Annotated in this window: 186 protein-coding genes and 9 pseudogenes (2 of these 195 cut by a window edge); 119 read left to right on the top strand and 76 right to left on the bottom strand. The window is 52.1% G+C overall.

Translation table 11 applies throughout. The features are described 5' to 3' along the window. Together atpD and AC3RPL_RS20330 are read left to right on the top strand one after the other, a co-directional pair. Positions 1-1,234, top strand: partial view of a F0F1 ATP synthase subunit beta gene (gene atpD, locus AC3RPL_RS20335; RefSeq protein WP_261641967.1) — the 3' portion only. 149 nt of this gene lie to the left of the window's left edge; only the last 1,234 of its 1,383 coding nucleotides appear in the window; its start codon lies off the left edge, out of view; it ends in the stop codon at positions 1,232-1,234. A gap of 131 nt (positions 1,235-1,365) precedes the next feature. Then, positions 1,366-1,785 (top strand): F0F1 ATP synthase subunit epsilon, encoded by a 420-nt coding sequence (locus tag AC3RPL_RS20330; protein WP_261641966.1) that lies wholly within the window; start codon positions 1,366-1,368, stop codon positions 1,783-1,785. 109 nt (positions 1,786-1,894) lie between these two features. Here the strand turns inward: AC3RPL_RS20330 and AC3RPL_RS20325 are convergent, their stop codons facing one another. Next, positions 1,895-2,335 (bottom strand): winged helix-turn-helix domain-containing protein, encoded by a 441-nt coding sequence (locus tag AC3RPL_RS20325; protein WP_490741350.1) that lies wholly within the window; start codon positions 2,333-2,335, stop codon positions 1,895-1,897. 561 nt (positions 2,336-2,896) lie between these two features. Between AC3RPL_RS20325 and AC3RPL_RS20320 the strand changes: the two genes are divergently transcribed. The 10 genes from AC3RPL_RS20320 (at position 2,897) to AC3RPL_RS20275 (ending at position 16,032) form a co-directional block, all read left to right on the top strand. Beyond that, positions 2,897-4,981 carry a glycosyl hydrolase family 18 protein gene (locus tag AC3RPL_RS20320; RefSeq protein WP_490741349.1) on the top strand — a complete coding sequence of 695 codons (2,085 nt, stop codon included), beginning with the start codon at positions 2,897-2,899 and terminating at the stop codon, positions 4,979-4,981. Between the two features lie 319 nt (positions 4,982-5,300). Next, positions 5,301-6,671 carry a bifunctional UDP-N-acetylglucosamine diphosphorylase/glucosamine-1-phosphate N-acetyltransferase GlmU gene (gene glmU / locus AC3RPL_RS20315; RefSeq protein ID WP_490741348.1) on the top strand — a complete coding sequence of 457 codons (1,371 nt, stop codon included), beginning with the start codon at positions 5,301-5,303 and terminating at the stop codon, positions 6,669-6,671. A gap of 310 nt (positions 6,672-6,981) precedes the next feature. Next, on the top strand, positions 6,982-8,811 hold the full coding sequence (gene glmS, locus AC3RPL_RS20310; protein WP_367167913.1) for a glutamine--fructose-6-phosphate transaminase (isomerizing): 1,830 nt from the start codon (positions 6,982-6,984) through the stop codon (positions 8,809-8,811). A gap of 247 nt (positions 8,812-9,058) precedes the next feature. After that, positions 9,059-10,099 carry a phosphate ABC transporter substrate-binding protein PstS gene (pstS, locus tag AC3RPL_RS20305; RefSeq protein ID WP_490741347.1) on the top strand — a complete coding sequence of 347 codons (1,041 nt, stop codon included), beginning with the start codon at positions 9,059-9,061 and terminating at the stop codon, positions 10,097-10,099. A gap of 81 nt (positions 10,100-10,180) precedes the next feature. After that, entirely contained in the window at positions 10,181-11,143 is a 963-nt protein-coding gene (gene pstC, locus AC3RPL_RS20300; protein ID WP_490741346.1) for a phosphate ABC transporter permease PstC, read from the top strand. Then, positions 11,140-12,027, top strand: a complete 888-nt coding sequence (gene pstA / locus AC3RPL_RS20295) for a phosphate ABC transporter permease PstA (RefSeq protein ID WP_261641949.1) — start codon at positions 11,140-11,142, stop codon at positions 12,025-12,027. Before pstC ends, pstA begins: the two co-directional genes overlap by 4 nt. 43 nt (positions 12,028-12,070) lie before the next feature. Continuing rightward, entirely contained in the window at positions 12,071-12,841 is a 771-nt protein-coding gene (gene pstB, locus AC3RPL_RS20290; RefSeq protein ID WP_261641947.1) for a phosphate ABC transporter ATP-binding protein PstB, read from the top strand. Positions 12,842-12,858: 17 nt separating this feature from the next. After that, a complete protein-coding gene (gene phoU / locus AC3RPL_RS20285) occupies positions 12,859-13,596 on the top strand; it encodes a phosphate signaling complex protein PhoU (protein ID WP_490741345.1) in 738 nt (245 codons plus the stop codon). Between the two features lie 529 nt (positions 13,597-14,125). Then, the gene (locus tag AC3RPL_RS20280; protein WP_490741344.1) at positions 14,126-14,434 is read left to right on the top strand and encodes a hypothetical protein; all 309 of its coding nucleotides are present in this window, start codon (positions 14,126-14,128) and stop codon (positions 14,432-14,434) included. Between the two features lie 284 nt (positions 14,435-14,718). Continuing rightward, positions 14,719-16,032, top strand: a complete 1,314-nt coding sequence (locus tag AC3RPL_RS20275) for an NCS2 family permease (protein WP_490741343.1) — start codon at positions 14,719-14,721, stop codon at positions 16,030-16,032. A gap of 20 nt (positions 16,033-16,052) precedes the next feature. On the opposite strand, the gene AC3RPL_RS20270 is transcribed toward AC3RPL_RS20275, so the two are convergent. From AC3RPL_RS20270 to rpmH, 7 genes and pseudogenes are all read right to left on the bottom strand, one after another. Further along, positions 16,053-16,808 (bottom strand): 4'-phosphopantetheinyl transferase family protein, encoded by a 756-nt coding sequence (locus tag AC3RPL_RS20270; RefSeq protein ID WP_490741342.1) that lies wholly within the window; start codon positions 16,806-16,808, stop codon positions 16,053-16,055. Positions 16,809-17,104: 296 nt separating this feature from the next. After that, positions 17,105-17,542, bottom strand: coding sequence for a DcrB-related protein (locus tag AC3RPL_RS20265; RefSeq protein WP_490741341.1), 438 nt, complete (start codon positions 17,540-17,542; stop codon positions 17,105-17,107). A gap of 272 nt (positions 17,543-17,814) precedes the next feature. Further along, positions 17,815-19,179, bottom strand: a complete 1,365-nt coding sequence (gene mnmE / locus AC3RPL_RS20260) for a tRNA uridine-5-carboxymethylaminomethyl(34) synthesis GTPase MnmE (RefSeq protein WP_490741340.1) — start codon at positions 19,177-19,179, stop codon at positions 17,815-17,817. A gap of 80 nt (positions 19,180-19,259) precedes the next feature. After that, entirely contained in the window at positions 19,260-20,903 is a 1,644-nt protein-coding gene (gene yidC, locus AC3RPL_RS20255) for a membrane protein insertase YidC (RefSeq protein ID WP_490741339.1), read from the bottom strand. 2 nt (positions 20,904-20,905) lie between these two features. Next, positions 20,906-21,164: pseudogene (yidD, locus tag AC3RPL_RS20250) on the bottom strand (membrane protein insertion efficiency factor YidD). Beyond that, on the bottom strand, positions 21,128-21,487 hold the full coding sequence (gene rnpA / locus AC3RPL_RS20245) for a ribonuclease P protein component (protein WP_261641936.1): 360 nt from the start codon (positions 21,485-21,487) through the stop codon (positions 21,128-21,130). Before rnpA ends, yidD begins: the two are co-directional and overlap by 37 nt. Positions 21,488-21,504: 17 nt before the next feature. Continuing rightward, positions 21,505-21,645, bottom strand: a complete 141-nt coding sequence (rpmH, locus tag AC3RPL_RS20240) for a 50S ribosomal protein L34 (RefSeq protein ID WP_003849659.1) — start codon at positions 21,643-21,645, stop codon at positions 21,505-21,507. A 602-nt stretch (positions 21,646-22,247) separates the two neighbouring features. Here rpmH and dnaA point away from each other — a divergent pair. From dnaA to gyrB, 4 genes are all read left to right on the top strand, one after another. Continuing rightward, entirely contained in the window at positions 22,248-23,639 is a 1,392-nt protein-coding gene (gene dnaA, locus AC3RPL_RS20235) for a chromosomal replication initiator protein DnaA (protein ID WP_261641934.1), read from the top strand. A 4-nt stretch (positions 23,640-23,643) separates the two neighbouring features. After that, positions 23,644-24,744 carry a DNA polymerase III subunit beta gene (gene dnaN, locus AC3RPL_RS20230; protein WP_490741338.1) on the top strand — a complete coding sequence of 367 codons (1,101 nt, stop codon included), beginning with the start codon at positions 23,644-23,646 and terminating at the stop codon, positions 24,742-24,744. 163 nt (positions 24,745-24,907) lie between these two features. Then, positions 24,908-25,993: a DNA replication/repair protein RecF gene (gene recF, locus AC3RPL_RS20225; RefSeq protein WP_261641932.1), complete on the top strand. Its 1,086-nt coding sequence runs from the start codon at positions 24,908-24,910 to the stop codon at positions 25,991-25,993. Positions 25,994-26,011: 18 nt separating this feature from the next. Further along, the gene (gene gyrB, locus AC3RPL_RS20220) at positions 26,012-28,417 is read left to right on the top strand and encodes a DNA topoisomerase (ATP-hydrolyzing) subunit B (protein ID WP_490741337.1); all 2,406 of its coding nucleotides are present in this window, start codon (positions 26,012-26,014) and stop codon (positions 28,415-28,417) included. Positions 28,418-28,702: 285 nt separating this feature from the next. On the opposite strand, the gene AC3RPL_RS20215 is transcribed toward gyrB, so the two are convergent. Then, on the bottom strand, positions 28,703-29,293 hold the full coding sequence (locus AC3RPL_RS20215) for a response regulator transcription factor (RefSeq protein ID WP_490741336.1): 591 nt from the start codon (positions 29,291-29,293) through the stop codon (positions 28,703-28,705). Between the two features lie 323 nt (positions 29,294-29,616). On the opposite strand from AC3RPL_RS20215, the gene yidA reads away from it, so the two are divergent. Continuing rightward, positions 29,617-30,426 carry a sugar-phosphatase gene (gene yidA, locus AC3RPL_RS20210; protein WP_490741335.1) on the top strand — a complete coding sequence of 270 codons (810 nt, stop codon included), beginning with the start codon at positions 29,617-29,619 and terminating at the stop codon, positions 30,424-30,426. A gap of 114 nt (positions 30,427-30,540) precedes the next feature. Beyond that, a complete protein-coding gene (locus tag AC3RPL_RS20205; protein ID WP_490741334.1) occupies positions 30,541-31,812 on the top strand; it encodes a YidR family protein in 1,272 nt (423 codons plus the stop codon). On the opposite strand, the gene AC3RPL_RS20200 is transcribed toward AC3RPL_RS20205, so the two are convergent. Next, entirely contained in the window at positions 31,809-32,180 is a 372-nt protein-coding gene (locus tag AC3RPL_RS20200; protein WP_379888629.1) for a YceK/YidQ family lipoprotein, read from the bottom strand. The genes AC3RPL_RS20205 and AC3RPL_RS20200 overlap by 4 nt on opposite strands. Positions 32,181-32,480: 300 nt before the next feature. Here AC3RPL_RS20200 and ibpA point away from each other — a divergent pair, with 300 nt between their 5' ends. Continuing rightward, positions 32,481-32,897 carry a small heat shock chaperone IbpA gene (gene ibpA / locus AC3RPL_RS20195; RefSeq protein WP_261641927.1) on the top strand — a complete coding sequence of 139 codons (417 nt, stop codon included), beginning with the start codon at positions 32,481-32,483 and terminating at the stop codon, positions 32,895-32,897. Between the two features lie 102 nt (positions 32,898-32,999). On the opposite strand, the gene AC3RPL_RS20190 is transcribed toward ibpA, so the two are convergent. Next, positions 33,000-34,250, bottom strand: coding sequence for a valine--pyruvate transaminase (locus AC3RPL_RS20190; RefSeq protein ID WP_490741333.1), 1,251 nt, complete (start codon positions 34,248-34,250; stop codon positions 33,000-33,002). Positions 34,251-34,599: 349 nt separating this feature from the next. Here AC3RPL_RS20190 and kduD (AC3RPL_RS20185) point away from each other — a divergent pair, with 349 nt between their 5' ends. Continuing rightward, positions 34,600-35,361, top strand: coding sequence for a 2-dehydro-3-deoxy-D-gluconate 5-dehydrogenase KduD (gene kduD, locus AC3RPL_RS20185; protein WP_490741332.1), 762 nt, complete (start codon positions 34,600-34,602; stop codon positions 35,359-35,361). Positions 35,362-35,506: 145 nt separating this feature from the next. On the opposite strand, the gene ghrB is transcribed toward kduD (AC3RPL_RS20185), so the two are convergent. The 8 genes and pseudogenes from ghrB to fdhE form a co-directional block, all read right to left on the bottom strand. Next, positions 35,507-36,481, bottom strand: coding sequence for a glyoxylate/hydroxypyruvate reductase GhrB (ghrB, locus tag AC3RPL_RS20180; RefSeq protein ID WP_490741331.1), 975 nt, complete (start codon positions 36,479-36,481; stop codon positions 35,507-35,509). Positions 36,482-36,521: 40 nt separating this feature from the next. Continuing rightward, positions 36,522-37,805 (bottom strand): MFS transporter, encoded by a 1,284-nt coding sequence (locus AC3RPL_RS20175; protein WP_490741330.1) that lies wholly within the window; start codon positions 37,803-37,805, stop codon positions 36,522-36,524. A 56-nt stretch (positions 37,806-37,861) separates the two neighbouring features. Beyond that, complete coding sequence (locus AC3RPL_RS20170) at positions 37,862-38,815, bottom strand: sugar kinase (protein WP_490741329.1); 954 nt, start codon at positions 38,813-38,815, stop codon at positions 37,862-37,864. 3 nt (positions 38,816-38,818) lie between these two features. Continuing rightward, on the bottom strand, positions 38,819-39,568 hold the full coding sequence (locus AC3RPL_RS20165) for a sugar phosphate isomerase/epimerase family protein (RefSeq protein ID WP_490741328.1): 750 nt from the start codon (positions 39,566-39,568) through the stop codon (positions 38,819-38,821). A gap of 147 nt (positions 39,569-39,715) precedes the next feature. Continuing rightward, complete coding sequence (locus AC3RPL_RS20160) at positions 39,716-40,744, bottom strand: LacI family DNA-binding transcriptional regulator (protein ID WP_490741327.1); 1,029 nt, start codon at positions 40,742-40,744, stop codon at positions 39,716-39,718. A gap of 142 nt (positions 40,745-40,886) precedes the next feature. Beyond that, positions 40,887-41,450: a DNA-3-methyladenine glycosylase I gene (locus AC3RPL_RS20155; protein WP_490741326.1), complete on the bottom strand. Its 564-nt coding sequence runs from the start codon at positions 41,448-41,450 to the stop codon at positions 40,887-40,889. A gap of 48 nt (positions 41,451-41,498) precedes the next feature. Further along, the gene (locus tag AC3RPL_RS20150) at positions 41,499-42,110 is read right to left on the bottom strand and encodes a glutathione S-transferase (RefSeq protein WP_490741325.1); all 612 of its coding nucleotides are present in this window, start codon (positions 42,108-42,110) and stop codon (positions 41,499-41,501) included. Between the two features lie 47 nt (positions 42,111-42,157). Continuing rightward, positions 42,158-43,083: pseudogene (fdhE, locus tag AC3RPL_RS20145) on the bottom strand (formate dehydrogenase accessory protein FdhE). Positions 43,084-43,404: 321 nt separating this feature from the next. Here fdhE and fdhD point away from each other — a divergent pair. Then, the gene (gene fdhD, locus AC3RPL_RS20140) at positions 43,405-44,226 is read left to right on the top strand and encodes a formate dehydrogenase accessory sulfurtransferase FdhD (RefSeq protein WP_490741324.1); all 822 of its coding nucleotides are present in this window, start codon (positions 43,405-43,407) and stop codon (positions 44,224-44,226) included. Positions 44,227-44,234: 8 nt separating this feature from the next. On the opposite strand, the gene AC3RPL_RS20135 is transcribed toward fdhD, so the two are convergent. Continuing rightward, on the bottom strand, positions 44,235-45,011 hold the full coding sequence (locus AC3RPL_RS20135) for a DeoR/GlpR family DNA-binding transcription regulator (RefSeq protein ID WP_261641913.1): 777 nt from the start codon (positions 45,009-45,011) through the stop codon (positions 44,235-44,237). A gap of 177 nt (positions 45,012-45,188) precedes the next feature. Here AC3RPL_RS20135 and AC3RPL_RS20130 point away from each other — a divergent pair, with 177 nt between their 5' ends. From AC3RPL_RS20130 to AC3RPL_RS20110, 5 genes and pseudogenes are all read left to right on the top strand, one after another. Continuing rightward, complete coding sequence (locus tag AC3RPL_RS20130; protein ID WP_490741323.1) at positions 45,189-46,529, top strand: aspartate aminotransferase family protein; 1,341 nt, start codon at positions 45,189-45,191, stop codon at positions 46,527-46,529. Between the two features lie 269 nt (positions 46,530-46,798). Next, positions 46,799-47,011, top strand: a pseudogene (locus tag AC3RPL_RS20125) (recombinase family protein); the annotation flags it as partial. A 122-nt stretch (positions 47,012-47,133) separates the two neighbouring features. Next, positions 47,134-48,993: a type VI secretion system family protein gene (locus tag AC3RPL_RS20120; RefSeq protein ID WP_490741322.1), complete on the top strand. Its 1,860-nt coding sequence runs from the start codon at positions 47,134-47,136 to the stop codon at positions 48,991-48,993. After that, complete coding sequence (locus AC3RPL_RS20115; RefSeq protein WP_490741321.1) at positions 48,984-49,643, top strand: DUF2931 family protein; 660 nt, start codon at positions 48,984-48,986, stop codon at positions 49,641-49,643. Before AC3RPL_RS20120 ends, AC3RPL_RS20115 begins: the two co-directional genes overlap by 10 nt. 322 nt (positions 49,644-49,965) lie before the next feature. Beyond that, positions 49,966-50,955 carry an acyltransferase family protein gene (locus AC3RPL_RS20110; protein WP_490741320.1) on the top strand — a complete coding sequence of 330 codons (990 nt, stop codon included), beginning with the start codon at positions 49,966-49,968 and terminating at the stop codon, positions 50,953-50,955. Positions 50,956-51,024: 69 nt separating this feature from the next. Here the strand turns inward: AC3RPL_RS20110 and AC3RPL_RS20105 are convergent, their stop codons facing one another. After that, complete coding sequence (locus tag AC3RPL_RS20105) at positions 51,025-51,750, bottom strand: DUF421 domain-containing protein (protein ID WP_490741319.1); 726 nt, start codon at positions 51,748-51,750, stop codon at positions 51,025-51,027. 208 nt (positions 51,751-51,958) lie between these two features. Between AC3RPL_RS20105 and sodA the strand changes: the two genes are divergently transcribed. Next, the gene (gene sodA, locus AC3RPL_RS20100; protein ID WP_261641908.1) at positions 51,959-52,576 is read left to right on the top strand and encodes a superoxide dismutase [Mn]; all 618 of its coding nucleotides are present in this window, start codon (positions 51,959-51,961) and stop codon (positions 52,574-52,576) included. 10 nt (positions 52,577-52,586) lie between these two features. On the opposite strand, the gene AC3RPL_RS20095 is transcribed toward sodA, so the two are convergent. From AC3RPL_RS20095 to AC3RPL_RS20080, 4 genes and pseudogenes are all read right to left on the bottom strand, one after another. Continuing rightward, a complete protein-coding gene (locus tag AC3RPL_RS20095; protein WP_490741318.1) occupies positions 52,587-52,718 on the bottom strand; it encodes a hypothetical protein in 132 nt (43 codons plus the stop codon). Continuing rightward, entirely contained in the window at positions 52,699-53,016 is a 318-nt protein-coding gene (locus AC3RPL_RS20090; protein ID WP_490742103.1) for a lysozyme inhibitor LprI family protein, read from the bottom strand. Before AC3RPL_RS20090 ends, AC3RPL_RS20095 begins: the two co-directional genes overlap by 20 nt. A gap of 123 nt (positions 53,017-53,139) precedes the next feature. Continuing rightward, positions 53,140-53,730, bottom strand: coding sequence for a DUF8812 domain-containing protein (locus AC3RPL_RS20085; RefSeq protein ID WP_490741317.1), 591 nt, complete (start codon positions 53,728-53,730; stop codon positions 53,140-53,142). Positions 53,731-53,971: 241 nt separating this feature from the next. Next, positions 53,972-54,100: pseudogene (locus AC3RPL_RS20080) on the bottom strand (AbrB/MazE/SpoVT family DNA-binding domain-containing protein); the annotation flags it as partial. Positions 54,101-54,472: 372 nt separating this feature from the next. On the opposite strand from AC3RPL_RS20080, the gene AC3RPL_RS20075 reads away from it, so the two are divergent. Genes AC3RPL_RS20075 through AC3RPL_RS20065 form a run of 3 tightly spaced genes read left to right on the top strand, consistent with a single transcriptional unit; the run spans position 54,473 to position 58,065 of the window. Beyond that, positions 54,473-55,978, top strand: a complete 1,506-nt coding sequence (locus AC3RPL_RS20075) for a sugar ABC transporter ATP-binding protein (RefSeq protein WP_490741316.1) — start codon at positions 54,473-54,475, stop codon at positions 55,976-55,978. Beyond that, a complete protein-coding gene (locus AC3RPL_RS20070) occupies positions 55,975-56,964 on the top strand; it encodes an ABC transporter permease (RefSeq protein WP_490741315.1) in 990 nt (329 codons plus the stop codon). The genes AC3RPL_RS20075 and AC3RPL_RS20070 overlap by 4 nt, the downstream gene beginning before the upstream one ends. Positions 56,965-56,997: 33 nt before the next feature. Then, entirely contained in the window at positions 56,998-58,065 is a 1,068-nt protein-coding gene (locus AC3RPL_RS20065) for a sugar ABC transporter substrate-binding protein (protein ID WP_490741314.1), read from the top strand. 287 nt (positions 58,066-58,352) lie between these two features. Here AC3RPL_RS20065 and AC3RPL_RS20060 read toward each other — a convergent pair. After that, a pseudogene (locus tag AC3RPL_RS20060) lies at positions 58,353-58,557 on the bottom strand (IS4 family transposase); the annotation flags it as partial. 346 nt (positions 58,558-58,903) lie between these two features. Here AC3RPL_RS20060 and AC3RPL_RS20055 point away from each other — a divergent pair. Beyond that, a complete protein-coding gene (locus AC3RPL_RS20055) occupies positions 58,904-59,257 on the top strand; it encodes a hypothetical protein (RefSeq protein WP_490741313.1) in 354 nt (117 codons plus the stop codon). 194 nt (positions 59,258-59,451) lie between these two features. On the opposite strand, the gene AC3RPL_RS20050 is transcribed toward AC3RPL_RS20055, so the two are convergent. From AC3RPL_RS20050 to AC3RPL_RS20020, 7 genes and pseudogenes are all read right to left on the bottom strand, one after another. Next, positions 59,452-59,814 (bottom strand): YibL family ribosome-associated protein, encoded by a 363-nt coding sequence (locus AC3RPL_RS20050; RefSeq protein WP_490741312.1) that lies wholly within the window; start codon positions 59,812-59,814, stop codon positions 59,452-59,454. 72 nt (positions 59,815-59,886) lie between these two features. Beyond that, complete coding sequence (gene mtlR / locus AC3RPL_RS20045; RefSeq protein ID WP_490741311.1) at positions 59,887-60,423, bottom strand: mannitol operon repressor MtlR; 537 nt, start codon at positions 60,421-60,423, stop codon at positions 59,887-59,889. An 82-nt stretch (positions 60,424-60,505) separates the two neighbouring features. Next, positions 60,506-61,654 carry a mannitol-1-phosphate 5-dehydrogenase gene (gene mtlD, locus AC3RPL_RS20040; protein ID WP_490741310.1) on the bottom strand — a complete coding sequence of 383 codons (1,149 nt, stop codon included), beginning with the start codon at positions 61,652-61,654 and terminating at the stop codon, positions 60,506-60,508. 93 nt (positions 61,655-61,747) lie between these two features. After that, complete coding sequence (locus tag AC3RPL_RS20035) at positions 61,748-63,670, bottom strand: PTS mannitol transporter subunit IICBA (RefSeq protein WP_490741309.1); 1,923 nt, start codon at positions 63,668-63,670, stop codon at positions 61,748-61,750. 445 nt (positions 63,671-64,115) lie between these two features. Then, positions 64,116-64,568 carry a DUF943 family protein gene (locus AC3RPL_RS20030; RefSeq protein ID WP_490741308.1) on the bottom strand — a complete coding sequence of 151 codons (453 nt, stop codon included), beginning with the start codon at positions 64,566-64,568 and terminating at the stop codon, positions 64,116-64,118. A gap of 152 nt (positions 64,569-64,720) precedes the next feature. Next, positions 64,721-65,437, bottom strand: a pseudogene (locus AC3RPL_RS20025) (DUF3053 domain-containing protein). A gap of 157 nt (positions 65,438-65,594) precedes the next feature. Beyond that, the gene (locus tag AC3RPL_RS20020) at positions 65,595-66,788 is read right to left on the bottom strand and encodes a DUF8462 domain-containing protein (protein WP_490741307.1); all 1,194 of its coding nucleotides are present in this window, start codon (positions 66,786-66,788) and stop codon (positions 65,595-65,597) included. Positions 66,789-67,175: 387 nt separating this feature from the next. Here AC3RPL_RS20020 and AC3RPL_RS20015 point away from each other — a divergent pair, with 387 nt between their 5' ends. Beyond that, positions 67,176-67,469, top strand: coding sequence for an HTH-type transcriptional regulator (locus tag AC3RPL_RS20015; RefSeq protein ID WP_490741306.1), 294 nt, complete (start codon positions 67,176-67,178; stop codon positions 67,467-67,469). Between the two features lie 100 nt (positions 67,470-67,569). Here AC3RPL_RS20015 and AC3RPL_RS20010 read toward each other — a convergent pair whose 3' ends face one another. The 4 genes from AC3RPL_RS20010 to glyQ form a co-directional block, all read right to left on the bottom strand. Beyond that, positions 67,570-68,907 (bottom strand): type II toxin-antitoxin system HipA family toxin, encoded by a 1,338-nt coding sequence (locus AC3RPL_RS20010; RefSeq protein ID WP_490741305.1) that lies wholly within the window; start codon positions 68,905-68,907, stop codon positions 67,570-67,572. After that, positions 68,907-69,155, bottom strand: coding sequence for a helix-turn-helix domain-containing protein (locus AC3RPL_RS20005; RefSeq protein WP_490741304.1), 249 nt, complete (start codon positions 69,153-69,155; stop codon positions 68,907-68,909). Before AC3RPL_RS20005 ends, AC3RPL_RS20010 begins: the two co-directional genes overlap by 1 nt. A 213-nt stretch (positions 69,156-69,368) precedes the next feature. Continuing rightward, positions 69,369-71,438, bottom strand: coding sequence for a glycine--tRNA ligase subunit beta (glyS, locus tag AC3RPL_RS20000; protein ID WP_490741303.1), 2,070 nt, complete (start codon positions 71,436-71,438; stop codon positions 69,369-69,371). Between the two features lie 9 nt (positions 71,439-71,447). Continuing rightward, positions 71,448-72,359, bottom strand: coding sequence for a glycine--tRNA ligase subunit alpha (gene glyQ, locus AC3RPL_RS19995; RefSeq protein ID WP_261641882.1), 912 nt, complete (start codon positions 72,357-72,359; stop codon positions 71,448-71,450). Positions 72,360-72,550: 191 nt separating this feature from the next. On the opposite strand from glyQ, the gene AC3RPL_RS19990 reads away from it, so the two are divergent. The 4 genes from AC3RPL_RS19990 to AC3RPL_RS19975 all read left to right on the top strand — a co-directional run bounded on the left by AC3RPL_RS19990 (position 72,551) and on the right by AC3RPL_RS19975 (position 77,530). Beyond that, positions 72,551-73,546: an acyltransferase gene (locus tag AC3RPL_RS19990; protein ID WP_490741302.1), complete on the top strand. Its 996-nt coding sequence runs from the start codon at positions 72,551-72,553 to the stop codon at positions 73,544-73,546. A 264-nt stretch (positions 73,547-73,810) separates the two neighbouring features. Then, on the top strand, positions 73,811-74,989 hold the full coding sequence (locus tag AC3RPL_RS19985; protein WP_490741301.1) for a Gfo/Idh/MocA family protein: 1,179 nt from the start codon (positions 73,811-73,813) through the stop codon (positions 74,987-74,989). A gap of 10 nt (positions 74,990-74,999) precedes the next feature. Further along, positions 75,000-75,941, top strand: a complete 942-nt coding sequence (locus tag AC3RPL_RS19980; protein ID WP_490741300.1) for a sugar phosphate isomerase/epimerase family protein — start codon at positions 75,000-75,002, stop codon at positions 75,939-75,941. Between the two features lie 107 nt (positions 75,942-76,048). After that, positions 76,049-77,530 carry a sugar porter family MFS transporter gene (locus AC3RPL_RS19975; RefSeq protein ID WP_490741299.1) on the top strand — a complete coding sequence of 494 codons (1,482 nt, stop codon included), beginning with the start codon at positions 76,049-76,051 and terminating at the stop codon, positions 77,528-77,530. A gap of 190 nt (positions 77,531-77,720) precedes the next feature. Here AC3RPL_RS19975 and AC3RPL_RS19970 read toward each other — a convergent pair whose 3' ends face one another. The 3 genes from AC3RPL_RS19970 to AC3RPL_RS19960 all read right to left on the bottom strand — a co-directional run bounded on the left by AC3RPL_RS19970 (position 77,721) and on the right by AC3RPL_RS19960 (position 80,367). Next, entirely contained in the window at positions 77,721-78,725 is a 1,005-nt protein-coding gene (locus AC3RPL_RS19970; protein WP_490741298.1) for a LacI family DNA-binding transcriptional regulator, read from the bottom strand. A 147-nt stretch (positions 78,726-78,872) separates the two neighbouring features. Then, on the bottom strand, positions 78,873-79,823 hold the full coding sequence (locus AC3RPL_RS19965; RefSeq protein ID WP_490741297.1) for a GlxA family transcriptional regulator: 951 nt from the start codon (positions 79,821-79,823) through the stop codon (positions 78,873-78,875). A gap of 1 nt (position 79,824) precedes the next feature. Further along, positions 79,825-80,367 carry a cysteine hydrolase family protein gene (locus AC3RPL_RS19960; RefSeq protein ID WP_367167955.1) on the bottom strand — a complete coding sequence of 181 codons (543 nt, stop codon included), beginning with the start codon at positions 80,365-80,367 and terminating at the stop codon, positions 79,825-79,827. 412 nt (positions 80,368-80,779) lie between these two features. Between AC3RPL_RS19960 and AC3RPL_RS19955 the strand changes: the two genes are divergently transcribed. The 3 genes from AC3RPL_RS19955 to AC3RPL_RS19945 all read left to right on the top strand — a co-directional run bounded on the left by AC3RPL_RS19955 (position 80,780) and on the right by AC3RPL_RS19945 (position 83,789). Continuing rightward, a complete protein-coding gene (locus AC3RPL_RS19955) occupies positions 80,780-81,658 on the top strand; it encodes an N-acetylmuramoyl-L-alanine amidase (protein ID WP_490741296.1) in 879 nt (292 codons plus the stop codon). A gap of 20 nt (positions 81,659-81,678) precedes the next feature. Further along, the gene (locus AC3RPL_RS19950) at positions 81,679-82,995 is read left to right on the top strand and encodes a glycoside hydrolase family 10-like protein (RefSeq protein ID WP_490741295.1); all 1,317 of its coding nucleotides are present in this window, start codon (positions 81,679-81,681) and stop codon (positions 82,993-82,995) included. A gap of 287 nt (positions 82,996-83,282) precedes the next feature. Next, complete coding sequence (locus AC3RPL_RS19945) at positions 83,283-83,789, top strand: RcnB family protein (RefSeq protein ID WP_490741294.1); 507 nt, start codon at positions 83,283-83,285, stop codon at positions 83,787-83,789. An 80-nt stretch (positions 83,790-83,869) separates the two neighbouring features. On the opposite strand, the gene AC3RPL_RS19940 is transcribed toward AC3RPL_RS19945, so the two are convergent. Next, positions 83,870-84,460 (bottom strand): HD domain-containing protein, encoded by a 591-nt coding sequence (locus AC3RPL_RS19940; RefSeq protein ID WP_490741293.1) that lies wholly within the window; start codon positions 84,458-84,460, stop codon positions 83,870-83,872. A gap of 60 nt (positions 84,461-84,520) precedes the next feature. Between AC3RPL_RS19940 and AC3RPL_RS19935 the strand changes: the two genes are divergently transcribed. The 3 genes from AC3RPL_RS19935 to eptB all read left to right on the top strand — a co-directional run bounded on the left by AC3RPL_RS19935 (position 84,521) and on the right by eptB (position 87,580). Beyond that, positions 84,521-84,979: a MarR family winged helix-turn-helix transcriptional regulator gene (locus AC3RPL_RS19935; RefSeq protein ID WP_261641862.1), complete on the top strand. Its 459-nt coding sequence runs from the start codon at positions 84,521-84,523 to the stop codon at positions 84,977-84,979. 100 nt (positions 84,980-85,079) lie between these two features. Then, positions 85,080-85,508, top strand: coding sequence for an organic hydroperoxide resistance protein (locus AC3RPL_RS19930; protein WP_261641861.1), 429 nt, complete (start codon positions 85,080-85,082; stop codon positions 85,506-85,508). Positions 85,509-85,879: 371 nt separating this feature from the next. Next, on the top strand, positions 85,880-87,580 hold the full coding sequence (gene eptB, locus AC3RPL_RS19925; RefSeq protein WP_490741292.1) for a kdo(2)-lipid A phosphoethanolamine 7''-transferase: 1,701 nt from the start codon (positions 85,880-85,882) through the stop codon (positions 87,578-87,580). Between the two features lie 96 nt (positions 87,581-87,676). Here the strand turns inward: eptB and cirA are convergent, their stop codons facing one another. Together cirA and AC3RPL_RS19915 are read right to left on the bottom strand one after the other, a co-directional pair. Beyond that, entirely contained in the window at positions 87,677-89,650 is a 1,974-nt protein-coding gene (gene cirA, locus AC3RPL_RS19920; protein ID WP_490741291.1) for a catecholate siderophore receptor CirA, read from the bottom strand. A 48-nt stretch (positions 89,651-89,698) separates the two neighbouring features. Continuing rightward, on the bottom strand, positions 89,699-90,835 hold the full coding sequence (locus AC3RPL_RS19915) for an ABC transporter substrate-binding protein (protein WP_490741290.1): 1,137 nt from the start codon (positions 90,833-90,835) through the stop codon (positions 89,699-89,701). 540 nt (positions 90,836-91,375) lie between these two features. Between AC3RPL_RS19915 and AC3RPL_RS19910 the strand changes: the two genes are divergently transcribed. From AC3RPL_RS19910 to AC3RPL_RS19825, 18 genes and pseudogenes are all read left to right on the top strand, one after another. Next, positions 91,376-91,711: an SMR family transporter gene (locus AC3RPL_RS19910; protein ID WP_490741289.1), complete on the top strand. Its 336-nt coding sequence runs from the start codon at positions 91,376-91,378 to the stop codon at positions 91,709-91,711. Between the two features lie 1,107 nt (positions 91,712-92,818). After that, positions 92,819-97,855 (top strand): hypothetical protein, encoded by a 5,037-nt coding sequence (locus AC3RPL_RS19905; RefSeq protein ID WP_490741288.1) that lies wholly within the window; start codon positions 92,819-92,821, stop codon positions 97,853-97,855. Positions 97,856-98,621: 766 nt separating this feature from the next. Then, positions 98,622-99,869 carry a lytic murein transglycosylase gene (locus AC3RPL_RS19900; RefSeq protein ID WP_490741287.1) on the top strand — a complete coding sequence of 416 codons (1,248 nt, stop codon included), beginning with the start codon at positions 98,622-98,624 and terminating at the stop codon, positions 99,867-99,869. A gap of 174 nt (positions 99,870-100,043) precedes the next feature. Continuing rightward, positions 100,044-100,253 carry a hypothetical protein gene (locus tag AC3RPL_RS19895; protein ID WP_490741286.1) on the top strand — a complete coding sequence of 70 codons (210 nt, stop codon included), beginning with the start codon at positions 100,044-100,046 and terminating at the stop codon, positions 100,251-100,253. A gap of 325 nt (positions 100,254-100,578) precedes the next feature. Continuing rightward, complete coding sequence (gene dppA / locus AC3RPL_RS19890; RefSeq protein ID WP_367167963.1) at positions 100,579-102,189, top strand: dipeptide ABC transporter periplasmic-binding protein DppA; 1,611 nt, start codon at positions 100,579-100,581, stop codon at positions 102,187-102,189. 214 nt (positions 102,190-102,403) lie between these two features. Beyond that, positions 102,404-103,423, top strand: coding sequence for a dipeptide ABC transporter permease DppB (gene dppB / locus AC3RPL_RS19885; RefSeq protein WP_490741285.1), 1,020 nt, complete (start codon positions 102,404-102,406; stop codon positions 103,421-103,423). A 10-nt stretch (positions 103,424-103,433) separates the two neighbouring features. Then, positions 103,434-104,336 (top strand): dipeptide ABC transporter permease DppC, encoded by a 903-nt coding sequence (gene dppC, locus AC3RPL_RS19880; RefSeq protein ID WP_490741284.1) that lies wholly within the window; start codon positions 103,434-103,436, stop codon positions 104,334-104,336. A 9-nt stretch (positions 104,337-104,345) separates the two neighbouring features. After that, entirely contained in the window at positions 104,346-105,332 is a 987-nt protein-coding gene (dppD, locus tag AC3RPL_RS19875) for a dipeptide ABC transporter ATP-binding protein (protein WP_490741283.1), read from the top strand. Continuing rightward, positions 105,304-106,329, top strand: a complete 1,026-nt coding sequence (gene dppF, locus AC3RPL_RS19870; protein ID WP_490742102.1) for a dipeptide ABC transporter ATP-binding subunit DppF — start codon at positions 105,304-105,306, stop codon at positions 106,327-106,329. The genes dppD and dppF overlap by 29 nt, the downstream gene beginning before the upstream one ends. Before the next feature lie 748 nt (positions 106,330-107,077). After that, positions 107,078-107,416: a hypothetical protein gene (locus AC3RPL_RS19865; RefSeq protein WP_490741282.1), complete on the top strand. Its 339-nt coding sequence runs from the start codon at positions 107,078-107,080 to the stop codon at positions 107,414-107,416. An 847-nt stretch (positions 107,417-108,263) separates the two neighbouring features. Further along, positions 108,264-108,884 carry a cellulose biosynthesis protein BcsO gene (gene bcsO / locus AC3RPL_RS19860; protein ID WP_490741281.1) on the top strand — a complete coding sequence of 207 codons (621 nt, stop codon included), beginning with the start codon at positions 108,264-108,266 and terminating at the stop codon, positions 108,882-108,884. After that, complete coding sequence (bcsQ, locus tag AC3RPL_RS19855; protein ID WP_261641843.1) at positions 108,875-109,672, top strand: cellulose biosynthesis protein BcsQ; 798 nt, start codon at positions 108,875-108,877, stop codon at positions 109,670-109,672. Before bcsO ends, bcsQ begins: the two co-directional genes overlap by 10 nt. Positions 109,673-109,760: 88 nt before the next feature. Further along, positions 109,761-111,854 carry a UDP-forming cellulose synthase catalytic subunit gene (bcsA, locus tag AC3RPL_RS19850; RefSeq protein WP_367167968.1) on the top strand — a complete coding sequence of 698 codons (2,094 nt, stop codon included), beginning with the start codon at positions 109,761-109,763 and terminating at the stop codon, positions 111,852-111,854. Beyond that, positions 111,851-114,655, top strand: coding sequence for a cellulose biosynthesis cyclic di-GMP-binding regulatory protein BcsB (bcsB, locus tag AC3RPL_RS19845; protein ID WP_490741280.1), 2,805 nt, complete (start codon positions 111,851-111,853; stop codon positions 114,653-114,655). The genes bcsA and bcsB overlap by 4 nt, the downstream gene beginning before the upstream one ends. Before the next feature lie 32 nt (positions 114,656-114,687). Continuing rightward, positions 114,688-118,476: pseudogene (locus AC3RPL_RS19840) on the top strand (cellulose biosynthesis protein BcsC). A 2-nt stretch (positions 118,477-118,478) separates the two neighbouring features. After that, positions 118,479-118,946, top strand: a complete 468-nt coding sequence (bcsD, locus tag AC3RPL_RS19835; protein ID WP_490741279.1) for a cellulose biosynthesis protein BcsD — start codon at positions 118,479-118,481, stop codon at positions 118,944-118,946. Positions 118,947-118,951: 5 nt separating this feature from the next. Then, entirely contained in the window at positions 118,952-119,950 is a 999-nt protein-coding gene (locus tag AC3RPL_RS19830) for a family 8 glycosyl hydrolase (RefSeq protein ID WP_490741278.1), read from the top strand. A 123-nt stretch (positions 119,951-120,073) separates the two neighbouring features. Further along, positions 120,074-121,579, top strand: coding sequence for a T6SS phospholipase effector Tle1-like catalytic domain-containing protein (locus tag AC3RPL_RS19825; protein ID WP_490741277.1), 1,506 nt, complete (start codon positions 120,074-120,076; stop codon positions 121,577-121,579). Positions 121,580-122,009: 430 nt separating this feature from the next. Here AC3RPL_RS19825 and AC3RPL_RS19820 read toward each other — a convergent pair whose 3' ends face one another. Next, on the bottom strand, positions 122,010-122,222 hold the full coding sequence (locus tag AC3RPL_RS19820; RefSeq protein ID WP_490741276.1) for a hypothetical protein: 213 nt from the start codon (positions 122,220-122,222) through the stop codon (positions 122,010-122,012). A 249-nt stretch (positions 122,223-122,471) separates the two neighbouring features. Here AC3RPL_RS19820 and AC3RPL_RS19815 point away from each other — a divergent pair, with 249 nt between their 5' ends. Further along, entirely contained in the window at positions 122,472-123,110 is a 639-nt protein-coding gene (locus tag AC3RPL_RS19815; protein WP_490741275.1) for a colicin-like pore-forming protein, read from the top strand. Between the two features lie 125 nt (positions 123,111-123,235). On the opposite strand, the gene cui is transcribed toward AC3RPL_RS19815, so the two are convergent. The 3 genes from cui to bcsF form a co-directional block, all read right to left on the bottom strand. Continuing rightward, positions 123,236-123,772, bottom strand: a complete 537-nt coding sequence (cui, locus tag AC3RPL_RS19810; protein WP_490741274.1) for a colicin immunity protein Cui — start codon at positions 123,770-123,772, stop codon at positions 123,236-123,238. A 547-nt stretch (positions 123,773-124,319) separates the two neighbouring features. Continuing rightward, positions 124,320-125,972, bottom strand: coding sequence for a cellulose biosynthesis protein BcsG (gene bcsG, locus AC3RPL_RS19805; RefSeq protein WP_490741273.1), 1,653 nt, complete (start codon positions 125,970-125,972; stop codon positions 124,320-124,322). Next, complete coding sequence (gene bcsF / locus AC3RPL_RS19800; protein WP_490741272.1) at positions 125,972-126,154, bottom strand: cellulose biosynthesis protein BcsF; 183 nt, start codon at positions 126,152-126,154, stop codon at positions 125,972-125,974. Before bcsF ends, bcsG begins: the two co-directional genes overlap by 1 nt. 38 nt (positions 126,155-126,192) lie before the next feature. On the opposite strand from bcsF, the gene AC3RPL_RS19795 reads away from it, so the two are divergent. From AC3RPL_RS19795 to AC3RPL_RS19775, 5 genes are all read left to right on the top strand, one after another. Next, a complete protein-coding gene (locus AC3RPL_RS19795) occupies positions 126,193-126,342 on the top strand; it encodes a hypothetical protein (RefSeq protein WP_490741271.1) in 150 nt (49 codons plus the stop codon). Then, complete coding sequence (gene bcsC / locus AC3RPL_RS19790) at positions 126,343-129,306, top strand: cellulose synthase complex outer membrane protein BcsC (protein ID WP_490741270.1); 2,964 nt, start codon at positions 126,343-126,345, stop codon at positions 129,304-129,306. Between the two features lie 155 nt (positions 129,307-129,461). After that, the gene (hmsP, locus tag AC3RPL_RS19785; RefSeq protein ID WP_490741269.1) at positions 129,462-131,492 is read left to right on the top strand and encodes a biofilm formation regulator HmsP; all 2,031 of its coding nucleotides are present in this window, start codon (positions 129,462-129,464) and stop codon (positions 131,490-131,492) included. Positions 131,493-131,715: 223 nt separating this feature from the next. Further along, a complete protein-coding gene (locus AC3RPL_RS19780; RefSeq protein ID WP_490741268.1) occupies positions 131,716-132,996 on the top strand; it encodes a dicarboxylate/amino acid:cation symporter in 1,281 nt (426 codons plus the stop codon). Between the two features lie 236 nt (positions 132,997-133,232). After that, positions 133,233-134,726 (top strand): M16 family metallopeptidase, encoded by a 1,494-nt coding sequence (locus tag AC3RPL_RS19775; RefSeq protein WP_490741267.1) that lies wholly within the window; start codon positions 133,233-133,235, stop codon positions 134,724-134,726. Between the two features lie 63 nt (positions 134,727-134,789). Here AC3RPL_RS19775 and AC3RPL_RS19770 read toward each other — a convergent pair whose 3' ends face one another. From AC3RPL_RS19770 to AC3RPL_RS19760, 3 genes are all read right to left on the bottom strand, one after another. Beyond that, a complete protein-coding gene (locus AC3RPL_RS19770; protein ID WP_034934760.1) occupies positions 134,790-135,665 on the bottom strand; it encodes an alpha/beta hydrolase in 876 nt (291 codons plus the stop codon). Between the two features lie 474 nt (positions 135,666-136,139). After that, entirely contained in the window at positions 136,140-137,033 is an 894-nt protein-coding gene (locus AC3RPL_RS19765; protein WP_490741266.1) for a LysO family transporter, read from the bottom strand. Between the two features lie 23 nt (positions 137,034-137,056). Continuing rightward, positions 137,057-137,725: a 2OG-Fe dioxygenase family protein gene (locus tag AC3RPL_RS19760; protein ID WP_490742101.1), complete on the bottom strand. Its 669-nt coding sequence runs from the start codon at positions 137,723-137,725 to the stop codon at positions 137,057-137,059. Positions 137,726-138,536: 811 nt separating this feature from the next. Between AC3RPL_RS19760 and AC3RPL_RS19755 the strand changes: the two genes are divergently transcribed. After that, positions 138,537-139,814 carry an alginate lyase family protein gene (locus AC3RPL_RS19755; protein WP_490741265.1) on the top strand — a complete coding sequence of 426 codons (1,278 nt, stop codon included), beginning with the start codon at positions 138,537-138,539 and terminating at the stop codon, positions 139,812-139,814. A gap of 84 nt (positions 139,815-139,898) precedes the next feature. Here the strand turns inward: AC3RPL_RS19755 and kdgK are convergent, their stop codons facing one another. Next, positions 139,899-140,831: a 2-dehydro-3-deoxygluconokinase gene (gene kdgK, locus AC3RPL_RS19750; RefSeq protein ID WP_490741264.1), complete on the bottom strand. Its 933-nt coding sequence runs from the start codon at positions 140,829-140,831 to the stop codon at positions 139,899-139,901. Between the two features lie 251 nt (positions 140,832-141,082). On the opposite strand from kdgK, the gene pdeH reads away from it, so the two are divergent. The 4 genes from pdeH (at position 141,083) to AC3RPL_RS19730 (ending at position 145,370) form a co-directional block, all read left to right on the top strand. Then, positions 141,083-141,856: a cyclic-guanylate-specific phosphodiesterase gene (gene pdeH / locus AC3RPL_RS19745; RefSeq protein WP_490741263.1), complete on the top strand. Its 774-nt coding sequence runs from the start codon at positions 141,083-141,085 to the stop codon at positions 141,854-141,856. Between the two features lie 61 nt (positions 141,857-141,917). Further along, positions 141,918-143,984, top strand: a complete 2,067-nt coding sequence (locus AC3RPL_RS19740) for an AsmA family protein (protein ID WP_490741262.1) — start codon at positions 141,918-141,920, stop codon at positions 143,982-143,984. 161 nt (positions 143,985-144,145) lie between these two features. Then, positions 144,146-144,436 (top strand): acyl carrier protein, encoded by a 291-nt coding sequence (locus tag AC3RPL_RS19735; protein ID WP_490741261.1) that lies wholly within the window; start codon positions 144,146-144,148, stop codon positions 144,434-144,436. Between the two features lie 382 nt (positions 144,437-144,818). Continuing rightward, a complete protein-coding gene (locus AC3RPL_RS19730; RefSeq protein ID WP_490741260.1) occupies positions 144,819-145,370 on the top strand; it encodes a YagU family protein in 552 nt (183 codons plus the stop codon). A 59-nt stretch (positions 145,371-145,429) separates the two neighbouring features. Here the strand turns inward: AC3RPL_RS19730 and AC3RPL_RS19725 are convergent, their stop codons facing one another. After that, on the bottom strand, positions 145,430-146,758 hold the full coding sequence (locus AC3RPL_RS19725) for an MFS transporter (RefSeq protein WP_490741259.1): 1,329 nt from the start codon (positions 146,756-146,758) through the stop codon (positions 145,430-145,432). Positions 146,759-147,209: 451 nt separating this feature from the next. Between AC3RPL_RS19725 and AC3RPL_RS19720 the strand changes: the two genes are divergently transcribed. The 3 genes from AC3RPL_RS19720 to AC3RPL_RS19710 are packed head-to-tail and all read left to right on the top strand — an operon-like array spanning position 147,210 to position 152,484. Next, positions 147,210-148,310 (top strand): efflux RND transporter periplasmic adaptor subunit, encoded by a 1,101-nt coding sequence (locus tag AC3RPL_RS19720; protein WP_490741258.1) that lies wholly within the window; start codon positions 147,210-147,212, stop codon positions 148,308-148,310. Positions 148,311-148,321: 11 nt separating this feature from the next. Continuing rightward, a complete protein-coding gene (locus AC3RPL_RS19715) occupies positions 148,322-151,429 on the top strand; it encodes an efflux RND transporter permease subunit (protein WP_490741257.1) in 3,108 nt (1,035 codons plus the stop codon). Further along, positions 151,429-152,484 carry an AI-2E family transporter gene (locus AC3RPL_RS19710; protein ID WP_490741256.1) on the top strand — a complete coding sequence of 352 codons (1,056 nt, stop codon included), beginning with the start codon at positions 151,429-151,431 and terminating at the stop codon, positions 152,482-152,484. Before AC3RPL_RS19715 ends, AC3RPL_RS19710 begins: the two co-directional genes overlap by 1 nt. Before the next feature lie 50 nt (positions 152,485-152,534). Here the strand turns inward: AC3RPL_RS19710 and AC3RPL_RS19705 are convergent, their stop codons facing one another. Then, on the bottom strand, positions 152,535-153,983 hold the full coding sequence (locus tag AC3RPL_RS19705) for an alpha/beta hydrolase (RefSeq protein WP_490741254.1): 1,449 nt from the start codon (positions 153,981-153,983) through the stop codon (positions 152,535-152,537). 634 nt (positions 153,984-154,617) lie between these two features. On the opposite strand from AC3RPL_RS19705, the gene mgtA reads away from it, so the two are divergent. Then, complete coding sequence (gene mgtA / locus AC3RPL_RS19700) at positions 154,618-157,293, top strand: magnesium-translocating P-type ATPase (protein WP_490741253.1); 2,676 nt, start codon at positions 154,618-154,620, stop codon at positions 157,291-157,293. A 135-nt stretch (positions 157,294-157,428) separates the two neighbouring features. On the opposite strand, the gene AC3RPL_RS19695 is transcribed toward mgtA, so the two are convergent. Next, a complete protein-coding gene (locus AC3RPL_RS19695; protein ID WP_490741252.1) occupies positions 157,429-157,671 on the bottom strand; it encodes a DUF1158 family protein in 243 nt (80 codons plus the stop codon). Positions 157,672-158,070: 399 nt separating this feature from the next. Here AC3RPL_RS19695 and mntP point away from each other — a divergent pair, with 399 nt between their 5' ends. The 4 genes from mntP to AC3RPL_RS19675 all read left to right on the top strand — a co-directional run bounded on the left by mntP (position 158,071) and on the right by AC3RPL_RS19675 (position 160,477). Further along, positions 158,071-158,640, top strand: a complete 570-nt coding sequence (mntP, locus tag AC3RPL_RS19690; protein WP_490741251.1) for a manganese efflux pump MntP — start codon at positions 158,071-158,073, stop codon at positions 158,638-158,640. A 149-nt stretch (positions 158,641-158,789) separates the two neighbouring features. Beyond that, positions 158,790-158,867 (top strand): hypothetical protein, encoded by a 78-nt coding sequence (locus AC3RPL_RS19685; protein WP_490499193.1) that lies wholly within the window; start codon positions 158,790-158,792, stop codon positions 158,865-158,867. 355 nt (positions 158,868-159,222) lie between these two features. Next, on the top strand, positions 159,223-159,693 hold the full coding sequence (locus AC3RPL_RS19680) for a VirK family protein (protein ID WP_490741250.1): 471 nt from the start codon (positions 159,223-159,225) through the stop codon (positions 159,691-159,693). 523 nt (positions 159,694-160,216) lie between these two features. Further along, on the top strand, positions 160,217-160,477 hold the full coding sequence (locus tag AC3RPL_RS19675; RefSeq protein ID WP_490742100.1) for a hypothetical protein: 261 nt from the start codon (positions 160,217-160,219) through the stop codon (positions 160,475-160,477). Between the two features lie 36 nt (positions 160,478-160,513). Here AC3RPL_RS19675 and AC3RPL_RS19670 read toward each other — a convergent pair whose 3' ends face one another. From AC3RPL_RS19670 to AC3RPL_RS19660, 3 genes are all read right to left on the bottom strand, one after another. Next, positions 160,514-161,053, bottom strand: coding sequence for a GNAT family N-acetyltransferase (locus AC3RPL_RS19670; RefSeq protein ID WP_490741249.1), 540 nt, complete (start codon positions 161,051-161,053; stop codon positions 160,514-160,516). Positions 161,054-161,162: 109 nt separating this feature from the next. Beyond that, the gene (locus AC3RPL_RS19665) at positions 161,163-161,510 is read right to left on the bottom strand and encodes a hypothetical protein (RefSeq protein ID WP_490741248.1); all 348 of its coding nucleotides are present in this window, start codon (positions 161,508-161,510) and stop codon (positions 161,163-161,165) included. Positions 161,511-161,773: 263 nt separating this feature from the next. Continuing rightward, positions 161,774-162,226: an SgcJ/EcaC family oxidoreductase gene (locus AC3RPL_RS19660; RefSeq protein WP_490741247.1), complete on the bottom strand. Its 453-nt coding sequence runs from the start codon at positions 162,224-162,226 to the stop codon at positions 161,774-161,776. A gap of 277 nt (positions 162,227-162,503) precedes the next feature. Between AC3RPL_RS19660 and AC3RPL_RS19655 the strand changes: the two genes are divergently transcribed. Continuing rightward, positions 162,504-162,776: a YdgH/BhsA/McbA family protein gene (locus AC3RPL_RS19655; protein ID WP_490741246.1), complete on the top strand. Its 273-nt coding sequence runs from the start codon at positions 162,504-162,506 to the stop codon at positions 162,774-162,776. 81 nt (positions 162,777-162,857) lie between these two features. Here AC3RPL_RS19655 and AC3RPL_RS19650 read toward each other — a convergent pair whose 3' ends face one another. Genes AC3RPL_RS19650 through AC3RPL_RS19635 form a run of 4 tightly spaced genes read right to left on the bottom strand, consistent with a single transcriptional unit; the run spans position 162,858 to position 167,085 of the window. Then, a complete protein-coding gene (locus AC3RPL_RS19650; RefSeq protein ID WP_490741245.1) occupies positions 162,858-163,499 on the bottom strand; it encodes an RpiB/LacA/LacB family sugar-phosphate isomerase in 642 nt (213 codons plus the stop codon). A gap of 44 nt (positions 163,500-163,543) precedes the next feature. Then, positions 163,544-164,305, bottom strand: a complete 762-nt coding sequence (gene kduD, locus AC3RPL_RS19645) for a 2-dehydro-3-deoxy-D-gluconate 5-dehydrogenase KduD (RefSeq protein WP_490741244.1) — start codon at positions 164,303-164,305, stop codon at positions 163,544-163,546. Between the two features lie 13 nt (positions 164,306-164,318). After that, positions 164,319-165,458 carry a beta-galactosidase BglB gene (gene bglB, locus AC3RPL_RS19640; protein ID WP_034934708.1) on the bottom strand — a complete coding sequence of 380 codons (1,140 nt, stop codon included), beginning with the start codon at positions 165,456-165,458 and terminating at the stop codon, positions 164,319-164,321. 22 nt (positions 165,459-165,480) lie between these two features. Then, positions 165,481-167,085 (bottom strand): MFS transporter, encoded by a 1,605-nt coding sequence (locus AC3RPL_RS19635; protein ID WP_490741243.1) that lies wholly within the window; start codon positions 167,083-167,085, stop codon positions 165,481-165,483. 324 nt (positions 167,086-167,409) lie between these two features. On the opposite strand from AC3RPL_RS19635, the gene adhP reads away from it, so the two are divergent. From adhP to AC3RPL_RS19575, 12 genes are all read left to right on the top strand, one after another. Then, a complete protein-coding gene (gene adhP, locus AC3RPL_RS19630; RefSeq protein ID WP_490741242.1) occupies positions 167,410-168,423 on the top strand; it encodes an alcohol dehydrogenase AdhP in 1,014 nt (337 codons plus the stop codon). Positions 168,424-168,804: 381 nt separating this feature from the next. Further along, positions 168,805-169,815, top strand: a complete 1,011-nt coding sequence (locus AC3RPL_RS19625) for an alpha/beta fold hydrolase (protein WP_490741241.1) — start codon at positions 168,805-168,807, stop codon at positions 169,813-169,815. 130 nt (positions 169,816-169,945) lie between these two features. After that, a complete protein-coding gene (dgcN, locus tag AC3RPL_RS19620) occupies positions 169,946-170,953 on the top strand; it encodes an N-acetyltransferase DgcN (protein ID WP_261653574.1) in 1,008 nt (335 codons plus the stop codon). Between the two features lie 2 nt (positions 170,954-170,955). Continuing rightward, a complete protein-coding gene (dgcA, locus tag AC3RPL_RS19615) occupies positions 170,956-171,921 on the top strand; it encodes an N-acetyl-D-Glu racemase DgcA (protein WP_490741240.1) in 966 nt (321 codons plus the stop codon). 23 nt (positions 171,922-171,944) lie between these two features. Next, positions 171,945-173,828 carry an ABC transporter ATP-binding protein gene (locus AC3RPL_RS19610; RefSeq protein WP_490741239.1) on the top strand — a complete coding sequence of 628 codons (1,884 nt, stop codon included), beginning with the start codon at positions 171,945-171,947 and terminating at the stop codon, positions 173,826-173,828. Then, entirely contained in the window at positions 173,825-175,366 is a 1,542-nt protein-coding gene (locus AC3RPL_RS19605) for a glutathione ABC transporter substrate-binding protein (RefSeq protein ID WP_490741238.1), read from the top strand. The genes AC3RPL_RS19610 and AC3RPL_RS19605 overlap by 4 nt, the downstream gene beginning before the upstream one ends. A gap of 47 nt (positions 175,367-175,413) precedes the next feature. Further along, entirely contained in the window at positions 175,414-176,346 is a 933-nt protein-coding gene (locus tag AC3RPL_RS19600; protein ID WP_490741237.1) for an ABC transporter permease, read from the top strand. Further along, positions 176,343-177,242 (top strand): ABC transporter permease subunit, encoded by a 900-nt coding sequence (locus AC3RPL_RS19595; protein ID WP_490741236.1) that lies wholly within the window; start codon positions 176,343-176,345, stop codon positions 177,240-177,242. Before AC3RPL_RS19600 ends, AC3RPL_RS19595 begins: the two co-directional genes overlap by 4 nt. A 3-nt stretch (positions 177,243-177,245) precedes the next feature. After that, a complete protein-coding gene (locus tag AC3RPL_RS19590; protein WP_490741235.1) occupies positions 177,246-178,310 on the top strand; it encodes a DmpA family aminopeptidase in 1,065 nt (354 codons plus the stop codon). Between the two features lie 60 nt (positions 178,311-178,370). Beyond that, positions 178,371-179,192 (top strand): M55 family metallopeptidase, encoded by an 822-nt coding sequence (locus tag AC3RPL_RS19585; RefSeq protein WP_490741234.1) that lies wholly within the window; start codon positions 178,371-178,373, stop codon positions 179,190-179,192. Positions 179,193-179,331: 139 nt separating this feature from the next. Beyond that, entirely contained in the window at positions 179,332-179,616 is a 285-nt protein-coding gene (locus AC3RPL_RS19580; protein WP_490741233.1) for a type II toxin-antitoxin system Phd/YefM family antitoxin, read from the top strand. Beyond that, positions 179,613-179,906 carry a type II toxin-antitoxin system RelE/ParE family toxin gene (locus tag AC3RPL_RS19575; protein ID WP_490741232.1) on the top strand — a complete coding sequence of 98 codons (294 nt, stop codon included), beginning with the start codon at positions 179,613-179,615 and terminating at the stop codon, positions 179,904-179,906. The genes AC3RPL_RS19580 and AC3RPL_RS19575 overlap by 4 nt, the downstream gene beginning before the upstream one ends. A 15-nt stretch (positions 179,907-179,921) precedes the next feature. Here the strand turns inward: AC3RPL_RS19575 and AC3RPL_RS19570 are convergent, their stop codons facing one another. From AC3RPL_RS19570 to AC3RPL_RS19545, 6 genes and pseudogenes are all read right to left on the bottom strand, one after another. Further along, entirely contained in the window at positions 179,922-181,421 is a 1,500-nt protein-coding gene (locus tag AC3RPL_RS19570) for a serine hydrolase domain-containing protein (protein ID WP_490741231.1), read from the bottom strand. Then, entirely contained in the window at positions 181,418-182,158 is a 741-nt protein-coding gene (locus tag AC3RPL_RS19565) for an ABC transporter ATP-binding protein (RefSeq protein WP_490741230.1), read from the bottom strand. Before AC3RPL_RS19565 ends, AC3RPL_RS19570 begins: the two co-directional genes overlap by 4 nt. 8 nt (positions 182,159-182,166) lie before the next feature. Further along, positions 182,167-182,997, bottom strand: coding sequence for an ABC transporter ATP-binding protein (locus AC3RPL_RS19560; RefSeq protein WP_490741229.1), 831 nt, complete (start codon positions 182,995-182,997; stop codon positions 182,167-182,169). Continuing rightward, positions 182,998-183,897, bottom strand: coding sequence for an ABC transporter permease (locus AC3RPL_RS19555; protein ID WP_490741228.1), 900 nt, complete (start codon positions 183,895-183,897; stop codon positions 182,998-183,000). Beyond that, positions 183,894-184,844 (bottom strand): annotated as a pseudogene (locus tag AC3RPL_RS19550) (ABC transporter permease). The gene AC3RPL_RS19555 and the pseudogene AC3RPL_RS19550 overlap by 4 nt, the downstream one beginning before the upstream one ends. After that, entirely contained in the window at positions 184,774-186,498 is a 1,725-nt protein-coding gene (locus AC3RPL_RS19545; protein WP_490741227.1) for an ABC transporter substrate-binding protein, read from the bottom strand. The pseudogene AC3RPL_RS19550 and the gene AC3RPL_RS19545 overlap by 71 nt, the downstream one beginning before the upstream one ends. A 193-nt stretch (positions 186,499-186,691) precedes the next feature. On the opposite strand from AC3RPL_RS19545, the gene AC3RPL_RS19540 reads away from it, so the two are divergent. From AC3RPL_RS19540 to AC3RPL_RS19530, 3 genes are all read left to right on the top strand, one after another. Beyond that, complete coding sequence (locus AC3RPL_RS19540; protein ID WP_490741226.1) at positions 186,692-187,798, top strand: dipeptidase; 1,107 nt, start codon at positions 186,692-186,694, stop codon at positions 187,796-187,798. After that, a complete protein-coding gene (locus AC3RPL_RS19535) occupies positions 187,789-188,694 on the top strand; it encodes a LysR family transcriptional regulator (RefSeq protein ID WP_490741225.1) in 906 nt (301 codons plus the stop codon). The genes AC3RPL_RS19540 and AC3RPL_RS19535 overlap by 10 nt, the downstream gene beginning before the upstream one ends. Positions 188,695-189,143: 449 nt before the next feature. Then, positions 189,144-189,773: a helix-turn-helix domain-containing protein gene (locus AC3RPL_RS19530; protein ID WP_490741224.1), complete on the top strand. Its 630-nt coding sequence runs from the start codon at positions 189,144-189,146 to the stop codon at positions 189,771-189,773. A 59-nt stretch (positions 189,774-189,832) separates the two neighbouring features. Here the strand turns inward: AC3RPL_RS19530 and AC3RPL_RS19525 are convergent, their stop codons facing one another. From AC3RPL_RS19525 to tssF, 8 genes are all read right to left on the bottom strand, one after another. Beyond that, positions 189,833-190,324, bottom strand: coding sequence for a DcrB-related protein (locus AC3RPL_RS19525; protein ID WP_490741223.1), 492 nt, complete (start codon positions 190,322-190,324; stop codon positions 189,833-189,835). Between the two features lie 7 nt (positions 190,325-190,331). Continuing rightward, positions 190,332-191,843: an OmpA family protein gene (locus tag AC3RPL_RS19520; protein ID WP_490741222.1), complete on the bottom strand. Its 1,512-nt coding sequence runs from the start codon at positions 191,841-191,843 to the stop codon at positions 190,332-190,334. Beyond that, positions 191,804-192,418 carry a hypothetical protein gene (locus AC3RPL_RS19515; RefSeq protein ID WP_490741221.1) on the bottom strand — a complete coding sequence of 205 codons (615 nt, stop codon included), beginning with the start codon at positions 192,416-192,418 and terminating at the stop codon, positions 191,804-191,806. Before AC3RPL_RS19515 ends, AC3RPL_RS19520 begins: the two co-directional genes overlap by 40 nt. Then, positions 192,415-193,749 carry a GlcNAc-transferase family protein gene (locus AC3RPL_RS19510; protein WP_490741220.1) on the bottom strand — a complete coding sequence of 445 codons (1,335 nt, stop codon included), beginning with the start codon at positions 193,747-193,749 and terminating at the stop codon, positions 192,415-192,417. The genes AC3RPL_RS19515 and AC3RPL_RS19510 overlap by 4 nt, the downstream gene beginning before the upstream one ends. A 28-nt stretch (positions 193,750-193,777) precedes the next feature. Then, positions 193,778-194,776: a fimbrial protein gene (locus AC3RPL_RS19505; RefSeq protein WP_490741219.1), complete on the bottom strand. Its 999-nt coding sequence runs from the start codon at positions 194,774-194,776 to the stop codon at positions 193,778-193,780. A gap of 5 nt (positions 194,777-194,781) precedes the next feature. Next, positions 194,782-195,843 (bottom strand): type VI secretion system protein TssA, encoded by a 1,062-nt coding sequence (locus AC3RPL_RS19500; RefSeq protein WP_490742099.1) that lies wholly within the window; start codon positions 195,841-195,843, stop codon positions 194,782-194,784. 74 nt (positions 195,844-195,917) lie between these two features. Next, positions 195,918-196,928 carry a type VI secretion system baseplate subunit TssG gene (gene tssG, locus AC3RPL_RS19495; protein WP_490741218.1) on the bottom strand — a complete coding sequence of 337 codons (1,011 nt, stop codon included), beginning with the start codon at positions 196,926-196,928 and terminating at the stop codon, positions 195,918-195,920. A 1-nt stretch (position 196,929) separates the two neighbouring features. Further along, a complete protein-coding gene (tssF, locus tag AC3RPL_RS19490) occupies positions 196,930-198,807 on the bottom strand; it encodes a type VI secretion system baseplate subunit TssF (RefSeq protein WP_490741217.1) in 1,878 nt (625 codons plus the stop codon). A gap of 592 nt (positions 198,808-199,399) precedes the next feature. Here tssF and tssH point away from each other — a divergent pair. From tssH to kdpD, 24 genes and pseudogenes are all read left to right on the top strand, one after another. After that, on the top strand, positions 199,400-202,117 hold the full coding sequence (gene tssH, locus AC3RPL_RS19485; protein ID WP_490741216.1) for a type VI secretion system ATPase TssH: 2,718 nt from the start codon (positions 199,400-199,402) through the stop codon (positions 202,115-202,117). A gap of 77 nt (positions 202,118-202,194) precedes the next feature. Beyond that, positions 202,195-202,731 carry a fimbrial protein gene (locus AC3RPL_RS19480; RefSeq protein WP_490741215.1) on the top strand — a complete coding sequence of 179 codons (537 nt, stop codon included), beginning with the start codon at positions 202,195-202,197 and terminating at the stop codon, positions 202,729-202,731. Positions 202,732-202,880: 149 nt separating this feature from the next. Next, entirely contained in the window at positions 202,881-203,630 is a 750-nt protein-coding gene (locus AC3RPL_RS19475; RefSeq protein ID WP_490741214.1) for a fimbria/pilus periplasmic chaperone, read from the top strand. Between the two features lie 108 nt (positions 203,631-203,738). Then, a complete protein-coding gene (locus AC3RPL_RS19470) occupies positions 203,739-206,360 on the top strand; it encodes a fimbria/pilus outer membrane usher protein (protein WP_490742098.1) in 2,622 nt (873 codons plus the stop codon). Further along, on the top strand, positions 206,348-206,929 hold the full coding sequence (locus tag AC3RPL_RS19465) for a fimbrial protein (protein ID WP_490741213.1): 582 nt from the start codon (positions 206,348-206,350) through the stop codon (positions 206,927-206,929). Before AC3RPL_RS19470 ends, AC3RPL_RS19465 begins: the two co-directional genes overlap by 13 nt. A gap of 113 nt (positions 206,930-207,042) precedes the next feature. Then, positions 207,043-207,600, top strand: coding sequence for a type VI secretion system contractile sheath small subunit (tssB, locus tag AC3RPL_RS19460; RefSeq protein ID WP_490741212.1), 558 nt, complete (start codon positions 207,043-207,045; stop codon positions 207,598-207,600). Next, entirely contained in the window at positions 207,590-209,089 is a 1,500-nt protein-coding gene (gene tssC, locus AC3RPL_RS19455; RefSeq protein WP_490741211.1) for a type VI secretion system contractile sheath large subunit, read from the top strand. The genes tssB and tssC overlap by 11 nt, the downstream gene beginning before the upstream one ends. 171 nt (positions 209,090-209,260) lie before the next feature. Further along, complete coding sequence (locus AC3RPL_RS19450) at positions 209,261-209,746, top strand: Hcp family type VI secretion system effector (RefSeq protein WP_490741210.1); 486 nt, start codon at positions 209,261-209,263, stop codon at positions 209,744-209,746. 94 nt (positions 209,747-209,840) lie between these two features. Beyond that, positions 209,841-210,424, top strand: a pseudogene (tssJ, locus tag AC3RPL_RS19445) (type VI secretion system lipoprotein TssJ). Between the two features lie 3 nt (positions 210,425-210,427). Continuing rightward, positions 210,428-211,774, top strand: a complete 1,347-nt coding sequence (gene tssK, locus AC3RPL_RS19440) for a type VI secretion system baseplate subunit TssK (protein ID WP_367168038.1) — start codon at positions 210,428-210,430, stop codon at positions 211,772-211,774. Then, positions 211,774-213,135 carry a type VI secretion system protein TssL, long form gene (gene tssL / locus AC3RPL_RS19435; RefSeq protein WP_490741209.1) on the top strand — a complete coding sequence of 454 codons (1,362 nt, stop codon included), beginning with the start codon at positions 211,774-211,776 and terminating at the stop codon, positions 213,133-213,135. The genes tssK and tssL overlap by 1 nt, the downstream gene beginning before the upstream one ends. An 11-nt stretch (positions 213,136-213,146) precedes the next feature. Then, positions 213,147-216,971, top strand: a complete 3,825-nt coding sequence (gene tssM, locus AC3RPL_RS19430; protein ID WP_490741208.1) for a type VI secretion system membrane subunit TssM — start codon at positions 213,147-213,149, stop codon at positions 216,969-216,971. Between the two features lie 47 nt (positions 216,972-217,018). Then, positions 217,019-217,669, top strand: coding sequence for a hypothetical protein (locus AC3RPL_RS19425; RefSeq protein ID WP_490741207.1), 651 nt, complete (start codon positions 217,019-217,021; stop codon positions 217,667-217,669). 90 nt (positions 217,670-217,759) lie between these two features. Further along, positions 217,760-220,087, top strand: a complete 2,328-nt coding sequence (gene tssI / locus AC3RPL_RS19420; RefSeq protein ID WP_490742097.1) for a type VI secretion system tip protein TssI/VgrG — start codon at positions 217,760-217,762, stop codon at positions 220,085-220,087. Positions 220,088-220,215: 128 nt separating this feature from the next. Next, positions 220,216-220,485, top strand: a complete 270-nt coding sequence (locus AC3RPL_RS19415) for a PAAR domain-containing protein (protein ID WP_490741206.1) — start codon at positions 220,216-220,218, stop codon at positions 220,483-220,485. 15 nt (positions 220,486-220,500) lie between these two features. Beyond that, the gene (locus tag AC3RPL_RS19410) at positions 220,501-221,244 is read left to right on the top strand and encodes a hypothetical protein (RefSeq protein ID WP_490741205.1); all 744 of its coding nucleotides are present in this window, start codon (positions 220,501-220,503) and stop codon (positions 221,242-221,244) included. Between the two features lie 102 nt (positions 221,245-221,346). Then, positions 221,347-222,144 carry a type VI secretion system accessory protein TagJ gene (locus AC3RPL_RS19405; RefSeq protein ID WP_490741204.1) on the top strand — a complete coding sequence of 266 codons (798 nt, stop codon included), beginning with the start codon at positions 221,347-221,349 and terminating at the stop codon, positions 222,142-222,144. An 11-nt stretch (positions 222,145-222,155) separates the two neighbouring features. Then, positions 222,156-222,647 carry a type VI secretion system baseplate subunit TssE gene (locus tag AC3RPL_RS19400; protein ID WP_490741203.1) on the top strand — a complete coding sequence of 164 codons (492 nt, stop codon included), beginning with the start codon at positions 222,156-222,158 and terminating at the stop codon, positions 222,645-222,647. Positions 222,648-222,725: 78 nt separating this feature from the next. Further along, entirely contained in the window at positions 222,726-223,121 is a 396-nt protein-coding gene (locus AC3RPL_RS19395) for a polyketide cyclase (protein ID WP_490741202.1), read from the top strand. Between the two features lie 178 nt (positions 223,122-223,299). Continuing rightward, positions 223,300-223,383 (top strand): K(+)-transporting ATPase subunit F, encoded by an 84-nt coding sequence (gene kdpF, locus AC3RPL_RS19390; RefSeq protein WP_071994970.1) that lies wholly within the window; start codon positions 223,300-223,302, stop codon positions 223,381-223,383. Continuing rightward, complete coding sequence (gene kdpA, locus AC3RPL_RS19385; protein WP_034934540.1) at positions 223,383-225,068, top strand: potassium-transporting ATPase subunit KdpA; 1,686 nt, start codon at positions 223,383-223,385, stop codon at positions 225,066-225,068. The genes kdpF and kdpA overlap by 1 nt, the downstream gene beginning before the upstream one ends. 18 nt (positions 225,069-225,086) lie before the next feature. Continuing rightward, positions 225,087-227,135 carry a potassium-transporting ATPase subunit KdpB gene (gene kdpB, locus AC3RPL_RS19380; protein ID WP_490741201.1) on the top strand — a complete coding sequence of 683 codons (2,049 nt, stop codon included), beginning with the start codon at positions 225,087-225,089 and terminating at the stop codon, positions 227,133-227,135. A gap of 10 nt (positions 227,136-227,145) precedes the next feature. Further along, positions 227,146-227,715, top strand: a complete 570-nt coding sequence (kdpC, locus tag AC3RPL_RS19375) for a potassium-transporting ATPase subunit KdpC (RefSeq protein WP_490741200.1) — start codon at positions 227,146-227,148, stop codon at positions 227,713-227,715. 159 nt (positions 227,716-227,874) lie between these two features. Then, the gene (gene kdpD / locus AC3RPL_RS19370) at positions 227,875-230,547 is read left to right on the top strand and encodes a two-component system sensor histidine kinase KdpD (RefSeq protein ID WP_490741199.1); all 2,673 of its coding nucleotides are present in this window, start codon (positions 227,875-227,877) and stop codon (positions 230,545-230,547) included. Here the strand turns inward: kdpD and AC3RPL_RS19365 are convergent, their stop codons facing one another. Continuing rightward, positions 230,548-230,686, bottom strand: the 3' portion of a protein-coding gene (locus AC3RPL_RS19365; protein ID WP_490741198.1) for an alpha/beta hydrolase. The gene runs 464 nt beyond the window's last position; the window shows 139 of its 603 coding nt (coding positions 465-603); its start codon lies beyond the right edge, outside the window; it ends in the stop codon at positions 230,548-230,550.

Raw genomic sequence — 230,686 nt, 5'->3', positions numbered from 1 at the left:
CGTGGTGCGTACCATTGCCATGGGTTCTTCAGACGGCCTGAAGCGCGGTCTGGTTGCAACCGACTTAGAACACCCAATCGAAGTTCCGGTAGGAACAGCAACACTTGGCCGTATCATGAACGTGCTGGGTGAGCCAATCGATATGAAAGGTGATATCGGTGAAGAAGAGCGTTGGGCTATCCACCGCGCAGCGCCTTCATACGAAGATCAGTCTAACTCGCAAGAGCTGCTGGAAACCGGGATCAAAGTAATCGACCTGATGTGTCCATTTGCCAAGGGCGGTAAAGTAGGTCTGTTCGGTGGTGCGGGTGTGGGTAAAACGGTAAACATGATGGAGCTTATCCGTAACATTGCGGCTGAGCACTCAGGTTTCTCCGTATTTGCCGGTGTGGGCGAGCGTACCCGTGAAGGTAACGACTTCTACCACGAAATGACTGATTCAAACGTTATCGATAAAGTTTCTCTGGTCTATGGTCAGATGAACGAGCCGCCAGGAAACCGTCTGCGTGTGGCGCTGACCGGTCTGACTATGGCGGAGAAGTTCCGTGACGAAGGTCGTGACGTGTTGCTGTTTATCGATAATATCTATCGTTATACCCTGGCCGGTACCGAAGTATCTGCCCTGCTGGGTCGTATGCCTTCTGCGGTAGGTTATCAGCCAACGCTGGCGGAAGAGATGGGCGTTCTTCAGGAGCGTATCACCTCGACTAAAACCGGCTCTATCACCTCCGTTCAGGCAGTATACGTTCCTGCGGATGACCTGACTGACCCATCACCAGCCACCACCTTTGCTCACTTAGATGCAACTGTGGTACTGAGCCGTCAGATCGCGTCTCTGGGTATTTACCCGGCCGTTGACCCACTGGATTCAACCAGTCGTCAGCTGGATCCACTGGTTGTTGGTCAGGAACACTATGATGTAGCCCGTGGCGTTCAGTCACTGTTACAGCGTTACCAGGAACTGAAAGACATCATCGCTATTCTCGGTATGGACGAGTTGTCTGAAGAAGACAAACTGGTGGTGGCACGCTCTCGTAAGATGCAGCGTTTCCTGTCCCAGCCATTCTTTGTGGCAGAAGTCTTCACCGGTTCTCCAGGCAAATATGTGTCGCTGAAAGATACTATCCGTGGCTTTAAAGGCATCATGGACGGTGAATTTGACCATATGCCAGAGCAGGCTTTCTACATGGTAGGCTCTATCGAAGAAGCCGTGGAAAAAGCGAAGAAACTTTAACTGAAAACCTGAAATAATTCAGATTGTGGTAGTGAATCACCGTGTCAACCCAGTGCCTTATGGTCGTAAGCAAGGGAGCCGGTATAAACGCAATCTGAAGTATGTAGGGCCGGTTTCTCTGGAGGTTAATCATGGCTACGACTTATCACCTGGATGTTGTCAGCGCTGAACAGCAGATGTTCACGGGTTCTGTACAGAAAATTCAGGTGTCAGGTAGTGAAGGTGAGTTGGGGATTTTCCCCGGCCATGCCCCGCTGCTGACTGCCATTAAACCTGGTATGATTCGCATCGTTAAAGAGCAGGGCGAGGAAGAGTATATTTATCTTTCTGGCGGTGTGCTGGAAGTTCAGCCGGGCGCGGTCACCGTGCTGGCTGATACGGCCATTCGCGGTACTGACCTTGATGAAGCCCGCGCACTGGAAGCAAAACGCAAGGCCGAGGAGCATATGAACAGCTCCCACGGGGATGTGGATTATGCCAATGCGTCAGCTGAACTGGCTAAAGCGATCGCCAAATTGCGCGTGATCGAGTTGACCAAAAAAGCGATGTAATTCAGGTTTAAGCAGCATAAATGCCAGTCAGTTAACTGACTGGCTTTTTTTTTATTAAGCGTTTATCAGTCACAGGCGTTTGCTCTTTTCATGGTTTTCAGCTTAGCTCTCAACGGTGGTTGAAATAGAAAAACAGTGTCAGAGAGATCATCGCTGTGGCAATTAAAGCTAATAATGAATAAAAAATAAGCGTCGTTTTCTTTTCCACCACTAGTGGAGCTGATATTTCCGTTTTTATTTTTTTCGGAATATAGATGTAACCTTTTCCCGGGATCGTTTTAATACAGTTTTTCATGTTCATTGCTGCTAAATCCCGACGTATTTTATAAATAAGTTGAGTGAGGTTGGCATCATCGATTGTTGATGCACGATTCTCCCAGATGGTATTAATCAATTCTCTTTTTGTTAGCTCTACATTTGGATGTTGAATAAAATATCGCAATAAACGCTTTTCTTTTTCACCGATTGATAATTTAATGTTTCTGTCTGTGAGGTAATTATTATCCTCTGACAGGAAGATGTTATTACCAAGATCAATATTTTCGCTCATTATTTCACCTTATTGATAATGTAAATCTGATTTTTATTCAGAGTAATTTAAAACCTGAATATGCAACATCCCTTCCCGACGCTATTTTTTATTCAGGATAAATAATGATATTTTATGGCTGCCACTCCATTCGTTCCTTATTAATTACATAAATAAATATATCAGTTAGAACTGCATTGCAGAGTAGTAATTATTACCTGATGGATTGTAAAAAATAACTTCACTCCAGTAGTTATCGTTGTTCTGTCTGGTTTTTTTACTGGGTTTTCTGGCAGGTGATGGTCTCAACTTAAACAGCGTGGTTTATCTTTCATTGATAAAAAATACAGGAAATTATATTTTCTTAATTTTAAAAAGAATTATCTGAACTCAATATCGCTGATGGATTTTCCTTCTGGTTATGGTAAAAATTAATGATTTTCATCCTCGTTATGGTGGCTCTTTTTGATGATTATTATTTATTTCTAACTGGATGGATTTTTGATTACGGGTGAAAGTTTGCTGGTCATCAACCAACAGCTGTTGATGGCTAACTTTCACAAGATGATAAAAGGATTCGCAATGAGTAAGCTAATTCAGAAAGATAATTTTACCGAGCAGTCATATGCAATGGATGGTTTTGATCCTAAAACGAATACATCCGACTACAGTTATACTTCTGGTCGCGTAATGAAGCGTGTATACAATAAATACAATACCGCTAATAAACCAAAACTGTTTGGTTATTATACCGACTGGGTACAGTATGATGCTCGTGCCTCTGTGAATAACTCTGGCGCTATTCCGAAAGACCAGCGTGGTCGTGGTATTGATATTACCCTGCTGGATCCCACTGCCTACGATAAAATCATTTTAGGTTTTACCGGCATTGTTGGTGACAAAGGCTCAAATGAAACTGTTATCAATCAGGCAGCTGCCTGGACCGGTAAGAAAACCAACGAAATGACCATTCTCGACCCCTGGGGTGATTGTCAGTCTTATTTCAACTGCGGTTTTGCAGGATGGAAGCCTTTTGGCTTTGGCCCGGGTACAACTTATCCATCAGATGGTGCAGGTGACAGTTTTTATGAGAGCAACCCGGACCTCCAGGGGATGCTTGGTGCGCTGCGAGAAATGCAGAAGAAAGCCAAAGCACAGGGACACGACCTGGCTCTCTCTTTCAGCCTCGGCGGTTGGACCATGAGTGAAGCTTTCCACCAGCTGGCTAAAAGTCAAAGTGCTGTCGATACCCTGGTCGCGAGCATCATCGATTTCTTCAAACGTTTCCCAATGTTTACCGAAATTGATATTGACTGGGAATACCCTAATGCCGCAGGTGCAGGTAACCCTCATGGACCAGAAGATGGTGAGAATTACGTCAGACTGATTGGCACTATGCACAGAGCGCTGGTGGCTAACAACATGAGCCATGTGAAAATCAGTATCGCCTCTTCTGCTAACGTTGAAGTGTTGCAACATTCCAACGTGAAAGGCCTGCTGGACGTTGGTTTATACGGTATCAACCTGATGACCTATGACTTCTTTGGTACCCCGTGGGCAGACGGTCTGGGTCACCATGCCAATTTGTATAAAACGAAAAACACGGCGTTCAGCCTGGAAGAAGCCGTTGAATATCTGCTCAACCTGGGTGTTGATCCTGAAGCGATTAACATTGGTTATGCTGGCTATTCACGCAGCGCAAAAGGTGCTGATATTTCTTCTTTCTCGCCTCTTCAGGGCAGCTATGACGGTAGCGGTACAACTGTTGGTACTTATGAGTCCGGCTGTGTTGAATGGTATGACGTGATTAACAACTATCTGGACCTGGAAAATCAGTCAGGTCGCAATGGTTACAACGTCTACACCGATGATGAAGCCTGTGCTGATTATCTTTACAACCCTAACAACAAAGTATTCCACTCAATTGATACGCCACGCAGCGTGCGTGAAAAAGCACGTTATGTCATTGAGAAAGGCCTGGGTGGCTTGTTCACTTGGACTATCGATAATGACAATGGCCTGCTGGTGAACGCAGGCCGTGAAGGCATGGGTTGCCCTATCGTCAAACAAAATATTGATATGTCACCTTTCTACTTCAAAGGGATTAATATCGATGGCGATCAACCAGTTGACCCTGTTGACCCGGTGGATCCTGTAGATCCGGTGAACCCCGGCGAGAGCACCACGCCAACTGCGGTTATCACTATGAAAGCGCTTTCCGGCAGTACGCTGCTGTTCTCAGCTGAGAAATCAACGCACAGCACCAGTTATAGCTGGTCTGCTATTGGTACACTGAATATTGTTTCACCACAGGCGCAGGAAACTGCCGTTGTTCTGCCTGTTGTGACTGTCGATACCGTGGCATCTGTTGTTTTGTCAGTTTCAGATGCAAAAGGTAACCGTGACCAGACCGTTTATAAACTGATCATTTCTTCCACTGATGCTGGTAAGCCGCAGGTTCCGGATTTACCGGTTGTGCCAGATGTGCCTGTGCCAGATGTGCCTTCTGATTATCCACAGTGGAGCGCAACCGCAGTCTATGTGGCTAATGATAAAGTTACTCACAAAGGCGTTAACTATATTGCTAAATTCTGGTCGAATGGTTCTGAACCAGGCCTGGATGCGACTACCGGACAATACGGTAAACCGTGGGATTACCTGCGTTAATTAAGTTTAATTAGGTAAAAGCATTTTTTTAGCAGGAGTGCCGATCGACTAAGGGTTGGTTACTCCACTGCGTATTCAGGTAAAAATCCGTAATCTTCCCTGAGATTACGGATTTTTTATGCATATTGCTCAGGCAATATCGTAAAGATGAACTGAGCTTTGATGGTATCATGCAAGCCCCGGGAGAAAGTGGCAGGAATCAGCCGCAACTCCAGAGTGAAAGTATTTTTTAACGGTGAAAGAAGTAGAATTTTTGCTCGAGAATAGGTTTACTTTTTGCCGTTTAAGCAGATTGTTGGAAATCAGAAGCAGGGTGTCTATGTCAAACAGCGCGATGAGTGTGGTTATCCTTGCAGCAGGCAAGGGAACTCGTATGTACTCCGATCTTCCCAAAGTTCTTCATCTTCTGGCAGGCAAACCAATGGTTCAGCACGTTATTGATGCTGCCAAAGGGGTTGGGGCTGATAAGGTTCATCTGGTTTACGGTCACAACGCAGAGCTGCTGCAATCCACGCTGACGGAGCCGTCGCTCAATTGGGTGCTACAGGCCGAGCAATTGGGAACCGGTCATGCCATGCAGCAGGCTGCGCCTTACTTTTCTGATGATGAAGACATTCTGATGCTGTACGGCGATGTGCCGTTAATTTCGCCAGAAACACTAAAACGACTGCACCATGCGAAGCCAGAAGGTGGAATCGCGCTGCTTACGGTGATACTGGATAACCCCGCTGGTTATGGCCGTATTCTCCGCGAGAATGGCGCGGTAGTAGGAATTGTTGAGCAGAAAGATGCCACACCGGAACAGCTGGACATCCGTGAAATTAATACCGGCATTTTACTGGCCAACGGTGCGGATCTGAAACGCTGGCTGAGCAAGCTGAACAACCATAATGCACAGGGCGAATATTACATCACGGATATTATTGCGCTTGCTCATCTGGAAGGTCGAAAAACAGAAACGGTGCAGCCCTCCCACCTTTGTGAAGCCGACGGGGTCAATAATCGTTTGCAACTGGCGACCCTCGAGCGTGTTTATCAGGCTCAACAGGCCGAAAAATTGCTGTTGAATGGCGTGATGCTGAAAGATCCCGCCCGCTTTGACCTTCGGGGCGAGTTACAGTGTGGTCGTGATGTGGAAATTGATACCAACGTGATTATCGAAGGTCTGGTCAGGTTGGGCAATCGCGTTAAGATTGGTAGCGGCTGTGTGCTGAAAAATTGCCGGATCGGTGATGATTGTGAAATCAGCCCCTACAGCGTACTCGAAAATGCTGAGCTGGCCGCAGCCTGCACGGTTGGTCCCTTCGCCCGTCTGCGTCCTGGCGCTGTCCTGGCCGAAGGTGCCCATGTCGGTAATTTTGTTGAGATGAAAAAAGCTGCCTTGGGTAAGGGATCGAAAGCGGGTCATCTCAGTTACCTGGGCGATGCGGAAATTGGTGCTAATGTGAATATTGGTGCCGGCACCATCACCTGCAATTATGACGGCGTCAACAAGTCGCTGACGGTGATTGGCGATAACGTCTTTGTTGGCTCTGACACCCAGTTGGTGGCACCTGTTACTGTTGCTGCGGGAGTCACCATCGCAGCCGGCACTACGGTGATGAAGGACGTTCCCGCAGAAGGTCTGCTGTATAACCGGAAAGATCAAAATCTTAAAACCGACTGGCAGCGTCCGGTGAAGAAGAAATAGTTTTTGCACTAAAGCAGTAAAACCCCGAAAACTCAGGTGGCAGGACGAAAGCGCATCTGTTTTTAATCAGCGTCAGCGCGGGGTCCAGTGATGGACCATCAGGTCAAATCATGAGGCCAGCGAGTCAATCCGCAAGCTTACGCAATTCAGTGGCTGGGATATGCTCGTTGATTTAAGCGACCTGAAGTTATTAAGGGTAAATAACAATAATCCCCACTCTCTACAAGGCTCGGGGAACCGGCAAAGACCGGACAATCAGGTCAGAAGACAAGGTTAATGGCCAAGAGGCCATTTTCTCAGGAAAAACAATATGTGTGGAATTGTAGGTGCAGTAGCGCAACGTGATATCGCTGAAATCCTGCTGGAAGGATTACGTCGTCTTGAATACCGCGGTTATGATTCTGCCGGACTGGCAGTGGTCACCGCCGCAGGTGAGGTGACCCGCCTTCGCCGTCTTGGCAAGGTACAGAAACTGGCAGAAGCGGCAGAGAGTACTCCTCTGGCAGGAGGAACGGGCATTGCGCACACGCGCTGGGCAACCCACGGTGAGCCTTCTGAAGCCAATGCCCATCCGCATATCTCCGAACACATCATCATCGTGCACAATGGCATCATTGAAAACCATGAGCCACTGCGTCAGTTGCTGATCGCTCGTGGATATCACTTTGCCTCAGAAACGGATACCGAAGTGGTCGCTCATCTGGCCCACTGGGAGCAGCAGCAGGGTGGTTCGTTGCGTGAGGTGGTGCAGCGCGTGGTCCCGCAGCTTCGCGGTGCGTATGGCATGGTGATCCTCGACAGTCGCGATCCATCAGTGCTGGTGGCTGCCCGTTCTGGTAGCCCGCTGGTTATTGGTCGTGGCGTAGGGGAAAACTTTATTGCATCCGATCAGCTGGCTCTTTTACCTGTCACCCGCCGCTTTATCTATCTGGAAGAAGGCGATATTGCTGAAGTCACCCGCCGCGAAGTGGCGATTTTTGATCGCAGCGGTGAGAAGGTGCAGCGTAGCGAAATTGAATCAAGTGCGCAGTACGATGCGGGCGACAAGGGCATTTATCGCCACTATATGCAGAAAGAGATTTACGAGCAGCCGATGGCGATTAAAAACACCCTTAACGGGCGTTTCAGCCACGGTGAAGTTTGTCTCTCTGAACTGGGGCCAAATGCCAGCGAGTTGCTCAGTCAGGTAGAGCATATTCAGATTGTCGCCTGCGGTACTTCTTACAACTCTGGTATGGTTTCCCGCTACTGGTTTGAAGCACTGGCAAACCTGCCCTGCGACGTCGAGATTGCCTCTGAGTTCCGTTATCGTAAATCTGCTGTGCGCAAAAACAGCCTGCTTATTACGCTTTCTCAGTCGGGAGAGACGGCGGATACACTGGCCGCGCTGCGTTTGTCAAAAGAGCTGGGTTACCTGGGATCGCTGGCTATCTGCAACGTGGCGGGTTCGTCTCTGGTGCGCGAGTCCGATCTGGCGCTGATGACCAAAGCCGGAACGGAAATCGGCGTTGCCTCCACCAAAGCGTTTACCACGCAGTTAACCGTTTTGCTGATGCTGGTGGCAAAAATGGGACGTCTGAAAGGGATGGACCCGCAGATTGAGCAGGATATTGTTCACGGACTTCAGGCTCTGCCAAGCCGTATTGAGCAGATGTTATCGCAGGACAAGCTGATTGAAACGCTGGCGGAAGAGTTCTCGGATAAGCATCACGCTCTGTTCCTTGGCCGTGGCGATCAGTATCCCATCGCTCTGGAAGGGGCGTTGAAGCTGAAGGAGATCTCCTATATCCATGCGGAGGCCTATGCCGCAGGTGAACTCAAGCATGGTCCGCTGGCGCTGATTGATGCTGACATGCCTGTTATCGTGATCGCGCCGAATAATGAGCTACTGGAAAAGCTGAAGTCGAATATTGAAGAGGTGCGCGCCCGTGGCGGCCTGCTGTATGTCTTCGCCGATCAGGATGCCGGGTTCAGCAACAGCGAAGGGATGCGTATCGTCTCGTTACCGCATGTGGAGGAGATCATCGCCCCCATTTTCTATACGGTCCCGCTTCAACTGCTCTCCTATCATGTTGCGTTAATCAAAGGTACGGATGTCGATCAGCCACGTAATCTGGCCAAATCGGTGACCGTCGAGTAAGTCGCCTGTTACACGGGGCTGATTTACCAGCCCCGTTACTGATTGTCAGCCAGAGAGGATGTCGTTACTGCTCTCTCTACTCTCCTGCCATACTGAACTGCCCTGCTGCGCGGGGTTGCTCATTGTCACAAAACTGTCATATAGCGTACATTTTAATGTCATCAAACTGTCCTATTTTGCCTCCAGCAGCAATCCTTATTGATACTAAAACGGCATAAAGCCTGACATTCAATCCACTGGAGGGAACATGACACTGATGCAAAAAACCGTCGCTCGTTGTGTGGCCGTCGCCCTTTCTCTGACGGCTGTTTCAGCATTCGCTGCGACTAACCTGACCGGCGCAGGCGGCACTTTTCCTGCGCCTGTTTATAACAAGTGGGCGGCAGACTATAACAAAGCGACCGGCGCACAGGTTAACTATCAGGGCATTGGTTCTTCCGGTGGCGTAAAGCAAATTATCGTGAAAACTGTCGATTTTGGTGCTTCAGATGCGCCAATGAAAGAGGATGATTTAGCTAAAAACGGTCTGTTCCAGTTCCCGACCATCATTGGCGGTGTGGTACTGGCTGTGAATATTCCTGGCATCAAGTCAGGTCAGCTGATTCTGGATGGAAAAACCGTAGGGGATATTTACCTCGGGACCATCAAAAAATGGAACGATCCGGCGATTACTAAACTGAACCCTGGTGTGAAACTGCCAGACAGTAATATCAATGTGGTTCGCCGTGCTGACGGTTCCGGCACTTCTTTTGTCTTCACCAGCTACCTGTCTAAAGTTAACAGCGACTGGAGCAGCAAGGTAGGTAAAGGCAATACCGTAAACTGGCCGACGGGGCTGGGCGGTAAAGGCAATGATGGCGTGGCGGCATTCGTACAACGCCTCCCGGGTCCAATTGGCTATGTTGAATACGCTTACGCTAAACAGAACAATCTGGCTTACACCAAACTTCTTGATGCCGATGGCAAAGCAGTAGAACCGGGTGAGCAGAGTTTCAGTGACGCGGCGAAAGGCGCAAACTGGAGCCAGTCCTTTGCGCAGGATCTGACCTTCCAGAAGGGAGACAATGCGTGGCCAATCACCTCCACCACCTTCATCCTGGTGCACAAAGAGCAGGCCAGCGCTGAGAAAGGCGCTGCGGTACTGAAATTCTTTGACTGGGCATACAAAAACGGTGGCAAAACCACCAGCAGCCTCGATTACGCTTCTCTGCCCGACCAGGTTGTTGAACAGGTCCGCGCCGCCTGGAAAACCAGTATCAAAGACAGCTCCGGTAAAGCATTATACTAAGCTCTCACGAGAGCGACAGATTCGGTTCTCACTTCCGGGCGGCAGAAATGCCGCCCTGACACTTTTAACATCGGGAATTTTATGGCTACGAAAAGGCCAACATTCAAAGCCCCCGGCAAACAGGGCGACATTATTTTTGGCGCGCTGGTAAAGCTGGCTGCGCTGATTGTTCTGTTGCTGCTCGGTGGCATTATTGTTTCGCTCATCTTCTCTTCCTGGCCCAGCATTCAGAAGTTCGGCTTCTCTTTTCTGTGGAACAAAACCTGGGATGCCCCTAATGAACAATTTGGCGCGCTGGTGCCGATCTACGGCACGATTGTCACCTCACTTATCGCCCTGATAATTGCAGTCCCGGTCAGTTTTGGTATCGCACTGTTTCTGACGGAGCTGGCCCCCAACTGGCTGCGTCGTCCACTTGGCGTGGCGATTGAACTGCTGGCGGCGATTCCCAGCATCGTTTACGGCATGTGGGGGCTGTTTATCTTCGCTCCACTGTTTGCCACTTATTTTCAGACGACTCTGGGCGAGCTGATGTCGAACATTCCGATTGTTGGCGCACTGTTCTCCGGCCCGGCATTTGGTATCGGGATCCTGGCTGCCGGGATTATCCTGGCGATTATGATCATCCCTTACATTGCTTCGGTCATGCGTGATGTGTTCGAACAGACGCCGGTGATGATGAAAGAGTCAGCTTATGGCATCGGTTGCACCACCTGGGAAGTCATCTGGCGCATCGTGTTACCGTTCACCAAAAATGGCGTGATTGGTGGCGTAATGCTGGGACTGGGACGTGCGCTGGGAGAAACCATGGCGGTAACCTTTATCATCGGTAACACCTATCAGCTCGACAGCGCCTCATTGTTTATGCCGGGCAACAGCATCACTTCCGCACTGGCCAACGAATTTGCCGAGGCTGAATCTGGCGTTCACACGGCTGCACTGATGGAGCTGGGGCTGATTCTGTTTGTGATCACCTTTATCGTGCTGGCCTGCTCCAAACTGATGATACTCAGACTGGCGAAAAGTGAAGGAGCGCGTTCATGACCACTCTTGAACTTCAGGCGCGGGCTGAACTGGCCGCTTCTCGTCGCAAAATGCAGGCCTGGCGGCGGTTTAAAAATCGTATTGCCCTGACGCTTTCAATGCTGACGATGGCTTTTGGTCTGTTCTGGCTGATTTGGATCCTCTGGGCCACGGTCACGCGCGGTTTTGATGGCATGAGCCTGGCGTTGTTTACCGAAAATACGCCGCCACCCAATACGGCCGGTGGCGGGCTGGCAAATGCCATCGTCGGCAGCGGTCTGATGATCCTCTGGGCCACTATAGTTGGCACCCCTCTGGGAATTATGGCGGGGATTTATCTGGCGGAATATGGCCGTAAATCCTGGCTGGCGGAGGTAGTTCGTTTTATTAACGACATTTTGTTATCCGCGCCGTCGATTGTGGTCGGGCTGTTTGTCTATACGCTGGTGGTTGCCCGTATGCAGCACTTCTCTGGTCTGGCCGGGGTGGTCGCGTTGGCGCTGTTGCAAATCCCGATTGTTATTCGCACCACTGAAAACATGCTCAGGCTGGTGCCGGACAGCCTGCGTGAAGCAGCCTATGCACTGGGTACACCCAAGTGGAAGATGATTTCTGCCATTACCCTGAAGGCGTCGATATCCGGCATTCTTACCGGTGTTCTGCTGGCAGTGGCGCGTATCGCTGGCGAAACAGCCCCGCTGCTGTTTACTTCGTTGTCCAATCAGTTCTGGAGCACGGATATGATGCAGCCACTGGCTAACCTGCCGGTGACCATTTTCAAATTTGCCATGAGCCCGTTTGCCGGATGGCAAAGTCTGGCCTGGGCTGGCGTATTGCTGATTACCGTCTGTGTGCTGCTGCTGAATATTCTGGCGCGCGTGATCTTCGCGAAAAGTAAACATTAATTGAGATGCGCGGCTGTGGCGGCGTAAACAAGCGAGAAAGAGAATGGCTGATAACAGTTCCGCTAAGATGATTCAGGTTCGGGATTTGAACTTCTACTACGGAAAATTCCACGCGCTGAAGAACATTAATCTGGATATCGCTAAAAACCAGGTGACGGCCTTTATCGGCCCGTCGGGCTGCGGTAAATCCACCCTGCTGCGCACCTTTAACAAAATGTTTTCCCTCTATCCGGAACAACGGGCAGAAGGTGAAATTTTGCTGGATGGCGAAAACATTCTCACCGCCAGTCAGGATATTGCGCTGTTGCGTGCCAGGGTGGGCATGGTATTCCAGAAACCGACTCCGTTTCCTATGTCCATTTACGACAACATCGCTTTCGGCGTTCGTCTGTTTGAGAAACTCTCCAGGGCGGATATGGACGAGCGCGTCCAGTGGGCGTTGAGCAAAGCCGCGCTCTGGACTGAAACAAGGGATAAGCTGCATCAGAGCGGCTACAGCCTCTCTGGTGGTCAGCAGCAGCGCTTGTGTATTGCGCGTGGTATTGCCATCCGCCCGGAGGTCCTGCTGCTGGATGAGCCATGTTCGGCGCTCGACCCTATCTCTACCGGGCGTATTGAAGAGTTGATCACCGAGCTGAAACAGGATTACACCGTGGTTATCGTGACACATAACATGCAGCAGGCTGCACGCTGTTCCGATCACACGGCCTTTATGTATCTGGGCGAACTAATTGAGTTCAGCGATACCGATACGCTGTTTACCAAACCTCATCAGAAGCAAACCGAAGATTACATTACTGGCCGTTATGGTTGAGTTGACTGGAGAAGCAAATGGATAACCTGAATCTGAATAAACACATCTCCGGGCAGTTTAACGCCGAGCTGGAGCATATCCGTACCCAGGTCTTAACCATGGGTGGGCTGGTGGAACAGCAACTGACCGACGCTATTGTGGCAATGCATAACCAGGATGGTGAGCTGGCGCAGCGGGTAATTGATGGTGACCAGAAGGTCAACATGATGGAAGTGTCGATTGATGAAGCCTGTGTGCGCATCATTGCCAAACGCCAGCCTACCGCCAGCGATCTGCGTCTGGTCATGGCGATTATCAAGACCATCTCGGAGCTGGAACGTATTGGCGATGTGGCGGAAAAAATCAGCCGTACCGCGCTGAAGAAGTTTGGTCAACAGCATCAGCCGTTACTGGTGAGTCTGGAATCGCTGGGCTACCACACCATCCAGATGCTGCATGATGTGCTGGATGCGTTTGCGCGAATGGATCTGAGCGCCGCCATCGAAATTTACCGCGAGGATAAGAAGGTCGATCAGGAATATGAGGGCATCGTACGCCAGCTGATGACCTATATGATGGAAGACCCGCGCACGATTCCCAGCGTGCTGACGGCACTGTTCTGTGCCAGGGCCATCGAACGGATTGGCGATCGCTGCCAGAATATCTGTGAAATCATTTTCTATTTCGTCAAAGGTCAGGATTTCCGTCATGTGGGCGGGGACCAGCTTGATAAGCTGTTAACCGGCGATGATGAGAGCGGAAATCTGCCGGGATGATTCCTGTTGGCCGGGATTGCCTGGCCAGTTCGAAATAAGGGTTCGTTTAAGGTTGAATCAAGGTGATAACAACGCCATTTGTTGCCGGCCATTAAAAATGGCTGGCATGAAGATGGATCATTCTCAAACCAGATTATGACCTGCCGCGCAGCTGCCCACGCCTCAGTTTTTTCCGCAGGATAGTCACCTGAAGCGATTTCACGACAGCTGAAAAAAAGACCCGCAATAATGCAGCCTCATCGCCATCTTTGAACCGTCGAACTTCCATAATCCTCCCTCATGCATCAATTCTGAATCATATTCCAGGCATCTGGTTGTGCTGTTATAGGGAGTGTATTGCGACTCCTCAGCGTTGGTCAGTCTTTTCCGGAAAAATAAGAGGCAAGATATGACCAGAGATGTAGGGATTGCCTGATTGTTGAGTATGTAAAGAATAAGATAAGGTTGTATCTGTTTTTTGTTGGGAAAGTTATCTGGCTTCAGACAGTTTTTTTAAATACTGGAATTTCAAAAATGGTCGGCAGCATTATTGCTGGCATTATTCAGCCGTAAGTTAATTATTAAAGGACAAGATATGAGCAATCTGTCAGCACTCAAAACTTTTGCTGTAGCAACAGTTACTTTTATTGGCCTGCAAGGCATGGCATTTGCGGATGCCAGTCAGGCTGCTTCTGTTAAAGCCCCACAGAATGTGGTTCAGCAGAGCAAAAATAGCGCTCTGACTGGTGGCGCTGATGCAACTGAGATCAAGGTTGCTGGACGTCTGAGCAGTGGTTTGCGTATCAACCATGCCTGCGATGATACTGGCCTGCCGTGCCCATCTGACAGCAACTCCTGATAAGTAACACGGGTTGCGTGTTTTTCAAACGTCTGCTGGCGTCGTTGTTATGACGCCAGCATTTATATCCCGCCTGAAAAATAAATTCTGCTTTGCTGACTTAAAAAAAGTCACTCTTTGTAGTGCACGATAATAAATTCTCCGCATATTGTCCTTTTAAAACCGATAATTCTGGCTCGATGCAGCGCAATCGGTTGCGAAAAAACGCCCGCACCATCTACCAAATTAAAAATTATCGGTTAGGATAGCCGACGGCCCTCTTCTCCAATTTTTGGAATCTTTTAATGAATAATTCAGGTCTACTACAGCGGATCTTCAAACTACAGGAACATGGTACGACCGTTCGTACTGAAGTGATTGCAGGTTTTACCACTTTCCTGACCATGGTCTATATCGTCTTTGTTAACCCTCAGATTCTTGGTGTAGCCGGTATGAACACTCAGGCGGTATTTGTCACCACCTGCCTGATTGCTGCTGCTGGCAGTATTTTGATGGGGCTGGTGGCTAACCTGCCCGTCGCCCTGGCACCGGCAATGGGCCTGAATGCATTTTTTGCTTTTGTCGTGGTTGGCGCGATGGGCATTTCCTGGCAGGTTGGGATGGGGGCGATCTTCTGGGGAGCCGTCGGACTGCTGCTGCTGACGCTGTTTCGGGTTCGCTACTGGATGATTGCCAATATTCCGGTAAGCCTGCGGGTTGGTATTACTGCGGGGATCGGGCTGTTTATTGCGATGATCGGCCTGAAAAATGCCGGTATCGTGGTGCCAAATAAAGACACGCTGGTTGCAGTCGGGGATCTGACTTCCCACAGCGTTCTGTTGGGTGCGCTGGGCTTCTTTATCATTGCTATTCTGGCGTCCCGCAATATTCATATCGCCGTGCTGGTTTCGGTGGTCATTACCACGCTGATTGGCCTGGCGCTTGGCGATGTGAAATATGGCGGCGTATTTGCGGTTCCAGGCGCCATGACGTCGGTGCTGGGACAGGTCGATCTGGCGGGTTCATTCAATGTTGGCATGGCGGGTATCATTTTCTCCTTCATGCTGGTTAACCTGTTTGACTCATCAGGTACGCTGATTGGCGTAACCGATAAGGCTGGCCTGACCGACGAAAAAGGCACCTTCCCACGTATGAAGCAGGCCCTGTTTGTGGACAGCGTCAGTTCAGTAGCCGGTGCTTATATCGGGACCTCTTCAGTTACTGCATATATCGAAAGCTCTTCCGGCGTCTCTATTGGAGGACGTACAGGCCTAGTGGCGGTTGTTACCGGTATTCTGTTCCTGCTGGTCATGTTTCTGTCGCCGCTGGCGGGTATGGTGCCTGCTTATGCTGCTGCGGGGGCGCTGATTTATGTTGGTGTACTGATGACATCAAGTCTTGCCCGCGTTAAATGGGATGACCTGACTGAAGCTGTCCCGGCCTTTGTCACCACGGCAATGATGCCATTCAGTTTCTCGATTACCGAAGGTATTGCCCTCGGTTTTATCTCTTATTGTGTTATGAAGCTTGGCACAGGCCGCTGGCGTGAAATCAGCCCGTGCGTGGTGGTTGTGGCACTGCTGTTTATTCTGAAGATTGTGTTTATCGACGCCCACTGATACTTAATTCCAGGTCGGAGCTATCCCTCCGGCCTGCCTTCTGTTTGCAATTTTTCCTGTTTATGCAGATTGGTCAGACGCAGCATTTTCGGGCTCAGATTTCGCGTTGAAATCTGTATATCCTGCAACTGTTTCCAGTTTTCACGGCCATCAAACTCCCACATGTGCAGTCGTGCATCACCTGGTGAAAGGGCACATGACCAGATAATCAGTGGCTCGACATCAGAAATAATCTGAATATCAACCGCCTCCTGTACACGCAGCTTTCCTGAAGCGGGGTGTAGCTGCAGCCCTGGATTTTCCTGCTCCTTTTCACCGGTTAACTTGAGCAAACTTTGACGAAGAGCCCACAACTGAGTTGCGGCTTCTTCGGGGTCCGACTGCGCTTTAATCCAGGCTTTTTCTGCTGAAGAAAGGCTCTTCACAGAACGGACTGGCGTCTGGCGGCTGACGCGAATAATCTCCATATCCAGGCCAGCTTTGCCACGCTCTTCTGCCAGTAGAATACCGACAATATTACCGGCATAAGCAATGCTGAAATCGGGCAGAGAGGGATCGGCAAAGTGGGGACGACCATTTTCAGATGTGGCTAAGTCAGGAAGACTGGGGATACCGTACACTCGCCACATCAGTTCGGCAAGTAGTGAACGTGCTGCCAGATATCTGGTGCGTCGGCGTTCTGAGAGTATCTGAGAGGCATCTAACAGCGCTGAAGGTAGACGGTATGTACCTATGCTGGTGTCAGTGAGGGGCCAGCGTGCAAAATGACTTGCCATCTGTCACTCCATGAAAATGGTCGGAAGATCATCTCAAGGATTGTAAGAATTTTCTTAAGAAAAATCACCTTGCTTTATCCATCTGAAGCGAAAATTCAGATTAATATTATTTGCGCTATAGCGCAATAAGCGTCAGAAAAGTGATATTGGTAGAGAGAATATATAACATCCGGTTAACTTTTCAAAAAGCTAACCCTTTTTTCACAAAGTATCAGAGAGGCCGAGTTCAGTTTCCGGGAAGATTTTTTTGAAATGCCGGTCAGTCTGACCGACATCATCAGGTTTGTATTATGCAATTAATCGTGAGGAGTGAAGCTTTGTAATAAATTATCCAGCATGATTTTATCCTGCTCGTCAAATTCGGTTGATTTGGACAGGCTGAAAATAAGAACATCATTGTCTTCAAGCACAAAAATAGCCTGTTTTTGCCACAGTCTCTGTTCTGGTTGTCTCAGAAAGCTGAAGGTGACTTCTGTTCCCTGAAGGCGACCGGCACCAAGATAAGCCGGTGTTCTTGGTTCTTCTTTCCATCCGGAAAGTTTCGGAATAAGCTGTTGGTATTGTTGCGTGATGTAGTCAGTTAATAGTTGATTATATCCGAGTTTATCGCGGGATATGTTAATTGCTGGCATGATGGAATTTTTATCGATAATGGTATTGATTGTTCGATCAATATAATTATCCGGAAGGGCTATCTTACCTTCAGACAGATGGTAATAACGATTATTTTTCATAATATCCTTATATTTGTATATTCCAGCTTGGTTGTTTAATAACACTTTTCCGGGCTGATAACATATATTTTGAGTATTCAGAATCCGGAGAGTTGATACGATGATTCGCTCATCGTCTGAGGAGTGAGTCTATCAGCCTTTTATTATTTTCGTCCAGAGAGTACAGAAGGAACAAGGATGAATGCGCCCCCCGCTGTTTTTCTGAGCTTCTTATATAAAAAGACGAAATAAAAAGGGTGACCGAAAAAGCTTCCGGGTCACCCGGACAGAGATTACTTGCCGATGCAGAAACTTGAGAAAATCCGGCCAAGCAAATCATCTGAAGTAAATTCACCGGTGATTTCGCTCAGACATTGCTGTGCAGCACGAAGTTCTTCCGCCAGCAGTTCGCCCGCTCGTGCGCTCACCAGCTGCTCTTTACCCTGACTCAAGTGAGTGGACGCTAACTCCAGCGCCTGCAGATGACGACGTCGCGCAAGAAAGCCACCTTCAGTGTTACCCGCGTAGCCCATGCTCTCTTTCAGATGATGGCGAAGCTGTTCAATACCTTCGCCAGTTCGGGCTGAGAGGCGAATAAGTGAGTGACCATTCACTTCTTCCGTTGATGTGGGTTCGCCAGTAACGTCAGCTTTGTTGCGCACCACAGTAATGGGCAGTGTCGCGGGAAGACGGGCGATAAAGTCTGGCCAGATTGCGGCAGGTTCAGTCGCGCTGGTGGTTGTACCATCAACCATGAATAACACCCGATCAGCCTGTTCTATTTCACCCCACGCCCGCTCAATACCAATACGTTCCACTTCATCGCTAGCCTCGCGTAGTCCGGCGGTGTCGATAATGTGCAGCGGCATACCATCAATGTGAATATGCTCACGCAGTACATCGCGCGTGGTTCCGGCAATCTCGGTGACAATCGCGGCTTCGCGACCTGCCAGCGCGTTCAACAGACTGGATTTACCGGCATTAGGACGACCAGCGATAACGACTTTCATGCCTTCCCTTAACAGGCTGCCCTGGCGCGCCTCGGCACGGACTTCGTCAAGGCGGGCAATGACCTGGTTGAGCTGAGCTTCAATTTTGCCGTCTGACAAAAAGTCTATTTCCTCATCCGGAAAGTCAATTGCGGCTTCGACATAGATTCGCAGGTGAGTAAGTGCTTCCACCAGACTGTTAACCCGCAATGAAAAGGCCCCCTGAAGAGAGTTCAATGCTGAACGGGCAGCCTGTTCTGAGCTGGCATCAATCAGATCGGCAATCGCCTCCGCCTGGGCCAGATCGAGCTTATCGTTGAGAAAAGCCCGTTCAGAAAACTCACCCGGTCTGGCAATCCGTACGCCGCTGATAGCGGTAATACGTTTCAACAACATATCCAGAATTACCGGGCCGCCGTGTCCCTGTAATTCAAGCACATCTTCGCCAGTGAAAGAGTTTGGCCCGGGAAACCATAGCGCAATCCCCTGGTCCAGGGTGTGATTATCACTGTCGCGGAAAGGCAGATAATCGGCGCGCCGGGGAGTGGGGAGTTTGCCCAGCAGCAGTTGTGCAACCTCCGCCGCTTTTGGCCCGGAAACGCGCAGGATACCCACACCGCCGCGCCCTGGCGGGGTCGCCTGAGCAACGATGGTTTCGCTATGATTCATGTTCAGCTCTCTTTTAAAGGCAAAAAATAAGGCGGTCAGTTGACCGCCTTATGATAACGATTGTGTTAAAGCGTCACAAATTACGCTTTCTTCTTGTCGCGGCTGTGTAAACCACGTTTTTCCAGACCACGATAGATCAGTTGCTGCTGAATGATGGTCACCAGGTTACTGACGATATAGTACAGCACCAGCCCGGACGGGAACCACAGGAAGAACACGGTGAAGATGACCGGCATAAAGGTCATGATCTTCTGCTGCATTGGATCGGTGACGGTCGTCGGAGACATCTTCTGGATGAAGAACATCGTCACCCCCATCAGGATCGGCAGAATGTAATACGGGTCCTGGGCGGAGAGGTCATGGATCCACAGCGCAAATGGCGCATGACGGAGTTCAACCGATCCCATCAGCATATAGTACAACGCAAGGAAAATAGGCATCTGGATAACCAGCGGCAGACAGCCACCCAGTGGGTTAACCTTCTCTGCCTTATACAGCGCCATCATCTCCTGACTCATCCGCTGTTTATCCTCACCCAGACGTTCACGCATTGCCTGGATTTTCGGTTGCAGCATACGCATCTTCGCCATCGAGGTGTACTGCGCTTTGGTCAGCGGGTACATGATGCCACGAACGATGAAGGTGATGATGATAATCGAGAAGCCCCAGTTGCCAATAAAGCTGTGGATAAACTTCAGCAGTTTGAACAATGGCTGAGAGATAAACCATAGCCAGCCGTAATCAACGGTCAGGTCAAGGTGAGGCGCAACGGCCGCCATCCGGTCCTGAATTTCTGGTCCTACCCACAGCGTCGCTGCCAGATTCTGCTGCGCGCCTGGCGCAATCGTCACCGGTGCGGATTTGTAGCCAATAGCCGCAATGCCATTACCCAGGTTAGTGGTATACAGCGAATTGCTGCCGCTGGTGCGAGGCACCCATGCAGTGGCGAAGTATTGCTGAAGCATGGCAACCCAACCGTTGTTGGTGCTGACGTTCAGATTCTCGTTACTGCTGATCTTGTCGAACTTATACTTCTCGTAGTTAGACTCACTGCTGGAATACGCTGCACCACGGAAGGTATGCAAGGCAAAGTTATTGCTGCCGGTGTCGCGGTGCTTAGGCAGGTCGATGGTCTGTTTCAGCTGACCAAACATCGCCACTTCCAGCGGTTGCTGGGTGGTATTGTTTACCTGATAGTCGACACTGATGGCGTATTCGCCGCGCTTCAGGACGAAGGTTTTGGTCCAGACAACCCCGTTTTCTGCGGTATAAGTCATCGGAATACGCAGTTCACTCTGGCCGTCTGCCAGCACAAAGCTGTCCTGAGCCGTAGTAAACAGAGGGCGTGAGCCGTTAGCCGGATTATCCGGGCCGTTACGACCTGTCAGACCACTTTGCGCCTGATAGAGAAAACCTGGCGTGTTTTCCAGTAACTGAAAAGGTTGATCTGAACCGAGCTTGTCCGGATAAGTCAGCAGCTGTGCCTGCTCAATATCGCCACCACGAGTATTGATCTGTAAAGACAGCACATCAGTCTTAACGGTGATCGTTTTGCCCTGGCCGCTGGCAGGGACGCCCTGACTGGCGGCATCACCGGCTACTGTCGTGTTTTGTGTGGTCTGGGTTTGCAGAGGCTGCGGAGCGTGGTCCGTCTGCCAGGCTTGCCAGAGCATAAAAGACACGAACAAAAAAGCGATGAGAAAGAGATTGCGTTGCGAATCCATCGTTAATGTTCTCTGGTATCAATGGTTATTTGGCGGCACCGGATCGTCGCCACCAGGGTTCAAAGGGTGGCATTTTAATACGCGCTTTATCGTCAACCAACTGCCTTTTATCAGGCCAAATCTGCGCAATGCCTCAATGCCGTATTGCGAACAGCTTGGATGAAAACGACAGTGGTGTCCCAGTAATGGACTGATTACGCGTTGATAGACGCGGATCAGCCCAATCAGGAGCCGCGAGCCAGGCGACAGTGACGACGCCATATCTTCTCCAACGCTTCCGTCAGCGCAAGGTTATCCAGGTCGGCCACGCCTTTTTTCGCCACAACCACAAAATCCATGGCAGGGAGATCATGTTGCCGCAGACGAAAACTTTCACGGGTCAATCGCTTGATCCGGTTGCGTTCATGTGCGCGTTTAACATGTTTTTTGGCGACGGTAAGACCGATGCGGGGATGCCCCAGCGAGTTAAGGCGGCCGAGAATGGTGATTTGCGGCGTACCGGCTCTTTGTGGCTGCTGGAAGACGAAAGTGAAATGAGTGGGAGTTAACAAGCGTAACTCCCTGGGAAATGCGAGCTTAACCACTCAGCGGTTAGCTTTTATTACTTAGAAACGGTCAGACGTGAACGGCCTTTAGCACGACGACGTGCCAGAACCTGACGACCATTTTTTGTTGCCATACGAGCACGGAAACCATGTGAACGGTTGCGTTTCAGTACGGACGGTTGAAAAGTGCGTTTCATGGCGATTTCTACCTAAACTTAGAAAATTTCACTTGGTGACGCGCCTGGAGGTCAGAAAATCGACCGACGCCTCAGTGTATCTTTAATAAAGAGGCGGGATTGTAATAACTGTACAGTCCGGAGTCAATTTACTTCGCGTTTTAAAACCGCGTCTGGTATGTCCCTTCGACTGCAAAACCAGCCGGTTCGGGCCAGAGCGCAACACGCCGGGGCACGAATTATACGGCGTCTGTGATAAAGCGCAAGGATCGTTAAGGATCCGATATTGATCCTGCCAGCGGTAAGCCAGCGCCGAGCCCCTGAGAATGACTCAGGAAAGAGCCGAATGCAGAGGATCCTGAATGTCTTTTAAACGCGAAGGTGTAAACTTATGCGGCGATCGCTGGCCTGTGGATAAATTGGATCAAAACAGGCCAGAAAGTGGAGATCTCTGATGCGCTTTGCGCTATGATCCGCCCTCCCGTTAGCGATCATTCCGATCAGTCAGCGGCGGAGAAACCGCAAATAGCGGTTCGTATGCGTTTCATCTGCATGCGTCAACAATGATGAATTTATCGCTTCAGCGTCTTTTTTCTTATCGATTTTTTCGAGTGGAGTTCGCCGTGTCACTTACGCTTTGGCAACAGTGTCTTGCCCGTTTGCAGGATGAACTACCTGCCACAGAATTCAGCATGTGGATACGTCCATTACAAGCCGAATTGAACGATAATACGCTGGCCCTGTATGCACCAAATCGCTTTGTGCTCGATTGGGTCCGTGATAAATATCTGAATAATATTAATGGCCTGCTGAATGATTTTTGCGGGGCTGACGCGCCATTATTACGTTTTGAAGTTGGCAGCAAACCGGTTACGCGGCAAATCAGCCAGCCGGTGACAGCCAGCGCACACGCCAGCACCGCAGCGGCAGGATCGCGTCCGGCACCCTCGCGTCCAAGCTGGGACACGGTCCCTGCGCCGGCAGAGCTTTCCTACCGTTCAAACGTTAATACCAAACACAATTTCGACAATTTTGTGGAAGGTAAATCCAACCAACTGGCGCGTGCGGCAGCCAGGCAGGTGGCTGATAATCCCGGGGGTGCCTATAACCCTTTGTTCCTTTATGGCGGCACCGGGCTGGGTAAAACCCACCTGCTACATGCCGTCGGCAATGGCATCATGGCGCGTAAACCGAATGCTAAAGTGGTATATATGCATTCGGAGCGTTTTGTGCAGGATATGGTCAAGGCGCTGCAAAATAATGCGATTGAGGAGTTTAAACGTTATTACCGTTCAGTTGATGCGTTGCTCATCGATGATATTCAGTTTTTTGCCAATAAAGAACGTTCCCAGGAAGAATTCTTTCATACTTTCAATGCGCTGCTGGAAGGTAATCAGCAGATTATTCTGACTTCGGATCGTTATCCGAAGGAGATTAATGGCGTTGAGGATCGTCTCAAATCCCGCTTCGGCTGGGGGCTGACGGTGGCGATCGAGCCTCCGGAGCTGGAAACCCGGGTGGCGATCCTGATGAAAAAAGCCGATGAAAACGACATCCGTCTGCCTGGTGAAGTGGCGTTTTTTATTGCCAAACGTCTGCGCTCTAACGTGCGTGAACTGGAAGGGGCGTTGAACAGAGTGATCGCGAATGCCAACTTTACAGGTCGTGCTATCACCATTGATTTTGTTCGTGAAGCGCTGCGCGACTTGCTGGCGCTCCAGGAAAAACTGGTCACTATCGATAACATTCAGAAAACGGTAGCCGAGTACTACAAAATCAAAGTGGCGGATTTGCTCTCCAAGCGCCGTTCGCGATCCGTGGCGCGTCCGCGTCAGATGGCGATGGCGATGGCAAAAGAGCTGACCAACCACAGCTTGCCGGAAATCGGTGATGCTTTCGGGGGTCGTGACCACACCACGGTGCTGCATGCCTGTCGTAAAATCGAGCAACTGCGTGAAGAAAGTCACGATATTAAAGAAGATTTCTCAAATCTAATCAGAACATTATCCTCCTGACGCTATGAAATTTATTGTAGAACGTGAGCATTTACTCAAGCCGTTACAACAGGTCAGCAGCCCACTGGGTGGACGGCCGACATTACCTATTCTCGGCAACCTGCTGTTACAGGTTAATGAAGGAAGCCTGTTGCTGACCGGAACCGATTTAGAGATGGAAATGGTCGCCCGCGTCGCCCTGACGCAGGAACACCAGCCGGGTGCCACGACGGTACCGGCGCGTAAGTTTTTTGATATCTGCCGTGGCCTGCCGGAAGGGGCAGAAATTACAGTTATTCTCGAAGGCGAAAGAATGCTGGTGCGCTCGGGCCGCAGTCGTTTTTCGCTCTCCACCCTGCCAGCCAGTGACTTTCCGAATCTGGACGACTGGCAAAGTGAAGTGGAATTCAGCCTGCCTCAGGCGACGATGAAGCGTCTGATTGAAGCGACACAGTTTTCAATGGCGCATCAGGATGTTCGTTACTACCTGAACGGCATGTTGTTCGAAACAGAAGGCGAAGAGCTGCGCACGGTGGCGACGGATGGACACCGTCTTGCGGTGTGTTCGATGTCGGTTGGCCAGTCACTGCCGGGCCATTCGGTGATCGTGCCCCGTAAAGGTGTTATCGAGCTGGTGCGCCTGCTGGACGGCGGCGATACGCCATTGCAGGTGCAGATTGGCAGCAACAACATCCGTGCGCATGTGGGTGATTTTATTTTCACCTCGAAGCTGGTAGATGGTCGTTTTCCTGATTATCGCCGCGTTCTTCCTAAAAATCCGGATAAAACCCTGAGCGCTGGCTGCGATCTGCTTAAACAGGCTTTTTCCCGCGCGGCCATTCTCTCTAATGAGAAGTTCAGAGGCGTCCGCATCTATATCAGTGAGAATCAGCTGAAGATCACCGCGAATAACCCTGAACAGGAAGAAGCGGAAGAAATTCTGGATGTTTCATACGATGGCACGGATCTGGAAATTGGTTTTAACGTCAGCTATGTGCTGGATGTGCTCAATGCCCTGAAATGTGAGAATGTCAGGCTTTTACTGACTGATTCTGTCTCCAGCGTGCAGATTGAAGATGCGGCCAGCCAGAATGCGGCCTACATTGTCATGCCAATGCGATTATAATCTATCGGGCTAACCTGCTTACCATTTTGTGTCCGGGCAGTACTCGCCACCCGCCGGTGGCTTGGCGCTGGCCGAACGCAAACTGACTTTGTTGTTAACGCCCTGGCCTGTTGAAAACAAACACTGATTTTATCTTGGCATTTTCCGCGGAATAACTTCTTTTATGGCTCTGACCCGCCTTCTTATTAAAGACTTTCGTAATATTGAAAACGCGGATCTCGTGCTGGCACCGGGTTTCAATTTCCTGGTAGGGGCCAATGGCAGTGGCAAGACCAGCGTGCTGGAGGCTATTTACACGCTGGGGCATGGCCGGGCTTTTCGCAGCATTCAGGCCGGCAGAATTATTCGTCACGACCAGGATGCATTTGTGTTGCATGGTCGTATCGAAGGGGCTGAACGTGAGGTTTCTGTCGGACTGACTAAAAATCGTGCCGGTGACAGCAAGGTGCGTATTGCCGGTAGCGATGGACATAAAGTGGCTGAACTGGCACAGATGTTGCCGATGCAACTGATTACACCGGAAGGGTTTACCCTGCTGAATGGGGGGCCGAAATATCGTCGTGCTTATATTGACTGGGGATGTTTTCACAATGAGCCCGGATTTTTTAATGCCTGGAGCAATCTCCGTCGATTACTGAAACAACGCAATGCCGCGTTGCGGCAGGTCTCACGTTATCAGCAAATTCGTGCCTGGGATCTGGAACTGGCTCCGCTGGCAGAACAGCTGAGTCGCTGGCGTGCGGCCTACAGTGAAGCGATAACGGCAGATATCAACGAAACCTGTGCCCAGTTTTTGCCGGAATTTGAATTAAATTTCTCTTTTCAGCGCGGCTGGGATAAAGAAACCGATTACTGCGACCTGCTGGAGCGTCAGTTTGAGCGCGACAGGGCGCTGACCTATACCGCGAGTGGCCCGCACAAGGCTGATTTTCGCATCCGTGCCGATGGTACGCCGGTGGAAGATTTACTGTCACGCGGGCAGCTAAAGCTGCTGATGTGCGCCCTGAGACTGGCGCAGGGTGAATTCCTTACCCGACAGAACGGGCGTCGTTGCCTGTATCTGATAGATGATTTTGCCTCTGAGCTGGATGAAACACGTCGCCAACTACTGGCTTCACGGTTAAAAGCCACTCATGCCCAGGTTTTTGTCAGCGCCATCGATGCCGGACACGTGTTCGACATGTCTGACGAAAAGGGCAAGATGTTCCACGTAGAACAAGGTAAAATAGCCGTTCAACCTGAAGATTAAAACGAGCGAGAAACGTTGATGTCGAATTATGACTCCTCAAGTATCAAAGTTCTGAAAGGGCTGGATGCGGTACGCAAGCGCCCGGGTATGTATATCGGTGACACGGACGACGGCACCGGTCTGCATCATATGGTATTCGAGGTCGTGGATAATGCCATCGACGAAGCACTCGCCGGTCACTGTAAAGATATTATTGTTACCATTCATGCAGATAACTCCGTTTCTGTGCAGGATGATGGGCGTGGTATTCCGACCGGCATCCACGAAGAAGAGGGTGTCTCTGCGGCAGAAGTCATTATGACCGTATTGCACGCAGGCGGTAAATTTGATGACAACTCGTATAAGGTTTCGGGTGGTTTGCACGGCGTGGGTGTTTCGGTGGTTAATGCCCTGTCGGAAAAACTGGAACTGACCATTCGTCGTGAAGGGAAAGTACACCAGCAGATCTACGTACACGGTGTACCACAGGCACCACTGAGCGTGACTGGCGAAACCGATCTGACCGGAACTCGTGTGCGCTTCTGGCCAAGCCATGAAACTTTTACCAATGTTACTGATTTCGAATATGAAATTTTAGCAAAACGTCTGCGTGAGCTGTCATTCCTCAATTCTGGTGTTTCCATCAAGCTGGAAGACAAGCGTGACGATAAAAAAGATCACTACCATTACGAAGGTGGGATCAAGGCGTTTGTGGAATATCTCAATCGTAATAAAACCCCGATTCATCCTAACGTTTTCTACTTCTCCACTGAAAAAGACGGCATTGGTGTGGAAGTGGCGTTGCAGTGGAATGATGGTTTCCAGGAAAACATTTATTGCTTTACTAACAACATTCCTCAGCGCGATGGCGGAACCCACCTGGCTGGTTTTCGTGCGGCAATGACTCGAACCCTGAATGCCTACATGGATAAAGAAGGCTACAGCAAAAAAGCCAAAGTCAGTGCTACCGGGGATGATGCGCGCGAAGGCCTGATTGCCGTGGTATCAGTAAAAGTCCCGGATCCCAAGTTCTCCTCTCAGACTAAAGACAAGCTGGTCTCTTCTGAGGTGAAATCTGCCGTTGAGCAGCAGATGAATGAATTGCTGGGCGAATATCTGTTGGAAAACCCCGGCGATGCGAAAATCGTGGTCGGAAAAATTATTGATGCGGCGCGTGCCCGTGAAGCGGCCCGACGTGCGCGTGAGATGACCCGCCGTAAAGGCGCGTTGGATCTGGCGGGTTTGCCTGGCAAGCTGGCTGATTGTCAGGAGCGCGATCCGGCGCTTTCAGAAATTTACCTGGTGGAGGGAGATTCTGCGGGTGGTTCAGCCAAGCAGGGTCGTAACCGTAAAAATCAGGCTATTCTGCCGCTGAAAGGGAAAATCCTTAATGTGGAGAAGGCGCGCTTTGACAAAATGCTTGCCTCGCAGGAAGTTGCGACCTTAATCACCGCATTGGGTTGCGGTATTGGCCGCGATGAGTACAACCCGGATAAACTGCGTTACCACAGCATCATCATCATGACCGATGCCGACGTCGATGGTTCGCACATTCGTACGCTGTTGCTGACGTTCTTTTATCGCCAGATGCCAGAAATTATTGAGCGTGGACACGTATTTATCGCTCAGCCGCCGCTCTACAAAGTGAAAAAAGGCAAGCAGGAGCAGTACATCAAAGACGATGAAGCGATGGATCAGTACCAAATCGCTATTGCACTGGATGGCGCAACCCTGCATACCAATGCTGATGCGCCTGCGCTGGGCGGCGAGCCGCTGGAAAGTCTGGTCGCGGAATTCAACAGCACCCGCAAGATGATTAAGCGTATGGAGCGCCGTTATCCGGTCGCTTTGCTGTACGCGCTAATCGATTACGCCACCCTGAGCGATGTTTCAGCAGAGGCGTCGGTGCAGAATTGGGTTAACGGCCTGGTCGCGCTGCTGAACGACAATGAGCAGCATGGTAGCTCGTATGTTGGTATCGTGCGCGAAAATCGCGAGCTCAACATTTTCGAACCGATCGTGCGCATTCGTACTCATGGTGTGGATACTGACTATGCACTGGACAGTGAGTTTGTCCTGGGTGGTGAATACCGAAAAATCTGCGCATTGGGTGAGAAATTGCGCGGTTTGATCGAAGAAGATGCCTTTATTGAACGTGGTGAGCGCCGCCAGCCCGTGGCCTCTTTTGGCCAGGCTGTGGACTGGTTGGTTAAAGAGTCCCGTCGTGGTCTGTCGGTACAACGCTACAAAGGTCTGGGCGAAATGAACCCGGAGCAGCTATGGGAAACAACAATGGATCCGGACAGTCGACGCATGTTACGTGTCACGGTAAAAGATGCCATCGCGGCTGACCAGTTGTTCACCACCCTGATGGGGGATGCGGTAGAACCCCGTCGTGCCTTTATCGAAGAGAACGCGCTGAAAGCGGCCAATATCGATATCTGACACTGGCTCTGCACAGAAATAATCCGGGATCGGTTGATTCCGGATTATTTGTCTCAGCAGACAACCAGAGAGGGTCAGATTTTATTATCAGCATCAGGAAAATAACAAAAAAACCTAAAAAACAGCAATAAAAATCATCTCTGAAAATAATTTAATATTATCGAATAGTAGTTAATTACCTCATCATCAAAAAAGATATGTTGTTACAGTAATGTATATGGCATTATCTTGTTGATTGTTGTGGTGTATTAATAAATGGTTTTTTCATCATTGATTTTTCTAACTTTAAACAGAGCCAGACAGAGTGTATTGATAAAACTCACTGTTATTTTTCATCCCGAGCTTTCTCATTATTGCCCGTTTATGGGTGCTGATTGTTTTCACGCTCAGGCTGGTGCGGCGTGATATGTCAGTCAGTGACAAACCATCACGAATATATTGCACCACCATGGTCTGTTGCCTGCTCAAAGTAATACAGGATGTCTTGTCACAACGATTTTTTCCCGGAGCGTGTGATGAAAATATGGGTGAGCTTCCATTTCGAAAGAGTTGCTGTAACTCTTTAGCAGACTGGTTTTTTTCCAGGTATAAATGATGTTCATGACAGATGCTGCCTTCTTTTTTACTGCACTTTGAGGCCAGTTTAAGCAACACATGACGGCTTAACTTCTTATGGCAAATCGTAACCTTTCTGCCAGGATTCTTAACAATTTTAATATCAGATATAACGATATCTGGTGCCAGTAGTGAGCGTTTTTCATCCGCAATCAGGAAGACCGGATGATTATCCGGCCTGAGTGAGAACCATGATTCATTAATTAAATTTATAACGCCATTAATAAAGAAAATGTCTTCGCTATCGATCAAAATATTCATATTCCCTCCGTGAAGGTGACCACTGACCATACTGATTGTAAGCATTGCCCGAATTTTTATGTGTGAAATTATAATTAATTTCAGGCATGCCTGTTTTTTTCTTATTCAGAGCTGTTACTTTACGCCTGAGTCAGTGCGTCATTCTACTTTTTATTAGTGGTATTTTGACAATGATTGGCTTTATTGGTGCCGTAAATTAATTAATATTTGTTTTGTTAACATATCAAAAACACAATTATAAATTACATTCTTTCACCATCATGCTGGTCAATGTCAGCAAAATCGCGCTAGCATAAAGCGTACCCCGAATTGATGAGGACTTTATGGCGATAAAACTGATAGCGATTGATATGGATGGCACTTTGTTGAACCCGCAACACGAAGTGACCCCTGCGGTAAAAGAGGCGATCCGGTGCGCACGTGAGAAAGGGGTGGCTATTGTGCTGGCGACCGGACGTCCGTTTATCGGTGTACAGCGCTACCTCATGGAACTGGGCTTGCAGCAGGACGGCCAGCATTGCATCACTAACAACGGTGCGCTGGTCCAGCAGGCAGCTACCGGGGATTGCGTAGCCGAAGTAACTCTGAATTATGACGATTATCGTTATTTTGAGCAGCTGGCGCGCGAACTGGGCGTACATTTTCAGGCGCTGACCAAATCACTGTTATTTACTGCTAATAAAGATATCAGCGAATTTACCGTGCATGAATCCTTCCTGACCGGCATCCCGTTACGTTTTCGCACCGTAGAAGAGATGGATAAGTCCGCCACCTTTCCAAAAGTGATGATGATTGACCAGCCAGAAAAGCTGGATGAGGCTATCAGCCGTATACCTCATGAAGCCCACGAGCGTTACACCATCATGAAAAGCTCACCTTATTATCTTGAAATCCTGCATAAGCAGGTTAACAAAGGGGCAGGGGTGAAAGCGCTGGCCGATCGTCTGGGCCTGTCGCGTGAAGAGGTGATGGCAATAGGCGATCAGGAGAACGATCTGGCGATGCTGGAATTCGCCGGAACCGGTGTGGCGATGGGCAATGGTATTGCCTCAGTTAAAGCGATTGCGCAGTTTGTCACCAAAACCAATCAGGAAGATGGTGTTGCTTATGCTATTGAGAAGTTTGTTTTGTAAAAACGCGCATTTCCCCCGGTTGTGGCGGCTTTTTTAACGCAAACCACCTCGCCAGTATAAGAAATTTGCTGAATGCATTACCCTTGGCAGCAGACATTGCCAGGGGTAAGTATTATGACCGAACGCCAGCTCACTTTTGATTGCCGAAATCATCAACTCACTAATATCAATGTCTGGACAGCAGACAGCCACTGGTTGGTATATGACGTACGGCCTGACACGGCGACGTTCACGGGATCAACCGTTGAGCGTGTCAACCTGAGCGGTCAGACCGAAGTGCTTTATCAGGCGCGGGATGGTGCGCATGTTGGCGTCATTACTGCCAGTCCGGATCTGCCGCCACGCTACGTTTTTATCCACGGCCCCGAACATCCTGATGCGCAGTGGAGATATGATTTTCACCACCGACGTGGTGTCATTGTGCAGAATGGTCTGGCAGAAAATATGGATGCCTGCGATATCACCCCACCTTTTACCCCCGGCGCGCTGCGTGGCGGCTCGCATGTTCACGTCTTCAGTCCTGACGGAAATCGGCTCAGCTTTACTTATAATGATCATGTTATGCATGAGCTGGCAGCGAAAGATGACCTGCGAAATGTCGGGGTAGCCGTACCGCTACGATCGGTTTGTCCTGCCAAAAGCCACCCGCGTGAATATGATGGCAGCCATTTTTGTGTGCTGGTCAGCCGTACCATTAGCTGCCCGCAGCCAGGCAGTGATGACATCAACCGGGCTTATGAAGAGGGGTGGGTGGGCAAAGAAGGTTATCTGAAAAAAAATGGTCAGCGGCAGCGATGGGCGCTGGCCTTTATTGGTGACACGCTCAGCCCTGTTGGTGAAAAAGTGCCCGAAGTGTTTATCGTCGATTTGCCAGAAGACCTTGCCGATTATGCGCGGCAGGGTAACCAACCCATTGAAGGCACAGCGTATTCATTGCCTGCCCCCCCTGCCGGAATCAGCCAGCGCAGGCTCACCTTCACGCATCAGCGCGCCTTCCCCGGCCTGGCAACAGCGCCGCGGCACTGGCTGCGCAGTTCACCGGATGGCCGGTCAATTGCCTTTTTGATGAAGGATGACACAGGCGTGGTCCAGTTGTGGACAATTGCGCCGACGGGGGGGCAACCCCGCCAGGTAAGCCATGTGACCTCGGATATTCAGTCTGCGTTCAGCTGGCATCCGGATGGTCAGTCCGTTGCGTTAATCAACGATAACAGCGTAATGCTGTGTGAAACAGGCAGCGGCAAAATGCGGCGACTGACTGCACGCACCAGCGAGCCTCCGGTGGCAGATGCGGTAGTCTGTTCACCGGATGGGAAATATGTTGCTTATATGCGTTGCGTTAACGACTTCCGGCAAATTTTTATTGCGGACGTGCTGGCTGGCTAGTTTTGCTGCGGTGCGGGGATCTTATACGGAGCAGCCTGCGACAGGCTCTCATTGGTGTGATTCATCTGTTCACTTCGCAGGACGCGTTCATGAGGTGAATCCACCGTCTTATCGCTGCCAGAGCGGTAATAATCGTAAGGCAGCAGCAGGGTATCCATAACGGCAGAAAAAGGCAGGTCGATTGCAGCTAGCGGGCGCATTACCCAGCCACTGTTGCTATCAGCAATGATTTTTGCGCTGGCCCTGGTCCCCGAATAATATCCCTGATCCGGGCCGGAATGGGACATAAAGCTGGAACAACCACTGGTGCCGGCAAGAGACACACCGGCCAGCAAACCAGCAAGGTAATACGTTTTCATGGCTATCATATTCATCATCCCTCCAGTCACGGTATTGCCGGCCTGATTTTTATCGTTGTCTGCACGACAGGCTTCACTCAGTTTGTGGCGACGCACAGCCTGCACCAACGAATTTTTCCCTGAGTGTATGACATTCACGGCATATCGGTTAAAAAAATTGCTTAACCTCTCTTGAAAGCCCGCAGTGTGTCACCATTTTATTATCAGGTCACAAAATCGTACGCCGACAGGGTACGGCTTGATGACCGACGGCCTGTCCAGAGTGGAGGGCCTTAACAATCCATCTTGCTGATTATCAGGAGTAGTGAAATGCGTAATTTTGATCTTGCCCCACTATATCGTTCTTCAATTGGTTTTGACCGTCTGATTAACTTACTGGAATCTGGTCAGGGCCAGAGCAACGGCGGCTACCCTCCCTACAACGTGGAGCTGGTGGCAGAAAATCAGTACCGGATAACCATTGCCGTGGCCGGGTTCGCGCAGAGTGAACTGGACATCACTTCCCATGACAATATGTTGACCGTGCGCGGTGCGCACCCTGAAGAACAACAGGAAAAAACCTACCTGTACCAGGGCATCGCAGAACGCAACTTCGAGCGTAAATTCCAACTGGCTGAGCATGTGAATGTCCGTGATGCCAGACTTGAAAATGGTCTGCTGTATATTGACCTTGAGCGCGTTGTTCCGGAAGCCAATAAGCCTCGTCGTATCGAAATCGTTAAATAAACGATAACCAACAGTCACACCGGATATGGCTGGAACAATGAACCCTGCGTTGGTTGCGCAGGGTTCTGTGTTATTACACGACTGAAATAATTACCCTCAGCATTATCCTTCCTGATGTGCCCGCTCCAGCTCCTCTGCGAGAATCGCAATGCCACGTTCAATCTTTTCAGTCTCCGGAACATAATTCATGCGCATACATTGATGCGTGTGCGGCCAGGGTTGTGCCAGACCGGGAAAAAAGAAGTGTCCGGGCACCATCAGGACACCGCGCTGCCTGAGGCGCTGATACAGCACTTCGGTGGTTACCGGCAAATTTTTAAACCACAGCCAGAGAAAGATAGCCCCTTCGGGCTTGTGAATAAGGCAGCGTTCTGGTGACAGGTAGCGGCGAATGATCGCAATGGTCTGATTCACCCGCTGTTGATAAAAGGGTTTGATCACCTGTTCTGACAGCCGCAGTAAATCGCCGCGCTGGATCATGGCATGAGCAATCGCCGGGCCAATACTGCCGGGTGCCAGGCTGATAATTCCGTTCATATTACTGATGGCGGAAATCACTTTCTCATCCGCAATAATAATGCCGCAGCGTGAGCCCGGCAGACCGAGTTTGGACAGGCTCATACACAGGATGATATTCGGATTCCACAGTGGGCGAGCTTCCGTGAAGATAATGCCAGGGAATGGCACACCGTAGGCATTATCAATCAACAGCGGCACCTCATGCTGCTGAGCCAGCATATCCAGCTTGATCAGCTCATCATCAGTAATGACGTTGCCGGTGGGATTGGTGGGGCGCGATACGCAGATCAGGCCAGTGTCATCGGCAATCTGCAAATGTTCGAAATCGACGTGATATTTAAACTGACCCTCTGGCAACATCTCAATATTGGGCCGGACAGAAACAAACAGCTCCTCATCCAGGCCGGCATCGGCATAGCCAAGATATTCCGGGGCCAGCGGAAACAACACACGCTTTTTGCTGCCGTCGGCCCGGCGTCCGGCATACAGATTGAACAGATAAAAAAATGCACTCTGACTGCCATTGGTCAACGCAATATTTTGCGGGCTAATCTGCCAGCCCAGCTCATCGCGCAACAGCGTGGAGAGTGACTCCAGCAGCGTTGTTTTTCCGCGCGGTCCGTCGTAGTTGCATAGCGCTTCGGTTAACGCGCCCTGATTGTGCATCTCCTGAAGCAGTTGCTGAAAATAGTCATTGATAGCCGGGATTTGCGCGGGATTGCCACCGCCCAGCATCACTGCATCGGGTGTACGTAATCCTTCACCCATATCTTCCATCAGACGGGTAATCCCTGAATGGCGTGTAAATTTATCACCGAAGGCGGAAAAGCTCATAGCGTGTTAATCGTTTGTTATCTGCAAGTGGGTGTTAACCTTAACGCCAGTGCTGGCGTGATGCAATCAACAGCGACTTTATCGCCCTGAAGATGCGTAAAGAGAAGTGTCGTCGTTTATATGTTAGCTAAATGTATATTGCTGAGCTTTTATTTAACAAAAAATCAAAAAAGATAAGTGCACTAATTTTATAAAAATGAAATATTGTTTCTTTTTTATAAAAACAATAATTCAAAAATAGATTTGTTCGATATCGATCACAGTTACGCCCGATCCGACCTGGTTATAGTAGCCGTCCAAAACAGGGTTGCACGACGCAGCCCTTAACAGGGATACAGAGGTCAATAAAATGATTTTGAATGCATTTGAGTTACACGGAAAAGTGGCGCTGGTTACCGGTTGTGATACCGGCCTGGGCCAGGGAATGGCGCTGGGACTGGCGGAGGCGGGCTGCGACATTGTTGGCGTCAACATTGTTGAGCCGCGAGAAACCATTGAAAAAGTTTCTGCTCTTGGTCGCTGTTTCCTCAGCCTGACTGCCGATCTGGGTAATATTGACTGTATCGAAGGTTTGCTGACTAAGGCACTGGCTGAATTTGGCAGAATAGATATTCTGGTTAACAACGCTGGCATTATCCGTCGGGAAGATGCGATTAACTTCAGTGAAAAAGACTGGGATGACGTGATGAATCTGAATATTAAATCCGTCTTCTTTATGTCTCAGGCGGTTGCCCGTCAGTTTATTAAGCAGGGACATGGCGGGAAAATTATTAATATTGCTTCCATGCTCTCTTACCAGGGTGGCATTCGCGTACCTTCCTATACCGCCTCGAAAAGCGCAGTGATGGGCGTGACCCGTTTGCTGGCAAATGAATGGGCGAAGCACGGGGTTAATGTCAATGCGATCGCGCCGGGCTATATGGCGACCAACAATACTCAAATGCTGCGGGCAGATGAGAAACGCAATGCGGAAATTCTTGAGCGCATTCCGGCCGCCCGCTGGGGGCTGCCAGAAGATCTGAAAGGACCGGCAGTATTCCTGGCTTCCTCCGCTTCAGATTATATTAATGGTTATACCATCGCTGTTGATGGTGGCTGGCTGGCACGTTAAGCCAATTAAAGGCCACTTTCGCGTAAAGTGGCCTGGAGTCATTGCAGAGTCACTGTAACGCCGATGAATTTGTGAAATCTGAGACGACCAGCAAGGCAGAGCGCTGCCAGCCGCACCCACGCTGTAACCCACAGAGCCTTTTGCGTTACGCCAGCAGTTGCGGATTAACGCAGTTTTTCTCCACTTTGCCGTTGAGCGCGGCAATCAGATTATCGACGGCATCTCTTGCCATACCGTAACGGGTTTCATGCGTGGCGGAACCGATATGTGGCAGCGCCACCACGTTGGGCATGGTCAACAGGGGTGAAGATGATGGTAACGGCTCCTGCTCAAACACATCCAGCCCGGCTGCATATAACTCATTTTCCTTCAGCGCGGCGATCAGCGCGGCTTCATCCACCACCGGGCCGCGACCGGCGTTGATCAGCACGGCGGATGGCTTCATTTTTGCCAGTTGCTCCCGCCCAATCAGATGATGTGTCTCGTCGGTCAGCGGCAGGCTGATACACAAAAAATCTGACTCTTTCAGTAACGTATCCAGGTCGCACCAGCGGGCGCTGAAGCGCTCTTCGGCTTGCTGGTGACGTTTGCGAGCGTTATAGAGGACAGGCATACTGAAGCCCAGGTGAGCACGTTGCGCAAGGGCCAGGCCAATACGCCCCATCCCCAGAATCCCCATCTTTTTATGATGCACGTCGATGCCGAACCAGTCCGTGCCGATGCTGCGCTGCCATTTGCCTGCTTTCACTCTCTCTGCCACCTCAACGACGCGGCGCGCGCTGGCCAGAACCAGCGCCATCATGGTATCGGCAACGGTTTCTGTCAGCACGGTCGGCGTGTGCATCAACAGCACGCCTCGTTTGTTGAGTGCTGCAATGTCAAAGTTATCCACCCCGACTGACACGGAAGAGGCCGCACGTAGCCTGGGCATTTTTGCCAGTAGTTGCGCATCAATTTTGCCACCTGAACCCAGTAACCCCTCGGCCTGATGGAAAGCTTCGGCATACTGACGGAGATTTTCCGGGGTCAGCCCGCTGATTTCGGTGACATTAAAATGCTCATCCAGCCGTGAACGCAGGTCCTCCGGCAGGGTCTTGTACAGCACCACAGAAGGTTTCATTCTTTTCTCCCTTGCATGATTAAGCGCCTGGTTACAGGGGCTAAGCGTGTTCAACCTCAGATGAGATCGGTGCCTGGTTGCCCGGCGTGGGCTTTACTATCAGTGTCAGCCAGACCGAAATCAGTAGTGAGGCGGCCATAAAGATATACGATGCCTGAGGGTTGCCGGTGGCACCATTGAGATAACCCACCACCCAGGATCCGAGGAAAGAGCCGAGTGCGCCCATCGCGTTAATCAGCGCCATTGCCCCGCCCGCAACATTGCGTGGCAACATCTCCGGAATGATGGCAAAGAACGGACCGTAAGGGGCATACATGGCGGCACCGGCCACCACCAACAGACAGAATGACAACCAGAAATGATCCGCACCGACAAGGTATGAGGCGGAAAAGGCCAGAGCGCCAGTCAGCAGCAACGGCCAGACAAACAATTTACGTTTTTGTAACTTATCAGAGGCCCACGAGACGATAATCATCGCCATCGTGGCGGCAAGATAGGGCACCGCTGACAGCCAGCCGGCTTCCACCATCCCGATTTGCGCGCCGCTGCGCAGGATAGAGGGCAACCAGAGTACAAAACCATAGACACCAATGCTCCAGCAAAAATACTGGATGCACAGGATAATCACATTGCGCGAGCGGAATGCTTCGCCATAGTTTCGCACGGCGCGGATGTTTTCCTGCTCTTTCTGCAACCGTTGCTGCAAGGCGGCTTTCTCTTCCTTACTCAGCCAGCGTGCCTCAGCGGGTTTATCCTGTACCAGAAACCACCAGGCAATCGCCCAGATCACCGCAGGAATACCTTCAAAGATAAACATTTCCCGCCAGCCGAAGGCATTAATCAGATAGCCTGAAACCACCGACATCCACAGCACGGTAACCGGATTGCCAAGGATCAGAAAGGTATTGGCGCGGGAGCGTTCAGATTGGGTAAACCAGTTACTGATATAAATCAGCATCGCAGGCATGACGGCAGCTTTCACCACGCCAAGCATAAAGCGAATAATGGCCAGCATGGGGATATTGCTGACCATGCCGGTGAGAGAGGCGAGAATGCCCCACAACAGCAGGCAGACGAACACCAGTTTTTTCACGCTGCGGCGTTCGGCATAGACAGCACCAGGGATCTGGAAGAAAAAATAGCCGAGGAAAAACAGCGCCCCCAGCAGTGACGACATCCCTTTACCGATCGCCAGGTCGTCGTTAATTCCGGCGGCAGAAGCAAAGCTGTAATTGGCTCTGTCCAGATACGCCAGGCTGTAGGTGATAAAGACGATCGGCATGATATACCACCAGCGTCTGGGGGCGATTACCTGCTTATTCATAGCATTATCCTCATTTTATAAGGTGATACGTCTTATCCGGCAGCGAATTCTGGTGGTCAGAAATCCCCCAGAGTGGCGCGAGTCGGTAGCCCTTCACTGTCGCCACTGACCTGAATGGCCAGCGAACCGATGCGGTTACCGCGCTTAATCGCCTGCGGCAACGATTTTCCTTCCAGCAACGCACTGATAATGCCTACGGCAAAGCCATCGCCTGCGCCAACGGTATCCACCACATTATCGGTTTTGATCGCCGCCACCTGCCCTTTTTCTCCCTGCGAGGTTTTGTACCAGGCACCGTCACTGCCGGTTTTGATAATCACCGCCCTGACGCCCATTTCAAGATAAAAATCGGCGATGGCTTCAGGCTCCGTATGGCCGGTTAACACTTTGCCTTCGCTGATGCCTGGCAGAACCCAGTCGGCGCAGGCGGCCAGCGCGTTGAGCTCTCTGACCATCTCCTGTTTATCCGACCACAGCACGGGGCGCAGATTGGGATCGAAAGAGAGGGTTTTACCCATCTGTTTCATTTCCCGCGCCGCATGTTTTGACAGGGCCAGTGAACTGGCAGAAAGCGATGCGGCCACGCCGCTCAGATGCAGATGACGGGCGGCGCTGAAGTAATCCCGGTTAAAGTCGTCTGGCGAAAGATGGCTGGCGGCAGAGCCGTTGCGAAAATATTCCACTAAGGGATCAGAGCCATCCTCCACCTTTGATTTCAGTTGAAACCCGCTCGGGTAGCGTGGATCGATGGTGACCCGACGGCCATCGATACCTTCTTTTTCCAGCTGCTGGCGGATGAATCGTCCAAATGCATCACTGCCCACGCGACTCACCCAACCGACTTTCAGTCCAAGCCGTGCCAGACCGACAGCCACGTTGAGTTCTGCCCCGGCGATGCGCCGGGTAAAGTGTTCCACTGTCGCCAGGTCGCCGCTTTCAGCGGCAATAAACATCGCCATCGCTTCACCGAGGGTGACCACGTCCAGCATGTTGTTTTTATCAAGGTTCATGCGTTACTCCTGACGTAACAGGTCAACGTAATGCCGGGTAACGGCGATTAAATCGCCTCCCGACAGGGGAAATTCAATGCCGCGAGGTACTCCGGCGGGAAGCTGCTTCAGAGTTTGCCTCCACAGGTCACTGGCCTCATCGAGCGGTATGGCACACCAGCCTTTATCACCAGACATCGCTGCTTTGACATGAATATAGCTGACAAAGCCTCCCAGCCGTTCAGCGGCCAGCAGCGGAGAGTCACCCACCCACAGCCAGTTGCCGGTATCGAAAACCATGTTGCCGCGCGGCAAGGTATCGTCCTGGTGATGAAAATAGTTATCCAGCGCACTCAGCCTGCCGCAGTCGGTCTGATCGTTTTCCACCAGCAGGGTGAGTGAACAGGCCGCCAGTTTTTCGCGCAGCGATGTGTTGCCGACACCACGACGAAAATGCCCCAGAGAGTATTTTATGGCTCTGGCCTGCAATTGCTGTGCTTCAGCCAGATGCCGATCCAGCTCAGGGTTGAGTTGTCCGGAATGAGTGAACAGCGCCTCGGGTACAGAATAGATTGCGTGCAGACCGGCAGCGGAGATGGCGCTGGCCAGTGCGGGTAAACGCTCAAGTTCAGCATCACTGAGCAGTTCCCGTCGGATCTCCACCCCGTCTGCGCCTGCGGCAGCAATAACCGGTAGCACCGCCTGCTGCCCGCCCATCTGTTGAATCCGCTCCGCGCCATAGGCGGAGGTCACCACAATCACTTGAGCTGTCATTGATTTCCCCGAATGTGGCTTATCTTGTTATGAAAAGGCTATCTGGAACCGGTTCCATTAAAAAGAATCAGGGCGCTGTTTTATGATCTTGCTCACGAAGTTAAGCGGAGGGCAGAAAGAATATGGCGTCGCATGACGCCGAAGAAATCAGGCACCAGAGAGTCGGGTAGAGCCACGAATAATCAGTTCACCGGAGTAAACCTGCTGTCGTGGCGGGGTGGTATCACCCTCAATACGGCGAATAACCTGCTCAAGGGCGGCGTAGCCAATTTGCCAGGTCGGCTGTTTCAGTGTGGTGATACCGATGCCGGCCAGCTCTGCCCACTCCAGCTCGTCGAAACCCAACAGGCCAATCTGGCGACCCCAGCTCAGCCCGATACGTTTCATCGCGAGGGCGACCTGTAATGTTAAAGCACCATTTACCACCATCACGGCACAGCGACCCTCACCATGGCGTTGATAAAAGTCCTGTAAAATCTGATCCAGTCTGTTGCTGTCATGCAATGGCACTTCGGCCTGCTCTGCATGACGCTCAGGGTATTTTGCCATCGTGGTCTGAAACGCCTGAAGGCGGTCATTGCGGGTGTTAACCGTACCGAGCGGCTCGGTAATAAACAGCAGAGACTGGAATTTTTCTTCAATCAGATGCTCCGTCGCCAGAGTGGCCGCTTCCTGGTTGTTCAGGCCGACCATATCGCAGTCAAATTTTGGAATTTTGCGGTCAATTAACACCATTGGCAGCATAGATTGCTGAAGGTATTTCAACGCCTCTTCATGCATGCTGACCGCATTCACCACAATGCCTTCCACCTGATAGCTGCTTAACAGGTTCAGATAGTGTTGCTCTTTATCCACTTCATTGTTGGTGTTGCACATCAGCAGAGTAAAGCCCTGGGCACGGCAGGCTGATTCGATCCCGCTCATCATCTCCACCGAGTAGGGATTGGTGATGTCGGCAATAATCAGGCCGATTAATCGGGTGCGCCCACGCTTCAGTCCACGTGCCATCTGGCTTGGGCGATAGTTGAGTCCGGCAATCGCCTCTTCAATTCGCTGTTTAAGATCGGCAGAAAGGAGATGTTGTTCGCCGTTGAGATAACGGGAAATGCTGGTTTTACCGGTTTTGGCTGCTTTAGCAACGTCGCTGATAGTGGCGCGTGGTGCCTTGCGGTTCATGACAATCCTTGAGCAAATAACAGGGTACTGATGGCTGACCAGCGGGTCGATTTCAGTACCAGACAGCGTCCGTGATAACGGAGTGCGGATGGGCCATCATAAAGCACTGAGCCAGTCCCGCCCAGATCGGCGGGGTAAAGGTTTATTTCAGATTATCGGGATGACAAAAGCACTGGGTGCTGTGATCGCTGATCAGACCGCAGGCCTGCATAAACGAATAGCAGGTGGTGGTGCCAACGAATTTGAAACCCCGCTTTTTCAGCGCTTTTGACAGCGCATCAGATTCAGGGCTGAAAGTGGGGGCGCTGCGGTGATCGGTATAGCGCTGGACCAGTGGTTTATCGTTAACAAACTGCCAGATAAAACTATCGAACGCCTCCCCTGAGGCTTCCATTTTTAACAGCGCGCGGGCGTTGGCGATAATTGCACAAATTTTGCCCCGATGTCGGATAAGGCCGATGTCTTGCATCAGCCGCGCCACATCGTTCTCATCCATTGCCGCCACCGCCTGTGGGTCGAAATGGTGAAAGGCCTGCCGGTAATTTTGCGTTTTTTTCAGCACGGTAAGCCATGAAAGCCCGGCCATCTGCCCTTCGAGACAGATCATTTCGAACAGCTTACGGGCGTCTCTTTCTACCACGCCCCACTCTTCATCGTGATAGGCAAGATAAACAGGGTCCGGAGAAACCCAGCCGCAACGTTGCACAGAAAAACTCCTTTAAGGGGAATGATGGGTCAGCCAGCAACTCCGGTCTTATGCCACAGCAGGAGCCGTGCGGGCAAAGCTGTCACGTTCAAACATTTTTTCCACCAGCTTAACCAGCTGCGGACGGGCAACATGCCAGTCGGGGGCAATATGACGAAAATTAAGATAACCAATTACGCAGGCGGTGGCGATATCGGCCAGATTGATTTCAGCACCGTTGATAACCAGACCTTTGCTCGCTTCTTTCTCCAGCGCGTCCAGCCCACGCAGAATCTTCTCCCGCTGACGCAGTAACTGGCTCTCCAGCTGCTTCTCTGCCGGGCGCATTTGTTCACGCAGCAGCAGTACTGCTGCATCACCCACACCATCGGCCAGCGCCTGCAATTGCAATACTTTGAGCGCCGCCATTTTGTCGGCCGGAAGCAGAGCAGGCGCGCTGTTCAGCTGTTCGAGGTAAGAGGCAATGACAGGGGAGTCATACCAGATCTCCTCTGGCCCGATCACCAGCGCAGGAATTTTCCCCAGCGGATTATAATCGGGCACCTGGCTTTCATCGGTCCACGGAGACGCGTTAATAAGCTCATACGTGATACCTTTTTCCAGCAGGATGACGGCAATTTTTCGTACAAAAGGACTGATAGTGCTGCCGATAAGTTTCAAGGTGTCACACTCCTGTCAGGCCGCCCGGTTATAAGGGGGCGAAATAGTTATTCACCCGGAAAAAGGAAAGGATTCAGACTGCTACGTGAAAATCCTTCCTGCTCCATACGGGCGTCGAGAATCAGCGAGGCGAGGTCATCAGCCACCGGCTCCACCGCTGGATCTTTCTGCTGGCAGAGCATTTTCATATAGGTGCCACAATCGCCGCAGCTTTCAGCCCTGACCGCTGAGTTATGGTTGTCCAGCGACCAGCTGTGTAAATCACCGGTCTGTTCGCAGTTGCTGCATCGGGCGTCGGCAAGGTGCCATTCGCTCTCGCACAGGTTGCAATGCAGGTAACGCACGCCCTCGTTTTGCGGGTCCATATGGATCACTCCGGCCACCGCACGCTTGTGCACACCGGACAAAACTGGCGTTGTTCGCCGCAAACGATGCGGGTTTTATCCGGGATCAGTGCGGCCATCTGCGCCCAGTACAGCGACAGCGCAGCCCAGACAAACGGTGACTTATCGCTGCTGATTGAGCCAAACTCACGAGTGAGCAGTGCCGAGGCCATCGCTTCCAGCTCCTGAGCAGAGGCCTTCTCCAGGTTCTCAAGCACGGCAAGAGCCTGCCCGGTCATCTCCGGTTTCAGTTCGGCAATCAGCGAATGCAGCAGGCGCTGCCAGTGCCTGTCGCGTGGCAGGGTGTGTATATCCAGCGGCGGTTTATTGGGCAGATCGACTGCCAGGCGTCGTGTATGCATATCCATCAGTAAGGGATGGTCATACAGCACAATTTCCTGAGCAGTCGCGATGACGGCGGCAAAGCGCAGATAGTCGCCCAGTGGATTTTTCTCCGCCAGCTGACGCAAACGTGCGGCGCGGCGGGAGTACATGTTTTTCAGTCGTGGAAAAAGGAGAGGCGGAACCCTCCCGGTCGTATCCTGGTCGCCTTCTTCCAGCTGTTGCTGCGGGATAATGCGATGAGTCATCAGGGATCGTTTTCCTGTTATGGCAGTTGCCGTGAGTGAATGGCACAAAATCAGTGCCCTGCGGACCTCCGGGATAGCCAGAGCCCCTGTCTGCCAGCACTACGTTTAAGGCGGCAGCCGGAAATTATAGCGTTTTCGCGGCGTCACTTCCTCGTTTTGCCTCATTTCCACACGATTTTTGTCCGCATACCGCTTTGTTCAGCGCGCGGTCAGAAATTTTTTTGCCGGGCGACATCCACAGGTCCAGAATTGCAGCAAAGACAGGAGGCCCGGCGCAATACTGCATCCTCTGACGTCACAGGTACGGGTTCAGGAGGGAAAATGGATAAAAATCAGCAAGGCAGCATCGCAATTACTGGGCTGAGTCAGGCGAAGGTCTGGAGCCGTGATGCGCTCCAGTCTGCCAGAGAGGACTGGCTGGCCGATGAAGTCCCGGTGGCGCTGGTATACAACGGCATCTCCCATGTGGTGATGATGGCGACGCCGAAAGACCTGGAAGCATTTGCCATCGGTTTTTCTCTTTCCGAAGGAATTATCGCTTCTGCTGACGAGATCTACGGTATTGATATTCACCCTGCCTGCGGGGGAATCGAAGTGCAGATAGAGTTGTCGAGCCGACGCTTTATGGCGTTGAAAGCGCAGCGCCGGGCGATGGCCGGGCGCACTGGCTGCGGCGTGTGCGGCGTGGAGCAGTTGCAGGAGATTGGTAAACCCATCACACCGCTGCCGTTCAGTCAGACCTTTGCACTCAGCCAGCTGGACAAGGCGCTGGCACAGCTGAAAAGCTACCAGCCGGTAGGACAGCTGACCGGCTGCACTCATGCGGCGGCCTGGATAATGCCCGACGGCACGCTGGCGGATGGCTGTGAGGATGTCGGCCGTCACGTTGCGCTGGACAAACTGCTGGGAAAACGTAGTCGGCAGCCGGGCTGGCAGCTGGGAGCCGTGCTGGTTTCCAGCCGGGCCAGCTACGAGATGGTTCAAAAATCGGCTCTCTGCGGGGTGGAGATCCTGTTTGCTGTTTCTGCCGCCACCCGCCTGGCGGTGGAGGTGGCCGAGCGCAGCAACCTGACGCTGGTCGGTTTCAGCAAACCAGGCCGTGCTACGGTTTACACTCATCCACAACGGCTGCTGGCAACCTGAGTTGCTGCTCAGCTTGCCACAATCACCGGCAGCACCTTTTTCAGCGCGGTAAAAGCAGGCAGTGAGGCGGCACCGCTGTCGGTTACCAGCGTGGTCACCTCGCCAATATCGGCGTAATTCAGTCTGCTGGTCAGCCCCAGCTTACTGTGATCGGCCAGAAGAATTAACTGGCTGGCCTGGCGGGTCATCGCGCGGGCAATGGCCGCCTCATGGGGCTGAAAGCTGCTGGCACCGTTTTTACTGTCGATGCCGACCGGAGACATCATCGCCACATCGGCGCGGTAGCGATAAATTTCGCCTACCGTCAGTTCACCGCGGGTTTCTTTTGCGCCTGCCAGCATTGCGCCGCCCAGCAAAATAACACTGTTGTTCAGCGATTCATGTTCTTCGGCGGCGCTAAGTTTCAACGCCGCATTCAGGCTGTTGGTGATAATGGTCAGGCCTGACATGGTCCGTAGCTCCTCTGCCAGCATGGTCGTGGTGCTACCGGCGTCAAGAAACAGCGTCTGCCCCGGCTTCAGCTGCTGCGCGGCGGCGCGGGCAATGGCGCGTTTTTCCCTGGCACGCACTTCGCTGCGCACGGTCAGCGGAGGTTCCGGCTCTGCATCCATGGCAATCAACCCGCCATGCACCCGTCTGGCAACACCCAGTGCTTCCAGTTCGATAATGTCTCTTCTGGCCGTTTCGCGGGAGATCCCCAGCTCTCTGATAATTCGTTCGGTGCTGACATGGTTGAGCGTGGCCAGCAGCGCACGAATTCGGTGGAGTCGCGTTTCCTGAAGCATATTTTTTCCTTAACCAGACGGATGAAGACAGCCTAACTGAGATTGCGGCGAACTGCATGTGTATTTTATTGCGTTTGTGTATTTTGTTGCATTTCTGCCAGAGTTTGCCATGATGGAGGCAGACCAGGCCACCGGGCCTGAACGCTCACAGTGATTCAAATCGTAACGGGAGTGATTATGGCTACACGTTCGACCATTATGGACACCAACAGCTTTCGCGCAGAGCACGCCGATGGCCTGGATGCTGATGTTCGTAAAATGACCGACAAGCGCGGCAAAGTGCTGGGCGAATCTTACCGTCTTTTTTACCGTAAGCCGGTCCATCTGGTGCGTGGTGAAGGGCAATATCTGTGGGACGCGGCCGGTAATAAGTATCTGGATGTTTATAACAACGTGGCCAGTATCGGGCACTGCCATCCGGCGGTTATCGATGCGGTTTATCAGCAGATGCAGCAGTTAAATACCCATACCCGCTATCTGCACCAGCGCATCCTGGATTACTCAGAATCGCTGCTGGCTACCATGCCGTCGGAAATTGACCGGGCGATGTATATGTGTACCGGTTCGGAAGCCAATGATCTGGCGATTCGCGTGGCGCGCGCCTGGAGCGGCGGCACGGGGATTATTGTCAGCCAGGAAGCCTATCACGGCACCAGCGATCTCACCTCCGGCGTATCCCCCGCTCTGGGCAGCGGACAGCCATTAGCCGCCACCACCCGGCTGGTGTCGCCTCCCGATCATTATCGCGTAAACACGCCGGACCTCGGTGACTGGTTTGCGGGCGAAATTCAGAAGCAGATCGATGATATGGCAGCACACGGCATTAAGTTTGCTGGTTTCCTGGCCGACTCGATTTTCTCCTCTGATGGCGTACTGCCGGGGCCAAAAGGCTTCCTGAAAAAGGCCGTTGATGTGGTGCACAAAAACGGCGGGATCTTTATTGCCGATGAGGTGCAGCCTGGCTTTGCCCGTACCGGCGAGGCGTTCTGGGGCTTTGCCCGCCACGGCGTGGTGCCGGACATCGTCACCACCGGCAAACCGATGGGGAACGGTATCCCGGTTTCCGCTTTGCTGGCGAAAAGCGATGTGCTGGCGGCATTCAGCGATGATATCCCCTATTTCAACACTTTTGGTGGCAACCCGGTGGCGATGGCCGCCGCGCAGGCGGTTCTGAAGGTGATCAAGGAGGAAGGTCTACAGGAACACAGCCGGGTAGTCGGTGAAAAGCTGCTGACTGAGCTGTTAACGCTGAAAGAGAAGTATGAATGTGTGGGCGATGTGCGTGGTGCGGGGCTGTTCATCGGCTTTGAGCTGGTCACCGATAAGGCGAGTAAGACGCCGGACAAGGCGCTGGCGCTGGATCTCACCGAAAAACTGCGTGAAAACCATGTGCTGACTTCGGTGGCTGGTCCATATGGCAACGTACTGAAGCTGCGGCCGCCGTTGGCGTTTCAGGAGAGTGATATCGACTGGCTGGTGGGTGCGCTGGACAAATCGCTGGCGGCGCTGGTGAAATAACTACCCTCGTCGGCTAACTCACCGCAGGGCTGAAATTTTTCAGCCCTTTTCATCGCCTGTTGCGGCAGGCGCTTACTGCATTATCCGCCACTCATGTTGGGCTCCGTTTGGGAAACGGAAAATATTCTAAGTTGAGGTTGTTTTTTGTACTGACTGACATCAACTGCGCAAAGGACGATATTTCCCTTCAGCCAGTTTTTTGTTGGTTTCGTCCAGACGATGCATGAAGACGGTTCTGGCAAGAGCATTGCGGGCTTCTCCTTTGTTCAGACCGCCCGGAGCTGTGCCGCTTACTGATGGACAGTCACTGCAATGATTTTTTACTGGTCGAGCAGACAGACCGGCTGACCCGTCTCAGCAACAGTGTCTGGATGACGCTGAAAAAGCAGATAGAACAACATGAACTGCGGATTGTCAGCCTGGATGTTCCCATTTCATGGCAAGCGCTGTCAGATAAAGATTCCTCGCAGGCTGATCCGATACAGACCTTCGCAACTCCGCCGTATCCAGGCACTGTACCGACAATCAGAAGCCTGAAATTTTGGTTAAGTCAGGATTAAGGTATGATGCGCTGATTTTATAACCACTGTATTCATGAGGGATTATGACAACGGGATTCTTTTTGTATCACCTGGATAAAACCACCTGCGGTGGCCGGATTCTTTGCGGCGCAGCTGACGACACCTACGAAATCGGCGGCATCGAGCGTCAGCAGGTCAGGGAGGGCGACCCGGTGACCTGCGGCAAGCATGAAGGACGTTTCCGCGTGTGCGGCGGGATGGGCGATACCTACGAGGTGGGCGGGGTACTGAAGGAGTGGGCGGGTTCACTGGACAGTTCCTGTCCGTGCCGTGCCCGGTTTATCCCTTCCGTCGAGACACACACTTATGAGAGAGATTGCAACGCAGGACGGGCGGCAGAGGCTGCGAGGAAAAAAGCGCAGCAGTCAGAACCTGAACAACGAGCACAGGGCGCGAAGAAAAAACGGGAAATCACGCTGACCATCGGGGTGTTCTTTGATGGCACCGGCAACAATGCGCATAACAGTGCAGACCGTCAGGCCGCCTGTTCCGGTGAACATTACGGGATGAATGATGCAGAATCTACGTCTGCGTTAGAGCAGTGTGTCCGGCTGAACAGAGGGGTTAGCGGCACCGCCGCCGGCAGCTATACCGGCTACTACAGTAACGTGCACTGGCTCAATACGCTCTACAAACAGGATATAACCCCCGATACGGGTTCTGGTCAGTACGCTATTTATATTGAAGGTATCGGTACGGAAGACGGGGCTGGCGACAGCACTTACGGGATGGGAACAGGCCGGGGTGATACCGGCGTGGTGAGAAAAACCGATAAGGCGGTCGCTGCACTGGCTGCCGGTATTCGGGGTTATTTAAACAGATACGATGACGCACGTGCCTGCGTAATTAAAGATCTACGGTTTGATATTTTTGGCTTCAGCCGGGGCGCGGCGGCAGCGCGACACTTTGCTAACCGGGTATTGAGTCAGGATCGCGGCATTATTGCGGCCATCAAGTCCGGGTTGGGTGATGTCGAGTTCTCAGGTACGCCGGGAGGTAAAACCCGCTTTCTGGGAATATTCGATACCGTAGCCGCTATCGGGACGCTGGTTAACGGGCTTAACCCGCACAGCGCCGATAGCGGGGATGTGAATCTGGTGCTGCGTCCGGGCGTGGCGGAGAAGGTGTTCCATATTACCGCGCAGCACGAATGCCGGTTTAACTTCGCGCTGAACAGCGTGAAACCGGCGTGGCCGGAGCTGGCTCTGCCCGGTGCGCACTCCGACATTGGCGGCGGCTACAACCCTGAGGAGCACGAAGCCTGCTTCCTGACCCGGCCGGAGTTTGAAACGGTGCCGCTTTCCACCCCGGATACGGAAACGCGGATTTACGGGCAGACCTGTGCACAGCTTAAAGCGATGGACGGCTACCCGGCGATAGCGCCATTGCTGAGCGCGGTGAAGGTGAGCGCCGATACCTGGCATGACGACAGAATGCCCGCTGACCGCTACGGTACGTTGCAAAAGCGCAGCGGAGCCGCGCTGGTGATTGACCGCCCAACGCATAACGACTGGTCGAAGGTGGTGCTGCGGGTGATGCTCGATGCGGCGCAGGATGCCGGAGTAGAATTTTCCCCTATTTTACCTAAAGACGACAATCTGTCACTCCGGCCAGAGCTGAACAGCCTGTGTGAAAAAGCGATAGTGATGGGCCGTGCCATAAGAAGTGGTCAGTCTGCCCCCGGCTTTACCACGCCAGAAATTCTGATGCTGGCCGAAAAATATATCCATTGCTCAGCCAACTGGAACAGCGTGGTGCGGGACGGCGAGGGTATTATCAGCGGAGCGGTCAAACCGGCGAAGCTGGTGACGTTCACCCACCGGCCGGACGAGCGCTGGCAGCGGACGGTTTACGATATGGAGGGGAATAAAATATGGAAATAATTCGTGTGGCCTGTCTTCTTCCATTACTGGCACTGGCGGCCTGTCAGGGGAAAACTTTGCCTGGCACCGCCGCTCCAAATGATGTGCCGACAGAGTGGACTTTTGATTTTTTCACACCCAATGCGCTGCCAGCAGTGGTGACGTTCGCTGTTGTTCAGGATGCAGATGGTACTGTTTATCGCTTTAACACCCTGAACAGTACTCCCGACCTGTCTAAAGTTATCGGTGAGTGGAATGACAAAGACCGTGCACCAGGTGGCTACTGGAATCATGTTAAGCAACCTCCCAGACATATTATTTTTTGCTGGGACTCGATTATCGATAAAAAAGTGTATGAAACCCATCTGACGATCCCTAAACCCGATCTGGAAAAAATGCGCAGGCCGAGTGAGTTCAAGGATTATCGGGGAAGAACGGCGTATTACGACAGAGTGCAAATTGGTCTGGCACCGGAAGGAAAGGTGGTTGTCTGGCTACAGGGCATAGGAGTTGAGCCTAATTATCGCGTCACTCCGTCGATTCTGAAAACCCTGTCAGGGGATAAATTAGATATTTGCAAAGGGGTAACGCGGTTTTCCAGAGGCTATGAGTACGGAAAAGAGACTGAGGATTTTATCAAAGGGAAAAAATATCCTTACGGTAATTGGTAATCAACCCCCCATGCCCTGAGGGATCTTCTTACGATGCTTCAGGGCTCGGCGGTCAATTTTTAGCCTTAACGTGCAATATTCTCCGTTTCCTAAACGGAGCCCACTGAGCGCTGTTAACAGCTGGTCGCTTGCTGTGTCGTATCCTCTCCCCGTCAGTACCTTCTTTAATTAGGATTAAGACTTATAGGCTTTAACATTTCCCTGATGATAACGTGAAAAAACGTTTACATTAATTGACATAAGCGAGGCATGTCAGTGCGGGCAAGAATTCAGCATCTGGACGGAATGAGAGGCCTGGCGATCCTGCTGGTCATTGGTTTTCATGCTTATGCACGATGGCCTGAAAAATTACACTATGTTCTGTCGACTAAAGATTTCCCGCTGTTCGCATTCGGGTATCTTGGCGTACCGCTCTTTTTTTATGATTTCTGGTTTTGTCATCTTTATGACGCTGGATAAGTCAGAGAGCTATGGTTCTTTTTTGAAAAAAAGATGGCTCAGACTGTTCCCGGCTATGTTGGTTGCCAGCGTGTTGATTTATCTCACCGCAGGCCTGTTTCCTGAGCGACCGGCGGGTAGCCCGACGCTGATGAATCTGATTCCTGGATTGATATTTTTTAATCCTGAAACGCTTTCGATGTTAAGCGGCCTGAACTTTAATTCTCTGGAAGGTTCATTCTGGTCGTTATATGTCGAAGTGGTCTTTTACCTGCTGACAGGGTTTGTTTACTACTTTATTGGCAGAAAATATTGTCTTCCCGCGCTGATTTTGCCCATGCTGGCGGTATCCACATCCTCTGCGGTTAAAATGCTTGGCTATGCGCCGCTGGCAGACATTATTTCTAAGTTTGGTTTCATTCATTATTCATGGTTTATGATTGGTTGTCTGGTATACGAAAGAATGCATCAGCGGGACAAAATATATCATTACGGGTTAACGCTGCTGGCTGTATTAATTAATACGAGTTTTTACATTAAAACCAGCGGCCTGACCGTATTGATTCCGCTGGCACTGGCATTTATTTTATTTATCAGCAGTTTTTATTCCCCCCGCCTTGAAAAAATCCTCTCCGCATCATTTTTAACCGCCATTGGCTATGTCAGCTATGCGCTCTATCTCATTCATGAAAACCTGATGATTGCCTCGCTGATCAAGCTCAGTCATCTGATTGAAAATGATAAGATTATGATGTTGATGGTTATTCCGGTAGTAGCCTTTATTTATCTGCTGGCGTTATTAATCACCCGATACGCTGAGCCTGCCGTACGTAACAGCCTGAAAAGGCAAAGCAGGCAGCCGCAGGTTGACTGAGCCCTCAGCGCCTCGGCAGGCGCTGTGAAACCCCGCGACAGCGCAAAGTGCCGGTCGCGGGCTTCTGCGTTACCTGTCCTGACGCTGGCCTGCTTTAACTCCGGCTGAGGGGGTGATTTTTCCGCTGGACGGCTGCACGATGTCACCATTTTGCAGAATAAACATCAATTTTCCCTCCCAGAACTCGGCAAGAAAAATATCGTTCTGACTCAGCTGGCAGCGTTCAACCTCGGCCATCAGCCATGCCTCATCTTTATCAATCAGCCCCAGATCGCCGGGTCGGGCCTTACCATTTTTCATTACAATCACCGACGGCATAGCGCTACCTTCAGTAATGGCGGTCACCTGTCCTCCCGGCTCGATTTGTGCGTATCGCACTTCCTGAAAAGAGAGAATTCCCTGGCTGTGCAGCTGTGAGGTGACGTTAAGAATGTCGATTTTATTCTGCCTGGCGAGGATGTTATCCATTAAAAAATGGCCGTTTTTAATAATCGGAATAGGGTCGCCGATGGTTATCGATCTGAACAGGGAAAAGTGCTTACTGATGGCGTTGAGTATATTGATAAACAACACGCCAATCAGCAGCAGAATGATGTACTGGTAAAGGGGAATGGTGTCGCTGTATATCACGCCACCAATGATGCCGCCGAGGACAAAGTTACCGATAAAATCCACCGGGGTCATTTGTGACAGCTGCGTCTTGCCGGAAAAGTTCAGATGAGTAATAACGATGGCGAAACCGATAAAAAATTTCAGCAGAATGAAACCGTAATATTCCACAGGCGTGCTTTCCATGTAAAAAAGTCAGCTACCAGCTTAGCAGAGTTTAAAAGTGGCCCGGTTAACAGGGCTGTCTGTGCCCTCTACGGGTGATGTCTGGTGTTAAGCCACAGGAAAAGTAAGGCATTGATTACCCTTTCCGGAAACGTTTATTTAACTATAATGATCCGACTGCTTACGCGGGGCGACACTGCCACCGCCAACCATTATGGAGATGATGAACATGAGTTATTCACTGCCATCCCTGCCTTACGCTTACGACGCACTGGAACCACATTTCGACAAGCAGACGATGGAAATCCATCACACCAAACACCACCAGACCTATGTCAACAACGCCAATGCCGCGCTGGAAGGCACCGAGTTCGCCAGCCTGCCGGTGGAAGAGCTGATTACCAAACTGGATACGCTGCCTGCTGACAAGAAAACCGTGCTGCGTAACAACGCTGGTGGCCACGCCAACCACAGTTTTTTCTGGAAAGGTCTGAAAACCGGCACCACCCTGAGCGGCGATCTGAAAGCAGCCATTGAGAAAGATTTTGGCAGCGTTGACGCGTTCAAAGCTGAATTTGAGAAAGCGGCAGCCACCCGTTTTGGTTCTGGCTGGGCGTGGCTGGTCAAAAAAGGCGACAAACTGGCGGTGGTTTCTACTGCTAACCAGGACAGCCCGCTGATGGGTGAAGCTATTTCTGGCGCTTCCGGTACGCCGGTCATCGGTCTGGACGTGTGGGAACACGCTTACTACCTGAAATATCAGAACAAACGCCCTGACTACATCAAGGCGTTCTGGGAAGTGGTTAACTGGGACGAAGCCGCTGCGCGCTTTGCTTCAGCCAAATAATCTGCCTTTCTCAGCACAGACCGGTGAAGCCTGCTTCACCGGTTTTTTTGTCCCTGAAAAACCAAAAATTACTGAACCGGATAGCCAGCTTCAGATTGCTGTTAGCCTGGCTGGGAATATCATCAGGGAAATGCCGGCTCATCTTTTAATGTCTCCAGCCTTTTATCATTTTCCATTACATTGCAAAGGGTTGCCTGAACCTCACGCGCCTGGTTTTCCATACCTGTAGAGAGGTAAGCACAATGGCGTTTTTTGTATAATTCCCACGCACGCTGGTCCTGTTCAAAGTTGGCCCGGTAAGCTTTAAGGCTCAGATCATCCAGATCTTTTCTCAATATCGCCAGCCGGGACTGAAGCTTTTTCTCTGACTCCTCGCTGGTCCTGACGGTACAAGCTAAAAACCCCTGATACCCGTCCTCTTCCGTTGTCTGCTGACAGATTTGTCGATTATTTTCTTCGATTGAGCAACACCATGCGAGGCGTGAATCATCAGCGGCAGCAAAAATAATGCGGTGATAAACGGATTTTTCATGGTTTTTTCTGGCCGCTCTCTCGGTGGGATTTTAAATATCCGATTCGATTTCGTGCTGGTTCATGTGCAACCAGGGATGGCGTTCCCTGATGTAATTAATGAAGCTGTCGATGTTATTTGTGGCCGCTGCTGTCATCGCCGTTTCACCTCTGAATCCCTGATAAACTATATCAACCAAAACATCTCTTATTGCAGGATGGAGCGCAGTCCAGGTAGAACGATGCCGAACATGTGCTGTCCTGGCATTGTATAGTAATTGCGCCCGGCGTTCGTAAGTTGGATAAATATAATTAAAGAGATTGATCTGCTGCCTTTCGGTTATCTCGCCAATGGCCTCCTTATTTTTTCTCACAAACTCGGCTGCCTGAGCTCCCCTGAGATTTGCAGCAAGTGATATAGTTTGCGCCTGAAAATTATTTATTCCAACCCGTGTTAAGTCTTTATATATTTCCTGTTGACTACGGCTTCCCATGTCATATCTGCGACCAATTGTTACTCCGGAAACCCCACCAGCAGGATAATGAACCATCCTGCTGTAGTATCTTGAACCACGAATATTATTGCCTTCAGCGTTGAATGTAATATACCCACGAGTTACTTCTGAAACACCCGGGCCAGCCATATTAAAACCTCCGTATTTATATGGTCTTGTTTGGGCTTTATATGTAATTCATACTTTTTTCAAATTTATAATTCTGGAAAATATCAGTAAAAAAAGTGCGCTCGAATGTGCTGCTTTCTATGTGCATTAAATAATTTTCACCAGTCTTAATTTTTCGGCGTTAATTTATTAACAATAAGGGTTGAATGTCTGTTATTTCTTCACTGATTTATTCTTGAGGGGAAAATGTAAATCCTGGCATCCAGCATTCGCCCGCTGGCGAAATAATGCGGGTTCGGCCAACGGCCACAATATCAACGTATTTAACGTTATCAGGCAGAGCAATCGCTTTGGCGAGCTTGCAATGATTGGAAAACAGGGTGGTTTTCATTGTCCGTCATCCTTAATGAACATAGGTCCCGTCTGTGTATACCATCAAGCCTGAGCATATCCTGAATAACGCGGGCAACAATAAAAAAACCGCAATGCTGACGGATATTGCGCCAGATCCGATCATTAATATGTCGCTTGCTGTGACAGCCTTGGCCGCTTGCGCTACGCGATAAATCCTGTGTGCGAAATTTTTTCCTGCTGTTTATGCTGTTTCAAGCCAACTGGCTGGCTTTAGCTGCTTAAAAGCCTGGGCGTCTGGATGGCTAATAACATTTTGTGTTAGCTTATGCCGTTTCGTTTGTTGCTCATTGTGACAATTCCAATAAAAAATGTGTGACTCCGTTGTCTATCACGTAAGAGAAACAGGCTTATGACTGCGATTAATCGCCTGGAGATGCGTCAAATTTCCATCGCTTTTGGCGGTTTTTCAGCGCTTACCGGCGTGGACTTCAGCCTGGTGGGTCACTCCGTCCATGCCCTGACCGGTGCTAACGGAGCCGGTAAATCAACCCTGATGGCGGTGCTTTCCGGTGCGTATGACCACTACAGCGGCGAGATCCTGCTGGATGGCAAACCGGTGTCCATTCGCTCCCCGCGTGATGCCAAACGGCTGGGTATTCATCTGGTGCAGCAGGAAGTGGATGTGGCGCTGGTGCCCTCTCTCAGCGTGGCAGAAAACATCATGCTGGATCGCCTGGCAGAAGGTGGACAGGTTTTTCGCTGGCGGCAAATCCGTCAGCAGGCCAGGGCGCTGCTGGCACAGCTGGATGTTGCTCTGGATGTGCGCCAGCGTATCGACCAGTGCACGCTGGCCGAAAAACAGCAGATCTTGCTGGCGCGGGCGCTTTCGCATCACTGCCGTTTCCTCATTCTTGATGAACCTACCGCTCCGCTGGATCAGCATGAAAGTGAGCGCCTGTTCACCGTGGTGCGCCGTCTGCAAAGTAATGGAATTGGCGTGGTGTTTATCTCTCACCGCATCCACGAGCTGCGGGCTGTTTGTGACCAGCTGACGGTGCTGCGTGACGGTCGCCTGATTGAAACCGGCCCGATGGCTGCACTGACCGGCGAGCAGATTGTTGAAAAAATGCTGGGACACCAGCTGGAAGATATTTACCCGCCCCGTCGTCCGCCGTTCAGCGACGAAACTCTGCTGAAGGTGGAAGGGCTGCATGATGATGCGCTGCTGCACAATATTTCACTGACCTTACGTAAAGGCGAGATTCTGGGTATCGCCGGTCTGGCTGGCGCGGGTAAGACTGAGCTGTGTAAGGCGCTGTTTGGTGCCAGCAACAGCCGGATAGCTCAGGGCGAGCTGCACGGTAAGTCGTGGCGGCCAGCCTCGCCCCATGCGGCGGTGAAAAACCGCATGGCGCTGATCCCGGAAGAACGTCGTAAAGAAGGCATCTTTATTGACGAACCGGTGGTGATGAACCTGAGCGTCACCGCCGACAGCAGTTTTTCACGCTGGAGCCTGTTTGGTCATCGTCAGGCCTGGCGCTGGGCAGAAGAGGTAATCAACCGGCTGGGTGTGCGTACCACTGGCCCTTCGCAGATCCTGCGCCGCCTGTCTGGTGGTAATCAGCAAAAGGTGGCGATTGGCAAATGGCTGCGCAACGACGCCGACGTGTTGATCTTTGATGAGCCAACCAAAGGGGTTGATATCAAAGCCAAAACGGACCTGTTTGAACTGATTGATGGCCTGGCCCGCCAGGGAAAAGGGGTGATTTATGCTTCAGGCGAATTTGCCGAACTGGTTGGCCTGTGCGATCGCATTTGCGTGCTCTGGGATGGGCGCATCGTGACAGAGATGGATGCACACAGCGTTGATGAAGAGACGCTTTTACTTTATTCCACCGGAGGAACGCCTGCGTGAGCGGCAAAGAACTTACCCGTAGGGCCGTGCGTCACCAGCTGTTTGAATTTCTCTACAAATGGGGAATGTTGCTTACCGTAGTGGCGCTGATTGCTGCATTTGGTCTGGCATCGGACAGCTTTCTGGAACCCACCAACATCGTCAATATCCTGCGTTCGATAGCCATCGTCACGGTGATCGCCGTTGGCGTGTCGATTTCGCTGACCATTGGCGGGTTTGATCTGTCGGTGGGCTCCACCGCCTCGCTGGCTAACTCGCTGGTTATCTCACTGTTCGTCTGGTACGGATATGGCACCACCACCGCGATTGCCATTACGCTGGCGCTCTGTTTGCTGGTTGGCCTGTTTAACGCTTTTCTCATCGTGATTCTGAAAATTCCCGACATGCTAGCCACCCTGGCCAGCCTGTTCGTGGTTCAGGGCGTGGCGATGACGTACAGCTTTGGCGGCTCGATTACTGAAAACATGGTGCTGCCCAGCGGCGACATGGCTGAAGGCGCGATTCCGGCGGATTTTTCGCTACTGGGGCAGGTGCCGACCATCGTGATTATCATGCTGGTGGTCACCGTACTGGCGCAGCTGGGGCTGTCGCTGACCAAACATGGCCGACGGATGTATGCCATCGGCGGCAATCCGGAAGCGGCTCGTCTCTCCGGCATTCGCACTAATCGTTATCGCGTGCTGGCCTATTTACTGGCGTCGCTGCTGGCCGGGCTGGGCGGTATCCTGCTGGCATCCCGCATTGGATCTTCCCAGGTAAATGCAGGCGGTGGCTATCTGATGGATGCCGTCGCTGCCGCATGGATTGGTTTTTCTCTGGCAGGTTCCGGCAAGCCAAACGCGCTGGGAACGCTGGTGGGTGCGATTATTCTTGGCGTATTGCAAAACGGGCTGGTGATGCTTTCTGTTCCTTATTATGCGATGGACATTATTAAAGGTCTGGTGCTGGCGGTTGCGCTGGCTATCACCTACATCCAGCGCCGCTGAGCGCTCAACACTGTCTGACAGGGTATGATAACAATGAAAAAACTGACCACATCGCTACTGGCTATCAGCCTGCTGACCGCCGTTCCTGCCTTTGCCGACACGGCCGCAGTGCCGGAGGCCATCGCTAATCATCAGGGGCCGGTGCGTATTGCGGTGATCCGTAACCTGGGTTCTGACGATAACACCACTCAGTTCGTGGCCGGTGCAATCCAGCAGGGGCGCAAGCTGGGTTTTAAAGTCAGCACCTTTCTCAGCAACGGCGACGACGCTCGTTTCCAGGATTTTGTGAATCAGGCCATCAGTCAGAAATATGACGGCATCATCCTGTCGCACGGCAAAGATCCCTACTCCACCGCGCTGGTGAAGCGCATTGCCGATGCGGGTATTAAAGTTTCGGTGTTCGATACGCCCGTTAACCAGCCGGTTGCCGGGGTGACCGTCACCGCGCAGGATGACGCCTCACTGGCCCAGCTGTCGCTTGATCAGCTGTTACACGACAGCAACGGCAAGGCAAATATTGTCAAACTGTGGGTGGCGGGCTTCCCGGCAATGGAACGTCGCCAGGTAGTGTATGAAAAAGTACTGAAGGCCAATCCCGGCATTCATCAGCTGGAATCGATTGGCGCTGTCTCTTCAGACGTGCAGGGCGATACCGCTAATAAGATCGGCGCAATTCTGGCGAAATATCCTAAAGGTCAGATCGATGCTATCTGGGGTGCCTGGGATGCTTTTGCCCAGGGCGCATATAAAGCCTTGCAGGAGAATGGCCGTACTGAGATCAAACTCTACAGCATTGATGTTTCCAATCAGGATTTGCAGTTGATGCAGCAGAAAAACAGTCCCTGGAAACAGACTGTGGCGGTGGACAGCAAGCTCATCGGCGCCATCAACATGCGTCTGGTGGCCAACAAGATTGCAGGCGTCACCACGCCAGCGACGTATCAGTTTAAGGCCGCAGCAATTTCTCAGGCGCAGCTGGCCGGGCAGTCCAAACCGGTTAATGTTGCCAGCCTGAACAAAATCATTCCGGGCTGGGGTGAGTCCAGCGACTTTATCGCACCGTGGTTCGCCACGCTGGAAGCAAAATACGCGAAGAAATAAGGTTGGCAGCGATAAAAATGCCCGCGATGGCGCTGAGGGATCCCCATTAAATCAGCGCTAATAAAACCACACCCCGTTTCGATAGTTTTGGCGAGGTGGTTAAGTACGGCATCCAGTGCTGTTTGTTTTAAAATTAGCGGAGAGTGTCGCAAGATATTCTCCGCCAACGTCAGATAAGAGATAACTCTGTTCGATTTGCATCCCTCCGCTGTACAACCACATGATTTCTTGCGGCTTAAATTCGTCTCTGCTGCTGAAGATAAGCCATGGCTCTTTTGCTGCTGAAATGAAGAAAACGTCAGGCTCATCAGAGGAATCGAAGGGCCATCGCAAATAAGGCTGGCACGCAGAACATGAAATGCCTGAGAAGGATAGCCGCGCCAGTCAACCGCAATGACACTATGAAATTTGTCGTGTCAGCAGTGACGTAATGTTGCGGCATATCAGTGGAATATCATTGTGAAGTTCAGAGTTGCCTGAGAGAGGATCGACTTAATTCCGTTTGACCCGGTTGTGGGAAAATATGCAGATTGCTATTCTGTTTTTCACGCCATTGATGGGCGGAAATTAACAGGGAAGGATTTTTATTATGCTGGAGCCAAAAGAAGGACTACTGACCTTCAGGGCTGAATTCAGTTTTATAATAAATATAAAAAACAGGATTCGGTTTTATGGAGTAAACTGCACAAAACGCTCAGAGAGGTGTTTGTTGATATGAAATATCAGGGTGCTCTGAGTTTTGAAATGGTTCCTGTTTTTGGTTTTAATGATAAAAAAAGTGTTATAGCTTTGATAAGTAAAAACATCAAGCTACTAATTATATTCGGGAAGATATGAAATGAAATTAAGGATGGTTATTTTATTCTTAATCGGAACGGTAAGTTTAAATGCATTTGGGAATGGGTTAAAAATTCTTGAGCCTTGCATGAACATTACACATTCAGGCGAGGTGGAGGGGTGTTTTATTGAATTATCTCAATCAATGAAAATTAAATATACAAATGAATTTTATTTATATTTAAAATCTATAAATACTAAGGAAGAACGGCCTTATAATAAAAACGAATTGATGAATTTATCAGAAAGTGCAAAAAAAACTGGGATGATTACATTGAAAGTGAGTGTCAGGTCGAATCATCTGGCTATGAAAAGGGCAATCATGGGTATGTTCTGGCATACAACATTTGTTTAATAAAGCACTATGATGCAAGAATAAAATATTACAAAGAAAACAGATTTTAAACTCACAGGCACAGAGGTGATCTTATTGAATTGGTGGAACAATCAGTAGATCACGTATTTCTGTACCTGTCTTGTTTTACCCGCTCGTTACTGGGGATCCCCTTAGCGCGATGGCGGGCATGTTTTGTGGCGTTAAGGCACAGATTAAAAAGCTCTTTTGGCGAAACCGGTCATCTCTTTCAGACCCATCTCACGACCCAGCGCGGTCATCGGATGCACCACCACCAGACCCCTGACGCTTTTCTTCAGCGCGCCCATATTGGCCTGTTCTTTTTTAGTGATGGCTCGGCTGAACGGCATCTGTTTCAGCTTCTGCGCTTCTTTACTCAGCTTCTCTTCACGTACGCCGCGTAAGCGTTCTAACTCATTAACCAGCTTTTCTTTTTCTTTCAGCAGCTCACCCAGCTTTTCGGCATCGCCGGATTCCAGCAGCATCGGTTCTTTGCGCGTCAGGGCATCCAGCTTATCGCTGAGGGCTCTGATTTCAGCCTGAACTTGTTCTTTCATTGTCATTAACCATGATGGAGTTGATTGCCGCAAGGATACACGAAAGCGGCATGAAGAGGGAAAGCGGATGGGCTACTTTTTGAAAGCCTGCCTGAGGCTGATGCGGGAGATCAGCTCCGTCAGTGAGAGCACCATGGTGGAGCGCACCACCTGCTGGTAACGCTGCTGGAGCATGGCGCTCAACTCCGCATCATCGCCGGACAAATCCGGGAGGGGAGGCAGCGCAGTAACACAGTGCAGTTCAGCAAAGGGGCCCAGCAGTTCATCATCAGTAAAGCGATACTCGGTGCCGTCATCGTTCAGCGCTTCCCGCAACGCCATCAACAGCTCGGCGTCTTCGTATTCGTTGCGGCTGATCACCCCAAGTCCGTAGACAAGCTTCAGCCTGACCGACAGCTCTCCCAGTGGACCATCGCCCAGCAGCAAGGGTTCCACAGCGTACTTTACGGCGTAATCGTCTTTACGAAAAACCTGAATGACCAGCAGGTTCACCGCCTCGCTCAGCAGTTCCACGGCCGCAATTAAAAAGCTTCTGACCGTCCGTCCGGTATTCAGGCGTTCCAGCACCCGATTCTCAAAAGCCTGTGGTTTTTCCATGAGCGCCTGCATATCGTACTAAAATCCTGCGGTTCCACCGCCCTGGAGGGTACGGCCCGACCGTACCCTTTCCGACTGTCCGTCAGCCCCGGCATTATGCCATAGCGCTGTAAGCCTTAACCACAGCGGCCACCACCTCACTGTCTGCGGGAAGATCGGATACCTGGGCCAGCGTGGCCTGTACGCCCAGCCGCGAAATCAGCTCCGCCAGCTCCTGCGCCTGCGGATCCTGATCGCTGTGGTAATGCAGGGCTGCGGCAATGCCGCTAACCAGATTACTGTGCGGCAGATGGTATTCCAGCGTGCCAAGAACGGGCTTGATCAGACGGTCCCCAGCGCTCAGTTTACGCAGCGGCTGGCGGCCAACGCGTTCGACATCATCTTTCAGCCAGGGGTTCTCAAAGCGACCGAAGATTTTCTGGATATAGGCGGCGTGTTTGTCAGCCTCGAAACCGTAGCGCTTAATCAGCACCGCGCCGCTCTCTTCCATTGCGCCGGTAACGATGGCGCGAACCTGCCGGTCAAGAATGGCATCACGGATGGTTTTGTGGCCTGCCAGCTGGCCGAGGTAGGCGGTGATAGCATGACCAGTGTTCAGGGTGAACAGTTTACGTTCAACGAAGGCCATCAGATTATCGGTCAGCTCCATGCCCGCGATAGCAGGTAACGGGCCTTTAAACTGGGTTTTATCGACGATCCACTCGCTGAAGGTTTCCACGGTGACCTCGAGCGGGTCCTCTGTACCTGCCTCCGATGGCGGTACGATGCGGTCCACCGCAGAATCAACGAAGCCCACGTTGTCTTCCACCCAGGCATGGTACTGCTCAGGCAGCGCTTTCATCACATGGCCTTTTAACTGTGTGGTGCCACGCACCATATTTTCACAGGCGATGATATTCAGAGGGCGGGGGTTACCGCTGTCGTGGCGTCTGACCAGCCCGCTGGCGATACCTGCGGCAATGCGTTGCAGGATCTGTGGGCCCACAGCTGTGGTCACGATATCCACCTCTGCAATCAGCGGGACGATCTCATCGCTGGCGCTGTTAACCGCATTTACACCGCTGACGATTTCCACCTGTGCCTGTTCACCGACCACATGCACCGGATACTGGTGCCGGGCATTCAGGGCATCGAGCACCACCTGATTGACATCAGCAAAGGTCAACTGAATACCGGCATCAGCCAGCAATTTACCAATAAAACCGCGGCCAATATTTCCGGCACCAAAATGAAGAGCTTGCATAATTTTCCCGTATTAACGATAAAGCCGGGCAGACCCGGCCTGAAGTAAGCGCCGGGCATGCCCGGCCCCAGGGTAACAGTAAGGTTTCAATGCTTAAGCGGATGTTTTACCTGAAAGCAGATCCAGCACTTCCTGGACATCCGTGGTGCTGGCCAGTCTGGCGATGACGCTCTCATCGTCCAGTGCATTGGTCAGGCTGGTGATCACCTGGATATGCTCATTGTTACGTGCGGCGATTCCTATTACCAGTCGCGCAATGTCATCCTCATCTTCGCCAAAGCGCACGCCCTGCGGATACTGGCAGAACACCACGCCGGTATGCAGCACACGATCTTTTGCTTCGATGGTGCCGTGGGGCACGGCAATGGATTCGCCCAGATAGGTCGGCGTCAGCTTTTCACGCTCCAGCATCGCTTCAATATATTCAGGCTCGACGTAGCCACCGCGTACCAGTTGCTCCCCGGCGAAACGGATAGCCTGCTCTTTATCCGAGGCATGATTGCCCAGGAAGATATTGCTGGCGCTCAGTTTGAAAAGGTTATCCTGGCTGTGGTCATAACTGTCACTGAGCGTGGCCGACACCTTTTCGCGGTGACCGGCCGAGCGGTTTGCTTCCACCAGACGCGCAGTCAGATCGGTATACAGTGCGCTGTCGAGGAAGTTGGTCAGCGAAATGTGTTGTGCATGAGGAGCCTGGCGCATGGCGCGTTCGGTCAGATCGCGATGGGTAATCACCAGATCCACATCGCCCGGCAGATTGTTGATGGCGGTGTTGGTGACGGAAACATTGCTCAGGCCCGCGTCGCTGACTTTCTTGCGCAGGACGCCCGCACCCATTGCGCTGGAGCCCATACCGGCATCACAGGCGACGATGATTTTACGCACGTGGCTCAGATCGCTGTTCAGGCCATCGGCCGTTGCCGCAGTCTGTCCTTTGGACTGAGCTTTCATTTCGCTGACGCGGCGGGTGGCGGCTTCAATATCCTCATCCTCTTTCACTTTGCTGGTTTTCAGCAGGATGGCAGAGGCCACGAAGGAGACGGCAAAAGCGGCGACAATGGCTGCAATATTGGCGAAATAAGCGCCTTTTGGCGTCATTGCCAGCACTGCCAGAATTGAACCCGGAGATGCTGGAGATACCAGCCCGCCGTTCAGCAGGGTCAGGGTAAACACACCGGTCATCCCGCCCAGAATAACGGCGATAATCAGGCGTGGATTCATCAGCACGTAAGGGAAGTAGATCTCATGGATACCGCCGAGGAAATGAATAATCGCCGCGCCGCCCGCAGACTGCTTAGCGTTACCCCGACCAAAGAACATGTAAGCCATCAGCACGCCCATTCCGGGACCAGGGTTGGCTTCAATCAGGAAGAAAATTGATTTGCCTGCTTCACTGGCCTGCTGAATACCCAGCGGTGAGAAAATACCGTGGTTAATCGCGTTGTTCAGGAACAGAATTTTCGCAGGTTCAACAAAAATAGAGGTCAGCGGCAGCAGGTTGTTCTGCACCATCAGGTTTACCCCTGCGGCGAGGATATGCGACAGACCTTCCACTAACGGACCGATTGCCAGGAAAGCCAGAATCGCCAACAGCATACCGATGATACCGGCAGAGAAGTTGTTGACCAGCATTTCAAAGCCGCTTTTGATTTTGCCGTCAACCTTGCGGTCAAAGGTTCTGATCGCCCAGCCACCCAGAGGACCGGCAATCATTGAGCCAAGAAACATCGGCATATCGGCACCAACAATCACCCCCATGGTGGTGATGGCACCGACCACGCCACCGCGATCGCCACCCACCAGACGCCCACCGGTAAAGCCAATCAGCAGTGGCAGCAGGTAGGTAATCATTGGGGCGACCAGCTTAGCCAGAGTGGCATTTGGCAGCCAGCCGGTAGGAATAAACAGCGCGGTAATAATACCCCAGGCGATAAACGCCCCGATATTTGGCATCACCATGTTGCTCAGAAAGCGACCAAAGTTCTGCACCTTGATCTTGATATCTGATGAGGACATAAAAAGACACCCCTTATAAGTACGCGCCGACAAATAAGAGAGCGCGTTGATTTTTGTTTAGAACGTTACGGTAAAAAACGTCAATATCACTGTATGCAGGCGGACTCTATCACGCGAATTTTACGCTGCGTAGTCAGTAGATAAAGTGTGATTAAGATCACCTGAATAATGGTTGGAGTAGGGGTTTTTTAGTGACTTCAGTCACATTTATCCGCCATCAGCTGGAATATCTGGCGAATAAACAGCCAGTACAACAGATACAATGTGATTTGTATCACAATATTTTGGGGTGACTTTGTTATAAATGTGTGACAAAAGTCACACATTATTTTCGTTGCTAACCTTCAGGCCGTGGAAAAAAGAATCGGGCTAACCCTGCACCGTATCGCCATTCTGACTGCCAGCATGAGATGAAAATGAGTCAAACGCAAATATCAGCCTGTTATTACCCGACTTTGGTAACCTCTCCACTTTCCTTTAAATGATATGTGCCATCATAGACGGTAAAAATAATCCCTCTGTTTCTGCTGTTGCTGACAGAGAAAACCGGCTCCTTCTCAATGGAGTTTTTCTTTGTTTTCATTTCTTCAAAGCAGAGTCGGTCATATTTTCCTTCTTCTTTGTTACCGTCGCCAAAGTTCCAGAAAATCATAGTGAATCCTCCATCACTATCTGTCCGGGGGATTTTATATTTTTCTTTTAATACCTCTTTATTAGTTAGCCACCAGTTTATTTTTCCCCTGTCAGTAAGTGGAAAGTGATTGACCAGCACGGATGAAGTGTCAAATTCCTGATGGATAGCCACAATCGTCACCGGGCGCAGTGATAACCAAATTAAATAGCTGAGAGCAATGCCCACGGTCAGAAACAATGCCGCAAGGATTTTTCTATTTTTCATTGCGTGCTCCGCTGATTTCATCCGTGGCGGGCCTGGATTAGCCATTCAGTCAGGTGGATACTGGTGCTTGCCCGTTATCGTCGGCAGCGGAATATCGTTGTCAGGGGCGGTAGCGAAGGAGGACAGGGCCGGATGACTCCGGCCCTGTCAGGTTACTGGAATGCGCCCTGTAACGCACTCTGCGCCTGACCGAGTACCTGAGCATTAGCGGAAAGGGTGCTCATCAGAGCATTATACTGGGCGGCCTGTTGCTGAGTGGGGAACTGGATAGTCTGGCCATTAAAGGTCACCTGCGTACCCTGTTGTTGCAGGAAATCCCCGGTTTGTACCGCAGCCTGACTTAATGTCTGCAAGGCTGGCAGCAGGGGTTGCAGTGAGTTGGCCGGTTGGGTCACCACTTTGGTATAGACGTTGTCATAGACCGTTTTAAGATCTTCTGGTTGTTTCAGCGCAGCCTTGCTGCTGTCGGCCTGGGTTTTGGCCGCCTGGATTTGCTGAGTCAGCACGCCCAGTGAACCGCTGGCCTGGCGCAACGAATCGCGACGGGTCAGATAATCCTAGGGGGTACGGATAGCGTTCAGCTCGTCCACAACCGGTTTCATGCCGGAGTCCACCGCACGGTTCACCTGCTGTGAAAAATCATAAATAATCGCGTAATCCTTAACGTAGTTGCCAAAGTTCTGCTTCTGACTTTCACTGAGGCTGGGCAGATGTTCCCCACTGCGCATCACGGTATTTTGCAGAAAATCGATAAAAGCTTTGCGTTGATCGGCGTCTTTGTCGCCGCAGCCGGTCAGCTGAAAGACCACCAACAGCGCAAGGACAGGTACGAAAAGACGTGACCAGGCGCGAAAAATTCCTGTCGTCATCGGAAGTAACTCCTGTAATAGAAAGGCTTGCAAGCAAAAGAAGCGGCCTGTGCCGCGCCTAAAGAATAGTCTAACTCTGGTCCGGAGGATACGGGAATCAGTGGCTGTGGGGGCAAGAATTTGGTGCTGCCGCACGTTGGCGGCAGGCAGAGCATATTCAGTGGCTATTCCAGTCATCCCCTGGCATGGCACGACGCATAAAGCTGTCAAATAAAGGCACTGTAAAGGCGTTGTCGCCATGATTGGGACTCCAGATCATACCTTTGTTTATCAGGCTGGTTCTGACCAACCCAAGGGCTGAACTCTTTTTGCCCAGTTGCTCGGCGATATCTCCGGAACGATGTGGTCCCGGGCCGAGTTCCGCCATTGCCCTGAGATATCTTTTCTCTAAGGGTGTGAGTCGGTCAAAACGAACACCAAAGAAACTTTCATCTAACGCTGCTATGGCAATGATCGAGGCATTATCGACATCGGCGGCAGTTATGGGGCTGCTCTGGGCTTCAAGCCAGGTATGGCTGCCCCACTCCTGAATAAAATAGGGATATCCCTGTGTTTTGATAATGATGGCTTCGATTGCCGCTTGCTCAAAATGAACATCTTGCGCCTGCGCGGGGATCACGATGGCCTGGGTGGATTCATCACGGTTTAACGGGCCAACTACGGAAAAATCGAACAGGCGTTCAGCATAGGATTTTGCATTACCCGTACGTCCACGAAGTTGGGGTAAACCAGCGCCGACAAGCGTGACCGGCAGATTGAGTTGTGAGCAGCGATGCAGTGCGGTAATCAACGCTGCCAGTTGATTTTCTTCAAGATACTGCATTTCATCAATGAACATTACCAGAGCTGTGTTAGCAGATTGTGCAGCCAGTCCAACCTGTTCAAGTAAAGTGGTCAGATCCCCTTCAAGGTCGCCGTTATCAGCCAGGCCGGGTTCGCTCTCAACATCCAGACCAACCTCGATGTCATTGAAGGTCACCTTAAGGCCTTTAACGAAGCCAGCAAGTGCTTTGAGGCCTCGTGTTGCTAAATCTTTGGCGGCTTCTACTCTGCTCAATTTAAGAAGAGAAACGCGAAGTTGGGGGGCAAGCAAAGAGGGAAGTGAGCGACGTTCCGGAGCTTCAATACGCAGGGTCTGAGCTCCCTGTGCCTCGGCATCCTTTCTCATTTGTTCAAGCAGAACGGTTTTCCCAACACCGCGTAGCCCAATCATCAAAATACTTTTTGCTGCCCGCCCGGCTTTGATTCGTGCAATGGCGATATTAATCCGTTGGCGTAGTGTATCGCGTCCTGCCAGCTCTGGAGGTTGATGGCCTGCACCTGGCGAATAGGGATTCAGTATCGGATCCATATTTATCCTTATTATGGTTTTTGCATAATTTAAATAATAATTATCAATTTACCCATTGGCAAGGTTAAGAATTAGACAGAGCTCGATTCTTTCCCACTGCTAATCCCCTTTACCGTCTCGCTCAATCCCGGCGCTTTTTGGCCGCATCAACCCAAAAAGCTAAGCCTGCTAATGAGATAGCCCTGGACCGAAAAGCAGGGTTGAAAAATAGTCAGAAAATATGACGCAAATCACTTGTTTTGATCTAATACTTAAGTTCCTGGCGTCCCCTCCCTGCACTGCCTCTCCCACGAGCTCTCAGGCCGTTGTTCGTCAGTATTACGAGCCTGAGTCTCAGGCTCATACCCTCTGGCCGTTCACATTTCGTGATTTTATGAGGAGTGCTATATGGAACATAAAGATGCAATGGGTGAGTTGTTGTCCAGTCTTGAACATATTGTATTAACGCGGGAAATCATTCAGGCCGCTCCGGCCCTGAAGTGTGAAGTATCGACACCGGAACCTAAACGTATTCGTGAAATTACCGGCATGGACATTGATGAATTCGCCAGAGCCTGTGGCGTCAGCGTTTCGTCAGTAAAAAGCTGGGAGGCGAAGCGCAGTAAACCTTCGCGCAGTGCTCAGAAATTATTGCAGTTAATTCAATCTAATCCTTGTCTCAGCCGCCAGTTGCTGGGATAACGCTTGCTTTGAGCTGTGCTGCCCGCACCGGGCGAATTTATCTGTCAGTCTGACATCGCCTGGGTCCGGTATGCTACCGGGCACGGGCAGGCCCGACCCGCTATTCGTCTTTAACCTTCGCTTTACCTGCCTCTTTCTCACGTTGCTGTTGCCGCTGATAGCGCTGCAACGTGTTTAGTGTGCCATGCACGATCTTTTCTGCGGTCTGTCTCTCAAAATGTGGTGGCAGTTGCTTCATTACTTTTTCCAGGCTGCCCGGCGTTCGTTCAACACATTCAGCCAGCCATTTACTGGCCAGTTCCGTGTTAATACCAAGGTAGCGTGCATGTGTCATCCAGTGACGTGGCAAAATCTCATACCAGCGATAATGCTTGTTCTTACTACCCCGTACCGACATTGCCATTTCTGTTTTACGCATTTCAATGCCCTTGCCAAACCAGGGATGGGCTGACATCACGTCATAAAGAGGTGTCAACCTGTAGCCGTCAGCGGTGAGAAACAGGCTGAAATTTTTTGCGTGACCATCAATTGCCGCCAGTAACCAGAAACAGAACTGCGCCTTAAAAAAAATCTCCAGGTTGTTTGTCGGTTCTATGGCATATCTGAGCAGCCAGGCCACTTCTTTTGCATCGGGTCCACCGTGTTCTTCATATTTACTCTGGCCCGCTTTTCCTGACGCCTGACATAAATCTTCCTGCGGTAAGCGGTAAATTTTATCGTCAACAATCAGACGGTCAAAACGTTCGACGATTAACACTTTTTGTCCTGCGAACATCCCGATGTCACAACGGTTAGCCTTCAGTCCCATTTCATCCAGAAAATGCAGGCAGAACCACTCATTATCAACGCTGTTAGAAAGGTCGAGAGGATCTCCGTTTCTTGATGAAATTGGCGGTTTGATAATATGTGTGGTTGCGGTTTTTCCCAGAGGCCTGCACCAGGCATTATCCCACCATGTCAGCGCAGTTTTTTCCTGAGCCCCGGCGATGGAGATGCGAAAGCTGTCTCTGGCTTGCATACCCAGCAAATTATCGGTCCGGGTATGACGAATGATATCGGCTATTTGCGCTTCGCTTAACTTCTCTACCTGAACGGCTTCCAGTGGTAAGGTACTCTGTTCTGTCAACAGGGTGATCGCTCCGACGCAGTCCTTACCCAGCAGAGCCAGTAGATCGAATGATTTCCGGCTTTGCGCACCCAGACGATCAACAATCGCCTGCCGAATATTTTCATTATCCGGCAGCAGATTATCAAACCAGGCTTCAACAACTTGTCCTTTCCACGGCTCCTCGCGCAGCGGCATACTTAGCGACAGTGGACGTCGCTGCTTATCCTCCAGCCAGGCTTGGCTGTAGGTAAAGCTTTGCTCCCCTTTATCGCGACTCAGGATGCCGACATGCTTATCGTTCATATAGCACCAGAGATGCTCTGCGGCCATTACCATAACCCCTGGTCTGTGGATGAAGAAACGGACTGGATTCGGGGAGAGATATCCACCATCAAATCCAGTACCGCGCAGATTCGCAGCAGAGTATCCAACTGGCAGGCCCCGGTTTTTTCTAAACGTGAGATGGCGGACTGCGTGGTATTGCACAAAGAGGCAAGCTCTGCCTGATTAATGCCGGAACTGGCTCGTGCGTTTTTAATTGCTGAACTGAAATCGACGGGACGGCGCACCTTCATCATCACCTGCCTGCTGTTTATAGCATTTTTACGATATCGGGAAAATATAGCATTTTTGCTATAAACAGCAAATATATCATTTCTGCTATAACACACCACATATAGCACTTTTGCTATAAAGGAGGTTACAAAAAAATCGTGGTGCTCAGGGCTGGAACTGAAATAAAAAACGGGCGGATAATCATCCGCCCGTCAGGTAAGCCTCAGCTGTGTGTCTTACTGTAACAGCGAAATATCGGCCACCTGCAGGAACAGCTCACGCAGTTTTGCCAACAGCGTCAGGCGATTGATACGCACTTCGCGGTCTTCCGCATTGACCATTACCTTCTCGAAGAAATTATCCACCGCCGTGCGCAGCTGTGCCAGCTCAATCAGGGCATCCTGATAGCGACCTTCAGCGAAGAAAGGGGCCAGCTTGCTGCTGAGAGCAGACACATAGGTAGCCAGCTGGATCTCTTCATTCTCTTTCAGCAGGGAAGCCTGCACGCTGTCATTCAGCGGCTCGCTGGATTTAGCCAGAATGTTGGAGACGCGTTTATTGGCTGCGGCCAGAGCGGCGGACGCCTCCAGCGTACGGAAGTGGGAAACCGCCTTCATCCGGGCATTGAAATCCGCCGGACGGGTAGGGCGGCGGGCCAGCACGGCCTGAAGTGTATCCACGCTGTGGCCCTCTTCCTGATACCAGCTGCGGAAACGGCCCAGCATAAAATCGATAACCTCATCGACCACTTTAGCGTTGCTCAGCTTGCTGCCATACAGGCGTACGGCTTCTTCTGTCAGGGTTTGCAAATCCAGCGGCAGGTTTTTTTCGACGATAATGCGCAGCACGCCCAGCGCCGCACGGCGCAGTGCAAAAGGATCTTTGTCGCCTTTCGGGTGCTGACCAATACCGAAAATTCCGGCCAGGGTATCCATCTTGTCGGCAATCGCCAGTGCACAGGCGACCGGATTAGAGGGCAAATCGTCACCGGCAAAACGCGGCTGATACTGCTCGTTGAGCGCCACTGCAACATCTTCGGCTTCACCGTCGTGGCGCGCATAGTGCATGCCCATCACGCCCTGCGTGTCGGTAAATTCGAACACCATGTTGGTCATCAGGTCGCACTTGGACAGCAGACCTGCACGAGTTGCGTGGTTGACGTCGGCGCCCGTCTGAGCGGCAATCCAGCCAGCCAGCGCCTGGATACGGTCGGTCTTATCACGCAGTGTCCCCAGCTCTTTCTGGAACAGCACGGTTTCCAGACGAGGCAGATTATCTTCCAGACGCTTTTTACGGTCGGTGTTAAAAAAGAACTCGGCATCAGCCAGACGTGGACGTACCACCTTCTCGTTACCGGCGATAATCTGCTGCGGATCTTTTGACACGATATTGCTGACGAAAATGAAGTTTGGCAGGAGTTTCCCCGCTGCGTCATACACCGGGAAGTATTTCTGGTCACCCTTCATGGTGTACACCAGCGCTTCTGCGGGCACGGCAAGGAACTTCTCTTCAAAAGTTGCCGTCAGCACCACCGGCCATTCCACCAGCGAGGTAACCTCTTCCAGCAGGCTGTCGCTGAGATCGGCAACGCCGCCAATCTGCCGCGCGGCGGCTTCGGCATCGGCTTTGATTTGTGCTTTACGGACTTCGTAATCCGCCTGAACCTTACCGCGCTCCAGCAGGATCTGCGGATACTGGTCGGCATTATCAATGGTGAACTCCGGCTCCCCCATAAAGCGGTGACCGCGCAGGGTACGGGCTGATTCAATGCCCAGAATGGTAGCGGCAATGCTCTCGTCACCCAGCAGCAGCGTGACGGTGTGTACCGGACGCACAAACTGCACGTCGGAATCGCCCCAGCGCATCAGTTTGGGGATTGGCAGTTTTGCCAGCGAGTTGCTGACCATATCCGGTAACAGCGACTGCGCACTTTCGCCTTTAACGTGGGCACGGTAGAGCAGCCATTCGCCTTTGTCGTTGCGCAGACGTTCGGCCTGATCGACGGTAATGCCGCAGCCGCGCGCCCAGCCTTCTGCGGCTTTGGTGGCAGCACCACTGGCATCAAACGCGGCGGCTATCGCCGGGCCACGTTTTTCCACTTCACGATCGGGTTGCGCGGCGCTTAAATTTGCCACCTTCAGCGCCAGACGGCGCGGCGCGGCGAACCAGCTCACTTCACCGTGGCTGAAGTTTGCGGCATCCAGTTCAGCCGTAAAGTTAGCGGCAAAAGATTCAGCAAGGGTACGCAGTGCCTTGGGTGGCAGCTCTTCGGTGCCGATTTCCACCAGAAAAGTTTTATCAGTCATGGCTGCCTCTTATTTTTTGTTATTGCACATCGGGAAGCCCAGCGCCTCACGGGACGCATAGTAAGCTTCAGCCACGGCTTTAGTCAGGGTGCGAATACGCAGGATATAACGCTGCCGCTCGGTTACAGAGATCGCTTTACGGGCATCCAGCAGGTTAAAGGTATGGCCTGCTTTCAGGATGCGCTCATAGGCTGGCAGCGGCAGGGGTTTGTCCAGCGCCAGCAGGCTCTGGGCCTCTTTCTCGTACTGCTCAAAGCAGGTAAACAGGAAATCGACATCGGCATATTCAAAGTTGTAAGTCGACTGTTCAACTTCGTTCTGGTGGAACACGTCGCCATAGGTAGTTTTGCCTAACGGACCGTCACTCCAGACCAGATCATAAACGCTGTCCACGCCCTGGATGTACATCGCCAGACGCTCCAGACCATAAGTGATTTCACCAGTAACCGGCTTGCACTCCAGCCCGCCAACCTGCTGGAAGTAGGTAAACTGGGTGACTTCCATACCGTTCAGCCACACTTCCCAGCCCAGTCCCCATGCGCCCAGCGTCGGGTTCTCCCAGTTATCTTCCACAAAGCGAATATCGTGAATGGTGGGATCCATGCCCAGTTCTTTCAGTGAGCCGAGGTACAGCTCCTGGATATTGTCCGGTGAGGGTTTGATGATCACCTGGAACTGGTAGTAGTGCTGAAGGCGGTTGGGGTTTTCGCCATAGCGGCCATCTGTCGGACGGCGTGACGGTTGTACGTAGGCGGCCGCGATTGGCTCTGGCCCCAGCGCACGCAGGCAGGTCATCGGGTGAGAGGTTCCTGCACCCACTTCCATGTCCAGCGGCTGTACGATAGTGCAGCCCTGACGTGCCCAGTAATCCTGTAGGGTCAGGATCAGTCCCTGAAATGTCTTGGTATCAAACTTTTGCATGTTGAATTCGCACGCGATGCGGTTTTAAAAGTGGGCGTCAGTATACCCTTTGACCGTCGGATAGTCAGCCCGCTGTCAACGCTAAGTTGGGATGCTTCAGCCAACGTTTTATGATTTTCGGAAGCTGGCGTTGTTGAATGTATTGCGAAAAGCTACGCTCATAGCGACGGAATGACGGGGCAGGAACGGTAATGAAGGAAAAGATTGTCTGGGTGGATAATTTGCGTGCGGTGGCCTGCCTGATGGTGATTATGATCCACACCACCACCTGGTATGTCACGCGGGGTACTGCGGTTGGCGAGCATAGCTGGGATCTGTCAAATCTGCTGAATTCCGCTTCGCGCGTTTGTGTGCCGATATTTTTCATGATTTCCGGTTATCTGTTTTTTGGTGAGCGTAGCGCCGGGCGACGCCATTTTCTGCGTATTTTTCTGTGCCTGCTGTTTTACAGTGCCGTGGCGCTGGCTTATATCAACTGGCTGACGCCCATCAATGCCGGACTCTCTCTGCGCTATCTGCTGCAAAAGCCGGTTTTCTATCATCTGTGGTTTTTCTTCGCCATCATCACCGTTTATCTGCTTTCCCCACTGATTCAGGTGAAACCGGTCCGGGCAGGTTATCTGGCGGTGGTGACACTGCTGCTGGCGGTGCTGGCTAACCCGAATACCGTCACGCAATCAGTGGGACGGTTCCACTGGCTGCCGCTGAATCTCTGGCTGAGCGGCGACAGTTTTTATTATGTTCTTTACGCACTATTTGGCCGCGCCATTGGCATCATGGATACCAACAGACGCGGTGTGAGCTGGCTGGCGGGTATCGTCTTTATCATCTGCGTGCTCGGGATTGCGGTGGGAACAAAAAAGCAGATGGCCATAAATGGCGCTTTTGCCGACACCTGGTATGTCTATTGTGGGCCATCGGTGTTTGTTGCCGCCGTCAGCCTGCTGATTTTATTTAAAAATACCCTAAATCAACGCCCTTTGCCGATTTTAGCGACAGTTTCCCGCTATTCCCTGCCGATTTATGGTTTCCATGCGCTGTTTATCCATTTTATGCGCACCCACCACCTGGATAATACCGACCGCCCGTGGCTGGATATCCCGCTGGTGTTTACCCTCACTTTATTGGGTAGTCTGCTGCTGGCGATAGGGCTGCGGCGGCTGGATACCCGCCATTATGTCAGCTGAACTCTGTTAAAAGTTGGCAACAGAGCAGGGGGTATTAACCGTGCGACAGCACCATAACGCTCTTTTTTGCACCCGGGTGCAATATATTGCGAATTTGTGATCTATTCGTAAAATTTAAAGCTTGCCCTCTTTACATTTATTCTGGCTTGCTCAACATTTGGGCTGAACAAATCACCCGGCGGGATTTTTTATTCCTCATTTGCACCCGGGTGCAAGCAGGTCGGAGTAATAACGGCGGCCTCATATGAATAGTCAGGAGAAGACATGCTGAACGGTGAAAAAGTAATCTCTCGCCCTTTACGCTGGGGTATGATTGGGGGCGGAAGGTTGAGCCAGGTGGGTTATAAACATCGCAGCGGTGCGCTGCGTGATAATACCGCCTATCAGCTGGTCGCCTCAGCATTCGATGTGGATGCTGAACGCGGGCGGAGTTTTGGCGTCAATCTGGGGCTTGATGCAGGTCGTTGTTATGACAATTATCAGCAACTGCTTGAATATGAAGCGAACCGCGAAGATGGCGTGGAGGTTGTTTCAATAGCCACGCCTAACGGTACGCACTATGAAATCACCCGAGCTGCGCTGAACGCAGGGGTCCATGTCATTTGTGAAAAACCCCTTTTCTTCACCTCTGCACAAGCGCGTGAAATCAAAGCGCTGGCAGAGCAAAAAGGCCTTATTGTTGGCGTGACTTACGGCTTTTCTGGTCATCCTCTGCTGATGCAAATGCGGGCGATGATCGCTGAAGGTGAACTGGGCACCATTCGCATGGTGGACATGCAATATACCCACGGTTTTAGCGCCAACGAATCCGCTGACACCTTTAGTGACGCACAGAAATGGCGTGTGGATCCGAAAATTGCCGGGCCGAGCTTTGTTCTGGGAGATATTTCAACCCACACCTTTTACATTTCTCAGTTGCTGCTTCCGCAACAGAAAATAGCCTCTTTGCTCTGCGACCGTCAGAGTTTTATCCCCTCGCGCGCACCGCTTGAAGACAATGCGATGGTGCTTATCCGCTACGAAAGCGGGGCGGTTGGCCGCATGTGGGCATCTTCGATTAATGCCGGTTCAATGGACAGTCAGAGCATTCGTGTGATTGGCTCAAAGGCAAGCCTGGAATGGACTGACTCCACTCCCGGTGAGCTGAAGTACGAAGTACAGGGACAGCCAAATCAGACCCTACACCATGGCATGCCGTATCTGCATGAAAGCGCGTTGGCCGACGAGCGTCTGGGCGCGCTTCACACCGAAGGTCTTGCTGAGTCATGGGCAAATATTTACCTGAAATTCGCCATAGCGATCGGTGCCAGACAGCGCGGCGATGAGGAGACGCTGAGCAATTTGATTTATCCGGATATTGACGCGGGTATTGAAGGTGTTCGCTGGATTGAAAACTGTGTTCGCTCGGCTGACAACGGTTCCTCCTGGGTTAACTACCAATAAGGTCTGAATAATGAAACTTTCCTTCTGTACCGATAGCCTGGGCCATCTGCCCTTTGAAGAGATGCTCGACAAACTGGTTTCAATGAATGTTTATGGGGTGGAAATGACCACCGGCGGCTGGTCATCAGCGCCACACCTGCGAACGGACGAGCTGCTTGCCGATGCAGGCAAGCGCAAAAAGGTGCTGGATGCGCTGGAGCGGCGCGGGATGTCCATCGCTGCGCTGAATGTTTCAGGCAACCCACTTTCGCCAGGAGAGTTGGGCAAAATCCACCGTGCTGATACCGAAAAAACGCTGGAGTTAGCGGGACTGCTTGGCGTTAAAAAAATTGTCATGATGAGCGGTCTTCCGGCTGCGGCTCCGGGCGATACCGTACCGAACTGGATAACCTATACCGTAAGCTGGCCCCCGACGCTGAAAGATGCACTGGATTACCAGTGGAATGAAGTTGCCATCCCTTACTGGCAAGGGCTGGTGAAACAGGCGAAAGAGTGTGGTGTGGAAAAATTTGCCCTGGAAAACTTCAGTTCAATGCTGGTATGGAATCCCGAAACCCTGTTTCGCCTGCGTGATGCGGTGGGCCCGATGGTGGGATTAAATCTTGATCCAAGCCACCTTATCTGGATGGGGGGCGATCCGATTGCCGCAGCGCGGGCGTTGGGGTCGGCGATTCACCACTGCCACGGCAAGGACGTGCGTCTGGAGCGCGGCATCGTTGATATAAATGGCCTGCTGGAAACTAAACCCGTTGAGGATGTGGCCAGTCGCGCATGGAACTATGTCGCAGTGGGCTGCGGGCAGGATCTTCAGTGGTGGAAAGAGTTCTTCTCTGTTGTTCGTATGATGGGCTACAACGACTGGGTATCCCTCGAAATGGAAGATTTAACCATGTCCGTTGATGCTGGTATCACCAGCTCCGTCAGAGCACTGCAACAAACTATCAGTCAGTAAAACATGCCTTAGTGAGGGCCCGGCGGCATCAGGGGCTCTCCCCGCCTTTCTTTGTTTCATCAATATGAAATAAATACATTGTTTTCAGGACAAAACTGGAGCCTGCAATGGAACAATATATATCAAAAAACCCTGCTTCCGGGCCGAACAGTAAGAGCACCACACGTCCGATCGTTAAAGTGATTACCCTTATTGCTACGCTGGGTGGCTTGCTGTTTGGTTATGACACCGGGGTTATTTCTGGCGTGCTGTTATTTATGGGGCCGGAGTTAGGTTTGACACCTTTTACAACGGGACTGGTAACCAGTTCCCTGCTGATTGGGGCAGCATCCGGTGCGATTCTGGCAGGCGGTATGTCCGACAGGATTGGGCGACGACGAATGATTCTGCTGCTGGCGGTTCTGTTCGCCATCGGCACCATTGGCAGCTCACTGGCTCCGACTCTTGAAATGATGCTGATTTTCAGGGTGGTGCTTGGCCTTGCCGTTGGGGGCGCGGGCACCACCGTTCCGCTTTATCTGTCAGAAATGGCACCAGCTAACCGGCGCGGACAGCTGGTTAACATTAGCGAGCTGATGATTGTTACGGGTCAGATGCTGGCCTACATTTCTAACTTTACTCTCAACGAGATTTGGGGCGGTGAAACGTCCTGGCGCTGGATGTTGGGTATTGCAACCCTCCCTGCTGTCTTGCTCTGGTTCGGCATGCTTTTTTTACCGGATACGCCGCGCTGGTATGCGTTCAGAGGTCGCTTTGCTGAGGCTCGCGCCGTGCTGAACCGTACCAGAGATGAAAAGGATGTTGACTGGGAGATGATGGAAATTGAGGAAACCCTTGCTGAAGACGCCATGAATAAAGGGTCACTCCGGGACCTGCGGATCCCATGGGTGCGTAAAGTGGTGCTGATTGGCTGCGGGCTGGCATTTTTCCAGGCGGCCACCGCCGTCAACAGCATTATGTATTACGCCCCGATCATCCTTCAGGATACAGGCCTCAGTACCAACGCGGCCTTGTTTGCCACTATCGCCAACGGCATTATTTCCGTCATCATGGTACTCATCGGGATCATCCTGCTGGGCTTTGTGGGCCGCCGCACGATGGCGGCGACAGGCCAGATTGGTTGTACCTGCTGTTTGTTTCTGCTGACCGGCATATCTTTCTTCATGCCAGCTCAGATTGCTGGTGAAGTCAATCTGCTGCGTAGTTATCTCATTCTTGCCAGTATGCTGCTGTTTCTGTGCTTTATTCAGGGGACATGGTCGCCAGTCATCTGGCTCATACTCTCGGAGATGTTCCCAACGCGCATCCGCGGCGTCTGCATGGGGATCGCCGTATGCACCTTATGGATAGCCAATGTCTTTATTTCTATGTCTTTTCCCTTATTGCTGGCGTCGGTTGGCCTGTCAGGTGCCTTTCTTACCTACGCAATCATCGGCATTTTTGGCTGCTTTTTCGTCCTGCGTTTTTTACCGGAAACCAAAGGGCGAAGCCTGGAGCAAATCGAGCACTATCTTAAGGAGAGATACAGCGCACAAACGTTGACTCAGCCGCAGAGACTTAACCGCGAACTGAATAAAGACAACATCTGAATAGTCCCTGTGATGATGAATGAGCAGACAAAAACGCCAGACCGTTTGCGGAACTGTCTGGCACGTCGCCAGCGCGGCAGACTTCTAAGAAAATGGGTTGTCACTACCCTTTCCGGGGCTGCGACAGAGGGAGGGTAAATTATCGGTTGCCTGAATGCAGACAACTCATCATGGTTTGAATATTTTCTGTTCAGACTTTCAGGTGAGAATGCCTGATACACAACTCCCCCCGTTGCCAGCTATTGTCACTACTTGCCCGTCCCTCTATCAGGCGGTTGAGTGCTTCATGCACCAGCTTGTCAATACGCTGATTGTAAGAGGTAAGTTGCCAGTCTGGCGCGCTGGCTTCTTCAATATCGTCAAAACCGGCAATGCCAGGATGCCATTCCGGTGCCAGTTTCTGTCGGGCAGCCATCGCTCCCAGAGCAAGCACGTCATTTTCACACAGAAGCGCATCAATTCGCGCCTCAGCGGGCGTTAATTCCAGGTAATCCTGCAACGTTTTCCAGCCCATTTCCCGGTTATAGCTGCCTGCGTCGAGCATCACATCAATTTTTAATCCCGCTTTCGCAAGCCCTGCTGCATACCCCTCTTTACGAAAGGTGTGCGACAAGGGCGTGGCAGGACCAGCCATGTAGCCGAAACGACGAAATCCCTGTGCTATCAGTAATTCAGCCATTTGTTCGCCAGCGCTCATTCCGTCGCTGGCTATGACGTCTATCCCATTTGATGAGGTATGCCTGCACAGCTGCACCAGCGGCACACGATATATATCCTCAGCCAGCCTGATGAGTTCCTGTGAAAGGATTGTCGCAAGAAATAAGATACCGTCGACCTGCAACTGATCCGCCTGAGTCATCACCGACTGGTGGTGGGCGTTGGCAGAAATATTGAGTATCAATGCCATATACCCTCTGCTCTGCAATTGTCGTGTTGCTTCATCAATCAGCATCAGCGTGTGGGGATTCTTCATTTCATCAATGACGACGCCAATAATGTTGGTCTTCTTTTTTGCAAGGCTTCGCGCCAGAAGATTGGGGCGGTAACCCAGTTCACGTGCGACAGCCATAACACGTTCTCTGGCGCTGGCGGAAACCGATGCTTCTGGCATAAAGGCGCGCGATACCGTCCATTTTGAAACACCAGCAAGCTTTGCAACATCACTGGCGGTAACCTTGTTTTTGTTTGCTGTCATCTGTCTTTCCACATCAGCTGATTCCAGAAGTTGCACAAGATATTAAGCCGAAATCCCCCCTGACGCTAAGCCACTCAGCACAGGGAGCCTGAAGCGATATCCCAGGGTCTTAACCGGGCACTGTTCCTTGCTTGCAACCGGGTGCCATTATAGCAGCGGAGCACCTGAAGGCGTTTCCGCACAGGGCCTGCGCGCTAGCGCTCGCCTCAGTTGACGGGCAGAGGAAAACCCTGCTGATAATGCGGCTTTCTCGACGCCTTCGCCCTGCTGTAATCGCTGCTGTGCGATCGCCAGCCGGAGCTGTTGATGATATTCCCGTACGCTGATGCCCAGATGTAACCGGAACAGACGCGCCAGATGCCTGGCGCTGACGTGCACCCGTACGGCCAGCTCCTCCAGCGGCCAGCCCTGCTCCGGCTGCTCAATCAGCAGATCCTGCGCGCGGTGGATAGCAGGGTGCAGGTGATCGCGGTAGCGCAACCACGGTGACAGCTGCGGATCTTCGCCTGAGCGTCGGAACCAGACAACCATCTCCCTTGCCACCCTGAGCGCCATCTGAGCGCCACACAGGCGGTTGATCAGATGCAGCGACAGGTCGATACCGGTGGTGATCCCGGCGCTGGTCCATATCCCGCGATCTTCAACAAATATCCGGTTTTCCTGCACTATCGCCGCAGGTTCTGCGGCTTTCAGCCGGGCAATCACTTCGTGATGAGTGGTGCACTGTATGCCGTGCAATAAGCCGCTACGGGCCGCCAGCACCGAACCGGAGCAGATGCACAACAGGGTGATTCGCCTGGCGTGAATAGCAGGTTGCATCCGCATCAGCCAGTGACGGATTAACACCGCCTGCGGGGTGTCGAACCCGCTGCCGGAATCAGATACGCCGGGGATCACCAACAGGCTGCCGTCAGGTAACGTCTCCGGCAGGGGTTCAATGTCGGTGATGACCATATCGGTCGAGGTCATCACCTTCTCATCCGGGCCGATATAGCGCAGTGAAAAAGCGTCGTCCGCCAGCTTCAGCGTCTCTGCCGGTCCGGTAAGATCCAGCGTCATCACGCCCGGCATCATGACAAACCATACGGGAAGGGTCATATCAGGCCAGCTCCTTTAAACAGTCGTTAACGTTGCGAATGTCGGCAAAGCGGTCAATCAGCACGCTTTCAGTACGATGACGCAAATCGCTGATGCTCAGCGTCAACTGATTATGCGTTATTGGAAACGTCAGCGTAGCTTCGGTTACAAAGGTCACCCGGTAGCCGAGATCGGAGGCGACGCGGGCTGTTGTTTCACAGCACTGTTCAGTTCGCAGGCCACTGATAATCAGATGCGTTACCTGCTGCTCGCGCAACCACGGCTCCAGGCCTGATTCCGTCAGCGCATTATGCACACGCTTATATACCGTTTTCACCGGCTGGTGGCTGAGAAAGGGAAGTCGCTGCACCAGACCCGATGCCAGCGAAAATGCCCCCTGATCTTCCACATGGAACACATCCACCACCGGGATACCCCGCAGCAGACAGCCATCAATCAGTGCGCGGAGACGCTGTTCAAAAGCGGGCATTTCATGGGTTTGCTGATAACCACGATGGTAGAACGACTGCTGAGCGTCAATCACCAAAAGTACCGTTGCTGACATTTTCGGACTCCATAAAAGGGGGAAGAGGCCATGATGTCAGCGAAATGTCAGGCCGGTAAGGTCAAAATGGGACATCATTATGTCACTGAAGGACCACTACAGATTGGTATGACGTTGCAGGTAAACAGTTTGCTGACAATGACGAAAGCGCGTTCTGTTCTGTTAAGGCAGGTGCCCTGCTGTGGGTATTTATGCAGAATGTTCGTATTCCCCTTTTTTATTTTCTTTAGCTAGTCGTTATATGATATTAAATAAGAAGAAAACGTGCTGAAATTGCGTAAGGCGATAATATTAATTGCTGGTTAAATTATCTTAAAAAAAGGTTTATTTCATTTTTGAAAAATTAAAAATAATGGAAACAGCAAGGGAATAGTTAAAGAGTTATTAAAAATAGTAAAAGGAGTTTTAATTTATGCAAACACATGGCTTTTTATCACAACTAAATAAGATACAAAGAGCAGGCACAACGACGCTACTGGCAATCGTAATGAGCGGCTGTGCGACAAAGCCGGCCACCATCGAGGCGCGCGACGGTTATAACGTCAACCATGCTGTTAAGGCAGTTGCTCAGGACGAAAGGGTGCGTTTTCTGGTATTACACTACACGGCACTGGATGATGAGAAATCATTAAAAGCGCTGACGCAGGGTAACGTCAGCGCCCATTATCTGATTTTACAGCAGCCTGAGTTTAAAAATAATCAACCTGTAGTACTACAACTGGTGGATGAAAATAAACGCGCCTGGCACGCCGGTGTCAGCAACTGGAATGGCAGAAATAACCTGAATGACAGCTCTGTCGGTATCGAAATCGTTAATCCGGGATTTACGGATGATCTGGATGGTCAGCGCCGCTGGTATCCTTTTAACCCACAACAGATCGCTGCCGTTGCCGCTCTGGCGAAAGATATTATTCATCGCTACCAGATAACGCCCAATAATGTGCTCGGCCACAGCGACATTGCGCCGCTAAGAAAACAGGACCCCGGAAAACTGTTTCCCTGGGAGCAGCTGGCCGCGATGGGAATCGGTGCCTGGCCCGACAAGGCTATCGTCAATGGTTACCTGGCAGGTCGTGCGCCCGGTCAACCTGTAGAGGTTAAACAACTTCAGGCCTTACTCAAACAGTATGGCTATGACCAGATTCCGCAACATGGCATCCTTGATGACGCGACACGTAAACATTTTACTGCTTTCCAGATGCACTTCAGGCCAACGGATATCAGCGGCAATGCAGATGCGGAAACGGAAGCTATTATTCGTGCTTTAATCCAGAAATATCGTCAGGCCTGAGACGGGCAAAAAGGAGAGGGATGTTAACCGCAGCGAAAATAGTGCGCCAGATGGTGCTGACGACTGGTTTACTGGCGCTGATTGGCTGTGCACCCAGGCCAGCGCCGGTTAAGCCCGCTCAGCCAGTTCAACAGACGCCCGCTGCGCAACAGGCTGCGCCGGAAGTGGCAAAACCGATGCGTGGAGTCTGGTTTGCCACTGTTTCGGGCCTCGACTGGCCGCCAGCGGCATCGCTGAATGCAGCAACAGATAATGCCAGAATAGCGATGCAGAAGCAGGCGCTAACCGATGCGCTGGATGAGATGGTCAAAGTGGGTATCAATACCGTGTTTTTCCAGGTCAAGCCCGATGGCACGGCGCTGTGGCATTCAGCTATTCTGCCCTGGTCGGACGTGCTCACCGGCGTTATCGGCAAGGATCCTGGTTATGACCCGCTGGCACTGATGTTGAGCGAAGCGCATAAAAGAGGCATTAAAGTCCATGCCTGGCTTAATCCATACCGTGTTTCACTCAACGATCGGCCTGCGACTGCTGCTCTGCTCAGACGTACACTCAACACCACGCCCGCCCACGTTTACGCGCTCCACCCTGAATGGATACGCACTGCCAGTGACCGCTTTGTGCTGGATCCCGGTCTGCCAGAGGTTCGTGACTGGATAACCAACGTCGTAACGGAGGTGGTAAAAAGCTATCCGGTAGATGGCATTCAGTTTGACGACTATTTCTACTACGAAACGGCCCGTTCACCCTTGCAGGACCAGGCTACCTGGCATCAGTACGGCACAGGTTTTGCGGATAAAGCCAGCTGGCGCAGAAATAATACCCTGTTGATGATAAAGCAGGTTTCTGCTGCGGTCAGGGCGCTGAAACCTAATGTCGAATTGGGGATCAGTCCGGCAGGGGTGTGGCGTAATAAAGGCAATGATCCGCTGGGTTCAGACACCCTTGGCGCGGCGGCTTATGATACGGCTTACGCTGATACCCGCCAGTGGGTAAAGCTGGGGCTGCTGGACTATATTGCACCGCAATTGTACTGGCCGGTGGGGCGTAAAGTTGCCCGTTATGATGTACTGACAAGGTGGTGGGCAGATGTGGTGAGGGATACCCACACCCGTTTATATATTGGTCTGGCGCTGTACAAAGTCGGGACATTTTCAGCCATCGAGCCAGACTGGCATATTGCAGGAGGCGTTCCCGAACTGAAAAGGCAGCTGGATCTGAATGACAGCCTGCCGGAAGTGTCCGGTGCCATCCTGTTCAGGCAGGCTTATCTGAGCCAGCCGCAGACCGAAAGGGCGGTCAGCTACCTGAAAAGCCGCTGGCATAGCTCAGAATGATATCGCGCCTCAGCTGGTAAGAAGAGGTCAGGTTTTTCACTCTGGCCACAAGTAACAGGGGCAGCTGGCGCAGCAATGGGCTGGCAACGGTTGCCTTCAGGTTTATTCTGCTTTTCTCAGCAACTTTTGCGTTTCTTCCGGGAATAAATTCTTTATCTTCTACGGCAAAATGTTCAGCGTGTTACTTTCGGTGTTTTTATCAGCCAAAAAAGTAAAAAGTTACCGGATTATTTTGTAGAATTTAGCGAATATGCCTGCGGGAAGGCATCGTGCAATTTGGAGAAACTATGAGCAAGTCGAAGTATGTTTTGATTACAGCCATGTTGTTAGGTGCTGTGCCTGTTATCGCCAGCGCTGAAGGTGAGCAGGCGCAACCGACCGCACCGCAACCGGCTGTGACGGCACCGGCAGCAGAGGCACCCGCGACGGACGATCAGAGTGCCGGTAATCCGGAGGCAACGAATCCGGATACGCCGACAGGTTCGTCAACCGGCGCACAGGCCCAGGCCATGCAAAATCCGGACAGCGATGCGCAGGAACGCCCCGATCCCGCCAACCCATATGAAATTAAGTCTTTCTTTGCTGACTTCCAGCGCTTCACCATTGGTAGCGTGGTACCCGATCGTTATCGTACTAAAAAGTACGAAATCACTGACTGGAAAACCCGTAACCTGCCGAAACCTGATGAAGGCACCAGCTGGACCTACATGGGCGGCAACTACGTGCTGTACAGCAAAGTTGATGGCAAGATCATCAAGGCTGAATCTGGCGACATTTTCTACAAACAATCCTGATAAAAATTGCGCCAGGCAGCCTGCTCTGGCGCAGATTTATCGTTTTACCTGCTTTATCATGACAGATTATGTCTCTTCCTTTAATTCGTCAGCGCATATTTCTGCTGCTGACGGGTAAACCAGTCGGCAGGAATAAGATAAGGTGCCTGGGTCAACTGACTAATGCCCTGCTCGATAATGGTGGAGGCCTGTTGCCACAAATCGCGGTCACCGTCAGTCAGCAGCGAAATCTGTACCCTTTTTTCCACCAGATAGACACGGGCGAATCCGGCATCAAACTGAATAATTGAACGGGTGTTATCAATAATATCCGCCAGTTTAATGGTCTGGGCATCAGCTGAAGCCCGCGCAGTATGGCGAAAGTGTTCAACTTTGCGGGCGGCGCGATTTTTAATGCCGGGCAGATGTCTGTCCGTCAGCATTTCCACCAGTTTTGCCACCTCATCGCCAAAGTGGCTGGCAATATCATTGAGGGTGCCCGGTGTATCTTCTACCGTATCGTGTAGCCAGGCCGCAGCCAGCATCGCCTCACTGTGAGACACACTTCTGACCAGCTCAACCACCGCAGCAGGATGCACAATATAAGGTTCGTTCGTGTACTTGCGACGCTGGCCCGCTTCAGCGTGTGCTTTGGTGGCATAACGCCGGGCACGATCTTCCAGTGAATGCATTCCTGTGACCCCCTAAAAAATTTCTTGCTATTATATAGCGAGCTATTTATATTTTTGCTCATGACTACAGATAAAGATGACAAAAAAGCTCAGGACGCGCCACTGTTGCTCGATCAACAGCTCTGTTTTGCGCTTTATTCTGCCAATCTGGCACTGCACAAGCTCTATCGTCAGCTGCTCAGCCAGCTGGATATCACCTATCCGCAATACCTGGTGATGCTGGTGTTATGGGAGCGTGATGATGTGACGGTTTCGCAGATTGGCGAACGTCTGTTTCTGGATTCAGCCACCCTGACGCCGCTGTTGAAAAGGCTGGAGACGGCGGGGTTGTTAAACCGTCAACGCTCACGCAAAGATGAACGTCAGGTGGTTGTCACGCTGACAGAGCAGGGCCGCCAGTTACGCAGTAAGGCGGTGGGTATACCGGATTCGGTGACCTGTGCCGCTGCCAGCGATGTGGCCACCCTGGAAGCGTTGAAGCAGGAACTGGAAACGCTGCGCGATAACCTTAACGGTTGAAACAGCAGCTTTCAGGCCTGCGATCTATACTTAAACTGAACCGATATAAATCGCACACGATTTAATCGTGTAAAATAAAGCAAACTGAAGGAGCCTCACCATGTCTTTAGAAAAAGTTGTTTATCAGGCAAAAGCAAAAGCGACCGGTGGCCGTGATGGTCGTGCGACCTCCTCTGACGGTGTTCTGGATGTGAAACTCGGCGTACCGAAAGAGATGGGTGGCGCGGGTGGTGATGTCACTAACCCGGAGCAGCTGTTTGCCGCCGGATACTCGGCCTGTTTCCTCGGTGCAATGAAATTCGTTGCCAACCGTGACAAAATCTCTATGCCTAAAGAGGCATTTATTGAAGGTGAAGTGGGAATTGGTCCATTGCCAACCGGGTTTGGTATTGAAGCGAAGCTGAATATTCATCTGGAAGGGATGGACGCCGCAGAAGCGAAGAAACTGGTTGATGCCGCGCATATCGTTTGCCCGTACTCTAATGCCACCCGTAACAACATTGATGTGACGCTGAATATCATCAATTGATAGTAAGCACTTACGAGGGCAGCGCCTGCTGCCCTGATATTTTCCCGGTGCAACTTGCAAAACAGCCTGCTTCTCTGTGGTTTATTACAGGATTAAGCGGATAAATCTTCGTTAGTATGCTTAACTACGCCGCCTGTTGAGAAAGGTTTCCTGCTGCTCTCAGAATTTTCCGGGATGTTCTCTGACGGCTAAAAATCCACCGTTGATCCGAACTCTGGCTCAGCAGGACGGTCTGATTAACGTTCAGATTTGTTCAGAAATTGTTTAAGAGCCTGTCCCATCAGAACTGTTTCACCTGCCATGTTGGCGCAGGAGAGTGCCAGTTACGCCTGATGGGACAGGCTCTGAGTTACACCGGGAAAAAAGGTTGCATGAATTATATAAAATCACTGAGCCAGCAGAAGCTGTCATTACTGCTGGCATTTTACATCGGGATCTTCCTCAATCTCCCGGTATTTTACCGTCGTTTTGATCCTCTTCTGACCCATTCCAGTGCTTCACAGTGGCTTTCTGCACTCGCAGAAGTGGTAGCCATTGTGCTGCTGACGTTCTTTCTGATGCGCCTGTTATCGGTGGGCGGCAGGGTTTTCTGGCGTATTACCGCCACCCTTCTGGTGCTGATTTCTGTGGCTGCCAGCTACTACATGTGCTTCTTCAATGTGGTGATCGGCTACGGCATTATTGCCTCAGTGATGACCACCGACACCGATCTGTCAAAAGAGGTGGTGGGCCTGCACTTTGTGTTGTGGATGGTGCTGGTCAGCGTGATACCGCTGCTGCTTATCTGGCGTAATGACCTGCGTATGACGCTGATTGAACAGTTGAAAACGCGCGGTCAGCGTCTGCAACCACTGGGTGTTCTACTGCTTGCCGTGGCGCTGGTCTGGTTGCCCATTCGTTATTTCGACCAGCAGCAAAGCGTGGCAGAAAAGCAGACCAACGTTGATTTACCCAGCTACGGCGGCGTGGTGGCGCACTCTTATCTGCCATCGAACTGGCTCTCTGCGCTGGGATTGTTTGCCTACACCAGCTTTGACGAAAAGATGGACAGCAAAGAGCTGTTTGATCCGGCGAAACATTTCAGCTACCAGGCACCGGCCGGACTCGACGATACCTACGTGGTGTTTGTGATTGGTGAAACCACCCGTTGGGACCACATGGGGCTGTTGGGATACAACCGCGACACCACGCCAAAGTTATCACAAGAGAAAAACCTGGTGGCCTTCCGGGGAGAATCCTGTGATACCGCAACCAAGCTGTCGCTGCGCTGCATGTTTGTGCGGGAAGGCGGTACGGACGACGGCCCTGGCCGGACGCTGAAAGAGCAAAATGTCTTTGCGGTGCTTAAACAGCTGGGTTTCAGTTCTGAATTGTTCGCCATGCAAAGTGAAGTGTGGTTTTACAACAATACCGACACCGATAATTACGCCTTCCGCGAGCAGATTGGCTCAGAGCAGCAAAATCAGGGGAAATCGGTGGATGATATGCTGCTGATCCCGGAGTTGAAAAAGTCACTTGATCGTCATCCTCAGGGAAAGCATCTGGTGGTGTTGCATACCAAAGGTTCACACTATCTCTATTCCCAACGCTACCCGCGTGAGTATGCCCGTTATCAGCCGGAGTGCATGGGAGTGGATGAAACCTGTAGCAAAGCGATGTTGATTAATGCCTTCGACAACTCTGTGCTGTATACCGACAGCGTACTGGACAGCGTCTTTGACCAGTTGCGTGATAAAAAAGCCATTGTTTTCTACGCGGCCGATCATGGCGAATCCATCGACGAGAACATGCACCTGCACGGCACGCCGCGCAATATGGCACCGCCGGAACAGTTCAGGGTGCCCCTGATTGTCTGGGCATCGGATAAATATCTGGCAGACCCGAACAATCAGCACGCATTTGACCGCCTGAAAGCGCAGCAGCGTAGCGGCAAAACCCACCGCCACTATGAGCTGTTTGACAGCATCATGGGCTGCCTGGGTTACACCTCCCCGAACGGAGGAATCAACGACGCTAACAACTGGTGTGCCGATCCTGCCAGGTCGTCACAGGCAGCGCCTGCTAAAACCTGACGGGTTCCACGTCGGACGCTGACCCCCGTTCTGTAGCAGGAACGGGGTTTTTCTTTAAAGCGGTCTTATCCGATGCTTTCGGCCAGCGTCATCATTTCAGAAACTGTAATCCACGGCGGCGAAATATCTCCGGCCGTCTTCGTTATAGCTGTAATCATCGCGGTTCAAGTCTTTATCCGTCAGGTTGAGTACGCCAGCCCGCAGTTTCACGGCTTTACTGAGCTGATACGAACCACCGGTGTTCCAGAGGGTATAACCGCCCGGCGTGGCGTTACCGTCGGTGACGGTGCGGCTTTTGCCTTTGTAGTTGGCGGCAAGATAAAAACTCCAGTCCGTCAGTGGCTTCCAGTCGAGCGTGGCGTTGCTGGTGTGGAATGGCAGTTCGGACAGGGGTTTGTTGCCACCGTTGCTCAGATTGCGGGCATCATTATAGGTATGGTTCAGCTTAAGTTTCAGGTTGTCGGAAAGCGGTAAGCCGATCTCAGTCTCCAGCCCACGGATCCGCGCTTTGTTGACGTTGTAATAGCGGAATATCGGATTGCCGCTGGCATCGAAACCGACAAAGTTCTGATAGGTTGTTGCCAGAGCTCGGTTAGTGGTACGGATCACGGTGATCATGTCGTCGATGTCGTTCTGGAAGACGGTCGAACTGGCGGTCACCTCTTTTAGCAGGCCTTCCTGCCCGGCGTAATACAGGCCAAACTCGACACTTTTACTGGTTTCCGCTTTCAAATCTTTGCTACCGATAACAGAACAGCTGCCCCGGCAGGATTTACTCTGCCAGTCTGGGCTGAGTTGTAACAGCGAAGGTGCCTTAAAGGCTGATGCCCAGCCACCTTTCAGCGTCACACTGTCGGTGGCATTCCAGACCAGGTATGCCCGTGGACTCCAGTTAATACCGTAGTTTTCGTGATCGTCCATGCGTACACCGCCGGTCAGCGCAAGGCTCTCAATGATTCGCCACTCGTCCTCCAAAAACAGGGCGTATTGATTAGCCTGTGTGCTACCGCTATTTTTCATGTTGACGCTGTCATCCAGTTTGTTGTTACGGTATTCACCACCGAACGTCAGAAACTGATTGTAATCGCCCAGCGGGATAACCACTTTGCCGTCGAGAGCGTTGTTTTTCGACGTGATGGTGTCGCTGTTTTTGTTTCGGATGTTTTCACCGTAAAAGCGCAAGTCAGTATTCGCCAGCCCCCAACGGCCACTATGACCAAGTGAATAGCTTTCACGTTCGAGGCGGTTTTTATTCAGCGAGTCGGAATTGCGGTCCTGACGGTCCAGGCCATAGCCAAAAGTGATGTCCTGATCCTTATCCGGCGTCAGAGAGAATTCAACATTGGCATTGCGGGACGTGTAACCTTCGATACGTGGGTTGCCGCTGCTGCCACTGGCCGAGCTGGTCTGATCCTTCTCGCGTTTGCCCAAGGCTCCATAGACTTTGACCGCCAGTAAATCATCCAGCAGCGGCCCGCTGGCGAAGAAATTACCGTTGCCACTATCGCCTCGATCGCGGTGTTCCTGAACGGTGGTATCGGCACTCAGTGTGCCATGCCATGCGGTCTCCACCTTACGGGTAATAATATTGACAACCCCGCCCAGTGCATCGGAGCCATACAACGATGACATCGGTCCGCGTACCACTTCAATACGTTCGATAGCGTCAGCCGGGATCCAGTTTAAATCGAAATCGTTATGCCGAAACACGGCATTACGTGAACTGACGCGTTTGCCATCCACCAGAATTAGCGTATAGCTGCTGCCCAATCCACGGATGCTGACCCCCTGGCGATTGTCGCTTTCATTGGTGAGCTGCACACCCGGCACATCCTTCAGCACCGCTTTAAGATTTTGTATTGGTTTCTTTTGCAGGTCTTCTCTGGTGATCACGCTGATACTGGCAGGAGCATCTTTAAGATTTTGTTCGACGGCAGACGCGGTGACCACCATCTGTTCTGTTTTTTCGTCGATGCTGGAGGCGTCCTCCGCCATGACCGGACAGGCGGCACAGATAAGCGATGCGAGCAGCCTGGCTCTGACTGTTGGTATGAATTTAACGCGAAACATGTTTTCTCTCCTTGAGATAAAACCCCGTCAGCACGGGGCAATGTCCTTTTACTCTGTCCAGTAAGTGCCACTCGGTTCGATAGCGAGAAACTGTTTATAGAGTTGTTGCTGCGTTTGTTGGGGATCGAGATCGGCAAACTTCTGCGGATAGAACGACCGGGCAAAAGCCTGCACCGCCAGCACGTTGTAGGGCGAATTGTAGAAGTTATGCCAGATGCCATAACTGCGACCATTTTTAACCGCATTCAGCGTGTTAAGGCCTTGACGCGCCAGTAGGGGAACGAGGCTGGCGCGAGCCTGTTCTGGCGTGGCCTGAGCACCGAGTACCAGCCCGGACGGGGCCGGGCCACCTGCTTTCGGCGGCTGGCTGCCCCCGCTGAGCAGATAGATATCTGGCTGTACCGCGATCACTTTCTCAAGATTAACCAGCCCTAAAGGGCCATGTAGCAGCGGTTTAGCGATATTCACACCGCCAGCCAGTTCAATAAAATCCCCCATGTTGCCGTTTCCTGCCGAATGGCAGCATTCCCTCATCAGCGAGGCGCGCAATTCGATAAAAACTTTTGGCTTCTGCGATTCCGGAATATCGCGGGTTATGTCGGTTACACGTTTGATATTCTCCTGCCAGAAGCGGATATATTCCTGCGCCTGCTGCTGGCGGTTCAATACCTTTCCCAGCAGCGTCATGCTGGGTACGGTGTTTTTCAGCGGAGAAGAGCGAAAATCGACAAACACCACCGGTACACCGGCCTTTTGCAACTGGTTAACCAGCTCGCTTTTGGTGCCCGGACCGTGTCCTGATAAACCAAAGATTGCCAGCTGCGGCTGGAGCGTCAGCACGTTTTCCGGGCTGATGCTGTCGGCGCTGGTCTGACCGATCAGCGGAATTTGGTCAATTTGCGGAAATCTGGCCCTGTAGGTGTTGTAAGTTTGCGCATCTAATTTACGGAAATCGCCCTGCCAGCCAACGATACGGTCAAACGGTTTCTGACCTTCCAGCAGGGAAATAGCGTAGAACAACCGTCCTTCACCCAGCACGATGCGCTGCACATCATCCGCCACCGTGACGGAGCGCCCGGCGATATCGGTCACGGTCACTGCCTGTACTGAAAGGCTTATTGTGCAAAGGATCAAACCTGCTAAACCGCCAGCAAGTCTGGTAAAAATATTCTGCTGCTTATCCATTTTTTTCTGTCCCTGAACCTGTCCATGTGAAAGGGTATATTAATTGAATGATAACTATTATCAATTGTATTTACATACTTCCTTCGGGGTGGCAAAGAGTGGGCTCATCCTGCATGACAAATTTAAAAGCTGTGTTCAAACGGACAAGGTGATAACGGCTGAAAGCGATCTGCAGCAGGTAAGTGCGGATACTCAGGGGATCAAAAAATGTCAGCCTTACTGACAGCGATATTAAAAATGTTGCTTTCGTCAGGGTGGTTTGGATCACCTGATGTGAAGCTTGACTTCACTTTCTGGCTGGCAGTTTTAATTCTTGTGCCGGATCAATAAAGCGGTGTCAGGGATTTAGATGATATGCATTGTTTAAATGCCATGTAGTGAAAACGCGTTATCTTTTCTTCTCAGCGAAATAACCCGCAGCGTCGTCAATATTAACGGATTTCGGGCGGAAACAACCCGAGGGTGTTTGAATTGCCATAGCCATTATCACCCATTAAATAGACAGTCTGAACACACTGTCATCGCCAGGAGGATTACTCAATGCCAGGTTTCTACGTGCCCCTTTTTATTGCCATTGTCGCAGAAGTGATTGGTACAACAATGCTGAAGTCAGCAGAAAACTTTACAAGGTTGTGGCCGAGCTTAGGGACGATACTTTGCTATGGTCTGGCATTCTACTGCCTTTCTCTCACCCTCCAGCATATCCCTACCGGTGTCGCCTATGCCATCTGGTCCGGAGTGGGAATCGTACTGATATCGCTGGTCGCCTGGTTATGGCATGGCCAGCGGCTGGATTTGCCAGCGATAATCGGGCTGGCGTTTATCATTGCCGGGGTGGTGATCATTAATACGCTTTCCCGGGCCGTCTCACATTAATGTGAATGCTTTCTGATACACCCCGGATGCTGTCTGCCTGTTAGTACAGGGCCGCAGACTTGTCCATCTGAGTTAACCTGCAACAGAGTTGGTATAACGGTGAGTGCCTCGCATGACGCATTCGTACCCTGCCACTGCTGTATCGCTATCAGCAAACTCTGGCCTCTGCGGGGACAACCTGACGAGAAGACCTTCTCATGACTCTTGAAGAGAAAGCAGAGGCGGGTGCCGTGAGATATGTACAGGGCAAAGGGACGTCAGCCAACGTATCCAGGCCGGGATGCACTGACAGGGTGTGATGTTGTACTGTTTTGGTGCATATCTCCGGTTGAATCACGACGTTTTTGTCGAAAACAGACCTGTTTCGAGCGATGAAACGATCAGGTATTGCGGCCTTTTCAATCATAATACAATGCATAACATGGTTATTTTAATGTCACCTCTGTCGATGTGGTGGTGACATCCCCCCTGCTTAATACCTACCTTAGCGTTGCACACGGATGGATCATCTGTAACGTCTTAATATCCTCTGAATTAGTAAGTTTATTTTCGGATACATGGAACCGAAATGAGCCAGTTAATACATATACATTAATTTTTGTTAATTGAATTTGTAGCCATTCGGTCATCAGAAGACGAGCGAATGCCTGCTATTAACCCGTAAGCGGTAGCGACGCTCCAGTAAAACAGAACCAAAACAGCCGATTTTGCGGGTTAAAGGCACAGTGCGCTCATCGGATAAGCCAGAAAAATCGGTCGTGTATCAGATACCTGTGTGGGTACATCGCCGTCATGCAGTGTAGGGAAATGGCGAGATGAAAAATTGTCTTTACCTGCATATTTTCGATGAACAGCGTGATAACGCTAATGAACTGATAATTTAAATTTATATTTTTAAATAAATGCAATTTATGCAGGCAGCAGAAGCAGTTATCAGAGACTAAAAGGGAAACTGTCATCGTTTCCATGAGGCCTTTTAGCTAAAAGTCTGCCGATGGAATACGAACGAATCTGTGAAAAGTCAGAGCGATCTGACCATCTTTTTTTTATATTTTTAAAATAAAATCAATAAGTTAATTTTTTCATGACAATCAAGGACTTAACGCAATGTTAAATCAAACCTCACTTACAACCACGCGCTCAACGCTTCAGAAAATGGTGCAAAACGTAAGTCTCAGCACACCGCAAACCCGTTTGCACCAAAATGTGTCATCACGCTTGCGGGAATCAGCCCTGTCTGGCAGTGAGGCTTCTCGTATGATATCGGCCTGGCTGGAACGACGGCCCGAGGTGCAGGATGAGTCCAGCCTGGAAAGTGGTGGCTTACTGTTACGTTATGCCCCCGATCATCACAATGCCGCCGCCCCCCAAAATGAAGCCGTTTTCACCAATACCCCCGGTTTGCTGGCTGCCGTATTGACCGTGCATCCAAAGGTCGAGCAACGCGCACAGATGCCGTTGACCGCAGGTCATATCGCCAGTGAGGTCGCCGCACCTCCGTTGGGGTTATTAACGGGCGTCTGGCAGGCGGCCAGTGGTCAGGCCTTCATCGAACGCAACGACCGTTTACATCAGGCTACCGAAGATGGGCACTGGCTGCCGCTGCCGGTGACAGGAAACGATGCACCCCTGCGCATGATCGGACGCCAGGCGGATGGCAGCGTATATTTGCATGATGGCAAAAGGATTTTACGAGCCGATAATGGCCCTGCCATGCTCAATGCTGCCCCATTGCCGCCCGGTGCGATTGGGCGTATCGATGCCACGGGCACCCTGCGCATTCTGCATAATGGGCAATTATTGACGTCCACACACCATGTTCAATCGGCGCGTGATATTTCACTGTTGCGCCTGGTCAACGGCGGGAATGGGGTTGAACACAGCTCGGCCAGACCGGTTGATCTGCTACCTCTTCCCCACCCCAATTCATCGCTTGCTCTGGTTCTTGATGATAAAGGCAGAGCCTGGCAGGCAGAACTGGGAGGACAGGGGCCGATCGAAGCACGTCGGCTGACCATGCCCGAGGGGCTGGGCCATGAAGCCGGGTGGGCGATTACCAGCATGGGACTGGCGAGTGATAATGCAGTGCATTTGCTGCTGGAGAATGGCGAGGGGCACCGTGTTACGTTGCAACGAACACCCGAACAGGCGGAGTTCCAGCCTGCCTATTTGCTTGACCACCCGTTGCTACTACTCAAATCAGAAGGGCTGCACACCCATGCTGATGAAGCGATACAGTCGCGGATGCTGCTCGACGGACATGCACAATTGGGGCATATAGACGGTGTATTGCATTACAAATCCGCGCCCGGACAGCACTGGGAACGACCATCAATGCAGGATGGTGAACCCCTGACAGATATTGTTTCGCTGCACACGGGCGTCAAAGGCTTTGTCGATCGCCGGCCAATGTTTGCTCTGCTGGATAATCCACCACGATTGGCCGAAATCAAATTGCCCGGACGTACCACCTGGTTGCCTGCGGGGGAGACGCCCAGCCATCCGGCAGGAGGGCCGCTGGCGATGGTGCCTGACAAAGTGCAGGTACGTACTCGATCCATCGCCCATTTTGATGAGCCAGTTCGCGATGTGGCGATAGACGCCGGAGGCCAGGTTGCCGTGTTGACGGCGTCAGGTCAGATAAAGCGGTATAACGCACAGGGTGAAGCCAGTGAACTGCCAGCGCTGGCTCATCCGCTCTCCCTTGCCACAGGGCTTGACGATCATCTGCATGTGTTAAGTCAGTCACCCGATAACCAGGTAACATTGCATCGGCTCACCGACCCTGGACACTGGGAGAATGTCCCGCTGGATATCCCGGAGGGGCATGCCGCGCCGAACGCGCTGCGAAGCTCGCGTACCGGTCAGCTACAACTGCAATTTGGCCATCACTGGCATACGCTGTTGCCGTCAATGACCGGGCCTGATGCCACGCGGCTTCCTTCCCGCGTGGCACCTCATGCCACCCCAGATGAGCACGCTGTTGTCGGCACACAGTCAGGCACCAATGCGCGCGTCAATGCGCAGCAGGCGACACGTATCAGCACCCCCGATCATGATGTCAGCGTCAATACGACATTGCTGGGGAGCACTTCAACCGATCCGCTGACGCTGAATTCAAACATCCACCTGATTGCCACTACCTATAAATCGCAGGCGATGAGGATGGCCCGAATAGTGAGGGACGTGGCGCATGACACCACGCAGGCGGTTGCCCACCGTATGGGAGTATCGTTGCCACCGACCCCACAGGAGAAACGACTGGCACGTTATCATCAGGAAGCGGATCAGCTGCGTGGGCGCATCGCCACACTTTTTGAGACGCTGCCGGTGCTGGCGGAAGTCCGTGTGGCATCGGCCATCGGACCAGGCCAGCATCAACGTGCCGGGCTATCGGCAACTCAGGGTGAAAATCTGATTACCATGCGTGAAGAGGAGCTGGCTTCGCTGCTGCGCGATTTACGTAAGATTGGTTACCACGAAGGTGTTATCGCCGCGGATTTTTCCACGCGTAACACACCCGGTGTTGAATCCACTGCCTCGAACTTTAGCTACCACGTAGCCGAAATGTGGCGACATTTTACCTCAAATATCAGCCGGGCAACCTCTCGGGCTGGCAATGATGTACTGCCGGATGTTGACCATGCACTTTCGTCGCTGGCTCGTGCCGCTGCCGATAATCCGGAAACATTAAGCGGGCGTGAAGCCGAACTGCTGACCCAGTTGTGTGAAGTCAGCAAAAAGCTGAAGGCATCCGGGGTGCAGTTACCCGCAAATGATGCGCAAGGCAAACTCTCCTCACGCCCGAACGGGTTACGAACTGCCTGCCTGCTTAACGGTCTTGCCGAATATGACACCCTGCTGCGGACTAACAGCGTTGCTGAGCTGGAGCAGGCGGAAAGCAGGCAGAAGCAATCAGGATTACGTGGGCTGTCACGGTTGGGGCTGTCGTCGTGGAGTCAGCTTGAAGCCTTCGACGACGTGGTCGCCACCTTTCGCCAGCAGGTCACCACACCGGGTAACGGACGTCGTTTACAACTGCTTAAAAGTCTGAATTTGCCCAATAATGCGGCACCGGATGAAATGGCGTCGCGTATGACCGATCTGCTACAGGATCTGTTTAACCGTAGTACTTTTTTCTCCACGCAGTCGCGTTCGGCAGAATTGCGCGGTTCGTTGGGTGGCGCGCTGTGGAAACAAATTAACCCGGTCAGCGCGGGCATCGGGGGTGAGGCCATTCATGCGCTGGGGGTGGAGCGAATTGGCGATTCGAAAGAGGGTGATGCCGGGCTGGTGGCATTTTTTGTCAGACATGCCAAAGCTAATGTCTCAGGGAGTTCCGGGGTAGGCATTGATTTCAAGCCGGGGGCCGGAAGCGGTTCACATGCCTATCTGAACAATTCCAGCCTGAGTTCTTATATGGCTACCTGGGGTGGAAGCGCCAATCTTAACGTTGGGGGATCTTATCAGCACGGTATGGGCGCGGCCGTTATTCTCTCACCGTCCACCATCCCGGAATTCTCACGCTTACTGTTTGATCATCACGATACTGAAACCACCCATATCCTGCGCGCGGGCGTCAATGAAGGCTCGATCGGACTGGATCTGTTTGAAACCAATCTCAATGCGTCAGCCAACCTTAACGTTTCAGTGCAACCGTTTGCCGCCAGCACCAAATATGGTGGGCAAAAACCGCATTCCGCGGCAGAACCGCCGGCCGCGGGCAACCTGACCAGCTCGATATTGGGCGCGGTGGCCGGCGGGATCACCGGGCAGGTGGGGGGTCAGTGGTCTCAGATGGAATTGCATCTGGACCACGCCTGGCAGGAAATATTGGGTCTTGAATTTCAGGGGCGTATCAACCTCAACACAGAATTGAACAGTGGGGTGAACCTCGCAGCGGGATTATCTTCGGTGCTGGGACGAAACTTTTCCCGGCTGGTCAATGCTGCGACCGGCGCGGGCAACCTGCAACTGGCGGGTGTACGCCTGAGTTCAAGTGATGTCCAGTTGCCGACCAGCGCTTTTACGGGTGATAAAAGGGACGCGCTCTTTTTGGGTACTGCGAGCTATAAACGTACCCTCGATACTCAGGCTGCGCATCCCGTGGCCCCTCAGGAATGGCAACAGATGCGTCAACGGCTGGCCAACGTATTTCCTGAAAGCGTTGCGACGCTTGGACCAATGCACTATCCGGCAACATCCGCTGAACGTATCGCATTGATCAGGCAGGCGATTAGCGGAATTCAGGGAGAACAGGCCAGCCGCATTGAGAGCGGTGGTGCACTGGAAGGAAACGCGCTGAAGCAGCAGCGTGCTGAGGCTGAAGATGCGACCAGCAGAGCGGCACCCTCGTTGTGGAAAGGAGGAACAAACAGGGAACGGGCGGCGATGGTCACCTCTCTGCATCAACTGCGCCAACAGGAGACGGCGGCGGTACAGCAGCGGGCGCGTCTGATACCAGGTGCCCGAATTGAAATTAATATGTTTGGTCGTGAATCGCTGGATGCGGTGATGAGTCACGCCACAGGGCATATTGCATTGGGCGAGAAAATGCGCGATCTGGCAGAGGTACGCCGACAAATACCGGGACTGAATGACATTCTGCGTCGTTTTAAAGAGATTCCCAAAATCAATCAGGTTCGTTTTGTATTTGAAATGCGTCCGCAGGCGATGAGTGCCATTAACGATGCCCTTGAGGCCAAAGTACATCAACAGTCTGCCGCTACGCTCGGTCTGTCATCATCGTCGAGTGGCATGGACTGGCGCTCGGTGCTGAATAAGACGCAGCAATCGCCGGATCTTTACCGCCTCGCGGTGCTTGCTGTGCACAACACCGATGATAACTCCGTGACTAACCGTGTCGGTCTGCCACTTGTCAACCTGGCAGCCAGCGCGGGAACCTCGCATCAGATGTTTGAGGGGGAAATTCAGTTCCACTACGATATGTACGACAAACTTCAGGGTGCGGAAGTGCTTGAAGCGGGAGGGCGGGCGTTACGGCACTCTCTGGCACCATTGCAACATGCTGGCATCGAAGCGGTGGGCCAGCATCGCGCAGGTGTTGAGGGACAGCGAGCTGCTCCGGCATCTCCACACGGTCTGTCACCGGATTCAGAAACAGGGCATGACATTGAGCTGTAGCGAGCGAAAGATTCGCTGCCGGGCAAGCAAGCGGATAGCGTGGCAACGATGACCGGTCATCGGGGTTTCTCTTCGGGTGTTATGAGAAGGTCATTTGGCGATTAGCGGAGAAAATATCGGCTAAACAGAAAGGCGCATGTCGCTGTGGTGACCTGCGCCTGCCATATGATAAAAAAGCGTAGTAAAACAAAGGAGAGGGAAGAGATCAGCAGCTAAGTGATGGTCTCAGGTCGCATTCATTTTCTCTGACTTTTTTTATGCACCTGATATCTGAAAGCAGAACGACCGATTGAAACGGCCGCCGTTAATAGCTCAGGCAGATCTGATAAATAAAAAATGCCGGTCTTAATAGCATATTATTCTTTTTTTTATATTTATTATTTTTTTATTTTGGTTACTATCATCATCTGGCTGACTGGAGGTGGAGAAAGAATTTTTTATCGCACTGCTATAATTATTTTCGATTTAATTTCGTAGTAGGGTAGAGTTATTCTTTAAATAAGAATGCCGTCTTAATTTTTATCGTTTAGTTTCCTGTTGGAATGGAGGGATTCGTAAAGTGCTGAGGACCGCGTTTGCCGGTAAGTGATGGCGCTTGCATTAATCTAAAAATTAAATTACGTTTCTGATTTTATGATTAATCTTATATCAGTTTAATAAGAAAGAGGTGAAGGTGTTTTTTCTTATTTTATCAATACAACAGGTAAGATGGTTATTTATGCTTATGTCGAAAAATAATTTCAGACCAAAGTGTCTTTATCTCCTTATGTCTCTTTCGTTACTCAGTTCGTGTGCAAAATATGCACCAGCTGGCACCTGTAAAGATACCGATGCCCTGCTGAAATCTCATAATATTACCGGGACAGTTGCACAACCTCTGAGTCCTGCTGAAAGCTTTGATCAGTGGCAGAATAATTTCCGCCAGTATGCGCTTTCCAAAGGTATTACGGAAAAGACGCTGAATCAGGCATTTGAGGGAGTGACACCAGATGACACGGTGATCGCTGCCACGCAGAAGCAACCTGAGAAAATAACCCCGGTATGGGAATATATCGAGAAAAGAACGACCGCAGAAAATATCACCAATGGCAAAGCGTTAATGACGCAATATGCCGAGGCATCAAATAATATTGCCCGGCGTTACCAGGTGGAGCCGTCATTACTCTTTGCATTCTTGTCTGTCGAAAGTGCTTATGGGCGTCAGGCTGGCGATAAACAGGTGATTCGGTCGCTGGTTACCCTCGATTACTATAATTACCGCCGTGACTTTTACCGACAGAACTTAATCGCGGCTTTGCAGATGCTTCAGCAGGGCGATGCCACCAGGCAACAAATGTTGGGGTCATGGGCTGGTGCAATGGGCATGCCGCAGTTTATGCCGGACTCTTACCTGCATTACGCGGCGGATTATGATGGCGATCATCATGCAAATATCTGGACCTCCTATCCCGATACACTGGCATCGGTGGCGAATTATATGCATGAAGCCGGATGGAAAAAAGGCATTCCCTGGGGCGTTGAAGTTAATTTGCCTGACGGTTTTGACTATTCACTGGCGGGGCTGGATACTAAAAAAACAATCGAAAATTGGCGCGCGCTTGGTGTCAACAGCGCCACACAGGCCGATCTGGCAGCATTATCTTCTGAAAATGCCTCCGTTTTGCTGCCTGCGGGTAAAGACGGTCCGGCATTCCTTGTGACGCAAAACTTCCGGGCGATTATGCGTTATAACAGCGATGTTTCTTATGCAATGACGGTGGGCATCCTGTCAGACAGTTATCAGCACAGTGTCACCCTGCATAAATCATGGCCACATCAGCAACAGCCTCTGACCATGAATGAACGTAAGGCGCTGCAACTGCTTTTGCAGGAAAAGCATCTCTATCAGGGAGATATCGATGGCAATATAGGAAGTGGCTCGGTTCGTGCCATTCGTGCCTATCAGAAACAGCAAAAGCTGCCAGAGGATGGGTACCCGGGGCGCACACTGTTTGAAAAACTACGGTGCTCCTGACGCCAGATAGCACCACCTGTGGTAGCAGGCTCTGAGTTTACGGCGCTTTTATCCTGAAATGACAGCCCTTTGCCAGACCGAGAGGGTGGAGGGCTGTTCTGTCTGCATCACATTATGGCTGCCGCTATGGTTTTTTTCCGCATAAACAGGTCTTTTGTTCGCTGGGAGACCTGTATGCAACATTTGGCTCAATTTCGTTCGCAGCCAACTACTTGTTTCGCGCCGCGTTTGGTTTCTGTCATTTCTGACATGTTGCCTGATTTTTATGCTGTTGTTGCAGAATATTTGTCTGAATACCCAACCATAAGCAAAGCGTATCGCTTGGAAATACGTGGGCTGGTGGTTTTTTTTAATCGTTTTTTTTCAGAGAAAATATCTGAGTAAATAAAAATTACCCTGCAATGATTCTGGTAATGTGGAATTTCTCGACCTTTTCACACCACAAAGAAGTGGATTTTGTTTTTGTTATGTTTGCTTGTAGTTCCTCACATACTGTGTAAATAGCTCAATGTTGTATTGACCTTCTTTGCAACTGTTGACAAATTGATGCGTCGGTGAGGAGGGATGCGGATTTATCTGATGGTTTTCAGCCTCAGCGTTTATGCAGCCCGCCTCCCGCCAGCCGTAAGGTAAACGTCAGGACCGTACAAAAAAAATCAGCGTCCGGCGCAACGTGCACACAACACCACATCACAATTGGAGCAGAAGCATGCGTATTTCCCTGGCTAAGACAGGAATGCTGAAGGTTGGTCTGAGCCTGATCGCTTTGACCGTTGCCGCTGGCGTCCAGGCTAAAACCCTGGTCTATTGTTCAGAAGGCTCACCGGAAGGTTTCAACCCGCAGCTGTTTACGTCCGGAACCACTTATGACGCCAGCTCTGTACCGATCTACAACCGTCTGGTTGAGTTCAAAACCGGCACCACCGAGATCCAGCCAGGCCTGGCGGAGAAGTGGGATGTCAGTGAAGATGGCAAAACCTATACCTTCCATCTGCGTAAAGGCGTGAAGTGGCAGACGACGAAAGATTTTAAACCCACCCGTGATTTTAACGCCGACGACGTGGTTTTCTCCTTTGAGCGTCAGCTGGACAAAAACAACAAGTATCATGGCGTGTCAGGCGGCAGCTATGAATACTTTGAAGGCATGGATATGCCGAAACTGATCGCAAAAGTGGAAAAAGTGGACGACAACACCGTGCGCTTTACGCTGACCCGCCCGGAGTCGCCATTCCTTGCTGACCTCGGGATGGATTTTGCCTCCATTCTGTCAGCGGAATACGCCGACAACATGCTGAAAGCCGGGACGCCTGAAAAGCTTGACCTGAACCCAGTGGGCACCGGTCCGTTCCAGCTGTTGCAGTACCAGAAAGACTCCCGCATCCTCTATAAGGCATTCGACCACTACTGGGGCAGCAAGCCAAAAATTGATCGTCTGGTCTTCTCAATCACGCCGGATGCCTCTGTGCGCTACGCCAAGTTGCAGAAAGGCGAGTGTCAGGTGATGCCATTCCCGAATCCGGCTGATATTGCCCGCATGAAAGAAGATAAAAATATCAACCTGATGCAGATGCCCGGTCTGAACGTTGGCTATCTGGCGTTCAATACCCAGAAAAAACCGCTGGATAACGTGAAAGTGCGCCAGGCGCTGATCATGGCGGTAAACAAGAAAGCCATCATTGAGGCGGTCTACCAGGGCGCAGGCCAGCCTGCTAAAAACCTGATCCCACCAACCATGTGGAGCTACAACGACGCGGTACAGGACTACCCATATGACACTGAGAAGGCGAAAGCGCTGCTGAAAGACGCAGGCATGGCTGACGGCTTCACTATCGATCTCTGGGCTATGCCGGTGCAGCGTCCCTACAACCCGAACGCACGCCGTATGGCGGAAATGGTGCAGAGCGACTGGGCGAAAATTGGCGTGAAAGCCAAAATCGTCACCTACGAGTGGGGTGAGTATCTCAAGCGGGCGAAAGCGGGCGAGCACCAGACCGTTATGATGGGCTGGACCGGGGACAATGGCGATCCGGACAACTTCTTCGCCACGCTGTTCAGCTGTGCCGCTGCGGGAGATGGCTCCAACTATTCTCGCTGGTGCTACAAGCCGTTTGAAGATCTGATCCAGCCAGCGCGGGCAGAAGCCGATCACAACAAACGTATTGAGTACTACAAACAGGCTCAGGTGATGATGCATGACCAGGCCCCGGCGCTGATTATTGCTCACTCTACTGTGTATGAGCCGGTCAGCAAGAAAGTGACAGGTTATGTTGTGGATCCGTTAGGTAAGCATCACTTCGATAACGTCGATATCAAGGAATAATGACTGGCGCCGGAAAACCGGCCCTTTCACACTCCCCACAGGGCCGTGTTCTCCGGCCCGTTTCTGGCTGTCCGCACGGAAGTACAACCGCCCGAAAGCAAAATGGTAAAGACGCTTTAACCTGCGTCGCGGCTGGCAGTCTCTGGCCGCAGGATGTGAGCAAATAATAATCCCCCAGGTTACGGTCTGCGGGAAATTACAGAGAATCCGGATTATGTTGCAGTTCATACTCCGACGTCTGGGACTTGTCATCCCAACGTTTATTGGTATCACCTTACTTACTTTCGCGTTTGTCCATATGATCCCCGGCGATCCGGTGCTGATCATGGCTGGCGAACGCGGCATGTCACCAGAACGTCATGCGCAGCTTCTGGCCCAGATGGGGCTGGATAAACCGCTTTGGCAACAATACGTTAACTACGTCAATGCCGTACTTCACGGCGACCTTGGCATTTCGCTGAAAAGCCGTCTTCCCGTCTGGCAGGAATTTGTCCCACGCTTTAAAGCGACGCTGGAACTGGGGATCTGCGCGATGATCTTTGCCGTGGCGGTTGGCATTCCGGTTGGGGTGTTAGCGGCGGTAAAACGTGGCTCCATTTTCGACCACACCGCCGTGGGCATCTCGCTGACCGGCTACTCCATGCCGATTTTCTGGTGGGGAATGATGCTGATCATGCTGGTGTCGGTACAGCTCAACCTGACCCCGGTAGCAGGGCGCATCGGTGATACGGTGTTCCTGGATGACAGCAAGCCACTAACGGGTTTTATGCTGATCGATACGCTGCTGTGGGGTGAAGCGGGTGATTTCAAAGATGCGGTGATGCATATGATCCTGCCTGCGATTGTGCTGGGCACCATTCCGCTGGCGATGATAGTACGAATGACCCGCTCTGCGATGCTGGAAGTGCTGGGCGAGGATTATATTCGCACCGCCCGAGCCAAGGGCCTTACCCGCATGAGGGTGATTGTGGTACATGCCCTGCGCAACGCCATGCTGCCGGTGGTGACGGTAATCGGATTGCAGGTGGGTACGCTGCTGGCGGGCGCTATCCTCACCGAAACCATTTTCTCCTGGCCGGGGCTGGGCCGCTGGCTGATCGATGCGCTGCAACGTCGCGACTATCCTGTCGTCCAGGGTGGCGTACTGATGGTGGCAACGCTAATCATTCTGGTCAACCTGCTGGTTGATCTCCTTTACGGCGTGGTTAATCCGCGCATACGCCACAAAAAATAAGGGGGGCTGCATGTCTTTAGTCGATCCTGGCAGCGTGACTGCCGCACCCAAGCCGATGACCCCTTTGCAGGAATTCTGGCACTACTTCAAACGTAACAAAGGCGCAGTTATCGGTCTGGTTTACGTGGTTCTGATGTTCTTAATCGCAGTGTTCGCTAACGTCATCGCCCCCCATGCACCCGCCGAACAGTTCCGCGATGCGCTGCTGCATCCACCGGCGTGGCAGGAAGGCGGTAGCTGGCGTTTTATCTTCGGCACCGATGATGTGGGCCGTGACGTATTGTCGCGGCTGATGTATGGCGCACGGTTATCGCTGCTGCTGGGCTGTCTGGTGGTGGTGCTGTCGCTGATCCTCGGCGTGGTGTTTGGCCTTATCGCCGGTTATGTCGGTGGCGCGACCGACGCCATTATTATGCGGCTGGTGGATATCATGCTGGCGCTGCCCAGCCTGTTACTGGCGCTGGTGCTGGTGGCGATTTTTGGCCCGTCGATTGTTAACGCCTCTATTGCGCTGACCTTTGTTGCCCTGCCGCACTATATCCGGCTGACCCGCGCGGCGGTGCTGGTCGAGGTAAGCCGCGACTATGTCACCGCCTCCGGCGTGGCCGGAGCGGGCGCGTTGCGACAGATGTTTGTCAATATTTTGCCTAACTGTCTTGCGCCGCTGATTGTGCAGGCATCACTGGGCTTCTCCAACGCCATCCTTGATATGGCTGCGCTGGGCTTCCTGGGTATGGGGGCGCAACCGCCTACGCCGGAGTGGGGCACCATGCTCTCCGACGTGTTGCAGTATGCGCAAAGTGCCTGGTGGGTGGTCACCTTTCCTGGGGTGGCTATCCTGCTGACGGTACTGGCATTTAACCTGATGGGTGATGGTTTGCGTGACGCCCTCGACCCAAAACTCAAGCAGTAAGAGGCTCAGATGGCGTTATTAAACGTAGACAAACTTTCGGTGCATTTCGGCGACGAAAAAGCGCCGTTCCGCGCGGTTGACCGCATCAGCTATCAGGTTGAGCATGGCCAGGTTGTAGGCATCGTCGGGGAATCCGGTTCCGGAAAATCGGTCAGTTCACTGGCGACCATGGGCCTGATTGATTACCCCGGCAAAGTGATGGCCGACAAGCTGGAATTTAACCAGCGTGACCTGAAGCGTATCTCTGAAAAAGAGCGTCGTCAGCTGGTTGGCTCTGAAGTGGCGATGATATTTCAGGACCCGATGACCAGCCTGAACCCTTGTTACACCGTGGGTTTTCAGATTATGGAAGCGATCAAAGTCCATCAGGGCGGCAATAAAAAAACCCGTCGCCAGCGTGCGATTGATCTGCTGACTCAGGTGGGTATTCCCGATCCTGCCTCGCGGCTGGAGGTTTATCCGCATCAGCTTTCGGGGGGGATGAGCCAGCGTGTGATGATTGCGATGGCCATCGCCTGTCGGCCTAAACTGCTGATTGCCGATGAACCCACCACCGCGCTGGACGTGACCATTCAGGCGCAGATCATTGAGCTGCTGCTTGATTTACAGCGCCAGGAAAATATGGCGCTGATCCTGATCACCCACGATCTGGCGCTGGTGGCAGAAGCGGCGCAGCACATTATTGTGATGTACGCCGGACAGGTGGTGGAAACCGGCAAAGCGGCGGATCTGTTCAAAGCGCCGCGCCATCCCTACACCCAGGCGCTGCTGCGGGCATTGCCGGAATTCGCGGCGGACAAAGCGCGTCTGGCCTCACTACCTGGCGTGGTGCCCGGCAAGTATGACCGACCCAATGGCTGCCTGCTTAACCCTCGTTGCCCCTATGCGGACGATCTTTGCCGCACGTCAGAGCCTGAATTACGTGATATTCCGGGACGTCAGTCCAAATGTCATTACCCACTTGACGATGCCGGGAGGCCGACCTGTGAAGCCTGAACAAATTAATCCCGCGCTGCTGATGCAGGCTGTCGATCTGAAAAAACACTACCCGGTGAAAAAGGGTCTGTTTGGTCAGGAGCGTCTGGTGAAGGCGCTGGATGGTGTCTCTTTCAATCTTGAGCGTGGCAAAACGCTGGCGGTGGTGGGCGAATCCGGCTGTGGCAAATCCACCCTTGGCCGGTTGCTGACCATGATCGAAACGCCGACAGAAGGACAACTTTTTTATCAGGGACAGGATCTGCTGAAGCACGATCCGGCCGCGCAAAAGCTGCGTCGTCAGAAGATCCAGATCGTTTTCCAGAATCCTTATGGTTCGCTGAACCCGCGTAAAAAAATCAGTCAGATCCTCGAAGAACCCTTGCTGATTAACACCACGCTGAGTAAAGCGGAGCGTCGGGAAAAAACGCTGGAGATGATGGCGAAGGTCGGCCTGAAAACCGAACATTACGATCGCTATCCGCATATGTTCTCTGGCGGTCAGCGCCAGCGTATTGCCATTGCCCGTGGTCTGATGCTGGACCCGGACGTCTTAATTGCCGATGAGCCGGTTTCTGCGCTGGATGTGTCGGTGCGGGCGCAGGTGCTGAACCTGATGATGGATCTGCAACAGGAGCTGGGGCTGTCGTATGTCTTTATTTCCCACGACCTGTCGGTGGTCGAGCACATCGCTGATGAAGTGATGGTGATGTACCTGGGGCGTTGTGTGGAGCAGGGCAGCAAAGAGGCTATTTTTGCCGATCCACGCCATCCGTACACTCAGGCGTTACTCTCTGCCACACCGCGTCTGAACCCGGATGAACGCCGCGAGCGCATCAAACTGAGCGGTGAGCTGCCCAGTCCACTTAATCCGCCGCCGGGATGTGCGTTCAATGCGCGCTGTCGAAGACGTTTTGCGCCCTGTACTCAGCTCCCGCCACAGCTTAAGCCGTACGGCGATCAGCAGATTGCCTGCTTTGCTGTTGATCAGGATGAAGATAAATCCATTCATTGCTAAATCATTTCCGGCAAGGGTCAGTAAGACCGTTGCCGGATAGTTGTCCTTTGCAAAAAATATCCCAGGCTGGAAAGTGTCTTACTGAAGTTTTTGTATGCTGTGCCGGAACAGAATAAAATCTGTTTTTGCAGCCTGTCTGCCAGGATAAAAATGAAATCTCCGACTATTCAATTAAACAGTATGTATTAGTAAAAGAGTTTTAAAAAAACGTCTCAAATCTCTGATTTAAAGAACTGTCTGAAGGAAATGTAAAATAAGCCCTGCTGAACGACAGATAAAGACTTTCAACCAGGAAAGGCGTTAATAAGAGTGGTTGAAAAATTCTTTCCTGCCAGAAACGTAATGAACGGGATAAAAATACTCTCTGTAATGAGCATGCCATGCTTTTGCTGCGAATAATAAAAAAGAAAACAACCAATCAGGACCTGAGCGGCGCTTCTCTGATGTCAGCTATACCTCTGTAATACATAATTATAATGATGGTGTAAACAACCCCGACGGGCACTCAATTAAACAAAAATTCATAAGTGAGTTGAAGTATAAGTTGAAGCATCAATCTCCAGGGAATGTTAATAATATAGAGAGATCAATCAATGAAAGAAAGTCAGTTCTGCTAAAAGAAAACAGCAGACCATTAACTGAAATGGAAAAAAATTAGCGGAGAGGAGAAAAAAACTCGCAGAGTTGGCACCGCCTGAGCGCGCGATCGAAAATAAAAAACCTTCGCAGTCAGAATCAGTCAAACCTTTTGCTGATAAATATATCAACGCAAACGTCAGGAAAAAATGGAATTTTAAAAAAAATAACTGATAAAACTGTAGAATATGCCCCTGTAAATAGAGCGCATCTGCTTAAAAAGAGGCATGATAAAATGACTAAAGAAATTAATGTCATTAGCAGAGAGCTAATAAATCTGAACAAATTAAGTTCTGATGTTGTCAAAAAGGGAATTATTAAATTTCTTTGTGATGATATAAATTATACAAAGACTACATTAAAAAATATTCATTCAACATCATCCCGGTTATTCGATCAGAATTTAAAAGATGAAGCCATGCAAATAATTGATAATTTTACAGCTAAATAAAAACTTTATAAATATAAGGAATTAAACGCATATTCTGATTTGAGGGAAATCAGGAAGAAAATAACAGATGTTTTTAATGGATGCCAGGAAGTCTGTAACTCACTTTTCGTAATTTTTAACAGATTAAACATTTAGTTCTGATTTATAAAACAGACCAGTATGTGATTTAAATGAATTGTTTATGGGGATTGAAGCTCAATGTCGCGATAATCATTTTTTCAGTTTTTGAAAGAAACATATTTTGTTTTAATGCGGATATTTGATTTTTTAAAATATTAAAATGATGTTATGGCATTCTTTGCATCAGATGGTCTTATTACTAAGTAAGGTACGACCTTTTTCGTTACGATGATTTCATTCCCGGAACCTTTGTTTAAAGAAGTTTTCCTCCCTTAAATCTGGTAAGACACTAAAAATCAATTCGTTTTCTTACCGCTTATTAACTTTTACCGGTCCTGAGGGCAATCGTTCATCCAGACAACATAACCTGGAAGGAATGGCTGGCCTCAGGGCCTGACTAAGATACTGGCGAATAGTGACATAAGTCACATTTTTATCCCTGGCAACAGAATAGTCCATTAGCCTTCCTGAAGTGTTGCTAAGCTGTAACAGTGCTGTGCGGCACAGATTATCCCGTCATCAACGGTATAGTAAGCTGCATAAAATATTCAATAAAACCAGATAATAACAATGTTGATTAACCGACTGCGTGACCATCTTAATGCTCAACAATGTATGTTAATTTTCTGATAAATATGCCTTTTTTTGGGTGGTTAAGAATAATCAGATCCAGCCAAAATTTGTATGTTATATTGCCGCAAAACTCCCGATTTTCGCGATCATTCCAATGAAAAGTTATGATGACCTTCAGCGTTTTAAAGAAAAAACGCAAACCAACCATATCGAATTCAGGGACATGTCTGATCAGACACGGAGTTCAGATGGAGCCAACTGGGCGACCATCAGACAGCTAATGGATGAAGATGCAGATGCGACGCTAGGCAACGGACAGAGCGTACAGGTGAGTGCTCCCCAGCCTGTGGCGGTCGATACCTTCAGCCAGCAGAGCGCTCCGGCGACCGTGCAGGTCGCGCAGGAGGTGATACGCCCGTCACAAAGCGTCGCGGCGTTTGTGGCGGCCAAACCCGCGGTACAAACCTCAACCTCGCTACTGGACAGCATTTCTGGCCAGTTGAAACCGGCCGCTGGCGTGGCGCAGTCTGCCCCGATCCCTGACGAGCCAAAAGACGTTCCTTCATCCTCGTCAGTCGCGCTACAAACGGCGCGCCAGCCACAGGCGAGTGCCCCCCTTGCCACCGATGTTGCCAGTCGGTCCACCGACGTACACGACGCAGATAACACGCGTTTTAAACAGTTATTCAACGCCACGCCAGAATCGCAGGCATCCCCGCTACCTAAAGATACCCAGCTACACGCTCTGCTGGAGAGAATCGCCTCATGCCGTTAGTTTGTGTTTGTTCTCCGAAAGGTGGCGTTGGCAAAACCACCCTTGCCGCCAATCTCGCCTGGTCGCTGGCGCGTGGCGGCAGTAAAGTTCTTGCCATCGACTTCGATGTGCAAAACGCTCTGCGCCTGCATTTTGGCGTGCCGCTGGCTGATACCCGTGGCTTTGTCGCCAAATCTGCCGTCTCACCGGACTGGAGTCAGTCGATTCTGACTACCGGCGGCAATATCTTTGTGCTGCCTTACGGTGAAGTGTCAGAAGACCAACGTATCGAATTTGAACAGAATCTCACCACCGACCCCAATTTCCTTGCCCGCGGTTTGCACACTGTCCTGAACTATCCGGGCCTGGTGATCGTCGCCGATTTTCCGCCCGGCCCCGGCCCGGCGCTCAAGGCCATGGCCGCGCTGGCCGATTTACATCTGGTGGTGATGTTGGCCGACACCGCCTCACTGTCGCTGCTGCCGAATGTTGAAAACAATAAAATGACCGGCAGTGCGCTGAATCAGCGCAGCGGCAACTACTATGTGCTGAACCAGAGTGACAGCCGCCGGGCTATCAGTCGTGATGTGACGGCCTTCATGCAACAGCAACTGGGAGACAGATTGCTGGGCGTGGTAAACCGTGATGAAAGCGTGGTGGAAGCCAATGCCTCGCAGCAGTCCGTCTTTGATTTCAACCCGGTGTCAGCTGCCGCATTTGATATTGAGCTGGTCAGCAAGCGTCTTGCTGCGCTGCTCAATATCAAAGTGGGCGATGGCGAGATGCATGCGCCGCTGGGATCGCGTTAACTGGCGGTACGCCGATCGCAATGGATGCGTCAAACCCCGGAGTGTGCCTGCGCGCCGGTAAAGAATAATAGTTGCTTCAGTATGCCCTATGAACAAAGTCCTGTATTACCTGCTGCTGCTGGTTGCATTGCCGTTTGCCGCAGTGATTGTGATCACCCCAATGGACAGCCAGAAACAATATATGTTCGGCCTGATCGCCATCGCCATTATTTTTATTCTGGGGCTGACCAAAAGCCACAAAATCTCCATGGTGATGGTGTTTCTCTCCGCTCTGATGTCAACGCGCTATATCTGGTGGCGTGCGACGGAGACGCTCTATTTTAATTCTGAAATTGAAGCGATTCTGGGGATTGGCTTATTCATTGCCGAGGTATACGTCTGGGTGATTTTGCTGCTGGGCTATCTGCAAACCTCCTGGCCGCTGAAAAGAACGATTGAGCCGATGCCGGACGATCTCAGCCTGTGGCCGAGCGTTGATATTTACGTGCCCAGCTATAACGAAAGCCTGGATGTGGTGCGCGATACCGTGCTGGCCGCCCAGTGCATCGACTACCCCCGCGACAAGCTGAAAATTTACCTGTTGGACGACGGTAAACGCAGTGAATTTGCCGTCTTTGCGGCGGATGTTGGCGTGGGTTATATCACCCGTGACGACAACCGTCATGCCAAGGCGGGCAATCTTAACCACGCGATGCGCATCACCAAAGGCGAACTGATTACCGTTTTTGACTGTGACCATGTGGCTACCCGCGCTTTCCTGCAGGCTACCGTGGCACCGTTTCTGAAAGATCCAAAGCTGGCGCTGTTGCAGACGCCGCACTACTTCTATTCACCCGATCCGTTTGAACGTAACCTGAAAGCTGCCCGTGAAATCCCCAACGAAGGCGCGCTGTTTTACGGGCCGGTTCAGCAGGGCAACGACAACTGGAATGCCACCTTCTTCTGCGGTTCCTGTGCGGTAATCCGCCGCAGCGCGCTGGAAGAGATCGGCGGTTTTGCCACAGAAACCGTTACCGAAGATGCCCATACCGCGCTGAAAATGCAGCGTCGCGGCTGGAAATCAGCTTTCCTGGCGCTGCCACTGGCTGCTGGTCTGGCGACTGAGCGTTTGGGGCTGCACGTTATCCAGCGTACCCGCTGGGCGCGTGGCATGACGCAGATTTTCCGCGTGGATAATCCGCTGCTGGGACGGGGGCTGAAGTGGCAGCAACGGCTGTGCTACCTCAATGCCATGCTGCACTTCCAGTTTGGTCTGCCGCGGGTAATCTTCCTGACCGCGCCGCTGGCCTATCTGTTGTTCAATCTGAATATTATTCACTCTTCCGCCAGCCTGATCTTTGCCTACGTCCTGCCGCACCTTGTGATATCGCTCTACGTTAACTCCCGAATGAATGGCCGCTTCCGCGCCACCTTCTGGGGGGAGATTTATGAAACGGTGATGGCCTTCCATCTGGTGATCCCGACGCTGTTAACCATGATTTCGCCCAAACACGGCAAATTTAACGTTACCGACAAAGGAGGCCTGCTGGACAGTGGCTTCTTCGATTTCAATATCGTGCGACCGCATGTGATTTGTGCCCTGCTGTTACTGGTCGGCGTGGTCAGCGGTATCACCCGCGCGGTGGCGCATGACTACTTTGGCGTCGATCCGTGGGTCATTGCGCTGAATGTCGGCTGGGCACTGTTCAGTCTGATCATTCTGATGGCGGCGATTGCCGTGGCGCGAGAAACAAAACAGACGCGCAAAACCATTCGTATCGAGGTCGATATCCCGGTGGTACTGCATTACGCCAGCGGCATTTCATCCCGCTCCAACACGGTAAACCTGTCGATGGGCGGCGTGCAGGTGACGGCGAAGGATAACCGCCACGAAACCGATGCGATTGAAGCGGTGGATCTGATGCTGCAATCCGGCGCGATTTCCATTCCTGTCGGCATTATCAGTGCATCAGATGGGGTTATCCGACTGAAATTTGATGAGATCCCGCTGTCACGCCGTCGCGAGCTGGTGAGGGTCGTGCTCTCCCGTGCTGATGCATGGATCAAACCTGCCGGTCCTAAAGATCGGCCCATTCGCTCGCTGCTAACCATTATACGCACCGTATTTGAACTGTTCTGGCTCTCCTGGAAAGATGGCCGCAGCCGTAAAGCCGCCAGGGCTGATGAGGATGGGATGGCATGAAGGGACTGTTTTTTTGGCTTGGTCTGAGCGGGCTGATGCTGGCTGGCTGCGCGCAGGCTGCCTCGGATAATGTTACCCAGGACAGCCGTGCGCTCTCACTTCTTGCGCCACCGGCTGATGTGGGACAAACGTCCACTCAGCAGCCTGGCCGCGCGCAGACGACGCCGTTATCGGGCGTGGTATCGTCTCAACCTTCCTCTTCAGCGGCCGCCAGCAGTGACGCCGTGACAGAGCAGGGCCAGATGCCTGTCAACCTGCCGCCGTTGCCGGCACCGGCTGGCGGGCAAAACGCCAACCCATCTGCGGCCAGCATTGATGCGACGACGAGCAGCGGGCAGAGCGCTACCGCCCCGGTGGCCAGCGCTGACGCGACGGCAAACGGCGGACAAAGTACCACGGCTCCGGCGACCAGCACCGATGCGACGGCCAACGGCGGGCAGAGTGCCACTGCTCCGGCGGCCAGCGCCGATGCGACGACCAACGGCGGGCAGAGCGCCATCGCTCCGGCAGCCAGCGTAGATGCGACGGCGAACGGCGGGCAGAGTGCCACTGCTCCGACGGCCAGCGCCGATGCGACGGCCAACGGCGGGCAGAGCACCACCGCACCATCCCCCGCCGTGCCCGATATGATGCTTAACCAGCCGCTTGCCAGTACCGTCTCTGTGGCGCAGATGGGGCAACCTGGCGGCATTACGCTCACCGGCGGTCAGTTGCAGTCGGGCATCATCTTCACCCTGCCGTCTGATGAGGTAATCACCAACGCGCGGCTGAATCTCTCGCTGAAGGTGTCGCAGGCGCTGGCCGCCCGCAACACCTCGCTGCAACTGATGCTCAATGGCCAGCCTCTGGGCACCCTGCCACTGAGCGCCTCTGACAGCGCCAGCGAAGAGTACCAGCTGGATATCCCGGCGGCGATGGTGGTCTCCAGCAACAACCTCAGCTTTAAAATCAACGATGCCGACCAGCTGCTGTGTGAACGCGACAGCGCCAGCCAGTACCAGGTGACGATTCTGCCAAAATCAACGCTGTCGCTGGAAGGTCAGCAGCTGAACATGGGCAATGCGCTGCGCAATTTCCCCCGTCCCTTTATCGACTCGTTGCGTATGACGCCCTCCAGCGTGACGATGATCTTCGGGCAAAGCGTGACGCCGGGTCAGGTGAGCGCCGCTGCTATCGTCTCCTCCTGGATGGGTATTCAGACTGACTATCGCGGCATTCACTTCCCGGTATTACGCAATGAGCTACCGGAGAAGAACGGTATTATCTTCGCAAGGCCCGGAGAGACTATCGCCGGGCTACCGGTGCCGGAGGTCAGCGGGCCGACTCTGCAACTGGTGGATAACCCGGCAAACCCGGTTTACAAACTGATGCTGGTTGTCGGTAAAACCGACGACGATCTGCGTCAGGCCGCCTGGCGTCTCACGCTGCCACTGAGCGTGGACAGCAACACCTTATCGGTGGCGCAGCACAGCATGCCGGTCAGTAAAGCGTATGATGCGCCGCGCTGGATCAACACCGATCGACCCGTGCCCCTGCGCGATCTGCTGCGTAAGGATCAAAGCCTGACCACCAACGGCATCTGGCATGACGCGCTGCGGGTTAACTTCCGCGCCGCGCCCGATCTGTTTCTGTGGGATGGCGACAGTCTGCCGGTTCATCTCAGCTACCGCTTCCCGTCAGAAAGCTGGATAGATGAAAATAAATCCTTCCTCAATGTCACACTCAACGGCACCTTTTTGCGTAATCTGACGGTAAACAAAGTCGGGCTGCTGGAGAATATCTGGCACCGCCTGGGCGGCGATGCACGTCAGGAACATTACACCCTGAAGCTCGATCCCTACCTGATTTATGGCGATAACCAGCTACAGCTCTATTTCAGTATCAAACCAAAAGAGAACGCGCCCTGTGGCGTGCTGACCAACAACAATATTAAAAGCCGCATTGAAGATGACGCCTTTATTGACCTGAGCCACACCCGTCATTTCACGCTGCTGCCTAACCTCTCCTATTTTGTTGGCGCATCCTTTCCGTTCAGCCGTTTTGCTGACTACTCGCAAACCGTGCTGATGCTGGCGTCGCAGCCGGGCAATGCGGAAATCAGTGCTCTGCTGGATCTGGCGGGACGTTCCGGCAATGCCACCGGTGTGGCGCTGTACCACAACAGCGTGATGTTCGGCATTCCGGCAGGTGGCACGCTGCTGCAACAGCTGCAAAACAGTGATGTGCTGGCGGTCTCCACCCTGGCGCAAACCGCCTTTAACCAGTCGATGCTGCGTGATTCGCCCTTTGAGGTGAACAGCCATACGCTGGGGGTGAAAGAGCCGGGCTGGCGCGATAACCTGCGCGGCTGGCTGACCGGCGACTGGTATCGCCAGGCGCTGGATGCCGACCGCTATTTTTCGTCAAACGAAGACTGGCGCGGCTTTGTCAGCTACCGCTCGCCGTGGAGCACGTCGCGGGTGGTGGTAATGACGGTGGCAACCGATGATGCTCAACTGTCGCGCCTGCACAATGACCTGTCGCTGGCCCGGATAAACGCCGGTATCCGTGGCGATACCGCCATCATCACCGATGAAAATGGTATCCGCAGTTTTCACGTTGGCACGCAGTTCCCCAGCGGTCAGATGCCGTGGTACATGATGGTGGTGTGGTACGCCAACCAACATGCGGTGCTGCTGGCTTTCCTTGCGTTATTGATCTCCGCAATCATCGGGCTGAGTACCTGCGTGCTGTTGAAAAAACATGCCTGGAAGCGGCTCAATCCACAGAATGATGCCCGTGGCAAAGGCGATAAGAAGTGATGACAATGAAAATAAACACGCTTACCGCCAGAATGCGCCCGCTGTGGATGCCCGGTATCACGCTGCTGGCCTCGGTGCTGACGCCGCCTGCGCTGGCGGATCAGAGCAATAATCCGGCGCTGATGGCGTTATTCGACCAGGCCAGCTACTGGCACCAGAAAGCCCATGACGATCTGGCCCGCGATGCGCTGAATAAAGTGCTGATGGTCGATAACAACAACAGCCAGGCGCTCTACCTGATGGCGCTGTGGGCGCAGCAGAGCGGGGATAATGAAAACGCGGCAAAATGGCGGGCGCGTCTCAGCTAGGTTGCACCGCAGGACCCGCGTCTGACCGAACTGGATAATGCCCGTCAGATGCAGACTATTCCCGCAGCCCAGCTGTCGCTGGCCCGTCAGCAGGCCAGAGCGGGCAATATTGCCGCTTCGCTGCAAACCTGGCGCAACACTTTCAGTGGCAACGAGCCGCCGGACAGCGTGGCGGCGGAATACTATCTGACGATGGCGGGCGACCGGACGCTGCTGCCGCAGGCGATTGATAATCTGCGGCAGTTTGCCGCGCAGCACCCGCAGGATACCGGGGCCAGGCTGGCGCTGGGTAAGGCGTTGACCTGGCAGGAATCGACCCGCCGCGAAGGGCTGCAAATTCTTGAAGGGATGGCGAGCGGTAACGCCGATGCCGACCGTTCGTTGCGTCAGGCGCTGCTGTGGCTGGGGCCACAGGCAGAGGATGCGGCGCTCTATCAGAACTATCAGCAGCGTCACCCGCAGGACCGCGCGGTGATGGATTATTACCGCAAAAATGTCGGCGGCGCGGAGAAAGGCCAGGGTTTTACCGCCCTGAACAGCGGCGATGTTTCCGGGGCTCAGACGGCGTTTGACCGGGTATTAAAGGCCAACCCGCAGGATGCCGATGCGCTGGCGGGCCTGGGCTATGTTGCCCAGCGCAGCGGGAATTACGCCGCTGCCGCCGATTATCTTGACCGGGCGGCAAAGCTGGGCGGTGACAACAGCCAGCAGCGCCAGCAGCAGGCGGCCGACGCCCGGTTCTATGCTGAGCTTGGCCAGGCTCAACAGGCGATGAAGGCGGGTGACGTCGCCCAGGCGCTGAGTCTGAGCGAGCCGTTAACCCAGGCCGAAGGCGAAAAAGGCCTTGCGGCCAGACTGTTTCGCGCTGACGTGCAGCGGCGCAGCAATCAGCTGGATGCGGCTGAACAGACCTACCGCGCGGTGCTCCAGAGCAATCCGGATAACCGTTCCGCGAAAGAGGGGCTGTTCTACGTGCTGCGCCAGCAGAACCGCACGGCGGAAGCCAACACCCTGCTGGCGGCGCTGCCCGACGCGGTGCGCGCCAGCATGGCACCCCGACCCACTGCCACCAGCGAGCCGGTGCGCCGTCAGGCTAAACAGGCGCTGGCGGCCGGTAACATCGCCCAGGCGACAGGACTGCTCCAGCAGGGAATTCGCCGCTTTCCTGATGATGGCTGGCTGCGGCTGGATCTGGCGCGCATTTATCAGCAGCAGGGCAACACCAGCCTGGCGGCTGGCGTGATGCAACCCGCCTTCCGCCAGGGGGCCAGTGGTAACGAAATCTATGCGGCGGCGCTGTTTGCCAGTGAAAACGGTGCGTGGCAGCAGGCGCAGTCCCTGCTTTCCCGCATCCCCCCGCGTAATCAGAACCGCGATATGCGCGATCTGGCCAGTCGGGTCAATTTCAATTTGCAAATGGGCGTGGCCCAGCAGTACCTGGCGCAGGGTTCCAACACCGCCGCCCTCAACACCCTTAAGGCACTGGCGGTCAATCCACCGGACAATCCGGCGGATGTGGGCAGCCTGGCGAAAAATCTGGCGGCGGCGGGCGATCTGCCTGGGGCGGTTGCATTGGTGCGCAACAACATGCAGCGCGGCGTGCAGGGTAACGCCGGAGATTATGCCGACCAGGTGCAGGTGCTCAATCAGGCGGGACTGGCGGGTGAAGCGCAAAGCTTCCTCAGTAATCCGGAATTGCAGTCGCGCAGTACTCCCACCCAACTGGCGGGCATCCGGAATGGTTATCTGATTAACGAAGCGGATCGTCTGCGTAATCAGGGCGAGTATGCCGCAGCTTACGACAAGCTGATTGCTGCGTTGCAGCACGATCCCCAAAACACCGATCTGATGTTCGCGATGGCCCGACTTTATCAGTCCGGCAAAATGAACGCACAGGCCGGGGTGGTTTACGATTACCTGATTACCCGTGACACCCCTGCACAGGACGCGCGGATTGGGGCCATCAACGTGGCGCTGACCGAACACAACCTGACGAAAGCGAAAGCGCTGGTGGCTGGCCTGCGCGGTGAGCAGACGCCGCAGCGGCTGCTGCTGATGGCGCGCGTCGCTGAGGCCGATGGCGATCATCAGCAGGCGCTGGCCTGGCTGCGTACTGCGCATGGAAAAATTAACGGTTTACAACAGACGTCCGACGGTTCTCCGCCGGTGATTGGCGGGCTGGTGCTGGCGGATAACCCGTTTATCAACCGCACCACGCTGCCGGTACGCCACAACGCATCGCCTTCAACTTATGGCGCGGTGATGCCGTGGCAGCAGAGCACGGTGGCCGCTGACAGTAGCGGCCAGACGGCCAGTGCTGATGTGCCGACACAGCAGGAGCAGACCCGCCAGCAGATCGATAACATGCTGGATGATTTGCAGCAGCGCACCGGCAGCTGGACGCAGGGAACGGTGCAGATCCGATCGCGTGACGGCGAATCCGGCCTGAGCAAGCTGACCGAAGCCAAAGCGCCGCTGGTGTTTTCCACCGTCCCCTATGGCGATACGCGCTTTGACTTTACGCTGACGCCGCTCAGCCTGAGTGCCGGCAGTGCGTCCGGTAGCGCTATCCCGCGTTTCGGCACCGAAGCGCTGGAGCAGGGACGTATCGCTCAGGCCAATGCCGTCACGCCGTCATCGGTGGCGCTCAACTCGCCAGGCGCACAGAATGCGTCAGGGGCCGAGGTTAATCTCGCCCTGAGCAACGACAATTTCAAAATCGATCTTGGGACCACTCCGCTGGGGCAGGATCTGAACACGCTGGTGGGGGGCATTCAGTGGTCGCCCAAACTGACGGATTATCTGACGCTGATCCTCACCGGTGAACGTCGGGCCGTCACCGACAGCCTGCTCTCTTATGTCGGCATGGAGGACAAGCTCACCGGCAAAAGATGGGGTCAGGTGACCAAAAACGGCGGTAACGCCATGCTGAGCTACGATAACGGCGATGCCGGATTCTGGTTAAGCGCGGGTGGCTACAGCTATCTGGGTGAAAACGTCGCCACTAACCAGAGCCTCGTCGGTTCGGCCGGAGCCTATCTTCGCCCCTATCATGATGACAACAGCGAACTGAAGACCGGCATCAGCTTCAGCTGGATGGATTTTTCCAAAAATCTCAGCTACTTCAGCTATGGTCAGGGCGGCTATTTCAGCCCGCAGAACTTTGCGGCCGTCTCTTTTCCGGTGGACTGGAGCAAGGACTACGACGATCTCAAAGTCAGAATTGGCGGTTCGGTGGGCTATCAGTCGTATTCACAGGATCGCAGTGCTTACTTCCCCACCGATGCGGCGAAACAGCAGCAGTTGCAGAGTTACTTTGATGCCGGTGACGTGACTGAAGCCTGGTATGGCGGCAGCAGCAAAAATGGCATCGGTTATAAACTTCATGCCGGCGCGGATTACCGGGTGACGAAAGATGTCACCATTGGCGGTCAGCTTGGCTACGACACCTTTGGTGACTATAACGAGAGCAGCGCGCAACTTTACTTCCGCTACCTGCTTGGGGACAAATAAGCATGAATGAACTGACAGAGCGAACGCTGAACTACTACCGTCAGCAGCAGTATCAGCCTGGCTGGTTTGATCTGCTCAGCGTGATGATCAACGGGATGTTACGCAATGCGGGCGAACGGGAGAGTCATGCGTTTTTGCGGCAGATGGGCGAGACGCTGGCCGCTCGCTATCCGCTGGCGGCAGCGCAGACGGTGGCCGATCTGGAGTATCAGATCAATGCGGTGCTGGCGCGCTTTAACTGGGGCTTTGTCGATGTGCAGCCTCATGCCACCTCGCTGCTTATCTGCCATATGGCCCTGCCGCCGGGAGACGGCGTGATTGACGGACCTCAGTGGCGTGCGGCCCTGGGCGCGGTGCTGCTTGGCCTCTACGGGCGCTGGCTGGCTGAACAGGGCGGTCAGCCAGACGTCCCGCTGGTTTGTAAGCAAACCAGCGACGAAACCACATTAACTTTCTGCTACCAGAGGTGAGACGGGTGAAAAAGCTTTGGCTGACGAGCGTAATAGTAATAGCAATGCTGCTGAGCTGTGTGCAGGCCAGCGCAGCCGACGGCTGGAGCAGCTTTAAAAGCCGTTTTATGACCGGTGATGGCCGCATTCTGGACACCGGCAACAACGATATCAGCCACACCGAAGGGCAGGGTTACGCCATGCTGATGGCGGTGTCGTATAACGACCGCAGCAGCTTTGACAGCCTGTGGCGCTGGACACAGCAGCATCTGAAAAATCCGCAAACCGGACTGTTTTACTGGAAATATAATCCGGCGGCTGCCGATCCGGTGGCGGATAAAAACAACGCCTCCGATGGCGATGTGTTGATCGCCTGGGCGCTGCTGAGGGCCGGAGAGAAGTGGCAGAATAGCGGATATTTGCAGGCATCCGACCGCATCCAGCGCGCCATTGCCGATCACAGTGTGAAAAGCTTTGGCGGCTACACGGTGATGCTGCCGGGTAATCAGGGGTTTGATAAAACCACCTACCTGATTATCAATCCGTCCTATTTCCTGTTTTCCGCGTGGCGTGATTTTGCCAGCCGCAGTCACCTGAAAGTGTGGAATAACCTGATCGACAGCGGTATGGATCTGCTGTCGAAGATGCGCTTTGGTGATGCGGGGCTGCCGGTGGACTGGGTGGTGCTGAATGCCGATGGCTCGGTCGCTCCCGCCACGGCGAAACCCCCGCGTTTCAGCTATGACGCCATCCGCATCCCGCTGTATGTCTGGTGGTATGACCCGCAAAGCCTGCAACTGGTGCCTTTCCAGCGTTACTGGATGAGCTTCTCACGGCTGCAAACCCCCGCGTGGATCGATGTGCTGAACAATAACAAAGCGCCTTACAATATGTCGGGTGGGCTGCTGGCGGTGCGTGATTTGACGCTTAATGCGGGCGGCCTGAGCGATCGGTTAAGCGATAAAGAAGATTACTACTCGGCCAGTCTGCAAATGCTGGTGTGGATAGCGATGAAAGATCGCTAATCGCCTGAGTAACTTACTCATTTTTGCATCCGACGCGCTAAATTATGCGGCGGTGCAGGGATTGTCTGACGCGTAGCGCAGGGGGTTAACTGGGGAAAACGGCGGAGATCACCGGGACCCCAGATGAACCCAATTCAGACCACTTCAACCGATCGGCAGATCAGGCAACAGCCGGCAGCGCTGGTTTTGACCATCGGCATTTTTTTTGACGGCACGGCGAACAATGCCGTCAATACCACCTCCCGCCTGCAATCCTGCGCGGCGGAATATTTTGGCCTCGACGATGAACAGGCCCTGTCAGCGCTGGCGCGACTGGGGCAGGACGGCCATCAGGGCAGCCATCTTGGCTACTACACCAACATCCACTGGCTGAACAACCTGTATCAAACCGATTTGCCGATTGCTGAAGGGCAGATACAACAGCGTATCTATATCGATGGCATCGGCACCGAAGCAGATGAGAAAGACAGGCTGCTGGATACGGCGCTGGGCACCGGCGCACGGGGCGTGGTGGCGAAAACGGATAAAGCCATTGCGGCGATTGCCGATCTGCTGCGTGATTTCTTCAGCAACCAGCCTGATGCCGCTTGCTGCACCCTCACTGAACTGCAATTTGATCTGTTTGGCTTCAGCCGGGGAGCGGCGGCGGCCAGACATTTCGCCAACCGGGTTTTCAGCCAGGCCCGCGCAATCATCGCCGCGCTGCAACAGGGCCTGTGCGGGCTGGATTATCAGGGTGCGGCGGCGGGGAAGGTTCGTTTTCTGGGGCTGTTTGATACCGTTGCGGCGATTGGCAGCGCAGCCAATGGGCTTAACCCCAACAGTGCGCACAGTGGTGAGGTCCAGCTGGAACTGCGCCCCGGCGTGGCAGAGAAAGTCTTTCACCTTACCGCCCGGCACGAGTGCCGTTTTAACTTTGCCCTTAACAGTGTCAAACCGGCGTGGCCGGAGCTGGCCTTGCCGGGCGTCCATTCTGATATTGGCGGCGGCTATCACCCGGTGGAAGAAGAGAACTGTTTTCTCACCCGGCCACAGTTTGCCACCGTTGCGCTTGCTACCGATGATGCCAGCACGCCTGTCTACCGGCGGGCAGCTGAAGAACTTGATGCCCTGAGACATTACCCGGCCAGCGCGCTGTTGACCGCCAGCAACCCGACACAGCTGGTCAGCTGGCATGACGACCGTATGCCGACCGATCGTTACGGTATGCTGCAAAAGCGCAGCGGCGCGGCGGCAGTTTTGCGTCACCGCGTGCGCAACGACTGGGCGAAGGTGGCGCTGAGGGTAATGCTGGATGCGGCTTCGGAAGCCGGGGCGCATTTTACCCCGGCGGTGCCGGCATTTCCTGAGCTGGCGTTGCCCGTTGAGCTGGAAAGCCTGTGTGAAAAGGCCGTCACCCTGGGACGTGCGGCACGCAGCGGTCGGCAGGCGGTGGGATTTACCACCCCGGAGCTGAACCTGCTGGCGGGGCAGTATCTGCACTGTTCCGCCAACTGGAACGCCGTCAGCGTTGATGAAAGTGGCTGCGTTTCCGGCGCGGTCAGGCCTGGCAAACTGCTGTCATTCACTAACCGCCCGGACAGGCACTGGCAACGCACGATTTACAGCGTGGATGGTCGGAAAATGTGAGCGCAGATAATAATGCCATCATTCCTCGCAACGGCCAGTCTCTTCGCTGTTACTGCCGAAGCGTGCTGTATTTATATCTGATAAAAAGCATGAGGTATGCCGCAGTTGTTCTTATCAATTATTGAACTGTGATTATTTTCAGCATAGCATCGCAGCTGCTGATGTAAAATTAACTTTCAGAATGAAAAAATAAATATATTTGTGCTGGCCCCGGTCAGATGATTATTTAATGGATGCTGTTTTATCAATCATAAACGGCGACCCTGAATAATTTGAATTGCAGGAAAGGTTACGCACCTGCAAGGTGACGTATTCAGGGCAAAGATGAAAAGGATATCACTATGGCGGGATTTAATTACGGTGGTGGCAAGGGTGACGGTACCAGCTGGAGTTCAGAGCGGGGGAGTGAACCTGCACCCGGCGGCGATAGTCACGGAAATTCAGGTGGTCGCGATAACAGAAATAACTCAGGCAACAGAGCCACAGGTGTTTCTGACAGGCTGGTGTCGCAGGTAACGCACTGGCGCGGGCTGCCGGTATCAATCCGGAAAGTTTCAGCCTCTACTTTATTGAAGAGGGTCATATTATCGGGATCGCGAACGATGCGGGCGTGGGAATAGACGGTGATTTTTCTCCGGCTCATGTTAATTTAGGGCCTGCTCCAGCAGATCTGTTTAGCGAAAATAAAACCGCAGCCGGAAACGACAACCACAATGCATTAAATGGCGGGCTGGGCCTGACCGACCTTTATAAGGGCGATCTTTCTGACGCACGTATCAATGCGCTGAATAAAACCATTGCTGATAACATGAAGATGGCCAGGCTTAAGCAGTCCGGAACGCGAATTACCAAAGCCAGATCGGAAATAATTAAGGCAAAAAAAGAGCTGGGCATGATTAATCTGGTTCGTCAGAAAAACCAGCAAGCTGCCGGAGATGAAAGGGAAATGCTCGACAAAGCAGCGGGATTGATTACGGATACAGGCGGAAAACTCGCAGATTATTTGGGTGAAAAATACCGTACGGTAGCAAAAGAAATTGCAGATAATATCAGGAATTTTCAAGGTAAGAATATCCGTAATATAGACCAGGCGATGGCCTCCCTGAATAAAGTCATCTCTAATCCCAGAATGAAAATTAACAAGGCTGATAAAGATGCGATAATTAATGCCTGGCGAAGTCTGAACGCCAGCGATATGGCTGACAAGCTGGGCAACCTTGCCAGAGCGTTTAAGGCGGTCGATATCGTGCAGAAGGTTGAAAAAATCCGTCAGAAAAGCATTGAGGGGTTCGAAACCGGAAACTGGCAGCCGCTGATGCTTGAGGTTGAATCCTGGGTGCTAAGTGGTCTGGCCGCCAGCTTTGCGCTGGGGATACTCACCAGCTTAATCGCCTTGGTGTCGTTATATTTCCCAATATCTTCAGTAGCTTTAACGATATTCGGCATAATTCTGTTGGGTATTGCAGCGACATTTATTGATGCTGATTTGGTAGATGAAATTAATAATGAGCTTATACGTTCGGCACATTAGATTAAAAAGAGAGGTCTACTGGATTTCTCTTTTTATACCGAATAAATTGGATCGGAAAATATTTTTTCAGAATTACCTGTATCGTAAAAATCCATTCCATAAATTAGCTTGATATATGATGGGCATCAAAATATACGATTTCTTGTTTCTCTAAACAATGCGAAAGAAATCCATATGAACGTTATTGTAAATAAAAAAATACCGGAAAATATGCTTGCGTAAAATGCGGTAAGAAAATAATCGTTTTTGGCTATAATTTTCAATATATCTCTTTTGGTGGTGAGTTCGATATTACAAAAAAGAAACACATAGACCAGGATGAAATACAATGAGCCGCTGAGCAGAGTAGTTTTTATCAGAACTCTCAGAGACGCCTCTGTTTTCAGAGTAACCCAGTTGCAGGGAGGTAAAACAAACAGCAGTGCAAAAATGGGCGCCGTTTTGCAGTAAATATCCATTACCTTACTCATTAATGGATTTTTAGCTGACATCAAAGCGGGCCAGTCAGCGCCAAAGCTGGCGATCTCTTGCAGCAAAGGGGAGTGCGGATCATCCTGGTACAAAGCAAAGATAAACAGTATTGGTATTGCGGAAAATGCCATAAAAACCAGCATTCTTCTGCTTACTTTATTGTTTTTCCTGACGATATCCGCGTGTTCCATAGTATCTCCCTGTTTATTATTTCACCCGGTGTCTGTTCCATCGGACCGTTCCGTTTGCCTGCCTGATTCTGGCAGTGCTCGCCATCCCTGTATAACTCTTTGTACTACGCCCGTTTTGCGTTGCGCCGATTGCAAGTGGCTGAGACATCTGTTCGGGCAGACTGTCAGCTCAGATTGATAATAATGGCCGGGCACCGCTCTTTTTTCATGGGAATGTGGCAGCCGCAGCGATGATAAAACGGCTTTATATAATCTGCCAGTATTCTCAGGGGCATTTGCGATACCACGCAGACAACCTGGCAGATCATTTTACAACGGCGTACTGTTTTGCATTTTCGTGCCGCAAGCTGCTCCCTGTGTGCTGAAGGATCCTTGCCACCCGGCAAAAACAGGGTGCAAAGTAAATGAACTCAGCCCCAATGAAACCGTCTTCGATAATTACGCGAAGGGAAATGATTAATCGCAACGGCCTGCCAGCGTGCTGCTGTGCTGCCTGCGCTGTCACCATGCCAGCGGCGCAGGCTTCCTTCTCAACAGCTTAAGCCACCTACTGCGGCCAGGCCACCCAGTCGCCGCCGTTGAGCCGAACCCAGGGTTTGCCCTGATAGAGGATTACAACCGCGTTATCATTTTCCGACACCACCGGCGACTGCGGCAGATTTTCCGTCAGCGCTGACATGCTGACGTTGGCCGCATTAAACACCTGCCCGTCCACCACCCGCGAAATCAGATCGGAGAGCGCCAGCAGGCTGGTGGGGGCGTCTACCTGTAATGGCTGCTGCTGATGTGGTGCTTTCATACCGGCAAACATAATGCCCACCGGTACATGGGTAATCGCCGGGCTGGGGATGTCGCGCAGGCCGGGCATCTGCATTTTGTCACCCTCAAGGGCTGCACCGTGCTCCGGCGCAACAATCACCATCACCTTACGGCCTGATTTATCCAGACGGGTCAGGAAGGCATCCAGCTGATCAAACAGCTGTCTGGCCCTGGGCTGCCAGGCAGCGGTTTTGGTGCTGCCCAGCTCCCGCGTGCCATCATGCAATGGGATCAGGTTGTAAAAGGTGGCGCTGCGCGGATCGTGACTTTTTTGCCGCTCATCCAGCCAGCGCTGCATCACCTCGGCATCATTCAATACCGGGGAGCTGTCAAACGAAGACCAGGCGGCGTTGATGCCGTTCTGCGCCATCAATGGCGCCTGCAAATGACCATCGTCACGCAGTTCTTTCAGGTAGTCACCAAATACGCCGGTATGGTCCATCATCAGTTCAGATTTAAAGCCGAGCTTCGCCAGGTTATCAAACAGATAGCAGCGTTGATCGGCAGGCTGATAAAGCGAGGCATGGGAAGCCTGACCACAGCTGGCACGAAGCAGGCGAATGCCCGCCGGACCGCTGTAGCCGGTGGCGGAGTTGTAATTGTTCAGCACCACATCAAAGTGCTTCCACAGTGGGTGATTGCGCAGCTGGGCGTCATCCAGATCGGACCAGGCGAGTGAGCAGATGTTAATCACCAGAATATCGAAGGGCGTGGCGTCCGCCGGTAATGCGTCCGGGAAGGCGGTGATACGCTGCTTTTCACTCTGGTAAAACTGGTTAAGCCAGGCGGTCAGGTTTTCGCTGGTTGGCGGTGCCGACTGGTCGCTGGCACTGGCCGCTTTTGCCACATTACCGGACGGCGTCGGCGTGTTCAGCACGGCCTGCGGCGTGCTTTCTCTGTCAGGCAACAGCCTGAATGCCGGACCCGCAAGGTTGACCAGGTTGATCCACAGCAGCATCAGGGTCACCAGTACCGTGATGCGCAGCCACTGCGCGATAAACAGATAGCCCACCAGCATCACAAAGCCGGTGCCAATCATCGGCCAGTTGATAAAGCGGTTCGCCAGGTCAAGCAGGTACGCGCCGGAAAAACCGGTCAGCTGAGAACCCTGGCTGGCGATGCTTTCCGGGCCCGGTAGCCAGGTGTCGTGCCAGAACAGCGCGATAGCCACCGGAACAGCCAGCCAGTGCCGCAGGCGATGCAGCCGTGGCGAGGGCAGGGGAAAAAGCAGCGCGGCGAGGAACACCAGATTGCTCAGCGCATGAAAATTAAGATAGCCAAACCACAGCAGGGCAAATTTGACCAGGAAGTAGAAATTCCAGCCGCCCAGGCCCCGCCAGTGGAGGAGGGGATCTGGCTTCACAGGTTGGTGTTGATTCATTATTTATCCGATTTTGAAGATTTTTGTCGCCAGGTGCCCTGGTATTTCAGTGCGCGAGGCGGGGTAATACGCAGCACCAGCCGCCGCCACTGTCGTGGCAGCCAGCGGGCATAAAAGGGTTTTAACAGCAGTAACAGCAAAACCATCAGTATCAGGATTTGCACCACATCGATTAATGTCATCTGTTTTCTTCCGTGAAAGGCGCGCCGATGGTGATCATTTGGGGTTTTCTGCGCAGGGGCGGCTGGTGGAGGCGCGGGCCGCTTATGATCGGCAGTTTCACGGCGTTTTTCCTGCCACAGATATTGCGCTGGAGTACTGGCAGCTGGTAGCGCGTCTGCCTGGTCAGCAGTCGCTGGCGCTGGCATAGTTGCAGGCGCTGGATGGCGATGCGCCAGGCAGTATCAGCGTACGCCTCGCCATTGCCCGGATGCAGCTGAGCCGCGACCAGCGTCAGGCCGCTATACGCCAGTTGCAGCAGGTGGCCGCCGAACCTGCTGGCCGCCGCCAGGCCGCAGCGCTGTGGCTGAAAACCATCCAGTCTGAGCCGGTCGCGCCGCAAACGGTGGTGGCGTTGAAAGAGTATCTTGCCACCTTCACCAGCGACCAGCCGCAGGCTGATGGCCTGGCCGCGCTGGCCGCCGCCCGGAAAATGCTGGCCGACCCGGCTTACCAGCAACGTCTGCGCGGGCTGGCAATGATTGATCGCGGGCAGAGCCTCGCGGCGATTCCGGCATTAAGAGCCGCCCTGCATGCCACGCCCAATGACCCGCTGTTACTGGGCGCGATGGGCCAGGCTTATTCACGGGCCAACCGCCGCGCCGAAGCCGGTGTCTGGTATCAGCGGGCGATTGCTGCCGACGGGCAGGGCACCGATATCGACAAATGGCGCAGCCTGCAACGTTCAAATCTCTACTGGCTGGCGATTGCTCAGGGCGACAACGCCGTGGCTGTCGGCGATCTGCGCCGCGCCGCGCTGCATTATCAGCAGGCCCGTGCGCTGGATGGACGCGATGGCTATGCATTAATTGGCCTGGGCGATGTGGCGCTGGCGCAGAAAAATCCGGCGCAGGCCGAACGGGATTACCGCCAGGCATGGCGGATGGATGCTGCCAATATCACCGCGTTAAGACGGCTGGTGACGCTTTATCAACAGCAGTCACCCCAACGGGCGATGGCTTTTATAAACAGCCTGCCCGCCAGACAGAAGCGGGCGCTGAACGATACGCTGGTCACGCTCAACAATACGCTGCTGAGCGCCGAAGGCGATCGGCTGGCCGCCAGCGGAAACTGGCCGCAGGCGGTCGCGACGTATCGCCAGGCACAGCGGGCGACGCCCGATGACGTCTGGCTGAATTACCGTCTGGCGGGCGCGCTGCGTCAGACGGGAGAGCGGCAGGCGGCGGATAGTCTGATGGCCGCGCTGGCCAGACGGAAACCGGAGGATGCCAGCCAGGTGTATGCGTACGCGCTGTATCTGTCTGCCAGTGACCGCACTGACGACGCTCTGCGCCAGCTGCATCGCCTGCCGACCGCCCGCTGGGATCAAAATCTTAACGATCTGCACGCTCGCCTGATGATGGAGATGAGCCTTGCCCGCGCCGAACGGTTGTATGCCGCAGGCGATCGGGCGGCGGCAGACGCGCTGCTCGACACGCTACCTGCATCCACACGGATTACCCTTACCCGCGCCGACTGGGCGATGACGCAGGGCGACAGTGAGCGCGCACTTCAGGGATATCGCGCGGTGCTGGCGGTTGAGCCGCAAAACACCACCGCCCGACTGGGGGAAATTGACGCGCTGCTGGCGCTGAAGCAGCTGCCGCAGGTCCGACAGCGGCTGGTGGCGCTGCCTCCGACCGCGATGACGGAGAGTGTCAATGCCGGACGGCGGGCGGCGGCGGCCTGGCTGGCGGTAGGAGATGTGACCCATGCTCAGGCACTTTATCGCCGCCTCAAACCGCAGGCGGAAAAAGAGATGCCTTCCGCAGGCAGCGCGCTGCTGTTTCGCGATGCCGCCCGGCTGGCCGCCAGCCAGCAGCAGCCGGTTGCGGCGCAGGATGATTATGGCCGGGCGATGCTGGCCAGTGGCATCAGCGATACGCTACCGGCAAATCAGCAGGCGCTTACCCGGCTGACACGCAATAACCCGGCCGATGACTGGCTGAAGCGGAGTATCCGCAGCGATGCCGCCACGCTTGCCCGGCAGCAGGACACCACCCTGACCATTGCGGAGGGTTATTCCCGCAGCAAAGGCACCGGCGGTATCTCTGATTTCACCGCCCACACCACCATGATGCAGCTGGAGACGCCGCTGGCAGCAGGCAAAGGCTTTATGCGGCTGGATAATGTCTCCCTCTCTGCCGGGACTTTTTCGCGAAATGCGCAGGGTAATTTTGACGACAACTTTGGCACCTGTGCCAGTACTGATGCAGTCTGTCGCCGGGATTTCCGGCAGCACCAGAACGGCACCAGCGTTGGCCTTGGCTACAACAGCGAGCGCTGGTCGGCGGATCTGGGCACCACACCGCTGGGCTTCGAGGTGACCAACTGGGTCGGTGGCCTGACCTGGCACGGCAGTATTCAGGATGTTGGCGTGTCGGTCACCGCATCACGCAGGCCGGTTTCCAGTTCGTTACTGGCCTATGCCGGGGCGCGTGACCCCGCAGAAGCCAGCGGTAAACGCTGGGGCGGCGTGGTGGCGACCGGCGGCGAGATCAGCCTGAGTTACGATCGTGGCGAGGCTAACGGTCTGTGGGCCAGCCTTGGCGCGCATCAGCTGACCGGCGAAAATGTCCGCGACAACAGCCGTCAGCGGCTGATGGCGGGTTATTACTACAAGTTGATTAATGAAGATAATCGCCGGGTGACGGTGGGGCTGAACGCGATGCTGTGGCACTACGCTCACGATCTCAGTGATTATTCGCTGGGCCAGGGCGGCTATTACAGTCCACAGCGTTACCAGTCGCTGGCGATTCCGCTCACTTACCGTCAGCGCAGCGAAAACTGGTCGTGGAGTCTCGGTGGCTCGCTGTCATGGTCACAATCCCGCAGCCGTGGCGAACCGCGCTATCCCCTCTCTGATACCTCGCTGACTGGCGATAACCCGATGGGCAGTGACGGCAGCAGCCGCGGGTTCGGTTACACGGTGCAGGCGGCGGTGGAAAGACGCCTCAGCGCGCACTGGACGCTGGGCGCGGGTGTGGATCTGCAACAGGCGAAAGATTACACTCCCAGTCAGGGTTTACTCTATGTACGTTATTCGATGACGGGCTGGCAGGGTGATCTGGATATGCCCGTGCAGCCGTTAACGCCGTATGCCGACTTCAATTAGGCTAACGTGCTGATATTTAACGTTGCCTGGTCATAGCCAAAACGCGTCTCAGCTCATGCTTCCTTAAGGGATGACTTAACAAGCGCCTGCCATCATATATACTCAGGACAGTTTTGCCGCCTGCGTGGCGGCATTCAGCATTGCGGAGAACAGGCTTGCGCGTCAGTCGTTCATTAACGATAAAGCAGATGGCGACGGTTTCAGGGGTGGCAGCTGTCACTATCTGTATTTTTATCGTCATCCAACTTTTCCATTTTGTGCAGCAGCGCAGGATTGACTATGCCCAGCAGATGGAAAATATCGCGCATACCGTGCGTCAGCCATTGTCCAGGGCGGTTCTGAAGGCGGATATCAGTCAGGCCGGATTGATTCTGTCGTCGCTGAAACCCGCCGGTATTCTGGCACAGGCTGAAGTGGTGCTGCCCAGCGGGATGCAGGCGCTGCATACGGATTTCGAACCCACCAGACCGGTGCCGGAGCTGGTTGCCCGCCTGTTTGAGTTACCGGTGAAAATTACCGTGCCGCTTTATTCGCTGGAGCCGTCGAACCCGAAACCGCTGGCGCTGCTGGTGTTGCAGGCGGATTCCTGGCGGGTGTACCAGTTTATTCTCAGCGCGCTGTCCACCATGGTGACCATCTGGCTGCTGCTGGCGCTGATCCTTTCGGTGTCCATTAGCTGGTGCATTAATCGCCTGATTGTTCGCCCTTTAAGAGCCATCGCCGCTGAGCTACAGGATTTGCCGCCGCAGGAAGCCATCTCGCACCAGCTGGTCCTGCCGAAACGCCACCGTGATGATGAGCTGGGGGTGCTTATCCGCAGCTATAACCGCAACCAACAGATTGCGGAGGCGGTGCACGATGAAATGAGCCGTCTGACCACCCGCGTCGCCCTGACCAACCTGCCAAATAAAGCCCTGTTTCTTGCGCTGCTGGATGAGCATCTTAATTCGCTCTCCGGCGATGAGTCGTTTACCGTGCTGATCCTGCGCATCGAAACGCTGCTGGAAGCGAATGGGGTGGTGGCGGACGAACAGCGTGACGCGCTGTTACTGACGCTGCTGGAGAGAGTCAAAGGCTGCATTGACAGTCACACCATCGTTGGGCAGATCTCCGGTAGCGATTTGGTGCTGCTCGCCAGACGTGCCAACAGTCCGTTTCGGGCGATGCGGCTGGCGCGCCTGCTGTTGCTGCGTCTGAATCAGCCGGTGACGCTTTCGCAAATGCAGCTGCGGCCCAATGTCAGTATTGGCCTGGCCCAGCGCGATGACAGTCATCTCAGCGCCCAGGATTTTCTCAGCCGCGCCGCGTCAGCGATGATGTCAGCCCGGCATCAGGGTAAAAATCAGATCCTGTTTTTCGACCCGGCGATGATGGAGCGCGCGCACAAGCGCCTGACCCAGGAGCACGATATCTTGCAGGGGCTGGCGGAAGAGAAATTTTCGCTGTTTCTGCAACCACAGGTGGATATGCGCAACGGCCAGCTGGTCGGCGCGGAGGCGCTGTTGCGTATGCGCCAGCCGGATGGCAACTGGTCGCTACCGGAGGATTTGATCGTCAATGCGGAAGAGATTGGGGTGATAGGTTCGCTGGGACGCTGGGTATTCGAAGAGTCCTGCCGGGTACTGGCGGCCTGGCAGAAAGCCGGGGTAAAACTGACGCTCAGCGTCAACCTCTCTGCCGCGCAGCTGCGTGAGCCGGATATGGTGCTGCACCTACGCGACCTGATTGATCGTCACCGCATTTTACCCGGTAGTCTGATGCTGGAAATTACAGAAACCGCACAGGTGGAGGAGCTGGAACTGGCGCTACGCCTGCTGGGCGAGTTGCAGGAGTTTGGTGTGTCGGTGGCGCTGGATGACTTTGGCATGGGCTATGCCAATCTGAACTGGCTCAGCCAGTTTAAATCCCTGTCAATCAGTAAGTTAAAGATGGACCGCAGCTTTGTCTGTTTACTGCCCCATGACGATACGATGGTGAAGATAGTGGCAGCGATAGCAGAGATAATCAGGCTGGACGTGATAGCGGAAGGGGTGGAAACGCCGCAACAGCGCGACTGGTTGCTGGCACGGGGTATCTTTATCGGTCAGGGATATCTTTATTCTGAAGCGCTTCCTGTTGCGGCCTTCAATCAGAAATACTTCGCCGCTCTTCAGAGCGCAGCAGATCAACTCTTTCAGGATTGCTGACGCAGGCTGAACCTGCTCCGTACGACATTTTCTCCCGTTACCACTGCCCAATTATCTTAGTACAGCCGGGAGCTGAAGTGATTCAGCTCTTAAAACGTTATTCTGGTCTGCTCAGAATGTGTCAATTTATATCAATTCGGTTAACAGGGTGTTAGGTTTGCGTTGAAGTTTGACGATAACTACAACGAACCCACCCATCATTAAGCTGTTAACGGATATTGCTATGAAAACGTCTCTGTTTAAAAGTCTTTATTTCCAGGTCTTAACCGCTATCGCTATCGGTGTGCTGCTCGGCCATTTTTGGCCTGAACTGGGCGCGCAGATGAAGCCGCTGGGCGACGCTTTTGTAAAACTGATCAAGATGATTATCGCCCCGGTGATTTTTTGTACCGTGGTGACCGGCATTGCCGGAATGGAGAGTATGAAAGCCGTGGGGCGCACCGGTGCTGTGGCGCTGCTCTATTTTGAGATTGTCAGCACCATCGCGCTGATTATCGGTCTGGTGGTGGTTAACGTGCTGCAACCGGGTTCCGGGATGAATGTCGATCCGGCCACGCTGGATGCCAAAGCGGTGGCTGTCTATGCCCAGCAGGCGGAGCAGCAGGGTATTATTCCCTTCCTGCTGGATATTATTCCGGGCAGTGTGATTGGTGCCTTTGCCAGCGGCAATATTCTCCAGGTGTTGCTGTTCGCCATTCTGTTCGGTTTTGCCCTGCATCGCATGGGTGATAAAGGCACGCTGGTATTCAATTTTATCGAGAGTTTCTCCCGCGTCATCTTCGGCATCATCAATATGATTATGCGTCTGGCCCCGATTGGTGCCTTCGGCGCGATGGCGTTTACCATCGGTAAATATGGCGTTGGCTCGCTGGTACAGCTCGGCCAGCTGATTATCTGTTTCTATATCACCTGCGTGCTGTTCGTGGTGATTGTGCTGGGATTAATCGCCCGCGTGGTCGGCTTTAATATCTTTAAATTTATTGCCTACATAAAAGAAGAGCTGTTGATCGTGCTGGGCACCTCTTCGTCGGAGTCGGCACTGCCACGTATGCTGGACAAGATGGAAAAGCTGGGCTGTAAAAAGTCGGTAGTCGGCCTGGTGATCCCTACCGGTTACTCTTTTAACCTCGATGGCACCTCGATTTATCTGACGATGGCTGCGGTATTTATTGCTCAGGCCACCAACGCCCATATGGATATTTTCCATCAGATAACCCTGCTGGTGGTGCTGCTGCTCTCCTCGAAAGGAGCCGCAGGCGTGACCGGCAGTGGCTTTATCGTGCTGGCGGCGACGCTGTCTGCCGTCGGTCATCTGCCGGTGGCCGGACTGGCGCTGATTCTGGGGATTGACCGCTTTATGTCCGAAGCACGTGCGCTAACCAATCTGATTGGTAATGGTGTGGCGACGGTGGTCGTGGCGAAGTGGGTCGATCAGCTGGATGAAAAGCAACTGAATGAGACGCTTTCTGCCTCAGGAAAGGCTAAAAAGCTGTCTGAAATCTGAAGATAAGCGGTTAATTCACTAAAAATCCTGACAAATGCCCGCTGCGACTTGCCCTCGCGGCGGGCATTTGCATAATAATCCCCAACAATTTTATCATTTTTCACTTTCCGCTGAGACTTCCTCGCCGGGATGTGGTCTAACAAGCTGTGCTTTCTTTTACAGCAGCCCCTGCCGACAGCAGCAGGCTGAAGACCGCCAGTGATTATTTTTTGGTTTGTGATTGAGTAGGGGTTCACATGCAGGGCACCAGAATTCGTCTTTTGGTTGGTGGAATACTGCTGACCGCTGCCTGCGGTATGGTTCAGGCTGAAACGCTGCAACCCGATCCCGCCTGGCAGCAGGGAAAACTCAACAATGATTTCAGCTGGCAGGTGCTGGCTACGCCTCAGCGTCCCAGCGACCGTGTTGAAGTTCGTTTAATGGTTAATACCGGCTCGCTGATGGAAAATACGCAGCAGGGCGGATACAGCCACTTACTGCCACGTCTGGCACTGGTGCATAACGCAAAGCTGGATACCGCGCAGCAGCGTTCACTGTGGCAGCAAAGTATCGACCCGGATCGGCCACAGCCGCCCGCGTTAACCTCTTATGACTACACGCTTTATTCCCTCAGTCTGCCAAACAACCGTCCGGAAATGGTGAAAGAGGCGCTCAGCTGGCTGGCCGCCACCGTGGGTGATATGAGCATTAACCAGCAGACCGTCGGCACGGCGCTGAATGCGGACGACCCCATTGCCAGCTGGCCAGCCAATCCGCGGGATGTCTGGTGGCGTTACCGGTTGAAAGGTTCACCGCTGTTGGGGCACGATCCCCTGACGCCTCCTGATGTGCCGGTCGATCCGGAAAAACTTAACGCCTTTTATAAGCAGTGGTATACCCCGGATGCGATGACCCTGTTTGTGGTGGGCAACGTTGACAGCCGCAGTCTGGTGGAACAGATCAACAAAGCATTTTCACCGTTGCAGGGTAAGCGAACCACCCCGACGCCGATACCCACGCTGCCGCCATTGCCACCGCAGCCGGTTAATCTGGTGAATGGCAACCTGAATCAGGATCGCCTGTCGCTGGTGTGGGATGCGGCGTGGCAACCCATTCGTGATGCGCAAAATCTGCAACGCTACTGGCAAAGCGATCTGGCGCGTGAAGCGCTGTTCTGGCACGTTCAGCGTGTGCTGAGCCAGAGTAAAGCGCAGAAAGTCCAGGTAGGTTTTGACTGCCGCGTGCTTTATCAGCGTGCGCAGTGTGCCATTAATCTCGATGCCGATAACGCAACGCTGGGCAGCAATCTTAATCTGGTGGCCCATGAGATGGCGAATATTCGCGACAACGGTCTGCCGCAGGAAGAGTTTGACGCGCTGATGGCGCAAAAGACCGCCGAGCTGAGCAAACTGTTTGCTACCTATGCCCGCACCGATACGGATGTGTTGATGAGCCAGCGCCTGCGTTCGCAGCAGAACGCCGTGGTGGATATCGCGCCTGAGCAGTATCAGAAGCTGCGACAGAACTTCCTGTCGGGCCTGACGTTGCAGATGATGAACCAGGAGCTGCGCCAGCAGCTGTCGCAGGATATGACCATGGTGTTGATCCAGCCGCAGGGGGAAGCGGAAACGGATATGCAGATGCTGCAACAGAGCTGGCAGAAGATTATGCAGCCGACCACGCCAGCGCCTGCCAGTACCCTTGATGAAACGAGACCGGAAGTGTCTGATATCCCCGCTTCACACAACTAACATCGTGGCCACCCGGTCCTGCAACAAGGGGACCGGGTGGCGTGGATCGGTCTGTCTCATCTCTCACCACTTGCGCGCCCGCAGCCATTCATTGACCAGCATCGGCCAGCTTGCCAGCGGCAGGTCGGCGACGTTACGAATGCCAAAGCCGTGGCCGCCCTTCTCGTAGAAATGCAGTTCACTGGCGACCTTTTTTTCCCGCAGCGCACTGAACATCAGCATACTGTTGTTGATCGGCACGGCCTGATCGTTAACGGCATGAATCAGCAGGGTTTGCGGTGTTTCCTCGCTGACGCGGGTTTCTACTGACCAGTTGTCAATCTCCTGCTGAGTCGGATGTTCCCCCAACAGACGCTGGCGTGAGCCGGGATGCGCCAGCCCTTCCCGCATACTGATTACCGGATAAAGCAGAACCAGCGCATCGGGCCTGGCAGAGAGGGAGTCGGCAATATCCTGTACCGGATAGAGTTTTTCAGCAAAGCGTGTGCCTGCGCTGGCCGCCACATAGCCCCCGGCAGAAAAGCCCATCATCACGATGCGTTTACCATTCAGGCCCTGCGCCGCCCGATGCCGCAGCACCCGCACGGCCCGTTGTGCATCAGCCAGCGGCGCATCGGCACCTTCATGGTGTCCATCCTGCGGTAAGCGGTAGGTCATCACCGCCAGCGTGTAGCCCATGGTGGTAAAAAACATCGCCAGGGCGCTGCCTTCTCTGTCGATCATAATGCGTTCGAATCCGCCGCCGGGGGCGACCAGTAGCGTCACGCCGTTAGACTCCTGCGGATACCAGATGGCTATTTCCGGGCAGCGTATGCCGGAGGCGACACGGTCATGAGGCTGAAATGCCTCGGCCAAATCAATAATTTGCGGCTGCACCTGTGAATCACTGGCGCCAGGTGCGTCACCGGTGGGCCAGATATTGATAATTGCAGTTTCCATCAATGCTCCTGTTACAGGTTTATGCCCGTGAGAAATTGCCATACGGGTGCAATATAAGCATTGTCGATTAGTTAATATTACGTCCAGAAAATAACCGTTATGGTGAGCTATTTCAGACTATGCCGTAAAAAGAGGGTGAAAAGCGCTATTTCTACAATTTCCACATATAACATTATGTTTTTACACGGCATCCATAGTGTATTATTTCTTATGATTGGCACTTAAGTGCAATCCGACGCTTCATGCTGAACCCAGCGGTAAATTGTGGCGTGATCGATATTTGCACCATGCTCAGCCAGCATCTTTTACAGCTCACGGTAACTGATGCCGTATCTGCAATACCAGCGAACTATTTTTGTAAAGGGTCGTGCCGACTGGGCCTGAGCTATCAGGCTATCAGGTAAGGCTAAGATCCACTTTCCGCGGTCAAAGCCTTAAATACGAAGATGAATCGGTAAACCGGGTTTAGATGAATTACCCGAGTAACGTCACTGAGAAGGAGATAAAAAATGGAGCCAGAACAGTCAGAATAAATCCGCTGAATATGGCATGGCTGATGAAGGTTTCCTCACAATTCTCTTTGATAAATGGTAATGCAGAATCCAGGGCAGCAGCGCCCGAGATACCGATGGCCCCGTTGGGTTGCTTCTTCCCCAGGAAATAAAGAAATATAATGCTAAGCATCTCTCTGAAGAAATCTGTCGTGAATGCCATCGCCCCCATTTCGGGCGAAACCAGCTTGTTAACCATCGGCCCTGACAGTGAGAACCAGCCAAACCCGCTTGAAACAACCAGTAATTCTCTCCACGACAGATGAGAGACGGCAGAAAAAACAAAAGCCGCTGAAACGGTAGCAAAAATGCTCAACACCGGCACAGTAATCAGTTCACGGTTGAACCGGGCTATTTTGAAACCGACGAGGTCGACTCCAACCAGATAGATTAAAAGATAGAGGACATAGCTACTGGATAAATATAAATTCTCCAGCTGGAAACCCGTTATTTTAAAAATAGCCAGGCCCAACAGAAAAGCCATTATGGCTTTTAAACAACCTTTGAACGGCGTGAAAAAAGAAAGTTCATCCTTTTTTTCTGGCGTTCCTCTGCGTTTCCTGTACAGAAAAAAGTAAGTAAAGAAAGCGATCAGTGTCGAGAAGACGAGAGCGCTTTTAATTATCTGGTATCCAACCTCACGCTGAGTAAAAACGGTGCCAAAATCAATTCCCATACAGACCAGAAGTAGCAAAACTACGCTGGAGATCCGGGAGACAAAAAATTTTTTCAGTTTCGGGCCTGATACCCTACCTGAAAAATAACCCGCTGTAAGAAGAAAAAATACCACTGCCACAGAAATTAAGGAATCATGCATCAAAAGGCCTTTTGAATTTTTAACTATATGCTTTGTCTGGTTTTTGAGAAATCAATGAGAATCATAGTGCGTTCGACCGGAGAAGAAGGTTTATTCATATGGAGATGATCCACATAATGACTGACGAGTTCATCGCATACGGCGAAGCTGTCCATAAACCCTTCCAGCTGAAAATGATGAATAATATCACTATCAGCAACTTCAGAAAGTTTTTTATTCCTCATCCCGGTTCCGGCAATATAGTTTCTTCCGCCGGACGCATTTTCGCTGCGTCTGACCAGATGAGCAAAGGTAAAAGGTTCACCGTCCTGATGGAAACAGTCTGGTGAGCTGAATCCAGGTTTAGCGTTGTTGTTGCAGGACACGTTGACCAGATGGACGCCTACATAAATCGGTAAGTAGTGGTCGGACAAACCAAAAGTGTAATGATAATCCTCAAGTATAAGATTATTCATAAAAGCCGTTTCTTTTAACTCCTGGCTGAGAGAATTGAAATAGCGAATTGACTCATGCTCAGGGTTATTAGATCCCTGGTCGTAGCCCGATTTTTTCTTCCCGCCGCGAGTTAAGGTGGGAAGCCAGAAGAGGCTGTCCGGTTGCCATGGAAGAATAATTGCATTTCCGTAACTGCGCTTTCTTAGCGTTTCATCCGGTGCATATGGGTCTTTTTCAAGATTTGCCACTTCAGTCAGCAACGTATCCATTTCAGAGGGAGAGCATTCAGTCAGAGCTTTGTAGTGCATATAACCGCAGTTTTTAAAGTCAGATGTATAAATTTCCATAATGTATATTCTTGCGTCAGAAAGTTGCCGCTAATATAAACACGCAGAACACAAAGTCAAACCACTTCATTTAATTTTCATTGATAATTATACCCAGGCATGACAAAAAAATAATAAATATATGATTTTAAATGATATCTATTTCACGCTCGATGTTTTGTGTTTAAAAAATATTAAATAAATTTAATAATAAGTTTTTCTTATTTTTTTCCATTAGCATTTACGTTACTTATATACATAAGTATGATTTATATTTATCTTTCCGGTATTTAATTTCACTAAGCAAAAAAACGATGAATTTAAATGCTATCAGATCCCATGATGTAGTTTTTTCGCAGAGCTATATGCTGCAACGATACTTTTTTTATATTATGTCTTGCTGCGGAATAAAGGCGGGTTTAATAAAAGATAAGGTTGCGATTGTCGGGTGCGGTGGGCTGGTGGGCAGACTCAGTGAATCCAGGGCTTTTCTGTAACAAATCAGGCTACCTCATCGTGAACTTTGCTACAGTGCAATTTGATCTGTTTTTCAGAAGATTTACTTTACTTACTCCTTCATGCCAGCAATTCCTGGCCTGTTTGACGAACAATACAGTGACAAAATTCTGGCGGTTTACGATCTCAGCTCGCCGGGCCAGTACGGGGATAACGGAATGTCGATGCTTCCGCCGTAAAACCCTCTCATCAATCGCTTTATTCAGCTTAGTAAGAGGGGCAGGATATGCCGCAAAAGAACGTCATCGGGCCACGTTGGCTGATTTTTACCTGTTCCCTGCTGGCTGGCGCGCTGGCGGTCAGCCTGCCCGTTCAGGCTGTCACGCCTGCCTTTCTCGATCAGGCGGTGCTGGAACAGGTCAGGCAGCAGCTTCACCACCACCAGGCCAGCGAGCCAACCCGCGAGGCCTGGCGACAGCTGAAACGCCAGGCTGATAAAGCGTTGCCTTTGCCACTGATGAGCGTGACCGAAAAGGGAATGCTGCCGCCTGGCGGAACAAAGCATGACTATCTCAGCCTCAGCGCCTACTGGTGGCCGGACCCGCAGCATCCGGATGGACGCTGGATCAGGCGCGATGGCGAGATCAATCCGGCCAGTAAAAATAATCAGTCGGATGGCGTCAGGCTGGCGGCCTTTACCGCCAGAGTCCAGACACTGACGCTGGCCTGGTATTTTTCCGGCGAGCAGAAGTATGCCGACCGGGCGATGGCGCTGCTGCGCTACTGGTTTATTAATCCGGGCAGTAAAATGAATCCCAATCTTAATTTTGCTCAGGGCGTGGAGGGCGTCGCTGCGGGACGTTCCACCGGCATTCTTGACGGACGTTATTTTGCCACCCGTGTGGTGGATTCGGTGATCCTGCTGCGCGATGCGCCGGGCTGGCAGCAGAGTGATGAACAGGGCATTCATGCCTGGATGCAGGATTACCTGAGCTGGCTGAAAAACAGCAAGGCCGGAAAACGGGAGGCCAGAGCGGAAAATAATCATGGCAGCTGGTACAACGTGCAGGTGGCGGGGATTGCCTGGTATCTTCAGGATTTGCCGCTGATCCGCCAGCAGGTCAGGGCAGCGAGAAACAGAATGCAGCAGCAGATTGCCGCCGATGGTTCACAGCCGTTGGAGCTGAAACGCACCCGTTCATTTCACTACAGTTACTTTAATCTTCAGGCGCTGGTATCACTGGCCGTACTGGCGGAAAAAGCCGGAGCTGATGACCTCTGGCGGCCTGCTGCCGTGGAAAAGGTGGCTATCCTCACCGCGCTGGACTTTATGGCTCCTTACGCTGACGCCAGCAAAGCATGGCCATACCCGTCACGGGATCGTGTCAGTGACCGGCTGATCCCACTGCTTGCGCAGGCGGACATCAGCCTGGACCGCGACCATTATCAGTCGTGGATTAAGCAGGCCACCTTCACTACGGATAATAAAGCGGAGCAGGGTGCGTCAGAGGGCGCGCGGCGCGATACCTGGTTGCTTTCACTGCCGCGTTTTGCCCGGCAGTAAGCGCTGTCCGCCTGCACCCTTATATGATGGCTGTTATCAGGGGCAGGCGTTGCGGCCCGCACGGATACCATTAACAGACTTAACTCAGGCGGGCATTGCGCTAAGCGGAATAATGGCCCCGCGATGCTGAATTACCGTACTGGCGGTGAGGTGCCCGCGCCTGGCGGCCTCTTCCGCCCCGCCGCCAGTCAGGCGAACAGCCAGATAGCCTGCGCTGAACGAATCTCCGGCGGCGGTGGTATCCACCACGCTGGCGGCGGCCAGTTTGACAGCAGGGACATCGATCAACGGCTGACCCTTCTGCGAAACCAGACAGGATTCTGCCCCGCGTTTAATCACCACTTCCGTGACGCCTGCCGCGTGCGTTCGGGCAATCACGTCGTCAGCGCTGGCCTGGCCCCACAGTAAATCCTCGTCATCCAGCGTCAGGAAGGCGATATCAGTACAGCTCAGCATCGCCTCATAGGCTGACCGGGTGACCGTCGGCGATGACCACAGACGTGGGCGGTAGTTGTTGTCAAAAATAATCCTGCCGCCGTTCTGCCGACAGGCTTTCAGCAGCGCCATCAGCTTTTCCCGGCTCTTCAGGCTGAGAATGGCCAGGCTGATACCACTGAGATAGAGATAATCGTAGCGTGCCAGTTGTTGGCAGATTTCCTCCGCCTGGTCGCTCTCCAGCCAGTAGCGGGCAGCGGCATCATTCCGCCAGTAGAGGAAGGTTCGCTCTCCTTTTGCGTCGGTTTCGATGACATACAAACCCGGAAGTTTATTTTCCATACGCTGAACCAGCCCCGTGCCCACTTTCTCCTGTTGCCAGGCATTGAGCATCTCACTGCTGAAGTTGTCCGTTCCCAGTGCCGTGACGTACTGCACGTCCAGCTGCCTTTCGGATACCTGACGGGCGAGGTAAACCGCCGTGTTAAGCGTGTCGCCACCAAATCCCTGATTCAGGTCACTGTTTTTTTTCGATAGTTCAATCATGCACTCGCCAATCACGGCTATGTTTTTTTTCGTCATGGTCGTCTGCTCATCATAAATTTGTCCCAGTCTCTTCGTACTGACAGGCAGAGTCAATGTTTTAAAACAACGTTTTATTTTTATGTAAAGGGTGAAAATACGCTGAAAAAGTCGTCTGTTAGGCCGATTGAAAATGTGTCAGCAGAGTGATAATGGCGAATATCAGGGATAAATTACCGTACAGCCTGATGCCGATACATGTTTGTGGGAAGCCCTGCCAACATGGTTTCGTCTTCTTAAAGGATCTACATATGGTGCTGAAGAATATTAGTCACCGGCTCTCCCCCTCAATTGTCGTTAAAAAACAACAACAAGAGCGTATGTACTGGCAACAATGTCAGCGCACCTATACGTTCCAGCCAATCTACCGGGTGACCGGCAGTCTGATGGCAATTGAGGTGCTCACGGCGGTGTTTCATCCTTCCGCACCGGGCCAGAGAATATCGCCGGAGTCCTATTTCGCCGCTCTTAGCGTCCATCAGCGACTGCTGATTGTTCAGGAACAGCTTGAATTACTGATAACCTGGGAGCAGAAATTTATTGCCGACCAGCTTTTGGTTTCGATCAATGTTGATGGTCCGACGCTACTGGCGGTGCAACATCATCCTGTCATCAGACAGCTGATTGCCCGTTGCCCCTGGCTGCGTGTCGAGCTGGTGGAACACCACAATCTGCCAGGAAAGCAGGTGGTTGCGCAGATACCGGAACTGGGGCCCTTGTGGCTGGATGATTTTGGTTCAGGAATGGCGAACTTCTCAGCGCTGACTGAACTTGAGTTTGGCTACATCAAACTGGCGCGCGAACTGTTTATGCTGCTGCGCGCGTCAGAAGAGGGGCAAAATCTGTTCAACTCCCTGCTGTTGCTGATTAGCCGTTATTGCCAGGGCGTGATTGTTGAAGGCGTCGAAACCGCTGAAGAGTGGCTCCAGGTGAAGAATTCACCCGCTGTTGCTGCCCAGGGCTACTTTTTCTCCCGCCCGCTCCCCTTTGATCGGTTGGATAACCTGCCGTTTCACCTCGCCTGATGTTGTTTCCGCGCGCCTCGTCTATCTTTACTTAACACAGGAGTAAGGAAGAGGACGAAGCATGTCGCGAGCAGGAAAAATAATTAGCTGGATTGTCGGGATTTTTTTGTTACTGGTGGTTGTGCTGGTGATTATTATCGCCACATTTGACTGGAACCGCCTCAAACCCACCATTAACCAGAAAGTCTCTGATGAGCTGAACCGGCCTTTTGCCATTCGTGGTGATTTAGGCATGGCCTGGCAACGTAATCGCGATGAGCCAGGCTGGCGGCGCTGGATACCCTGGCCGCATCTCCATGCCGAAGATATTATGCTGGGCAATCCTCCGGATATTGCTGATGTAACCATGGTGCATCTCCAGCGCGTGGATGCCACCCTGTCGCCGCTGGCCCTGCTGCACAAGCAAATCTTTATTCCGTGGATCAAATTACAACAGCCAGACGCTCGCCTTATCCAGAATGCTGACCGCCATAATAACTGGACCTTCAATCTTGCGGACAGCGATAAAACGCAGCCCGCACAGCAGCCGTCGTCCTGGTCTTTCAGACTCGATAATATCCTGTTCGATAAGGGGAATATTACCTATCGTGATGCCATAAATAAGGCCGATGTGCAGGTTACGGTTACGCCGCTGGGTAAACCGGTGCCTTATGCCCAGCTTGCGGGTAGCAAAGAGGATGTCGCCAGTAAAGGTGCTTCAGACTTTTTTTTTGGCTGGCAGGCCAACGGCACTTACAACAATGAGAAGCTCAGCGGTGAAGGCAAAATCGGGGGCATGCTCTCCTTACGTAGTCAGACCAATCCCTTTCCGTTGCAGGCCGATCTGCGTAATGGCACCACCCGTGTTCAGGTTGCCGGTAGTTTGCAGGACCCCCTCAACCTGGGAGGGTTGAATATTCGTCTGCGTTTTGCCGGTGACACGCTGGCTAATCTGTATGGTCTGACCGGTATTTTGCTGCCGGATACCCCGCCGTATGAAACCGATGGTCATCTGATCGCCCGTTTCCAGGACAAGGCTGGCCCCGTATTCCGCTACGAAAACTTTAATGGTCATATTGGTGACAGTGATATCCACGGATCAATGACCTGGAGCCAGATCAAGCCCCGCCCCAAACTACAAGGGACGCTGGAATCGCGCCAGTTACGCATGGCTGACCTGGGGCCGCTGATTGGCGTGAAATCGGGCAAGGGCAGCGACAAAACGGAAAAAGCAAAGGCGGCGAGGGGGGAGGCATCCAACCAGCCAGCGGACCGGGTATTACCCCATGACAAGTTTGATACCAAAAGCTGGGATGTGATGGATGCCGATGTGAAGTTCAGCGGCAAGCGCATCGAACACAGTGATTCGCTGCCGTTAAGCGATCTCTACACCCATCTGGTGCTGAAAAACGGCGATTTGCTGCTGGATCCGCTACGTTTCGGCATGGCGGGGGGCACGTTAAACAGCACTATTCATATGGCCGGAGATACCACGCCAATGCGGGCGCGAGCCGACCTTCATGCCCGTAATCTCAAACTGAAACAGCTGTTTCCTGGCGTAAAGGCAATGCAAAGCAGCATGGGGCAGATGAACGGCGATGCAACCCTGAGCGGAACGGGGAATTCAGTGGCTGATATTCTTGCTACCAGTAACGGTGAGCTGAAACTGCTGATGAATGATGGGGTGATCAGCCGCAGCCTGATGGAAATTGTCGGTCTAAACGTTGGTAACTATGTTGTCGGGAAACTCTTTGGTGATGATGAGGTTCGCATCAACTGTGCGGCGGCAGATTTGAATGTTACCAACGGGCTGGCCTCCAGTCGGCTGTTTGTTTTTGATACGGAAAATGCGGTAATCAATATTACCGGCACCACCAACTTTGCTAATGAACGGATGGACCTGTCGATTAACCCGGAAAGCAAAGGGATCCGCATTATCACCCTGCGTTCCCCTCTGTATGTGCGCGGCACGTTCAAAAACCCGGATGCGGGTGTCAAGGCGGGTCCGTTACTGGCGAGGGGAGCGGCAGCCGTTGCTCTGGGGGCGGTAGTTGCTCCTGCGGCGGCGCTGTTAGCGCTGATTTCGCCCAGCGACAACGAGCAGAATCAGTGTACCAACGTGCTCTCGCAGATGAAGAGTAAAAAGTAAACGCAGTGAAAAAACCGGCCATCAGGCCGGTTAATGATGCTGTTGATAACGAATCCGTTGCTCAATACAAAAGATTCAGGCGGTTAGCAATATCGACAGGCGCAATGTCCGTACTGTTGTTATATAAAAACTCAATTTTACCTAAATACTGGTCTGAGGTAATGCTGTTACTGTTGGATATATTCAAAAGGGGAGAGGGGAACTCTGCGCATAATCAACAACAGGCATTTTCACTGATATGCCAGTTAATTCAGAGCGTTAATGGTACTCCAGCAAACCAGATCGGGCTGCATGACAGCCTGATCACCGATTTGGCGATGGAATCTGTTGAGCTGATTGATCCACTGATGCAGCTTGAAGGGCATGGCGTGGTGATTGAAGAATCAGAAATTACCCGTACATTAACCGTTGCCTGCCTGGTGCGTCATTTTATGTCGGCTGCGAAAGCCTGACCACTTCCACTCAGGACTGCCGTCAGGCGGTCCTTTTAAAGCCTGCCTCACTCTGCATTCAGAAAAACATCACAATAATTTTATAGTTTCATAGGTTAACCGTTGTGTTTTTCCTGCCAAAAATCCCCTAAGCTGCGGTGATAAAAGGATTTGACTGCTGGTGCTCAACTAATCACGCAGCGGGAATTTCACAATATCGTGAAATTAAATGGAACCTTTACTGAAGATTTGCCACATAACCAGCCACATCGCCGGGTAAAAATTTTGGGTGTGAAAACAAAGCCTGTGGTGGTCGGCTCATCCGACACAAACAGGATATTTAACCACCTGTAAATCGAACGGCCCGGTTTCTTTCGCTGATTATTTAGTGAGTCATCAATTTATGAAAATCTGGAACAGTATAAATATCCGCGTGTTGCTGTGGGCAACCTTTATTGGCGGTGCTATCAGCTCGCTGGTGAAATCCGGCTCGGAACCCAATATGCCTCCGCGCGTGGCGGGTGAAATATCGCCACCTGCGATGAATATCGATGCGTGGCTTGGCGGATTCGGCATTAACTCTCATTCGCTGGATTATGTTTATCAGCAGGCCACGGTCCCCGGCGCGGTGATGCCCTATCACTGGTTGTTCAGTTTTATCCTTGCGTTCGTCTATGTTTTCCTGTCAGCGTGGATGCCGAAAATCAGGCTCTGGTACGGGGCGTTTTATGGAATCCTGATCACGCTGGTGATGCATGGCCTGTTAATTCCGGCCCTCGGTTTCAGAAAGCCGGTCTACATTGAGGGAAAAACAGGCTGGCTGTGGAATCTGAACGGCTACGAGCTGTGGAGTGAGCTGATTGGGCATATTTGCTGGTCAGTGTCGATTGAAATAAGCCTGATCGCGGTTCTGGCTATCTATGCGAAGAAAATAAGCGGTAACTGGACGCTGTAGTCAGCACATCCCATGCTTTACCTGTTAAAAAAACCGGCCAGGCGGCCGGTTTTTTTGTTTCAGTCGTACAGCGACTGATGACGGGTTTCTTTGCTGGCAATCAGCGCAAACAGCGTCAGGCAGGCCATCGTTGCCAGATAGATACCTACCCAGAACAGACCGTAAGCGTGGGTCAGCCAGGTGGCGATGTATGGAGCAACCGAAGCACCCAGAATCGACGACAGGTTATAAGAGAACGACGCGCCGGTATAACGAACTTCGGTGGGAAAAAGTTCTGGCAGCAGCGCACCCATTGGACCAAAGGTCAGCCCCATGATGCTCAGGCCACACAGCAGGAATGCCATCACCAGTAGTGGATGACCGGAACCCAACATCGACGGGAAGACCAGCGCGAAAGCGATAATCGCCAGCGTAATCACAATCATCGTCTTGCGACGGCCATAGCGGTCGGCCAGCAGCCCTGCAACGGGCACCATCACGCCAAAACCAATCACCGCCAGCATTAACATCCACAGCATGGTATTACGCGGGAAACCCAAACCATTGGGAGCAGCCGTGGTGCCGTAACTCATTGAGTAGACGGTCATAATGTAGAACAGCGTGTAGGTCGCCAGCATGATAAAGGTGCCGATGAGGGTGGCTTTCAGATGGCTGGACAACAATGTACCGATCGGCACTTTGACCTGCTTTTTCTCTTTTTTCACTTTTGCGAAAACCGGCGATTCGTTCAGCGATACCCGTACATACAGGCCCACCAGCACCAGCACGGCAGAGAGAATAAAGGGCACACGCCAGCCCCACTGCATAAACTGTTCTTCGCTCAGCAGCCAGGAGAGCAGCAAAAAAGTGCCGTTGGCGAAGAAGAAGCCGATGGGCGCACCCAGCTGAGGAAAGGATCCGTACAGCGCCCGTTTTTTCGCCGGGGCATTTTCCGTTGCCAGCAGTGCGGCACCACCCCATTCGCCGCCGAGACCCAGCCCCTGACCAAAACGGGCCAGCGCCAGCAACAGCGGGGCAAAGACGCCGATGGTTTCATAGCCGGGGAGCAGGCCAATCACCACGGTTGAAATCCCCATCGTCAGCAGCGATGCCACCAGCGTCACTTTACGACCGGCGCGATCGCCGAAGTGACCAAACAGCGCGGAGCCGATCGGACGGGCAATAAAGGCAATAGCGAAGGTAGCCAGCGACTGAAGCGTGGCGACGGTGGCATCACCCTGCGGGAAGAAAATATGGGGGAAGACAATGACTGCTGCGGTGGCATAAATATAGAAATCAAAAAACTCAATGGCGGTACCGACCAGCGAAGCGACCAGCACTTTTCCGCGTGAGTTTACCGGAGTGGCATCATGTTCGCTGTCTGGATTTGGGGCGATGGAAGCGTGCATATCTCTTTCTTATAGTTCAAACGTAAAAAGGGAATCTTACGCACCCGCTCTGGCGCATTCAATGGCGAAAAGCCCACCGCCGGGTGCATCGGCAAGGGAAAAGAGGATCCTGCGAAAGATGGCAAAATTGCCGGGAGATGGCAGGGAGAATGATGACTTTCATGGTAATAAACACCAGCAAAGCGTAATAAAAAGTGTCAGTCAGCTTTAAATGTTGAATTTTGCGCAAAAAATGGCCGACTGACGCGATTTTCAACTCATTTCAGGGTGGCTCTGAGATGAGCTGGCTCTTTTCCGCAACCCGCCATTTTCCACTAAATCAATCCTAAATGAACGGTAATTAGCGCTCTGCGTAAGGTCTTTTGCTGATCAAAAGCAGGTTGAGCCTGCTGTACAGCAAATAGACTTCTGCCCCACCGTTACTGACTCATTCCCGGAAGGTTTTGTCCAGATGATCACAAAATTCCAAACTCTCAACCGTTTGCTGTTGCCGCTACTGCTGGTCCTGAGTGTATCTTCACCTGCGGCCACGCCTCCGGCGGTTTCCGTCGTCACGCTGACGCATCAGAATGTTGCACCCACTACCCGCTATCTGGGCAGGATTGAACCACTGCGGGCGGTGGATGTCGTTTCCCGCACCGAAGGCATGGTGGCTAAGCGTGGTTTTCTGGATGGTGAAATGGTCAGCGCAGGACAGCTGCTGTTTGCGATCGAACCGGCTGAGCATAAGGCTTTACTGGCAAGGGCGGAGGCACAGGTCAGCCATGCCCGCGCCCAGGCCAGTAATGCCCGCCAGCATCTCAGCCGTTTACAGCGTCTGGGTACGGGCACGGTGGTCAGTCAGTCGGATCTGGACAGCGCCATTGCCAGCCGTGACATGGCGGCTGCCACGCTGAAAGAAGCCGAAGCGCAGTTGCAGACCCAGCGTCTGAACCTCGGTTTTACCCGCATTACCGCCCCTGTCACCGGTCGTGCCGGACACAGCGAGGTGCATGAAGGAAGCCTGGTGAATCCGGCGAGGGGTACGCTGGTGACGCTGAATGAAATTGATCCCGTGCGGGTGGTGATTGCGGTCAGTGAACGGGATTATATTGCCGCCAGCCAGCAGGGGCTGGTGACGGATGTACGGAAGGTCAGTCAGGCGCTGACGCCACGGCTGCAACTTGCCAACGGTGAGCACTACCCACAGCGGGGGGAGTTTGTCTCGGTTGATAATCACATTGACAGCCATACGGGCACGGTGGCGGTCAGCCTGCAATTTGCTAATCCGCAGCACCTGTTGCTGCCCGGCGGCGTGGTGAACGTTGAACTGGAACCCCTGGCGAAAGCCGCATTACTGCTGCCCCTGGCGGCGCTTCAGCAGGATGCTCAGGGCTATTATGTGCTGCGGGTGGTGGAGAATCAGGTGGAGCGTGTTGGCATCACCGTCGGCGTGCAACTGGGTCAGCACTACGTGGTGACCTCTGGTCTGCATGAGGGCGACCGGGTGATTGTTGCTGGTGTGCAACGCGTCCGGCCCGGTATGTCGGTCACCGCCACCGAAGCGCCATAAGGAGCCTGCCGATGTTAAGTTTTTTTGTCAGACGTCCCCGCTTTGCGATGGTGATTGCGCTGGTTATTGCCCTGGTCGGCGGCGTGGCGCTGAAAATGATCCCGGTCGAGCAGTTTCCTGAAATCACTCCGCCGGTAGTCAGCGTCTCCGCGCTCTATCCCGGTGCCAGCGCCCGTGACGTTGCTCAGGCGGTGGCGGCACCGATCGAAGCGCAGATCAATGGTGTCAGCAACATGCTTTATATGGAGTCCACCAGCAGTAACAGCGGCAGTTACCAGCTGACCATTACCTTTGCCAGCGGCACCGATCCGGACATGGCGGCGGTGGAAGTGCAGAACCGCCTTTCCCAGGTGACAGCGCAGTTGCCTGCTGAAGTGAACAATAATGGGATTTCTGTGCGCAAACGCGCCAGTAATATCCTGCTGGGGATCAGCGTGCTTTCCCCGAATCAGAGCCACGATCCCCTTTTTCTCAGTAACTACACCTCCATCCGCCTGCGTGATGCGCTGGCGCGGATTAACGGGGTGGGGGATGTACAAGTGTTCGGCGCACGCGACTACAGTATGCGTATCTGGCTGGATCCACAGCGGATGGAAGCGTTACATATCACCACCGATGAGGTGATTCAGGCGTTACAACAGCAAAACGTGCAGGCGGCAGCGGGCCAGATCGGTGCGGCACCCACCCCCGCCGCGCAGCAGAATACCCTGACCATCAGCGGCGAGGGGCGGTTAATCAGCCCGGAAGCGTTTTCTCAGGTGGTGCTGCGCAGTAATCAGCATGGCGGCACGGTGCGCATAAGCGATATCGCCAGGACCGAACTGGGAGCACAGAATTATCAGGTCAATGCGGCGCTGAATAACACCCAGGGCGCGTTTTTAATGGTCTATCCAGCACCGCAGGCCAATGCGCTTAACGTGGCGAAAGCGGTACGCGCCGAAATGGCCAGCCAGGCGCAGGCCTTTCCGGAGGATATGGCTTATCAGATCAAATTTGATGCCACCCAGCCGATTACCGCCACGCTAAAAGAGATCGGTACGTCGCTGGTGCTGACGCTGATTGTGGTGCTGGCTGTGGTGTGGTTATTTCTGCAAAACCTGCGGGCCACCTTTATTGTGGCGCTGTCGGTGCCGGTATCACTGTTGGGCACCTTTGCCGTGCTGCTGCTGTTTGGCTATTCGGCCAACACCCTCAGTCTGTTTGCCATCATTCTGGCGCTGACCATCGTGGTGGATGATGCCATTGTGGTGGTGGAAAACGTCGAGCGGCTGCTGGCAGATGATGCCGAACTGACGCCTGCGACCGCCACGATCAAGGCTCTGGGGCAGATCGCCGGGCCGGTAGTGGCCACCACGCTGATGCTGCTGGCGGTGTTTGTGCCGATTGCGGTGCTACCGGGGATCGTCGGTGAGCTCTATCGTCAGTTTGCCGTGACCCTCTCGGCTGCGATGGTGCTCTCCAGTGTGAATGCGTTGACGCTGACGCCAGCGCTCTGCGCCTGTCTGTTAAAACGGCGTACTGCCGCGGTGCAGGGGGTATTCGGGCTGGTAAACCGCGTGATTGACCGCGTCCGGGATGGCTATGTCTTGCTGTCAGACAAGGTCAGCCGCTATGCCCTGACTACGGTTGCCATCATGCTGCTGGCGGGTGGGGTTAGCTGGCTGGCTTATCAACAACTGCCGGGCGGTTTTCTGCCCGCAGAGGATGACGGTTATATCTTTGTGAATGTTCAGCTTCCCGATGGTGCCGCGTTACCCCGCACCCAGCAGGTGATGGAAGACCTTTACCGGTTGGTTGAGCAGAATCCGGCGGTGGAGGATGTGATTAACATCACCGGCTTCAGCCTGCTGGGGGGAGGTAACGCCGCCAACAGTGGCTTTGCTATCGTGATGTTAAAAGACTGGCAGGTACGCCCACCCGTGGCGCAGGTTTTGCCGCAGCTTCAGCGGCAGCTGGCCGCTATCCCGACGGCCAGCATCATGGCCTTTGTCCCGCCGGCCATCAGCGGATTAGGCAATGCCGCAGGCTTTGATCTGCGAATCCAGGCCATGGAAGGACAGTCGCCGCAGGCGCTGGCGCAGGTCGGGCAGCAGGTGATTATGGCTGCCAATCAGCATCCGCAACTCAGCCGCGTTTTTACCACCTTCAGTGCTAACGTGCCTGAAATGACGCTGTCGGTTGACCGCGAACGGGCTGCGCTGTTGGGCGTCCCGGTCAGCCGCATTTTCTCCGTATTGCAAACCTCACTGGGTGGTCGCAACGTTGGGGATTTCACGCTCAACAACCGTCAGTTCCGGGTCCAGCTGCAAAACGATCCCGATTTCCGCCAGCGCAGCGATCAGCTGATGCAGCTGACCGTACGCAGCGACAGCGGTCATGCTGTCAGCCTTAATCAACTGGTGACGCTGACGCCGTCCACCAGCGCACCATATATCATGCAGTACAATCAGTTCCCGGCCCTGTCGATCAACGGCTCCGGCGCGGAGGGCGTCAGCTCGGCCCAGGCAATGCAGGCGATGGAGGCGGTGCTGGCGAAGGCGTTACCCGCCGGTTACAGCTACAGCTGGAGCGGCATGTCACTTCAGGAGCAGCAGACCGGCAATCAGGCGGTGTTGATTTACCTTGCGGCGATTATCTTCGCCTGGCTGTTTCTGGTGGCGCAGTATGAAAGCTGGAGCGTACCGCTGGCCGTGCTGCTTTCGGTTATTTTTGCCGCAGGCGGTGCCGTGGCCGGGCTGCATCTGATGGGTTTTGCCAACGATGTCTATGCCCAGATTGGGCTGGTGTTGCTCACCGGGCTGGCTGCGAAAAACGCCATTCTGATCGTTGAATTTGCGCGCGAGCGGCGTGAACAGGGCGACAGTATTGCCCAGGCTGCCCGGCAGGCGGCCAGACAGCGTTTTCGCGCGGTGATGATGACCGCCATTTCACTGATCCTCGGCGTGCTGCCGTTGGTGCTGGCGACCGGCGCGGGGGCCGCCAGTCGGCAGATTATCGGCGTTACGGTGTTTAGCGGGATGCTGGTGGCAACGCTGGTCGGGGTGGTGTTTATCCCGGCCCTCTATCTGCATATTCAGCGTCTGCGTGAGTGGAGCAAAAGGCTGCGTGGAGCAAGATAATGGCGCGGATAATTGAGCGGGAACGCACATTTAACATTATCGTTATGCTCGGAATGCTGGTGATTATTCTGGCCGGATTGCGGGCCGGTGCGGAGATGGTGGTGCCCTTTATTCTGGCCGTGTTTGTCGCGGTGATCCTCAATCCGTTGGTCAGATTGTTGCAGCGTATTGGCGTACCGCGTGTGCTGGGCGTCTCGTTGCTGATTGGGGTGATCGTGCTGGCAGGCGCGCTGTTACTGGCAACGCTGGTCAGTATGCTGAATGATTTCGCCCGTACTCTGCCGCAATACCGTGCGGGAATGCTGGGATGGCTGCTGGAATTGCAGGAGATGGCGGGGCATTTTGGGGTGCCCGTCTCCACCGAGGCACTGGTCACTATGGTGGATCCGAATCTGGCGCTCAATCTGGTCAGCCGGGTGCTGTCGAATCTTTCTGGCGCGGTGTCCGCTATTTTTCTGTTGCTGATGACCGTGGTATTTATGCTGTTCGAAGTGCCGCTGTTAACGGGTAAACTGCAAAATCTTTTCCACCGTCCTTCTGAAAGTATGGCTGCTATCCAGTGCGCACTCGACGGCATCAGCCGCTATCTGGTGTTAAAAACCGCCATCAGCCTGCTGACCGGCGTGGTGGTGTGGCTGATGTTGCTGTCGCTGAATGTCCGTTTTTCCCTGCTGTGGGGGGCGCTGGCTTTCGTCCTCAATTACATCCCCAACATTGGCTCTTTTATCGCCGCGGTGCCGGCGATTATTCAGGTGCTCATCTTTCAGGGAATACCAGAAGGGTTGCTGGTTACCGCAGGCTATCTGCTGGTGAATCTGCTCATCGGCAACATGCTGGAACCCCGACTGATGGGGCGTGGCCTGGGATTGTCCACGCTGGTGGTGTTTCTTTCATTGATTTTCTGGGGCTGGCTTTTTGGTCCGGTAGGGATGCTGTTATCGGTGCCGCTGACCATTGTGGTAAAAATCGTGCTGGAGCAGACGCCGGGAGCAGAGCCGCTGGCCCTGCTGCTCTGCGATGGCCTGATCGCTGAGGATGAGGAACCCCCGCGCTGAGCTGTTGAACAGTTTTCCACGCCCGACGCACCGGTGCGCGGGCGCAGCGGCTATTGCAGCGTCTGATCCACCCGCTGCACCATCCACGGCCAGAAGGGATTAGAAGACTGGCGCATCAGCATATCCAGACTGACGATCAGTACGGAACGCTCACCGCGTGGTGCCAGCCGGCCGAAACTGATGCCAAATTCATTGGGATGCGCTGGCGCGCTGCCATACAGGGAATCACTGACGGGAAAGGGCAGCGCCACATGGGATAAGGAATAGACATCAGCGGGATAGCTCAGACCCAGCGGCTGTCTGCTCAGCGTGGTCGCTCCGGCGGGGGTCGTTTCGGCCACCACGTCACCGCTCAGCGGCGAGGCATTGGTCACCAGGGTGGCGGTATAACGGCGCGGCGTGGGCGGAAGCAACTTTTCAGCTGCCTGCCTGGCGCTGCTGCGCATCAACGGTGACAGATGCACCGACTGGTTAACATCAAACAGTACCAGCTCGCTGCCGTTCGCCGGTAGCAGGTTGTACAGACCATTGACCACCGCAGGGGTGCTCACCGTCGCATCCGCCACCGACTGAAAAGTCAGAACGGGTGGAAGCCGGTTCAGACGTTGATTCTGCCCGGCCTGATGCAGCTGCGTCTGTAAGGCGTTGGTCAGTAACCAGGATTGACGCGCGGCCCTGACCGGAAAGGAGTTGTACTTAAACGGATTGAACTCCGGCAGGATGCTGAGCCATGCCGAACGGGCAAACGCGGGCAGCAGCGAAGGCAGTCCGGCCAGCCCGGCATAACGGGCATAGGGGCTGACGCCAATCATTGGGGAAATCAGAATCAGACGGCTGGGGGCAGGCAGGGCCGGGTCGTCAAGCGCATCGAGCGCATATTTCATCGCCAGTGCGCCGCCGTTGGAAAAACCGATGAGTTGCAACGGTGCGCCGGGCGGAATACGTTGCCGGGCTTCACGCACCGCCAGCCGGGTTGCCGCCATCCACTCCTGCCATCTGACGCGGGTCAGTGCGGCAGGCACCGTGCCGTGGCCTGGCAGGCGAATCGCCACTGCCACATAGCCTTTCTGCTGATAATGAAAGGCTAGATGGCGCAGGCTGTAGGGTGAATCAGTCAGTCCGTGCAGCAAAACCACCGCCCCGCGCGGTATTCCCTGCGGTAACAGCTGATATGAGCGATTCCAGTTGGTGGCGAAATGCTCCGGATAAACCGGGCTGTCCGGGGCATAGCGGTTCAGGATTTCTGGCGAGCCATCGCTGATTTTGCTGCTGACGTTGCGCCGCATCTCGTCAAAGATTTTCTGCTCGTTTTGCAGGTAACCGGCCCAGTCTGAACGGTCTGTCTGGCTGCTGCTAAGTTCCTGCGGGGTCCACTTGTGCCAGGGTTGCAAATCGGGGCCACGCTCGGTTAGCGCAATGCGCAGAATCAGCAACGCGACCAACATTAACAGCACAATAATCAGCGAGCGTATTAACCAGATACGGGTTCTGTTCAGCATTGTCGTCTTGCTCCTGAGCTGTTCGCCTGACTGTAGAGTGATATCCGATAGCGGGTGTTGATCCTGTCATTTGTCTGCGGGAATGCAAAGTACGCACTTCAGCGCTAAATGCAAATGGTTGATAAAGGGTTTAGGTAAGAAAGAGGTAGTTATTTCCGGTTATTATCTCTTAACGTTATGTTTTATAAATGATTGTTGATGATTTTTTTTAGAAATGCTCTTTTTATCGAGGGTTTACATCCCCGTCGGGCAGAATTATAGTGGCGGCGATTTCATCAATGGAGAACCCGATTGGACAGTCACCCCTTAAGTTTTAACCTCTGAGGTAAGCCAACTCCGTTGTTTGCTTGCCGAAAAAAACCGGCGGGCAGTGTTTCACTTCATTCCTGTGTCACATCCCCGTTTTGCTCCTTACATTTTTCCCGCGTATTGCCGGGAGAGGATTGCATTATGAAAGAACCTCCGACCAGCGGCGGGCGATGGCACACAGGCCCAACTGAGCGCGGCTAACGCTTGTAATTTACCGCGCTGTTCCGGGCTATCTGCCCCGTCCCGATCCCCAAAAAAACCAACATCCTCATGCGCAGGAGAGATTCCCCGCGCCTGAACAAAAATAAAATTAAGGATCTGGCAAATGAAAATGCATAACGCCAACTTAAAACTCGCCCGCAGCTTAGCCATTGCCAGCGAGATCACCCAAAGTGCCGACGGCACGCTGGCCCGTCTGAACACCCAACGCCACGGCCTGACCTCAGAAGATGCCGCTGAACGTCTGCTGGAGCATGGTAAAAACCAGGTTGCCAGCGAGAGAGCGCCCCATGCGCTGCTGCAACTGTTCCGGGCTTTCAATAACCCATTTATCTGGGTGCTGATGGCGCTGGCGGCGATCAGCTATTTAACAGATTACCTGCTGCCGCTGCGCAAAGGCGAAGAGACTGACCTGACCGGCGTGACCATCATGCTGGTGATGGTCGCCCTCAGTGGTCTGTTGCGTTTCTGGCAGGAGTACCGCACCAACAAGGCGGCGCAAGCGCTGCAATCTCTGGTGCGCACCACCGCCACGGTTATTCGTCGCAGCAGTGAAACGGCGCAGCCGGTAAGGATGGAAATTGCGCTACAGGATGTGGTGCCTGGCGACATTATCTTCCTCTCGGCGGGCGATATGATCCCGGCAGATGTGCGTCTGCTCTCCTCACGCGATCTGTTCGTCAGCCAGGCCGCGCTGAGCGGAGAAGCGATCCCGGTTGAGAAATATCACGCCGCGCCGGAGGGTGTGGAAAGCATGACCACGGAACAGGCTGACGTGCTGAATACGCCGGGTATCTGCCTGATGGGAACCAATGTTGCCAGCGGCACGGCGACGGCGGTGGTGGTGGCAACCGGTAACAACACCTGGTTCGGTCAGCTGGCGAAATCGGTAACCGGCAGCCGTCCGCAAACGGCGTTTGATCGTGGCGTGAACAGCGTCAGCTGGTTGTTGATCCGTTTTATGCTGGTGATGGTGCCGGTGGTGTTGTTCATCAATGGTTTTACCAAAGGTGACTGGACCGATGCCCTGATGTTTGCGCTGGCGGTGGCGGTGGGCTTAACCCCGGAAATGCTGCCGATGATTGTCAGCTCCAATCTGGCGAAAGGGGCGATTGCCATGTCCCGGCGCAAAGTGGTGGTCAAACGGCTCAATGCTATCCAGAATTTTGGCGCGATGGATGTGCTCTGTACCGACAAAACCGGCACCCTGACTCAGGACCGTATCATTCTGGAGCAGCACCTGGATGCTTACGGCCGCAACAATGAACAGGTTTTGCAGCTGGCGTGGCTGAACAGCCGTCACCAGAGCGGGGTGAAAAACCTGATGGACAAAGCGATCCTCAGTTTCAGTCAGGGTAATCTGGCGGTCAGTGGTTTGTGGCGCTATCGCAAAATTGACGAGTTGCCGTTTGATTTCGAACGTCGCCGCCTGTCGATTGTGGTCGCTGACGAAAATAATCAGCAGAAGCTGATTTGCAAAGGTGCCGTGGATGAAATGCTGGCGGTTGCCAGTCACTGGATGGATGCAGGCGTGCGCCGGGAGCTGGATGCTGCTGCCCGTTCCCAATGGTGTCAGCAGGTCGAAGCGTTGAACCAGCAGGGCTTTCGCGTGTTGCTGATTGCAGAGCGTTGCCTGGGGGATTGCCCGCTGCGTATGCCGCTGAGTAAAGAAGATGAGCGTGAGCTGACTATCTGTGGTCTGCTAACTTTTCTTGATCCGCCTAAAGAGAGCGCCCAGCAGGCGATCGCTGCGCTGCATGAAAATGGTGTGACGGTAAAAGTGCTGACCGGAGATAATGCGGTGATCACCAGCAAAATCTGCCGCGATGTCGGGCTGGAACCCGGTGAACCGCTATGTGGCAATGAAATCGAACGGCTGGATGACGGCGAACTTTCCCGTCAGGTTGAAACCCGGACGATCTTCTGCCGTCTGACGCCGCAGCAAAAATCCCGGGTGTTACAGGCGCTTCAGCACAATGGTCACACCGTGGGTTTTCTGGGAGATGGCATCAACGATGCCCCCGCACTGCGTGATGCGGATATTGGCATTTCGGTCGATACCGCCACGGATATTGCCAAAGAATCGGCCGATATTATCCTGCTGGAAAAGAACCTGATGGTGCTGGAAGAGGGGGTTATCAAAGGGCGGGAGACGTTTGGCAATATCATTAAATACCTGAACATGACCGCCAGCTCGAACTTTGGCAACGTCTTTTCCGTACTGGTGGCGAGCGCATTTATTCCATTCCTGCCGATGCTGGCAATCCATCTGCTGATCCAGAACCTGATGTATGACCTGTCTCAACTGGCACTGCCCTGGGACAAAATGGATAGGGAGTTTTTGCGTAAACCACGCAAATGGGATGCGAAAAATATTGGCCGTTTTATGTTGTGGATCGGCCCGACTTCTTCGCTGTTTGATATCACCACTTTTTTTATTATGTGGCACGTGTTTGCGGCCAACAGCGTGGAGCATCAGGCGCTGTTTCAGTCCGGCTGGTTTATCGAAGGGCTGCTGTCCCAGACGCTGGTGGTGCATATGCTGCGCACCCGTAAAATTCCGTTTATTCAGAGTCGTGCGGCGTTGCCGGTGCTGCTGATGACCGGTCTGGTGATGGTGCTGGGTATTTATATTCCTTTTTCACCTTTCGGACATGCGGTTGGCCTGGTTCCACTGCCCTGGTCTTACTTCCCGTGGCTGGTGGCAACCCTGTTTGGCTACTGTGTGGTCGCCCAGGGAATGAAACAGCTCTATATCCGTCGTTTCGGACAGTGGTTCTGAGGAGAAAAGAATGAAAAATAACAACGTGGTGACCACTATTGTGCTGTTTTTTGTGGCGCTGGTGATTTTCGCTAACGGGCTTTTGATGATTTTAGCGGTCTGAATACCGGGGCGGATAAGTGATCCGCCCGCATTTCATACTTTGAAAAAGCGATTATAAATCAATCGGATTACCGCGTATTCCAGCGCCCCCAGCAGTAAAAACCACAGGCAGAACACTAAGGTATACAGCTGACCCACATCGCTCAGGTGAAAGGTTTCCACCAGCTTATGCGTCAGGCTCAGGCCAAACCAGGGAGCCGGCAACAGTAAGGCGGAAAGAAAGCCCAGCATCAGGGTGCTCATGGGCATTAAAAAAGTCAGAAAAGGGTTTTTCATTGGCATTCCATCCCGGTCAGTGACGGGCATTGTCCGGTAATCTGCCGGTTGGTTCAATCCTGCTGACTTTTACTGGCAGGACTCTTCTTTCCGTTCGGTAAAATTTTCAGGTGATTTTGGACTGTTTTTGACAAAAAAAGCCCCTGAACTGCGCAGGGGCGAATACGCTAACGCGGTAATTCTTTTAGGCTTTTTCTTTCTCATTTACTCCGAGTGTTTAGCATTCGTTAAAAAGTATAGCCGTGGCTATACTCAAATACATGATTTTATTGTCTTTTTTTTTGAAAAAATTCATGGCAGGATGCGTTCTTCATTCAGCTTCTCGTGCTTATTTTTCCCGCGAGATTTGTTCTTTTGAGGCCTGAGCGGAGACTCAGCTATCAAGTTGGTATAACCACAATGAATTTGTATGCAACTCTCATTCTGGCGTTTGGCATGTCGATGGACGCCTTCGCAGCGGCAATCGGTAAGGGTGCCAGTCTGCACCGTCCGAGCCTGAAAGAAGCGCTGCGCACCGGGTTAATTTTTGGTGTGATAGAAGCCCTGACGCCGCTGATTGGTTGGGCTGTAGGGCTGGCTGCCAGCCGCTACGTTATGGCCTGGGATCACTGGGTGGCATTTACCCTGCTGTTTGTGCTGGGTGCGCGAATGATTGTGGAAGGGTTCCGCAAAAAAGAGGTAGTAGAACAAGCACCACAACGACATGGTTTCTGGCTGCTTGCCGCGACGGCGGTGGCGACCAGTCTGGACGCGATGGCTGTCGGGGTTGGTCTGGCATTTTTGCAGGTCAATATTGTCACCACCGCGCTGGCAATTGGCGCATCGACAATGATCATGGCATCCATCGGCATTTTGCTTGGCCGTTTCCTTGGTCCGGTAATGGGTAAGTGGGCTGAGATTTTCGGTGGCGTGGTATTGATTGGTATTGGCGGCAGTATTCTGGTGGAACATCTGGGCCTGCTGGGCTGAGAGAATAGTGAGCAGGTCATCATCTGCCTGCTGATGCTTTTGCTGTTTTAAAGAAATTTGTGATCTGGTTCAAATTTTATTGCTGCGGAAAGATTCGGTTGTTATAATTTTTCCTGTAATAAATCAACAAAATTTGAATCGGAGACGAGATGAAACGATTTTTTAACTATGTTGCCCGTTGTTATGTGGAAACCTTCAGACACGTTCCGCCCGGTGCAATGTACTGAAATTGATGCAGATACCCTCTGTGAGTACGGTCAGGGAATGACCGGGCCAGTCCATCCAGCCACCAGCCACCAGCCACCAGCCACCAGCCACCAGCCACCAGCCACCAGCCACCAGCCACCAGCCACTGATCCCATTTAAAAGCCAATAACATCCCCTCCCGCCATGTCCTGAACATCACAGCTTACTAACCTGAACTGCTTATTCTGACAGTCCACAACGATATGGCTGCTAACACAGTGGCCGGTTTAACCATCCGGGCCAGAGTCTTAAGCGGTTGTTCCCTTCGGTTTTTCAGGTTAATTTTATCACGCTGTTTTTTTGGAAATTTTATTCTCTTACTGGAGGCTGTGTTTAATGTTCAGAAAGATATTACTTTCCGCTGTATTAGCGGGTATCAGCAGCTACGGGGTGGCAGCTTACGCTGCATCATCCACCTCTCTTGGTGACTATCAGGCGATCAAATCCGCGCTGAGCACGGGGAAAGCGGTCAGAATGGTCACCACATTTGACCACTGTGAAGGTCAACGCGATGGTAAGCCGCGCAGTATCAAAATGATCGGTGGTCTGGTGATCGACAGCTTCCTGATCCCTGACGACAAATATATTATTTTTTCTGACTACCATCAGCGGCTGAGTGACAAGGGCGGCTCACCAGAAGTTGAGTTCACGCGTTACAAAATCATGCCGGACAACCACCTGCTTATCGAAACGAAAAGATACTCATCTGTGGCCTCTTCGGGCGCATCGCAACAACCTGGCGGTTTTTCTCCGGTCACCTGGAACTGCAAAATTGGTAGCGACGCACAATTTTATACCGTGTCCTGACAGTCCTCTCTGCCGGTGTGGCGTGGTGTGGAAGCATCCGGACTACCGGCAGGGACAGGGCAGAGGACGTTTTGTACGCTTCGTCTGACAATCAACTTATGGCTGGAAACCCGCGCAAATAATCGGGGTGTGGGTTTTCGGCTGTCGTAGCCGGATGCCGCCGGGTGAATCTCTCACTCTCTCTCCATTTAGCTCCATGCGCTATATTTCGCCGGAAGCACTTAAAGACAGCCCATAATTTGGCTTATATCAGCTGACAAAATTTCGATTAATGCAGTTAAAAGAAGGACTGATAGCGGTAATACGCTGTCCGTTGTATCCGCCTTCTTTATAACTCTCGCTTAAAAACCCGAAAATAATTGTAAAATCGTCATCTTATTCATATTTCGCAATATTATGCTTTTCTTCTGAAATCCCTTTAATTTTATTACTAATATAGAAATGCGATTTTCTCAGGATTACCCTCGGGGAGTAAAATTACATGCTTAAGACTGCAAGGTTATGCCTGTTGTCAGCGCTGTTGATGCCGCTTTTTTTCAGTAGCAGTGCTTCAGCCAGGGGCACTATGTCAGATGCACAGGTAAAACAGGCCATTATTGATGAATCAGTATCGGCATATCCCGGAACCTGCGCATGTCCCTGGAACCACGCCAGAAATGGCAGTGCCTGTGGTCGTCGCAGCGCATGGAGTAAAGAAGGCGGATATTCACCCACCTGCTATAAAAATGAAGTCACTAAAGAGATGATTAAAGAGTGGAGAGCATCTCACTCAGATAATAATTAATGACTCTGCTTGCTGTTGCTCTGTCTGAAAAATTTATCAGGCGTAATGATCATCGCGCAGAAGAGTAAATATCCACTCGTGGTGCCATGAATTTCGTAGCCAGAAGGCATTTTGTCGCTGCTCTTGCAGCCTGAAGGCCATTTTTTCAAGGAGTTTACGGGATGGCATATTTCCTGCCGTTACCGTGGCATTAAGCCGGGTGATACCCCCGGCGGTAAAAGCATAATCACAAACTGTTTTAAGTGACTCCTGCGCGAAACCTTTATCCTGAGCATCGGGCGCGAAGAGAAAGCCCAGTTCTGCGCAGTCTGCCTCACGATGGATATAGCCTGTGATACCGAGCCTTTTGCCGCTGGATTTTTCCCGCACAACAAGAGATAACCAGTGTGCGCTCTGTGGCTGCCACACCGGCAATTTCGCGCTGAATTTGTCGCGGATAACCTGCTCTGAAGCTATATCTGACACGTAAAATTGCACTTCAGCGGAGGTCAGCAGATATCTGTAAAAATCCCAGTCGTCTTCTTTAATCTGCGTGCAGAACAGCCTGGCTGAAGTGAGCAAAAGAGGTTCGGCCAATGCCTGTTTTCCCCTGTCGTCTGATTTTCTATCGCTATTTCAACGGCCCGGGAGATTTTGTGGCGGGTTTACGCTTATTAAGGCCCGCCAGACGCCGTAAAACAGTCCCTTAATCCTGGCTCTGATACTCGTCCCAGGTCGCATTCTGGCAGGTTTGTTGGTTCTGACGTGCGACTTTCTTTTGATCTTCATTCAGATTCATCCACGCGGCGACCACGGTTCTCGCCTCGTCTTCATCGAATGCCGTATCTTCCTGCTGGGGAGACGCCGCGTCACCGGGTGGGGTGAGGGTTTTTAACCGGGCAATATAGCTGTCGGCAGAGCCTGAGGATTTTTCCTGCATGACGATAGTACAAAGGTTAGCGATGTAGCTCTGTGCCGGATCGTCAGTTTCACCTTCAGCATGGGCCGCACCGATTGCTGTTATAACAGCGAGCAGTAACACCACTTTTTTCATACCTGCTCCTTATCAAAGGTAAAAATTAAAATTTATTTTGCGCCTGTAACGGCGAGCACTCCAGGCACCTCGTGGTCAGGATTTTGCCTGAATCAGAACACGACTTCATGCAGGATCGAACAATTGAAGCAATTTTTTACCGTTCAGGCCTGGTGGAACAGGCAATGGCTGGCTGGCACAGTCCGGGGTTAACCGGTTTTGACAGGATGAGTCAGAAGCAGAGCAAAAACTCTCCACATCCCGCAGGACGTGGAGAAAAAATCTTATTCCGGCATTGCGGAAGAGTGGTGAGTAGAGATTAACCACTTTTCGCCGTTCCAGCTGTAGGTGAAGGTATAACGTGCTGCGGCTTTGCTGCCGTCTCCAAAGGTGAAGGTATAGGTGCCGGTATCGATGGCTTTGTTGCAGCCGATGCGAACCGTTCGGCTGTCAATGTGCCCGACGGGTTTTTTAGCCAGGAATTTCTTGAAGTAATCGATTCGTTCTTCGTCAGTGAGGCGAACCTTATCAGATAATGTTGGTAGCAACACGGCGTCTGACAGGTAATTTTCTGATACCGTTTTTGCATCCCCGGTTTTCAGAGAGCCGTTCCAGCGGTCAAACATGGCAGCCACTTCAGACTCAGTCATCTTAACGCACGGCGTATTTTCCTGAGCAAAAGCAACAGAAGAGGTCAGTACTCCGGCAACCATAAGTCCAATAATTCCAGCTTTCATTGCGTTATCTCCTTGGTGATTAATGACCAGAAGATAACACGGAATATTAAATGGTAATTAAATAGATATTCTTAATTTTCAATATTTCTTTTTATTTAAAATAAGTCTTTTATTTGTTATTTTTTCTGATTTTTTTATATCTCATAAAATTAATGCATGTGGTTTAATCTTCAGTTTTTCTGATATATAAACGTAATTATACTTAAATTTACTCGTGGCAGAGATTTATCTTATTTGTTTTTTGTAGGATGCCTTCAGGTTAATTGCTGAGGGTAACATGATGAAAAATAATTTGATTATAGGTTTTGTCGCGTGCTCGCTTTCCCTGCCAGCTTTTGCTGCCGTCTCAGTCAATCAGTATGAGGCTCAGGGTTTAACAAAGATGGGTGTGGTCAGTCTGAGCACTTTCAGAGGCAGCCCAAATGAGGCGATGGAGGCCATCCGGGAAAAAGCAATAAATGCGGGTGCCGAACGCTATCGTATTACCAGTTTTGATACGCCGGGCGACTCCAGTTTTATCAGAGCAACGGCCGTAATTTATCGCGATTAAAATACCCCCTTCACCAGGAAAATATTAATGAAGGGGGCAACTGAACAGCTGTGAATATTATCACAGCTGATTAAATTTAAATCAGGCGTGAATAAGCTGTCTGACCCAGGCAACAATCTCTGCATCTTTACCCTGTTCGAACAGACACTGCTGGAAGCGCTTGCCGCCCACTGCCGTTTTGACCAGTTCAGGATCGATGGCGCGCAAGGTATCCAGATAGTTATCTTTGATTACCGCACTTTTAACCTGGTTCAACAGCCCGGCATTACGAACCTGCGGCTCTTTACGATCGACCGGATATCCTTCGCCCCTCCGGCCGGTAAAGGCTTTTTCGAAGATATAGCGAACATTCAGCTCGGCTCCCCAACCAAAGCCTTTGGCAAAGGGCAGCGAAAGCGCATTGCCGTTATTGATCTGGGCGAAAAGAAAAGCATCCGCCGGCTCGATACAGTAACCACAGACCACGCCAGGATGGATATTGAGTGACATCAGCGCACCCTGGCCTGTGCCACAACCCGTCACCACAAAATCCACCGCCTTAGCGTTGAGTAAAATGCTGGCCATAATGCCAAGATGGATATACGTCAGGTGGTGATCCTGTTCATCGCTCATTCCGACGTTATATACCGCATCGTGGTTATCTTTAGCTACAGCCTGCAACTGTTCCAACACCGTGGCATTTTTTGCTGCCTGGCTGTTTTCCATCATCAGTGCAATATTCATGTTCTCTCCTGCATTAAGCATTGAGTCGTTAAAAGGTCCGGGGGTCAGCGCGCCAGCCAGCCGCCGTCCACCGCGAGGGTATAGCCGTTTATATAGTCAGAAGCCCTGGAGGCGAGAAACACCACCGGGGCGGCTAAATCTTCAGGCTGTCCCCAGCGCCCGGCGGGAATTCGGGACAAAATTTCCTCACTGCGCGTTTCATCTTTACGCAGCTTTTCTGTGTTGTTGGTGGCGAAGTAACCCGGAGCCAGCGCGTTAACGTTGATGTGGTATTTAGCCCATTCGTTAGCCAGCTCGCGCGTCAATCCCATCACTGCGCTTTTTGACGCAGTATAGGAGGGAACCCGGATGCCGCCCTGAAATGAGAGCATGGAGGCAATGTTGATAATTTTGCCGCCGCTGCCCTGAGCGATAAACTGGCGTGCCACCCGTTGTGATAAGAAAAACATTGTCTTGATGTTGACGTTCATCACATCGTCCCAGTCCTGTTCACTGAAATCCACCGCGTCTTCGCGACGGATAATGCCAGCGTTGTTCACCAGGATATCGATGCGCCCCATTTCGTCTACCGCACGTTCCAACAGGGAGGAGAGTTGATCCTGCCTCATCAGGTCGGCCCTCAGGCTGAGAAAACGACGTCCCAGCGCGTTGACTTCCACCGCTGTTTCCACCGGCTCACTGCGGTTGATCGCCACAATGTCACAGCCTGCCTGTGCCAGACCTGTTGCCATGCTTTTCCCTAAGCCGGTATTGCATCCGGTGACGATGGCCACCTTTCCGTGAAGAGAAAAATCATCAAGAATCATGCGGTTTCCTTATTCAGAGATAGGCGTGCAGATACTCCACCAGACAAAGGATCGCCATCGCCTGGCCGTAAGGCATCGAGGTGAGCGGTATCTGGCGGTAGAATTCAAGATCTTTGCCCATGCCGGTTCCGAAGGAGACCTGAGTCAGTTCGCCATCGTCATTGATGCGTGCGATCAGCCCCTTCAGTGCCTTCTCTGCTACGGCGACATAGCGCGGGTCGGCATAGTGGCGACGTGCCGCTTTCAGCATACCGAACGCAAAGCCAGCGGTTGCTGAGGCTTCGAGATAGGAATGGGGATCGTCAAGCAGCGTATGCCACAGGCCGCTGTCATCCTGGCATTGCTCCAGTGCAGCCAGCTGGCAGGCCAGCACCTGTTGCAGGAAGCGGCGCGTGGCATCGTTTTCCGGCAGGTCCAGCAACTCCAGGAATTCCGGAATAACGATGGTCAGCCAGCTGTTACCCCGCGCCCAGCGGGCGTTGGCAAAGTTATGGTGACCGTCGAATGTCCAGCCGTGAAACCACAACCCGGTTTCTTTATCCATCAGATGCTGGGTATGCAGCATAAACTGATATTTTGCTTCTTCGATGTACTCTGGACGATTCAACAGCTTGCCAATTTTTGCCAGCGGCAGCACGGTCATCATCAGGGTGTCATCCCATAGCTGCTGGTGATTCTCTTCAGCCAGGGTGATGTGCTGCAAGCCTGCCAGTTCGGTGCGCGGCATGGCGTGCATAATCCAGTCTGCCCAGCTTTCCAGGTAAGGCAACCAACGTGGATCGCGCGTCTCTTCATAGCGATACGCCAGCGTCAGGAAGGGACAAACTGTATTGACGTTCCGCGTGGTCGAGCCCTCGGCAAATCTGTCACTAAACCAGTCGTCGACAATCTGCCGCAGACGATCGTCGCCGGTTAACCGGTAATACTGGTGGATACCATACAGGCCAACGCCGTGGGTCCATTCCCAGCCAGCCCAGCCTTTGGTATCGATCACCCTGCCGTCGTCGAGACGCAACAGAAATTCGCCGGTTTCATCGGTAATATTGACCAGGTTATCCACCAGCTTATTAATCAGCCGATGCAGTTCCCCTCTTTCGATAAACCGCTCTGGCTGTCGCAGCAGCGGGCTGTGTTTTACCGGATATACCACCATCATGCACTATCCTCTGAATCTACTAAAGTTGGCCAGGACGGGATAAGTTGTCGCTGGCATTTTTTACTGTTGCCTCAGCCGCTTTGGCGGACAGCGTTTTGGCTGCCGGTTTGTCGCGGTTGAGAAACCCAATATTGTTGTTTCCCCACAGTGACTCGTATGGCATACCGGCAAGCATCTCCAGCGTGGCGCGTGCCAGGGGGGTAATGTCGTTGGGAACGATGTCGCCTGCCACCCGCATTTTTTCTGCTTCATTACGCAGAATCTGGTGTGTTTGCAGGTTTAATTTGAAACGTAAAGAGATGAGGAAGCCCATCAGCAGTACCAGCAGTGTTCCCACACAAAGAATGGCCAGAATGGTATGGCTGACGGTGCTGTTTTGCTCACTGCTGCCGGTGACAAAGCCCGACAGCTGCATCAAAATGCCCACCAGCATGACGGCTCCCGCCTGAGAGGCTTTGCGCGTCAGCGTCATCACCCCGGCAAAAATGCCTTCGCGGCGCTGGCCGGTGATCACTTCATCCACATCAGAGATGTAGGTGTAGATATTCCAGGGCACATAGTTGATGCCCCCACGTCCCAGACCTGCTACGGCCGAGATCAGCAGCAGCAGTGAGAACACATCGCTCATTCCCGCGTAGTAAAGTACGCCATAGGAGAAAGCGCTGAGGCCAAACAGCACCACGACAATCCGGTAAGAGGGGGCTGGTCCGAAGCGAATGCACAGTGGGATCATGCCGATAACGGCAACAAATTGCAGAATCGCCATCGTGCCCATCAGATTGGAGGCGACGGTGGCGCTCTGCATCAGTACAAACACCACGTAGTAGGTAAACACGGCGTTAAACACGTCCTGGGCGATATAGCCGCCAAGAGACATCCCCAGATGCTGACGGAAGATGCGGATGCGCAGCGTGGAGAACAGATCAACCTTCAGACGATGCAGGCTCTGACCCAGCGTCAGTTTTTGTTGTTCATCGGCCAGTGCGGCGGCGGATTTCTTCTCTGCCGGCCGTTCCCAGGTGTAGAGATAGACCAGGGTCAGAACCAGCGCACAAAGTATTGAGAACACCAGGCTGGAATAAAAGAAGGATAAAGGATTATCTTTGCCGAAATAGCTGAGCAGAATACCTGGTAAAAATGCGGCCAGGATAGCCGAAAGCTGCGCCAGCGCAATGCGTGCGCCAGAAAATTTGGTTTTCTCTTTAAAGTCATCGGTCATTTCCGGCACCAGGGTTTCATAAGGCACCAGAATCGAGGTGTAGACCACTTCAAAGATCAGATAGGTCAGCAGGTAATAGACATAGGTCATATCGCCGACCCACATCAGACTGTAGCTGAACACCAACGGAATACCGATAAGAATAAAGAACTTACGTCGGCCGAAGCGTTTGCCGAGCCGGGTTGCACCGAAATGGTCGGTCAGATAGCCCATCAGCGGGCTGACCACGCCATCTACAATACGGGCCATCGCAAAGATGGAGGTTGCCTGGATGGGACTTAAACCACAAAAGGTGGTGTAAAAATACAACAGCCAGGCTGAAGTTAATGCCATCGTTCCGGCGCCGAGAAAATCTCCCGATCCATAAGCCAGATAGTTGAGCATTCCAGGTTTACGTGTCGTCATAGTATTCATCCTGATTAGCCTATATACACGCCCGGCGAGATGTCGGGGGAAGTGGGTAAAGTAGAAGGATGAAGGGAGGAAAACCTTTGCGATTCTGCCAACAGTGAAGGGGCAATGGCGGTAGAAGGAAGAAAATACCGGACAGCTTCACTAATTTAATAAAATATCGTTTCATTTTTATTGAATTTGCATCCCTGCAATTTTACCGATCTCCAGTTGCTATAATCTGTTGTCGAGAATTTTTTATCCTGTTCTGAATCAAAATTCCTTAGCAAAATCATCTTATAGTAGACGTGCTTATAACACTCAAAAGAGGAATGGAAGATGAAAGCTGCCGTGGTAAATCAAGATCACTCTGTTGACGTCGTGGACAAAAAGCTGCGCGCCCTTGCACACGGCGAGGCGTTGCTGAAAATGGATTGTTGTGGCGTTTGCCACACTGATTTGCATGTAAAAAATGGCGACTTTGGCGACCGCACCGGCGTGGTGCTGGGACATGAAGGTATCGGTGTGGTGAAAGAAGTGGGCCCGGGGGTGACGTCGCTTAAGGTGGGCGATCTTGCCAGCGTTGCCTGGTTCTATGAGGGATGCGGTCATTGTGAATATTGCACCACCGGCAATGAAACACTGTGTCGTGATGTTAAGAATGCCGGTTTCACCGTAGATGGTGGCATGGCCGAAGAGTGCATCGTGGTGGCGGATTATGCGGTGAAGGTGCCGGATGGTCTGGATTCAGCCGCGGCCAGCAGTGTTACCTGCGCAGGGGTGACAACCTACAAAGCGGTAAAAGTTTCCGGCATTCAGCCGGGCAAATGGATTGCCATTTATGGCCTGGGTGGTCTGGGCAATCTGGCATTGCAGTATGCGAAGAATGTGTTTAATGCCAAAGTAATTGCGATAGATGTCAACGACGCCCAGTTACAGTTTGCCCGCGATATGGGTGCGGACCTGCTGATTAACCCGGCGAAGGAAGATGCGGCGAAGGTCATTCAGGAGAAAACCGGTGGCGCTCACGCTGCGGTGGTCACTGCGGTAGCCAAATCGGCATTTAACTCTGCGGTGGATGCGATGCGCGCCGGGGGCAGGGTGGTTGCGGTGGGTCTGCCGCCAGAATCCATGAGCCTGAATATTCCACGCCTGGTGCTGGATGGTATTCAGGTGGTGGGTTCGCTGGTTGGCACTCGGGAAGATCTGGCAGAAGCGTTCCAGTTCGCCGCCGAGGGCAAAGTGGTGCCGACCGTGACCAGAAGGCCGGTTGAGGACATTAACACCATTTTCGACGAGATGCTGGAAGGCAAAATTAAAGGACGTATGGTTATCGACTTCGCCATGAAGTAGCCCCGGACCTGGGAGCAAGCGATAGATAAAAAGGGGGCGAGTGCTATATCGCCCCCTTTTCTGTTCGTGACCTGGCAGAGCCGCAGCCTGTCAGGCGTTCATAAAAAAACTGGAACGCTCAGGCGCTTCAGGCTCCAGACAATTACAGACAGTGAGCCACAACAATGAGAGCAACCAACCGGTATTGTTTAACATCGACCTTCCCTTGATTAATGGCGTTGACAGCATAAATGTATATCTGAAAGTAAAAATCGCCACTTCCCCCGCCCTTTTTGTTCATCCGCTCGTTTTATCATCCCGCCCCGCAAAAAATATCCTCTATGTTTATAACCTGTCTGGCGTGGTTTCTGGCCGGATGTGATGACCCTGCTGAGGATGATTATGGTGTTAAAAATTTTTCACGGTCTGTTACCTGCGGCCCTGTTAATGTTCAACGCAGCGGCAGCCGAGCCGACCACGCCGCAGTTTGGCGCTGAATTACAGGGCTTTGATTTTACCTTGCCGGTGCAGAGATTCAGCTTTACGTCCCAGGGACAGGCGCTGGTGATGGGCTATATCGACAGCCAGCCGCAGGGAGAAGCGAATGGCCGGACGGTGGTATTGCTGCACGGCAAAAATTTTTGCGGTATCACCTGGCAGGACACCATCACGGCATTAAATCACGCCGGATACCGGGTTATCGCGCCGGATCAGATCGGCTTTTGCACCTCAACCAAACCGATGCGCTATCAGTACAGTTTTCAGCAGCTGGCGGCGAATACCTGGCAACTGCTCGACAGTCTGCATCTCAGTGACATCATTCTGGTGGGACATTCAACCGGCGGCATGCTGGCCACTCGTTATGCGTTGATGTATCCGCAGCAGGTGCAGAAGCTGGTGCTGGTGAATCCGATTGGTCTGGAGGACTGGAAGGCGAAGGGGGGGCCGTGGCGCAGCGTCGATCAGTGGTATCAACGTGAACTGAAAACCTCGGCGGCCAGCATTAAAAAGTATGAGCTGAATACCTATTACGTAGGCAAGTGGAAGCCGGAATATGACCGCTGGGTCACCATGCTGGCGGGACTGAACAACGGGCCTGGGCATCAGGCCGTGGCCTGGAACTCCGCTTTAATCTACGACATGATTTTCACCCAGCCGGTGTATTACGAATTCAAAGACCTCACCGTGCCGACCACATTAATTATTGGTACTGCTGACACCACGGCAATAGGTAGCGATATCGCGCCGCCGCAGGTCAGGGCAAACATCGGCCATTATGATGTGCTGGGCAGGCAGGTGGCGGCCCTGATCCCTCACGCCAGGCTGATTGAATTGCAGGGGATGGGACACGCGCCGCAGATGGAAGATCCGGCAGGTTTCAATCGGACGCTGTTAAGCGATATCAAAAAATAGCGAGGTGCCCGGTGTTTGCCGGGCTATAACCTCAGGCTATAGCCTGGCAATAAACAAGCATTATCCCGCCCCCGGCATTGATGAAATAGTCTTCTCAGGCAACCCTGCAACCTGACAAGAGACTCTGGCTATGCTTATCCCTCAACCCTATCTGTTATTTCTTGGCGATGTGACTGACCCGCTGGCGGCGAAAACGGCGCGCGGCATTCAGGTCTGGCGGCCTGAACAATGTGTTGGGCAGATTCGCCTGCCCGGCTGCTCGGTCTCACTGGGCCTGAGTGATATGACGATTGCCGACGCCATCACGGCCGGAGCCAGAACGCTGGTGCTGGGCACCGCCAATGCCGGCGGTTTTCTGCCAGAGCACTGGCTGGAGACGGTGCGTGCTGCTATCAGCGCAGGTATGAACGTCGCCAGCGGCCTGCACTATCGGCTGGTGGATAATCCGGAGCTGGTGGCGCTGGCGAAAACGCATCAGGTTGAACTGTTTGATATCCGCCACATGCGGCCAAAACTGGACGTCGGCAGCGGTAAAAAACGCAGCGGCAAGCGCGTGCTGACCGTAGGCACCGACTGCTCGGTGGGCAAAATGTACACCTCCCTGGCACTGGAATCAGCGATGCGCGAGGCAGGCCTGAAGGCCGATTTCCGGGCGACCGGACAGACCGGCATTCTGGTGGCAGGTGAAGGGATCGCCATTGATGCGGTGATCGCTGATTTTATTGCCGGTGCGGCGGAAGCGCTCTCCCCGGCCAACGATGACGACCACTGGGATATCGTTGAAGGACAGGGTTCTTTGTTTCACCCCTCCTATGCGGGTGTCAGCATGGGGCTAATCCACGGCGCGCAGCCGCACTGGCTGGTGATGTGTCACGAAATGCATCGCCCGCATATGCGCCATCTGCCCCACCAGCCGATGGTCAGCCTTGCGGACTGCGTACAGGCCAACCTGCAAGCCGCCAGAGTCACCAGCGAGAACGTCCGGCTGGCGGGTTTTGCCATCAATACCTCCGACTTCAGCGAACAGCAGGCCCGTGACTATTGTCAGCAGGTGAGCGATGAGTTTGGCGTACCGGCGACCGACCCGGTGCGTTTTGGTATCGCTGACATTGCCGCCCTGCTGAAGGAGCAGGGCTGATTATGCGCCGTATGCAGGTTGAAGTGGTGGAGCTACCGCTGGCGCGGCCCTTTGCCATTGCCCGGGGCACCCGTACCGCAGTCACCGTGGTGCGGGTGACGCTGGAGCAGCAGGGATTTATCGGGCGCGGCGAATGTACGCCGACCGCGCATTACCACGAAAGCGCTGACAGCGTTACCGCGCAACTGGCCGCCGTGCAGGAAGACGTTGAAAATGGCCTGTCGCGGGAGGCATTGCAGAGCCGGTTACTGCCTGGTTCTGCACGAAATGCGCTGGACTGTGCGCTGTGGCGTCTGCAGGCGGCGCTGAACAAACAGACCCTGTGGCAGCATCTGGATACCGTGCCGCCGCAAACGGTCATCACGGCGGAAACCCTCAGCCTGGACGGCGTCGAACAGATGGCGACGGCGGCAGCCGACGCGGTTTCTCGCGGGGCGGTGTTGCTGAAAATCAAGCTGAACCGCGAACTGATTCTGGAGAAGGTGGCGGCCATTCGCGCGGTAGCCCCGCAGGCCACGCTGATTATTGATGCCAACGAATCCTGGAGCGGTCTGGATCTCAGCAGCCTGTTCACTGCGCTGACGCAGTACAGCATAGCGATGATTGAGCAACCCCTGCCTGCCGGAAATGACGCGGATTTGCAGCGTTTTGACCATCTGATCCCGGTCTGCGCGGATGAAAGCTGTCACCACCTGGGCGATATCGCGGGCCTGCGCAATCGTTACGAAATGATCAACATCAAGCTGGATAAATGCGGCGGTCTGAGCGAAGCGCTGGCGATGGTGCAGGTTGCCCGGCAGCATCAGCTGCGGCTGATGGTGGGCTGTATGCTCGGCTCGTCGCTGGCCATGGAAGCGGCGCTGCCGGTGGCGGTGGCGGCGGAGCACGTCGATCTTGACGGCCCAATCTGGCTGGCGGCAGACAGTTCGCCTTATCTCTCTTATCACCAGGGACGTATCTGGCTGTGACGCAGCCTGCAACCGGAGCCAGCATGACGGAAATTCTTCAGCCCGCCTCAGCAGGCGGCACCTGCTCACCGGTATTACAGGTGAAGGACCTCAGCGTCAGCTTCAGCGGCCGGGCTGGACGAAATCTGGCGCTGAAAGGCGTCTCTTTCAGCATCAATAAAGGAGAAATTGTCGCCGTGGTGGGGGAAAGCGGCTCCGGTAAATCCGTGACCTCGCTGGCGGTGATGGGACTGCTGGCACCGTCGGCCACCATTGAGCAGGGAAGTATTCACTTCACCCCGCGCAGTGGCACGGCGACCTCTCTGCTCAGCATGAACAGTCAGGCGCGGCGCAGGCTGCGCGGTCGGGAGATGGCGATGATTTTTCAGGAGCCGATGACTTCGCTGAATCCGGTGCTGCGGGTGGGCGACCAGCTGACCGAAGCGCTGAAAGACCATCAGCTGTGTGACAGCAAAACCGCACAGGCGAAAGCGCGGGCGCTGTTGCGCAAAGTGCGTATTGCCGATGTGGAGCGGGTGATGAAAAGTCATCCCCACTCGCTTTCCGGCGGGATGCGCCAGCGGGTGATGATTGCTCAGGCGCTGGCCTGCGATCCACAGCTGTTGATCGCCGATGAGCCGACCACCGCGCTGGATGTCACCGTGCAGGCGCGTATTTTACAAATTCTGCGGCAGTTGCAACAGCAGAGCGATATGGCGGTGCTGTTTATCACCCACGATATGGGCGTGGTGGCAGAAATTGCCGATCGTGTGGTGGTGATGTATCGCGGCGAAGTGGTGGAGCAGGGCAGCGTACAGCAGATTTTCAGCCAGCCGCAGCACAGTTACACCCGGGCGCTGCTGGCCGCCGTTCCGCTGCTGGGCGATATGCAGGAAAAGCGCTGGCCGCAGAGTTTCCCGCTGCCGGGTGAGGAACGGGATGACGACGCGGGGGTGCAGCAAACCGCACGCTACGAAGAGAAGCCGCTGCTGGATATCCGTGGGCTGAAAGTTTACTACCCGATCCGCAGCGGATTGTTTTCGGCGCTGACCCACCGCGTCCATGCGGTGGAGCAGATTGATTTTTCCCTGTGGCCCGGCGAAACCCTGGCGATAGTCGGGGAGAGCGGCTGCGGCAAATCCACCACCGGCCGGGCGCTGTTGCGGCTGGTGTCCAGTGAGGCGGAGAGCATCCATTTTCGCGGTGAAGAGATAACGCAGCTGAAGGAACCGGCTTTTCAGCTGTTGCGCCGTGAGATGCAGATGGTCTTCCAGGACCCTTATGCCTCGCTTAACCCGCGTCTGACGGTGGGCTTCACCATCGCTGAACCCCTGCTGTTGCACGGACTGGTTAAATCCCTGGAAGAGGCGACACCGCAGGTGCAGGCGCTGCTGAAAAGCGTCGGACTGCTGCCTGAGCACGCCCGCCGCTATCCACATGAGTTTTCTGGCGGCCAGCGTCAGCGTATTGCCATCGCCCGTGCCATGGCACTGAAACCGCAGGTGATCATTGCGGATGAAGCGGTATCCGCTCTCGACGTCTCGATTCAGGCACAGGTGATTAACCTGATGATGGATTTGCAAAAAGAGACCGGTGTGGCGTGGATTTTTATCTCCCATGATATGGCGGTGGTGGAGCGTATTGCTAACCGCGTGGCGGTAATGTATCTGGGCCAGATTGTCGAAATGGGTCCGCGCCAGTCGGTGTTTAACCATCCGCAACATGCTTACACCCGTCGCCTGCTGGCTTCCGTGCCCGTCGCCGATCCTGAGCGACGCAGCGTGCGTGAGCTGGACGACGCTGAAATCCCTTCGCCGCTGCGCAAAGCAGGCGTTGAAGTGGCAAAACTTCGCTACCGCCAGGTTGCCCCGCACCACTGGGTGGCAGAAGGCGATGCTTTTAATACCTCACCAGGAGAGACACCATGAAGCCTTCAGTACGCCGTTCTGCCGTCGCCCTTGCGCTGTCACTGTGCCTGTGCGGCATGGTTCAGGCCCAGGATTTGCGGATTTCCGCCTATGTCGATATCACCGGGCTTGATCCGCACGACACCTCGGATAATGCCAGCTATTCCGTGCAGAGCGGCATCTTCGAGCGCCTGTTCCAGTTCGACAACAAAATGAAACTGGTGCCGTGGCTGGCTACCGATTACAGCAGTAATGCCGATGCGACCGAGTTCACCCTCAACCTGCGCAGCGGTGTGACCTTCCAGGATGGCACCCCCTTTGATGCCGAAGCGGTAAAAGCCAACCTCGACAGGCTTGCCGATCAGAGCAAAGGCCTGAAGCGTAACAGCCTGTATAAGATGATCAACACCGTCACCGTCACCTCCCCGACTCAGGTGAAGGTAGCGCTCAACCGCTCCTTCGGCGCGTTTATCAACACCCTGGCGCACCCGTCGGCGGTGATGTGGAGCCCGGCGGTGCTGAAGCAATACCCGCAGGAAGCCCAGTTGCGTCTGCATCCGACCGGCACCGGTCCGTTCCGCTTCGTCAGCTGGCAGCCGGGTAAAGAGGTGAAGCTGACTAAATATGACGGCTACTGGCGCAAAGGCTGGCCGAAGGTGGATAACGTGATGATCTCTCCGGCACCGGAAGATGCCACCCGGGTGGCGGCGCTGAAATCCGGTCAGGTCGACGCCATCTATCCGTTACCTTCTGACTTGATTGCCACCGTGCAGAACGACAGCAAACTGGCGGTGCAGCGTGATGAAAGCATCTACCTCTATTACCTGGCGATGAATAATCAGCACAAGCCGCTGGCGGATTTACGCGTACGTCAGGCAATTAACTACGCCATCAACCGCGATATCTGGCTGAAAGTGGCCTGGGCGGGAATGGGCAAACCGGCCACCTCTGCCATTCCGCCAGCGGTGCAGTTCTACAGCAAACAAAGTGAGCCGGACTACAGCTATAACCCGGCGAAGGCAAAAGCACTGCTGAAAGAGGCGGGTTACGGCAGCGGATTAGCGTTGAAGCTGTGGGTGACCAATACCACCTCCAGCGTCCGCGCGGCGCAATTCCTGAAACAGCAGCTGGGGGCAGCCGGGATCAGCGTCAAGGTGACGCCAATGGATTCCGGGGCGCGTGACGCGAAATTGTGGGGCGTGAAAGATCCGAAGCAGGCTGAATTCGACCTGTACTATGGCGGCTGGTCCACCTCCACCGGCGACGCTGACTGGGCGCTGCGTCCGCTGTTCGCCAGCGAATCCTGGGTGCCGACGTCGTACAACGTCTCTTACTACAGCAACCCGGAAACGGACAAAGCCATTGCCGCCGGACTGCAAACCGCCGATCCGGCGAAACGGGCTGCGGCCTATGCCGACGCGCAAAAAATCATCTGGAAAGATGCGCCGATTGCCTTCCTTGGCTCACCGGACAACCTGGTCGGGAAAAAGAAGAATCTTGAAGGAGTGTCATTGCTGGCTGACGGCTCGTTGCTGTTTACGCAGGCCGAGTTCAAATAATCGATCCGGGCGGGAGCGCTCCCGCCTGTGCTACCGGGAAATCGCCAATGTTTGCTTATCTCCTCCGACGTTTGCTGGAAATGATCCCGGTGCTGCTGGTGGTCTCGCTGTTGGTTTTTGCCTTTATTAAGTTATTGCCGGGCGATCCGGCGCGTATTTATGCCGGTCCGGACGCGCCCGTGGAAGCGGTCGAGGCGGCGCGGCAGCATCTGGGGCTGAACGACCCGTTGCCGCAGCAATATCTGCACTGGCTGAGTGGCCTGTTCAGGGGCAATTTGGGCGTCACTTACCGCACCCAGCAGCCGGTGACTGAGGTGATTGCCCAGGGATTTATGCCGACGCTGTGGCTGGCGATGGCAGGTTTTACCTGGTCGGTGCTGCTGGGGCTGGGCATTGGCGTGGTGTCGGCGCTGAAACGCGGGAAATGGCCGGACTGGCTGCTGATGAGCGTGGCGGTCGGTGGCATCTCCATGCCGCCATTCTGGCTGGGACTGCTGCTTATCCAGTTTGTGGCGATGCCGTTTGGCCTGTTCTCTGTCAGTGGTTTCAACAAGGCCAGCGATATTATTCTGCCCGCGCTGACGCTGGGTTCATCGGTCGCGGCGGTGATGGCGCGCTTCACCCGCTCGGCGTTTCTGGAAGTGGCCCAGGAAGATTATGTGCGTACCGCCAAAGCAAAAGGGCTGCGTAATCGGCTGGTTACATGGAAACACATTATGCGTAATGCGCTGATCCCGGTGATCACCATGCTGGGGTTGCAGTTTGGCTTTTTGCTGGGCGGATCGATTGTGGTGGAAACCGTGTTCAGCTGGCCGGGTCTGGGCTGGCTGCTGATCGAATCGATCAAAAGCCAGGACCAGCCGGTGATTCAGGCACTGGTAATGCTGTTTGTATTTGAATTCATTGTGATTAATTTGCTGGTGGATCTGCTGTATGCGGTGGTTAACCCGGCGATCCGACTGCGTCAGGAGCCTGCATGAAGACTCACTCCCACACCGCGCTGGCCGGTAGCGCAGAGGATAACAGCCGCTTGCGTTCCCCGTGGCGTGATTTCCTGCAACAGCTGTTGCGTAACCCGCTGGCGCTGCTCTCCGGAGGATTTATCCTGCTGCTGGTGATGGTGGCGCTGTGTGCGCCCTGGCTGGCACCGTGGGACCCGATGACGCCGGACTGGATGGCGCTGTCGTCACCGCCTTCTGCCGCCCACTGGATGGGGACGGATGATCTTGGGCGGGATGTGATGAGCCGCATTATCTACGGCGCGCGCATTTCGCTTTACGTCGGCGTGCTGTCGGTCACCTCCGGAATGGTGGTGGGCATCCTGCTGGGGTTGCTGGCGGGCTACTATGGTCGCTGGGTGGACACGCTGATTATGCGCGGCTCTGACGTGCTGTTTGCCTTTCCCGGAATGCTGCTGGCGATTGCGGTGGTGGCGATTCTGGGGCCAGGGCTGAATAACGTTATCATTGCCGTGGCCATTTTCAGCGTGCCGGTATTTGCCCGTATCGTGCGGGCGTCGACGCTGTCGCTGAAGCAGGCGGCCTATGTCGAGGCGGTGCGCTGTGCGGGTGCGCCGGACCGGGTGATCATCCTTCGTCATATCCTGCCGGGCACGCTGTCCAACGTTATTGTCTATTTCACCATGCGCATTGGCACCAGCATCCTTACCGCCGCCGGGCTCAGTTTTATTGGTCTGGGGCCGGAGCCGGACGTCCCGGAGTGGGGCAATATTCTGGCGATGAGCCGCAGCATGATGATGGCCGGGCAGTGGCATGTCAGCGTCTTTCCCGGCCTTGCCATTTTTATCACCGTGCTGGCGTTTAATCTGTTGGGAGATGCGCTGCGCGATACCCTCGACCCCAAACTGAAAGGATGACGGATGGATTACCAACGGGCGGCGGTTGAGCTGTTACTGCAACGCTGGCGTGCCAGCCGCCAGCTGGGCGCACCGCGTGGTACGCCTGGCCTGAGCAACAGTCTGAGTGATGTGCCTGGCGTACGTGTTGGGCATAACACGCTGGATGACGGTGAACGGCAGACCGGCGTAACGGCAATCGTGCCACCGGGCGATAATCTGTTCCTCAACCCATTGCCCTGCGGCGTTGCAGTGCTGAACGGTTTCGCCAAGCCGGTGGGGTTGATCCAGATTGAGGAGCTGGGCGTACTGCAAACGCCGATCCTGCTGAGTAACACGCTGGCGGTGGGGACGCTGTTTACCGCGCTGGTGCGCGATGCCATCGGGCGCAATCCTGAACTGGGCCGCTCGTTGCCGACGGTCAATCCGCTGGTGCTGGAGTGCAATGACGGCTGGCTGAATGATATTCAGGCGCTGGCGGTAAGCGAACAGATGGCGTTCCGCGCGCTGGCCGATGCCAGTGCCGACTTCGCCCGTGGTAGCGTCGGTGCCGGTCGCGGGATGAGCTGTTTCAGCCTGAAGGGCGGCATTGGGACGGCCTCACGGCGGTTACCTGCGCTGAATGCCACGCTGGGCGTACTGGTGCTGGCAAACTTTGGTGCCCTGAATGCGCTGACCCTCGACGGCGTGCGGATGGGGGAGGCGATCGCGCCATTACTGCCTGCGCTGACGCCGCAGCGTGATGCCGGTTCCATTATCATCATCATGGTCACCGATGCGCCGCTGGATGCACGACAGCTGAAGCGCGTGGCGAAACGCGCAGGTGCCGGGCTGGGGCGGCTGGGCAGCTACTGGGGACACGGCTCCGGTGATATTGCTGTGGCGTTTTCCACCGCCGGCACCCCACAACCGCCGGAGGAGTCCACCCTTGAGCCGCTGCTGGCAGCGGCGGCAGATGCGACCGAATATGCGGTGCTGGATGCGCTGCTGAGCGCGCAGGCGATCACCGGCTTTCGCGGTCATCACCGTCCGACACTGAGTGAGGTGCTGGACAGGCTGGCGCTGTCCGGCGTCAGCCCGCTTATTTAACTGTTGCGCCGAACAGGCTGTTTACCGGCCCGGCGCGTTGCTTATTACCAAAGGTCACCGATGAAAATTTTTATTTCTGCCGATATCGAGGGTGTTGCGGGCGTGATGCGCCCGGAGCAGTGCAGTCCGGGCCATGCGGAATATCAGCTGGCGCGGGGACTGATGGAACAGGAGGTCAACGCTGCGATTGCCGGCGCGTTTGCCGGAGGGGCCAGCGAGGTGGTGGTAGCGGACAGCCACGCTCAGATGACCAATCTGCGGGCGGAAAATATCGACCCACGCGCGCGTCTGGTGCAGGGCAAACCGCGTGGCCTGTCGATGGTGGAAGGGCTGGCGCAACAGCAGTATGACGGCATGATGTTTGTTGGCTATCACAGCGCGGCCGGGGAATCTGGCGTACTGGCTCACACCATCAACGGACGGGCATTTTACCGGGTGAAGATCAACGGGGAAGTGATGGGCGAAAGCGACATTTATGCCGCCGCCGGTGCGGAGCGTGGTACGCCGCTGTGGCTGGTGACCGGCGATGATACGCTGCAAAAATGGATCGCCCATTACTATCCCACCGTCGATTATGTCTGCGTCAAACGGTCCATTTCGCAAACCTGCGCGGAATCTCTCAGTCCACAGTCAGCCTGCGCTGCCATCCGCGAGGCGGCGGAACGGGCAGTAAGGCAGGCGCGTACAGGGCAAACCTCCCGGTTGCAGGCACCTCTGACGCTGGAGCTGATGGTGGCGAAGCCGGTGCTTGGCGATCTGTTCTGCCTGATCCCCGGCGTGCAGCGGCGGGATGCGGTGACGGTCAGCTATAGTGCGGCGGATATGGCAACCCTGGTCAGCCTGCTCAGTGCCTTTTCGTATCTGGCCACCACGCAGAACTAAGGTGATGTCTGTCGTCGTTATTTGTTGGTGCTGGCAGAACACGACGAGGTAAGGTAGTATCGGTACAATATGTACAATATGTACAATATGTACAATATGTACAATATGTACAATATGTACCGATCATAAGGAGGCTTTTATGTTCAGCTTCAGCGCGAGTGATGCCAAAGTACAGTTTGGTGAGATGATGGCAAAAGCGCAGCGTGAGCCTGTTGCCATCACTAAAAATGGCCGCCCTTCTGTGGTGGTGATATCTGCTGAAGAATACGACAAGTTAGAAATGATTAAGCTGCAAAACCTCAAGGCGTTGATTACCCGCTCTGTTGCTCAGGCGGAAAGAGGCGACCTGCATGGAATTGATGATGTATTCAGCGATCTTTCTGTTGATGAACTGGCTGCCGCAGGAGATAAAACGCAAGGATGACTGTTCTCTTTACGCAGGAAGCAAAAGTACAAATTCGTGCTATCAGGGCTTACTCCAGCCACCGCTGGGGGAAAGAAGTGGCCGACCTTTACGCCAGAGCGTTGCGTGCGACCATTACCTCAACGCTTGACCAGCGACCTTCTCCAGGACGTGACAGAAGCGGCGATCTTGCCGCTGGCGTGCGAAGTTTTCCATGCGAAAGCCACATCATCTATTACAGGGAAGTTGCCACTGGGATTGAGATTCTGGCCGTATTGCATCAGTCTCAGGATCCTGTTCGCCACTTATAACACATCCCCTGTGTTTCAACGCTGCCAGCGCACCATGCGGCTTCTGTTCAGCGCCAGACGCAGGCTGTCGCCATCGACCTGCATCGAAAAACGCTTCTGCCAGGGGCCGTCCTGCGCGGTAGCCAGCAGTCTGCCGTTGCCCAGTGAAATCAGCGAGGCGGTCATCGCCGCCGGGCCGACCCCCATCACCATTCTGTCACCCGTAATCACTAACTGGCTGCGCTGAGCGGGTAAAACCCAGCGGCCCTGCACCGCATCCAGCGAGGCGCTGTCAGCGTTCGCCGGTACAAAACGCCTTGCCGCAAGGCCAATCTCTCCGCAGATGGCGTTGCCATCCTGTCGCAGGCGCAGCGGGAACGTGCCGGAGAGCGAGACGGCTTCCCCCGGATTTTCGCCGTGATACACATTTTCGCTGTGGCCCAGCCACTCGATACTGTCGGCCCTGACGTTCAGCCAGTCGCAGTCATCCTCCGCCACGTAGAGGCCAGGCCTCAGCGCATGGCCGCGCACCGCATCTGCCTGGCCGAGCAGACTGTTCATCACCGCCAGCGCGGAATCATAACTGGCGACATCCTCGCGGTTTGCCACCAGCGCCAGGCCCACTTTTTGCTGTGGATCGAGCAGGAAGTAGCTTTTGTAACCGGCATGAGATCCCCCGTGGCCCACCAGTTGCACACTGCCCGATCGCGAATGCGCGATACCCAGACCATAGCCGGTCAACCGGCCATCTGCCAGCTGACGTGGGGTGGCAACAGATGCAAGCGCGTCCGGTTGTTGCAGCAGATGTTGTAGCCAGCGGCTGAGGTGGTTAACGCTGCCGGTAAGACAACCGGAGGCGGAGAGGTGCAGACCGGCACTGGCCAGCTGCCACTGCTGCCCCTGCCGCCAGTAGCCCGGCACCAGCCCCGGCACGATATCAAACCAGCTTTCGGGCGCGGTGAAATTGAGATCCAGCGGTTGATTGATATGTCGCCGCAGCAGATCGGCAAACAGAATACCCTTTGCTTTTAGCGCCTCTTCCACCAGACGGTAACCGGTGTTGGAGTAAGAGATTTCGCTGCCGCACGGATAGCTCAGGCTGCGCTCTTCACTGAGAAACGCCAGCAGATCGGCCGCCTGGGTGGCGTTGTACACCGACAGGCCAAGCAGCGACAGGGTTTCCCGCACATCGGGCAGGCCTGCGGTCATATCCAGTGCCTGACCGACGGTCACCTGGCCGTTCTCACCGCTCAGTTGCGGCAGATGCTGCGCCAGCCGGTCTGTCAGCCTGATATGTTGTTGACAGTGGCCGGTGACCAGTGCGGCGAAAATGTGCTTGGTAACGGAGGCGAACCGCACCACCGTATCGCCGCTGAAAGGCGTTCCCTGTGCCAGATCGGCCAGTCCGCCGCAGCTGACGCTGTGCACCGTGTCGCTGTCGAACAGGACGATTGCGCCGCCGGGTTCGCCCGGCTGGCCCCAGCCTGCGGTGATGCTGTCCGCCAGCTGCCGCGCTTTCTGCCAGTTGAGCGTCATGCCGGTTCCTCCAGCGTGACGCTGAGATCGAACAGCTCAGCGGTGTGTGGATGTTGAATACGGCGGGCGCGCAGATCGTCTGCACTCAGCTGTTCGACCATTTTCCCCTGCTGCATCACACCGATTTTCTCGCAAAGATGGGTCACCACCGCCAGGTTATGGCTCACCATAACCCAGGTCAGTTTGCGCTGCTCGCGCAAGTCGCTGAGCAGATTGAGGATTTCTGCCTGAACGGAGACATCCAGCGCCGAGGTTGGCTCATCCAGCAGCAGGACTTCCGGCTCGATTATCAGCGCCCGGGCAATCGCCACGCGCTGGCGCTGGCCGCCGGAGAGCTGGTGGGGGAAACGAAAGCGTACTGCGGCAGGCAGGCCAACTTCCGACAGCGCCTGGGTGATGCGCTGCTCGGCACGATCAAAACGATGTACCAGCAGCGGCTCATGGAGGATGCGGTCGATAGTCTGACGGGGATGCAGCGAGCCATACGGGTCCTGAAACACCATCTGTACCTGGCGAAAGAAGTTACGGCCACGCACTGCTGAGAGCGCCATGCCGCCAAACCGCATCTGCCCGCGCCAGTGGTGATTCAATCCAGCCAGCGCACGCAGGATGGTGGACTTACCGGAGCCGCTTTCGCCAACGATTCCAAAGCTGCCGCCATTCGCCACGCTGAACGACACGCCTTTCACCACCTGCTGTGCTGCAAAATCAATTTGTAAATCGGTAACCTCGATCATAACGCTCCTTATTCGTCCCGCCACGCGGCTTCGCGCTGCATGACCGGCAGACGATTGCGGGGATGACGCAGCGACGGCAGGCAGGCCAGCAGCCCCTGAGTATAGGGATGCTGTGCCTGATGCAGATCGGCGGCGTTGAGCATCTCAACGATCCTCCCGGCATACATCACCGCGACGCGATCGCAAAAATGCGACACCAGCGGCAGATCGTGGCTGATCAGAATCAGTCCCATTCCGCGTTGCGAAACCAGATCGTCAATCAGCCGCAGGATCTCAGCCTGCACCGTCGCATCGAGCGCGCTGGTTGGCTCATCGGCGATCAGCAGCTCCGGATCGGGGGCCAGCATCATGGCGATCATCACCCGCTGGCCCATGCCGCCGGAAACCTCATGCGGATAACGTTTTGCCACCTGCTGTGGGTCGCGGATTTTCACCTGAGCCAGCAGATCGACAGCGGCAACCATCGCTGCACGCCTGCTGCCACCTTTGTGCTCACGCCAGGCTTCGGCAATCTGCTGACCAATGGTCATCACCGGATTCAGCGAATATTTCGGGTCCTGCAAAATAAAACCAACCCGTTTACCGCGTACCTGACGCAGGGTTTTTTCGCTGGCACCGCGCAGATCGATGCCGTCAAAACTCAGTGCATCCGCCTGCACCTTCGCGCTGGCAGGCAGCAGCTGCATCAGGCTGCGTGCGGTCAGAGATTTGCCGGACCCGCTTTCACCGACGATGGCGAACTTCTCTTTGCCAACGCTGAGAGAGAAACCGCGCACCGCGTCGAACGTCTCTGAACCGCTGGTGAAGCTGATGCGTAAATTTTGAATATTGACCAGCATTTACTGCTCCTTCGGGTCAAGGAGGTCACGCAGGCCGTCACCAAGAAAGTTAAACGCCAGCGAGGTTAAAAAGATGGCGATGCAGGGCATCAGCGGCACCCACCATTCGCTGAACAGAAAACGCCGTGCGGTGGCGATCATCGTGCCCCATTCCGGTGAGGGGGGCTGGGCGCCCATACCCAGAAAACCCAGGCTGGCTGCGGTGATGATGATCGAACTCATATCCAGCGTTACGCGCACAATCAGACTGGGCACGCACAGCGGCATGACGTGGCGCAGAATAATGCGCAGTGGCGAAGCGCCGCTCAGGCGGCTGGCGGCGATAAAGTCGCTGTTGCGAAACTGCAAGGTTTCGGCGCGCGCCAGACGGGCATAAGGCGGCCAGGCGGTCAGCGCAATCGCCAGAATGGCGCTTTCCACGCCGGGTTTCAGCGCGGCAACGAAAGCCAGTGCCAGAATCAGTCTGGGGAAAGCGAGAAAAATATCGGTCAGACGCATCAGCGCTTTATCCAGCAGCCCGCCGCTATAGCCTGCAATACAGCCAATAAACAGCCCGACAGGGGCGGTGATCAGCACGATAATAATCACCATGCCCAGGGTGGTACGGCCCCCGAACAGAATGCGCGTCCAGATATCGCGGCCCAGCTCATCGGTGCCCAGCCAGTGAAGAGATGAAGGGCGCGCAAGGCGGTTAGCCAGGTCCTGGAAGCCAGGGTCGTAAGGTGTTAACAGCGGTGCGGCGATCGACACCAGCAACATCAGCACAATGATCGCCAGACCGCTCATTGCCAGTGGATGGCGCTTCAGGCCCAGCCACAGCCGGTAGCGACGTCCCCATATCGCCTGGCGACGGGTACCAGGCGTTTCATCGAGCAGCCAGGCTCTGGTTAACATAGTCATTTCACTCTTGGGTCCCATAAGCGGTAGAGAATATCGGCGCAGAGGTTAAGCAGCACATAGACCGTACCTACCAGCAGCGTCGCGCCGACTACCGGATTCATGTCGGCATTCAGCAAGGAGGTGGTCAGATACTGGCCCAGCCCCGGCCAGGAGAAGACGTTTTCTGTCACCACCGCACCCTCCAGCAGACCGGCATAGGTCAGCGCCAGCACGGTGACCAGCTGTACCGCCACGGTCGGAAAAGCGTGCCGCCAGATAACCCGGCGTGATGACAAGCCCTTTGCCCGCGCGGTAATCACAAACTCGCCGCTCAGCGCATTGAGCATAAAGGTGCGGGTCATGCGGGTGATATACGCCATGCTGAACCAGGCGAGGATCAATACCGGCTGGGCCATATGGGCGAGGGCATCGCGAAAAGCGTCATAGTCTTTTGCCAGCAGCGCATCCACCGTCAGCAGGCCGGTGACCTGGGGGACCATATCCTGATAAATGATGTCCTGCCGTCCCGGCCCTGGCGCAATACCCAGCACGGCGTAGAAGATAAGCAAACTGAGCAGCGCCAGTACAAATACCGGCAGGGAGTGCCCGGTCAGGCACACCACGCGTATCAGCTGATCGCTCCATTTGCCCTGCCTGACCGCCGCCCAGACGCCCAGCGGGATGCCGATAATGGCGGCGACAACGATCGCTGCCGTTGCCAGCTCCAGCGTCGCCGGGAAAAAGCGGGCAATATCCTCGCTGACCGGATTTGAAGTCAGCACCGAACGGCCTAAATCACCGTGCAGAATCTGCACCAGATAGTGCCAGAACTGCACCCACAGCGGCTAATCCAGCCCCATCTCCTGACGCACACGTTCCACTGTCGCCTGCGGAGCGTTATCGCCTAACGCGGCCAGCACCGGATCGGTCGGCATCACCCGCCCAATAAAGAAGGTCAGCAGCGCCAGGCCACATAGCGTCAGCAGCAGGCTTCCCAGCGTGCTGAGAAATCTTTTTAATTGCGGCATCAGACTTTTTTACCCGCTCATAAGGGTTGTCGTTCAGCACGGTAATCTGCATGCCTGTCACGCCTTTGCTACCGGCCCAGGTGTTCAGTTTCTGGAACATGAAGATAAACGGGCTTTTTTCACGATGTAGCGTCTGAATCTTTTCATACAGCGCGATGCGCTTCTGTGCATCTTTCTCGTGCAGCGCGTCCGCAGTCAGTTGGTTGAACTGTTGATCAGACCAGCTGCAACGCCACGCCAGCGAACGCACCCGGGCATTGTCGCTGTTATCGGTGTTGACGCTGAAGGCTTCGGTATTGGAGTTGGGATCGAAGTAATCGGCACCCCAGACGGTCAGCGCCAGCTGATGTTGACGGGCGCGCATTTTCGTCAGTACCTGCCGGTTTTCAGCGGCGATCAGCTGCAATTTAATGCCAATCGCCGCCAGCTGTGTCTGAAGAGTCTGGGCAATATCCGGAAACGGCTGAGCGGAGTAGTGATCGAGGGTTAGTTCAACGCCGTCCGGATAGCCCGCCTCAGCCAGTAACGCTTTGGCTTTTGCCACGTTAAGGCGAAAAGGCTGATCGTCAAGTGCCGCCGGGAATCCGGCAGGCAGCAGGCTCTGGTGGGTTTTCCAGGTTAGTGGAATGATATTTTTCTGAATGCTGTCATAGTCGATCGCCCATTTCAGCGCCTGCCATACCTGCGGTTTGCTCAGGTGTTCATTTTTGGTATTACAGGACATCAGCATGATGGTTCCCACTCTCTGCTGCACCACATGGAAATTGCTGTCGTTAAGCAGCGGCCGTAGCTGTTCTGTGGTCAGGTCGCGAGCGATATCCACATCGCCTTTTTGCAACATCAGCAGCTGCGCGGAGGGGTCGATAATGTGTTTGGCAATCACCCGTTTGATGGCGCTTTGCGAAGGATGATAGCTGTTTTTCTCCAGAATCACGCTCTCGCTGGCTTTCCACGCGCGCAGGGTGAAAGGGCCACTCCCCGCACTGTGCTGCTTGATCCAGCCATTGCCCTGATCATCGCCATTTTGATTAGCCAGCGCGATTTTCTTCTGCACGATGCTGCCGACCGGTGCGGAAAGGCAGTAGAGCAGGAAGGTTTCGGCGGTGGGCTCACTCAGATGCAATTCCAGCGTGTGCTCATCTTTCGCCACAATCATCTGCTCAACATTCTCTTTGGTGAAGCCAAACTGATTGATAATAAAGGCCGGACTTTTATCCAGTTTAACCACGCGTTGCAGAGAAAATGCTGCGTCATCGGCGGTCAGCGGGCTGCCATCGGCAAATTTTATCGTGGGGTCGAGATGAAAAGTGCAGGTCTTGCTGTCACTGCTCATTTCCCAGGATTTTGCCAGCTCACCCACCACTTCATTGGGCTTTTCCGGATTTGACATCACCAGACGCTGATACAGGTTGCCGCAGATTTCAGAGCCAATCGCTTCGAAGCTCTCCGCCGGATCAAGGCTGGTCATATTGTCGAGCTGCATCGCCATCACCAGCATGGCCGGTGGGGTGGCGGCAAAGGCGCTGTCAAACGAGAGATAAGAGAGAAAAGGAACGGCGCTGCATCCTGCAAGAAAACGTCTTCTGGTAACCATAATTTCTCCAAAGTATTGAAAATAAACAATTTTAATGTTGGATTTTGCGTCGTTTATCTTGACAGCCCGCCACGTACTCAGGTACTAGTGGAGGGGGGGAACTTATTTTATCCGGCAAATCAGGTTGCGCTGTGGTGGTGCGGTTGCGCCATAAAATGGCAGTCTGGCCTTTATCAATCGGGAGCGGAAAACCATGTCTCATTCTCAGAGTGTTGAAGCGGTCGCCGTGCCTGTTTTTGATGGCCATAATGATCTCCTGATGCGTCTCTGGCTGTCTCAACATGACGATCCCGTCACGGCATTTCTCAACGGGTTGAGCGTCGGGCAGATGGATTTGCCACAGATGCGCCGGGGCGGTTTTGCCGGAGGCCTGTTTGCAGCTTATGTGCCTTTTGAGGGATTTAAAGCAAGAACCGCGCCAGCTGTTAAAAATCACCGTTCAGGGCCGGTTTTTGGTCAGGCGGAATCAACGCCTGCACAACAGGACGCGCTGGCGATTACGCTGGAGATGTTTTCCACCCTGCTGCGTATTGAGCAACAATCTGCCGGTGCGGTGAAAATTTGCCGCAGCGTGGCAGATATTCGCCAGTGTATGCGTGGCAGGGTGGTGGCTGCGGTGATGCATATTGAAGGCGCGGAAGCGCTGGACGCGGATCTGTCGCAGCTGGAAGTGCTCTATGCTGCTGGTCTGCGCAGCCTGGGGCCGCTGTGGAGCCGTCCAAATATCTTTGGCGAGGGTGTGCCTTTCCGCTTTCCCTCTTCACCCGATACCGGTAATGGTCTGACGGCGGCGGGACTGCGACTGGTGCGTGCCTGTAATCAGAAGCGCATCATGGTCGACCTTTCACATATGGATGAGAAAGGGTTCTGGCAGACTGCTGCCATCAGCGACGCGCCATTGGTTGCCAGTCATTCCAATGCACATGCGCTCTGCGCCCAGTCCCGTAACCTGACCGATCGCCAGCTGGCTGCTATCCGGGAGAGTAACGGTTTTGTGGGGGTAAATTTTGGTATTCGTTTTCTCCGCAGCGATGGCAGAAATGCACAGGAAGCCACGGTGATGGAAATCGTGCGCCACATGGATTATCTGCTGGAGAAACTGGGCGAGGACAACGTTGGTTTTGGCTCAGATTTTGATGGCACTACCCTGCCTCCGGATTTACCCGGCGTTGCCGGGCTGCCGCTGTTGATCACCACGCTTGCAGAGTGTGGTTACGATAAACCGTTGCTGGAGAAAATTTGCTGCGGCAACTGGCTGCGTGTGTTGCAGGCAACCTGGGGTGACGCATCATGCGGCTGAGACATATTGAGGTTTTTCAGGCAATTATAGAGACAGGCAGCATCAGCGGGGCCGCCCGCCTGCTGCATGTTTCCCAGCCCAACGTCAGCCGTGTGTTAAGCCATGCCGAGCAGCAGCTGGGCTTTGCGCTGTTTGAGCGTGGCAGTCAGGGTATGATCCCGACGCCAGAAGCGCAGCGTCTTATACCGGAAATCCGCGAACTTTTTACTCGCCTTCAGGCTATCAGCCTGTTAACCAGTCAGCTGCGTAAGGGAGAGGGTGAAACGGTCCGGGTAGGGGCTGCTCACGCGTTTGGACAGATGATCCTCGCACCCGCCCTGGTGGAATACCGGCGCAACAATGGCTATGTGAATGTTGAGTTGGTGACAGAGCATTTTCAGACGCTGTGTCAGAATTTACTGGCGGATCAGCTCGATTTTGCGCTGGTTTTTGGTCAGCAGGTGTCTGGAGAACTGGTTGCTGAACCGCTGTTTCACTCGTCGATGGTCGCTATTTTGCCCCGGTCAATGACCATCAACGGTCCGGTTTCTCTCGACTGGTTGTGCCAGAACAATCTGCTGATGATGCAGAAGGAAGATCCGTTAGGCCAGGTATTGCATCGGGCATTGCGTGATAAAGGCTTACAGCCAGTGGGCTCGTTATATATCAAAACCTATTCAGTCATTGCCGATATGGTATCGGCAGGAGGCGGGGTGGGTATTGTCGATTTGTTTACGGGCAAACGCTATGCCGATCAGCTGTTGGTACTTCCGGTGGCTAAGCCGTTACCGTTTGAAGTCATGCTAATCAGTCGTCGTGATCGCCCTCAGTCGCAGTCCACTCTACAACTTAAGCAGATAATTCGTAGTCGTTTATGGGAGCTGGCACGTCAGTATGAGCTGAAAATGTATAGCTAATATCGATAATATAATCGGGGGTTATACAGATAAAAAAATGAATAAGATGAAGCAGGGAAGAGTAAATAATATATTACTGCAATGATTTTACTTCATTAATAATCATTGAAAGAAGGTGATGCTATAATAAATTTTTTTGGAGTTATATGATTATTATTGGTGGAATAATAAGTGATGATGAATAATGATTTTTTATCAGGCTGGTCAACTTTTTCATTATTTTTTCAGCTACAAAAATGCTGAAAACATACCTGCTTTACTTCGACGAACATTAAACGTATTATGCCAGCGTCACCAAAGTGCATTTAAAAATCTTCAAAATATTTCAGTAGTTTTCTTCTTAAACAGCAATTATTCATAAGTCAATATCGTCAATTACCGCCCGGAGGCAGGAATGACTCCAGGTTATCCAGATCGGGATTATCAGGTAAAAGGAAAATTCGATGGTTATGTCTGATGCTAATGATGCCAGATGCAAAAGTATTGTGAGAATATCGTTACATAGTGATAACTTCTATTATAATTTCGGTCTTGGCCATCTCATCAAAGAATTCAACGCCAGATGGAACAACTCCGCGTTTTGTTTTTTGATTGATGAAACTGTTGAGGAAGTGGGTAACGTAGCAAATGTTGTTATTCGGGACTCGATGGTCAGCATTCGCCTGAGAAATGGCTGTAATAGTTGGAAAAATAATAATTCAGAGTGGCAGGCGACGATTCACATTCCGGTCACTTGCCGGCGACATACTTTTTCGGAAGTTATGGAAAAGATAAAGAAAATACTCCTGATCGCCAGTATGGATTATCCAACTTTTATCAGTCCGGAGAACCACAAGTCGATTGGGCTGAAAAAAATTAAACAGCTGTCATTAACAGAGTGCAAAATTTTACTGCTGGTTGGCAAAGGGTATAATGTAGGTTATATATCCAGAATTCTCAATCGTTCGGAAAAAACAATAAGCAATCATTGCCGAAGTTCTATCCGAAAACTCGGAATGCTTAATCGGGTTGAATTCTACAAATATGCCACCTTTATTGCTCATTGTGCTAATAAAGAGCGTAGTATAGTCTGTCTTTGATTATAAGCGCATGTGTCAGTTTAATGCTGACAGACATGCGCTTTTTTTTGTTAAAATAATTATAGCTTGCTATTCAATGTGGCGGCCTCGGGATCGAAGCTGTTAATGAGCTGAACATAATGTTTACGTTGATATTCAGTAAATTCTTTTTCAGCACTGAGAGTAAAAATAATGACGTTTCTTCGGGCGCCGTTAATAACCGGATGATAAGGTAGCGCGACCATTGTCTGCACCTGTTTCATTAGCTGTCCCTCTAGATAAAAACGATTTGCTATCTGTACGACAGGCAACTTTGCCGGACCAATTTCACTGGTGAGCTGTTTTCCTTCCACGGCAAAGGCAGGCATAGTACTTGTCATAAATGACATTTGTGACTCACAAAACTCTGCCAGAGTTTGTTCCTCAGCCAGAAAAGCACGATTAACCAGAATTGTATATTCATTATCTTCCGGATCACGAAATCGTAAGACATTAACGCTTTGATCAAAGACAGGTGCTTCGGTTAAAAGTGTCCCCTCATAGAGGGTATATGTTATTTTATTTTTACTCATGATCTTTTTACTCATTATTGATGTGATAATTTTCAGGTAAAGGGATAATGTCCACCCGCCTGTTTCGTTTTCGACCTTCATCTGTATCGTTACTGGCTATCGGAGCACTTTCACCAACCCCCTTAATCACAAATCTGGTGACAGGTATATTGGTGTGTTTAATTAACCAGTCGCGTACTACGATGGCTCTTTCTTTGGAAATTTGCATATTTCTTTGATGAGTACCTGAATTATCAGAGTGCCCAATAATCATGAAAGTAGTCTGAGGGTTATTGTTAATGACAGGGAGTAACGTTCTCAAAATTTCATCACTGCCCTCTTTAAGCTGCGAACTATCTGAAGAAAATAGTGCTACTGACTCAGAGGAAAACAACAGCGGTTCGGCACGGGTATTTTTGATGGCTTTGTTAAGTTCGGCCAGCACCTTATTACAATTTGACAGTTTTAAAATTTGTAATAGTCGGCTGAAAGAACAACCTGAAAGTTCATCACGGTATTTGATAAGTTGAGACAGAGCACTGTGTTTTTGCTGAAAATGAACAATGTCCAGCTGGTTAAATGCCAAGAGATTATTCCTCATCTGGGTCAGCCGTTCTCCCTCATGCCAGGTTATTCCCACCATCAACAGTGCAAGTAGCAGCGTGATAGTGGCGGGGATCCAGGTTACCCGGCGTCGGGGTTTTTGTGATTCATAAACCCATGTTTTTATCGCGGGCATGTGCAGAGCGTCGGGAAGTTGAGGAAGGCTCATGGTTGAAGCAAGGCCCGGATAAATTTGAAATCTGTCGGCAATCCAGTTTGCCCAGGCCCCATGTCTGACAAAACCCGCACCATAGTCAGAGAACAATACAGCTGTAAGCATCAGTGACGTTCTGCTGAACAGCGTCTGTAATGACTTTATGATCCCTGTTTCATGCATCCACAATTGCAGGGCATCAGCCATAGCTAAACGCTGTACGGCGTGATAGCCGCCAGAGTGACTAATCTGCATCAGCATGGTGTTAAGAGTGGAAAGCTCATGATTGAAAGTGGTTTCTTTACTGACGGTAAGATCAAAGTTTCCCAGCCATATTGCCTGTTCAGGATCGTCAACAGAACGCTGATGACTTAACTGTGTGTATAAGCCAAATACGCACGGAAGGGGCTCAGTAAGTGGATGCGCGAGAAACTGGCTCTGCCAGTCATTAAGCTGGGCATGGATCAGCTCACTGCTTCCATGCCCGTCGGGCAGAAAAGGAAAGAAAGCCCTGATGACAGTGCGGGAGTCAGGAAGGCGTAATCGTTTCCATTGCTTGTGCAGGTCTTCAGCTTCTGGAGCCAGGATCCAACGCACAGGTGCGTGTTCAACCGGTTCTGAGGCAGGTTGAGAAAACCATTTCCGGGCGTAGGGACCAATAATGAAAATGACAATAACCTGGTCTCTTTCTTCTGCGGAAAAAGGGTGTTGGGAATTATTATTCATGTTATTTTTCGCGGACATTAATAAAGGCCACCCAGGTATTTTATGCAAAAAAACCACAGAATTATTAACAGAAAAATACCGATAGCTGATTGCCAGATGAATGAACCATACCAGCGGCTACGTGGTTTATCGGGAACAAGAAAGATGTCTGATTCGTGTTCTTTATTTTCATCGTGAGGAATACTATTTTCGACCGGTTCACCCGGATAACACGCAAGTAGCGCATGAATTTTCCCATCACTCTCAGGATAATAAGATATCAAAAGAAGCAGTTGGCGTGTGTAATCGAAAATTTTCCCATCACTGTTTTTCAAAAGGAATTCAAGCCGGGCGCTTAATGAACCCGATTCGACATCACAACCGTAAAAATGACGGCTAAGTAAATGTCGTTCCCAGGAAATGTTGTTAGCCTTAAGACGAAAGGTAATATGTTTATCGAAGTAAAGACAAATGATATAACACAATTTATCACTCAGTTGTTCACATTGCCCTTCAGAAACAAGCTCCTTGCTGAATTGTTCTATCAGATTAACCAGCTTAAGCTGAAATTCTGAAAGAGAAGGAATGATCCCATTGAAAGATAACAAGGTATCGATAAAAACTATCCGGTTAAAATATTTTTCGCTTTTCACCACGCCACCTCAAAAATATTTCCCCAACCTTCGTTTCGTAAGTATGGACTAATTCTGATAACGCTGGGATTTAATCCGGGGGAAGTAATGAAGTCGAATTCTATTTTCAATTCTTCTTCACTCTCTTTCATTAATGTATTTTTAATTTCCTCAGCGTAGAATATTTTTTTCTCCAGAAGGTCGTTATTTTTATTGTAAACGCCTATGTGTAATTTCACTATGTCTGTAAAAGAAAATTCAAGCTTAGCTTTGGGCAGGGACAAGGTTTTTTTATTTGACCTGATAAGTCTTTTGCGCCAGTCTTGTCCATGATGACTGACAAAAAATGCGCAACGTTCTTTTTTGACAACTTCAGGTAATACGCTACATAACCTGAAATCCACGCCTGTTATGTCTTCAAATTCTTTTAGTGAACGTTTATTTCCCAGAGAATAGCGTGTGTCAATGCTTTGTTCATTTGATTCATTTTCAAGTAAACAGCGCACTCGTTTTTTAGCGTCACGATCTCTGTCCCACCACGCCTTGTCCACGGCACCCGTATTTTTAGCTTCACTATTATGATCTGACCAGATTTTGTTATGATCTTTTCGGCCATAAAAATGCCACAGTAAAATTTTATGAGGATGCCAGATGTCATAACCAGAGGTATAGGCTCTTGCAGCCATGGCAATTTCTTCGCCCTCAAAAAATATCTGAGGATCATTAGGTACATCAATAACAAATGATCCTTCGGCAAAAATAAATCCACCAGCGAGATAACTTCCTCTTACCGGTGCGTCTGCTTTAAAATCAACGGAGCTCAGTTGGAGGATTTTTTCATTTGAAAAGCCCCGAAACACCAGGCGGCTGACAAAATTCTTCCTGCTACTTTCATCACCGGGTTGGTAGGCAGGTGGATAAGAGGAGAGAACAGGGTGGTGACTTTTATCTTTTAACAGGGTAAGCATACACATCATTTCTTTATCCCAGTCTTTGATAAAACGGCAGTGTGAGTCAATTTGCAAAAAATAATCTTCTCCATGATAAAATTTTTCGCATATGCTTCTTGCCCAACACGCCCCCTGACTGTGGAAATAATGAATGCTCAGGATAGTCATCTCAACATTACAATAACTGAGAATGTAAAGAGTGTGGCCGTCATGAATTTTTTCCTCAAGCAACGCCATTCCATTCTTCAGAAATAAATTAATATCACCCTCATCTTGCCAGCAAACAGCAATTCTTAAGAAGCACGAGCCCGAAGACATATTTATCATGTCATGCAGCGTGGGAAGCAGTTCCGTATCTCTGTAGCTGGCAATGCTTACAAAAATTCCAGGCTTCAAATCCATATGTCACCAGTTTTTAAACTATATTAAATTAATTTAACTGTAATAAAATCTCTGCCTGCGCAGTAAAACTGCCATTTTGTGGCCTTGTTTTATCTGTGCCAGCGTTAACAAGTTTTGCAGTCCAGTTAAATTCTGCGGCAACACCACTGGCAACGGTACTTGATTTTTCCAGGACATTACCACTTAAGTTCATCTGACCACCGCTGCTGTTATAAATTTCTATACCCAGTTGATTGTCACTGTTTCCACTTGAGTCTGTCACACGAATATATTTATTGTCAGTTGAGCTGGTTGTGGAAGTAATGGATGCGTTTGCTGAATAAGAGCCATAATCTGTTTTACAGGTCAATCCGAAAACCAGCGGCTTTTCAACACCCCCACTGGTCAGCATGGCTGGTGTTACGGTCGAGAAATCAATGGTCTTACTGGAATCAAAGGTACATGCCGGCGTGCTGATTACCTTTATCTGGTTGACGGTAAGACTGATTCCACGTGTCGCATCATCCTGGACCCACTCATACGCCAGGGAACCGGCATCAAGCACTACATCTCCAGTAGGATCGGAAAGAGAGAGGGTATCCGCAGTTTTGAAAAACTGTAGCCGGTAATAGCTCCCTGCCTTCCAGTCAAAAGTACCAGTGCTTTCACCGCCACTAAAAGAGACCGTATAATCAAGAGGATAACTGCCAAACCCCGTTCCGGTATAGGCTTGTACTTTTACTCCGATTCCATCTATGTTGGTTTTAAATATCTTGGTTGCAACGGCTTCGCTTAAACCTATCAGGACTCTGCCTGCGGGAATACCGGCAACGCAACCATCGTATCCGATATTTGTAGGTATGGCTGACGTGGTGTATATCGCCCCTGAAATGGGTGTTGACGTATCGGCAGCTGCATCAGCACTGACGGTAATAGTCTGGGCTGCCAGTGTTAATGTGGTTGGCGTTCCTCTGGCAAGGACACATTCGGCGGCGGCGTTCGTTGCTGCTAATCCGCTGAATGATAAAAGTATAACCTTCCGTAGCATCTGTGTTACTCCTTGTCTGTATTCATCTTCTCTATCATGTCGACGGGTAAGAGTTTCAGCAAAGCCGAAAAACTCTTACCAACGGTTGATTCTGCAAATGCCAATAAAGGAATGACAGGACTACTGGGTTCCATTTTAGTAAACCATGTCCGTATTTCTCTGAGTTTTTGAACTGCATCTGAGCGTGTTTTAATTCCTGTTTGTACAGGAAGATGAGCGCTTTTAATGACCGGATCTTCCGGCGTAGTAATAACAGCATCAGTTGGCACGACAGCCTGCGGCTCAGCTTCTGGTTGTTCACTCAGAAATGGTGCAGATTCAGGCAATACAGCGGGCAGGGAAGAGGAAGAGACAAATAAACTCAGTAAAGCCCCAAGTCTTGCGAAGTCGGGTGCATCATTCCCCAATGATTCGTCAAGAAGGCTTTTTATCTCTTTCAGACAGTTCCCGGCTGCATACAGCGAATGGATGGTCGGTTCTTCCCGCTCCTGCCATTCATTGAGCAGGGCAGAGATAACGGATTCTGGTAAAGCTCCTTCTTCACGGGGAGAAGCGTTACCCTTTTCGAAATCTTTAATCGTAATTTGTAAACCTGCACCCTTCGGTAGTGGTTGATTACGAATGTCGCCCAGCAGACCACCTATATCCTCAAGTTCGGAGAATGCATTCGCCCTCAGCAGTGGGACAAATTCATCTTCATCCAGAAGCTGTGGATGGAGGTCTGCCGGGAAAGCAATCAGTAAATGACGAAGAGCGTCCAGACCTTCATAAAGTGCCACCAGACCAATTTGCCGAATGCGGCAGCGGATCAGCGCAATCACCAAACGGATATCTTTGCTTTTTTCCAGTAATATCAGACATTCCCGTTCCGTTTCTGCCCAGTTAATGGGTTCAGCCGCTTCTGTGAAGCTGCCATATTCCACATTAAGGCGCGGCTGCAATCGGGACAGAAGCATGATAAACCCGGGATCATATTCCAGACTTTCGCCGCAGGCGTGTTCTTCGGATATTTTGTTCAGCAGGTGCTGATAATATTTACTGAGTTGCTCTCTGTTTATTTCAGCCATAGCTAAATCATCCTTATTTGAAAAATGGCTGTTATTGATCCTGTCCCTGTTCGCGTTACCAATAATGGTCTCTGTCATGCTCCTTCCTGATAAAGTTCAGGTTCAAAGCTCATACCGTAGACAGGAAGATCGGTTTCATATCTTTCAAGCCAGGTGGCGTAGCCCAACTGATGCTCACCGCCCAAAGTGGCCTGAGGGACTTCACTGGCTGCCAGCATTAACTGGGTATCCCACGCATACTCAAAGCCAATAAAGTTGCGTACCCATTCGCGCAGGACGGGTAAATCTTGTCCCCAGGGGCTGAAACGCATATATTGTTGCAGCGTCAGCGGTCCAAGAATGAGTTTAAATTTATGCTGTCTGTCTTTCACCGTATTGCCCAGAATAGCGCCATCGCCTAACGTCATTGCACCGCTGTCTTCGCCTAAGATTGACTGATCCTGTGGCGCCAGAAAAATCCACTGGCTGGCAAACTCTTCTAATCTGGCTGGTACTTCAAAATAATATTGTAATGCGCCAAGCAGACCTTCCGGATTACGCGCTTCCCGAATTAAATGGGCAGTAGAAGCAAGACGCGCATGCGTCGGCAGAACCTTGCTGTTGAGTTCCTGCGGGTCCATGCCAGCCAGGCTTGCAACATAGAAGGAAAATCGCTCATCATCAGCGCGATCCAGTGACGCGGTATCCTGTGCTACAAACCAGGCCCGATAAAACAAAGAGAGTGCGCGGTGATGAAAAATATCAAGAAAATCAATCATCGTCTGGTCATGCAGTTCTGCCCGGGAGTAGATCAATTCTGATATACCCAACGGCATTGCGCCCTGGGGGCCCCATATGCCAAGACCGAAAAGCTGCAACCTCGTCCTGCCCTCTTCAGTGCTGATACGTGCTATCTCGCGTGGCGAAAAAATCATCGTGGCCAACTGGCCGATGCGGTATTTCTCCTGAGAAGGCAATGTTGATGTACCCGGATGAGGTGTTAATGGGTTTTTGGCTGCAATAGCCCGCATCAGGCTGATAAAACCCGCATCCCATGGTTGCTCGTTGTTAAACCAGGCGTCCAGCGCCGACAGATTACTTTCCACTTCAGAGCGCCCCTCTCTTACCAGGACGTCCCTTCCAGCTTGCGATCAGCCCTCTCTGCATTGAATGCAATTCTGTTTCAGTAAAAATATTGATGGCGGCATGGCGGGATAAATAATTTTCCATGATCAACCCGAACAGATACGGGCTCACTCCAGAAAAACCTTCTTCATCGATAGTCAACGTGCAACGCACTCCACGACCATAGACCATCAATCCATCACCAGGGAGTCTGCGAATCACCGGTTCGCTTTTACAACCAATCAGACTGTTGACCTGGCTGCCAGACTCAAGATCTGAACTGTTAAGAAAAAGTCGCAACATGCTGCGCAGGGATTCTCCTCCCAGGCTGTGTTCCATATCAGAAAGTGGCAGGTAGTTGAAACTTAACTGACGAATCAACCGCCATGCAGACTCACCGAGTGCGAAAGGAGCACGGGGGGCACTGGGCTGACAAATAAAAGTCGCACCCGTAACCGGTACTGCATCATTCATTGAGAGTTCAAAGCTACCACTTCTTGAGATCAGACGAGGAAGGTCCCGGTTTGTAACCATGGCTTCGACGGTCAGATATCTGATGTTATCGGCATACGGGGCTTCCTGTTGGTCGACCAGTGATACGAAGACTTCTGTGCCCATATAAGGCGTTCTTGTATCGTATTTTCTGGTCGTTTCTTCTCTGGTCCTGATTTCGCGTTGAATTGAAAAATACCGGCTGAAATTGCCGAAGTCGCAGTGCCGCGTCTGATAAAGTGGATTAAATACAACCTCTTCACTTTTTTCCGCCTGTTGACCAAGAACCTTGTTGACTGAAAATACCTCGAAATCCATAGGCCGGCTGCGGTCGGGAACAACGTGAAAGGCATTGAGCGCGCGGTTAACTTCAATCCTGTCGACGACTTTGGAAAAAAGATTAATCACCGGGGTGCAAAACAGGAGAAACTTAGAGGGGTCAACGTGTCCAATCAGATTCTGGGGCAGGCGATCTAACAAGATAATTAATTCTGCTTCATTGGTTTGATTGTGACGTAGCCCTTGATCCAGTTGAGTTAAGGTAAAGAAGTAAAAACGCTGGCGGCAGGCAAAATATTCATGGATTAAGTTATGTCCATGGAACATGTTCCATGCCATTGGCAGCAGGGTTTGGTCAGGTTTCAGTCCTTCGAAAGCCAGTGGTTGCTGGTTGATCACCACATCCGGCGTTTTCATATCACCGGAACGGATGATCATCGCAATATTACTGGTATGTACCAGCTCGAAAATATGGGAAACCACTCTTTCATCACCATCGATATAAAGAGGTAGTTCGCTCAGGCCTTCCAGTTGCGAAAAAGTCTTATCACCCTGTAGTTTTAACTTTATACGTAATGCACCTTTAAGCTTTGAATACGCAATACGGTATTTTTCAAGATTAGGAAGGTCAGGGGGAATAGAAGTTAAACGCGCCTCGGTCATTTCTATTGGCCAAAGCGTGACTTCCTGTCCGCTGCGAAACTCGCAGCGTGAATTTTCTCCGGGTAATATTCTGGTATAAAACGCGCTGTTTTTGGGAACCAGATAGCCATGAGTAAGATCACCTTCTTTCAGGTTTGGTGTCAACTGAACAACACCCATTGAAGGAGTAGGTGAGTTATAGTTTGGATAAACAATATCCAGAAGTCTTCTGGTGAATTTTGGAAATTCAGCATCCAGTTTTATTTGTGTTCTGGCAGATAAAAAACAAAATGCTTCAATCAGCCTTTCAACATAAGGGTCAGCAATTTCAATCCCTCGTATCCCCAGACGGGCAGCTATTTTAGGGTGTTTATCGGCGAACTCATGTGACATTTCTCTCATAAATGTCAGTTCATGATTATAATAATCAAGAAATTTATGATCCAACTGTGTAGCCCCATTATTTAATTATTTATTAAATTTCCGTTTTCCTGGGATATCAAGCCCTGGCCTGCGTCATTCAACACGGCCTGAATGCTGGGTGAATATCACCCGGAGTTGTAAACTTTTCGATGATAATCGTAAAGAGCACAGCCTGAAAGATGGCTAAACTAAACATAGTGTTAATTCCCGAAAACACCTGTGTGGGTGAGGTGTCAGGATCTTTATTTAATGCGTCAGATAATAACAGAGACGGTATGCCTTTCACCCAGTATCCTGCTGGAATCATTGTGCGCCCCTCCTTGTTCGCGTCCGGAACCTTATATCATGCCAGTTATGACGACTCAATCTGAAGATGTCTGTAATTGTTCATCCTGAGATTTATTTTTCAATATCTTCTGAAGAAAATACCTTTAATAATAAACAATTGACCTTGATGCGTATTGGGGGGAAGGATTTTTTTTCGGTCAAAAATCCTAAAATTGGATCGACGATGGTTGTCTGATTTGTTTTTCTGTGACCTTCGCGGCATAGTATTACACGTTTGAGGCACGATGGATGTGCACGTATAAAAGCCCAAAGGAATTGGACTATCATTATGGCTATTACCCGGCAGAATTTATTTGGAAAGCTTAACGCTACATTATTCAGAAGTATTGAAAACGCGACAACCGTATGTAAATTACGTGGCAATCCTTATGTTGAGTTGGTTCACTGGCTGAATCAGCTCTGGCAGCAGGAAGAAAGTGATTTACGTTTAATAGCGCGTCATTTTGAAGTTGATTTCGATGCTATGGAGCGTGGATTCGCTCAGGCATTAACTCGTTTGCCTTCGGGCGCAAGTACTATTTCTGACTTTTCCTATCATATTGAGTTGGCGATTGAAAGAGCCTGGATTTATGCCAGTCTTGAATATTTTGACCATCATATCCGCAGTGGTCATTTATTGATTGCGATGTTAACCACAATGGAACTACGTCGCGCATTATTTGACATCTCTCCCGCATTTGAGCGTATTTCTCTGGAACATCTGACCAACGATTTTGGTTATATCACCCAGACTTCTGCTGAAAAGAACGAAGCCGCAAGTGAGGGCAGTGCCCAGAGAGAAGGTGCAATTCCAGGTGAAGCCAGTCACGCATTGGCAGGACAAAAAAACAGCGCTGGTTTAGCGCAATATACCACCGACCTTACCGCGCTGGCTCGTGAAGGGAAGCTTGATCCTGTGCTGGGACGCGATCATGAAATTAATACCATGATCGATATTCTGCTACGCCGTCGCCAGAATAATCCGTTGCTGACGGGGGAGGCGGGCGTGGGGAAAACGGCTGTTGTTGAAGGACTTGCTCAGTCTGTTGTGGCGGGTAATGTGCCTCCTGCGCTTTCCCATGTACGTCTGCTGACGCTGGATGTTGTAGCACTCTCAGCAGGTGCCAGCATGAAAGGCGAATTTGAGGCCCGGCTTAAATCGGTTCTGGAGGAGGCTATTGCTTCGCCCCAACCCGTTATTTTATTTATTGATGAGGTGCACACGCTGGTCGGTGCGGGAGGCGCAGCCGGTACCGGCGATGCGGCTAACTTGCTTAAACCCGCTCTGGCGAGGGGGCAGCTGCGAACCATTGGCGCAACGACCTGGAGTGAGTTCAAACGGCACATTGAAAAGGATCCGGCACTGACTCGTCGTTTCCAGGTATTGCAGGTCAACGAGCCTGATGAGGAAACTGCAATCTCGATGCTTCGGGGACTTATATCGATGCTGGAGAAACACCACGGTGTCTGGATTATGGATGAAGCTATCCAGGCTGCGGTTCGCCTTTCTCATCGTTACATTCCGGCTCGTCAGCTGCCTGATAAAGCAATCAGTCTGCTTGATACCGCGTGCGCAAGAGTGGCGGTTGCGCAGCATGCTCCACCCGGAGAACTACAGATCCTGAAATTCAAGACGGAGACAGTGCAGACCGAGCTTTCGCTGGTTGAAAGAGCGTTACATTTCGGTAAAGGGGAGAACAATCGTGCCATTTCACTGCGTGAGAACATAGCAGAGCATACAGAGAAGAAAGAACTTCTTGAGCAGCGTTGGCAGCAGGAGAAAGAGCTGGTTTCTTCTGTTATCGCTGTACGAAAAGAGCTCCAGGATTTGGCCGAACAGGATAATCCGGATGATGATCAGATACGTCAGCTGCAAAGTCAGCTTTGTTCCCTGGAAGCCAGTATCCACACAGCTCAACACGAACAGCCCATGATTCAGGCGGAAGTAAATTCGGGCGTTATTGCCAGTATTGTCGCTGACTGGACCGGAATTCCTGTTGGTCAGATGATGAAGGACGATATTCGAGCCGTACTGGAGTTGCCACAAAGACTGGCAGAGCGGGTGATTGGCCAGCAGTTTGCCCTGAACCAGGTCAGCGAAAGTATTCAGACCGCCCGTGCCGGACTGGCAGATCCGAGGAAGCCAATTGGTGTTTTTATGCTGGTCGGGCCTTCAGGTGTTGGTAAAACCGAAACGGCTCTGGCAATTGCTGAGCAGTTATATGGTGGCGAACAAAATCTTATCACCATTAATATGAGTGAATACCAGGAAGCGCATACGGTTTCATCATTGAAGGGGTCGCCGCCAGGCTATGTGGGTTATGGCGAAGGTGGTGTTTTGACCGAGGCGGTTCGCCGTAAGCCATATAGTGTGATTTTACTGGACGAGATTGAGAAGGCGCATTCGGATGTACATGAATTATTCTTCCAGGTGTTTGATAAGGGATGCATGGAGGATGGTGAAGGGCGCCAGATTAATTTTAAAAATACCATTTTATTGCTCACCAGCAATGTCGGTAGTGAATTAATAAGCAGCCTGTTTACCGATCCTGATACTGCTCCTGATGCAGAAAGTCTGAAAAAATTACTGCAACCTGAGTTATTGAAATCTTTCCCGGCGGCATTCCTGGGGCGACTGGCTGTAGTGCCCTATTTGCCATTACATCAGGAATCGTTGCAACACATTGTCCGGTTGCACCTCGATCGTCTGGGAGAGAGGCTGCTGCAACAGCATGGTGCCCGTCTCCATTACACCGATGCATTAGTGCATTACATCGTCGGGCAGTGCACGGTGGCGGAAACGGGTGCCAGGATGCTGATTCGCTTCATCGAACAAAACATCGTACCCGAAATGGGACGCCTCATATTGAATAGTGAAATGGCAATAGCAGGCCAGAATATTCGACTGGAAATAAGTCAGAAAAATGACATAGCGATTATCTTTCAACAACAACAGGAGGAAATGAAAAAAGAGGAAGTGAAAACAGAAGCAGAAATATATGAGTAGCAATGGAACTGACAGACACAAACACAGTTATGTGTGTGTCAAATGCAATTAATTCGTATTTATAAACAGGAAATTTTATGCGTAATTTAAAAGTGATTGTGTGCGCGCTGGCACTGGGCATGACGGCTTCTCAGGCTGCAAACGCTGCAACTCAGGGCACTGTGACATTTAATGGTGAGCTGATTACTGAAACCTGCACCATTGATACCGACAGCGAGAATATCACTGTAACCTTACCCACCCTGTCTACTACAACCTTAGCCACAGCCGGTGCTACCGGTGGCTCAAAACTATTTGATATCAATGTTAGCGACTGTCCTACAGCGATAACCCTTGTGGCTGCGCATTTCGAAGCGATTGGTGGTAGCGGTACTAATTCGTCTACTGGTAACCTGACCAATACTTACAGCGGTACGGATACAGCTGCAACTAACGTTGAAGTACGTTTGTACAATTCTGATGAACAGCCACTGGCTCTGGGATCTACAGGGGATACGGCGACCGTAAGTTCTGGTAAGGCTTCTATGCGTTACTATGGTGGCTACTACGCTACAGGTGTGACTACTGCTGGTAAAGTTTATGCCCAGGCTCAATATACTCTGGCATATCCATAAATTAGCGTTTAAAGCACAAGTTAGTAAGAGTGACTCTGAATTAATGTAAGTTTACTCCTGCTTATATTCTAAAGGCCTGGGGTATTTTTAATCAGGTAGACTAGGCCTGTATTAAATTTAATTAAAAGCGAAAGTTTTCGGGTAAATCTATGCTGATTAAAATAATCATTTCAGCCCTTTTTATGCTCTCCGCAATTAATAACGGATGGGCAGCAATGACGATTAGTGGCACCAGGATAATTTTTCCGGGGAATGAAAAGGAGGTAAATGTTCGGACAAATAACAAAAGTGGAAACGCTGCATTAGTACAGGTCTGGGTGGATGATGGTGATGCTAATGCCGATGTTAATGCAATGAAAGTTCCTTTTATGGTTACTCCACCTGTTTATCGGGTTGAATCCGGTAAAGGGCAAAGTGTTCGTCTCATTTACAATGGAATGGCGTTGCCGCAGGACCGTGAATCGGTATTCTGGTTTAATTTACTGGAAGTGCCTCCGGTTGTTAAAAATATGGAGAATGTTGACCGGCTGGAGCTTGCCTTCAGGACCAGGATAAAAATATTTTACCGCCCAAAAGCATTATCAAGTTCTGGTACAGCTGAAGTGGATAAAATTCAATGGGAGATATTGTCAGGCGGTAAGGGAATCAAGGTTATTAATCCAACACCTTATTATCTTTCTTTTGACAGTATCAATGCTCAGGTCGGTAGTAAATCTGTAACCTTATCTACAGATATGATTGAACCATTTGGTAATAAAGAGTTCATTTCTGAAAATAAAAGCACCATTACTGGTTTAAGCGAAATAACCTTTAAGTTGATTAATGACTATGGTTCTACTTACAACGGTAAACTCAAAATTACTGATGGAAATAAATTAGTCTTGCAGCAAGATAATTAAATCTAATCTCGGAGTGTGCAAAGTCAGACAGGGGGAGTGAATGCGCAGTCCGTAGACAGTATGCGGCAGCCGACTGGAAAAGGAGCTTACCAGGTGCATCAATCAAAAATGAATTTACTTAGCAAAGCGAAGATCACGCCGCTGTGCGCAATTTCATCCAAAAAAATCATAACAACAATCAGTGTTGTTTGTGTAGTTGTTGCTCCTGTCGGGAGGGCAGAGACTTTGCTTTCCTCTGAGGCAAGCGCGGCTGCTGCACCCGCAGTTATCGAATTCAATCCGTCATTCATGCATGGCGCTGCCGTCGATGTTTCACGTTTTAATCGGGGAAACTATGTCTCCCCCGGAAGTTACCCCGTTATTGTTATTGTCAATAATCAGAACCGTGGAAAACACACTATACGTTTTACCGCCACGGAAGAGGGTCAGACTGCCCGTGCCTGCTTTACACTGAGTGAAATTGATTCACTCGGAATTAAACTGGGTGACAACAACCCTGCACAAAATATAGCCGGGCAAACAATTTCACAAAGTGGCGTTGAGCAATGTTACCTGCTGGAGACATTGATTGTTGGCAGTAGCGTAAACTATGACAGCGGTGACTTCCTGCTTTCTGTTGTTGTGCCGCAGGTTAATATTGTCCAGTTTCCTCGTGGTTATATCGACCCTAATACCTGGGATTCTGGGGTTACCGCAGGATTTATTGATTATAATGCCAACCTGTACAGCCTGAACTACGGATCGAGCACATATAGTGGAAGTAGCAAAACGACCTACACGAATAATATTGGTCTGCTGGCCGGATTTAATTTCGCCGGGTGGCGCTTAAGAAAAAGGTTGAATACAAACTGGTCGAATCGATATGGTATGAAAACGCAAAGCCTGCTGGGATACGCGCAGACCGATATTACACCATTAAAAAGTCAATTGACGATTGGTGACAGTAATACTCGGGGTGAAGTATTTGACAGCTTTACCATACGCGGCATACAGCTTCAATCAGATGAGCGAATGTTACCCGAGGGTATACGCAACTATGTGCCTGTTTTACGTGGAACGGCTGAAACGAATGCAAAAGTCAGTGTGACGCAACGTGGTCAGATTATCTATGAAACAACGGTACCATCGGGACCATTTGAACTAACTGATATCGGTGCAATGGGGTATGGCGGTGATTTATTATTAACAATTACCGAAGCGGATGGCAGGCAGCGCACTCAGAATGTTCCTTTCTCTGCCCCACCTATGTTGCTTCATGAAGGTGTTTCAAATTTTGGTTTGTCCGCCGGGCAGTTAAGAGACGATGTTTTGCGTGATAACCCCACTGTGTTGCAGGGGGTATATCAGTATGGTCTGACGAGCATGTACACTTTGTACGGCGGTATGCAGGCATCCGAGCGTTATAATGCATTTGTTTTAGGTAATTCAATAAATACGCCAGTGAGCGGTATTTATTTCGACGGCACCTACGCGCGAAGTGAACTTCGCGATGGTAAATCAGAGGGTAATAGTTTCAGAGTGGGTTACAGTAAATATCTGGAACCGACCAGAACAGATTTCACCTTAGCGGCTTATCGTTACTCCACAAAAGGTTATTATACCTTCAGAGATGCCAGTATTGACCGATATGGTTCACGTTCCAGTTACAAAGAAGTTGATTATCGTGCCCGTGAAAAACTGACTTTAACAATGGGACAACGGTTGTGGAATAACTCATATATTAATGCATCTGGCAGCATATACAGTTACTGGGATGAGAGGTCAACGGCTAAACAATACACCCTTAGTTTTAATAAAACTGAGCGCTATTTTTCCTGGTCTCTTGCAGCATCCCGCTCCTACTCGGGCAATGGTAAGAATATCAACAGCTACACCTTTTCAGTAAGCGTACCTTTAGGTCGTAATAATACCGTTTCCAAACCCGCATTCAGTTCACTGTATTCGACATATACCCGCGACAGTTCAAATAATGCCACCTTGCAGATGAATGCAAACGGTAGTCAGGGTGACAGGAACGAATTTAACTACGGTATAGGAACCTCATATGGTCGCTCCAGTTCTGGCTCACATGTGGAAGGCGTAACAGGTAATGCTAATTATCGTTCACCCTATGGCCAGATTGGGATGACCGCTTCGTACAACAGTGAGTCGACAAAGCAGATGTCGTTATCGGCAAATGGCAGCCTTGTTGCGCATCAGGGGGGAGCGACACTGGGTCCGCAATTGGGAGATTCTCCTTTTGCCATTATTGATGTGCCCGGCGGGGAAGGCGCGAAATTATCAAATGGTTATGGATCAACAATTGACAGTAATGGTTATGCGATTATGCCGTCACTTACACCTTACCGTGAGAACACCGTTTCTATAGATGCGAAAGGATTACCCGATACCGTTGACGTTTTAGAGAATGAAAGGGTTATTGTGCCGCGTGCTGGCTCAGTTTCATTGATTCACATGAAAACACTTATTGGTGTTCCTGCCATCCTGACGGTCAGGTATAGTAATGGGGCATTTATGCCAATTGGTACTGAACTGGTTAATAAGGATGGCGTCAGCCAGACCGTTATCGGTCAGGGTGGTAAAGGCTTTATACGTGGGTGGGATCCCGACAGTGGTTCACTCTATCTCATGGGAGATGAATCTGTTAATTGTCGTATTCTTTCGGGTAGCGATCTCTCGGCAACGGGAGAAAATAAGATGGCACAACTGGAGGTGGCATGTACTCGTTAAATAAGCATATACGACTGACAGTTTCTGCGATGATGTTTTCAGGTCTTTTTTTTCCTTTGCAGCTTGCAGCTGATACAGATTGTAGCAATGGGTGTAATATTGAAGTACTTTTTCAGGGTGTTTATAACGAAGAGACTTGCATTGTCAGCATTAATAGTGGAACTTATTCAGAGGTAGTATTATTACCAACAATCAGTACTTCATCATTGCAAACTGATGGTAATGAAGCTGGCAGTAAGAATTTCGATATTGCATTGCAGGAGTGTCCTTCTGATCGCACTGTGACGGTTAAATTTGTCAGCAACTTGAGTTCGGCTGATTCCACTACGGGTAATCTCATTAATACAACAGGGGATGGTTACAGTGGAAATGTCCAGGTCAGAATCCGCAAAGAAGATGGCACGCAGGTTATCATTGATGATACGGAAAGTGGTCAGGATTATGTTGTTTCTTCCTCTGGAGACGACGTTACTCATCAATATACAGCGAGTTATTATGCCAGCGGGAATAATGCCGTTACGGCAGGGATTTTAAAATCATTTGCCGGGGTTGAGCTCGTTTATAATTAGATTAGGGAGGGATGGTTGCCTTTATTGGGGGCAGTGAGTAAAAATTCATTATGTAATTACTGTTAGGCAACAGATATTTAATATTTTATGTGCACAGTGAAAGGGATATCGTGATGGCTGGTAAAAGCAGTTCTCAAAAATTTATTGCAAGGAATCGTGCTCCACGTGTTCAGATAGAATACGATGTGGAAATTTATGGCAGCGAAAAGAAGATTGAACTGCCATTTGTCATGGGAGTACTGGCTGACTTATCTGGTAAAGCACTTGAACCTTTACCTCCGGTCGCTGACAGAAAGTTCCTGAGTATTGATATCGACAATTTTGATGAGCGTATGAAGGCGATGAAACCAAGAGTCGCCTTTGCGGTGCCGAATACGTTGACTGGTGAAGGTCAGCTGATGGTTGATATGTCATTTGAAAGTATCAATGATTTTTCTCCTGACGAAATTGCTAAAAAGGTTGACTCACTTTCTCAACTTTTGGAAGCGCGGACACAGTTGGCCAATTTACAAACCTATATGGATGGTAAAGCGGGTGCCGAAAGTCTGGTAATGAAAGTGTTGAATGATAAAACGCTGCTCAACACGCTGGCTGCTGAACCTAAGCCAAAAAATTCAACCAGTAATCTATCACGGAAAGATTGGGTCAGAGAAGGGAATCATGGCTATTAATGTAGAAAACAATAAGCAGGTTACAGCTGCCACTACAACTTATAGTGATTTTAATGCTTTATTGAATAAAGAATTTAAGCCGAAATCCGATCAGGCGAAAGCCGCTGTTGAAAATGCAGTAAAGACGCTTGCGGAACAGGCACTTGCTAACTCTGTTACTGTTGCTGAGGATGCTTATAAAAACATTGCAAGATTTATCGCTGAAATTGATCGGAAATTGTCGGAGCAAATTAATTTGATTTTGCATCATCCGGAATTTCAGGCTTTGGAAAGTGCATGGCGTGGTTTGCATTATCTGGTTTATAACACGGAAACAGATGAAAAGCTGAAACTGCGCTTTATGGATATTTCCAAGGATGATTTAAGACGTAACATGAAGCGTTACAAAGGAATCGCATGGGGTCAGAGCCCTTTGTTTAAGCAGATTTATGAAGAAGAATATGGTCAACTCGGCGGTGAGCCCTATGGCTGTCTTGTTGCTGATTACTTTTTTGACCATACTGCGCCGGATGTGGATTTGTTATCGTCAATTGGCAAAGTTGCCGCATCGGCACATGTCCCTTTCATTACCGGGGCATCACCTTCCGTATTACAGATGGACTCGTGGCAGGAACTGGCCAACCCGCGAGATCTGACCAAAATTTTTACCCAGAACCTGGAATATGCAGCATGGAATTCACTGCGCCAGTCAGAAGACTCTCGTTATATTGGTCTGGCGATGCCACGTTTCCTGGCGCGTCTGCCTTACGGTATCCGAACCAATCCGGTAGATCATTTTAACTTTGAAGAAACCACCGATGGTGCAGACCACAGCAAATATGTCTGGTCTAACGCAGCTTATGCGATGGCGGTAAATATTAATCGTTCATTCAAGCATTACGGTTGGTGTACCTTAATTCGTGGAGTGGAAAGTGGTGGCGTAGTGGAAGGCTTGCCCTGCCATACTTTCCCTACGGATGATGGTGGAATCGATATGAAATGTCCGACAGAAATTGCTATTTCTGATCGCCGTGAAGCTGAATTAGCCAAGAATGGCTTTATTCCACTTATTCATCGTAAAAACACTGACTATGCGGCTTTCATTGGTGCACAGTCTCTGCAAAAACCAGCTGAATATTATGATCCGGATGCAACAGCAAACGCCAACTTATCGGCCCGTTTGCCTTACATGTTTGCCTGTTCACGCTTTGCTCATTACCTCAAATGTATTGTTCGTGACAAAATCGGTACATTTAAAGAACGTGATGAGATGCAACGCTGGTTGAATAATTGGGTAATGAATTATGTGGATGGTGATCCGGCCAACTCTTCTTTCGAAACAAAAGCACGTCGCCCGCTGGCTGCTGCTGAAGTCGTGGTAGAGGAAGTGGAAGGTAATCCAGGATACTATCAGGCAAAATTTTTTCTGCGGCCACATTTCCAGTTAGAAGGTCTGACGGTTTCACTACGTATGGTTGCTAAACTGCCTTCACTGAAAGGCGTTGCCTGATATAAAAAAATTGTATTTAGCTTGTCGGAACTGTATTTACGGCTCCAGGTTGACTGTTACATAAAAATATTAGCAGAGTAGTGTTGCTTTACATTAAGTAAAGTTCTCTGTTTTAGCAGGTCGTTACACCACGTGTAACGTTTTATATTAGTGTCTAATAAGGAAATTATCATGGCACAAGATATGTTTATTAAGATCGATGGCATCGAAGGTGAATCACTTGATGCTTCTCACACTAATGAAATCGAAGTTCTGACGTGGCAATGGGATGTCGCTCAGCATTCAAATATGCACAGTGGTTCAGGTGGTGGCTCCGGTAAAGCAACTGTAGACGATTTCTGTTTTACTCACTATACCGATAAAGCCAGTCCTAACCTTCTCAGTTATTGTCTGACGGGTAAGCACATCAAGAATATTGTTTTTGTTGTTCGCAAAGCGGGCGGCGACCCGTTGGAGTATCTGACTATCACATTTACTGACGTCATTATTACTCGTGTTGGCATGACTGGCTCTTCTGTAGACGAAACCCGTCCATGTGAAGAAGTTAAATTCTCTTTCACTAAAGTCACTCAGGATTATGTCATGCAAAATTCTGAGGGAAGTAAATCTGGTGTTATCTCAGCCAGCTATGATGTTAAAGCTAATCAGAGTAGTTAATTGACTTTTAGTGTTGTAATAAAACTTGCCATCTTCAGGTGGCAAGTTTTTAACTCGGTATCTTAATTGATGCTACCAGGAAAATTTGGAGTGAATGTTTGTTTTTCTACCATTTGGTGGGTTGAGGTACAATAAGATGCAGCATGTTAAAAAAATAAATAAGTCCGAATGGAAGTTCATCCATTATTCAGTGGTTCTGCTGTTGTCTTTTTTTTTATCTGGCTGTGGTTTTTCACTGCCAAAAAAACAGGAATCAAATTCTTTTAAAATTAGTTTAACTGCAGCAGACGATATCAATATTAATGAAAAAGGCGAGGCGTCACCATTAAGCATCAGTGTTTATGGATTGAAGGCGGTGGATAATTTTGAAAATAGTGATTTTTTTCAATTACTGATAACACCAACTCTGCACTGAAGGAAGAGGTCTCAAAAATTTATGAAGGAATAATAAAGCCAGGTGAAAAAAGGAAAATTTCTGTTTCTCCTGATAAGGATGATATTGCCATAGGAATCACGGCTGCTTATCGGGAGATAGACAAAGCAGGCTGGAGCGAAATTATTTATCTTGAAGAAAAACATAAGAAGAAATCCTGGTGGCGAAAAATAGCGCCTGGGGAACAGGTTGTATTCGGCGTGCATTTCAACACATTAGCAATCTCAATCGATAAAATGGACTGACCGATGAGAACAAATAAAGTGGTTTGGAGCGAAGGGCTCTTTCTTCGCCCTCAGCTTTTTCAGCAGCAGGAACGGTATTTAGAATATTATGCCCATAAACGTGCGGCGACTATTACCCCTTTTTTTTGGGGGTTTGCGCACTATGACATAGATTTGGATGCGCTTTCTTACGGTAAACTTGTTCTTCGGTCTGGAAGAGGCGTTCTCCCTGATGGAACACCGTTTGATATTCCAGGTCATGCCGAACTACCAGAACCGCTTACTATCAGTCCGGATCATTTAGGAAAAATGATCTATCTGGCGGTGCCACTGCGGCTGGATAACAGTGATGAAACTATTTTTGACCCCGCCGATTACGGTTCACTGGCGCGTTTTTTTGCCTTTGAAACCGAGCTGAGCGATACCAACTCGATTCGTCAGGGGCCTAAACCCGTTCAGTTAGCGAGTCTGCGGCTAAAACTGGTAGCTGAAAGCGAGATGACCGAATCCTGGATAGGTTTGCCTTTAACCAGAATCAGAGCTATTCAGCCAGATGGTAGCGTACTGCTGCACGTTGAAGATTATATTCCACCCGTGACCGGATACGCCGCCAGTCGTTTACTGACCGAATGGCTGATTCATCTTAATGGCCTGGTAAAAATGCGAGCTGAAATGCTGGCGGAACGTTTATCTAACAGTGATGGTAAAGCCAGCGGTGGAGCAGAGGTTGTCGATTACCTGCTTTTACAGATCTTTAACAAATATGAACCTGTTCTTGACCATCTGAGAAATATCCCCGAGTTAGCCCCTATTGTGTTGTATCAGGAACTGGCGAAATTTTCTGGTGAGCTGTCGACCTTTATTCGCACTAAAACGCGTCGGCCTAAAAGTGCGCCGGGCTATGACCACGCACGACTCTATCAGTCTATATATCCATTGGTTGAAGAACTACACGATTTACTCAATCAAATCCTGATTCGTGCCGGACAGTTAATAGATCTGCATGCGAAAGGCAACGGTGTCTGGTCTGCGTCAGTGTTACCCGGCGAATTACGCTCATTCTCTAATCTGGTACTCGCAGTTAATGCACAGTTACCTATGGATGTTCTGCAACAGCAATTCTCAGCGCAGACCAAAATCAGTGCTCCACAACAGCTACGTGAGCTGGTTCGGTCGCATTTGCCTGGCCTGGTTTTACAGGCGTTGCCAGTACCACCGCGACAGATCCCTTATCAGTCGGGGTTTGTCTATTTTGATCTGCTAAAAAGTGGCCCATTCTGGGATAAGGTTGCAGGGACAGGAGCGCTGGCTCTTCATGTTGCGGGTGATTTCCCTGAACTGAAGATGGAGCTTTGGGGAGTTCGAAACTGATGAGTGAAGCTGACCAGCTGAAGGATTTTGACATCCCTGATCCAACACCGGCACCTGATGAAACATTGACGCCGCAGGCCATGGGCAAATTTTTGCTTGATGATGGTTATGAGGCGCCTGACATTGCATCAACCGCCAGTTTTAACGGTTTTGCTGTACGGGGCGCTGACAAGAATGAAGCCACGTTGAAAAGTGAAGGTGTTCAGCAACGCGTATTAAAAGTTAAAGCTGCCGTCAATCCATTACTGGAGGCTGTGCAACCATTGCTCAGGGCATTAAGCGATATGCCTGAAACAATGTCATCGCCTGAACATGCGGATGTGTTGAAACGCATTCTTAAAAATGAAATTAATTTGTTCAGCGTGGTGTGCGATGAGGTGGAAATCTCATGGAAAAAAATGGCTATTGTGCGCTATTGCATTTGTACTGCTCTGGACGAGGCGGCTCACACGACCAGTTGGGGGGCGCAATGGGGATGGTCACAAAGTAATATTCTCAACCATTTTGAAGGGGACAATGACGGCGGAAATAAATTTTTCCTGCTCATTGGCCGGCTGTCGATGAATCCCCACGAATACGTTGATGTGCTTGAAGTTTTGCTCCGCATTCTGGGGCTGGGATTTGAAGGTCGTTACAGCATCCTGGAGGACGGCGATCGTCAACTGACCAAGATTCGCCAGCGATTGCTGACGATTATCCAGAGCACCAGAGATTCGATGCCTCCCGAGCTTTCTCCTCATGGTCTGGTTTTTCGCGGCAAGGCAAAAAAAGAACGCCTGATTATACCTGTTCGGGTGACATTTTTATTTGCCAGTGTACTGGTAGCCTCAACCTATATCTGGTGTAAATACTGGTTGTCGAAGCATGAAATTAATTTGCAGCAGAGAATTCACGCTATGCAGTATCTTAATTACACCCGACAGCCTGTTGTAGCCCGACTCCGGTTGGCTATTTTATTAAAAGATGAGATAAGAAAAAATTTAGTCAGTGTTGATGAGACGCAGATTCAAAGTAAAGTTGTTTTTCGTGGTGATTCAATCTTTATGTCAGGTTCGGATAAGATAATTCCTGAGATGGAACCTGTTCTGCGGCGCATTGCGAAAGAAGTTCATCGTGTAAATGGCGTAGTGAAAATTGTTGGGCATACAGACTCGGTGCCCGTTAAAACAAAAGCGTTCCCTGATAATAAAGTACTGTCGGAAAAGCGGGCTGAATATGTCTCTCATTATTTTATTGATGAAGGGATTTCACCAGAAAAAATAACTGCACAGGGGGTTGGTGATACTCAGCCTGTAAGCAGTAATAAAGACAAACAAGGGCGTGCGCAAAACAGGCGTGTGGAATTTTTTGTGACTTATTAATGAGTTAAATAATGTCCTATTTAAACAGAATCTTCTCAGGGCGATTTACCAGACTATTTATGGTGGTTGCTTTTTTTGCTTTACTTATCGCTGCAATCTGGTTCCTTGGTCCTTTTTTGGGCTTTGGTGAAACACGTCCTCTGGAAAGCACAGAAGCTCGTATCATCTTTATTATTCTTGCGCTTCTCTGCTTGATCAGTTTTTGGTTTAATATTCCTTTTTTTATGGTGATGATGGCCACAGCCTGTGTAATAGTCTGGGTTATTGGTCCCTATGTTTTTATTGGCGATGGTTATCCTTTATCGGGCATGATGGCAAGGTTTGTTGTCATCAGTGTTATTCTTTTTTGTGCGTTGATTTACGGAACCTGGAAGCTTCTTCTGGCATTAAAAAACAATCCGAAATTACTCGATACACTGTTTAGTAATAAGGACGTAAAAGTTGATACTCAGATTTACGAAGTTGATGCGATAATCCGTAACGCTGCTGAATACATTATAAAAATCAGTAAGAATATATCGTTTATCCGCCGTTTCATTCAGCCCAAAAAGTCGCTTAGCGACCTTCCCTGGTACATGGTATTAGGAACCCAGGGGGCAGGTAAAACATCGATTATTTTACACTCCGGTCAAAATTTTCCTTTGCCGGAGCAGTTGAATCGTATTTGTAAAGAGAGTTCGCCCACCAAAAACTGCGAGTGTTGGTTTGCCAACGAAGCTTTGTTTATTGATACTGCGGGTAAATATATCGACGCGGCTCACAGCAATATGCCAGAGTGGGAAGTATTGCTGAAGTCGATTAAAAAATATCATCCAATTAAAGCGCTAAATGGCGTCATCATTACCGTTTCTGTCTCTGATGTAATGGGCCGCAGCAAAACGGAACTCTACGACCTGTCAGCAAAAATTCGTTCCTGTCTTGATGACACGAGAAAGTTTTTGGGTGTACGTTTTCCGGTGTATGTCGTGGTCACCAAACTGGATCAACTAAGCGGTTTTGCCGAATATTTTCGTATCCTCACTGAGCAGGAACGTGAGCAGATTTGGGGAGTCACGTTCCCTTATGGCGATGATATGAAGACCGCCGTTGCGGAATTGCGAAGCGTTGTCGAGTCAGAACTTACCTTGCTGGAGAACCGCATTGAAAGAAACATGACAATGCGGCAGCAGGAGGAGTACGAAAATACTGACAGAAAAAAAATGTATGCCCTGCCGCAGGACTTCAGGATGTTGACGCAGGGGGTGGCGGAGATCCTGCAAAATATTTTCTTCGCTTCACGTTATGATGAAACTCAAAGCTATACCTCACTGCGAGGAGTCTATTTCAGCAGTAGCCATCAGCCAGAGAAGAGTGTAATGGTAAATGATATTACACTGATTCAAAAATGGCGGAATTTTATCAGTAACCGAATTCCGGATGCTCAGGCTTATTCAGCTTCATTACAGGAAGATGCTGACTTTCTGATAAAGGATGTATCATATGGTCGCCAGTATTTTCTTCGTCAGCTTTTTTCCGAGATTATTATAAAAGATGCCGATCTGGTCAGGCACAATTTCCGTGTGGTAACGAAATATCGCTTCCAGAATTTTCTTGGTCACTGCTTTTGTATGCTGATTGCGGTTTTTCTGCTAAGTGGTCTTTATCATAGCTATCATAATAATGGCAATTATCTGGATGCAGTGGAGGTGAAAGTTGCCAGGCTGGAGGGAGAGGTAAAAACATTTCTGAAAACGGCAAATCAGAATATGCTTCCGACCTTACTGAATCTTGCACAGTTCCTGCCCGATTTCGCCGGGCTGGATGTGCTCAATCCAGATTTGGAATACCGCTATGGCCTGTATGTTGGTAAAAGTCTGAACCGGAATTCTGATGGTCTCTACCATTTCTTTCTCAGAAAATTGCTTTTTCCAATGATTGAAAGCCAGTCGCATGCTGCCTTGCAGAACGCGATTTACAATAATGATCCGGCGGAAGTGTATAGTGCTCTTAAGCTTTATTTGATGATTTCAGGTGAAGGGGAATTTAATCAGGAATATCTGATAGCCAGTATCACTACTGCCTGGGATATTTCCGGTAAGATCCAGCCGTACGAAGAAAGAAGTTTGTTTATGGCTCACCTGAAAAAATTATTCAGTCAGCCTGACTGGCGACAATATGGTGAGCCGGCAGATAAAGAGCTTATTACTGAAGCCAGAGAATTGCTCAATCGTAATCTCCTGAGCGCACGTCTTTATGACCGGGTAAAGTCTGCAATGCAGGCTGATGCACCAGAAAACCTGACGTTGAATAAGATAACTGACGAGGAAGCCGGGCAGGTTTTCACCGTCATTGACCCCACAATGGCTGAAAAAGGGGTGCCGGGGCTTTTTACTTATAATGGTTATCATCAGGTATTTAAAAAAAAAATTAGTGGCATCCTGAGAAAGCTTCAGCAGGAGGATCGTTGGGTCATGGGTAATGCGCAACCGCTGGCTTCGCTGAAAGCACTAAAGGCAGATCCGAATGCAGGCATTACTGACCCGCTAAAAGATGAATTAACCCGGCTCTATCTGAAGGAATATACCCGGACCTGGCAAACCTTTTTAAAGAGTATTCGTCTGAAGTCTGACGAGCTGGATAATAACAGCATGGGTTTGTCATTTGATATTTATATGATGCGTACTCTGGTTTCCACAAATTCGCCGCTGGTGAATCTGGCGAAGGAGGCGGTTAAGCAGACGACGCTGGCCGCCGATCAGCCGGAAAGCCTGCTCAAAGGTCAGGGCAGCAGTATGGGAATGAACAGCCAGTTGCTTGATGCTGCCTCAAAACTGAATCTCGCCATAGCGGCCCATGAGAAGGTAATTTTGCGACAGGGTGTTGATAATTTTTTTACGCCTCTACGCAATTTTGTGGGTGGTGGTAATAGTAATAATGGTTCAGCTGATACATCGAACTCAGGGGCAAAACTGGCAACGATCATGGGAGTATTAAATGATCAGTATACGCTTTTAGTGATCTCCGACAGCGCGATTAAAAATGGAAATCTGCCAGACGTTTCAGATGCTGGTCAACGGTTAAGCGCAGAGTCGGCGGTATGGCCAGATCCTTTTAAGTATATTATTGCCCCACTGCTTAATGGGGCCTATAAGCGGGTAAATCATCAGGTTGTTAATAATACGAATAAAACGATTACAGCCAGTCTCGGTGAAGTTTGCCGTACAATGCTTCAGGGGCGTTATCCTTTCGCAGATGCATCTGAAGAGGTAAGCCTGCGGGATTTTGAGCAGTTTTTTGCTGCCGGCGGTATTGTTGACGATTACTTCAAAAAGAATCTGGCTGATAAGGTGGACACATCAACCCGCCCGTGGCGCTATAAAGGTGAGGTCGAGACACAATCTTCTGAAACTCTGGATATCTTCGAGCAGGCTCAGCAGATCCGTAAGGCTTTTTTTCAGAATGGTGACAACAAACTGGCAATTAATTACACGGCGGCAATTCCCTACATGTCGCCTTCAGTGACTCAGTTAACACTTAATTTTGACGGAAATGTCATGACTTACGCGCATGGCCCTGTGTTGCCGAAGTCTTTTAAATGGCCTGGAAATCGTTCTGAATCTGTTGTAAGTATGAGCACCCGGCCGCGTGTGACGTTGGAAGATAATGGTGTAACCAAAAAAGGCCCCTGGGCGTTAATGCGTTGGCTGGATACGGTGGAGGATATTGAAACTTCTGATACCGGGCAGCCAATTCTGATATTTGATATGCATAATCGTCAGATTAAAGTTGAAGTCACCGGATTGACATATAAAAATGAATTAATCATCGATTTGTTAAAGAATTTTTATTGTCCGTGAAGTTTCTGATTAAGTTCAGAAGCATATTTTTATTATCAGGAAAGAATATGGACATCAGGATATCTGTCAGGGAAAAGCCAGGTTACAGACTCTTCAGTCAACTTCGAAAGAAGCGGGAGAATATCTCAGATATTATCCTGGAGGGTATCATTCCAAAAATGGTTTTAACTTTACCTGGAAAAACCCTCAGCATTAATCACTCCTGGTGTTTTGTTATGCCAGCCAAAATCAAAAAGAAAAATTATTTCTGGCTGGGGGCTTTTTTACCGGAGGCCAGCACCTTTGAAATTAATTCGGTATTTGCACTCTATGTTTGTGTGTCATATCCCACACTTTGTGAAAACCTGCGGTCTAATTTTCACGTTGCTTTCTGGCTCTCAAGGCTTCTGAATGGAACTCAGAGGCAGGAGGGCATTGTCAGTAACCGGGCTGATTTAAGTGAATGGATAAAAGCGTTACAGCGTTCTTATTCTCCCTTTTGGGAAAAATTACTGAATGAGCAATATAAATTCAGCAATCGTTCAGAATTGCTGCTTTCTGAACTGACTGATAATGAAGAAAAAATAAATAGCGACAATGGGGTTGAAATCATGCCATGGAAGGGTTGGCCGGGCTGTATTCAAACGGATATAAACGTATGGCTGTGGAGGCAAAGCAGGTATGGAAGAATAATCGACTCACAAAAAGTTTCATTGTAAATGTGGGGCAGAAATTTTTGCCTGGTACTTTGAACATTTATTTTAGCAGGTATTGATATGTCTAGAACGATTACTCTGAGCAGTTCAGCAATGCCTCAGTTGCTGGGCGAGCCAGCTTTAGTCCTGACAAAACTTAAAGGTAAAGAAGCCTACTCAACTTTATATACCTACACTCTTACCGTTAAGACACCAGCTAATCCTCTGATTCCCTGGCAGTCTGCTTCAAATGTAGATATTAAAGCATTAATTGGTAAGGAAATGACCGTCACTATTGAACTTGACGGTAACGGACTGGATGTCCTGTTAGGCACTGGAAAAGGCACACGAGAGATTTCCGGTCTGGTCCAGCAGGCGCGTTTTGTGGGCAGGGATGCCAATCAGGCAATCTTTGATATTATTCTCCGGCCCTGGCTGTACCTGAGTGAATTAACATCGGATTTTAAAATTTTCCAGCAAAAGACCGTAGTGGAAATAATTGAAGAGGTGCTTTCAGAATATAATTTCCCGGTTGAACAAAGGCTTACAGGCAGTTATCCCTCTCTGGATTTTCAGGTGCAGTATGGTGAAACAGGCTTCAATTTCATTGAACGTCTGATGGAAGAGTGGGGAATTTACTGGTTTTATGAACATATTGATCAAAAGCATAAGCTGGTATTGGTCGATCACGTTGGCGCACATAAGAAATCCGCCAGCGAAGCTTATCAGATTATCCAGTATATGCCAGATGAACCCAAGGCAGATCAGGAATATATCAACAGCTTTGTCTCCCAGGAAACGATCGTTTCCGGTAAGTGGTACACCAATGATTATGACTTCACCAAGTCACGTGCGGATATTTCAGCTATAGACAGTAAACCCCGCAAAACCAGTTTTAATGAGATGGAGCTTTACCACTGGCCCGGTGATTACGATCAGCCCAATATTGGTGAGCAGTTAGCCAAAATTCGTATTGAAGAGCGTGGCGCAGTTGGCTCTCGTGCGGTAGGGAAGGGTGAACTGAGGGGAATTGCCTGTGGTATTGTTTTTGAGTTACAGGGATATCCGGTAGAAAAAGCCAATCGTGAATATATGGTTATCTCAAGTGAACTGGAAATTACTGAGATAAGTCAGGTAACAGGATTGGGCGAATTCAGTTACGAGAGTGAATTTACCGTTCAGCCCACCACCAAAATTTATCGTCATCCTCAGCTTGCCACCCGTCCTAAAACCAGTGGTCCACAGACGGCAGTCGTGGTTGGGCCGCCAGGCGAAGAAGTCTGGACCGACACCTATGGTGGTATCAAAGTGCGTTTTCTGTGGGACCGCTACGGTATCAACCGTGAAACAGACTCCTGTTGGATCCGGGTCAGCCAGCCCTGGGCAGGAAATAACTTTGGCGGTATCTGTATTCCACGTATTGGTCATGAAGTCATTGTTGATTTTATCAACGGTGATCCCGATCGTCCGATGGTGCTTGGCAGTCTTTATAACAATGTCACCATGCCTCCCTGGGATCTTCCCGAGAATGCCACGCAAAGCGGCTTAGTCAGCCGTACCATCGGAGGAGGACGTACCAACTTCAATGGCATCCAGTTTGATGATAAGCCAGGCCAGGAGTATTACTGGGAACAGGCTGAACGTGATATGTCCCGCCTGACGAAGCGTAATGAAGATCAGGTAATCGGTGCCAACTCGACGACTAAAGTTGGGCTTACCAGAAGCACTTATGTGGGTACCGATGACACCACGAATGTGGTTGGCAACCAGAGCCTTCTGGTTGGTGCAAATCAGTCAACCAACGTTGTTGGTAACAACAGCCTTCTTGTTGGGATAGGCCTGGCTATTCAGGTTGGTGCGTCGCAATCCGAGATTATTGGCGGAGCGAAAGGAATCAATGTTGGTGGCGCTTTTGCGACCAATGTTGGTGGTGCCTATACCCTGGCTGTGGGAGGTGCCATGGCTGAGAATGTGGGAGGAGCTTACAATCTGGCTGTGGGTGGATCTCACACCAATGCCATTGGTGGCCCACATACGATGACCGTTGGCGGGCCTTTTGTCGTCACAGCCGGTGGAAATTTATGCATCTCCGCCCCCAAAATCAAGCTGGTCGCTAATCATATTGTTCTTCAGGGAGGACAAATCGATCTGAACCCCGGTGATTGCTGTGATTGCGGTGGCGGAGGTGGCGGAGGTGGCGGTGGCGGTGGCGGCGCTGGGGCAGTGCCCGGATTGCCCGGCCTGTCAGCGTTTGGTTTTGTGGGAATGGCTCTACCGCTACCCGTATTACCCACTACGGCCCCTACGGAAGCACCAACAGAAGCGCCGACAGAAGCACCAACAGAAGCGCCAACAGAAGCACCGACGGAAGCGCCAACAGAAGCACCAACAGAAGCTCCGACACCAGATCCAACGGGAAGCGGTGGGCCACCAGATGAGTAATAAAGTGCTGCTTCTGGTGACAGTTTCTCGTCAGCCAGAATTGTTGTCGTGATGATGGAGTGGACAGCAGCCCTGCCCCACTCCACAAAAATAAATTCTGATTTATTTTCAATGGAATGAGGTGCGATATGTCACAAAATGCTGCCAGGTTGGGAGATGCAACGGGACATGGCGGAGCGCTGGTCAGTGGCTCTGGCAATGTTTTTATCAACGGATTAGCGGCTGGAGTTGTAGGGGTGAGCGTGGCCCCCTGTGCTTTGTTGCATGGCGCTGCGCCGGTTGCCTGCGGGTCTGGAACGGTATTTATTAACGGTTCTCCAGCGGCAAGGCTGGGTGATGTGACTGGCTGCGGCGCACCAATTGTAAGTGGCTCTGGCGATGTATTTATAGGTAACTAAACAATGCAGCTGTCAATGACCTGGCCAGATAATCAGCGCGTCTTTACTCTTTCAGCCTCCTGCACTTTTGAAAATGCAGCTTGTTTCGACGTGGCAAAAGGAACATTCAGCCTGTCCGGGCAGGAAGAACAGGATAACGTTGTTTATTTTTACAGCTCCACGGGTGGTTCGGTTATTTTAAATAATTGTGAAGAGTATATTTGCCGGGTTGATGATATCGAAATACGTCATGGCCAGACTTATATTTTACGGTTTGGTTCTTTTATTCAGCTTGGCAATTTTACCTTTGAAGTCGGAAATGATGAATCTTCCGATCAAGAGGACATGTTACACAATTTACTGAACGTGCACTCTGAAGAGGAAAAAGACCATCTGATTATCCCGGAGGTAGAAGATATTTTACCCAATGGTGGTCATTATACGGGTGATTTGCGTTATTTCAGTGATGCAATGGAGAGTGCTGAAACCGAAACTGATGTTTTGAAGAAGCTTGAGCTTGAATATAAAAAATTTCTTATCTGGGGGGAGCAAAACAGAAAATTCTTTGATGACAGTCCTGAAATCAATAACAAACTTTCCGGAGATGATGATTACTTTGACGCCATCAGAGATGAAATGAAGACAAAAACACTGACAGAATGTATCGTTCCTGCCCCTTCACTTTTTGAGAAGGTTTGGAAGGAAATGAATATAACGGAATCTTATGAAGAATTATTGGGTGAGGAAAAAAAAAGACATTCTGAAATCACTGGCCCCTGAAAATATCTCATCGAAAGAGAAAAAACACGTACCTGAATTAGTGTTTCATGATTTATATAAAACCGGGCTGGACAGCCTCTATTGAATAAAAAGGAAAATAATATGTCTGATGCACATGGTCTGGCTGAATTATTAAAATCCTCATCGCTGGAAAATATTATCAGCGATGTATTGTCGCAGGTGAAAGCAAAACCCGAAGATATTCAACTACGTAAGACATTATTCAAATTGTACTGCATTGAGGGATTATGGGAAAAAGCATTAATGCAGATTCAGACCATTGAACTGATTGATGAACACTCACAGCAAGAAGCTGAGCTGTGCAAAAGTCTGGTATTCAGTGAGCTGGTGCGGGAGGACGTACTGATGGGCACACGTACCGCCGGATTACTCGATGATTCATTACCTGAGTGGATGACGTTACTTCTGGAAGCTAACAGATTGCACGCGGCGAATGAACCTGAACAGTCGGAAGCGCTGCGTAGCCAGGCATTTGAACTGGCGCCGGAGAGTGCCGGTGGCGGAGAGATGATCGGCGCATTTAACTGGATAGCTGACAGTGACGGGCGAATCGGTCCGGTTTGCGAGTTTGTCAGTGCCGGTGGCTATCGTCAGGTTCCTTTCTCGCTTATTCAGATGATGAGTGTGGCGCAGCCCAGGGATTTACTGGATCTGGTGTGGGCTCCCGCTCATATCAAAGTCAATAATGAAATCTATTATGGCTATATTCCGGCTCGCTATCCGTTATCGCCGCAGGCTGACCAAAAGATAAAACTGGGTTTAATCACCGAATGGCAGCAGCAATCCGAACTTTTCTCCACCGGCATGGGGAGAAAAGTATTGATCACCGATCGTGGTGAGTTTTCATTGCTGGAAATCGCAGATGTCAGATTTGCGTGACGGAGCCAGCTGTGGAAAAAAAACTTCACTACCTGCCGACACTGTTTGAAAGACTTCTGGACGATGAGCCGCAAAAAAGCCAGGAGGCGCACGATGCCTTTTTTTTTGACGCGAGAAAGATGCGTGCTGTGGTGCAAAATGATATCGCCAGTCTGTTGAACAATACGAATATTGAGGATCGCCTGGATGAACACCGCCATAAAGCCGTATGTGGTTCGGTGATGAATTACGGCATTGCCCCTTTTTCCGGGCAATATGCGAATCACCATAACTGGAACATTATTGAGAAAAGTATCAGGAATGCATTGCTGCGCTTTGAATCAAGAATTATTCCGGAATCGTTGCTGGTTCGCCCGTTAACAGACAAAGATCTGCTGGGTAAAAATGGTCAGGTGCTGTTTGAAATTCGTGGCTTAATTGAATGGCACCCGCAGCCCATCGATCTCTGCATCAACGGTGCTTATGATGTTGAAACCGCGAAAGTGGATTTAAAAAGTGTCTGAGGGCGGCTGACCGCCCCTTTGCATCTGCGCAGCACAGTGGTTAAATTAGGGCTTTATTGCCAGAATTCAGGAGTTGCTGTGCTGTCATCGCAAACCGTTAGTCTTGCCATTCCCCGCAACTGGGTTGACCTGTACGAAACCATCTGGAAGCCTGACTATTTCCCAAAATGGGCTACGGGACTGACTGCTTCCCCGCTGGTTCAGGAGGGCAATTACTGGAAATCGGCCGAATCGGGTCAAAACCTGAAAATCCGTTTTACCGACCACAATCCCTTTGGCGTGATGGATCACTACATTGACAGTGGTTCCGGCAGGGAGGTGTATATGCCAATGCGGGTGATTCCTAACGAGCAGGGGGCTGAGGTGTTAATTACCGTCTTCCGCCAGCCGTTGATGTCCGACGACAGATTTGCCCAGGACATTGAAGCCGTGAAACGCGATTTGCAGACGCTGCATACGCTGTTGACCACCTGAATCTGGCGATAAGTTCACCTCAGGGAGCGTTGGTGTAAAACAGACCCGCTCTGCCTGCCCTCTGCGCCCGCTATTTTTATATTTTTTTTACATCAACTCTCTGCTTTTTTACATCAACTTTGCACCCCGGCGGCAACAATATCGGCATCCTTAAGCGCCCCGGAGGTGTGTTGTGAGCATGGCCTTAATTGCCGGCATTGTGCTGGTGTTTCTGCTGTTGGGCTATCTGGTGTATGCCCTGATTAATGCGGAGGCGTTCTGATGGCCGCCAGCGCATTTTTGTTAATTGCCAGCTACATGGCTGTTCTGTTAATTCTTGCCAAACCATTAGGCAGCGGGCTGGCCCGACTGATTGATGATCGACCCTTACCTGGTCTGGCGGGTTTCGAATCTCTGCTGTGGCGTGTCAGCGGCGTCGAGAGTCAGCCAATGGACTGGCGTCGTTATCTGTTGGCGATCCTGCTGTTCAACCTGGGTGGAACTGTTCTGCTGATGGTGATGTTGATGGCGCAGGCCAGCCTGCCACTTAATCCACAGCATCTGCCAAATCTCAGCTGGCATCTGGCACTGAATACCGCTATCAGCTTTGTGACTAATACCAACTGGCAGTCCTATGCGGGCGAGAGCACGCTGAGCTATTTCAGCCAGATGGTTGGCCTGACGGTGCAGAACTTTCTCTCTGCGGCAACCGGCATCGCCGTGGCCTTTGCTTTGATTCGGGGTTTTGCTAACCGCTCTCTCGGTACGCTGGGCAATGCCTGGCGCGACATGACGCGCGTCACCTTGTACGTGCTGCTGCCGCTCTCTCTGTTGATTGCACTGTTCTTTGTCAGCCAGGGCTCGCTGCAAAACTTTTCCGGCTATCTCGATTTAACCACGCTGGAAGGGGCGAAACAGACGCTGCCGATGGGGCCAGTCGCCTCGCAGGAAGCGATCAAAATGTTGGGAACCAATGGTGGTGGTTTCTTTAACGTCAACTCAGCTCATCCTTTTGAAAACCCGACCGCGTTAAGCAATGTGGTGCAGATGCTGGCGATCTTCCTGATCCCGGCTGCGCTCTGTTTTGCCTTTGGTGATGTGGTGAAAGATCGCCGCCAGGGCCATGCGCTGCTGTGGGCAATGTCGCTGATGTTTATTGCGGCTGTGGTCGTGGTGATGTGGGCTGAACTGCGTGGAAATCCACATTTCCTTGCCCTTGGCGCTGACAGCGCCAGCAATATGGAAGGTAAAGAGACGCGCTTCGGCATTCTTAACTCCAGCCTGTTTGCGGTGATTACCACTGCCGCCTCATGTGGTGCGGTAAACGCGATGCACGACTCATTCACCGCCCTGGGAGGCATGGTGCCAATGTGGTTGATCCAGATTGGCGAGGTGGTGTTCGGCGGTGTCGGTGCCGGTCTGTACGGCATGTTGCTGTTTGTGCTGCTGGCGGTGTTTATCGCCGGACTGATGATAGGCCGCACGCCGGAATATCTCGGTAAGAAGATTGACGTCTGGGAAATGAAAATGACCGCGCTGGCTATTCTCGTCACGCCCACGCTGGTTCTGTTGGGCACCGCGCTGGCAATGATGACCGATGCCGGACGTAGCGGGATGGCGAATCCCGGCATTCATGGTTTCAGCGAAGTGCTGTACGCCGTTTCCTCTGCCGCCAACAACAACGGCAGTGCCTTTGCCGGTCTGAGCGCAAACACACCGTTCTGGAACCTGCTGCTGGCGTTCTGCATGCTGGTCGGTCGCTTCGGCATCATCATCCCGGTGATGGCAATTGCCGGTTCGCTGGCGGTGAAAAAAATCCAGCCGGTTGGCAATGGCACCTTACCCACTCACGGCGTGCTTTTTATCGCGCTGCTGATTGGCACCGTGTTGCTGGTAGGTGCATTGACGTTTATTCCTGCTCTGGCCCTGGGGCCGGTGGCAGAACATCTGCAAATGTTCGGTCATTAATCGCCGGAGAAAAGAATCATGAGTCGTAATCAACAGGCGCTGTTTGATGGTGCACTGATGCGGACAGCCGCCAGCGATGCGCTGAAAAAACTCAGCCCACGCGTGCAGTTTCGCAATCCGGTGATGTTTGTGGTGTGGCTGGGCAGCATACTGACCTCACTACTGGCTGTCGCGATGGCGATGGGCAAAACGCCGGGGAGTGCCGGTTTCACTGCCGCTATTTCGCTGTGGCTGTGGTTCACCGTGCTGTTCGCCAACTTTGCCGAGGCGCTGGCAGAAGGGCGCAGTAAGGCGCAGGCCAACAGCCTGAAAGGGGTACAGAAAACCAGTTACGCTAAAAAAATGGCCGCGCCGCATTATGGCAGTTCGCATCAGCAGGTAGCGGCAGACTCGCTGCGTAAAGGCGACGTGGTACTGGTGGAAGCGGGTGACATCATTCCCTGCGACGGTGAGGTGGTGGAAGGCGGCGCATCGGTAGATGAAAGCGCCATTACCGGCGAATCCGCACCGGTCATTCGTGAATCCGGCGGTGATTTCGCGTCGGTAACGGGCGGTACACGCATTCTTTCTGACTGGCTGGTGGTGCAGTGCAGCGTAAACCCCGGTGAAACCTTCCTTGACCGGATGATTGCGATGGTTGAGGGAGCCAAACGCCGCAAAACGCCGAACGAGATTGCCCTGACCATTCTGCTGGTGGCGTTGACCATTGTGTTTGTGCTGGCGACGGCGACACTGTGGCCGTTCTCTGCATGGGGCGGCAATGCGGTCAGCATCACGGTGCTGGTGGCACTGCTGGTCTGTCTGATTCCGACCACCATCGGTGGCCTGCTCTCTGCTATCGGTGTTGCCGGGATGAGCCGGATGCTCGGCGCGAATGTTATCGCCACCAGTGGTCGTGCGGTTGAAGCCGCCGGAGACGTCGACGTGCTGATGCTGGATAAAACCGGCACCATTACCCTCGGCAACCGTCAGGCAACTCAGTTTCTACCTGCCCCTGGCGTCAGCGATGAACAGCTGGCGGATGCGGCACAGCTGGCCTCGCTGGCTGATGAAACGCCGGAAGGTCGAAGCATTGTAGTGCTGGCGAAGCAGAAATTTAATCTGCGCGAGCGCGATTTAAACAGCATGGGCGCGACCTTTATCCCCTTCTCGGCACAAACCCGCATGAGCGGCGTAAACGTGCAGGAGCGGGTGATCCGTAAAGGGGCGGTGGATGCGGTACGCCGTCATATTGACAGCAATGGCGGCCAGTTCCCAAGCCAGGTTAATCAGCTGGTTGAGCAGGTGGCACGCGCAGGTGGTACGCCGTTGGTGGTGTGTGACGGCCCGAAAGTGATGGGCGTGGTGGAGCTGAAAGATATCGTCAAAGGCGGCATTAAAGAGCGTTTTGCCGAACTGCGTAAGATGGGTATTAAAACCATCATGATTACCGGTGATAACCCGCTGACCGCTGCGGCTATTGCCGCCGAAGCGGGCGTCGATGATTTTCTCTCTGAAGCGACGCCTGAAGCCAAGCTGGCGCTGATCCGCCAGTATCAGGCAGAAGGGCGGCTGGTGGCGATGACCGGCGATGGCACCAACGATGCCCCCGCGCTGGCGCAGGCTGACGTGGCGGTAGCGATGAACTCCGGCACCCAGGCGGCAAAAGAGGCGGGCAACATGGTGGATCTGGACTCCAACCCCACCAAGCTGCTGGAGGTGGTCCACATCGGTAAACAGATGCTGATGACCCGTGGCTCGCTGACCACCTTCAGTATTGCCAACGATGTGGCGAAATACTTTGCCATCATTCCTGCCGCCTTTGCCGTCACCTACCCGCAACTGAATGCGTTGAATGTGATGCGCCTGCATTCGCCGGACTCGGCTATCCTGTCGGCAGTGATTTTCAACGCGCTGGTGATTGTGTTTCTGATCCCGCTGGCGTTAAAAGGCGTGAGCTATCGTCCGCTAAGTGCGGCAGCGCTGCTGCGGCGTAACCTGTGGATTTACGGTGTCGGTGGTTTGCTGGTGCCGTTTGTGGGCATCAAAATTATCGATATGCTGCTGACCGTAACCGGTTGGTTCTGAGGAAAACATCATGAGTCAGTTACGTCCCACCGTGATTTTGCTGCTGTTACTGTCAGTCATTACCGGTCTGATTTATCCTTTAGTCACCACCGCGCTGGCGCAGTGGTGGTTTCCGGCACAGGCTAATGGTTCGCTGCTGGAGATTGACGGCAAGCTGCGCGGCTCGGCGCTGATTGGGCAGAACTTCAGCCGTCCGGACTATTTTCAGACCAGACCGTCAGCCACCAATGATGCTCCCTATAATCCGCTGGCTTCTTCCGGTAGCAATCTGGCCGGAAGCAACCCGGCTCTGGATGAGGCAGTGCGCCAGCGGGTGGCCGCCTTGCGTAAGGCAAATCCGCAGGCTGATACCGCCGTGCCGGTGGAGCTGGTGACCGCCTCCGGCAGCGGTCTTGACCCGCAGATTTCACCTGAAGCGGCAGTCTGGCAGGCTCCACGGGTGGCCGAAGCACGTAAGCTGCCACTGGCTGAGGTGAAGCGGTTGATCGATGAGAACACCGCCGCGCCGGTTCCGGACTTTATCGGTGAGCCTGTGGTCAACGTGGTGAAGCTGAACATGGCACTTGATGCCATACGATAAGGTTCGCAGAAGCTGAGAGAGCGGGCTGACAGTGATAATTTTACGGGTGGACACGGTTCCACCCGTATTGCATTGATAAACGCCGCCGGGCATTACGCCTGATGGCTGGCTGTGCCAGGCTTGTTCAGCTGCGCGGATTTTAAGGATTAATGCTTGCCAATGAATGATGAACTCCAGCGTCCCGACCCGGATGCACTGCTGCAACAGGCCAACGAAAGTGGCCGGGGCAAACTGAAAATCTATTTTGGTGCCTGTGCGGGCGTGGGAAAAACCTGGGCGATGCTACAGGAGGCCAGGCGTTTGCGAGGGCAGGGGCTGGAGGTGTTGGTGGGGATTGTGGAAACCCACGGACGTGCAGAAACCGCCGCCCTGCTTGAAGGGCTGACCGTGTTACCCCGCCGGGCGACCGGACAGAACCGTCATCCGGAGTTTGATCTTGATGCGGCGCTGGCCCGCAATCCGGCGGTGATCCTGATGGATGAACTGGCGCACACCAATGCGCCCGGTTCGCGTCACCCGAAGCGCTGGCAGGATATTGAGGAGCTGCTGGATGCCGGGATTGATGTGATGACCACCGTCAACGTTCAGCATCTCGAAAGCCTTAACGACGTGGTTGGCGGCGTGACCGGTATTCGCGTACGGGAAACCGTGCCCGATCCCTTTTTTGACGCCGCCGATGAAGTGGTGCTGGTTGACCTTCCCGCTGACGACCTGCGCCAGCGGCTGAAAGAGGGCAAGGTGTACATCGGTGACCGGGCTGAACGCGCCATTGAGAACTTTTTCCGTAAGGGCAATCTTTTTGCTCTGCGCGAACTGGCCCTGCGCCGCACGGCGGATCGCGTTGACGATCAGATGCGTGCCTGGCGTGACACTCAGGGGCGAGAAAAAGTGTGGCATACGCGGGATGCGATTCTGCTCTGTATCGGTGATAACACCGGCAGTGAAAAACTGGTCAGGACCGCCGCCCGGCTGGCCGCCCGTCTGGACAGCGTCTGGCACGCGGTTTATGTCGAAACGCCCCGCCTGCATCGCCTGTCAGAAGCGCGGCGGCGCGGTATTCTGCGCACGTTACAGATGGCGCAGGATTTGGGGGCGGAAACCGCCACGCTCTCCGATCCCCACGAGGCTGATGCGGTGCTGCGCTACGCCCGGGAACATAACCTGGGCAAGATTATTATTGGCCGCCGCCCGGTGCGACGCTGGAAATATGACGGCTTTGCCCGACGGCTGGGACAGTTGGGGCCAGATTTGGATCTGGTGATCGTGGCGCTGGATGAACCGCTTGCTGCACCTGCCGGTCCCGCGCCGTTAAACCGGATGCCGGGTGAAAAGTGGCGGCCGCAGCTGAAGGGCTGCGCGGCGGCGGCGGTACTCTGTTCGCTGGTCACGCTGGCCGGTCGCTGGCTGTTGCCGGGTGTCGATTCGGTGAATCTGGTGATGGTCTATCTGCTGGCGGTAGTGGTGGTGGCGCTGCGCTATGGCCGCTGGCCGTCCGTGGTGGCAACGGTACTTAACATCGTCGCTTTCGACCTGTTTTTTGTCACGCCCACCGGCACGATTGCCGTGTCAGACGTGCAGTATCTGGTAACCTTTGGTGTGATGCTGGCCGTGGGGGTCATCGTCGGTAATCTGACCGCAGGCGTGCGCTATCAGGCGCGTGTGGCGCGCTACCGTGAGCAGCGGGCGCGGCATCTGTATGAAATGGCAAAAACCCTCAGTCGGGCGCTGAGCCAGCAGGATATTGCCCAGACCTTACCGCGCAGTCTGGATGCCACTTTGCAGGCAAGAAGCGAACTATTGCTGCCGGACAGCGAAGGCGAACTGATTACGGTGGGTGAATCCCGCCTCAGTGCGGTGCCGGATCGGGCAATTGCCCGCTGGAGCTTTGACAAAGGTCAGCCTGCCGGTGCCGGGACCGATACGCTGCCGGGTGTGCCCTGGCAGATCCTGCCGCTGAAAGCCGGGAGTGAAACGCTGGGGCTGCTGGTACTGGAGCCGCTTAATCTGCGCCAGCTGATGATCCCGGAACAGCAGCGGCTGGTGGAAACCTTTACCGTACTGCTTGCCAACGCGCTGGAGCGCATTGCTCTCAGCCAGCGCGAGGCGGTTTCCCGTCTGGCGGCGGAACGGGAACAGCTGCGCAATGCATTGCTCTCCGCACTTTCGCACGATTTGCGCACCCCGCTGACCGTCTTGTTTGGTCAGGCGGAGATCCTGACGCTGGATCTGGCCAGTGAGGGTTCGAAGCACGCGCCGCAGGCCAGCGCGATGCGTGAGCAAACCCTGAATACTATCCGACTGGTCAATAATCTGCTGGATATGGCGCGATTGCAGTCCGGCGGCTTCAGCCTGCGGGCTGAGTGGATGGCGCTGGATGAACTGATTGGCAGCACCCTGAAAATGATGGCCCCGTCGCTGGAAGGCCGCAAAATCGAGCTGGATCTGCCGCCTGAGATGCTGTTGATCCACGTTGACGGGCCATTGATGGAACGGGTGTTGACCAATCTGGTGGAGAACGCGCTGAAGTATGCCGGGCCACAGGCCACTATTGGCATCAGCGCTCACCTGCCTTCGCGCCAGTGGCTGGCAATTGCCGTGTGGGATAACGGCCCCGGTATTGCCGATGGGCAGAGCGAGCAGATTTTCGAGAAGTTTTCTCGTGGTAATAAAGAGTCAGCCGTGCCCGGCGTCGGCCTTGGGCTGGCTATCTGTCAGGCCATTGTTGATATTCATGGCGGGAAAATTCATGCGGAGAACCGCCGTGAGGGCGGCGCACGTTTTGTCATCACCCTGCCAATGGAAGAACCGCCGCAGCTGGAGGAGTACCAGTAGCTATGCCAGGCATCGGGCGATAAAGGCGGCGGCGTGGCCCGCGCCCTGCGCGGTAATGGTGTGCCCGGTGCCGGGTTCAAACTGGCTGCTGACGGTGATGCCAGACTGACGCAATGTTGCCGCGGCTGCCTCGCTTTCT

The organism is Erwinia papayae (assembly GCF_058241465.1).
Note: the sequence above shows the minus strand (reverse complement) of the source record. Positions and strands in the feature narration are given on the sequence as shown.

What these genes read in the sequence shown, in the direction of transcription:
- AC3RPL_RS20330 (WP_261641966.1), top strand. Translation starts at nt 1,366, where the DNA reads ATGGCTACGACTTATCACCTGGATGTTGTCAGCGCTGAACAGCAGATG.
- AC3RPL_RS20325 (WP_490741350.1), bottom strand. Translation starts at nt 2,335, where the DNA reads ATGAGCGAAAATATTGATCTTGGTAATAACATCTTCCTGTCAGAGGAT.
- AC3RPL_RS20320 (WP_490741349.1), top strand. Translation starts at nt 2,897, where the DNA reads ATGAGTAAGCTAATTCAGAAAGATAATTTTACCGAGCAGTCATATGCA.
- glmU (WP_490741348.1), top strand. Translation starts at nt 5,301, where the DNA reads ATGTCAAACAGCGCGATGAGTGTGGTTATCCTTGCAGCAGGCAAGGGA.
- glmS (WP_367167913.1), top strand. Translation starts at nt 6,982, where the DNA reads ATGTGTGGAATTGTAGGTGCAGTAGCGCAACGTGATATCGCTGAAATC.
- pstS (WP_490741347.1), top strand. Translation starts at nt 9,059, where the DNA reads ATGACACTGATGCAAAAAACCGTCGCTCGTTGTGTGGCCGTCGCCCTT.
- pstC (WP_490741346.1), top strand. Translation starts at nt 10,181, where the DNA reads ATGGCTACGAAAAGGCCAACATTCAAAGCCCCCGGCAAACAGGGCGAC.
- pstA (WP_261641949.1), top strand. Translation starts at nt 11,140, where the DNA reads ATGACCACTCTTGAACTTCAGGCGCGGGCTGAACTGGCCGCTTCTCGT.
- pstB (WP_261641947.1), top strand. Translation starts at nt 12,071, where the DNA reads ATGGCTGATAACAGTTCCGCTAAGATGATTCAGGTTCGGGATTTGAAC.
- phoU (WP_490741345.1), top strand. Translation starts at nt 12,859, where the DNA reads ATGGATAACCTGAATCTGAATAAACACATCTCCGGGCAGTTTAACGCC.
- AC3RPL_RS20275 (WP_490741343.1), top strand. Translation starts at nt 14,719, where the DNA reads ATGAATAATTCAGGTCTACTACAGCGGATCTTCAAACTACAGGAACAT.
- AC3RPL_RS20270 (WP_490741342.1), bottom strand. Translation starts at nt 16,808, where the DNA reads ATGGCAAGTCATTTTGCACGCTGGCCCCTCACTGACACCAGCATAGGT.
- AC3RPL_RS20265 (WP_490741341.1), bottom strand. Translation starts at nt 17,542, where the DNA reads ATGAAAAATAATCGTTATTACCATCTGTCTGAAGGTAAGATAGCCCTT.
- mnmE (WP_490741340.1), bottom strand. Translation starts at nt 19,179, where the DNA reads ATGAATCATAGCGAAACCATCGTTGCTCAGGCGACCCCGCCAGGGCGC.
- yidC (WP_490741339.1), bottom strand. Translation starts at nt 20,903, where the DNA reads ATGGATTCGCAACGCAATCTCTTTCTCATCGCTTTTTTGTTCGTGTCT.
- rpmH (WP_003849659.1), bottom strand. Translation starts at nt 21,645, where the DNA reads ATGAAACGCACTTTTCAACCGTCCGTACTGAAACGCAACCGTTCACAT.
- dnaN (WP_490741338.1), top strand. Translation starts at nt 23,644, where the DNA reads ATGAAATTTATTGTAGAACGTGAGCATTTACTCAAGCCGTTACAACAG.
- recF (WP_261641932.1), top strand. Translation starts at nt 24,908, where the DNA reads ATGGCTCTGACCCGCCTTCTTATTAAAGACTTTCGTAATATTGAAAAC.
- gyrB (WP_490741337.1), top strand. Translation starts at nt 26,012, where the DNA reads ATGTCGAATTATGACTCCTCAAGTATCAAAGTTCTGAAAGGGCTGGAT.
- AC3RPL_RS20215 (WP_490741336.1), bottom strand. Translation starts at nt 29,293, where the DNA reads ATGAATATTTTGATCGATAGCGAAGACATTTTCTTTATTAATGGCGTT.
- yidA (WP_490741335.1), top strand. Translation starts at nt 29,617, where the DNA reads ATGGCGATAAAACTGATAGCGATTGATATGGATGGCACTTTGTTGAAC.
- AC3RPL_RS20205 (WP_490741334.1), top strand. Translation starts at nt 30,541, where the DNA reads ATGACCGAACGCCAGCTCACTTTTGATTGCCGAAATCATCAACTCACT.
- AC3RPL_RS20200 (WP_379888629.1), bottom strand. Translation starts at nt 32,180, where the DNA reads ATGATAGCCATGAAAACGTATTACCTTGCTGGTTTGCTGGCCGGTGTG.
- ibpA (WP_261641927.1), top strand. Translation starts at nt 32,481, where the DNA reads ATGCGTAATTTTGATCTTGCCCCACTATATCGTTCTTCAATTGGTTTT.
- AC3RPL_RS20190 (WP_490741333.1), bottom strand. Translation starts at nt 34,250, where the DNA reads ATGAGCTTTTCCGCCTTCGGTGATAAATTTACACGCCATTCAGGGATT.
- kduD (WP_490741332.1), top strand. Translation starts at nt 34,600, where the DNA reads ATGATTTTGAATGCATTTGAGTTACACGGAAAAGTGGCGCTGGTTACC.
- ghrB (WP_490741331.1), bottom strand. Translation starts at nt 36,481, where the DNA reads ATGAAACCTTCTGTGGTGCTGTACAAGACCCTGCCGGAGGACCTGCGT.
- AC3RPL_RS20175 (WP_490741330.1), bottom strand. Translation starts at nt 37,805, where the DNA reads ATGAATAAGCAGGTAATCGCCCCCAGACGCTGGTGGTATATCATGCCG.
- AC3RPL_RS20170 (WP_490741329.1), bottom strand. Translation starts at nt 38,815, where the DNA reads ATGAACCTTGATAAAAACAACATGCTGGACGTGGTCACCCTCGGTGAA.
- AC3RPL_RS20165 (WP_490741328.1), bottom strand. Translation starts at nt 39,568, where the DNA reads ATGACAGCTCAAGTGATTGTGGTGACCTCCGCCTATGGCGCGGAGCGG.
- AC3RPL_RS20160 (WP_490741327.1), bottom strand. Translation starts at nt 40,744, where the DNA reads ATGAACCGCAAGGCACCACGCGCCACTATCAGCGACGTTGCTAAAGCA.
- fdhD (WP_490741324.1), top strand. Translation starts at nt 43,405, where the DNA reads ATGGATAAAAATCAGCAAGGCAGCATCGCAATTACTGGGCTGAGTCAG.
- AC3RPL_RS20135 (WP_261641913.1), bottom strand. Translation starts at nt 45,011, where the DNA reads ATGCTTCAGGAAACGCGACTCCACCGAATTCGTGCGCTGCTGGCCACG.
- AC3RPL_RS20130 (WP_490741323.1), top strand. Translation starts at nt 45,189, where the DNA reads ATGGCTACACGTTCGACCATTATGGACACCAACAGCTTTCGCGCAGAG.
- AC3RPL_RS20120 (WP_490741322.1), top strand. Translation starts at nt 47,134, where the DNA reads ATGACAACGGGATTCTTTTTGTATCACCTGGATAAAACCACCTGCGGT.
- AC3RPL_RS20115 (WP_490741321.1), top strand. Translation starts at nt 48,984, where the DNA reads ATGGAAATAATTCGTGTGGCCTGTCTTCTTCCATTACTGGCACTGGCG.
- AC3RPL_RS20110 (WP_490741320.1), top strand. Translation starts at nt 49,966, where the DNA reads ATGCTTATGCACGATGGCCTGAAAAATTACACTATGTTCTGTCGACTA.
- AC3RPL_RS20105 (WP_490741319.1), bottom strand. Translation starts at nt 51,750, where the DNA reads ATGGAAAGCACGCCTGTGGAATATTACGGTTTCATTCTGCTGAAATTT.
- sodA (WP_261641908.1), top strand. Translation starts at nt 51,959, where the DNA reads ATGAGTTATTCACTGCCATCCCTGCCTTACGCTTACGACGCACTGGAA.
- AC3RPL_RS20095 (WP_490741318.1), bottom strand. Translation starts at nt 52,718, where the DNA reads ATGAGCCGGCATTTCCCTGATGATATTCCCAGCCAGGCTAACAGCAAT.
- AC3RPL_RS20085 (WP_490741317.1), bottom strand. Translation starts at nt 53,730, where the DNA reads ATGGCTGGCCCGGGTGTTTCAGAAGTAACTCGTGGGTATATTACATTC.
- AC3RPL_RS20075 (WP_490741316.1), top strand. Translation starts at nt 54,473, where the DNA reads ATGACTGCGATTAATCGCCTGGAGATGCGTCAAATTTCCATCGCTTTT.
- AC3RPL_RS20065 (WP_490741314.1), top strand. Translation starts at nt 56,998, where the DNA reads ATGAAAAAACTGACCACATCGCTACTGGCTATCAGCCTGCTGACCGCC.
- AC3RPL_RS20055 (WP_490741313.1), top strand. Translation starts at nt 58,904, where the DNA reads ATGAAATTAAGGATGGTTATTTTATTCTTAATCGGAACGGTAAGTTTA.
- AC3RPL_RS20050 (WP_490741312.1), bottom strand. Translation starts at nt 59,814, where the DNA reads ATGAAAGAACAAGTTCAGGCTGAAATCAGAGCCCTCAGCGATAAGCTG.
- mtlR (WP_490741311.1), bottom strand. Translation starts at nt 60,423, where the DNA reads ATGCAGGCGCTCATGGAAAAACCACAGGCTTTTGAGAATCGGGTGCTG.
- mtlD (WP_490741310.1), bottom strand. Translation starts at nt 61,654, where the DNA reads ATGCAAGCTCTTCATTTTGGTGCCGGAAATATTGGCCGCGGTTTTATT.
- AC3RPL_RS20035 (WP_490741309.1), bottom strand. Translation starts at nt 63,670, where the DNA reads ATGTCCTCATCAGATATCAAGATCAAGGTGCAGAACTTTGGTCGCTTT.
- AC3RPL_RS20030 (WP_490741308.1), bottom strand. Translation starts at nt 64,568, where the DNA reads ATGAAAAATAGAAAAATCCTTGCGGCATTGTTTCTGACCGTGGGCATT.
- AC3RPL_RS20020 (WP_490741307.1), bottom strand. Translation starts at nt 66,788, where the DNA reads ATGGATCCGATACTGAATCCCTATTCGCCAGGTGCAGGCCATCAACCT.
- AC3RPL_RS20015 (WP_490741306.1), top strand. Translation starts at nt 67,176, where the DNA reads ATGGAACATAAAGATGCAATGGGTGAGTTGTTGTCCAGTCTTGAACAT.
- AC3RPL_RS20010 (WP_490741305.1), bottom strand. Translation starts at nt 68,907, where the DNA reads ATGGCCGCAGAGCATCTCTGGTGCTATATGAACGATAAGCATGTCGGC.
- AC3RPL_RS20005 (WP_490741304.1), bottom strand. Translation starts at nt 69,155, where the DNA reads ATGATGAAGGTGCGCCGTCCCGTCGATTTCAGTTCAGCAATTAAAAAC.
- glyS (WP_490741303.1), bottom strand. Translation starts at nt 71,438, where the DNA reads ATGACTGATAAAACTTTTCTGGTGGAAATCGGCACCGAAGAGCTGCCA.
- glyQ (WP_261641882.1), bottom strand. Translation starts at nt 72,359, where the DNA reads ATGCAAAAGTTTGATACCAAGACATTTCAGGGACTGATCCTGACCCTA.
- AC3RPL_RS19990 (WP_490741302.1), top strand. Translation starts at nt 72,551, where the DNA reads ATGAAGGAAAAGATTGTCTGGGTGGATAATTTGCGTGCGGTGGCCTGC.
- AC3RPL_RS19985 (WP_490741301.1), top strand. Translation starts at nt 73,811, where the DNA reads ATGCTGAACGGTGAAAAAGTAATCTCTCGCCCTTTACGCTGGGGTATG.
- AC3RPL_RS19980 (WP_490741300.1), top strand. Translation starts at nt 75,000, where the DNA reads ATGAAACTTTCCTTCTGTACCGATAGCCTGGGCCATCTGCCCTTTGAA.
- AC3RPL_RS19975 (WP_490741299.1), top strand. Translation starts at nt 76,049, where the DNA reads ATGGAACAATATATATCAAAAAACCCTGCTTCCGGGCCGAACAGTAAG.
- AC3RPL_RS19970 (WP_490741298.1), bottom strand. Translation starts at nt 78,725, where the DNA reads ATGACAGCAAACAAAAACAAGGTTACCGCCAGTGATGTTGCAAAGCTT.
- AC3RPL_RS19965 (WP_490741297.1), bottom strand. Translation starts at nt 79,823, where the DNA reads ATGACCCTTCCCGTATGGTTTGTCATGATGCCGGGCGTGATGACGCTG.
- AC3RPL_RS19960 (WP_367167955.1), bottom strand. Translation starts at nt 80,367, where the DNA reads ATGTCAGCAACGGTACTTTTGGTGATTGACGCTCAGCAGTCGTTCTAC.
- AC3RPL_RS19955 (WP_490741296.1), top strand. Translation starts at nt 80,780, where the DNA reads ATGCAAACACATGGCTTTTTATCACAACTAAATAAGATACAAAGAGCA.
- AC3RPL_RS19950 (WP_490741295.1), top strand. Translation starts at nt 81,679, where the DNA reads ATGTTAACCGCAGCGAAAATAGTGCGCCAGATGGTGCTGACGACTGGT.
- AC3RPL_RS19945 (WP_490741294.1), top strand. Translation starts at nt 83,283, where the DNA reads ATGAGCAAGTCGAAGTATGTTTTGATTACAGCCATGTTGTTAGGTGCT.
- AC3RPL_RS19940 (WP_490741293.1), bottom strand. Translation starts at nt 84,460, where the DNA reads ATGCATTCACTGGAAGATCGTGCCCGGCGTTATGCCACCAAAGCACAC.
- AC3RPL_RS19935 (WP_261641862.1), top strand. Translation starts at nt 84,521, where the DNA reads ATGACTACAGATAAAGATGACAAAAAAGCTCAGGACGCGCCACTGTTG.
- AC3RPL_RS19930 (WP_261641861.1), top strand. Translation starts at nt 85,080, where the DNA reads ATGTCTTTAGAAAAAGTTGTTTATCAGGCAAAAGCAAAAGCGACCGGT.
- eptB (WP_490741292.1), top strand. Translation starts at nt 85,880, where the DNA reads ATGAATTATATAAAATCACTGAGCCAGCAGAAGCTGTCATTACTGCTG.
- cirA (WP_490741291.1), bottom strand. Translation starts at nt 89,650, where the DNA reads ATGTTTCGCGTTAAATTCATACCAACAGTCAGAGCCAGGCTGCTCGCA.
- AC3RPL_RS19915 (WP_490741290.1), bottom strand. Translation starts at nt 90,835, where the DNA reads ATGGATAAGCAGCAGAATATTTTTACCAGACTTGCTGGCGGTTTAGCA.
- AC3RPL_RS19910 (WP_490741289.1), top strand. Translation starts at nt 91,376, where the DNA reads ATGCCAGGTTTCTACGTGCCCCTTTTTATTGCCATTGTCGCAGAAGTG.
- AC3RPL_RS19905 (WP_490741288.1), top strand. Translation starts at nt 92,819, where the DNA reads ATGTTAAATCAAACCTCACTTACAACCACGCGCTCAACGCTTCAGAAA.
- AC3RPL_RS19900 (WP_490741287.1), top strand. Translation starts at nt 98,622, where the DNA reads ATGTCTCTTTCGTTACTCAGTTCGTGTGCAAAATATGCACCAGCTGGC.
- AC3RPL_RS19895 (WP_490741286.1), top strand. Translation starts at nt 100,044, where the DNA reads ATGCAACATTTGGCTCAATTTCGTTCGCAGCCAACTACTTGTTTCGCG.
- dppA (WP_367167963.1), top strand. Translation starts at nt 100,579, where the DNA reads ATGCGTATTTCCCTGGCTAAGACAGGAATGCTGAAGGTTGGTCTGAGC.
- dppB (WP_490741285.1), top strand. Translation starts at nt 102,404, where the DNA reads ATGTTGCAGTTCATACTCCGACGTCTGGGACTTGTCATCCCAACGTTT.
- dppC (WP_490741284.1), top strand. Translation starts at nt 103,434, where the DNA reads ATGTCTTTAGTCGATCCTGGCAGCGTGACTGCCGCACCCAAGCCGATG.
- dppD (WP_490741283.1), top strand. Translation starts at nt 104,346, where the DNA reads ATGGCGTTATTAAACGTAGACAAACTTTCGGTGCATTTCGGCGACGAA.
- dppF (WP_490742102.1), top strand. Translation starts at nt 105,304, where the DNA reads ATGCCGGGAGGCCGACCTGTGAAGCCTGAACAAATTAATCCCGCGCTG.
- bcsO (WP_490741281.1), top strand. Translation starts at nt 108,264, where the DNA reads ATGAAAAGTTATGATGACCTTCAGCGTTTTAAAGAAAAAACGCAAACC.
- bcsQ (WP_261641843.1), top strand. Translation starts at nt 108,875, where the DNA reads ATGCCGTTAGTTTGTGTTTGTTCTCCGAAAGGTGGCGTTGGCAAAACC.
- bcsA (WP_367167968.1), top strand. Translation starts at nt 109,761, where the DNA reads ATGAACAAAGTCCTGTATTACCTGCTGCTGCTGGTTGCATTGCCGTTT.
- bcsB (WP_490741280.1), top strand. Translation starts at nt 111,851, where the DNA reads ATGAAGGGACTGTTTTTTTGGCTTGGTCTGAGCGGGCTGATGCTGGCT.
- bcsD (WP_490741279.1), top strand. Translation starts at nt 118,479, where the DNA reads ATGAATGAACTGACAGAGCGAACGCTGAACTACTACCGTCAGCAGCAG.
- AC3RPL_RS19825 (WP_490741277.1), top strand. Translation starts at nt 120,074, where the DNA reads ATGAACCCAATTCAGACCACTTCAACCGATCGGCAGATCAGGCAACAG.
- AC3RPL_RS19820 (WP_490741276.1), bottom strand. Translation starts at nt 122,222, where the DNA reads ATGAGCCGGAGAAAAATCACCGTCTATTCCCACGCCCGCATCGTTCGC.
- AC3RPL_RS19815 (WP_490741275.1), top strand. Translation starts at nt 122,472, where the DNA reads ATGATTAATCTGGTTCGTCAGAAAAACCAGCAAGCTGCCGGAGATGAA.
- cui (WP_490741274.1), bottom strand. Translation starts at nt 123,772, where the DNA reads ATGGAACACGCGGATATCGTCAGGAAAAACAATAAAGTAAGCAGAAGA.
- bcsG (WP_490741273.1), bottom strand. Translation starts at nt 125,972, where the DNA reads ATGAATCAACACCAACCTGTGAAGCCAGATCCCCTCCTCCACTGGCGG.
- bcsF (WP_490741272.1), bottom strand. Translation starts at nt 126,154, where the DNA reads ATGACATTAATCGATGTGGTGCAAATCCTGATACTGATGGTTTTGCTG.
- AC3RPL_RS19780 (WP_490741268.1), top strand. Translation starts at nt 131,716, where the DNA reads ATGAAAACGTCTCTGTTTAAAAGTCTTTATTTCCAGGTCTTAACCGCT.
- AC3RPL_RS19775 (WP_490741267.1), top strand. Translation starts at nt 133,233, where the DNA reads ATGCAGGGCACCAGAATTCGTCTTTTGGTTGGTGGAATACTGCTGACC.
- AC3RPL_RS19770 (WP_034934760.1), bottom strand. Translation starts at nt 135,665, where the DNA reads ATGGAAACTGCAATTATCAATATCTGGCCCACCGGTGACGCACCTGGC.
- AC3RPL_RS19765 (WP_490741266.1), bottom strand. Translation starts at nt 137,033, where the DNA reads ATGCATGATTCCTTAATTTCTGTGGCAGTGGTATTTTTTCTTCTTACA.
- AC3RPL_RS19755 (WP_490741265.1), top strand. Translation starts at nt 138,537, where the DNA reads ATGCCGCAAAAGAACGTCATCGGGCCACGTTGGCTGATTTTTACCTGT.
- kdgK (WP_490741264.1), bottom strand. Translation starts at nt 140,831, where the DNA reads ATGACGAAAAAAAACATAGCCGTGATTGGCGAGTGCATGATTGAACTA.
- pdeH (WP_490741263.1), top strand. Translation starts at nt 141,083, where the DNA reads ATGGTGCTGAAGAATATTAGTCACCGGCTCTCCCCCTCAATTGTCGTT.
- AC3RPL_RS19740 (WP_490741262.1), top strand. Translation starts at nt 141,918, where the DNA reads ATGTCGCGAGCAGGAAAAATAATTAGCTGGATTGTCGGGATTTTTTTG.
- AC3RPL_RS19735 (WP_490741261.1), top strand. Translation starts at nt 144,146, where the DNA reads ATGCTGTTACTGTTGGATATATTCAAAAGGGGAGAGGGGAACTCTGCG.
- AC3RPL_RS19730 (WP_490741260.1), top strand. Translation starts at nt 144,819, where the DNA reads ATGAAAATCTGGAACAGTATAAATATCCGCGTGTTGCTGTGGGCAACC.
- AC3RPL_RS19725 (WP_490741259.1), bottom strand. Translation starts at nt 146,758, where the DNA reads ATGCACGCTTCCATCGCCCCAAATCCAGACAGCGAACATGATGCCACT.
- AC3RPL_RS19720 (WP_490741258.1), top strand. Translation starts at nt 147,210, where the DNA reads ATGATCACAAAATTCCAAACTCTCAACCGTTTGCTGTTGCCGCTACTG.
- AC3RPL_RS19715 (WP_490741257.1), top strand. Translation starts at nt 148,322, where the DNA reads ATGTTAAGTTTTTTTGTCAGACGTCCCCGCTTTGCGATGGTGATTGCG.
- AC3RPL_RS19710 (WP_490741256.1), top strand. Translation starts at nt 151,429, where the DNA reads ATGGCGCGGATAATTGAGCGGGAACGCACATTTAACATTATCGTTATG.
- AC3RPL_RS19705 (WP_490741254.1), bottom strand. Translation starts at nt 153,983, where the DNA reads ATGCTGAACAGAACCCGTATCTGGTTAATACGCTCGCTGATTATTGTG.
- mgtA (WP_490741253.1), top strand. Translation starts at nt 154,618, where the DNA reads ATGAAAATGCATAACGCCAACTTAAAACTCGCCCGCAGCTTAGCCATT.
- AC3RPL_RS19695 (WP_490741252.1), bottom strand. Translation starts at nt 157,671, where the DNA reads ATGAAAAACCCTTTTCTGACTTTTTTAATGCCCATGAGCACCCTGATG.
- mntP (WP_490741251.1), top strand. Translation starts at nt 158,071, where the DNA reads ATGAATTTGTATGCAACTCTCATTCTGGCGTTTGGCATGTCGATGGAC.
- AC3RPL_RS19685 (WP_490499193.1), top strand. Translation starts at nt 158,790, where the DNA reads ATGAAACGATTTTTTAACTATGTTGCCCGTTGTTATGTGGAAACCTTC.
- AC3RPL_RS19680 (WP_490741250.1), top strand. Translation starts at nt 159,223, where the DNA reads ATGTTCAGAAAGATATTACTTTCCGCTGTATTAGCGGGTATCAGCAGC.
- AC3RPL_RS19675 (WP_490742100.1), top strand. Translation starts at nt 160,217, where the DNA reads ATGCCGCTTTTTTTCAGTAGCAGTGCTTCAGCCAGGGGCACTATGTCA.
- AC3RPL_RS19665 (WP_490741248.1), bottom strand. Translation starts at nt 161,510, where the DNA reads ATGAAAAAAGTGGTGTTACTGCTCGCTGTTATAACAGCAATCGGTGCG.
- AC3RPL_RS19660 (WP_490741247.1), bottom strand. Translation starts at nt 162,226, where the DNA reads ATGAAAGCTGGAATTATTGGACTTATGGTTGCCGGAGTACTGACCTCT.
- AC3RPL_RS19655 (WP_490741246.1), top strand. Translation starts at nt 162,504, where the DNA reads ATGATGAAAAATAATTTGATTATAGGTTTTGTCGCGTGCTCGCTTTCC.
- AC3RPL_RS19650 (WP_490741245.1), bottom strand. Translation starts at nt 163,499, where the DNA reads ATGAATATTGCACTGATGATGGAAAACAGCCAGGCAGCAAAAAATGCC.
- kduD (WP_490741244.1), bottom strand. Translation starts at nt 164,305, where the DNA reads ATGATTCTTGATGATTTTTCTCTTCACGGAAAGGTGGCCATCGTCACC.
- bglB (WP_034934708.1), bottom strand. Translation starts at nt 165,458, where the DNA reads ATGGTGGTATATCCGGTAAAACACAGCCCGCTGCTGCGACAGCCAGAG.
- AC3RPL_RS19635 (WP_490741243.1), bottom strand. Translation starts at nt 167,085, where the DNA reads ATGACGACACGTAAACCTGGAATGCTCAACTATCTGGCTTATGGATCG.
- adhP (WP_490741242.1), top strand. Translation starts at nt 167,410, where the DNA reads ATGAAAGCTGCCGTGGTAAATCAAGATCACTCTGTTGACGTCGTGGAC.
- AC3RPL_RS19625 (WP_490741241.1), top strand. Translation starts at nt 168,805, where the DNA reads ATGGTGTTAAAAATTTTTCACGGTCTGTTACCTGCGGCCCTGTTAATG.
- dgcN (WP_261653574.1), top strand. Translation starts at nt 169,946, where the DNA reads ATGCTTATCCCTCAACCCTATCTGTTATTTCTTGGCGATGTGACTGAC.
- dgcA (WP_490741240.1), top strand. Translation starts at nt 170,956, where the DNA reads ATGCGCCGTATGCAGGTTGAAGTGGTGGAGCTACCGCTGGCGCGGCCC.
- AC3RPL_RS19610 (WP_490741239.1), top strand. Translation starts at nt 171,945, where the DNA reads ATGACGGAAATTCTTCAGCCCGCCTCAGCAGGCGGCACCTGCTCACCG.
- AC3RPL_RS19605 (WP_490741238.1), top strand. Translation starts at nt 173,825, where the DNA reads ATGAAGCCTTCAGTACGCCGTTCTGCCGTCGCCCTTGCGCTGTCACTG.
- AC3RPL_RS19600 (WP_490741237.1), top strand. Translation starts at nt 175,414, where the DNA reads ATGTTTGCTTATCTCCTCCGACGTTTGCTGGAAATGATCCCGGTGCTG.
- AC3RPL_RS19595 (WP_490741236.1), top strand. Translation starts at nt 176,343, where the DNA reads ATGAAGACTCACTCCCACACCGCGCTGGCCGGTAGCGCAGAGGATAAC.
- AC3RPL_RS19590 (WP_490741235.1), top strand. Translation starts at nt 177,246, where the DNA reads ATGGATTACCAACGGGCGGCGGTTGAGCTGTTACTGCAACGCTGGCGT.
- AC3RPL_RS19585 (WP_490741234.1), top strand. Translation starts at nt 178,371, where the DNA reads ATGAAAATTTTTATTTCTGCCGATATCGAGGGTGTTGCGGGCGTGATG.
- AC3RPL_RS19580 (WP_490741233.1), top strand. Translation starts at nt 179,332, where the DNA reads ATGTTCAGCTTCAGCGCGAGTGATGCCAAAGTACAGTTTGGTGAGATG.
- AC3RPL_RS19575 (WP_490741232.1), top strand. Translation starts at nt 179,613, where the DNA reads ATGACTGTTCTCTTTACGCAGGAAGCAAAAGTACAAATTCGTGCTATC.
- AC3RPL_RS19570 (WP_490741231.1), bottom strand. Translation starts at nt 181,421, where the DNA reads ATGACGCTCAACTGGCAGAAAGCGCGGCAGCTGGCGGACAGCATCACC.
- AC3RPL_RS19565 (WP_490741230.1), bottom strand. Translation starts at nt 182,158, where the DNA reads ATGATCGAGGTTACCGATTTACAAATTGATTTTGCAGCACAGCAGGTG.
- AC3RPL_RS19560 (WP_490741229.1), bottom strand. Translation starts at nt 182,997, where the DNA reads ATGCTGGTCAATATTCAAAATTTACGCATCAGCTTCACCAGCGGTTCA.
- AC3RPL_RS19555 (WP_490741228.1), bottom strand. Translation starts at nt 183,897, where the DNA reads ATGACTATGTTAACCAGAGCCTGGCTGCTCGATGAAACGCCTGGTACC.
- AC3RPL_RS19545 (WP_490741227.1), bottom strand. Translation starts at nt 186,498, where the DNA reads ATGGTTACCAGAAGACGTTTTCTTGCAGGATGCAGCGCCGTTCCTTTT.
- AC3RPL_RS19540 (WP_490741226.1), top strand. Translation starts at nt 186,692, where the DNA reads ATGTCTCATTCTCAGAGTGTTGAAGCGGTCGCCGTGCCTGTTTTTGAT.
- AC3RPL_RS19535 (WP_490741225.1), top strand. Translation starts at nt 187,789, where the DNA reads ATGCGGCTGAGACATATTGAGGTTTTTCAGGCAATTATAGAGACAGGC.
- AC3RPL_RS19530 (WP_490741224.1), top strand. Translation starts at nt 189,144, where the DNA reads ATGTCTGATGCTAATGATGCCAGATGCAAAAGTATTGTGAGAATATCG.
- AC3RPL_RS19525 (WP_490741223.1), bottom strand. Translation starts at nt 190,324, where the DNA reads ATGAGTAAAAATAAAATAACATATACCCTCTATGAGGGGACACTTTTA.
- AC3RPL_RS19510 (WP_490741220.1), bottom strand. Translation starts at nt 193,749, where the DNA reads ATGGATTTGAAGCCTGGAATTTTTGTAAGCATTGCCAGCTACAGAGAT.
- AC3RPL_RS19505 (WP_490741219.1), bottom strand. Translation starts at nt 194,776, where the DNA reads ATGCTACGGAAGGTTATACTTTTATCATTCAGCGGATTAGCAGCAACG.
- AC3RPL_RS19500 (WP_490742099.1), bottom strand. Translation starts at nt 195,843, where the DNA reads ATGGCTGAAATAAACAGAGAGCAACTCAGTAAATATTATCAGCACCTG.
- tssH (WP_490741216.1), top strand. Translation starts at nt 199,400, where the DNA reads ATGGCTATTACCCGGCAGAATTTATTTGGAAAGCTTAACGCTACATTA.
- AC3RPL_RS19480 (WP_490741215.1), top strand. Translation starts at nt 202,195, where the DNA reads ATGCGTAATTTAAAAGTGATTGTGTGCGCGCTGGCACTGGGCATGACG.
- AC3RPL_RS19475 (WP_490741214.1), top strand. Translation starts at nt 202,881, where the DNA reads ATGCTGATTAAAATAATCATTTCAGCCCTTTTTATGCTCTCCGCAATT.
- AC3RPL_RS19470 (WP_490742098.1), top strand. Translation starts at nt 203,739, where the DNA reads ATGAATTTACTTAGCAAAGCGAAGATCACGCCGCTGTGCGCAATTTCA.
- AC3RPL_RS19465 (WP_490741213.1), top strand. Translation starts at nt 206,348, where the DNA reads ATGTACTCGTTAAATAAGCATATACGACTGACAGTTTCTGCGATGATG.
- tssB (WP_490741212.1), top strand. Translation starts at nt 207,043, where the DNA reads ATGGCTGGTAAAAGCAGTTCTCAAAAATTTATTGCAAGGAATCGTGCT.
- tssC (WP_490741211.1), top strand. Translation starts at nt 207,590, where the DNA reads ATGGCTATTAATGTAGAAAACAATAAGCAGGTTACAGCTGCCACTACA.
- AC3RPL_RS19450 (WP_490741210.1), top strand. Translation starts at nt 209,261, where the DNA reads ATGGCACAAGATATGTTTATTAAGATCGATGGCATCGAAGGTGAATCA.
- tssK (WP_367168038.1), top strand. Translation starts at nt 210,428, where the DNA reads ATGAGAACAAATAAAGTGGTTTGGAGCGAAGGGCTCTTTCTTCGCCCT.
- tssL (WP_490741209.1), top strand. Translation starts at nt 211,774, where the DNA reads ATGAGTGAAGCTGACCAGCTGAAGGATTTTGACATCCCTGATCCAACA.
- tssM (WP_490741208.1), top strand. Translation starts at nt 213,147, where the DNA reads ATGTCCTATTTAAACAGAATCTTCTCAGGGCGATTTACCAGACTATTT.
- AC3RPL_RS19425 (WP_490741207.1), top strand. Translation starts at nt 217,019, where the DNA reads ATGGACATCAGGATATCTGTCAGGGAAAAGCCAGGTTACAGACTCTTC.
- tssI (WP_490742097.1), top strand. Translation starts at nt 217,760, where the DNA reads ATGCCTCAGTTGCTGGGCGAGCCAGCTTTAGTCCTGACAAAACTTAAA.
- AC3RPL_RS19415 (WP_490741206.1), top strand. Translation starts at nt 220,216, where the DNA reads ATGTCACAAAATGCTGCCAGGTTGGGAGATGCAACGGGACATGGCGGA.
- AC3RPL_RS19410 (WP_490741205.1), top strand. Translation starts at nt 220,501, where the DNA reads ATGACCTGGCCAGATAATCAGCGCGTCTTTACTCTTTCAGCCTCCTGC.
- AC3RPL_RS19405 (WP_490741204.1), top strand. Translation starts at nt 221,347, where the DNA reads ATGTCTGATGCACATGGTCTGGCTGAATTATTAAAATCCTCATCGCTG.
- kdpF (WP_071994970.1), top strand. Translation starts at nt 223,300, where the DNA reads ATGGCCTTAATTGCCGGCATTGTGCTGGTGTTTCTGCTGTTGGGCTAT.
- kdpA (WP_034934540.1), top strand. Translation starts at nt 223,383, where the DNA reads ATGGCCGCCAGCGCATTTTTGTTAATTGCCAGCTACATGGCTGTTCTG.
- kdpB (WP_490741201.1), top strand. Translation starts at nt 225,087, where the DNA reads ATGAGTCGTAATCAACAGGCGCTGTTTGATGGTGCACTGATGCGGACA.
- kdpC (WP_490741200.1), top strand. Translation starts at nt 227,146, where the DNA reads ATGAGTCAGTTACGTCCCACCGTGATTTTGCTGCTGTTACTGTCAGTC.
- kdpD (WP_490741199.1), top strand. Translation starts at nt 227,875, where the DNA reads ATGAATGATGAACTCCAGCGTCCCGACCCGGATGCACTGCTGCAACAG.